This window comes from Neiella litorisoli (assembly GCF_014773395.1).
GTDB classification, from domain to species: Bacteria; Pseudomonadota; Gammaproteobacteria; order Enterobacterales; family Neiellaceae; genus Neiella; species Neiella litorisoli.
This window is the reverse complement of record NZ_JACXAF010000006.1, coordinates 1-200,210: the sequence shown is the minus strand read 5'-3', so window position 1 is coordinate 200,210 and position 200,210 is coordinate 1. Positions and strand designations below refer to the sequence as shown.

Sequence of the window (200,210 nt, the reverse complement as noted above, 5' to 3'; positions counted from 1 at the left end):
AAAAAGGTCCTAACTGAAGAAGTTAAGACCTTTATATAGCCTGCGGAAGATCGGTCAACCGATCAGTTTGTCGTTAACTGATCGGCATTAGGCCAATGGCCGCGTTTTTTATTGTCTGCAGACTTATTGCTGTTACTCCGAGTAAGTCACTGGTTGAATATTACCACCTCCATAATGGTGGAATTGGCCTGAGCTTTCAGTTCGCATCCAAACCCCTTCTGACACTTCGCTGAGGTGCTCAGGATATTGAAAACCAGCCATTAATAGTTGGCCAATAAATGGCCAAGTGCCGCCGTCTCTGCGCAATTGAATTAAACCATCGGAGTGAATTTCCATGGTCTCATATTGATTAAAGGGGCTGCCGTCCTGGCTTATTTTACTGACCTCGAACACACCAAAACGGGCGATAATTGCTGACACGTCTATCGTCAGAAGCATTTCATCCGCACCATTGTCAAACGATATGCCCTGATATTCAAAGGCAGCCGCTCCTGTGGTAACCATGCCGTCACGATCAGCATCGTCAATATCCAGATCACCAGATTCGTTGAAATCAAGCACTTGAGCTTCAACCGGCGTCATTTCCATGCAATCCATGACAGCACGCATTTGCCACGTACTTGTCTCTTCAATCTCCTTGGCAAAATACAGTGCAACTTGATGCCCTTCCCCCAAGCTGTCATAAACATGTGTACTAAAAGATGCGTTATACCCATCAGGATCAAAGCCACAGCTACTCGGCTTGCCAAATAGATGCTCTTCCGGCACAGCATCAGGTGGTAAATTAACCCCGACCGATAACAAGCTGGTTGCTTTCGCGCTTGAATCTCCATCGAAATCAACTTGAACAGCTTTCGCTGTAGTTAAATTCTCAGAAATCACACTACCATCCGCATTAGTCGGCGCACTTAATACATAGTAATTTTGCGGTGTACGCAAGTAACCATCGTCATCAAAGCTGACGGAAATCGATTGAGCATAGTAAATCGTCGCAACATTAGTCGGTGTTTGTTCACTCGGAGCGATATCAGTAAGCGTGAAATAATCGTCGGCCCCATGTGAAACTAATTCGAACGCAGTTCCTTCTGCACTTGTTGCATTTGAAGAGTTACTACCACCACACGCACACAGGGATAGGCAAATGGCAGCCGCCAAAATTCCTTTTTGCATAGAATAATCCTTAATCCAAATTGTTTGAGAAAAGCGTTGCTCATCAAGCAATGTGTAACTGATTGACGTTCAACGATGTTTCTGACCACTCCTAGTTTAAATAAGTTCAATAACTAGTTATTAAACTTAATCAAAAAAATAACAAGTCATTTCAAATGTGTCGTTATTCGCCAAGTTATTACACCTGTTTACAATTTCTTAATCTTTGTATTACCAATAGCCGTTACTATGCTGTCAGATAAATCCAAGACAGATGTCCAAGGGATAAAAAGTCATGAACAGAACAAAATGGATGAAGATCGTGCTGCCGTTAGTGGTGCTTGGCGTTGGCGTCGCGGGAATGGCGACCATTAATGCAACGGCCAGCAAAAATGAAGAGGCAGAGCCGGTTGATACTCGCCCTTCGGTACGAGTAATGCCGGCACAGGCAACCGACTATCAAGTGACCATCACCAGCTTTGGTGAAGTTAAACCGCTCGAAAAAACCATGCTCGCAGCGCAAGTCGCCGGTGAGATTGTCAGCTGGAACCCGAACTTCGTTGCCGGAGGCCTTATCAAGCAAGGTGATATTTTGTTCACCATTGAGCAGGACACCTATGAAGCGGCGCTGCTGCAAGCGCAAGCCAACTTGAGCCAAGCCAAAGCCAAGCTGATCGAAGAAGAGGCATTAGCAAAAGTAGCGGAGCGAGAGGCCGAACGTCTGTCTGATCGCAAAGTCTCCGATCTTTACCTGCGCAAACCTCAGGTAATGAGTGCCAAAGCGAGTGTGCAATCGGCCACAGCGGCACTTCGCTTGGCACAACGCGACCTAGAAAACTGCGAAGTACGCGCCCCTTACGATGCATTAGTGATCAGCCGAGATCTAGGTGCCGGCCAATTTGTTCATACGGGTGATGTGGTGGCGGAGTTAAGCAGTATCGAAACTGCCGAAGTGGTATTCCCTATTGCTGGTTTTGACAGTGCTTTTGTCCCCGAAGATGTGACAAACCTCAGCGCTTCAGTCACCACCCAAGGACGCCGTTCAATTACCCGCAATGCGACCATTGTTCGCGATTTGGGTGTGGTTGATAACGCCACTCGGATGAGTCATCTGGTAGTCCGAATTAACGACCCATACAGCCTCAATAGCGATGAGCCGGCGCTTAAATTTGGTAGCTACGTCGAAGTTAAATTTGCCGGTAAACACTTATCCAAGGTGTTTGAAGTGCCACAGGACTTAGTTACCAATCGCACAATCTGGTTGATTGACGAAGCTCAGCAGTTGCAGCCACGGCAAGTTAGCGTGCTGCGCGAAGAAGGCGAGTCGTTCTTGATTGACCAAGGACTCAACGATAACGATCTACTGGTGATGACGCCGCCTGAGTATCCGCAAAAAGGCATGGTCGTAAAAGTTATCGAAGACGATGCCAAAGTAGCGCAGCGCTAAGGACAGAGCTATGGATCAACAATCGCAACCACAGGAAAACACCCGCTCCGGCCTGATTGGCTACTTTGCCCATAATTCGGTCGCGGCTAACTTGATGATGATTTTCATCATTATCATGGGCGTGGTGAGTTATCTGACCATCCAGCGCCAGATGTTTCCGAACATTGAAATTAACTATATCCACATCTATACCAATTACCCTGGCGCCTCGCCGCAGGAGATTGAAGAAAGCATTCAAATCAAAATTGAAGAAGCGCTCAAGGATGTCACTGAAATTAAAAAGAGCGTTTCGCGCGCCTGGCGCAACGGTGGCCGCGTCACTTTAGAAATCTTTCCAGATAAAGATCTGCCGGAAGTTCTCGACAAAGTGAAGCTCAGAGTCGACGGCATTGCCACCTTTCCTGCAGATATGGAGCCGGTCAATATTTCGCAAGTCGAGTTTCGTCAAGACATTATTGAAATGTCGCTGGTAGGCGATTTTCCGCTCACAGAACTCAAACCCATGGCGCGCAATATTAAAGATGAGCTGTTGCAGCTAAGCAATGTGTCTTTGGTAGAGATGAGTGCTCCAGATGATGAAATTGCCATTGAAATTCAGCCCGACGTATTGCGCAAGTACGACTTAACGCTGGCGCAAGTTGCTGAAGCGATTCGTAAATATTCGGCTAACTTCTCTGCCGGACAACTCCGAACCGACTCGGGCATTATTTCCGTACGGGTGGAAAACCAGTTCTATCACGGCCATGAGTTTCGCAATATTCCGATTAAAATCGGCGCCAATGGGGCCAAAGTATTACTCAAAGACATTGCCGTCATAAAAGATGAGTTTACCGAAGGTGAGCACTACTTTAAGTACAGTGGTGAAAACGCGATTTTCCTAGCGGTTAAAGCCACCAAAGATCAAAACATGGTGCCCGTCGCCGAATCAGTGAAAAAATTCATTGAGAAGCGCAATGAAACGCTACCAGCCGGCATGCAGCTCAAGGTGTTGGTTGACATGACCTACTACCTCAATGCTCGGCTCGACATGATGCTGAAAAACTTGGCGCAAGGTTCCGTGCTGGTCGCCATTATGCTGAGTCTATTCCTCCGTTTTCGACTGGCATTTTGGGTGATGGTTGGCCTGCCGCTATGCTTTTTGGGTGCCGTGATGTTGATGCCGGTTTTCGGCGTGAGCATTAACATTCTAAGCTTGTTCGCTTTCATCATGGTGCTCGGTATCGTCGTTGATGACGCCATTGTCATCGGCGAAAGCGCCTATACCGAGGTGGAGAAATCCGGCGGCGGCGTCGATAGTGTGGTTCGCGGTGCGCGCAAAGTTGCGACTCCGGCAACCTTCGGGGTACTCACTACCATCGCAGTATTCGCTCCCTTTACCTTTACCAGTGGGCCGGAAGGCGCATTTTTCTACAATATTGCAGTTGTGGTGATTCTTTGTCTGGCATTCAGCCTCATTGAATCGAAGCTGATTTTGCCGGCTCACTTAGCCCACACCAAATTCACCCCGATTAAACCCAATAGCTGGCGGGCTCGGTTTAATGGCCGCTTTTTTGGTTTTATCAATGGTCCCTACAAACAATTTATTATCCGCTGCACCGAATGGCGCTGGCTAGTTGCGGCAGGCTTTATCGCCCTGTTGCTCATTAGCTTTGGCCTGATGGCGGCCAACTATGTTCGATTTGTACCAAGCCCGAAGGTGCCTCACGACTTTCCTTCAATCAGTATTGAGATGAACGAAACCGTGTCTGATGAGCAAACGATCTATGCGCTGCGCACTGTCGAATCAACCATTATGGCAATTGAGGAGCAGACCAAGGCCGAGTTTGGTCAAGGCATGATCCGCGACATTCTGGCGTTTAATCGAGGCCGCAACGAAGCCCGTCTTGTGGTGCCTCTGGTTGACGAAGACTTACGGCCATTTGATACCTTTGAGTTGGCCCGTCGCTGGCGCGAGCAAATCCCCGCCATTGCAGGGATGAAATCCTTTACCGTTTATGACGATGTCAACAGCGGCGGTGGCGATGGCGAATTTGGCTACCTGCTATTTGGCTCCGATATTGACACTCTGAACGCCGCAGGCCGCGAATTCATCGCCATGCTGCAGCAGCAAGAAGGCTTGTTTGATATCAGCTCAACAATTGATCCGGCCTCCAAAGAAGTGCGATTGAGCTTACGCCCAGTAGCCTATGATTTAGGGCTCGATCTGGCCACGATTGCCAGTCAGGTCGGCACGAGCTTCTATGGCGGTGAGGCACAGCGCGTGCTGCGTGATGGCGAGGAAGTCAAAGTCATGGTGCGCTACCCTCGCCTCACGCGGGAAAAGTTTGCTGAGCTGAAATACGCCGTGATCCGAACTCCTGCTGGCGAAGAAGTGATGCTTGGTGATGTCGTCGAACTGACTGAAAAACCAGGTATCAGCTATATTCGCCGGGAAGGCGGTTTCCGTAGCGTTTACGTCTGGGGCAATATTGACGAAGAAGTCATCGAGCCTAATCAGGTGGTGGAAGACATCAAAGAAAAGCTGCTGCCGAAATTGCTGGAGGAATACCCTAGCGTCAAAACCGAGTTAGGCGGCTCCATCGAGGAGCAGCAAGCCCAGCAAAACGAACAAATCCTGTTCTTTATTGCCGGCATGATCATGGTCTACGTGCTCCTTGCCGTACCGCTGAAAAGCTATGCGCAACCCATGATTATTATGTCCGTCATCCCGTTTAGTTTAACGGGCGCGATCTGGGGCCATTTCTGGTTTGGCATTGATATGAGCATGATGTCGACCTTTGGTCTCATCGCCGCCGCGGGCGTGGTAATCAATGACAGCTTGGTGATGACCGATTTTGTCAACCAACGCCGCGCTGCTGGCTACAGCATCCGCGATGCGGTGATTGAGGCAGGTTGCGCTCGCTTCCGAGCCATTACCTTAACCTCCATCACCACCTTTGCTGGTGTCTTACCGATTATGTTTGAGACCAGCTTACAGGCCAGATTTGTTATTCCAATGGCCGTTGCGCTTGGCTTTGCTGTCATGTTTGCCACCATCATCACTCTGGTTCTGGTGCCTTGCCTATACCTGATCCTCGACGATATGGGCACGTTATTCCGAGGCGCTTTCAAACGCCTCTCGGGCCGCAAATCAAAACAGGCCAAACAAGCCGAAGCAACCGCCCAATAGCATTGGCTAAACCTTCTAAAGCCCGCTTCCGTTAGCGGGCTTTTTATTGGCTATCTTGGTGAATTTGATTAAAAAGAAAGCAAATCAGGAAGAACTTTGGAACATCGGTAACAAAGCGTCAATCAAGCCTAGACAGCCACCGGAGCTGTTCATATAATCGGGCCCACTTTGCATCAGTGCACGACATTCGATAGTGCCAGCAAACACAACGGCCCCATAGCTCAGTTGGTTAGAGCAGTCGACTCATAATCGATTGGTCCCCCGTTCAAGTCGGGGTGGGGCCACCATTTTCAAAGATTTTCCAAGCTAGTTACCACTTACCTACTTTTACTTGTGCTACCTCTGTGCAACTGAAAGCGACACCACTTTTCAATTCGCGTTATGTCGGCTGTTGTAATGTTCCGAGAATCGCCACAGCCGACGCGAAAAAGAACTATGCTGTAGTTTCGCTGACTCGACTGAGTTGAGCTCCGGCTACTGTGTTGCTGGTTGTGCAAACGCTAGTTACGTTTGACCGGCCGTAGACTAAGTGAAGGCATTCTAAATTCAATCAATTTGGATGAAATCTCTATGTTCAAAAGCTACTGTAAACGCGCATTGATTGTTGTTCTGACCTTAGTATCCATTTCATCATTATCGGTTTTAGCCGAGCAACAATCGGTTCGAGCTGAAATCGAGTCATTTGCCATTAACGGGTTGTCGCTGAACACTTCAATCGATGCACTACAAGAATTGCTAAAAGCTGATTTCAAATGCAAGGTCAATCGTCGTGGTGATGTTGATCATTGGCATTGTCGGGGAATCCAGCAAGAGCAAGGCAAACCAACCTTAAAGATTGGCGTTGCCACATCAATTAAGACTAAGCCACAGCTCCTTACGATCTAGCGGGGTTTCGTCGGGTAAATATGGGTTGTTGATTTCAATCACTCGTCGCGAGCGAATGTTAGTGCTCTCTAAGGCATTGCGGATGAGTTGATTACTATAGAAGTAGCGATCAAAGCTACCGTCGGAAATTGCCGTGTTTAAGCCCTTTTCTAGAGCTCTGGCAAGCTCTGGATCATTATTGTTCACGTAGAAATACATAGCCGTCGGGTAAACCAGCATGAGTTTATTTTCAAGGGTTAGACCAAGGTGGCGAAAGCGGGTTATCTCACTAAATGGCTCATGAACCGCACGTGGAAAATAATCAAACCGATCACCTTCTAACATGTAAAACAGGTTTTCATACTTAACCGATGTTTCCAGTGGCAAACCGGCATTTTCTAGAATCGGTGTATCGCCCCAAAATCGGCCTTGACCAGCAACCAAGTTTTTTAACTCAGGTAAGCCACTAACATCGTTGAATTTATCTTGATCGCCCTGATTAATGATAAAGATCCGATAGCCCAACAGGCCTTTGATTAGCGGGATCCGAATGGGCATGTATTGCTTTTCGTTAGTTCGATCGGCGGCCATCCAGTAAACATCCAAATCGCCGGCCTCTAGCTCCTTTCTCGCTTTTGCATCGGTCAACACTTGCGACGACGGTTTTGGAATCAAGCCATAGCCGCTTTTTTCCGCTGCGAGCTTTAACAGCCCAACTAAATACTGCTCTTTTTCAGCTGGGTCATTATTAAACACAATGGTCCGAGGCTCACCGTGGCAGAACCATGAGACAGACACAGACAATATCAGAGCCGCTGCCCTTACCAGTTTTATCATTGTTATTTCCTTGCCGTGACTGGAGTTTGCACTCCTAAAATAAAGATGTAGAAACCATCCATACACCAGAAAAGGCAGCGCTCAACAGCACCAACCTTTTCAACAATATTTCGTTCAGGCGAGCAGTGATGAGTTGGCCAATGAGCCAACCAATGAAGACTGGGGGAATGCAAATAAGTAAATAGTCGATTTGGAATAAATTAAATGAGCCAACACCCCACAAACAAGCGGCTCCGATAATATTCACATAGAGGAAGAAAACGTTAAGGTTCGCACGTGACTGCTCTCTGGGCATTGACTGATAGAGTAAGCCCATCGGCGCGCCACCGGCAGCGGAAGTCACGCCCATAAACCCAGATAGAAAAGAAGCACATAAATTAGAAAATGAATTGAGTGGTGGCACCATCCCCAAACAGGAACACAATACGGCCACGAGGATCACAACACCCAACAGAAAGCGATAATCACTGGGCTGCACAATCGAAATAACGGCCGTAGCGATAGCGATACCTACTGAGCCGCCTAATACAGCGCCAACCGTGTAATTAAAGCAAATCATTTTGCGGTGCTGTATGGCGAGCAATCCGGTGATCACCAAAGCGGCGATAATCATTGGCCCTGGTACTAACTCCGGCATCAATAAGTACGCCAGAGGCACGCACAATAAGCCAAAGCCAAAGCCAATGACTGATTGTAAGCAAGCTCCTGCCGCCAGCAGCACGAAGATAGACACACTTAAAATCACAGCAACTACCAATACAAAATGACATGAATACTATTATAGTATAATAAGATGTTTGTCTAGAGGTACGGACAGATTGTGTGACAATCTATCCGTTAATGATTGGTGTGTTGGAGAAACTAGAGAGTTAGGTCCAACCCGCGTCAACGACAAGAGTCTGGGCTGTGATCATTCTGCTGTCATCGGAAGCTAAAAACAGTGCCGCATTGGCAATATCATTTGGCTTTATTTGATCTTTCAAGCATTGGGCATCGAGTAAATCAGCAATCACTTCTTCTGTCGCCCAAGTACTGCGCTGCTTGATGGTCATCACCCAACCGGGGATCAGGGTGTTCACTCGAATATTATCACGGCCATATTTAGCAGCTAGCGAGCGGGTTAGCCCTTCAATACCGGCTTTAGCGGTTGTGTACGCAGGCATGCCAGCTTGCTTTGCACGCCAGCTACCCGATCCCATATTAATGATGCAGCCCGCGCCCTTTTGTTTCATATAGGGGATTGCTGCCTGAGTGGCGAAAAAATAATGTCTTAAATTAAGTGCTTGGCTCTCGTCCCAATACTCAACAGAAATATCATCGGCACAATGCCGCGAGTCATCTGCGGCACTGTTGATCACGACATCAATGGTGCCGAATGTTTCAGCAACTCGGCTAATAGCTTGTTGCAAAGCTTCAATATCGCGTACGTCGCACTCAATAAATAGCGGGGTATTGTCTTTTAGCTCTGCACAAAGCGCCTTGCTCTGGGCCACAGCGACATCAACAAAGGCGACTTTCGCGCCATTCTGGCACAATCGCTCAACAATGGTACTGCCGATCCCCGTGCCGCCGCCTGACAGAAAAACGACCTTATCCTTTAAGGATGGATAAATAGTTTCGCCATTATTCAACATGTGTCGTCAACCAAACATCGATAAAACAACCAACTGGCTGGCAATCCTATCAAAGGACGCCTAAAAGCGAGGAAACAAAACCTAAATAGTGTTACATCAAGCACTAATTCGAGGTTTTTTCGATTTCCTTTTCGATGAACACCATGGCCTCGTCAATCAAGTGCGTCATTAGGTTCTTGGCACGTTCCGCCTGGCCACTGCGAATTGCCTCATAGATCTTGTAATGATCCTGCGCAATCGACAACACATTGCCCTTAGCTGGGGTGGTATGTTGAATCGACACATTCAAAGCGGTGCTGACAAAATCTCGCAACTGGAAAAAGAATCGGTTGCCGCTAGCGCGCAGAATTGACGTGTGAAAATCAAGATCTGCCGTCATCAAGTCAACCGCAGGATCGGCGGCAGCATCAAGCATTCGCTGCGCCGCATCGCCAATGGCATCAACCGCGACTGCGTCGCCATGCTGAGCGGCCAATGCCGCGGCCTGCGGCTCGATGGCAAGCCTCATTTGCAAAAACTCTTTCAGTACGCGCAGTGATGGACTGCTTTCGAGTAACCACCTAAGTACACTGGTGTCGTACATATTCCACTTTTCAGCAGGCTCTAATCGGATACCTTGCCGCGGGCGAGACGAGATCAGCCCTTTAGCCGATAACATTTTGACCGCTTCTCGAACAGCCGTCCGACTAATACCGTACTCCTCACAGAGCATGGCTTCGGTGGGCAGGCCGGCTTCGGCCGAATATTTACCGGCAACAATTGCCTTGCCGAGCTCGTCAGTCATCCGCTGAGACAAGTTCTGCTTTTCAAAGCGCACCATGCGTATCCCTCTGGTTAATTAGCTGTATATAATATGATGTTACGCTGAAGTATACCCTCTCTAACCACTAAGCAGAAACGGCAACACCGCTCCTTACAGCGAAAATTTACCCACAATACCAATGGGTATGTGACTCACGTCACTTTCAATCCCTTGCTCTTATTTATTTGTAATATAATATGCCTATAACACTTTTAACCGAATGGATACCTAATGATCGAACTTAGCACCCTAGACTGGGTCGTTCTCGGAGGCTTTTTTGTACTTCTTCTTGCTGTTGTCATCATGTCATTGCGCAGCAAAGAAGAAGATACCGCTGATTACTTCTTGGCAGGGCGAAACGCAACCTGGTTAGTTATCGGGGCATCAATCTTCGCATCCAACATCGGCTCAGAACATTTGGTTGGCCTTTCTGGCTCTGGCGCACAATCGGGCATGGCGTTAGCCCACTGGGAATTGCAGTCGTGGATTATTTTGCTGCTAGGCTGGTTGTTCGTGCCGTTTTACTGGAGCAGTAAGGTCTACACCATGCCCGAGTTTCTCGAGCGTCGTTTCAACTCTGCCTCACGAACCTTTTTATCGGTCATTTCACTGGTCAGTTACGTCCTCACTAAAGTGGCCGTGACTGTTTACGCCGGCGGCGTAGCGTTCAAGACCATCCTCGGCATTGAAAGCCTTTGGGGCATCGACTTCTTTTGGATTTCGGCCCTTGGTTTAGTCATCATCACCGGTATTTACACGGTACTGGGTGGCATGAAAGCGATCATGTGGACATCAGTATTGCAAACACCAGTGCTGATTATTGGCTCTATCGTGATTTTGGTCGTCGGCCTTGACCAAGTCGGCGGTTGGGCGGAAGTAGAGCGAATTAATGAAGCCAACTTACACCTCATGCGCTCGGCATCTGATCCAGAATTCCCTTGGCCTGGCATCGTCTTTGGTTCGTTCATTATTGGTTTCTGGTATTGGTGTACCGATCAGTACATCGTGCAGCGGGTACTATCAGCCAAAGGCATTAAAGAAGCTCGTCGCGGTACCATGTTTGCCGGTTACCTGAAGCTATTGCCAGTGTTCATCTTCCTATTCCCCGGCATGATCGCAGCAGCACTCAACGCCAAAGGCATTATTAGCTATGAAACGGCCGATCAGGCATTCCCGACTTTAGTCGCCGAATTGCTACCTTCCGGCGTCAAAGGCATTGTCATTGGCGGTTTGGTTGCGGCATTAATGAGTTCTCTGGCGTCATTGTTCAACTCATCTGCAACACTGTTCACCATCGACTTTTATAAGAAGTTCAAGCCCGAGTCGAGCGAAAAACACTTGCTGAAAGTGGGCCGTTTGGCAACCGTAGTGGTGGTGATCTTGGGTATTCTTTGGATCCCAGTGATGAGCCTTATTGCCGATGTATTGTACGAATACCTGCAAAGTGTCCAGTCATTGATTGCCCCGGGTATTGCCGCCGTATTCCTGCTTGGTTTGTGTAGCAAGCGCATCACTCCGACGGCTGGTTTTGTTGGCTTAGTCAGCGGCTTTATCTTAGGCATGATTCGTTTGGTGTTACTGCCATTCAAAGACGGTTTAGTTGGCAGCTCATTTGAATGGGTTGTCACCATGAACTGGCTGTATTTCTGCATTTTGCTGTTTGTTGTGGTTGTTGCTCTGATGATTGTGGTCAGCATTTTCACCAAGCCAGCAAGCAACGAACAAATTCACGGCTTAACGTTTTCAAGTATTGATAAGCAGACGATTCAAGAAGTCAAAGCGGGTATCGACAAGTGGGATTACATCCACACCGCCGGCATCATTGGTATCACCGCATTTATCTACTTCAGATTTTGGTAACTGCTCTTCCCCCCGTTCTAGCAATACCTTTACCTTACTGTATCCCTTATCAGTAAGTTGGGCGCCGAAGGCGCCCTTTTTTTATTCCGACAAAAAAACGGCGAACCTGAGTTCGCCGTTTACTTCAATCTACCTGCTGGTTACTTCAAATCAAAGCGGTCGGCCTGCATCACTTTGCTCCATGCGGCGACAAAGTCTTCAACAAAGCGCTGCTTGCTATTGTCAAAAGCATAGACCTCAGTCACGGCACGCAGCTCTGATGAAGAACCAAAAATCAAATCGACTGGCGTCGCGGTGTACTTCACATTGCCTGATTTGCGGTCGATACCTTCATAGATCTCGCCAGCTTTGCGCCACTTGGTCGACATGTCCAGCAAATTGACGAAGAAGTCATTGCTCAAGGTGCCCGGCTTGTCCGTCAATACCCCATGGCGGCTGCCATCAGTGTTGGCTCCCAGAACGCGCATACCACCAACCAGCACCGTCATTTCGGGCACAGTTAAGGCCAGTTGATCCGCTTTATCAACCAAGGCTTGAGTCGGCGACTTGTAATAGCCTTCAGCATAGTAGTTGCGGAAGCCATCAGCTTGAGGTTCAAGCAGCGAGAACGAATTGACATCGGTCTGCGCCTGAGTGGCATCGCCACGACCAGCAACAAACGGCACAGTAATCGAAACACCGGCATCGCTCGCGGCTTTTTCAATCGCAGCCGCTCCGCCCAGCACAATGGTATCGGCTAGCGAAATTTTCGCCGAGCCAGATGACTGGTTGAAGCGTTTTTGGATTTTCTTAAGCTGAGCTACCACCCGCGCAGTCTCTGCCGGATTATTGACCGCCCAATCTTTTTGTGGGGCCAACGCAATGCGCGCACCATTGGCGCCGCCACGCATATCAGAATCACGATAAGAGGCTGCAGCACCCCAAGCAACTTTCACCAACTCTGACACACTCAAGCCGGACTTGAGGATCTGAGCCTTTATTTGCGCCACCTGTTTGTCATTAACCAGCGGATGATCAGGTTTGCTAATCGGATCTTGCCAAATCAATTCTTCTGTGGGGAATGCGTTGCCCAGATAGTTATCGCGCGGCCCCATATCACGGTGGGTCAGCTTGAACCATGCCTTAGCAAAGGCAAGTCGATACTCTTCTGGATCGGCGAGGAATCGTTCAGCAATTTTACGGTACTCTGGGTCGAACTTCAGCGCCAAATCAGCAGTGTTCATCACAGGCGGATTGAACTTACCTTTGACGTGAGCATCTGGCACAACTTTATGCAGCGACTCATCAGTTGGTACCCAAATAATAGCACCAGCAGGGCTGCGCGCTTGCTTCCATTCAAAGGTCAGTAAGTTGGATAAATACAGCGACGTCCAGCGGGTTGGCGCTTGGGTCCACGCACCTTCCAGGCCACTGGTGACTGTGTCTTCTGAATGGCCTTTACCACAGTTGTTTTTCCAGCCTAGACCTTGCTCTTCAAGCCCTGCAGCACCCGGCTCGGCTTCAAGACATTTATTGGCTTTGTGGGCACCGTGCATCTTACCAAAGGTGTGGCCACCGGCGATCAGCGCTAAGGTCTCTTCATCATTCATCGCCATGCGAGCAAAGGCTTCGCGCACATTCTTAGCTGAAGCTAGGGGATCAGGCACGCCGCCCGGACCTTCTGGGTTGACGTAGATCAGGCCCATATGAACAGCAGCCAGCGGCTTTTTCAATTTGCCATCCGCATCGCGACGGTCACTGGCCAGCATTTCAACTTCAGGGCCCCAGTACACCATGTCTGGCTCCCAATCATCATCACGACCGGCAGCAAAGCCATAGGTTTTGAACCGCATGTTTTCCAGCGCAACGTTCCCTGCCAGAACAATCAAGTCGCCCCATGAGATGTGCTCACCATATTTTTTCTTAATCGGCCACAGTAAGCGCCGCGCTTTGTCGAGGTTACCGTTGTCAGGCCAGCTATTGAGTGGATCAAATCGCTGCTGGCCTCCGCCGGCACCACCACGTCCGTCAAGCGTCCGATAAGTGCCAGCTGCGTGCCAGGTCATGCGGATAAATAAAGGGCCATAATGTCCCCAGTCGGCTGGCCACCAATCTTTCGAATCGGTCAGTACCGTGTTGATGTCCTTCTTCAAAGCCGCCATATCAAGCTGAGCAAACGCTTCCTTGTAGTCGAAATCCTCGCCCAGTGGGTTAGAGCGGCTATCGTGGTCGCGGAGGCTCGACAAATCGATTTGATCGGGCCACCAAAACAGGTTGGGTTTAGCTTGGTTGCTAGCGACAGTTCCCTGCCCCACTGCACCTTTGGGTTTGCTGATTTGGTTGTCAGCGGCCAGGGAGTGACTCGCAAATACCATGGCAATCACGCCGGCCAACGTGGATAGTTTATAACTTTTTTGTACGTTCATTTTATTCACCTAGAGCTTGTCTTTAAGAGCAAACAACTTCAATTGATCAGTCTAGGGAGCTTGATTCATCATACAATTTGATAAAACGGAAGATAGTCTTCTATTAATTCAATCGTTAAAAACAATCACGCCAACAAAACATTAACAAACAATATGTTACGTGACGATTTAGGCGTATTCATGAAAATCGGCCAAGGTCCCACAGCTGGCCATATGGAATAACCATGCTCGACCTGTTTGAATAACCCCATGGCATTCACCCTTGGTCGATAAAAAAGTGATTTCTATCAAACAAATAAACTACGCCCTTGCCGTCGCAAAGTACCTTCATTTTAAGAAAGCAGCGGAGGCCAGCAACGTCTCGCAATCGGCGATGAGCACCGCCATTCATGAAATGGAAAAGCAGCTTGGATTTCAGGTTTTCGAGCGAAATAACAAACAAGTGCTGCTGACTTATCAGGGCGAACTATTTATCACCAAAGCCCAAGCCGTGAAGTTGGCGCTCGACGAGTTGCACCAAATTTCAGAATTGACCACGACGGCCCTGAGCGCGCCGATGAAGCTCGGCGTCATTCCAACCATTGGACCGTATTTACTGCCGAAAGTGCTACCTCAGGTTCGCGCGAATTACCCACTATTCAAACTGCATCTAGTTGAAGATCAGTCCCACGTACTGGTTGATATGGTTCGCCATGGCGATTTAGACGCCGCCATTTTGGCGCTTCCATTCCCAATAGAAGGGCTGATGGCATTTGATTTTTGGGCTGAAGATTTCTACCTCATCAGCCATCGCGATGAATATCCGGGGTACCCCAAAGAAATTGCCAGCAATGAATTGGAATTAGATCGGTTAATGCTATTAAAAGATGGTCACTGCCTAAAAGAGCAAGCATTGGCCGCATGTCAGATGCAACAAGAAGAGCAAGGTCAGGAATTTTCGGCAACCAGCTTGAATACTCTAATTCAAATGGTTGCCGGTAAAGTCGGCTCTACGCTAGTGCCGGAAATGGCGTTGGAGCAGCTGCTAAAAGGTCACTCTGAACTTCGAGCAATTCACCTTAATGAGCCGGGGCCCCATCGTCGCATTGCCATCATCATTCGGCCGAATTATGTCCGAGTCACTGACATCGAAGTATTAAAAAAGATGTTTGCCGACTCGCTACAGCAGCATTCAGCCAGCCGCAAAGCCAAAGCCATCAATCCGCTTCAGCTGGCCTAAAATCAGGCATTCCGTGTTCATCCCAATCAACAACACGGAGACGCGCGTGACGATTAGGATCACCCAGCGGGCCGCCTTGTAGCTGTTGATAGTCACGAGCGTGGTAAATCATCAAATCATGGTCGCCTTGCGGACATTTGACGAAACCATTGTGGCCTGGACCAAAGCGGCTTAACTCCGCATTAGTGGCAAATACTGGCTGGGGCGATTTTTGCCATACGCTAGCATCGAGCAAATCAGCATCTTCTGGCACGTGCAACAATCCCATGGCATAGCGATGATCCGTCGCACTCGCGGAATAGGTCATGAAAATTCGGCCATGCTTGGCGATCACCGCAGGCCCTTCATTGACCTTATAGCCCTGAATTTCCCAGTCTAGAGTCGGCTCGGTGAGCAAGGTTGGCGGCAATTCAATTTCAGTTGGCGACTTCATCTTGGCCAACCAAATCGCTGAATTGTAGCTGGCTTCGGCATCTTGTTGAGCCCAAGCTAGATAATGCTGACCATGATGCTCAAATACCGTTGCATCAAGGGAAAAGCTATCGATATGGGTGGTCAGCTGGCCGCGTTCCTGCCATTCGCCTTCGAGCGGATTCTCATGCTCGTTAGCCAGCACATACATGCGGATATTAAACGGTTGCTCAACAGAGCTAGCGGCAAAGTAGATGTACCAATGGTCATCGATTTGGTGCAGCTCCGGCGCCCAGATGTTTAAGCTCATCGGGCCGCTATCATGCTTTTGCCAAATCACTTTTGGGGTAGCGCTATCGAGCTGATTGAGATCGCAAGACTGGCGCAGTTCAATTTGGTCAAACTGAGGAGATGTGCCAATAAAGGTGTAGCAACCGGAGTCATGGCGTACCAACCAAGGATCGGCGCGCTGCTCTACAATGGGATTATCAAAATGATGGGAGTGGCTTGATTTGCTTGCGGCGAAAGCCGATGCGATGGCGGCAAGGCTCAGCAAAGAAAGAGTGGAACAGTAAATCAGTCGGTGCATGGCAGTAATATCTGAAGTTGCGTGGGTACTGAATCACATTATTAATATTGTATTACTTTTAACAAGTGAAATTTGCTAGACTAGCGATCTGTACCGATGTTTTGTACTTGGAGCTTTTTTAACGCCATGAAATCTCTTTTTAGTCACGCCAAGACCTCTCTGCTATGTGCATGTTTAGCCATTGTCGGCTGCTCAACCCAAGCCGGCTCACAACAAGTCAGTGTTCATGATCCAGTGATGATCAAAAGCAACGACACATACTATGTATTCAGCACCGGCCCGGGCATTACCTACTATCAGTCTGATGACATGATCCACTGGCAACTTGCTGGGCGGGTATTCGCTACCGAGCCGAAATGGGCTAAGTCGGTTGCACCAAGCTTCGATGGTCACCTGTGGGCTCCGGATGTGATCGAAAAAGATGGCGTGTTCTACCTGTATTACTCGGTGTCTGCTTTTGGCCGCAATACCTCGGCCATCGGCGTTGCGACAACTAAGTCGCTAGACCCAAATTCCGCCGACTTTGGCTGGGTTGATCATGGCGCAGTTATTGAGTCGGTGCCGGAGCGGGATGATTGGAATGCTATTGATCCGGCTCTAATTGCCGATGAGCATGGTAATTACTGGATGAGCTTTGGTTCCTTCTGGAGTGGCTTAAAACTGGTTAAAATGGACCCAAGTCTGACGGCTATTGCCCAACCACAAGAATGGCATCACATTGCTCGCCGGCCATTGCATGAGCACAACCCTTCAGGCGGCGCCATCGAGGCACCATTTATTTTCAAGCATCAAGGTTTTTACTACCAGTTCTTGTCATTTGATAAATGCTGCCGTGGCATGGACAGTGATTACAAAATTATGGTGGGCCGCTCGAAGACGGTTACTGGCCCATATTTGGACAAGCAAGGTAACAGCCTACTGGATGGCGGCGGCACGCTGGTGCTGCAAGGCAACAAAGACTATGTCGCACTCGGTCATAATTCGGCCTACCACTTTGATGGTCAAGATTATCTGGTATTTCACGCCTATGAAACAGCCGACAACGCCCAGCAAAAGCTCAAGATCTTACCAATCAAATGGGTCGATGGCTGGCCAACGGTCAATCCTGACGACCTAAACCGCTACCAAAGCGTGCTAATGAAGTAATCGAATCGGCAGCAACAGGCTCTAGCAGTAGCAATCTAAACGGGCATTTGGTCAGCACCATTTGCCCTTTTAATTGACTAAAATTCACACAAATAAATTGTGACGCAAGTCACATAATGTTAGAATCACTCGCTCGAATGGAAGCACAGGTAACACACAGCAAGATCGGTACAGCATAACAGTAACAATAACGACAGATTTAAGCAGGACGGCGGCTGTCCCACACAGTATATCGACGCTCAAGTGCTTTTAGTTACCTCGTTGGAACAACGCCACCACTCCTGATTCGGCGAGATAAAACCAAAGGATTCCAACACAGTTTTAGAGCATGGCTTCGCCATATTCGCAACCACACATATTTTTATTCGATACATCGATAGAAGGCTAAATGAACATAGAACTCAGTCTCGCCCAGTGCGTCGGCCTGCTTAGCTTTGCGCTGGGCATCATTACCTTTTGTCAGGTTGATACCCGGCGTTTTAAGGTCATGATGTTAGTTTTTAATTTGAATCACCTGACCCATTTTCTATTGATGGGTGCTCCGGTTGCTGCTTTTGGCAGTTTAATCTCGGTGCTACGAACTGGCGCATCGATTTACTTCTCATCGTTTTACGTCGCGTCGTTTTTTCTCGCCATCAATCTTGCCATCGGCTCTTGGCTTGCCACATCGTGGTTTGATTTGTTTGCGATAGCCGGTTCGATGATCGGCACTTACGCCATCTTTATGCTCACAGGTACGCGCATGCGGCTGGCATTTTTGGCAGGTTCGATTTGCTGGTTAATCAACAACTTCATCATTGGCTCAATTGGCGGCGTGATGCTAGAAACGGTTGTTATCTGTGTCAATCTGATGAATATTTATCGGATGAAGCGGACACCGACTAACCTGGCCACCTAAAGACAAGAACGGGGGCTGCGCCCCCGTCTGTTTAGCTCTGTAATTATTGACTGTGAAGCAGTCGAATACCGTAAATTCCCCCCGCCACCGAATTCGGCTCGGCAACAAACTTCAAGGCATGCAAGCCATCTTTAGCTTGGTTCAAAATCGCTTCTGGGATTGGATAATCCACTTCATAAAAGCGGCTGTCACTATGCTTTTCTGGCAACGAAACATGTGCCAAAAGCTGGCCATTGAGCATGATCTTAAAGGTGCGGTTTACATCGCCGGCGAAATAACGGATCCGCAAGAATTTGGCTTTCAATTCAGGGTCCGATAGGCGGTAGCCAAACCAGTTAGTACTATCTCGCCAGCGCTGGCCGTCATTAATTCCGGTGTTAGTGCTCTCTCCGGCAAAACCATGTTCAGCTTCGGGCTGCTGCTCACCCGGAGCGATCTGATCCAGGGTTTTCGATTTGAGCACCGCCAACTGTTTTGCTTGCGCCTCGGCTTGGGCCATTCGTGCCTCTAGCTCAGCAGGTTGCACTTGCTCCATGTAGATCTGATAGCGACTTTCATGCAGCCGGAAAAACGGAATAAAGGTCCCGTTGCTGGCCGTGGCATGAATCAACTCCGGCTCGCTAGCCGTTAGCGCCAGCTCCGTTTGCGGTAATCGCTTTAACGAGTGGGCAAAGGCTTCTGCATTACCAGTGATCACCCCTTCGGCTGACGGCGGACAACTCGGGCCGTCGGCAATATGGCCCATGCGCGCATCACCGGCAAAGAAGTTTAACTTCTCGTTGGCAAACGGCGTCAGTTGCTGCGCCATCACCACTGGGCCGTAAAGTACCGCATAATGCTGACTACCATCAGGCAACGGCTCCAGGCTTGGCGTCACAGCAAAGTCCAAGGTGATGGTGTCACCACTTTGCAGGCCCGAAGGCAACTGGATATAGCCATTGTCCACTTGCCCTTTGCTAAGCGGTTTGCCATTAAGTTGCAACTTGGCAGAACCTGCCTGCAACCATGATGGCAGCCGCAGATTGAGTTGCACCGGCGAGTTGTCAGGAGCTTGTTCAACCACCAAGGTCGCTTGATTTTGATCCGGGAAACGACTTTGCAAGCGAAGCTTGAGTTGTTGCTCTGGCCAGTCGAGCCGCGATGGGATCAGCAGGTTGACGTACAATTGCTCATTGTCATGGGTGTAAATCAACTCACCGTATTTACTGTGATTTTCAATACCTGAGCCAACGCAGCACCACATCGAGGTATCAACCTGAGAGTACTTGCGATAGTGGCCGGATTTAATCGGCGTAAAGTAAACCAAGCCGCCGGTCTCGGGATGCTGCGAGGACAGAATATGGTTGTAAGTGGCGCGCTCGTAATAGTCGAGGTATTTGCCTTCCTGCTGCTCCAAAAACAACATTTTGCTGAGTTTGAGCATGTTGTAGGTATTGCAGGTTTCCGGTCCTTCGACTGACTGACGCATCTCAGCAAACGAATCGGCATCATGAAAATGCTCGCGCACGCTATTGCCACCAATGGCAACCGTTCGATGGCCGGTGACGTTATGCCAAAAGTAGTCGGCCGCATCATGCCAGCTTTGATCGCCATTTAGTTGCGCCACCCGCAGCGCACCAACAACTTTGGGGATCTGGGTATTAGCGTGTAATCCGGTCAGTTTGTCCTGCTCGGCAACCAGTGGATCGAGAATCAGTTTGTGGGTGAATTTTTCTGCCAGACGCAAATACTTGGCATCGCCGGTTAGCTCGTAGACATCGGCAAAGGTTTCGTTCATGCCGCCGTGCTCAGCCACCAGCATTTGTTCAAGTTGCTCATCCGATAGTTGCTCGGTTAACCGGTAAGCCCAGTCACTCAGATCGATGAGCATTTGTTTGGCTTTTGGCAATTTCCCAATGTCATAGGCATCGCGCAGGCCTGCATACATTTTGTGAATGTTGTACCAAGGCACCCAGCGCTGATTAAGGGAAAACAAATCCACCTCAATATCGCCCTGCTGGACACGCTGCCAAGCTTGTTGACCTTGGGGAATACCACCGAGATAACCATTGCCATTGGCCTGCTGCGCACGTTGTAGTTCATCCACCATGTAACTTAAACGGTGTAGCAACCACTCCTCACCAGTGGACTGATACGCCAGGCTCAAGGCTGATAAATAGTGGCCACCAATGTGACCATCAAGACCCGTGCTTTCCCAGTTGCCATAAGGCTGCGCTTTGGCTTTTAGGCCTGCTTCGCGTAAATAAGGCGCCAGCAAGCGATCGGGGTTGAGCGCACGGAGATAAGTCAGGTTAACGGTTTGGGCGTGGGAAAAAGGACTGTCGAGTAGTTGGATTTGACCGGCAGGAAAAGTCTCAGAGCTGATAGCATGCAGCGGCGTAAACGCCGCTGCTGATATGGCAATGAGACTAAATAAGGGTTTAAGCTTCATTTAGTCTCTCCACTGCTAGTCGGCCTGACCGGGCTTGCCGAATACTGGGAAGCCGTTGTCATCCCATTTGACCAGCTTAACGTAGGTGTGACGGTTTGGATCCCATAGCGGATCGCCAACGATTTCGGTGTAGGTTCGAGCGTGGTAAACCAACACATCATTGCCCTCATCGTCTTTGGTAAAGCTATTGTGGCCAGGGCCAAAAATGCTTAACTCATCGTGGGTCTGGAACACTGGCTGGGGCGCTTTGGTCCAAGATTTAGGATCCAGCAAATCATCATCAATATTGGCGCTCAGCAAACCCATGCAATAGTTTTCATCGGTGGCACTGGCAGAATAAGTGATGAAGATACGATTGCCATGCTTGAGCACGGCAGGCCCTTCATTGACCCAAAAACCACGGATCTCCCAATCAAACTCAGGAATAGTCAGCCGCACTGGCTCACCGGCAAGGCGAGTTGGGGTGGCCATCGGCGCAATCAAAATATTGGAATTACCTTTGATCTCTGGCTCTTTCTGCGCCCACACGTAATACAGCACATCATTGTGAGTGAACGTGGTGGCATCCAAGCAAAACGCGTCAATGCCGGAATCAACTTGACCTTCAAAGGTCCACTCACCAGTCAGTGGGTTATCCGCTTTGGTGCTAATGGCGTACATCCGATGCTGGAACAAGTCGAACTTAATTTCGCGCGACGGTGCAGCAGCGAAATAGACGTACCAAGCGCCTTGGTTAAAGTGAATTTCAGGCGCCCAAATCAAGTCGCTATACGGGCCTTCATCTGGCTTGTGCCAGACCATTACAGTTTCCGCTTGGGCCAATCCTTCGAGGGTTTTGGCGCGGCGCAGTTCAATGCCGTCGTAAGCGGGCACCGAGGCGGTGAAATAGTAATAGCCATCGGTGTGCTTGTAGATAAACGGATCGGCACGTTGCTCAATCAATGGTTTCGATAAGTCGAGATTTTGTAACATGGTTAACTCACCTTTACATCGACAGATGGCTGCGGCTGATTGCTCGACAGGGGTTGTCCTGCCTGATCAATATCAACGGTCTTGCTATCTATCATGGTTCGATAAAAAGAATTGGTGATGCGGTATTTGAACATCAGCCAGCCCATCAGGCTGTGAATGACACCGGGGATCACCGTCAACATGAGCGCCAACCCAGTCAAGGTAAAACTAGTTTGCTCTTGGTTGGGTTGGTATTGGAACAAGTCGAGTAGCATGCCGCCAGCAAAACCGGCTAAGCCAGCACCTGCTTTTTGGGCAAACGAGATACCGCCGAATGACAAACCAGACACTCGGCTGCCATCTTTGACATGGCCGTAGTCAACGGCTTCGGCAATGGCTGACCAGAAAATTGGCGCATGTAAATCAACCACAAATGACAAGATGATGTAGAGGCCAAATGCCATCCACACATCACCCGGCTTAACCACAAAGAACATCAGCACGCTAATAAAGCCAACCGCCACTTGTGACCAGCGGAATAACTTCAGCTTGCACCAGCGCTTGGTAAACCAAGTGGACGCCACCATAGAGAAAATCGACGCGGCAATACCGGCACTGAGGAACGAGCCGGCAACGGCATCGCTGACGCCGAGGTAATATTTGGCGTAATACAGCGCCACACTGCCTCGAATCGAATAGGCCAAGGTGCCCAAAATACAGGCAGCAGCAAGGATCAACCATTGATCATTGCGCAACAAACCGCGGAATTGAGCACCAACCGATAACTTGGTGACTTGATGCTCGACCCGCTCATGGGTTGAGAAGTAGCAAAACAGCAATAGTAAAATGCCGACACCTGACATAAAGGCCATCGCCAGCTGGTAACCCAAGCCAGAGTCGCCCTTGCCCCACATTCCGGCAAGAACCGGAACCGACGAAACAATCGCAACATTAGCCAGCTTGGCAAAAAACATCCGATAACCATTGGCCGACAAACGCTCTTTCGGATCGGAGGTCAGCACACCAATGTAGGAAATATAAGGAATCGCAACACCGGTAAACATCAGAGTTGCAAACAAATAGGTGGCGTAGGCCCAGATTAACTTGCCGGCATAATCAAGATCTGGCGTGGTGAATAACAGCACCATCGAAACGCCGTACGGAATGGCCAGATATAAGAAATAAGGACGAAAACGGCCACGCTTGTATTTAAACCGGTCGGTGATCATGCCCATCAGCGGATCACTGATTGCATCGGTCATCCGCGCCACAAGGAACATAATGCCCATGTCGATTGGCTTGAGACCAAACACGTCGGTATAGAAGTACGACATGAAATAAAACAGCGCAGCGATCATGACGTTAATCGACATGTCTCCTGCGCCAAACCCGACTTTCTCAAAGACAGACAGCTTACTTTCTTTCATCATTCAGGTTCACTTAATCGCTATGCGCCACACTGGCGCGTATTGTGTAAGTAATCGAAAGGCCTCTGAAGCGAGGCCTTTCGTAGTAGCAACAAACTTACAATTAGATGGAGTAACGGATACCTACAGCAAATGTGCGGCTGTAGAGCGAGTTACCCAAGTTATGAGTTTTTGGATACTCATAGTACGACTTGTAAATTTCTTCAGTGATGTTGGTTGCATCAAACGTAACCGTCAGATCATCATTGACGAAGTAGCTGAACTGGAAGTCCATGCTTTCTTCTGGACGACGATAGACGCCACGTGGGTTAGCAAACAGTGCCGCTTCATAGTTTGCCAAGAAGTCATCACGCCAAACGTATGAAAGGCGCATGTCAAACTTCTCTTTTTCCATGAACAACACGGTACTGTATGACTTGTCGGATACACCAAACATATCGCGAGTGTTGTAGCCTTTCAGCTCACCCTCTTCATCGTACACTGGTAGATCTTGCTCAGAGTCGAGGATGGTTGCACTTGCTTGCGCACCAATACCTTCAAGCATATCTGGCAGACCTTCAGGGATGTAGATAGCACCCAACTCCCAACCTTTCAGCGTACCATCAGATGCGTTATCTGGCTGGCTCAGGATGTATGGGTAAGGCTCATCTTCACCTGGCGCCTGATAATCAACAACGCGCAGTGAATCATAGACAAAGCCTTCGATGTCACGCTTAAACCAAGTGGCGTAAACCGAGCTACCTTCATTGAAGTAATACTCCAAAGAGATATCGTAGTTTTTCGACTCCACCGGAGCCAAATCTGGGTTACCACCAAATGCTTGACCATAACCAATGTTGGTCACGTCTTCCTGATAATCGATGTAAGCATTAAGCTGCACAAAATCAGGTTGGCGAATGGTTTCGGTGTAAGCAAAACGAGCAATAATGTCGTCGGTTAGGTGATAACGCATGACCAAGCTCGGCAACCACGATTCATTGCTATTGCTGGCACTGCTCTTAGTGATTGGATCGGCATCAACATTGAAGAAGTCCATGTCGCGATCAACGTGCTCGTAACGCAAGCCGATCTGAGCATCAAACTCTCTACCAAACAGTTCGTTGACATAGTCCATTTCGAAGTACAACGAGGTGGTGGTTTCTTCGATATCGAAGGTTTGCTCTAACACCAACTGGTCTTCTGGGAAGCCATAAAGCTCACGGAACTGATCGCGGTGCTTATGAATATAGTGACCGTCGGCCACCGCCCATGCTGTTGGAATATCCGCCTTGCCATCGTAAAAGCCCTTGGTGATGTGAACCAAGCCTTCATCCAAATCAGAGAGCGGTTGACCTAAGAAGCCATCAACGCCACGGGTGTATTCGCTAGAATTACGGACATCATACATACCACCAAATGCGATGCGCTCAATACCATTCCACTCGGCAAAGTATTCTGCATCCAAGTGGAGAGTAACCGCGTCACCTTTACGCTTGCCGCCGTTGTCATACAGCTGCGCCACGTTCCACAGTGATGGATCGGTCAAGTCAGCTTCGTTGACATCAGTGTCTGGATTATCGAAAAATTCCAGAGCAGGCAAACCATTCTTATCATTGAAATCAACATACAAACCATGGGCAACACGGTCGGTCCGCATGGCGATGAAGTCAGATTCAAAGGTTGAATCCTGATAGTAAAGGTCAGAAGACAAGAAGAAATCGTCTGTCAGATCCCACTTACCGCCCAATGCAAAGACGTAGCTGTCAGTGCTTTCTTTGGTTAAGTCACCACTGTTAAAGCCATATGGCGAGCTAACATAACGCTCTTTGATGATGTTGGTATCTTTGTACAAAATCGGTGGATTGCTGTCATCAACACCCCCCCACCAGTCAACAAAGGTAAACATCAGTGAGTTGAATGACTCGTTGCGGTAGCCGTTGTAAAACGCTTCAAAGACATACTCTGAGCTATCATTTGGTGCCCATTGCAACGAAATGTTGGCAGCTGGACGCTCACGCTCACCAGTAAAATCGTTGGCAAATACCGCATCGCGCGACAAGTAGTACTCAGTTGGTACGCCGTTGATATCCAGCGTTGCACCAGCATTCCATGGCAAACCTTGCTCAAGGCCTGGCTCCCAGATTGGCGATTCAGTCACTCGTGGATCTGTTGGGAAAATACGCTCCAACTGACCAAAGCCATCGGCTGGATTCATTGTCATGAAAGGTACAAATGCACCCGGAGCCACGCCCTGATCGCGATAGCTTGTTTCAGCATAAGAAACGTTGACTAAAGCACCAAAATCACCGTGACTAGTTTCCCAGCGATTACTGAGCAATAAGCTCAAGTTTGGATCGACTTCATCAGCCTGATCCTGATAGATTGCGCGGCCGGCAAATACGACTTTACTGCCTTCAAAGTTGAATGGGCGCTGAGTCGAAATATCGATTTGACCGGCAATACCACTACCAACCTGAGAAGCAGAACGCGTTTTGTACACTTCAACCGTTTCGAGCAAAGCGGCTGGCATATCGGCCAAGGCAACCGAACGGCCAGATGCAGTAAAGATTTGGCGACCATTCACCGTGGTGGTGACATCGGTCAAACCACGAATCGTCACGGTGTTGACTTCACCGGCACCGCGGTCAGTTACCTGCACACCAGACACACGCTGCAGAGCTTCAACCACGTTGTTATCAGGAAATTTACCGATATCTTCGGCAACAATCGCATCAACCAGTTGATACGATTCACGTTTAATATTGATGGCTTTACTCAGACTACCGCGAATACCGGTAACCTGAATAACTTCAGTCTCATCTGCTGCTGCTTCAGTTTGGTCATTTTCAGCTGCATACAGGGTAGGTACAGAACATGCCAGCGCCGCGACAACAGCATTGGCAATCAAAGTGCGTTTGAGCATCAGTGTGAACCCCAGTTGTTTTTAATATGTTTAATTAATTCGCTGATCGAACAACATTAATACTATTGTATTACTTTTTGACGTGCAATTAACCTTTCGCTCATATTTGTGAATTGGTGATCTTTCTCACACGCTCCCCTAGAACAACGACTCGATTCGAGTGTGCGCCATTGTGCCTTATATTCAGCTAGACCTTTAGAAATAAGGTTTCTTCGACTTTAAAAGTAAAATTAAATGTGAGTTTGGCCGCACAAAATCACAAAGAGCCTGTTTAAACATTTTACAAAACTGTTAATCTCTGAACGCTACATTTAGTAATACAATAATACCTTATGACAACGTAGGGAGTTCCTTATGAAACATCGCGCCACGCTGGCGCTTGCTGTGGCACTAGGCTTGGGAGCCTGTGGTGACGGCGGCAGCCAAAAGCTCGGAAACGAAACTGTACCCGCTCCACCACGGGAGCAGCCACCAGAATCTCCAGACCCTTCATTACCCGAAGAGGTTAACTTCACTGACGTCACAGTCCATGACCCGTCAGTAATTCGCACCAACGACGGCACATATTATATCTTTGGTTCCCACTTAGCTGCGGCCAAGTCCACAGACTTAATGAACTGGACCATGGTTGCCGATGGCGTTAATGACGACAATCCACTATTTGATACCTACGCAGAAGAAGCAGCAGAAGGTATTGCTTGGGTAGGCGGTCATGTCGGCTCTTGGGCTGCAGACGTCATTCAACTCGAAGATGGCAAGTACTATTTCTACTATGATCACTGCGCGCTGCCAGAGACCGGCGCCTGTGTATCTCGCTCATACATGGGTGTTGCTGTATCCGACAATATTGAAGGGCCTTATTCGAACTTAGGCTTATTCTTACGTTCTGGTCACGTTGGCGCCGAAAATCCTGGCATCGACGGCAACGACTACGACGGCAACATCCACCCGAATGCCATTGATCCTGACGTATTTTTCGATGCCGACGGCAAATTATGGATGGTGTACGGCTCGTACTCAGGCGGCATCTGGGTAATGGAAATGGACGCTACGACTGGCTTCCCACTACCCGATCAAGGTTACGGCACCAAGATCATGGGTGGCTATTACAGCGCCATTGAAGGGCCATACATGTTCTATAGCCCTGAATCAGAGTACTACTATCTGATCACATCCTTCGGTGGCTATGAGCAGAACGATGGCTACAACATGCGCGTTGCTCGCTCCACCAGCCCAACCGGTCCATTCTTAGATGCTTCTGGTACCGATATGATCGGCGCAGCAGGTAACTGGAATAGCATTGAGCCGTATGGCGTAAAAATGATGGGCGGCCACATGTTCGTCAACAACGTTGGCGAAGCTGGCACTGACCATGGTTACATGGCTCCGGGCCACAACTCTGCTTACTACGACGAAGAAACAGGCAAACACTTCCTGATTTTCCACACTCGTTATCCACATTTGGGCGAAGGCCACTCGGTTCGCGTTCACGAAATGTTCATTAACGAAGATGGCTGGCTGGTCACTGCGCCACATCGCTATGTACCGCTAGTCGGCGAAAACATTGTCGATGGTATTGATCTGCGCGGCACCTACCAATTCATTAATCATGAGCATGACATTAACCGTGAAGCGAAAGTTTCAAGCTATCTAACACTGGAGCCTTGGGGCGTGATCAGTGGTGATTATGCCGGCTCTTATCGTTTTGATGATGACAACAACATCACGCTCGACATTGATGGTTTGGGTTCGTTTTCAGGCAAGCTGTCTTGGCAATACAATGACAACTCTGAACGCCTGACGCCGACTTTCACCGCATTGTCTTCTGATGGTGTGACCATTTGGGGTAGTCAATTAGATAATCCAAGCGATGAAGAAACGGTCGGTCGGATCGTGGCGGAATTAGCAGCCGGCATGCCGTCTTCTAGCCAGTCCAATATCGAATTGCCAACCACTGGCGCACTCGGTGCAACCATTGAATGGCAAACCGACAAACCTGAGTACATCAATACCAGCGGTATTGTCAGCCGTCCAAACGCGGGCGAAGCCGATGCACAAGTCACCTTAACTGCGACAGTGACACTCAATGGCGTCACCACGACTGAGCAATACGTCGTTATTGTTCCTGCTCGCAAGCCATACAACCGAGTCGCTCAGTACTCGTTTGAAGGTAACCTTGATGATCAGCTCGGCTACAACGCCACTGCCACCGAAACAGGTACCACACCTGATTCAACTGATGGTGCCGTGTTGTATGCAGCAGGCCAAAGCCAGCAAGCAGTGTGGCTCGATGGCACCAGTGGTGTCCGTCTACCAGATGGTTTGATCAACAACTACGAATACACGGTATCGATGTGGGTCAACCCAACAGTGATCACCGGCTTCACTCCAGCCTTCTTTGGCGCCCAAGCAAATGACAACTGGCTCAGCCTGTTGCCACAAAGCTGGGATGGCAACACCATGCTGTGGAGCGGTAGCCAACGTTGGTACGACGCATCAACTGGCCTGCGTATTCCTGAAAATGCTTGGTCTCACCTTGCGTTCTCGGTGAAACAAGGCGTGGTTAAAGTCTACGTGGATGGTGAAGAGCGCTTCAGCGGTGGTAACTTCCAAGATCTGTTCAGCGGTGGCGCAGGCGTGTTCACTCTGGGCGTCAACTACTGGGATCTGCCATTCAATGGTCTGATCGATGAGTTGAAGATTTATGAAGGTGCGCTGAGTGCGGCTGAGATCCAAAACTTGGATATCGTGCCACTGCCAGCTGCTGATTTGGTGGTCTCTGCTGCAGAGCTATTGGACATTGGCGACACCAGCTCATTACGTGAAGATATTTACCTGCCAACCACTGGCGCCTATGCCGCTGCGGTTAGTTGGGAATCATCAAATCCAGCCGTCATCTCGACGCTGGGTGAAGTGACTCGTCCAGCTGCTGGTGAGCCTGACGCCACCGTGACGCTGACTGCAACCATTACCCTTGACGGCGAAACCGCGACCAAGCAATTCACTGCAGTTGTTCGCTCCAATGGCTTGCCAACGCCACTGGCTTGGTACAGCTTCGATGGTGATGATCTAAGCGATGCCCAAGGCTACTTTGCTGCAGGCACGCCAACAGCTGGCCTGATTGGTAGCGAAGGTGGCAACATTCAATACGCGGATCGCGCTGAAGGTCGTGCTCTGGTGTTAGATGGCGCATCAGGTGTTGAATTACCGAACAACCTGATCACCGACAATACCTATAGCTTTGCGCTCTGGTTAAACCCAACAGAACTTAACCAGTTCACCCCAGCGTTCTTTGGTTATGCTAACAGCGACAGCTGGGTCAGTGTTGTTCCTATGGGTACCGATGCGGTGAGCAACAACACCATGGTTTGGTCTGGTACCAGCTGGTATGACGCGGGTGCAGGTCAGCAAATCCCGACGGGCAGCTGGAGCCACTTAGTGGTGACGCTGAACGGTGATGCCCTCACCATCTACATCAATGGTGAAGAAGCATTTAGCGGTACTGGCTTCCCAGATGTCTTTGGTGCAGCGGCTGCGACCGGCTTTGCCATCGGCGTCAACTTCTGGGATACACCATTTAATGGTCAGGTTGATGAGTTGATGATTTTTGATGAGGTGATTTCGGCCTCTGATGCAGCTCAGTTCTACCTGCAACAGCAGTAATTGTTGCTTCCCTGAAAAGCACCGGCTTAATCGGCCGGTGCTTTGTTAATTGGCTTGATTTAGTTTTTGAAGGTTTTTTCTATGTTTAAATCTCTGACTGTAGCCGCACTGCTTAGTGCAGCAACATTACCCGCACTTGCTGCCAACCCAATTATTACCGACGCCTTTACCGCCGATCCGGCGGCGCTGGTTCACGGTGACACCGTTTACCTGTACACCGGCCATGATGTTGCTCCGAATAATGATGTGTTTTTTGAAATGCACGACTGGTTGCTTTACACCTCAAAAGACATGATCAATTGGGAGTCTCATGGTGCATTCATGAAAGCCACCGATTTCAAATGGGCCACCGGTCAGGCTTGGGCTTCTCACATGGTGGAAAAAGACGGCAAGTTCTACTTCTACACCACCGTCCGTCACGACGATAGCAAGCCTGGCTTTGCCGTTGGCGTTGCCGTATCTGATTCTCCTTACGGTCCGTTTAAAGATGCCATTGGCAAGGCCTTGATCACCAATGACATGACCACCGAAACGCCAAATGACTGGGACGATATTGATCCAGCCATCTTTATTGAAGAGAACGGCGACAGCTATATCTTCTGGGGTAACTTGGTTCCTAAATACGCCAAACTCAAAGACAACATGATTGAGCTTGATGGCGATTACAAAGTAATGGATCTCCCTAACTTTACCGAAGCGCTTTGGGTCCATAAAAAGAACGACTATTACTATGTCACTTATGCCTGTGAATTCCCTGAGAAAATCTGTTACTCAATGAGTAAGAGCATTCACGGACCTTGGCAATATAAGGGCATTTTGAATGAGATTGCCGGTAACTCTGAAACCAATCACCAGTCGGTCATTGAATTCAAAGGCAAAGATTATTTCATCTACCACACCGGCGCCATGCCACCGAAAGAAGGTCAGCCAAGTGGTGGTCGCTTCCGTCGTTCGGTTTCAATCGATCCTTTGTATTACAACGACGATGGCTCACTGCAGCGCATCATCATGACAACAGAAGGGCTTAGCAAATAATCTCTCGCCCTAACCATTGTCGACAGGCGACACGGCGACCAGCCATGTCGCCTTTTTCAATCAAGGAGACGCCATGCGTTTTCGCAACTGGGCATTGGCCATACTAATGGTTAACGTCATGATATCTTGCTCAAACAAATCAGATTCAATCTCACCGGTTACCCTCGATAACCGCTTTGCCGACCATATGGTGTTGCAACGGCTACAACCCATTCCGCTATCGGGTACCGCTGATCCTGCGAGCGAAATTAATATCTCCTTGGCCGGTCACAGCGCCCTCACAGTAGCTGATGATAATGGTCACTGGCACGCCCAGCTGCCAGCAATGCCGGCAGGTGGTCCGTATCAGCTGACCATCGTCGCCGATCGGCGCATCAGCCTTAAAGATATTTACCTTGGTGATGTCTGGTTGGCATCAGGCCAATCCAACATGGAATGGAAGGTGGCCAATGACATTAATAACATGGCGGCAGAAATAGCCGATTCGAACTACCCGCTGATCCGCTACGCCGAAGTAGAAAATAGCTACAGCGAAGTGCCACAATCCGAGCTCAAGCGCCGGTTGTCTTGGCAGGTTGCGTCGCCCTCTAAGGTCGCAAACTTCTCAGCCGTGGCTTGGTTCTTCGCCAAACACCTGCAACACAATGAACAGGTTGCCGTTGGCATTGTCGATAGTACTTGGGGTGGCACCCCAGCCGAAGCGTGGGCGCCAGCACCGGCATTACTTCCTTTGCCAGCCTACCAAGCTCAAGCCAGCGATATCATCAGCCAGCCACAACAATGGCGCCAGCGGATTGAGCAAAATGAGGCCGCCCATCAACACAAGTGGCAAATCATCAACAACACCAGTGCCGATGAAGCCTACGGCGTTCACCGCAGCGACTACGATGATCAAGCTTGGCAACGAATTGATCTGCCAACGCCGGAGCCTCTGGCAGATGTGGTCTGGTTGCGCAAACGTTTTGAGTTAGCCAACGCCAACGACGATGTCGTCATTGAGTTCGGCACTGTCATTCAAAACGCCCACGTTTATCTCAATGGTCAATTGATCCATCAAAAAGACTGGTCATCCACCCTCGATCGCCTGCCGCTGGATAACGATCTGCTGCGTGCTGGCGATAACCTGCTCGCTTTGCGGATCACCAACGACTGGGACAACAAAGTGTTTGTCGGCCTCCCCGGCCGCGTTCAGCTACACATCAATGATCACGCCTCAGAGTTTGGTCAGGGCTGGGCGTTCAATAACCGCATTGCACCACCTCTGCCAATGCCGGAGTACATTCACTGGCGGCCATCAATGCTCTACAACAGCATGATTGAACCACTGACCACAATGCCAATTAAAGGCGTCATTTGGTATCAGGGTGAAAGTAATGCCGATCAAGCGGAACATTACCAAGACTTGTTTGCCCAGCTCATTGGCAGTTGGCGCGACGCATGGGGCAACGCCCAGCTACCGTTTATTTTTACCCAGCTGGCCAATTTCATGACGCCAGTGACGCTCCCCTCTGAAAGTGACTGGGCAACGCTGCGCGAAGCCCAGCGTCACACTTTACAGATCGCTAAAACCGGCATGGCGGTGACCATTGATATTGGTGATGCTGATGATATTCATCCGCGCAATAAGCAAGATGTTGGTTACCGTCTGTGGCTGGCTGCGAATCGTGTGGTTTATCAGCACCAACCCATCCTTGATAGCCCACAACCTGTGAGCGCTGAAATTCAGGCTGGCGAAATCTTGGTCCGATTCAACCAAACCGCCGCGGGCTTAAAGTTGACTAACGAGCAACCGTTAGCGGGGTTTGCCGTTAAAGACAAACACCTTGGCTGGCAATGGATATCTGGGCGAGTTGAAGGCGACAAAGTGATACTGCAACTGCCAGCGACGGTTAATCAGCCGCAGGCGCTTCGTTACGCTTGGGCCGATAATCCCAAGGTTAATCTGGTGAATTCTGCCAATCTGCCTGTCACGCCGTTTCAATGGCAGTTTGATCGGTAGCAACAACTCAGCCGCAAGGGTTGCGGCTGAGCATTAACATCAACACAAGGATGCTGTTTATGAAAAAATTAACTCTTGGCTTAGTTTGTGTGCTGCTGTCATGGCAAGCACAAGCGCAATTGACCATAGTCTGCGACGATTGCAAGCTACTGCAACAACAGTTGTTGGCGAGCAATCAGTTACCGGCTCAAGCATTGCCTGCCGACGTCGCGGCACAACTCCCCACCACGCTACACCTAATTGATTTCAATCAACAGCAGGTTAGTTCCTACTCACTAACGAGTAATTCAACACCAGCGGTTCAAGCCATAGCGACGCCAGCTGACGTTGAAACAAAGGTGGCGCAGCTGTTTGCCCAGTTCGATCAACTAGCAACCGCACTGGCGCAACACACTATTCCTCAGAGCACTGTAGCCAACGCTTGGCAACTGCCTCACTGTGCCTATTGTCAGCCGCAAATCAAGGACTGGCTCAAGCAGCAACCATGGGCAGCGCAGATACTGCAGCGTCTCTACCAATTACTTGACCAATTGCAACCAGTTATTGGCGGCCTGAAGCAAACCTATACTTTGACGCTGGAGACCGGCGGCGAGCTCATCGTTCAGTTACAGCTGATTTATCATAGTCAGGATATTTCGTTGGATGTCATGGAGGTGATTGATGCTCGAAATAACTCAGTGCCACTCAGCCACAGCAAGCTGGCAGGTCTGATCGTGCAGGGCAAGATGGATGACTACTACCAAAAGGCCGCGCCTTATTTGTGGCGAATAGGTTATACCTTCTACCAAAGCCCTCAAGGCAGTGTCCGCATTGTCGAATGTCGCCGTCCCGGTGAAACACTACCGTCAGAATTACCTGAATGTAAGTAACGCCACCGATACAAACAAGGGCGAACCACTGGTTCGCCCTTTTACTGTTAACTCGGTGCTGCTGACAAATCGTGATTAGGCCAAATCAAAACGATCGGCGTGCATCACCTTGCTCCAAGCTGCGACAAAGTCATTAACAAACTTGTTGAGATTGTCGTCTTGGGCATACAACTCAGCATAAGCCCGTAAGATCGAGTTGGAGCCAAAGACTAAATCAACTCGGGTTGCGGTCCACTTCAGCTCATCAGAGCCGCGTTCTGACAAATGATAAAGATTCTTAGCAACCGGCTTCCAGGTGTAATTCATGTCGGTCAGGTTGACAAAGAAGTCGTTACTCAACACACCTTCGCGATCGGTGAAAACGCCATGCTTTTCACCACCATAATTGACACCAAGCACCCGCAAGCCGCCAACCAACACGGTCATTTCCGGCGCACTCAAGCCCATCAACTGAGCACGGTCCAACAACATTTCTTCGGCACTGACCGCATAATCGTCTTTAAGCCAGTTGCGGAAGCCGTCATGCAAAGGCTCCAATACATCAAACGAGGCGCTGTCAGTCATTTCGTCGGTGGCGTCGCCGCGGCCAGCTGCAAACGGCACGGAAACAGCAACGCCCGCCGCTTGGGCGGCCTGTTCAATGGCCAGATTACCACCGAGCACAATGACATCAGCGACGCTCGCCCCGGTTTCTGCAGCAATGCCTTGCAACACAGCGAGCACCCGCGCCAACCGCTCTGGCTCATTGCCCTGCCAGTTATTTTGCGGTGCTAACCGAATACGGCTGCCATTGGCACCGCCGCGCTTATCTGAGGCACGGAAGGTGCGCGCACTATCCCAAGCGGTGGCAATCAGCTCAGCACTGGTCAAGCCGCTAGCGGCAATTTTAGCCTTGACGGCATCGGCATCATAGTCGGTGCTACCTGCTGGGATCGGGTCTTGCCAAATCAAATCTTCGGCTGGCACATCTGGGCCAAAGTAACAGGCTTTCGGCCCCATATCGCGGTGCGTTAGTTTGAACCAAGCGCGGGCGAAAACTTCTGAGAAGTAGGCTGGATCCTTGTAGAAACGCTCGGAGATTTTGCGGTATTCCGGATCTTTCACCAGCGCCATGTCAGCATCGGTCATGATCGGATTGTAACGCTCGCCAGAACCTTCAACATCAACCGGCTTGTCTTCTTCTTTGATGTTGATAGGCTCCCACTGGGAAGCGCCCGCGGGGCTTTTTTTCAGCTCCCAGTCATAGTTGAATAACAAGTAGAAGTAACCATCATCCCACTGGGTTGGATTGGTCGTCCATGCGCCTTCGAGGCCACTGGTGACCGCGTCGCGACCGACACCGCGCTTGGTTTTATTCAACCAACCCAAGCCTTGATCTTCGACCCCTGCGGCTTCTGGCTCAGGGCCTAATAAGCTAGCATCGCCGTTACCATGACATTTACCAACCGTGTGACCACCGGCGGTCAACGCCACTGTTTCTTCATCGTTCATTGCCATTCGAGCAAAAGTGACCCGCATGTCTTTCGCTGTTTTCAGCGGATCAGGCTGGCCATTAACACCCTCTGGGTTAACGTAAATCAGGCCCATTTGCACAGCAGCTAGCGGATTTTCCAATGACTCCCGATTACCGCCGTCGGCATCATAACGATTGGCATCCAACCACTCTTTTTCCGAGCCCCAGTAAGTGTCTTTCTCTGGGTGCCAGATATCTTCCCGACCAAAGCCAAAACCAAAGGTTTTTAGTCCCATTGATTCATAGGCCATGGTACCGGCATAGGCGATCAGATCGGCCCAGCTCAAGCTGTTGCCATACTTTTTCTTAATCGGCCACAATAAGCGTCGTGCTTTATCCAGATTGGCGTTGTCCGGCCAGGAATTGAGCGGCGCAAAACGCAAGTTACCGGTGCCCGCTCCACCGCGGCCATCCGCCGTCCGGTAGGAGCCTGCCGCATGCCATGACATCCGGATCATCAAACCACCATAGTGGCCCCAGTCGGCCGGCCACCACGACTGACTGCTGGTCATTAAATCTTTCAAATCGGCTTTTAGAGCATCCACATCCAGGTTTGCCAGGGCTTCGCGGTAGTTGAAATCCGCCGCCATCGGGTTCGACTTGGAGTCGTGTTGATGCAAAATATCCAGGCTCAGTGAGTTGGGCCACCAGGATTTACCAGCCTTAGTTTCCGACGTCGCACTGCCGTGCATAAATGGACAACCACCAGCTGATTTATTATCGTCGCTCATTGTGAGCTCTCCTCAGTATGTTGCATATAATTAGTAATATAATATTATTTTGAGCTAGCACTTCGGCAACCTACAGATCGTGTCTCTAATTGCTTTGATCTAGGTTATTTAAGTGAGCACTAATGCGCCCTTATTTCCGGTTCGGCAGCGCCAGTATTGAAGCGCCATCTATCCCCGGAGAAATCGTTCGTAGTCAACCTCCATAAAGTCGGAGCGTTGAAATTTATGCTGTTGAGAAAAAGGAACGGTACAGTCGTAGATGGTTTTACAGGATAGTCCATGGTGCAAAATAGAGGGGCTTATCGCCGGTGATTGTGACGGGTCTAACACATGGCATTTAACCCCTGGAATGACGATGGTATCGACGTCTGACTGATGCCGAGTTGTCAGCTCCCAGAGCACATCATTGCTATCAAAAATATCAACATCGTGATCGACCAAAATAACTGTTTTGAGTTCTCTGAAGGCGGCAAAAGCACATAACGCAGCTTGTCGCTCCAAGCCTTGGTCACCCTGTACTCGCTTATGAAACTGAATTACCGCCAGTAACTTACCGCCACCTGCGGAGTGCGCATACACATTGTTGACCCGCCCCGGCATGGCCGCTTCCAATGCCGCTAAAATACTGGCCTCTGTCGGTATTCCAGCAAGTGACACATGCTCTTCACTCGAGCCGATCGTCGTTTGGCAAATGGGTTGAAAGCGATGGGTTACCGCCTTCACTTTGATGACCGGCAAACTCGGATTGGCTTCTCCGGTGTAGCCCGGAAACTCCGGCATCGCTTTACCAGTACCGGAGTTCTGATCTTCCACCACTCTGGCGTCTGGGACGATTTCCCCTTCGATTACAATTTCGGCATCAGCCACCGCTTTGGCGCTGCTAGTGACACATTGAGTTAATTCGACCGGCCTGGAACGTAATGAGCCCGCAATTTCCAATTCATTAAAACCAATCGGTGTCGCCGGTGGTTCAAAACAAGAGGCGCAATAAATCGCCGGATCGACACCAATGCTGACCGACACAGGCAGTGGCTTGCCCCTTGCTTCAGATTTCGCCCGAAACGCATCAATGTGTCGGCCTGGCGCAAAGAAAATGGATAACTCATCTCGCGATTGGATGCACTGCCGGTGGATGGTGACGTTCTCTGCGCCCGTTTCCGGATCAGCGGCATACACCAGTCCCATCGTGATAAACGGCCCTGCATCTTCACTGGTATTGGTTGGTGCTGGCAGCAGTTTGCCAAGATCAAATCCCGGATCGGTGGCTAAATGGACCACTTGCTGGCAAACCGCAGAACCTTTCGGCACCATCACCGGTGGTAACGGATTCTGTAACGCTCGGCACATTTGCTGGCCGAGTTGATCTGGCGCTGCGCCCAGTAAGTAACCCAGACGCTGGCGCGATCCCACCACGCCAATTGCGACCCGCGCATCGGGATGGCCAATAACCTCATTAAATACCATCATCGGGCCGGTCTTAGTCGGCCTTGCTGTGGTGCCACCGGCACCGATGTGGCGGTAAACTCCCGATAATTCCGCCACTGGGTCAACTGGTTCCGAGGTTTCTAGGACTTGGTCGGGAAACTGCTTGAGGTAAGCAATGGCCGAACGCAGATCGTAGACCGCTTGATGGGCCTGCTGATAATCAAAGTCTCGATGTAATTCGCGGGTCATTCCAACTCCTGAAACTAGTTTTGGACGATAATGCCCACAGTTCCGGTAAGATTACCCCGCTGGCACTTGCACCGAGCAGCACATAATTTGCATAGTCATTATTCATTTTAGCTATCGTGATGCGCTCTTAACTGTCGCGATGGACTTTGGCAATCAGCTAACTGAATCACTGAACAAGGGTTTTACATGCATTATCAGGATCACGCCTTACACCGAATGAACCTGAACTTGCTGATCCCTCTCAAAACCTTGTTGGAAACGCGCAGCGTGTCGCTCGCCGCTGAGCAACTGGCCATGACCCAGCCAACCTTGAGCCGGCAGTTAGCGCAGCTACGTGATTTACTCAATGATGAATTGTTGGTGCGAGTGGGTACTCAGTATCAGCTTACGCCGAGGGCAGAGGAGATTGCGGCGTCACTGGAGGATGTCCGAACGGATTTGTACCGGCTGCTTCACAACCGCTTTGATCCCAAGGCTGATCGTCGCCAGTTTTCAATTTGTGCGCCTGACTACGTCAGTACTTATGTGTTGCCTGATGTCATCGCCAAAGGGGTGGTACCCCATAGCAACTTATCGGTAGCGCTGCACAATTGGGATAGCCAATCGCGAGCATTATTTGTTGATGGCAAAATCGACTTTGCCATTAGTATTGATGATGCCTTTGCCGCCAATTTCTATCGTCAGCAAGTTGCTCGTGATCATTGGGTTTGTTTGATGCGCCAAGGCCATCCACTAGCCCAACACACATTGACCATCGACACCCTGCTGCGCTACCCCCATGCATCAACCAAAACCGGCGGCGGCGCCGATCGGCCAATAGAAAAAGCGCTCAAGACCATGGGTCTTGAGCGCCAGATTCAGCTTCATTGCCAGGGCTATTCGCCCATGTATGCAACGCTAAGTCATTCCGATCTGTTGGCAATCGTGCCGCTTCATCAGGCGCAAACCATGGCACCACAATATCAGCTTTGTTATCAGCCGCTGCCGTTCGATCTAGAACCACTGAGCTATTCGGTGTTTTGGCATGAGCGCCTCCATAAAGACCCTGCTCATCAATGGTTTCGACAAACCCTTTTGCCATTGATTCTTAGTCACGACGCTCATCATGTTCGCTGACCAGCTAAGTCAAATGGGGCTTAGCGCGCCAGCCAACCACCATCCACAGCAATGGTGTAACCATTGATGTAATCCGAGGCAGGTGATGCCAAGAACACGCATGGACCAGCCAAGTCACTCGGATCACCCCAGCGGCCAGCAGGAATACGCTCCAAAATAGCTTGATTGCGTGCTTCATCGGCGCGCAACGCTGCGGTGTTGTTGGTCGCCATGTAACCCGGAGCAATGGCGTTGACGTTAATTCCATGAGCGGCCCACTCATTGGCCATCAGGCGAGTCACACCCATGACACCACTTTTCGATGCGGTGTAAGACGGCACTCGAATACCACCTTGGAATGACAACATTGAGGCAATGTTGACGATCTTGCCGCCTTCGCCCTGCGCAATAAATTGCTTGGCGGCAGCTTGGGACATAAAGAACACTGATTTAACGTTAATATTCATGACGTCATCCCAGTCTTTCTCAGAGAATTCGATGGCGTCGTTGCGGCGAATAATACCGGCGTTATTGACCAAAATATCAATGCGACCAAACTCACTCACTGCACGTTCGATGATCGATGGAATGTCATCCAGCTTCATCAAGTCAGCACGAATATCGAGAAATTTTTTGCCAGTGGCCGCCATCTTTTCGATGGTTTCGGTTGGCTCAACAATATTCACCCCGACAATGTCACAACCCGCACTGGCTAAACCCAACGCCATGCCTTGTCCCAAGCCAGTATCACAACCAGTGACAATGGCAACTTTGCCGTTCAAATCGAATGAATCGAGAATCATGATCCCTACTCCGCTATTGTTTTGTTAGATATAGATTGTTGTTTGTTTTGCCAAAGTCCCGCTTAACTAGCGACCACCTCAGCGCTCTGGTTCAAAAACTGCTGTGCTTGCTCAACCATCAGCCGTGAGCCAGCAAAAAACGGCACCCGCTGATGTAAACTAGTCGGCTCGATATCAAGGATCCGCTGACGGCCATCGGAAGCGATCCCTCCGGCTTGTTCAGCCAAAAATGCAATGGGATTACATTCATAGAGCAGCCGCAATTTGCCATCTGGCGCACTTTCCGTGGTCGGATAAATGTAAATGCCACCTTTGAGTAAATTGCGATGGAAATCAGATACCAGCGAGCCGATATAGCGCGAGGTATAAGGCCGGTTAGTGGCCTCATCTCGCTCCTGACAGTACTTAATGTACTGCTTCACTCCCGCCGGAAACTTGATGTAGTTGCCTTCGTTAATGGAGTAAATAGTGCCGTTGTCCGGTAGCCGCATATTGGGGTGAGACAGCGCGAATGCGCCAAGAGTCGGGTCATAGGTGAAGCCATTGACACCAACCCCAGTGGTGTACACCAACATGGTGGAAGAGCCATAAATCACATACCCAGCAGCAACCTGATTGCAGCCCGGCTGGAGAAAATCTTTGCCGCTGACCGGCTCGCCAACCGGCGTGATCCGTCGATAAATCGAAAAGATGGTACCGACGGAGACATTCACATCGATGTTTGACGAGCCGTCGAGAGGATCAATCAGCACCACATAACTGGCGTTTTTGCCCCGCTCGCCATCAAACACAACAAAGTCTTCTTCCTCTTCGGAGGCCAGCCCACAGACCTCGCCGCGTGCTTCCAATGCCGCCTTGAATTTATCATTGGCAAACACATCAAGCTTTTGCTGCACTTCACCTTGAACGTTTTCAACACCCACTGCGCCAATAATGTCGGGCGACAAACCTGCCCGATTGATCTCTCGATTGACAATCTTTGCCGCCAATCGAATCGCGCTAATCAGCGATGACAATTCGCCCGTTGCGTGGGGAAATGCATGTTGCTGCTGAACAATAAATTCACCGAGAGTGGTCATACTAGCCACGGCCGAAATCTCCTTTGATGGTCGCTGCCTGACTCTGTTTAAGCGTTGGCCTGCGCGCAAGCGTCAGTGATTGCTTGCCAATCGCCAGCTTCAACCCAAGCTTTAGCCGCCACCCAAGTACCACCAACGGCAAAACAGTTCGGCAAACTCAAAAAGTCGTTTCGGTTATCGGCACTAACGCCGCCGGTTGGGCAGAAACTAATCTGCTGAAATACCGAGCTCATCGCCTTGATAAAGGCGGCGCCGCCGGCCAATGAGGCAGGGAATAACTTCAGCTCGGTAAACCCGTATTCGCTGGCCAGCAGAATGTCGCCGGTATTCGACACGCCCGGTAGCACAGGCACCGGACAGGCTTTTAGAGCTTGTAGCAAGGAGTTTGAGATCGCTGGTGTGACGATAAAATCGGCACCGGCTGCCAATGCTTTATCCAAGGTATCGACGCTGATCACAGTACCTGCACCAACACACATATCAGGGTAAGCGGCCTTAATCGCTTCAAGGGCTTCAATCGACGCCTCGGTACGAAGCACCACTTCAACCAAATGAATACCACCAGCACGCATCGCTCCGGCGATTTGGACACCTTCTTCAGCAGAGTTAGCCTGAATGATGGGCAGCAGTTGTTGATCCTTCATTAAGCTCTTAAAAGAGTTCATTGTTAACCTCATGGGAATAAAACATAGATTGAGCAGCCGAGCTGTTTTAGTAGTGGCCTACGGCTGCTCAGAAAGTAAAAATTAGCGTTCGATCAAAGGTTGCGTTGGCACGATTGCACCCGCTTGCTGAATCACCTGCCCGGCCAGCTGATTGCCCCAATCTGCCGCTTGCTCATCAGTTTTACCGAGTAGCCAAGCGGCTAAGAAACCAGCATTAAAGGAGTCGCCTGCGGCAGTGGTATCAACCACATTGGCAACCGGCGTGGTAGCGACATGATTCATGTTGCCAGCGGCGACCAGATAACAACCATTGGCGCCATCTTTGAGCACTAGCCGAGGAATGGTGTACATCGCCAATCGCTCAGCTGCAGCTGCGATCGACGCATCGCCCCACAGGTCGGCTTCATCATCAAAGGTCAATAACGCCAGATCGGCTTGTTCGTAGAACTGCTCGTAGTTTTCTTTGGTTTGAGCAACGCTTTGCCACAGCCGAGGTCGATAGTTGCCATCAAATACCAACTTGACGCCACGGAAGCGGGCTTCATCCAGCATGGTTAACAGCTGTGCCCGATCGTTATCGGGCAAAATGGCAAAGGAAATGCCCGACACATAAATCACGTCATAGTCGAACAGCGCTTCGGTGACGCGTTTAAACTCTAGGTGCTGCACGATAAAGCGGGCAGCGGCACTATCGCGCCAGTAGTGGAAAGTACGCTCGCCCTGATCGTCATTCTCAATCATGTACAGGCCAACATTACGCTGACTATCACGCAGCACATATTGGGTATCAATACCCGCCGCTTGCCATTGTTCAACAATGGCCGAACTCAAGCTGTCGTCACCCATCGCGGTGACATAAGACACCACCGCTTGCCCATCGAGCAGCCGCTTGAGGTACAAGGCCGTATTGAGGGTATCGCCGCCATAGCCTTGCTTCATATTACCGAGCACTTGGCCAGACAACTCCGCCATGCACTCGCCGATAACAGCAACTTTGATCAGCTTACTCACAGCGTCACCCCTTTTTTCCAGATTGCTACTTCGCGGATCTCGTTGATTTCATTTTTCACTGGTTCGCCACTACAGGTTCGGACCAGTAAATCAATAAACTCATCGAGCATTTCCGGCATCGACATGTCGCCAATCAAACGCCCCGCATCAAAGTCAATCCAATGCTTTTTACGCGTCGCCATTTCCGAGTTGGTAGCAATCTTCATGGTCGGCACAAAACCACCGTATGGGGTGCCGCGGCCCGTGGTAAAGAGCACCATGTGGCAACCACAGGAGCCTAGCGCACTGGTCGCAATGGCATCGTTACCCGGCGCATTGAGCAGATGAAGGCCGGGGTTCACCAGCTTTTCACCGTAATCGAGAACCGCTTCGACAACACTCTGACCAGCCTTTTGAGTACAACCCAAGGACTTGTCTTCGAGCGTAGTAATACCGCCCTTTTTGTTACCCGGTGACGGGTTCTCATAGATAGGCTGATTGTGATCTTTGTAGTAACGCTTGAAGCCGTTCACCATATCGACCAAGTCAGTAAAGGTTTGCTCATCTTTACAGCGCGACATCAGAATGGTTTCTGCGCCGAACATCTCCGGCACTTCGGTGAGTACCGTGGTGCCGCCGCGCGCAATCAGATAATCGGACAATTGGCCCAACAGCGGGTTGGCCGTAATGCCCGACAGGCCATCACTACCGCCACATTCGAGGCCAAATTTAATTTCAGTTAGCTTACCCGGCTCACGCTGATCATGACGCATCACCTGATACAGCTGCTCAAGCAACTCCAGACCAGCTTCCACTTCATCTTCGACTTGCTGAGAAATAAGGAAACGGATGCGGTCCTCGGGCACATCTTCAACCCCACGCATGAACGCCGACACCTGATTGTTTTCACAACCCAGACCAACCACCAAAACACCACCCGCATTGGGGTGCGATGCCATGTTTTGCAGCAAGGTCTTGGTGTCTTCTAAGTCATCGCCCAGCTGAGAGCAGCCGAATTGATGGGGGAATACATGGACACCGTCAATCTCAAGATCCGGATGCTGAGCAAGAAACTCTTTGACCATGTGAGTTGCCATGCCGTTGACACAGCCCACCGTTGGGATCACCCAGAGTTCGTTACGAATGGCGACCTGGCCATTGGCGCGACGATAAATTTGCACTTCTGGCGAGTCGTCAGCGACCGCAGCCACCGTTGGTGACACCGGATCATAGCTGTATTCCAACTCATCGCTGAGGTTGGTTTTCACCTGATCAGTATGAACCCAGTCACCGGCTGTCAAAGCAACCTGGCTAGCACCGATGGGAGCCCCGTATTTGATGATGAATTGCCCCTCATCGATGCTAGACAGGGCGACTTTATGACCTTTTTCAATGTCTTGTTTGGGCGTCACACTGAGGCCATCAAACTCATACTGTTGGTCTGCTTGCAGTGGCGCTAAGGCAATCGCAACATTATCTGTTGGATGCAATTGAATCAGCTGTTTCATGACTGATAAGCCCCTAGTAGTGCTTCCAGCTCTTCGCGCACGCCATGCTCCATATAGCCGCTTAATCGCTCGGTCACCGCTGCAACCAAGCCCGGAATGGCAGTTAGATCCTGCTCCCAGTGCTCACTGAACGACAACACTGATGCCACCAGATCGGTCAGTTGAATCGCACCATCGTCAAATTGCTGCCAAAGAGCACTGAACTTGGTCAGCCAGACCGCATCATCAACCAGCTCAACGCTCTGATCGCCGCGCTTGCCTCGGTACAGCAAAATCTGACCAGCCATGGCAGCAACAATGCTTGGCGGCAGCTCACCTTTGAGCTCAACGTACTTGCACAGCTGTGGCAGCAAGCGAGTCTTGAACTTGGTCATGCTGTTTAGTGCAATCGACATCAGCAAGTGATGAATATAGGGGTTCTGGAATCGGCTGATCACGGCATTGGCAAACTCTTGCAATTCTTGCTGTGGCAGATCCAATGTTGGGATCACTTCATTGAAGATCAGTTGCTCAACAAATTTCGAGAACAACTCATCATCAACCACTTCCTTCACGGCATCGAGGCCAGCCAGATAAGCCACCGGCACCATAGCGGTATGAGCGCCATTTAAGATCGCCACCTTACGTTGCTTGTAAGGGTAAATGTCATCCACTACCAGAATGTTCAGATCGCTTTGATCCAGGTTGAGAAATTCCTTAAGCTTGTCTGGGCCTTGGATCACAAACAGGTGGAAGTATTCGCAGGTGACCATGAAGTTATCTTCATAGCCAAATTGCTGTTGTAAGGCTGCATGCTCATCGCGAGGGAAGCCGGTGACAATGCGGTCAACCAAGGTCGAGCAGAAGTCATTGGCATCGTTTAGCCAGCTGACAAAGCCCGCTTCGAGATCCCACAACTGGCAATAACGCAGGACAATTTCTTTAAGCTTTTCGCCGTTGTAGTCAATCAGTTCGCAAGGCAGGATCATCACCCCTGCATCAGCGGCACCTTTAAAGGTCAGATAACGGTGATAAAGCCACTGGGTCAACTTGCCCGGAAAGGCTTTACAAGGACGGTCAGACAAGCGATCGCTGTCAATGAATTCAATACCTGCTTCAGTGGTATTCGATACGATCAGTTCGATATCGGGACTTTCCGCCAATGCCATGTAGCGGTCAAAGTCTTTATAAACAGGAATTTCCTCATTCACGCACTCAATGACAGTGCTGTTTTGTACCGCTTGACCTTGCTCGTCAACACCGCGAACGATGGCGGTATATAAACCGTCCTGAGTATTGAGCAACGGCAGGGCGTCGTAGTCAATCGGACGAATAATGGCGATACCAGCATTAAGCTGACAATTCTTGTTGAGGCTATCAATTTGCCAATCAACAAAAGCACGTAGAAAATTCCCTTCTCCGAACTGCATGATGCGAGTTGGATAAGAGGTGGCCAGGTAGTTTTTTCGGTTTAGCTGCTTCATTGGCAATCCCGTCACAAAATTATAATTTCTGCCTAAACTGTGCCACCGGTAGCATTTTTTAACCCAAATGTTGCCTCGGGACACTTTTCGTTTGACATGTTGCCACCGGTAGCAAAAAATGACAACACACTGTTTCGAGAATGTGCAGCAGTTAACACAGCGGCTACAAACAACGGGGTTTGATGGTGCTTTCGATGTTCAATTTGACAGGTAAAACAGCACGAGTCACCGGCGCCAGCAAAGGGCTTGGCCAGGATCCCGGCAAGCCGTTGGATGAAGCAGAAGATTTGATCGGCGCGGCAATTTATCTCGCATCAGACGCAAGTAATTATGTTAACGGCCATGTCTTAGCCGCAAACGGCGGATGGCTTGCCAGATAGAGGATAGACGAGTGACAACAACAAACTTTGAGAACCGATATGCAATCGGTCCCAATGAGGTCAAACAGATGGATACCGCACAGTTGCGTGACGCGTTTTTAGCGCCGAAACTGATGCAAGCGGATCAGGTCAGTTGGATCTACACCCATTACGAGCGCTTTATGGTCGGCGGTGCAGTGCCGGTCAATGCCGAATTGGCGCTGGAAACCCTCGATGCGCTGAAAGCAGAATATTTTCTGTTCAGCCGCGAGATCGGCATCATTAATGTTGGCGGCGATGGCTACGTGATTGCTGACGGTGAGCGTTTTGAGATGCAATACAAAGACACCCTGTATTTGGGCAAAGGTACAAAGGATGTCGTGTTTGGCTCAAGCAGTAGCGAACAACCGGCTCACTTCTACCTAAACTCCGCCCCAGCTCACAAATCTTATCCGAACACCAAGATCCCGGTAGCAAAAGCGAATGTGCTGCATATGGGCGATTTAACAACGTCGAACCAGCGTGATATCAATCAGACCATGATCAATTCGGTGGTGAAAACGTGTCAGTTACAAATGGGCATTACCTGCCTGAATACCGGCAGCGTCTGGAACACCATGCCTGCCCACCAACATGATCGCCGCAATGAAGTCTACTTCTACTTTGAAGTACCCGAGCAACAAGCCGTTTGTCACTTCATGGGCGAGCCAACCGAAACTCGACATATTTGGGTCCAAAACGAGCAGGCCGTTATCTCGCCGCCTTGGTCCATTCATTCCGGTTGCGGCACACAAAACTACAGCTTTATTTGGGGCATGGCCGGGGAAAACCTCGACTATGACGACATGGACAAATACGCACCATCAGAATTGAGGTAAGGGCCTCCCAAGCGTTAGCTAACTCGGCTTACTTCATATTAATAATCATTAAGAATTAAGTGGTTCACAACATGACTACAACAACGATGAACAATGAAAAAGTAAAAGTCGGTAATTACCGATTCAGGATCCTCGCGCTATTGATGTTTGCTACAACCATCAACTACTTTGACCGAAGTATTATCGGCGTGATGGCACCAACCTTAGAGAAGTTATTCAATTGGAGTAACAACGATTACGCCAATATTATGATTTCTTTTAAAGTGGCATACGCCATCGGGATGCTCTACATGGGTGGTATTATTGACCGTCTGGGCACCAAGAAGGGCTACACCCTGTCGATTGCCATTTGGAGTATCTTTGGCATGCTGCATGCCTTCGTGCGGCCATCGTTTAGTGTTGTCGGCTTTGCTGCGGCGCGCTTTGGCTTGGGCTTTGGTGAAGCCGGTAACTTCCCTGCTGCGGTGAAAACCGTTGGCGAATGGTTCCCAAAAAAAGACCGCGCGTTTGCCACCGGTATCTTTAATGCGGCAACCAGCTTTGGTGCGATTGCCGCGCCGTTTGTGGTTGGCGCCATCGTTTCGGTTGATGGTGACAACTGGCAAATCCCCTTCCTCATCACCGGTGCATTAAGTAGCATCTGGGTATTCTTATGGTGGCGCACCTATGCCAAGCCTGAAGATCATCCAAAGGTTTCAAAAGAAGAGCTGGCCTATATCCAAAGTGATTCTGAAATTATCGAAGAATCGGAAGAAAAACTGCCATGGCGCCGCGTTGCCAAAACACGTGAAGCTTGGGCATTTGGTGTCGCCAAAATCACTGACGCGGTATGGTGGTTCTACCTGTTCTGGGGTGCTAAATTCCTCGCCGACTCCTTCGGCGTCGACATCAAAAACATCGCCATTCCGTTTTTCATCATTTACGCCCTGGCCGATGCCGGTAGTATTTTTGGCGGCTACATTTCGGGTTACTTCATGCGTCAAGGTTGGACCGTGAACAAAGCGAGGAAAATGACCTTGCTGTTCTGTGCCCTGATTATTTTGCCGGTCTGTTACGTTGCCATTACCGAAAGCAAATGGGTCGCCATCTGCCTTATCGGTCTCGGTGCTGCTGGTCACCAAGCTTGGTCGGCTAACATCTTTACGCTGGTTTCTGATGTCATGCCGAAAAAAGCCACTGCGTCGGTCGTCGGCATTGGCGGTATGGTCGGTGCGGTAGCTGGTATGGTCGCCGACAAACTGCTCGGTTCCGTATTGGATCAGGCCGGTAACTCTGGTTACTTCTACGCCTTTTTGATTGCGGGTTCTTGTTATCTGGTGATTTTAGGTATTGTCCACTTGATGATGCCGAACATGACGCCGCTTGATGACGATCTCAAGCCAATTAAAAATTCAGCAAATAGCTAAATGAAACGGGGCTCAGCATAATGAGCCCCATTTTTACATGTGTTAATTTCACATGTGTATATTGGCGCAACTGCCCGACCGCATCGAACCACCGCTAACATCGGCTCAGCACAGGCGCCAACTCACTGATCAAGCGACCAATATCGCAGGCGACTTTGTACTCATTTAACAAAACTAGAAACCTTGTATTTTGTGGTACGATGACGCCCAAATCACGTTCGCTTAGGGACAAGACCGTATGGCAACAAAAACCAAGGTAACGATCAACGACATAGCCAGGATTGCTGGCGTCTCCAAACGCACCGTTTCACGCGTCATTAATGGTTCTCCCTTGGTTGGCGAAAGCACGCGAGCACGCATTGAGCAGGCCATTGCTGAACACAACTTCCAGCCAGATAAACAAGCCAGAGGATTAGCTTCCAAGCGCTCCTATCTGCTGGGTTTGGTGTATGACAACCCCGATGCCTTATATATCGATCAAGTCCAGCGTGCGGTACTGGATGTGTGTGCCAACCTCGGCTTCGAGTTGGTCGTCCACCCATGTCATTGGAGCGAAGACAACTTCATTGATGATTGCCTGACGTTTATCTCCCGTTCGAATGTTGATGGCGTATTGATCCTGCCGCCAGTTTCGGAAAGCAAAACCCTTGCCCAAGCACTGCGAGAAGCCGAGCACCCTTACGTGCGAATTGCTTCGGCCGATCTTGATGATCCGCAAAACATTGTCATCTCCAACGAACGTGAGGCAATGGCTGATATTGTCGATCACTTGCTCAAACTCGGTCATCGCGACGTTGCTATGATCACCGGCCCGCAAGAGTTCTTCTCCTCAAGAGAGCGTCTGGAAGGCTTTACCGAATCGGCCCGCAATAAAGGCCTCAACATACCGGAGCAGTGGCTGCTGGAAGGCGGTAACAGCTACGAGAGCGGTATTGAGTGTGCCAAACAGTTGCTCAGTGGCGAACAGCTACCGAGCGCTATTTTTGCCAATAACGATGAGATGGCCGCAGGTATCTTGCGTGTCGCCAATGACCTGAATATCAAGATCCCTGAGCAGCTGTCGGTTGTCGGATTCGATGACAACTTATTTGCCTCTCGAGTGATCCCGTCGTTGACCACTATGAGACGACCCGTAGATAAGTTGGCGACCCTAGCGACCCAAAAACTCATCCGTGCGATCCAAAGTGAAGCATCCTCAACTGGCATTGAAACCGTTGTGAAACCCTACCTAATCGAGCGGGAATCCAGCGCCCAATGTAAGAGAACAACATGAAACTAATTAATCTATGCAAGACCGCTGTGATCATCAGCGGTATTTTTATCAGTCAAATTGCCACCGCTGGCACTACCATTTTTATGGCGGGTGATTCGACCATGGCGATTAAAGATCCCAAGGATTACCCAGAAACCGGCTGGGGCGTGCCATTCGCTACTTTCTTTGCTGACGACGTTAAGGTTGTCAATTTAGCCAAAAATGGTCGTAGTACCCGCACATTCAAAACAGAGGGCCTTTGGCAACAGATTGAGTCCCAAGCCAAAACCGGCGATTGGGTCTTTATTCAATTTGGCCACAATGATGAATCCGAGAAAAAACACGATCGATACACCACGCCGGAGCAGTACAAAAGCAACCTGACAGAGATGATCCGGCAGAGCCAAGCCCGCGGAGCCACGCCCATTTTGCTGTCTTCGGTCACGCGCCGTAACTTTGATGACAACGGCAATATCAAGAAAACCCACCCGTACTACCCGTTGGTGCTTGAAGTCGCCGAAGCCACTGGCGTCACCTTCATTGACATGGATGCCATCACTCGGGATTATTTCTCGGCAATGGGCGATTCGCTATCAAAACTGCGCTTTATGCACATTCAACCAGATCTTCACCCCAATTATCCAAATGGTGTCAGCGACAACACGCACTTCAATGAGTTAGGTGCCCGAGAAGTGGCCCAACTGGTGTTGACTGAACTGAAAAAGCGTCAGCACCCGTTGACCAAACAGTTGCGCTCGGTCGATCCCAAACACTTAAAACTACGCTACAAGCCATAAGCAGAGTATTGGGAGTAAACCATGGCCAAGTTGGTCTCACAATTAGCCCTCACGGCGATGATCATGTCATCGCCGCTAGTTGGCGCAACCCCTGCTGAGCAATCTGGCAGTTATCTGGTGAGTAAGCAATGTGGTACTCAACAGCATTGCTTTAATACCATTCAAGCCGCCTTCGATGCGGCCCAGCAAGCCACTGCTTCGGGCTGGCGTACCATTGAAGTGGCTGCTGGCCACTACTATGAGAAGGTGACTATTGCCGGTAGCCAGATCCGCTTAGTCGGCCAAGGCCCGCAGCTGACTCGTCTGCATTTTGATGAAGTGGCCGAAACCGCTGGTAAGTACCATCGCGACAATTGGGGTACTGCCGGTTCTGCAACGCTGACGATTAATGCTGATTTAGTCGCCATCGAAGGGCTAACCATTGCCAATGATTTCGATTATCTGAGCAATGACGCGCTACCGAAAGATTCACCCCAGCGCGTCCGTCATATGCAAGCTGCCGCGGTTCTACTTGATATTGCCAGTGATCGCGTCGAATTCAGTAACGTCAGTCTTGAAGCCTATCAAGATACCCTGTTCGCCAATGGCAAACGGGCCTATTTTCGTCATAGCAAAATTGCCGGCAATGTTGATTTTATCTTTGGCAATGGCCAACTATTGATCGAAGACAGCATCATCGAATCGCGCCGTCGCGGTAAAACCTTTGACGCAGGTGTCATTCAGTCGTACATCAGCGCGCCATCAACTCAGCTGGCTAATCCCATTGGCATTGTGGTGCATCGTTCGCAACTGACCCGCGAAGCTGGCTTGCCGGATCATTCGGTGACCCTTGGCCGACCATGGCACCCAACCACCAACTTTGCCGATGGCCGCTACGCCGATCCCAATGCCGTTGGTCAGGTATCATTCATTGATTGCTTTATGGATAGCCACATTCATCCAAGTCATTGGTCGTCAATGAAGGGAACCGCCCGAGACGGCACTAAAACGGCCGTATTCACTCCTCAACAATCACGGTTTTATGAACAAGGCAGCTACGGCCCTGGCGCAACTCGTGATGACATTGGCTTGAGCTGGCAGCCGAGTTTGTCCATCGAGCAAATACACGACTACCTATTTACTGACTGGCAAGCGTTCAACCGGCCCTAACGATTCGAGGAATTGCCCGATCATCGGCGCCAATTGCGTGACATAGGGGTCGAATAGCCAAAAAGTGTGTATGACATTGGGCAATTGCTGATAGCGAAAATTAATGCCCATTTTCTGATAGTGCGCGGCAAGCTTGATACGCCCAATAGTGAAGCGCTCCGCGCCACTACTGATCACCATGGAGGCGGGCGCCTTGTCACTTAAATAGTGAAGTGGCGATGCCTGCCGCCAGATCGCTGGGGCCTGTTGATACGTCCCTCCCAGCCAAGCTGGCAACGGCGCCTGAGGATCGTTTGCTCGCTCGGTCTCAAGCAAAGCCGGCTCCGTTAAATCTAATACCCCATCTAAATCCACCACCGCCTTGATGGCAGCAGTTAACTGCTGGTCTCTAGCAAACGCGCCACTTGCTGCTGAATAGCCCAATAACGCCGCCAGATGGCCACCAGATGAACCACCCAGTACGGTGATACCATCAGCCTTAAGACTGAATCGCTGAGACTGCTGTTGAAGCCATATCAAAGCATCAAACAAATCTTCAATAGCAGCTGGATAACGCGCTTCTGGGGTCAAACGGTATTCTGGCACAACCACGGTGTAGCCACGTTGTGCCAGTAAGTTAGCCAATGGATAGAAGTGGGAGCGATGGCCGGCTCGCCAACCACCCCCATGGATCATTACAATACTCTGCTGATTGTGACGCTCTGGCGTTGGCAAAAACATATCTAGATGCAATTCGCGTTGTTCGACTTGTTTGTATTTTTGATCGAACAACAAGCGCTGACCTTGTTGCATCAACAACTCAGGCTGACGCAACTGCGGGCTTTTCTTGATATAGCGCTGTAACCGAGACGTGGGTGTGTAGCTATCATCAATGACCAGCGCACTGGCGCTAGCATACTGAGCAACGCCGATGACGTGAGTCAGCACTAGGGCCACGGCGATACTGAGTACAACACCCCTTGCCATGCCCCTTTCCACCCCCCTTTTCATACTCAGTGGCAATGGCCAGCGCTTGATTGTCACGGTTTCACGCGGCGCCAATTCATGGTGCCATCAAACACTTGCTCACCAAGCTGAACATTGTCAAATTTCAGACCCACCGCATTTTCGATGTTGAAGTTATTCTCAGTCTTGGTCACCGAGATATTGCGAAACGTCACGTCTTGCAGAGGCGCCGCTTCTGGTGCATGGATCTCGAGAAAATTAGTGACGTTGGCCACTGTCATGTCCTCAAACAAAATATCTTTATAGGTTGATGGGAAGTTGCCACCAAGCTCACTCGGATAGTTCATCTGGAACCAGAACAAGTTGGTAAAACTCTCAACCTTAGTGTTGCGGATCACCACATGTTCAACCAAGCCACCGCGGTCTAAATTAGACTTAAAACGAAATGCCGAATCGCCTTGGCGCAGCACATTATCGAGAAAATAAACATTGGCAATGCCGCCTGACATTTCACTGCCAAGACCGATGCCATCTTCTCCACCCATGTCATTGTTACGCACGACAATATCTGTGCTTGGAATACCGATGGTGCGGCCGTCCAGATCGCGGCCAGATTTAACCACCACCGAATCATCGCCAGTGCGGAACAAACAATCTTCCACTAACACCAATTGCGAGGACTCAATATCAACGCCATCGTTGTTATGGAAATGACTATCCACTTTTAATTGGCGCAATGTCGCATGGCGCGTATTGACCAAGTGGTTGACCCAGAATGGCGAGTTGGTGCTGGTATAACCCTCAAGCAAGACTCGTTCGGCATTAAAGAACTGAATCAAGTCCGGACGAAGATAGGTACCATCGCCAAACACCCGTTGCTCTGCCGGCACACCGGTAAAGCCCATTTTTCTCAGCTTGCGAATATCTGGCCATTGATGCTCATGCCAAGATTTAAATTGGCTATTGGCATTGCCATCAACGATTCCGGTACCAGTAATCGCCACATCTTCAACATCTGCGGCATAGATTAGTGGCGAGTAAGTGAACACTTCAGTACCTTCCCAACGCACTTTTACCACGGGTAAATAGTGGGCGGGGTTGGCAGAAAATAGCAGGTGCGCACCTTCTGCTAGGTGCAGATTAATCCTGCTTTGCAAATGAACAGGGCCATTGGAAAGCCATTTTCCTTTCGGAATGATGACCTTACCGCCGCCTTCTTTACTTGCGGCAGCAATCGCGGCCATGATCGCAGGTCGCGCATCGCTGCCTGACTGCGCGCCAAAATCAACAATATTAAATTGTTGTTCGGGTATTTGTGGCAGCTTAATCTTGGCGACGATCTGCTCTGGCGTGAGCCAGTCCGTCGCTGCATAACATTGTGCGGCGCCAAACAAAGCCACCATGATAAATAATCGACGAACGATACTGACCATCTAATTACTCTCCTATCTTTCAGACCCTTCAGGATTTTTCGAATCTCGTTATTGATTCACCGACCTGAGTTCATTGTTGTTATTTTTTATTTGTTAGTTGCGATTGGGACATTGACCATCAGACACCAGCAAGCCACGATTAGCGCCAGCCATTTTGGCGACGATATCGCGAATACAAGATGCGTCATCTAACTGATACTCGTATGGAATGGTAATGTCGGCAGTAGAAACAGGGTTAGAGCCGGCAGGCTTGAATTTTTCAGAAGGCTCAGACCAAGTCACCTGGTCCGAGAAAATATTACCATTCACTTGCCAATAGCCAATTTGATCGGCGTAAAACGTGCCTAGCGGATTTTTGGTTTTACCGAAATAGTTATGTTCAACTTTTATTTTGCTTTCAACGCGGGCATTAATACCGGACTTATTAAGGCTCTTATAATAGTTATTATAAACATGTGCTAAGCGACCACGGAAAAGTGGTGTTCTCGAATCGATATTTTCATATAGATTATGATGGAAAGTAACCGGACCATTTTGGTTATCTTTGGCGCTATTACCGACTAAGCCGCCACGACCTGAGTTGCGTAAAATACTATATGACAAGGTCACGTATTTAGTATTTCGCTTCATATCGAACAGCGCGTCAAAGCCATCATCTTCACCACCCGATGCTTCTAGGGTGACATGATCAACCCAAACATTGGAAACGTTAGTCTCCATGCCAATGGCGTCACCGCCGTTGGACAGCGGAAATCCTGATTTCTTGACGTTACGAACATGAACATTCTGAATAATGATGTTTGATGAATTCTTGATATGAATGCCTAATTCATCAAACAAGGCCCCCTCGCCAACGCCAATCAAAGAAATATTACTAATATTTTTCAATTCAATCTTGTCATTTGCGGTGCTGCAACTGCCTGAAACTTTACTGGTGTTCTGATGATTAATCACACCTTCAACGTGAATGATCAGTGGTGTGTCGTTGGCCTCGCGTTGACAAATCGCCTGATGAATTTCAGTGCCTGTGGTGGCACGAACGACTGCCCCGCCTTCGCCACCAGTTGTTCCGCCATTGAGTGAATGAAATCCCGAAGCAAACGCTAGGTTAGATAGCGACAATAACAATACCGAACCACCAAGCACTCTTTTTAATAATAAAGACATACTACTACCTCGTAATGACAGAAAATATTTCTACGCTGGATTATGACTATTTAGGAAAGATATTAATTGCAAAAAAAACCACCGGTGAGAATTCAAATCACACAAAACAATTGCCACCGGTGGCACCCACAATTAAAAAAATAGCGAAACGTCATTCTTGGGAGGAGTTACACAATTCCGTATCGCTGAATATAGAGTACAAAATCAGGCTGTTTATTTCTGTGATTTCGGCCTCACAAAATGCAAATTGTAATAAAATTTCATTTTTTTACGGAGGCTAAAATAAAAAAACCAACCTCAATCTGTAACATTTACAGAAGGAGGTTGGCCAAGGGGGAAATTAACTAATTGTTACTTGTTACTTCTTACTAATCACCAGGTTATCAATAGTGATTGTGGCATCCGTTTCAGTACGCAAGGTAATGAAGGATGTTGAGGTCGCAACCAAGCCTTCAGCAACATAAGTTTCGCCAGCAACTAAGTCATCCAGTACCACCTCGTAGAACTTAGAGGCAGAGCCATGAATCGACTTACTGCTGCTTGAGGTGTTGTTATCAGCATACAACTGGAACTTCTTGGTCGTTGCACCACCGACGCTGACAACCGTAAAGCTCACCGTATATTCGGCGCTCAAGTCCAGCACACCTGTGGTGGCCACATCATCTGCTGTGGTGTCGGTGTCAACGGTGTTACCAATGCTAAAGCGAGCACCAGTCATCTCTAACGCACCATCAGTCACGAAGATGCGGCTGCCGCCAGTAGCGACCCGATACATCGGGTCTTTGCTGTCATCACTGCCACCATCAATGTCACGATAGGCAGATGTGAAGAACGCATCACTATCAGCGGCACTGAAGATTTCGCTGTATGGCGTTGCCAAATCTGGCGTACCGGTGTTGGCAGGGCCAGTAACCGTCTTCTCAACTTTGATATCGTCTAAGGTAATGGTGCCGTCAGTTTCAGTACGCAAGGTAATGAACGAGGTATCCGTCGCGATTAACCCCTCAACAACATAAGTCTGACCAGGGACCAACTCTTCCAATACCACTTCATAGAACTTAGAGGCTGAACCATGAATCGACTTACTGCTGCTTGAGGTGTTGTTATCGGCATACAACTGGAACTTCTTAGATGTAGTGCCGCCAACGCTCACAACAGTGAAGCTCACGGTATAGGCTTCGCTCAGATCCAGCACACCTGTGGTGGCCACGTCGTCAGCAGTCGTTTCCGTATCAACGGTGTTACCAATGCTAAAGCGAGCACCAGTCATCTCCAGCGCACCGTCAGTTACGAAGATCCGGCTGCCACCAGTCGCAACGCGATACATTGGATCTTTCGAGCCATCGTTGCCTCCATCGATGTCGCGATAGGCAGATGTGAAGAACGCATCACTATCAGCCGCCGAGAAGGTTTCTAGGTAAGCGCTGGCTAGGTCAGGTGTACCGCTGTTGCCAGAGCCATCACCGCCGTTATCACCGCCACCATTGTTGCCACCATCGTCAATTGCTGGAATGTCATCACCTGACTGGTCGATTTTGCCAACACCAGCGTGAGCCATGACATGGGCTTTAACATCGTCAGTGTCTAGCAAGTGCGCTGAGTAGTCGTATGGCACGCTGGTGTAAGTACCAGTAACCGGACCCGAGATTTGGTAGCTATCTTCACTATCACCAAAGCTATCATCATCGGAGTAGCTGACATCGGTGAAGCTGTTACCACTGGCAACCCAGTAGCCCACTTCTCGAGATGACACCGAAACAATCGGGTTCTTCACATTCTCGAACACGTTGTTTTCGATCAGTAGCTGCGCTCCCATCCGCGAGTTAATCGCAGAGCCTGTGATATTGCGGAAGTAGTTGTTGTACAAGTGGCCATAGCCATAGCGGAACAAGGGTACTCGCGAGTACAGGTTGAGGAAGTAGTTGTGGTGATAGGTAATGAAGCGATCACCAGCATCGTCATCCGACGAACCATTGAGCATGGTTTTCCAATGGTCGTGAATGAAGTTGTACGACACAGTGACGTTGGTCGCACCGGCTTTGGTATCGACTAAACCATCGTACAAGTCTTTATCAACATTCAGTGAACCATACAGCTCATTGTGATCAATCCAGATGTGGCTAGTGCCGACAGTTTCATCACCTTCAATACCGATGGCATCGCCGAAGCTAGCGGGAACCTGATGGATTTTCAGGTTACGGATAATGACGTTATGGGCCCGTTCGATTTGGAAGCCGATGCCGTTTAACTCACCACGGTCTGCTACACCAATGATCGAGACATTATCAATGTCTTTAATTGGAATGCTGCGGTTGGTATCGCCAGTATTAGCAGCGGTGATCGTACCATCAACATAGATAGTGACTGGCTGGCCTGCATCTTTGGCATCGTCCAGTGCTTTCACTAGCGAACTACCTGTTGCAACCGTTACTACGGTGCCGCCAGCACCACCTGTGATGCTGTAGCCGTCGCCCGCAAAGCCACCGTCGCCATCAGCTGGCTCAGCAATTGGATCGTCAACTGGAACATCATCAAAGTTTGGCGCATCCAATGGTTGTGGATCCCAGCCTTCGCCGTTATTGAATTGGGCAAACACTTCAGCACGGTTGCTGTAAGGTGCAGCACCAAGTACTAGCGAAGCAGGGTCACGACCACTCAAGTCAAGCGGATTGCCTTGCAGATCCATACTGCCGAACTCACGCCAACCCATTGTTTCAGTTGGTGCAGCAGGATTTGGATCAGGCTGCTCGCCGCCGGTAGAGGCTTGTGTCGCCCAACCTGCAGTATTGATGTGTGGACCCAACTTGTTGTTAATCAACAAGACATTGTCATAGTAGCTAGAGTTACCACCACTACGGGCAAAGTAGGTTGAATTATCCAGTACACCGTTGCCTTTTGGACCTGGACCACTGGTAAATTCGTTGTTCATGAAGACGAAACCAGCATTGTCTTTGCTCGCATCCTGAACACGCGCCTGCAGAATGTAACCACCTTCACTATCATCAGGTGCTTTCTCTGAGCGGCCGATGCTGCGAATTTCACTGTTTTCGAACAACACTGCATCTGCATAACCCCAGATGAAGTCGACGTTACCGGCAACTAAACTGTTGTAAATCCAGGTGTAACCTTTCAGCTGCAAGGTGTCTTGCTCACTGAGGAAGTTCATGTTATTCGCAGTCAATCGCTTGCCTGGGCCATTGAAGTAAATGGCTTCGGCCTGATCACCAGCACCGGTTCTCATGTGAGTGTTCTTCAAAGTGAAGTTGTTCAACACCAGATTGTCAGAACCTTCAACTAAGAACACGGGGCGCCCTGCTGAACCGCCATTCAAGCCTTCATAGTTCTCGTATTGAACAATGGTGTTGTCACGGCTTTCACCTTGAATGGTGAGGTTATTTTTGTCACGCAGATAAAGCAGCTCGTTGTAGACACCTTCCTTAATGGAAATGGTCATTGGCGTGTCTTTATCTTTCATGGCGTAAGCCATCGCACCCTGGAGGGTACGGAAGTCGGCATCACCATCGTCATCAACCAGAATATTGGTGCCCGTTGGCATCACTGAAGTGGTGGTGAACTGCCAGCCCATAGCACTGCCGAGGCCGTCAAAGTCGATACCGTTCAGCTTGGTATCAAGTACCACGTCATTGCCGATCACCACGTAGTAACTGGTGTTGTAGTCAAGCACGCCCTGATGCGGTTTGATCATCAAGGTGTTGCCTTCAACATAGACAGGCTTGTACTGCAAGGTACGGAACTTATCGGTGAGTTCAGACGTAATAGTGTCAACATCACCTGCGACATTGAGTTCATCGACCATTTCGTCGGTATTGGCATTGTAAATGCGCACCATACCCAACTCACCCAGCGTTGGCGCTGAATCAAATTCAACACTCAGCAGGGTATCAACATAGCCGTCAGCTTCGTTGATGGCAGGTGTTAACTTCCCTGTCAAATCACCATAATTAGTTTCTGAGTCAATAAACTGCGGCGCTACATTGATTGGAATTTCTTTGTAAACGCTTGGATCAGTCGACGACACGATATAGATAATGGTCTGCCCTTCTTCCAATGGCAGCACAGTGACTAGATCACCGTCGATGCTGACTTTAGCAACATCGCCATCACCAGAATGAACGGTGACAGTGTCAGCTGAACCATCGCCCAATAGTGCACTGATGCTAAAGGTTAACGGATCGCCATTAACACCACCGGTTAGAGTATCTTCAGCAAGGTCGGTTGAAATATAAATCGGCTTATCGGCAGCCGAACCAATTCGTAAGTTGTCGAGCTCAAATGAACGGTTGTAGGTGTACAGACCCGCTAAACCCTTGGCGGTGAAGTTGGTATCAGCAAAGGTGCCCTTCTCTTCGCCATTGACGTAGACCGTCAGGTCGCTACCGACCATTTCAAAACGGACCGTGTACCACACACCATCTTCAGTTTCGCCTTTTTCACCCAGTACAAATGGTTGCTTGGCTTGGACAGGACGAGACAACGAACCGGCGATCAAGGTCGCCACTTCAGCACGAGTCGAGCTCGGGCTGTTTTGCATATTCAAACCACCGGCGTACCAGTTTTGGTCATCAACATAGCGACCCATCAGGTACAAGTGCTTGCTCGCCGTGGTGCTATTCTGGCGCGGACGAATTTTCGCTTCGACGAAGTAATCAGCGTCAGGCACGTTAGCCATCACCGACTCTTTCAAGGTTGCAATGACACCACCTAAGCTACCTGCGGTGTAACGCATGACGTTGTTGCCGCTCAAGTCGAGGACATCAAACTCACCTTCTGGCCCTTCGGTATTGCCTGCAACGGCATTGATATCCCAGTTATCGAGATTGCCAGCGGCAAAGTCATCACAGAAGTACAACGTGCTAGCGGCGGCATCGGTACAGCTGAATGTCACCGGCTCATAAGCTTCTTTGACGACGGCACCAGCAACGGTTTCGATCTGCAAGTTATCAATGGTGATACTACCGGCAGAGTCAGTACGCAGCTGTAAGAACGAATTAGTGGTCGCAGGGAAGCCCGGGTGGCTGAAGGTAAAACGCTGACCTTTCGGGAAGTTTTCATCATTGATTGATGTGCCAATAAACTTAGAATCGCCACCATGCATGGAATTACCCGAGCTCGTGGTGTTGTTATCGGCATAGATGTTTAAGCTACCGCCACTGTTGTGGTCGATGACATCAAAACTAATGGTGAAGCCTTCGCTCAGGTTGTAAATACCTGTGCCTTTAGTGTCAGCAGACGTGGTTGATACATCCGGCGTGGTGTTACCAATCGAGAAGCGATCACCGCCCAAGATAAGCTGGCCATTTTCAATCTCAATGGTACCGCCGGTTTTAAAGTACAGCGCGCCGCTGGAGGTTGATTCAGCTAAACGCTTGTAGTTCGACGAGTAGAAAGTGCTAACACTGTCCACTTCAAAGTCTTCAAACAATGCTGGCTCTGGCAGGTCAACCGAATCGGCATATTCCTGCATTGCTGCTTGTTCATCAGCCAACAGCTCTTCGTTGAGGATCAGCTTGTTTTCTTTACGGTTATTGACGGTTTCACAGTCTGTCACCAAGGTTTGCAGGCCGACTAACTCAGACAAATCGTCAGAATCACGCGAACAGACGCTGAAAATCTGGCCTTCAGAACTAGTCGCCAGCGAGATCAAGAAGTCAGAAGAAACTACTTGCTCGGCTTCTAACTTGTTGAGGATCAGTACTTGTTTGCTGGTACTTAACTCGTATTGGCCGACTTCGACTTCGACTTCATCCTGAATGATGGTGTAAGTGCCCGACGGCAATACCGTCTCACCTTCCATATTCGGCGTAAAGGTCATCAACTGGGTAACGACAGTACCATTTTCAACAAAAATATTGTGCAACGGACCATCGAAGGTGTCGGCAGCAAACGCCTGATCTTTGAATTCGCCCAATCCAGCGAGGGTGTCCACAAAGTGATTCACGGCGTCATCATAGGACACCATGCTGGTGCGCAAATTGTCAGTTGCGGCAGGTAGCCAGACTTCAACCGCATCTGCAAATTCATCACCTGGCTGGCCAAAAAATGCTTCAGGAGTAAGCGGGTTGCCTTCGGCATCGGTATTGACTGTAGCGACGGCATCTGCACTGCTGTGAATGGCAATGCCATTGCTTGGATCGGTGTCGCTATCGAGCGATTGAAATAGCCGCGCCACGTTCGCAACGTTTTCGGCATTTGGGTTGTCGGTGTTGAAGAAGCTCAGTGGCGTCACAATGGTTTTTGCTGGCACTGATGGCAGTGTCACATCACCAATGTAGAACTCAATGGACTCACCGCGAACGTAGTCAAACTTACCTTCTGCGTTGGTCACCCCTTCGGTCACTTCGCCATTAATGTTGGTGCGGCGGAACTTGATACCGGCAACGGCACTATCAAGCAACTGGCCTTCCAGTGTTGTCACCGTGTTTTCTGACACATATTCATCCGACTCAAAGCCACAGCCGGAGACTAATACAGCGCTGATCACACTGCTGAGTATTGATAATTTATATTTCATTTGTTTGTCCTGTAGGCGCTGTTCTACCGGTGGCAAAACAGCGCTCAAAATCCTGAATATCAACCACTTAGTAGAACTTGTAGTTCACACCTACTTGATAAGTACGGCCGTACTCTTCGCGTTGCGAGAGCACTTTGCCGCCAGTCAGGGCGTTGCCCTTGTAGTAGCGAATGTCGTCATGTTCGGTGATATTGATGGCATCGAAGTAAATGGACATACCGTCGATAACATTCCACTTCGCTTTGAAGTCGAGTGTCTTAATTTCATCGTGGTACTTATCGGTCCAAGACTTACAGGCTTCCCAAGATGACAGACCTTCGGATTGATGTTCTTCCGCTGGGCACGAGCCAATTTCCTCAAGTACCTTAGAGCGGTAGTTACCAATCAAACGGAACGACCAGTCATCATTTTCCCAACCAACGGTCAGGTTCCCCATGACATCGGCCTGATCCGGCAGAGGCACACTGTCATCACGAATACTGGAATCCAAGTCGGCTTCACTGTCCTGTACTGTCAAGTTACTCTGGACAAAACCACCCCAGTCAAAGAACTGGTTGTAGCTCAATTCCATACCGTAAACCCAAGCAGAGTCGCCGTTAATGGTGGTGTTGATGTTTTGCAGTTCAGTGTCTTCGGCAATAATGAATTCAGTGACCTGGCCAACTGGCAGAGTGACTGGGAGTTCATCAAGGCGGGCCGGATAACCCTGAACATCAACAATGAAGTCATCAATGTCTTTGTAGAAAATCGCCGCTTCGATAAACAGATCTTCAGACTCATACCAGCTGATCGAGGCATCGAAGTTGGTGGCCGTCATTGGCACCAAGTTCGGGTTACCTAAATCAAGCGTGTTGTTCGGCCCGAGGACAAAGTCCTGCAAGTCGATGGCAGAAGCACCGAGGTTCTCGTTGTCGGTGTAACACTCTGGCTCGACGCCCTCTTCTGTCGATGGCATACACAATTCAATGTCATTCTTGAACTGGGCATAAGCGCGGTTTTGCTTAAAGGTCGGACGGGTGTAAGAAGTCCAGATCGACGCCCGCACTAGCAAGTCATCATCCGCTTCCCAACGCAAGTGAGCACTTGGGAAGTACTCGCTGTAGGTGATAGTGGCCTGTGGCATTGGTACGAACACATCAAGCTCTGCACCTTCGCCTTCACCCACTGCGAATTCATCGTTGCTCAACGCGAGGTTACCGTTGGAGGAGAATTCGGTATCAACGTAACGAACACCAGTGATCAAGGTAACGTCTTCATGCAGTTCAAACTCTGCCATGACGTACACTTCGTTGACATCTTCGGTCAGCTTGTAATCGTTCGCCGAGCTTTCGAACGACACCACATCATCGTCACCGCTATAGCCAGTCACTGCATACTTAGTTGGACCAATCAAACCGGTCAGATATTCCAGCGTTTTCTTATCTACAAATGGGTACTGGAAGTTGCTGTTTTTCGGAATACCGGTGGAATAGCCAAGGCCGCCATCAGCAACCGGTGCGATCACTTCATCCTGTGAGATCTTAATGGCGTTATAACACTCGGCTAGTTCTGCTGAATCAGCAGCATAGGTGTCTGTACAACCATCTGTGGTTGGCACAAAACTCCAACGGTTCTTATCCAGCTCATTCATCCGCTCGCTGATGGCAAAACCGGCTTTGATGTAATACAACCAATCACTATCAACGGTGTAAGTTAAATCAGCTTTGAAGGTTTCGATCTCATCACGACGAATCGAATCTTCGAGGAACATGTTGTCGAATTCCCAGTTATCCGGATTTGCAGCATCGCCGTCGTAGCTACCGAAGCCTGCCAAATCAACCGTTGGATATTGAGCAATGACTTCCTCTGGAGACAGTGCTTCATAGAACACTTCGTCTTGGGTGGCTTGGCCATAAAGAATGATGTTTTGTTCACGGAATTGAACACGGCGATCATCGACTGAGTCTTCGCGGGAGCGCGACTTGGAGTAGTCATATTCCAAGGTCCAGACATCATTAAAGACGTGTTCACCACCAATGCTGAAGGTTTTTACCTTTTGCTCTGATTCCTGAATAAAGTACTGGTGCTGCAGCTCGGCATCAGTGACGACAAACTCTTTGGTGGCCGCATCAACGAACATAATTTCGTTGTCTTTATCCGCCTTATCAAAACGATAGTATTCACGGTAGGCAACATCTTCGTCAGTAAAGCGAACATAGTTCCCTTTAACGTAGAAATAGTTGTCGTCATTAGGGCGGAACTCGAGGTTTAAGCCAACAGTATCGCGTTCACGATCGGCCACTTCCTGACGAGTCTCTACCTGGTAAGGAGCCAAGATGGCATCACCAACCTGAACTCCGAGATCGCCGGTCTCTTCATCAATGGCATTTGGATCCCATTGGCGAATGGTGCGGTAGGTGTTAGTTGAGTGATGGCGCTGTTCGTTGACTGCGGTATAGCGGTCTTCCATCGACGCAACAAAACCAATACCAATGGTTTCATCGGCAAATAAATGCGTGCCATCTAAGGTAAACTTAGGCGAATGCTTTTCGCGCAAGTCATTGTAGGAATCCTGAACTTTTAGCTTCAGGCTGTTGCCGCCACGGTCGTATGCGGAAATGGATTTCACATTCACCGCACCACCGATTGAGTTCAAGTTCATATCGGGCGTTAGGGTTTTAAATACTTCAATCGCTCCCAAGCTATCGCCTGCGATACCATCGAGCCCAACTTTACGATCTTCACCCGCGCCAGCCATTTCGGCGCCGTTCATATTGACAGCAACGAATTGTGGCCCCAAACCACGGACGTTGACGAATTTACCCTCACCCTCGGAGCGTTGTAGGCTCACACCAGGCAAGCGGCGCAGCGACTCAGCAACGTTCTGATCAACAAAGTTACCCAAATCATCGGTCGAGACCACCGAGCTGAACTGGCTTTTTTCTCGTTCCATCAAACGAGCTTGTTGGTCACTGTACTGAATGCCTTTGACCTGGATAACCTCAACGGCTTCCTCATCGGATTGTTTAGCTTCTTCTTGCGCCATGGCATGTGGGATCATTACGTATCCCAAGGTAAGCGCAGCCGAGATGGCATTTAACTTCCATCGCCTCATATTTATCGACCCCTTTGCGTTACTGCTTATTGTCATTATCTGATTAAATTTGCCACCCGAACAATGCCACCGGTGGCAATTTGGAAAAAATTATATTTACAATTTCTTAAAAACGGCATGACCAACATCAAATAAATAAAAAAGAATGTTAATCATGCGATCGTGATCACCAAAGAATAAAATTGGCTATTTTTTAACCTAAGACTGCCCACCATCAATATTGTTAACAATATTTAGGCTAACCAGAATAGCCGCCATACTGGCGCATTCCGCGTTTTAAATCTTCAATAGATAACCACAATTCTTTTCGGTGAAGTGGTGTATTTTTAGGTAATAAAGGATTATCAAGTTGAATAACGCGGCGGTTATTTAAATCAGCTTGAGTGAGGAATTGTCGAATACGATCATTATTATAAAAAAACTCATCAAATCGGCCATCTACTAGCATTTTTTCGAGCCCCGACTCAATATCTCGTGCCAATGTTAAGTTTTTCTTATTAACAAAAAAGTAAGTAGGCAATGGGTAGGAAATAATTAAACCATTTTCAACAGTAATATCGAGATGAGAGTATTGTTCAGCTTCACGCCAGGCTTCTGTTGCACCACGGGGAAAGGCATCAAACCGTTCGCCATCTAACATAAAAAATAAACTGGCCTTTTTCGGTGCCGTGACCACATCTAAACCTGCGGACTCGAGAATATCTCGGTCTGCCCAAGTCCGCCCCTGACCAAAGGTTAAACGCTTTAAGTCATTATAATCATCAACCTGATCAAATAGTTGCTGGTCACCTTTGCGGATTAACATAAAGCGCAAACTCATCATCCCTCGGTACCCGTCAATACGCACGGGGATGAAGTCTTGTTCCATTTGTGTTGAGGTGCCGCCCCACATGACATCCAGATCACCGTTACGCACGGCTTCGGTTTGTGCTCGGCGACTCAAAGTCTCAGCATTGGCGACGAATTCATAGGGCTGTGAGCTGTAAGACAAAGCAAGCTTCATCAGCTCAAACATGTAAGTGCTGCCTTGCCTAGGTTTGTTAATTGTGACTTGGTTGGTATCAGCCGCTAGCGCCGCTGACGACAGCATGCTGCTGAGCATCAATATCAGCAGCAATAACGGAGATTTGATAGTGGGTGAGTAATGAGCTTTCTGACGGACTAATTTAGAGAACATGCTACATCTCCTAATTTAATAATAATTATTAGTTCAGCTAATTGCTGATTTTTTTAGTTAAATTCTGACCAACTCCATGTTCTGTTCGATTAACTTTTTTGATCGTTCCATCGTCATTGAAATATATATATTCTGCTGCACTGTGTCGCTGTCGCTTTCTCGCATCACAATTGGCATCGGGTGTTTCTAGCCAGCGGTGATAAAATAAGATCCAGTCATCTTTAAATTGAACAATCGAGTGATGATTATTTGAATCATGTTCTGACTCCATAAATACACCTTGGTATTGCCATGGGCCGAGAGGAGATGGAGCGGTATAATAAGCCAGTTCGCGATTATTTTCTGGCATGGTGAAATAATAAATATCGTTTCTTTTAAATACCCAAGGACCTTCCATTTTAGGCTCATAACCGCCCATATCCATTTTAATAAAGTCGCCTTCAGTACTTCTCATGTCATCAGCCATTTTGATGACGTAATAATCAAATCCTTTGCCGTGAAAATACAAATAAGCTTGGCCATCATCATCGATGAACAAACTTGGATCATTGGCATAAGGCTCACGCCATAGCGGAGCACCAATCACATCAACAAACGGACCGGTTGGCGAATCACTTTCGGCAATGCCAATACCCATCCATTTGGTACTTTTTTCTGGATTAGCCCGATCTTTATGACCGGTGCCAGCGGGGAATACAAAATAGTATTTGCCGTTTTTATAGCCGGCATCTGGCGCCCAAGCGTAATTGTCAGCCCAGCTCAGTTGGTCTACCGACAACACCGCACCATGATCGACCCAGTTGATCAGGTCATCGGACGAGAACACATGCCAATCTTTCATCCAAAAATCGAGTTGGCAGTTTTCATCATGGGAGGTGTAGAGATACATACGACCGTCTTGCCAAACATGGCCTGACGGGTCTGCGGTCAAAATATCACTACCGAAATTGAGTGGATTTGCTGCCCAAGCCACATTAGACAATAGCGTTGAGAGAGCAACAACAAAGGTCATCCGTAAGGTCGACATCAAATAACTCCGGAATACTTAAACGAAATTACTGAGTGAAAGAAAGGCGAGCAAAGCCCGCCCCCAAAAACACTGCACTGCGCCACTGATAAAGACGCAGTGCGGTGAGTCTGTTTCGTTACATCACGTAACGGACACCTAGGAAGTACTGACGACCGGTGTGGTTGTACTCACGAACCAGGTTCAAGTCACCTTCACCTGTGGTGAACAGACGCTCATGCTCATCAGTCAGGTTGATACCTTCGAAGGTGAACGTCAGGTTCTCGTTGAAGTTGTAAAACGCTGACAGGTCAACGTGAGTCGGGCCAGTGGTACCGTGCTCGGCGTTACCATTACTACCGGTGTAGTCGGTGATGTAATCGTCACGCTTGTTCATCGAAACGCGGATACCGTAGTCATCAGTCTCGTAGTAAACGGTGGCGTTGTACGAGTCTTCTGACAGGCCTTCAATTTTACCCGATGACACTTTGGTGTAGTTGGCTAGCGCACCCAAGTTATCAAACGGCGCAGGCAGGAACGAGAAGTGCTGCTGATACACCAACTCATAACCGTTGATGTCTTGCTCATCCAAGTTCACTGGCGTGTTATGGGTGTATGGTACTTCAGCCGGATCCAACGAGATTTGTGGATCGTAGTTTGGATCTTCGTAGATAAATGGCAGGTATGCCTCATCCACTAACTTATCAACACTATCAGAGGTGATGTAGTCTTGGATGTCTTTGTAGAAGAAGGTCGCTGCAATCATTGATTCTTCATCAAAGTACCACTCAACGCCGAAATCAAAGTTGTTTGACACGAACGGCTCAAGTTCTGGGTTGCCAACGTTGACCGAACCATTGATGTAGTCAAAGCGTGGGTTACCCGGGTTAAGCGAGCTCAACGATGGGCGAGTCATTGTTGTCGACAAAGCACTACGAATGACGATGTCGTCGGTTAAATCCAACGCCAAGTTTAACGCTGGTAGGAAGTTGGTGTAATCACCATCAATCGAGACTTTTTCATCGCCTAGGTAACCGGTTGATTCAGTTTCAGTGCGAACCACACGCATACCGAAGTTTGTACGCAAATCCATATCGGCAAAGGTGAAGACGCCATTTAACTCGATATAACCAGCATAAGTCTCTTCACTTACTTTCCAGCTTTGCGCAGTACGTTGAGTCCAATCTTTTTCCAACAATTGATCGTTAATGGCAGCGAAGTCCGCAACGATGAATTTAGGTAAGCTACCACCGTCGAAACCGGTACCAAAGTCACTGTATGGGAATTCACGAGTGAAGCCGACTGCAGAAGCTTGATCAGGGAAGCCGTTGATTTGCTCTTCTTTGTAGTCAACCGAACGGTCATTGTAAGCAATACCGACTTTCAGGTTAACTTCATCACCGGCGTAGTCCAGATCCAGCTTCGCAGTGTCGTTCTCACGCAGCACATCAGTTGCACGCAGACGGCCATCTTTCAAGTCGTACGAGCTAGCATCGTTGTAGTCATAATCATAAATCAGCTCAGGTGCATTTTTGTCTTTACTAAAATCAAAACCAAAACGATGTGCCGTTTGGTTCGTCATGTTGTAACGATATTGCTCAGAGCGGGCATCAGATTCTGCAGTACCGAGCAAACCATTCAAGGTAAGGGTATCAGTCAGGGCAAACTCACCCGACAACACGTACTGACTAAAATCAGTTTTAGATTCCTGATTACGGCTCTCAATACGGTTTTTAACACCATCAAAGGTACCCGCGAGTACCTGACGTCCGTTATCAGCTACGGTCAGCTCAACCGGCGTGATCTCGTCAAAGGTGCTGCGGAACATCTCGAACATGTTGTACATGGTGCGGCTGTTCTCAAGCTTCGAATACAAAGTATCGAAGGTAATTTTGACGTCATCGCTTGGCGCATATTGAAGTGCGCCGGTGAAACCAAAACGATCCTGATCATTGCCGAAAAAGTCAGGGCGTGGCAAACGCGGCGTCCACAAGCAGTTGACCGGATCAACGGCTTCACCGTCATGCTCACAGTTACCTACATTAGGAGTGCCGTTAACAACCGTGTTTGACGTGTCAGCGTAGATACCGCCACCATCAGCAACTGGGTTGGTCCAACGAACCGTACCAAACCCTTCCTGACGAACAGTACGCTCAGAGTAAGCCGCGGAAAGAAGAACACCAACCGTGTCGTCCATAAAGGTATTGCTGATCATCGCAGAAACACGAGGATCTTTTTCTTCGGACAGGTCGTTGTAACCCAGTTGACCAGAAGCGGCCAAGTGGAAGCCCATGCTATCAAACGGTTTGGCGGAATAGAGGTCAACCGTACCGGCAATACCACCTTCTTCCATTGACGCCGTTGGCGACTTATTGATGTCAACGCGGTTGAACAGTTCCGATGCGAATACGTTGAAGTCAAAACCACGACCATTGTTCACACCGCCACCGGAGTCGGTACCATCGGTACTAGAAGGGACTTCCATACCGTTTAAGGTTGAGCGAGTAAATGAAGGGCTCAGACCACGGAGAGTAATTTGTCGACCCTCACCACCTTCACGAGAAATAGCCACGCCAGGCACACGCTGGAGTGATTCGGCAATGTTCAGGTCTGGAAACTTACCAATGTCTTCACTCATGATTGAGTCTTTGACGTTGGTTGATGCGCGCTTCTCGAACATTGCTTTGTTCAAGGAGCCTCGGAAACCTTTAACATGGATGATTTCGACATCGCCAGAGGCTGCATCCTCTGCAGTAGCTGGTTCAGCTGCCAAAACAGGCATGGAGGCGGCAACACATCCCCCAATAATCATTGATTTTAGTAGCTTATTCACTTTGAAACTTTGGTATTTCACAGTGCGTTCCTCTTAACTTTTCTGGTTCGTCTGCTCAAGTGAGGTGAGCGACAGAGTTATTATTTAATTTAAATTTATTGGTACTAACTAAAAACACCTGCCACCGGTAGCACTTTTACCTTCACCCCGATTGCCACCGGTAGCAGTTAATGCCAGTTAAAAGCCGAGAAGAACGAAAGTCAACACCCATGTTGTGTAAAATGTGGCCTAGTGTAAAAATTTTGTTAGCCAAGCGATAAAACCTATTCGCTTGATCACAATTTGCGCCATCGTCATAAAAAATTGGTCCAACCAGATTGACTGTGGCCCAACTGCGTGGGCGCTCCGAGTGCCGCATTATTTGCCATCGACTGGACAATCAAGCACCGCCTTAGAAATTTTTACTCACGTCAACTTATCACCATAAAGTAACCGGATATGTGTAAATTCTGTTGACACTATTTTTAATAAGGGCTAAATATTGTTGGCAACTGCCACCGGTGGCAACATCACTTCGAAGGTTAAGCGAGAAGGGTATGCAAGGAGCAACTGACACCGACAATTGGCGCCAGAAGATCAACTAACAAAGACCAATACTATGAAATTTAGTCGACGCGAATTATTAAAAGGCTGTTTTGCCAGTGCTGCTATGGTCGGTATTCCAGCCTGTCTTTCTACTTCTCCAACCAACCGGACGCCGAGCAAGCTAGTGGACGACTGGGAAACCGCGAGGCAGATTCGCGCCAATATTCAACTGCCAGAATTTCCTGACCGTGATTTTCCTCTGACAGATTACTTCCAAGGCCCACAACCCGAAGATTGCACTGAAGTCTTTGCCAAGGCGATTAAGGCCTGCCATCAGGCTGGCGGAGGCCGCGTTGTTGTTGCGCCAGGACTTTACCACACTGGGCCGATCCACCTGTTATCAAACGTTAACTTGCATCTGCAAGCAGGCGCCCGCGTTAAATTCATTCCCGAACCGAAACGCTATTTGCCAGCCGTTCATACCCGCTGGGAAGGCATGGAAATCATGGGCTATTCGCCACTGATTTACGCCTATCAGCAAAACAACATTGCAGTCACCGGCTCCGGTGTATTTGATGGCAGCGGCGATAACCAAACCTGGTGGCCGTGGAAAGGCCCGCACAAAGAAGCACACTGGGACATCATTCCTGATCAGGACCAAGCACCAGCGCGAATGCAACTGATGAAGGACGTTGAAAACCATGTGCCACAAGAGCAGCGGCTTTATGCTGAAGGCTCGTTCTTGCGTCCTTCTTTCTTCCAGCCTTATGAATGCCAGCGTGTATTGGTTGAAGGGGTGACCTTCAAAGACTCGCCGTTTTGGTTGGTTCACCCGGTACTTTGCCAACATGTTTCGGTGAAAGGCGTTCAATTCCTTAGCCATGGCCCAAACAGCGATGGCTGCGATCCTGAATGCTGTGATCATGTACTAATTGAAGACTGTATGTTCGATACCGGTGATGATTGTATTGCCATTAAATCCGGCCGCAACGCCGATGGTCGTCGCGTCGGCATTCCAAGTAAGAACATCATCATTGCCAACTGTCAGATGAAAGAAGGCCATGGTGGTGTGGTGATCGGCAGCGAAATTTCAGGTGGCGTCAATAACGTCTATGTCGAGAATTGCCAGATGGACAGCCCTCACCTTGAGCGTGCCATTCGCATCAAAACCAATTCCATTCGTGGCGGCTTGATTGAGCGGCTGCGTTACCGAAACATTACCGTTGGTTCAGTAAAAACCGCCGTGGTCATTAATTTCTTCTACGAAGAAGGTGATGCCGGCTCATTCGATCCGACCGTACGCGATATTGTGATTGAAAACATGACCTGCAACGACATCAGCTTGCGCGCTTTCAATCTCCAAGGCTTCCCCCGTAAACCAATAGAAGATATTCACTTTATCGACTGCCACTTTGGCAATGCTCAGAACCCGTCGATCTTCAAGAATATCAAAAATATAACCATGAATAACGTCACTGTTAACGGCATCAAGATTGATCCCCAATCACTGTAGCCCCAAGGCAACAGTGACAACGTGACTTGCAGAATTTAAATAGGACAAAACATGACTGCCGCACCGATTCAACTTGCGATGCATCCAGACCGCTTATTTTCCAGCGATTCCAATGTAGTTCGCGTAGCAAAAGAGCTTTACGACGGCATTAAAGATCTTCCGATTGTCAGTCCCCATGGCCACACCGATCCGAGCTGGTTCGGCGACAATAAGAACTTTAACAATGCTACTGATCTGCTGATCAAACCGGATCACTACGTATTCCGGATGCTCTATAGCCAAGGCATTCCATTGGAATCACTCGGTATTCCACAACAAGGCGAACAAGCCGACCCAGCAGCAGAACATGCTGTTGATCCGCTTGATGTGTGGAAAATTTTTGCCGAAAACTACTTCTTGTTTGCCGGCACGCCATCTGGCTATTGGCTTGATTCAACCTTCTCGAAAGTGTTTGGTTTCACCGAGCGTCTGTGCCCAGCTAACGCCGAAGAGTACTACCATGAAATCAACCGTCAACTGACCTCGCCTGAGTTTTCAACCCACGCCCTGATGGACCGCTTTAACATTGAAGTCATCGCAACAACAGAAGGTGCGCTTGACGATTTGGCTGAGCACAAGAAGCTAGCCGGTACGCCGTGGGCAAAGCGCGTGATCACTACCTTCCGTCCCGACGATGTCGTTGACGCCAGTCGCGAAGACTTCACTCAGAACATTGAAAAGCTGGGTGAGTTGACCGGTTGTGACGTGACATCTTGGCACGGCTACCTCGAAGCAATTCGCCAGCGTCGTTTGTACTTCAAAACGCATGGTCGCGCGACCGCGACGGATCACGGCCACCCAACCGCACTAACGGCCGATCTGCCACTGGATGAATGTCAGGCACTGTACGCCAAATGCGTCACCGGTCAGGCATCCGAGCAAGAGCAAGAACTGTTCCGCGGTCAAATGCTGACAGAATTAGCCGGAATGAGCATTGAAGATGGCTTAGTGATGCAAATCCACCCAGGTGCATACCGCAACCACAACCAAAAAGTGTTTGAGGTTTATGGTCGCGACAAAGGTGCCGATATTCCATCGCCGACCGAATATGTCTCAGCGCTCAAGCCGCTGTTGTCAAAATACGGCAACAACCCAGACTTGAAGATCATCTTGTTTACGCTGGATGAAACAACCTATAGCCGTGAGCTTGCGCCATTGGCAGGTCACTATCCAAGTCTGAAGCTGGGTCCGGCCTGGTGGTTCCATGACAGCCCCGCAGGTATGCTGCGATTCCGTCAGCAAACGACTGAAACTGCTGGTTTTTATAACACCGTTGGCTTTAACGATGATACCCGCGCATTCTTGTCCATTCCGGCTCGTCATGATGTTGCTCGGCGCGTCGATTGTCGCTACTTAGCAGAATTAGTGACGAATCAGCAAATTACTCTTGCTGACGCCAAAGAACTCGCTTACCAGCTAACCTACGGCTTAGTGAAAAAAGCATATAACTTCGAATGAGCGTCTTGAATAGCGTAGAACTAAGGTTCAAACACATGCAACGACAATCAATGAAACTAAATGGCAAAGCTCGCTTTGCCATTTTCTCAGCAAGCGCCATCGCGGTGGCTGGTTTAACGGCTTGTGGCAACCCGCAACAAGCCGACAACGCCCCTGCCTCGATCGACACAGTTGAGACTAAAGCGGTCGCGGTAGCGACCATTGAAGTATCTAATCCATCAAGTTTTGCCCGTTCTGACGAGCCGATTTACATTAGCTATCATGATCTGGCAGTCAGCAGCGATACCGCATTGCAGGTCACCGCTGGCGAACAGGTCATCGCTTCACAGCCGGTTGATTACAACCTCGACGGCACCGTCGACGGTCTGTTGGCAATGGTCGACTTGGCCGCAAGCGAAGTCGTCACCCTAAGCATAGCCGAAGCAGGCCAGCAACAACCCGCGCCTGCAGCTCGCACTCAGGCCGAAATTTCGGTTAAAACCGGTGGCCAGTGGCAACCGCACAGCCGCTACCCGGATAGCGAGTATCAGGAATATAGCGGCGGCGAATTCAACAATGTCACCGAATTAACGCCACCAAGCCATTACACCGACCATTCCTACTGGATTCGTTACGAAGGCCCAGGCATTGAATCGGACAAAGTTGGCTATCGAATTTACCTCGATTGGCGCAATGGCTTCGATATCTTCGGCAAGTTGAGCGACCAACCCATTTTGCAGAAAGTCGGTCAGGATGGTTACGAGTCCTACCACCACCTGCAAGACTGGGGCATGGACATTCTCAAAGTTGGTAAATCCGTTGGCGCCGGTGGCTTTGGCTTGTGGACAGGCGACAACATTCAATTGCCGAGCGAAGTGGCCCAACGGACCGCAACCATTGTCGCCAATGGCCCGCTATTTTCAGGCTTCACCATCGATTACGACAACTGGAACTCGGATGCTGGCGAACTCGATGTCAACGCCAAGTTCTCAATGCAAGCTGGCAGTCATTTGGCAAAAGTCGACTTAACCGTGGCGCAACCGGTTGAGCAACTGGCTATTGGCGTGGTGAAGCACAAAAACACTGAACTGATCACCGGTGACGTCGACATAACCGGTAAGGCGTATACCTATATTGCCAGCTGGGGCAAGCAAGCCCTGGATGGCAGCCCGCTGGGAATGGTGACCTTATTCCGCAAGGAATACTTGAGCGAAGTTGTCACTTATGAGCACAATTATCTGGCCATTGTAAACCCGAAAGGTCAGCCTACCGAGCAAGCGCCAAAAGCGAAAGAGTTGCACTATTACTTTGGCGCCGTGTGGCAACCAGAGAGTGGCATTGGCGACAAGCAAGCATTTATCAGCTACTTGGAACAGCAAGCAGAGCGTTTAACACAACCTGCCAGACTCCGCATTACCACAGCCTTTTCTGAGGCCGCGAAGTCAGCACCAATGACGGCAGAGCAAGCGCTGAGCTGGAGTACCAAGCTGGCCAACAGTGAACTGCTGCGCAAAGGTGACATTTACAAATATTCTGGCTGGGATGTTCACCGTCAGCGCTTGCCAAAGTTTGAATACGACATTATTGGCCTGTATCCAGAGTCGCTCAACCGCCTGAGTCACTACACCGGCGACGACGCGCACAAACAGTTGGTCGAGAAAATCACCGGTAGCTTCATCCAAGATGACGGTACTATTGGTCGTTACAAGCAATCCAACTTCAATATTGACAACGTTGCCCCTGGTATGGCGTTGTTGACCTTGTATAAGCAAACTGGCGAGCAAAAATACAAGTTGGCTGCGGATGTGCTGCGCCAGCAGTTGGAGCACCATCCCAAAACTTCTGAAGGTGCCTTTTGGCATAAGAAGAAGTACACCAATCAACTCTGGTTGGACGGTGTCTACATGGGAATGCCATTTCTCGCCTCCTACAGTAACCAGTTTGAAGGCGGCGCCAGCTTTGAAGAAGTCGTCAAAGAGTTCAAACTCACCCGCAAATACCTTCGCGATCCGAAAACCGGTTTGTATCGCCATGGCTGGGATGAAAAGAAAGAGCAGTCTTGGGCCGATCCGCAAACCGGATTATCGCCCGAATTCTGGGCCCGCGGCGTTGGCTGGTTCGCCATGGCGGTGGTTGATGTCTTAGCCATTATTCCTGAATCTGAAACTGAGTTGCGCGAACCACTATTGCAAATCAGCAAAGAGTTGGCGCAAGCCTTAGTGGCTTATCAAGATCAGGCCACCGGCACTTGGTGGCAAGTGATGGATAAAGCAGGCCAAACCGGCAACTACCGCGAATCATCGGCTTCAGCCATGTTTGTTTATTTTCTCGCCACAGCCGTTGATCAGGGCTACATCGATGCCAGTTACCGTGATGCTGCCTTGAAAGGCTATCAGGGGCTAATTGATGAGTTTGTGCTGGTTCATCAAGACGGCACCATTAGCATGATCAATCAGTGCTATGTCGCAGGCCTTGGCTTTGGCCGTGATGGCTCCTACGGCTATTACATGAGCGAACCGATTTGGCGTAACGATCCGAAAGGAAACGGCCCATTCATTCTCGCAGGCATCGCTGTCCACGAGATGATGAGTCATTAACTACCTCTGGTAACACCATGCCCCCCCATTAAAGCGGCCAAATGGCCGCTTTCGTCGTTTTATCGGTTAGTGAAGCTCATCGTTAACAATTCGGGTTAATCGATACATGGCAACCGAATGTGGCTGTACAGTGACAATTAGCGGTGTCTTGGTAGTGCCTTTCATTTGTTGTTGCCATAAGTCGCGAATGGCGTAGCGAGAATTAGCAAATCCGGCCGCATACTTGTTACCCGTTAGCGGTAAGTCCGGATCGACAACGACTTCCTGACGAAAATCAAATTCGGCTTCGGCAACCTTATCGCCACGGTTAAGGATCAGAAATGCCCAGGATTTATTGGCCAACGGCTTGAACCAATATTCAATTTCGCCCTCGGTTTTATACTTAAATGCCTGCACCCCCAGCTCATCCTGATTGACAGCAATGACCTCGGCATTCGTCAGAATAGCCAGCGTTTCGGGCGACATTTGCCGCAAGTCATTGCCAGCAATTAATGGTGATGCGAGCATCGCCCACAAAGAGAAATGGGCGCGATCTTCATCGGCGCTCATGCCGTTGCCCACTTCCATCATATCCGGGTCGTTCCAGTGGCCTGGGCCGGCATACTGGCGCAAACCTTGTTGCATGTCGAGAATTCGCATGATCCCCCAAGACGACCAAGTGCCATGGTCTACTTCACAATCCCAGCAATTGATAATATCGCCTGTGGTGCGCCACAAATGGCCGACGTCTTGTGCCCACAACCAAGGCTGATTGTCGCCCCATTCGCACATGCTGAAGACCACCGGTCGACCGGCATGACGAAGCGCATCGCGCATGGTTCGATAGGCACCATGAGCGCTAAGGTTTTCAGTATTGCACCAATCGTATTTGAGGTAATCAATGCCCCAACGGGCGTATTGCAGGGCATCTTGGTATTCATAACCATTAGAGCCAGGTTTACCGCCACAGGTTTGGTCGCCGGCATCAGAGTAGATGCCCAGCTTCAAGCCCTTTTGGTGAACATAATCAGCAAGCGCCTTCATGCCAGAGGGAAACCGATCCGGATCGGGGTGAATAAAGCCATCGGCATCTCGTTCGCCATGCCAACAATCATCGAGATTCAAATAAACATAGCCGGCATCACGCATTCCCGAGCTGACCATGATATCCGCCGTTTCTCGGATCAGCTTTTCGTCAATGTCACAAGCAAAGGTATTCCAACTGTTCCACCCCATCGGCGGCGTCAACGCCAAATCGGGAAATTTATTGGCGAACGACCATGGAGAAAATGCAAACAACAGCAACAACAAACCAAGCAACCGCATTGGTATCATCCTTCTATTAAAGTAAACGTTCACACAAAACTGTAACCGGTTACATTTTATATTTCAAGGGCTTTGTCCAAACCACAAAAAACGGCGCCGAAGCGCCGTTACTAACTAATGAATGTAAGCTTGGTTGGAAATACTTGGTGGTGCTTCAATCAGTATCGAGGCCAGCCAGAGCTGTCCCAGTTAAGGATACTAATCAGCAACTTAGGCGTGCCATTATCGGTCGCATCATAGGCGTGACGAGCAATCACGTCAGTGTTCGCAATATCCTGTCCGCCCGGACCAACCCAAACATCACTGCCGGCATCGAGAATCGAGCCACCTGAGTTCATCATATCGACACCGTTCTTATCTAAGTACGGCCCGGTAACACTCGTCGCACGACCATAGGCAATTTGATAGGTACTATCCACGCCTGCACAACATTTACCAATGCTGACAAACAGATAGTAATAACCTTGGCGATAAATAATGGTTGGCGCTTCGATACCGCCAGAGCGGCTTGCCAGAGAATACATTTCACCAATCGGCTTCATGGTAATTGGGTTCAGCCGCATCAGCTTAATACCCGAGTTCCACGAGCCGAAAGTCAGCCAAGGATTACCGTCTTCATCGATAACCAAATCGGGATCGATGGCGTTGTAATTATCGCTGTCAGTGGTGTTGATCACCAAGCCATGATCTTGCCAATCACCGGCTGAGATTTTTGATGCCGACGCCAAGCCAATTGCCGAGGTGCGCGAGCCAAATGTGGAAATGGAGTAGTACAGCCAGGTTCTGCCATTGTAATACTTAACATCTGGCGCCCAAACGTCGATGCCGTTCTGACCCGGAACGTAGGCATCCCACCAGCTCAAGCCATTGGGGAAAATTGCCGCAGCACCTTCCCAGTTAATACCATCGTGACTGTATTTGCCGTAAATACCGTCGCCTGTTTGGAATTCCCACCACATGCCATCTTCATAGGCAATGGTTGGATCGTGAGTCACCAAGTTGCCGGTGATCGGCCAGTGATTGGTGGCACCGTTGGTGGTTGAGGTGTCTACCGGTTTATTGCCGGCTTGCTGGATCAAGTTGAGTTGCCATAACTGGGCATCACCGCCCCAATAACTCCACTGCCCTAAGTTGGCGCCATCAGCGGTATCCCAGCTCAGCAGATCGAGTGCCTTGCCACTGTTTTTGTTGATAATGGCGTAGGAACCATCACTTTGCTGGCTGATATCCCACAGCTGGCTATCGCCGCCCCAGTAGCCCCATTGCGCGACATTTGCACCATCATCAGTACTCCAATCATAAACCTCCATGGCTTTCGCGCTGTTGAGGTTAACGATGGAGTAGTAACCGGAATCATGTTGGGTGATCATCCATTTCTGGGTGTCATGGCCATTGGCGGGCCACTGGTTGATATTAGCGCCGTCGTTTAACGCTGCCGCGCCAACTTCAGCCAATTTACCCGAGTACTTTGAAGTGATGGTGTAAACACCATTGGCAACATCGGCATAGCAAGCCGCCGATGAGACCAGCGTGGCCGCTAACGCAAGGCCAGAGATCTTATAGTTCATTATTATTTCCGTCTTTCTGGTTATAAAAAAGCCGGTGCATCAAGCGATACACCGGCTGGGTGGTACTTATTATTTTGTTTGTCTTAGGTAGAAGGTTTGGCAAATGCCATTGTTTTGTGGTGCTTGAGAAATATTGGTGCCATCGGCAACACCACAGCTATCAATATTGAGCGCTTGGTTGGTGTAGCGGTTGACCAACACCACGGCTCCGCTCGGTTTCATATCGAGACGCCATTCAGCAATTTCTCGCTCACGGCGCTCAAAGCCATCACAGCTTGCTAGGGTTAAATTAGCGCCGGGGAAAATAGCTTCATTTTCAACCGCAAGACACTTGCGGGTGTCATTCATAGGGCGGATCTGTAAGAAGCCGTTATCAGTTGCGCGGAAGCGCCATTTCTGGTTGTCACCGTGGCGCCACGCTTGCTGCTCAACATTGTCCTTGGCACCCACAGCGACGGCTTTACCACTTTGTTCACTCAGCAACACCACCTCGTTTTGCGGCTGCAGCAACCACTCAGCATCGGCCAACACATTGCCCGTTAAGCGGTTAGTCATTTTCACCGCGCCGTCGCGGGTGCGTTCAACTTTCCACTCCTGACAGGCGTCGTTGATCCAAGCTCGGTGGCTCAAACCCGGCGAATCACATTGCTCGCCCAAAAACGCTTTGGTGTTGTTGTCTGCCAGACGCACATAACCGTCGCGAGTGGGATCAATCACCCACTTGCTAATCGAAGGATTACAAGCATTTTGCGAGCCGCCAGCATCAAGGCACTGGCGAGTATTGGCATTGACGATGGCATAATTTTGACCTTCGACTTCGGTCAACAGTGGGCCATCTTCGCCAGCAGGTGGTGGCATGACGTCACCGGGCGTAACCGGCTTACCAAAATTCGGGGTGCCATCACTATGCCAAGTAAATTTCTGCGCCCGCAATGAACGGGTTGCGCCACAGCCATATTCGGCTTTGTCATTGCCGTGATAGACAATCCACGATTCGCTACCATCTGGCGACTGGAAGAACCCATTGTGGCCGGGACCGAATACTGTTTCAGTGCGCTCAAATACCGGCTGGTCGTATTTTTTCCAGCTATTGATGTCCAGCGGATCATCGCCAACAAGCTCGAGTAGACCTAATTTGTAGTCTGGCGTATCACAGAAGCTTGCCGAGTAAGTCATAAAGGTACGGCCTTGATGCTGCAAGATCTCAGCACCTTCGGTCACCTTACGGCCCGAGATCTCCCACTCCAGCTCAGGCGTTGTAATGATGGTGTGTGGTGAGTTTTCTTTCAGCGTCCATGGGTTTTCCATCTCAGCAATAATGTTGAGCTGAGTGTCACCCTGCCACTGCGAGTAAATCACATACAGTTTGTCATTGAACTCCAGATAATTGCCGTCGATGTTCCATACATCCGGCATCAGTGCGCCCTTGTACTCATAAGGGCCCATTGGGTCATCACCGGCACTTTCCAGCACGTTGAGATGTTGATGATCCAAGGTACCTTCTTCGCCGGCGGTGTACATCATGTACCAGCGATAGCCATTCGGCCCTTTCAGGCGGTGGAATTCAAACGCCCAGAAGTTCCAATTACGCTTAGGATCAGAGTCAGACCAGACATTGACCGGCGTGGCATCAGCCAATGCCGCCAGCGTCGGCGCTTTGCGCATGACAAGCTGAGAGGTCCAGGTTGTGGTGGTCAAATAGTAGTTGCCGTTCCAGTATTCAAGCCATGGATCGGCGCCATTGGGAAACAGTGGGTTGGTAAATTCACCCTTGCCCAAGGTATCAGACGTAGGTGATGTTTCCGGAGATTGGCCGGTTGCCTGGCAACCAAGCAAAACGGCAGCACTAAGTGCTAGGGCCCCAATTGTTTTAATTCGCTTTACAGTCATTGCTGTTCTCGCTTTTTAGTATGACAACAAATCCACTGGCAGGAGCAACGTTAATCACAGCACTCGCTCCGCTAAGTTGGCTCGCGGTCAGGTCGTGAAACTGCTCGCCTTGTTGGATTAAGGTGGCAGATGCCGGGTTAAATTGAGCCAAGTTCAGCTCAAAAGATTTGTATTCAGATAAAGCATTAATCCCTGCAATATAGCTGGCACATTCGCTAGTGCGGGCGATGCTGATGTATTTACCGGGGTAGCCTTCAAGTAGCTGTGATTGCTGCCATCGACCCGGCAAATCTCGCAGGTAGCTTTTGACAAATTCTGGCATCGCCGCCATTTGCTCGGGCGTTGCCACTAAATGCTGCACCCCAGAGGTGAAAATCACCGGCAACGCGAGCTGAAACGCATTACTGGTTTTCCGCTCGATATTGGGAATATCACCCAGCGTCATGGGGGTGAAGTCCATTGGATCAAACACGTTGCGAGTAAACGGCAGAACCGTAGCATGAACCGCTTCGTTGTCGGCAACCGGCTGAAAGAAGGTAATCATTTCAAAGCCCTTGACCGCCTCGGACGTCATCAGATTAGGGTAAGCTCGCTGTAACCCGCGCGGCAGCGTCGTGCCATGGAAGTTGACCATCAAATCGAACTCGGCGGCGTCACTGAGCAGCGCTTGGTAATACGCCATCACTGAAGCGCCATCACCCGGGAAAAAGTCAATTTTGACCCCGGCGACGCCAAGCTGTTGCAACCAGGCAAACTGCGCACGGCGTTGCTGACGAGCGATTAACTGACTTTTAGGGCCGTATTCGGTGGTGTTCCAATCGCCCGATGAGTTGTACCACAGCCATAGCCTGACATCGCGCTCGGCGGCGTGAGCAATTAGTTGCTTCAGTTTTTGCTCGCCAATGCGAGTGTGCCAGTCGACATCAACCAGCACGTACGGCCAATTCATATCGGCCGCATAATCGATAAATTGGCGCTGAGTATCGGCGTTGACCGATTCGTCTTTCAATAAACCCCAGCTCCAAGCGGCAACGCCCGGTTCAATAAAATCGGTATCACTAAACTGATGCGCTGGCGCGACATCGGTTGCCAAAGTCGACGCCATAATGGTGTCGAGCGAACCGACCGCAATAATGCGCCAAGGCGTTGGCTGCTGCGCTGATAACAGCGGTGTATCGAATGCCGGTGCGACCGATTCGCGAGGATCTGGGAACCGGAGTTGGAATCGACCACGGCCATCACTGCTTAAATTGGTTGCCGGATAGTGCGAGCGAATGCCAGCTTCTGAAATGAGTAGCCACTGGTCGTTGTGACGAAATAATGCCGGATAGACCCAGCCGTTGGCAGAGGTTTGTGCCACTTTGGCATCAACATCAACCAGATAATCTTCTTCATAGGACGGATTAGTATCGGCCCAGCCGCTGCGCGCCAACGCCTTCGGTTGCAGCCAGCTGCGTGTCTCAGGCAATAAATCAAGCGCGGTTAATTCACGCTCGATGGTGTAAACGTGCGGGTTGTCAGCGGCCAATTGATAACGAAATGCCAGACCATCATTGGCCAGCTGCATATTCACTTGAAGTTGCTGACCGGCAGGATTAGCCAATGTCAGCACGAGACGATTCGCTTGATAATCAACGTTAGTCTGCTTGCCGGTCCACAACTGATACTGGTCGCTGACCGCAGATACCGGCGAAACTTTCATCACAGACAGCTGCTCCTGCCATTGCCCTGATTGTGCCACCAAGCCCAATGGTGAATAGGCCATCACCGGCTGATCGTCAGCGACGACTCGGTACTCTAGCTGTTGCTCAGGGCTTAGTCTGAGCTCTACTGCCAGTCGCTGATCGGGGCTACTCAACTGGTAGCTGGCTACATTCGTGTTTGGCCCAGAGGCACAACCGCTGATTATTAAAGTGGCTGTCAATGCAGCCACTTTTACCATCCAATTCAAGCGAATCATGATATCCACTCAGCTTACTTCACGCCGAACTTGTAGACGATTTGCGTGTGGTACACATCACCCGGCAACAAGGTTGTTGAAGGGAAGTTTGGCTGATTTGGCGAATCTGGGTAATGCTGTGGCTCAAGGCAGAAACCAGTACGGAATTCATGCTTCATGCCTGACTGAGCCGTGCTGCCATCGAGGAAGTTACCCGAGTAGAATTGTACCGCAGGCTCCAACGTCCATACTTCCAGAGTACGGCCTGAAGCAGGATCATAGACACTGGCCGCTTCGACCAACTCATCATCCATTGCCGCTTTCAACACGAAGTTGTGATCGTAACCTTTACCCAAAGCGAGTTGTTTGTGCTTGCCGCCAATATCGCGGCCAATCGCTTTTGCTTGGCGGAAGTCAAACTCAGTGTTGGCCACTGCCATCAACTCACCGGTCGGGATCAGGCCACCATCAACTGGCGTAATATGGCTGGAGTTAATCTGCAGTTGGTGATCCAAAATGTCACCTTTACCGGCCAGATTGAAATAGCTGTGCTGGGTCATGTTGACGACAGTCGGTTTGTCCGTTTCCGCTTGGAACTGCATATCCAGCGTGTTGTCGTTAGTCAGGGTATAAGTCACCTGCATATCCAATTCGCCTGGGTAGCCCTGATCGCCATCGGCGCTGGTTAACGTCAGCACCACACCAGAGCTGTTGCTGGTGGTAAACGGAGCCATTTTCCAAACGCGCTTATCAAAGCCTTGAACACCACCGTGGAGGTGATTGTCACCATCATTCGTTGCCAGTTGATACTCGGTGCCATTGAGGCTGAATTTACCTTTGGCAATACGGTTACCATAGCGGCCAATAATGGCGCCAAAGTAAGGGTTGGATGCAACATAGTCTTCCAGCGAATCCATCCCTAACACAATATTACCCAAGCGCCCTTTGGAGTCTGGCGTTTCTAGGCGGGTAATGATGCCGCCATAACCGATGACATCGAGTTCGATTCCATTGCTGTTACGCAAGGTTACTTTTTCTACCGGAGTGGCATCGGCAAGCACGCCATAGTGCTCCATCTGAGCCGAAGGCAAGGTGGTCATTGATTTTCCTTTTGCATGGACAACTGGGGAGGCGCAAACAGTGGCCCCCACAAGCAAAGCTGTAATAGCAGTCGAGGACAGATTTCTCACCATGGAGCGACGGGAAATCGGTTGAAGTAACTCGCGTAACATAGGGCACCTTTTATCATTTAATACGACTATTAATTTTAAGAAAAAAAAGCAGGGTAAAACTCCCGTAGCTCCCCACTCTCAACCAAGACACAGTCCATTCCTGCGCGTTGAGCCGCTTGCAGGCCTATTTCCGTATCTTCGAATACAATGCATTGCTCCGGCGGCACTCCCATTTGGCTAGCCACCGTCAAAAATGTTTCTGGGTGAGGCTTGCCAAGTGCCACATCACAAGCGGTAACCAGCGCATTCAGCCGGTTCAGTAGCTGGTGATGACCAAGTAACTCCATCGCATGGGAGCGTGTTGAGCCGGTGCCAACGCCAACCCGTTGGCTATCATTTGCAGTGACAAGAAGGCGGACGATTGCGCCGAAGGTGGCGGGCATCTCACTGTCGCTCTCTTGTACCGTATGTTTGTATTCGGTCACTTCATCAGGGCAGTGATTGCGACCAAATTTGTCGTTCAACAGCTCAATAGTTGCCCTCGTAGGCACCCCACCTAACGAGTGTAGGTAGTCGCCATCATAAGGGTAACCATAGTGTTCGCAGGTCTGTTGCCACGCAGCTAACGACCTTGGCATGGAGTCGATTAATGTGCCGTCCATGTCGAAAATCAAGCCGCGATAATTGGCCAAATTAACCATTGAACGCTGTCCTCTCGGGTAGCGGGCAGCGATCGATCCGCTGCCCAAAACAAGGGCGTTAAACGCCCTGCTTCAACTGGTAATAGGCAGCGCTATTGCGCAGCTCTTGTTTCAGCGTGCGAATCGTCGTGGCGTCGTCAATCACCACAGTTTCAACACCCGCCATATCGGCATAATCAAGTATCATGTCGGTGGTGACAGCTTGGCTGTACGCGGTGTGGTGAGCGCCACCGGCATGGATCCAAGCAGCAGCTGCAATTTGCAAGTTTGGCTTAGGCTCCCATAGTGCTGATGCAACAGGCAGGTTTGGTAAGTCGGCCGGCGGTGTCAGGGTATCCACTTCATTGACTAGAATGCGGAAGCGATTACCCATATCGATAGGCGACACATTGATCGCTGGGCCTGCTTTGGCGGTGAAGCGCAAACGAGCAACGTCGCATTTCACACCAATGGTGTGGCGGTGTACCGACAGCGCAGGCTTGGCATCCGCAATTGATGGGCAAACTTCAAGCATGTGCGCGCCAAGTACCTGATCGCTTGAGCCAAAGTTATAGGTGTAATCCTCCATGAAGGAACAACCACCTTCACGACCCTGACCCATCACTTTCATGATCCGTACCATGGCCGCGGTCTTCCAGTCACCCTCGCCACCATAGCCGAAGCCTTGCGACATCAGACGTTGGGTAGCCAAACCTGGCAGACCCGTCATGCCGGCTAGGTTTTCGAAACAGTTGGTGAATGCGCCAAAGCCGCCATCATCAAGGAACTTACGCATACCAAGCTCTAAGCGCGCTTCGTTAACCAACATTTGCTTGCTGTATTCGTCGGCCAAAATGGCATCAACGCCAGTGTAGTCATTGCGGTACAGCTCGAGTTGAGCGGCCACATCAGCATCAGTGATTTGATCGATAACCGATACTAAATCGGCAATACCAAAGCCATGAACTTGATAACCAAAGGTAATTTGCGCCGCAACTTTGTCACCTTCGGTCACTGCAACGTGACGCATGTTGTCGCCGAAACGAGCCACTTTCAGTGACTGGCTTTCGGCCCAACCCAGAGCAGCACGGCACCAATCGTCAATTTCCTGTTGAACGTGGGCTTGCCGCCAGTGGCCAACGACCACTTTGCGCTCTTTACGCATCCGGGTGCCGATAAAACCAAATTCGCGGTCACCGTGAGCACTCTGGTGAGTGTTCATGTAGTTCATATCAATGTCTGCCCAAGGTAGCGCAGCATTGAATTGGGTGTGCAAGTGCAACCAAGGTTTGGTCAACACGTTAAGACCTGCAATCCACATTTTCGCAGGCGAGAATGTGTGCATCCACAGCACCAAACCGACACAGTTTGGATCACTATTGGCTTGCAAACAGACCTCGAGGATCTCTTCTGGCGATTTTACCGTTGGCTTACAAACCAACTCGGTCGCAATAGTGTTTTCGCTATTCAAACCATTGACGATGGCTTGGCTATTTTGGGCAACTTCAGCAAGTACCTTTGGCCCGTATAAGTGTTGCGAGCCGGTGACAAACCAAACTTGTTTCGCTGATGTAGTGTTCATAATTTGTTTCCTTGGTAATCAGTTGTTCGGTTACTTGGACTGGCCGTAGTAAGCGTCTTTACCGTGTTTTCTTAAATAGTGTTTGTCCAAAATGGCCTGCTTCAACGGCTCCGCTTTTGGATCAAGCGTTCGGGTGAGGTATGCCATGCGGGCAATTTCCTCAAGCAAGGCAGCGTGATAAACCGATTCGGCGCCATCTTTGCCCCATGTAAATGGCGCATGGCCCGCGACAATCACCATAGGCGCGGCCTTAGGATCGCGGTTCTGATACGCTTCAGTGATTTGAATACCGGTTTCTTCTTCGTAATCACCCTGAACTTGCTCATCGGTCAGCACTCGGGTACAAACGATGTCGCCGTGGACATAATCCGCATGCGTGGTTCCCAAGCATGGTATTGACTGCTTCGCTTGCGCCCAAGCCGTGGCGTAGGTGGAATGGGTGTGCGTGACACCACCGATGTCGGCAAAATGGCGATACAAATGGGTGTGGGTTTTGGTGTCTGATGAAGGTCTCATAGTGCCTTCAACAATGTTGTTTTCTAAATCGACAACAACAATATCTTCCGGCTTCATGGCATCGTAAGACACACCTGAAGGTTTAATCGCCACAACACCAGCGGCGCGATCAATTTGTGACACGTTGCCGAAGGTGTAAATCACTAAGCCGCGGTTTTGCAGCTCCATGTTGGCTTCATAAACTTCGCGCTTCAGTTCGGTGTACTTGCTCATTGCACACCTCCGTTCACGAAGCCACCATTCACAAAGGAACCAAGGCTTTGGTATTTGGCATACAGGGCATCGTAAACAGCCACGCGGCTGTCGTTTGGTTGGTAGGACTTACAAACTGGTGATGCCATCACTTGCTGGGCTGTCGCTACATCTGGATGCTCACCGGCAGCAACAGCGGCCATAATGGCAGCACCTAAGGCACAGCTCTGATCGCTCTCAAGCACTTCAATCTGGCAGTTCCAGATATCGGCACAGGTTTGCATAACGTAGTCAGACTTTTTCGAAATACCGCCAATCACGACCACAGAGTCAATCGCCACGCCTTCCTCGCGGAAACGCTCGGTGATCGCCCGTGAACCAAAGGCGGTTGCTTCAACAATGACTTTAAACAAGCTGGCTGCATCAGTACCCATTTTCATTCCGGCAACGGCCATCGAAGCACGCTGATCGGCATCAGGCGTACGGCGACCATTAATCCAGTCAAGAGCAACAACATCTGATTCTGAAGGGGCAATCTGGCTTGCCGCTTCGGAGATCTTCATCAACAGCAGATCATCGATTTGAGCAATCGCTTCGGCATCATTGCTGACATTCGTCAGTGGCAGTAATTGCCGCACTGGCCACATCAACAATTTCTTGTACCAAGCGTACAAATCACCGAAAGCGGATTGACCAGCTTCCATGCCGATCAAATCCGGGACCACGGATCCATCGACTTGACCACAAATGCCTTTGACGCAGGTATCGCCCACGACTTCTGGCAGAGCCACGGTAATATCACAGGTTGAAGTACCCATTACTTTGGTGAGTACGCCTGGACGAACGTTGGCAGCAACGGCCCCCATGTGGCAATCAAAGGCACCATAACCAACTGCGATTCCGACAGGTAATCCAAGCTTTTCAGCCCACTCGGCAGTTAACTGGCCAGCAACTTGGTCACTTGCCTGAGTTGCTGGGTTTAGTTTGCTCACCAAACCATCGAGTAACGGATCAATCGCGGTGAAGAATTCATTCGCTGGGAACCCACCCCACTCCGCATTCCACATTAATTTGTGACCCGCGGCGCAGCGCCCGAGGACAAAGTTGTCTGGGTGAGTGGTGCCGCACATCAGTGCAGTCATCCAGTCGCAATGCTCAACCCACATGTGGGTATTGCCTTTTACCGATTGATCGTTACGGAAAATGTGCAATGCCTTTGCCCAGTACCATTCAGAGGAATAAGTACCACCCATGTATTTCAGGTATTGCGCGTCTGATTGAGCGGCCGCTTTGGTGATTTCCTCGGCTTCAACAATCGCGGTGTGGTCTTTCCACAGCACGAACATGGCATTGGGGTTTTCTTTAAATGACTCAGTCAACGCCAGAGGTACGCCCTCAGCATTCACTGCTACCGGCGTTGAACCGGTGGTATCGAAGCTCATGCCAACAATGTTGGCAGCAACTTCTGCTGGAACTGATTCCAACACGCCATTAACAACCGCAATCAAGCTGTCAATGTAATCTTGTGGGTGCTGGCGGTATTGGTCTTTCGACGGATCGCAGAATAACCCCTGGCTCCAGCGGGGATACAAATATGAAAACGTGGCTACTTCTTCGCCCGTCGTGGTGTTAACCACGAGGGCACGCACTGAATCGGAGCCAAAATCCAGTCCCAATGTGAAACGAGACATAAACACCTTCAAATAAATCAGGAAGAGGATACAAACTTTAATTGTACTATAATATCAATATTGTTAAATTGTAAAGGTAATATAGTACTACCAATAAATACCTCGTTAGCTTATTGTGAGATGGATCAAACCCTGATCTACTGATGATGGCTTGAGGACAGAACCAGCAAATAAGGATTCAAATGACTAGCCAACTTATTCAGCTAAAGCAGATGACGACAGTGGTTGCCGATACCGGCGATTTTGAAGCCATCGGCACTTACAAGCCCGAAGATGCGACGACTAACCCATCGTTATTGCTCAAAGCAATGATGATTGAGAAATACCAACCACTAGCCAGCCAAGCCATTGACTGGGCCAAAGCACAAAACAGTGATGATGTTGTGGCTGCCGCCGCCGATAAACTATCGGTTTTGATTGGCATGAAGTTGCTTGAGCAGGTCCCAGGTTTGGTCTCAACTGAAGTGGATGCACGCCTGTCATTTGACACTCAGGCGACCATCGAAAAAGCCCGTCAGTTGATTGAACTGTACCGTCAAGAAGGCGCAGATACCTCGCGCGTGCTGATCAAAATTGCCTCTACTTGGGAAGGTATTCAGGCCGCTAAAGTGCTCGAAGCTGAAGGCATTCGTTGTAACCTGACGTTAATCTTTGCTTTTGAACAAGCGCGCGCTTGTGCTGAGGTGGGTGCTTATCTGATCTCGCCATTTGTTGGTCGAATTCTGGATTGGTATAAAGCCAATCAACCTGATACCGATTTCTCAGGCGATAACGATCCGGGCGTGCAGTCAGTGAAGCAAATTTACAGCTACTTCAAACAACACCAGTTTGACACTGTCGTGATGGGTGCCAGCTTCCGTAATATTGGTGAAATCCAGTCATTGGCTGGCTGTGATCGCCTGACCATTAGCCCTGCACTATTGGCCGAGCTGGAGCAAACCGATGCGCCACTGGAGCGTCGCCTGCAGCCAACCACAGACACCACGGAACAAGAGCAGCCATTAACCGAGCAAGAGTTCCGCTGGGCGATGAATAACGACCCAATGTCGCACGATAAGTTGGCCGAAGGTATTCGCCAATTTGCCAAAGACCAAGTTGCCTTGGAGGCAATGCTAGCCAAGCTAGTTTAATCCCACCGCTTCAACTAAGAAAAAGGCCGGCTCTGTTTAGAGCCGGCCTTTTTAATTAGCCAAACATACTTTCCTACTCGGACTAACCGACTAGCTCTTTTGCCTTCGCAACGACCTTGTCAACCGTAAAGCCAAAATGCTTCAACAGTGCTGGACCCGGTGCTGACTCACCAAAGCAATCGATACCAATCGCAGCGCCGTTACCGGCGATGTACTTGTGCCAGAAATCAGGGTGTGCCGCTTCAACCACCAGCTTCGGACATGCAGGTGGTAACACGGCCTCTTTGTAAGCTGCCAGCTGACCATCAAATCGCTCAGTACATGGCATCGACACCACGCGCGCTTGCACACCTTGCTCTGCGAGCTGCTCAGCCGCGCCGGTTGCCAACGACACCTCAGAGCCTGTGGCAATCAACACAATATCAGGGTCCGATAAGGTTTCGCGGAGGATGTAGCCACCTTTGGCAACGTTTGCCAATTGCTCGTCGTTACGCGGCTCAGCCTTGGTATTCTGGCGCGAGAACACCAGCGCACTTGGACCATTGGCTCGTTTGACCGACTCTACCCAAGCCACTGCCGCTTCAGCGCTATCGCACGGACGCCAAGTATCAAGATTCGGGGTAAGTCGCAAGTTCGCCAACTGCTCGACTGGTTGGTGAGTTGGGCCATCTTCGCCCTGACCAATTGAGTCGTGGGTGTAGACGAAGATACTTTGAGCTTTCATCAATGCCGACATCCGCACAGCGTTGCGCGCATATTCCATAAACATCAGGAAGGTTGCGCCAAACGGGATGAAACCACCGTGCAATGCAATACCATTCATGATGGCACTCATGCCAAACTCACGAACGCCGTAGAATACATAATTACCGGAAGCTTCGTCCTGCAAACCTTTAGCCTCTGGCCATAGGGTCAAGTTTGAGCCAGCTAAATCGGCTGATCCGCCCAATAATTCAGGCAACTGATTGGCCAGAAAACCAATGCTGTTTTGCGACGCTTTACGAGTCGGCAAATCGGCTTGCTGTTCTTGGCACTGACGAATGAAGTCCAGCGCTTTGCTGTCAAAGTCTGCTGGTAACTCCTGATCAATCACACGGCGTTTAAACTCCGCGGCCAACTCTGGGAACTGCTGCTTGTAATCTTCGAATAGCTGCTGCCATTCATCAAATCGCCCTTGGCCAGAGACCGTTGCATCCCAAGCCAGATAGACTTCATTCGGCACCACAAACGGTGCATGAGGCCAATCTAACTGCTGACGAACCGCATCAATCTCTTCGGCTCCCAACGGCGCCCCGTGACAATCATGACTGCCCGACTTATTTGGCGAACCAAAGCCAATCGTCGTTTTACAGCAGATCAGCGTTGGCTTACTGCTTTCTTGCTTGGCTTGTTCAATTGCTGCGGTAATAGCGGCAGCATCGTGACCATCAACATCGCGGATCACATGCCAGCCGTAAGCTTCGAATCGACTTGCTGTGTCATCACTGAACCAGCCCTCGACATGGCCATCAATAGAGATGCCATTGTCATCCCAAAACGCAATCAGCTTGCCTAAGCCTAGAGTGCCTGCCAGTGAACATGATTCGTGAGAAATACCTTCCATCATGCAACCATCACCTAAGAAGCAATAGGTGTAGTGATCCACCAAGTCAAAAGCTGGCTTGTTAAACTGCGCAGCTAGGGTTTTCTCGGCGATCGCCATCCCTACTGCATTGGCAATACCTGCCCCGAGTGGGCCGGTTGTGGTCTCAACGCCCGGCGTGTAACCCACTTCAGGGTGACCAGGCGTTTTTGAGTGAAGCTGACGGAATTGCTTCAAATCATCAATTGAAACGTCGTAGCCCGACAAATGCAGTAGCGAGTAAATCAGCATCGAGCCGTGACCATTGGACAGGACGAAACGATCGCGGTTAGCCCAATCAGGGTTAAGCGGATGATGCGATAAAAAGTTTTGCCACAGGACGGTAGCGATATCGGCCATGCCCATTGGCGCTCCTGGGTGGCCGGAAGCAGCTTTTTGTACTGCATCAACCGTGAGCATTCGAATGGCGTTTGCCGACTCTGTGTGAGACTTACTATTCATTATTGACACCTAACAACATTTTTATAATATTGTATGATTATATGTTTTATGATCGTAAAATCAACTTTCGATACTTAAAATTGCAAGCGCCGCAAACGATCAAGAGGCAGAGGATCGAGTACGAACTAACGGCAAATACCAAATTGGATTAGCACAAGACATCGTCCAAGCGGGCACATCCACCACCTTCAAAAAAATTAACTCAACATCATGTTTTAATTATCATTTTTGTTTTATTGACGTGTTTGTTTTTCGTCACCTGTCAAAATTTCATCCCCCAAAAAGTCGATCGGTAGCTCAGTTTAAGCTTTGTTTACTCAACTATAGTGGTGTACGAGTTGGCCACTTTTTATATCAGTCTGACATTGAAAATTAATTGGAGTCGGTAATGCATGGTTCAGGGTACATGGACAGGCGACAGTCACTACGCTTGGATATGGAAAAACACCTCATTGAATTGAGTTGGACGGAGCAAACTTCCGAAATAACTCGCACCGTCATGTGTTTTGATGTGTCTGGCGGCGGCTTGCAGGTTGAGATGGATAGACCCCTCTCTCTCGACACTGCCGTTAAGGTGAAATTCTCCCCTTCCGAGCCAATTAGCAAACAGTTTGAAGCGAAAGTTATTCGCGTCACCAAAACAGAAAGCGGCTGGTTCAACCTAGGTCTGATATTTACTAACAAGTCTCAAAAGCAGCTAGGAGCAACACGATGATTATTGTTGTCGGAGGAGAGAAAGGCGGCAGCGGTAAAAGCTGCCTGGCGCAAAACTTGGCCGTCTATTTCACGAAATTCAAAAACAGCAAAGTGTTGATGGTTGACTGCGATCCGCAGCGCACCACTTCGGATTGGATTCAAGCACGTAACAATTGTGAAGAGCTGCCCGCAATTAACTGCGTTCAGCTTTACGGTAAAATCAGAAATGATCTACTCAGTCTAGAGCAACATTATGATGCCATCGTGGTCGATTGCGGCGGCCAAGACAATCTTGCACTCAGGGGCTCAATCAGCGTTGCAGAACATGTTTTAGTGCCGTTAAGGCCCAAACGAAGAGACCTGAAAACAGTACCTCATATGGAAGACTTGTTATCAACCTGCAAGATGGTCAACCCAAAAATGAAAGCATCATTTGTTATCACCCAATGCCCCTCGTTGCCGTCTCAAGCCAATCGTATTTTAGAAGCAAAAGAAGTCTGTAAAACCTACTTTATTAACGTTCTGGATGCCATTACCTTCAGCCGTAACATATATGATGACAGCGAAGAAAATGGTAAGTCAGTGCTTGAAATGGAACCTGAAGGAAAAGCAGCTCAGGAGATCATTGCGATAGCGGAAGAAATGCTGGATTACGATCCTGGATACAGTCATGAGTTTAGCTGATCTCAAGAACAAGGGCGGTAAAAAGCCGAAAAAACAAGTGTCTGTGGATGAATTCATCGATGATGCCAAAGCCTACGCCGTTGGTAAGTCCAACTTGGGAGCGCATAATAAGGCGTCTGCGCCCACACGAAAACGTAACTTCAAAAATGCCACATTTACCTTGTCACCGGCCAATATCGAGCACTTGAATGAGCTGGCAGCTTCATCTGGTCTGGCTAAGTCGAAATTGATTCGAATTTTAATCGAACAAGCTAAAAACGACGGTAAGTTCAACAAAAATGAAAGATAAAGTTGAGCACGACTCAGAGATTCTTAGCGAATACAGATAACAGCTTCAGAGCAAGACCGCTGTGATCATCAGCGGTATTTTTATCAGCCCCTTTGCCACCATATACAGAAAGTAACGTCTCACATCGGTTGATTGAGTTGTTTCAGTCCCTGATTCAAGTCGGTAGTCCAACTGGTAACCATTCGTCGGATTTGCTGAGTGTTATCAACCGAGCTTTGTCTTACCGCGCGACTCCATTCCGTCGCTTGTTGATGATCAACCGCTCTGGCCAACATTTCGCCCGTGCTCGCATCGTACAAGTCAACCACCAGCGTCATGTGCCCTGCACTCTGGGCATAGACCGAGGTACGGCCTGAATGACTCATGTCATCAAGGTTTGCCAAATAAACATCAACCAATCGCGGCACCACAACCAGCGTGTTGTCAGTGTGCTGGGAGACCATTTGAAAATGCCCTTGTTGTTTGGTGACCGCACTAAAGGTTTCAGCAAATAATTGCTGAATTTTTGGCGTGACATTGGCGATCGCTCGGTTCATTTGGTTGCGAGTACTGAACGAGCTGCGATAGGCTTTCTCACGAAAGGACACTTGGACTTGCGCCAACATCAGGTTGTCGTAACGGGCAAAATCAGCAGCCTCATTAACCAGCAGTTGATCAACACGGGGCGACTCCACCGCCGTCAGCTGCGTGGTTTGGCTATGTTGAACCTCGCTGCGATTCTCATCACTCGCCACACTAGCAAATGAGGCGCACGCCAAACTGATGCAGACAGCTAATACTGATAAAGATTTCATGGTAATTCACTCCTCAATAGATGGTGTCGCGAGCAATAAAGAGGACTTCAAGTCCTTTTGAAAGCCCCACAACTGATAACCATTAGTGGCTCTTGTCGCGACAAATAATAGAGCGGAGATGACGCGAGAAAAATGGCCACCACTGAGACGCACTGTCTCAAAAACTGCAACACTGTTTAGCCAGCAACGAGGCAGAATCACTACATCACCCGAAACGTGATAAACGTCATCCGGTTTTGCTTTGGTTTGTTAGAGAAATGAATCCTCATCCACTAGGCTGTTAAGAAGTAGCTAGAGCCTGCTGAACTTTGGTGTATGAATTTTGTTCGTTCAAAATGCTCTTTTGAGCAAGAAACGAGCTATGCCGTATAGCAAAGATCAACAGGCTCTCATATGAAGGGGAGCGACGATGACTGACGCCCAAGTTGAAGAAAGCTATGGTCACACAGCTCGAATCGAGCTCAGCTTCGGCTCTTATATGCGATTGGCGCTATTTATCAGCGTCACCTTTGCGCTGTTTATTACCATCGTACTCATCTTGCTCGGTCAACCGGATACCACATCACGAGTGAATACCGCTCATATCCACCAATGGATTACTCTTTATACCTTCATCGGCTTCTTGCTATTTAACTTGTTCAGCGCTGCGCTGTCTTTTCTGGTCTATCGAGCTTGGTGCCAGCAACAACATGGCTTAACCATGAAGGGCAAATTCGCGCTGAAAACTGATGATTACTAGAAAACGCAAGGTAACCCCAGACGTTGGCAACAGAAGGTATTCCATGTCTCGATTTGCAGTATCAATGACTAGTCAGCAACTCGCCCTCATTGGTTTGCTAAAGCGGAGGGTGCTTGTCATGGCATGGATTGTCGCCTTCGCTATGACATCATCGTTAGCTAACGCTGGCACAATCAGCTTGGTGACAAATCTAGCGCCTCCTTATCAGGTGCAGCAGGCTGACGGCATTTCAGGTACCTCCGTCGCCACTCTTCTGTGTATTTTTGAACAACTAGAGTTGAATTCAGACATCACTATTTTGCCGTGGAAGCGTGCCTTAAAACACCTAGAGAAAGGTTTATCAGATGGCTTGTTCAGCGCTTCCTACGATCCAAACGTGAATCGATTTGCTACCCTGAGCGCGCCAATCGCCATTGAAAAGTGGTACTTTTTCTTTGCCTCTCATGAGCCACAACCGCCCACCGAAAACACCCCGATTGGCGTTATTCTCGGCAGCAATCAGGACAAATGGCTAAGCCAACTTGGCTATCACAAATTGCAGCGTGTTGGCAGTTATCCTCAGCTGATCAAGCTGGCCATGTCAAAGCGCGTTGATGCCGTTGCCGCCGATGCCCAAGCCTTTACCCAAGCATTAGTGAGCCACTTCGACACTCAGCCTAAGTTCAGTAAAACCTTTATCAAATATGCGCCATTGGGCGTTTATTTTAACAATGGTTTTATTGATAAAGAGCAGCACTTCTTAACCAACTTTAATGCCCAGACACCCACTTGCACTAATGACACCATTACCCTCGCTCAAGACGAATTAACTGCGCTCAAGTCAATCGTATTGGAGCATTTAAATAGTTGGATAAAAGCGCCAGTAGTCATCGATACAGTGAAACAACAAAACGCTCGCAATAGTTATTTATCGCTGTCGCAAGTCAATGCCCTTGAGCAGCAATGGCAGCGCAAGCGGCCTTCTCTAGAAGCGCACGGCCAATTGTTAAAAACCAATTTGCTGTCAGAGTATTTTCAGCAGGTAAAACGTCAATCGGGCGGGCTGTACAATGAAATCATCGCCATGGATCGCAACGGCTTGGTCATTGCGATGAGCGATTTGACCACAGATCTGTGGCAGGGAGATGAAGATAAATTCACTCAAACTTTTAACGCAGGCCCTGATGCTCTGTTTATCGACCACCTCAGATACGATGAATCCACCCATAAATTCCAGGTTCAGTTCAGTATTACGCTGAGCGATGAAAACCAAACCGCAATCGGCGCCCTGACTGTTGGTGTTGACGTTGAGTATGCATTGGCATCCTCTCAAGTGATTGCCAGCCTCAATTAATAATGACGTAGGTTTAATCACTCACCGATTCGGCTGCTCGCATTCCGGGCAGCCGTTTCATCAACCCCAATATCAGGCTGATGACAAACGCTAGCAGCAAGTAAATGCCGCCATAATCTTCTGAAGTAAGCAGCCAACCAAAGGCCATTTCCAAAATAGCCGCCACCACAGCAAGCGCAATAAACAAACCGAAGGTCCAGTAGGCAATAAAGCCTGCGGCTCGGGCCCGTCGCGATTTAACTTTTTGCAGGTGCTCAATGCCCCAGAACCCAACGACAATGACGATGGCAAAAAACACAAAGCCAATAATGGTATCGAATGGATCTTCGCCATTGGTTTGCGTATCGCGGATCTCGGACACCGCCATAATCACCAACAGTAACAACAACGGGATGGCGATAAATTTTTGCTTATTGTTGAATTGATGGCCGCTTTTCGGGCCAAGCTGTTCAAGGGTTTCTGCCTCAATGGCTGCTAAGGTTTCGGCTGATAAGCCAGACTCTCGCTTCTTTTGCTCCAATTCAATTTTCAACTGCATCACTTCCAGCCGAGTTTTGATATCGCCTGCTCGATTGCCCTTATTGCGATTTAATCCCAAGCCCTCAATCAGCCGCCCTCCGTATAGCACCAAGTAGTAAAGCAGCAACAAGATCCCTGCACCCGCATTGGATTTAAAGGTATCAATTAGTGTCGTGACTTCGCTCGGCTCCATGATCAGGCCTCATCGCCAGAGTGCTTGTTCTTTGAGCTTAGAAGCTTAGCTTGCAGATGTATAAATTTTGTTCAGACCAAGGCTAAATCAACTGGTTAATCGTGGTCATCAGCGCCTCGCACTTGGCATCATCCAGCGCATCAGGGTGAGGTTGTGCGAACGCCCCTGAGTCGTTATCAAAATAGCGTCCTGCTGCGTTGGCGAACGATTCGGACAACGCCGCGCGAACCAAAATATCAACCCCAATGCCGATATCATTGCCCGCCACGCCATAGGCATCTTTAACCATCTTGCTCGCCAAAAAGGAGCCAGGGTTGACCGCCACCATGATTGGCCCTTGCTCGCCCCACTGCTGTGCCTGCCATCGGCTCCACATGGTTAATGCCAGCTTACTTTGGGCATAGGCCGCATTATCGGTCAGCACCTTGCGGCCCTGCATGGCAGCCAGGTCCACCGGCGCTTGCGCTGCGGACGACAAATTAATCACTCGCCCTTGCGGTCGCACCAGCGCTAACAGGGCATCGGTCAGAACAACCGGCGCTAAGGTATTAACAACAAAGCGAATATCCAAACCAGAGGCAGTCGTCGGTTGTGCCGTGGCGAATACACCAGCATTGTTGATCAGCACATCCAACGATGAGTAGTTGCTGACCACTTCTGCGGCCAACGTACGAACGGCAGATAAATCGGATAAGTCGGCGTTAAAGCAAGTAACGGTGCCAATCGGCGCCAACTGCGCTTCCGCTTGCTGCAACTTTGGTTCACTGCGGCCATGGAGTAACACTCGGTGGCCATCTTCCAATAGGCGCTGCGCCGTCGCTAAGCCAATGCCGTCGGTTGAACCGGTGATCAATATGGTCTTTGCCATGCGTAGGTTCTCTTATGATTCCTAGAATCAATAGGATAGTTGCTTTTCATCAGAACAGCGGCGGCATCATGACCTCAAAAAGCAAATTAAGTTTCACATCGAAACAAAAAAACTTTCGACTTGACCTATTTAATTTCAAACTGCTAGTATCCGACCACTTATTCGAAACTTAGCTCAGTATGTCGAAACGCAATACTCAACAACGCAGACACCAAATCATTAGCCAGTTGCAGACCACTGGCAAAGTCACCGTTGATCAACTTGCCCAACAATTTGGCGCCTCTGAGGTCACCATTCGCAAAGACCTCACCGCGTTAGAAAAAAGTGGCTTATTGCTACGTCGATATGGCGGCGCCATCCCAGTGCCACAAGATTTGATTGCTGACTCAGCAGCGATTTCAGACGAACAAGTTTCGAAACATAAGTTAGCCATTGCGCAGGCAGCCGCCGATCGAATTCGCGATCACAACCGCATCATTGTTGATAGCGGCAGCACCACAGCTGCGCTGATCCCCGCACTAAATAGCAAGCATGGTCTGGTCGTGATGACCAACTCAATCAAGGTTGCTGACACCCTGCTTAACCTTGAAAACGAGCCAACATTGCTGATGACCGGCGGCACTTGGGATCCCCATTCGGAAGCTTTTCAAGGTCAGGTGGCCGAACGAGTGCTACGCTCTTACGACTTTGACCAATTGTTTATTGGCGCCGACGGCGTTGATTTAGAGCGCGGCACAACCACTTTTAATGAATTGATTGGGCTAAGCCGGCAAATGGCCGATGTCGCCCGCGAAGTGGTGGTGATGATCGAGTCCGACAAAATTGGTCGCCGCATTCCGAACTTAGAATTACCTTGGCAAAGCATTACCACGTTAATTACCGATGATGCTTTGCCTGCACAGCACAAAACTCAAATTGAACAACAGGGGGTAGCCGTCATTTGCGCCCCTGTTAACGACTAATCCGTCACCGTGAACGATCAGGAGAACTGAATATGTGTGGAATCGTAGGAGCCGTTGCTCAGCGTAATGTTGCTGAGATCTTGGTTGAAGGACTGAAACGTCTTGAATACCGCGGTTATGATTCAGCTGGCATCGCCGTGCTAGATCGCGACAATGCGCTGTTGCGCGTACGTCGAGTCGGTAAAGTTCAGGAACTTGCTGATGCAGTTGCCGACTCAGACGTCGATGGCCCAATCGGCATTGCGCACACCCGCTGGGCTACTCATGGCGAACCAAGCGAAGTCAATGCCCACCCTCATATTTCAAGTGGCTCATTATCGGTTGTTCACAATGGCATCATTGAAAACCACAATGAGCTGCGTGAAAAATTACAAGCACTTGGCTACCACTTTGCCTCGCAAACCGACACCGAAGTCATCGTTCACTTAGTTCACCATGAACTCAAATCATCTGCCAACCTGCGTGAAGCGGTGCAAAAAGCCGTTGCCCAATTGGACGGCGCTTACGGCACTGTGGTGCTCGATCAGAATGATCCAGACCGGCTGGTAGTGGCCCGCTCTGGCAGCCCCTTGGTTATTGGTCATGGCCTCGGCGAAATGTTTATTGCTTCGGATCAGCTTGCGCTACTGCCCGTCACTCGCCGCTTCTCTTTCTTGGAAGAAGGCGATGTCGCAGAGATCACCCGCCGCACCTTGTCGGTCGTTGATATCAACGGCAACCCAGTCGAGCGCCCTGCTCGCGAATCAGAAGTGCGTCATGATGTCACCGATAAAGGCGAATTCCGTCACTACATGATGAAGGAAATCTACGAGCAGCCCACCGCCATTCAACGCACGCTTAAAGGCCGAATTAGCAATGGCCAAGTGCTTGATAATGCCTTTGGCGAATCAGCGCCCCATCTGTTGAGCCAAGTCGAGCATGTGCAAATCATTGCCTGTGGCACCAGCTATCATGCTGGCTTGACTGCACGCTACTGGTTTGAGGAACATGCAGGCGTGTCCTGTAACGTCGAAATTGCCTCTGAATACCGCTACCGCAAATCATTCGTGCGCCCCAACTCTCTGCTGGTCACTATCTCGCAATCAGGTGAGACCGCCGATACCCTGGCCGCTCTGCGATTAGCCAAAGAGCAAGGCTATATGAGCAGCCTGACCATATGTAACGTGCCAGGCTCGTCGTTAGTTCGCGAATCAGACATGGCTTACATGATGGAAGCCGGTGCAGAAATTGGCGTGGCATCAACCAAAGCATTCACCGTGCAGTTGGTTGGCTTGCTGTTGTTAGTTGCCGCCATTGGCCGCAACAAAAACGAACAAGGCATTGCCACCGAGAAAGCCATCGTTAACGCTTTGCAAGCGCTGCCCGCGAAGCTCGAGCAATCGTTGTCACTGGATAACGACATTGAAGATCTGGCCGAAGAGTTTGCCGACAAACACCACAGTCTGTTTTTAGGTCGCGGCGATCAGTCGCCGATTGCCATGGAAGGTGCGCTCAAGCTCAAAGAAATTTCATATATTCATGCTGAAGCCTATGCCGCCGGTGAGCTAAAACATGGCCCATTGGCGCTAATTGACGCCGAAATGCCAGTAATCGTGGTGGCGCCAAATAACGAATTGCTAGAAAAGCTGAAATCAAACGTTGAGGAAGTGCGCGCTCGTGGCGGCATCATGTACGTCTTTGCCGACAAGGAAGCTGACTTTGCCAGTGACGAAACCATGCGAGTGATTCAAGTACCACACTGTGACGCACTGGTCGCGCCAATCGTCTACACCGTGCCACTGCAACTATTGAGTTACCACGTCGCGGTCATTAAAGGCACTGATGTCGACCAACCACGCAATTTGGCAAAATCGGTCACCGTTGAATAATACCAAACAAAATCAATAACTTATCTGTAGACGTTGCGAAATAATCGAAACTTAGCTAATAGTTCGCTACCAAACTAAATAGTTGGAAACAAAAGAAGTACGAAATAACTAAGTAGTTAGCTACAACTTAAACTAAAAAGGCTATGTAATACCCTAATAGCCTTTTATTATTTGGTTTGTACTCTATTTTTGACAATAGAACTAAGCTTTGGCGTGCTTTCTACACTTCAAGCTTTTTGTGTAGATGTTCTTTTAGGTAGAAAAATACTGTATTGCAGGTAAAGCCAGCGGATATGACTAGTGTTTGAGCAATTATGTATACGTCAAGTGTTTGAATTTCACATTGCAAAGTGTTAATTCCAACTACATAAAGTACAGTCATACAAGCAAATAGTATATAAGTTGCTATATCACTTATTCGGGTTCCATTCGCTTTAATTTCTTCATGATGGCCTTCAGATATTAGGTTGATTGCGAGAACAATGGGAATTGCCATAAGAGTTGCAAGTTCACTTTGCATGTAACCTATGCATACACTAATAATAAGTAGTATTACACCCGCAATTGCTTTGTATAAGTAAACTTTATACTGCTCGGAGCTAAATGCTTTTGATTTTTGCTCACCTGCAGCGACTGATTTTTCGAGTACACTTGGTATACTGAGCAAGGTGATTAGCATTACAGAAAAGACGATCGTCGCCCAGGCCCATCCCATTAAGCTCTCGCCAGATTCTTCAAAAACAAGCAATCCTGTATAAGAGGATGCTATGAAACAAGCCAAGATAATGAAGAATATTGCGCCAGTGTACGAGGTGTCTTGCTTTTTCATGTTTTCTTCAGCAGTAGTCGGTTCTTTTTTCTTCAAATTTATTCCTCCTTCGGAACTTATGGTTATGAATTAATTGCTTTTGCTGCGGCATTTACTACCATGCGCTTACCAGCATTTTGAGCTGAGAACATCACTAAAAATGATGTAAATAATAAGAATAAGTAGATCCAAGGCGATGGCCCTTCAATCGGTAGATCTGGTGCTGTTAGTTGCCAGGCAACTACGCTAAGCAGCAATAGAAATATGCCGGACAACGCATCTCTGTATAAAAGGAATGACTTATGAGCTTGCTTCACTTCATTCGTATCTTTTACCGGTGAATATATTTTTCCGTACCAAAAAGAGTTCTGCTTACTTGGTGGCATGTCTTCACTAAATAGCTCAGGCCATTGTTTAGTCAAAGCTTCATCGTCTAATCTTGGGTCTGCTAGGCAAAGCTCCTTGCTTCTGTGACCCGGTAAAACGTCCGAAAAGCGAAGAAATACTAGTTTATGCTTAAAGTCAGCTGGTAACAGGCTAGCTAATATGTTCGCAACAATGGTTAATCCAGCTACCAGGCCAAGGTCCTTTATAGCAGAATAGGCATCATTCACTTCTTTAAGGCCAACTTGGATTAAAGCCATTACAACAATAGTGCCAACCAAGATTCCTGCTAAATTAGCCTTATTACTATCTTTTAAGTTTTTTTCAGCCATGATTAAGCCTCCTCCTGGTATTCATAGTGGTATGGTTCAGCCTTAACACTTGACCAACCTTCTCTATCTGGCGCGTTGTAACTCGAGCAGATGCCCCTACCTCTCGTAGCTACAGTTTTGACACCTCGATGAGTGAATGCATTCATAACTGCTTTACGAGGGTGCTTTGGCTCACCATCTCTTGCCGTTGACGCATAAGCTACGATGTTCTTTGTTTCCCCATTACTGACAGGTTCACCAATAATCCTATCGAGCACATTTGAACTGATATTCCTTCGGCTACCATGATGTGGTACCTGCATAAACCTTAGTTCCGCTGGATTTATACAACCGTCTAATTGGTCGGCAGCTTGCTCCAAAGCTGTTATACCCGCATCTCCAGTAAACATTAGGCGGCGGTCATCAGTAATTATCTGCGTAATAACACTACTATTATTCTTAGCGGACGTTTTATCTTCGGTTGGCAAGTCATCATCGCCCCAAAATGCAGTAATAGCTTTCCAAGCACTTTTCGCTAAAGCAGCGAGGCCATCAATAGCCTCATCAACAATGTCTTTTTCTTCTTCAGCCTTTTTCGGCATGCCGTCAAAATCAGGGATTAAAGATTCAAAATAATCCTGAGTCGGCCCTAACACTTTTACAGTAGCACCGTCGAAAGTTAGGTTGGTGAACGGTTCATTTACTGTAATCCCCAGTTTTTTAGCTTGTTCTACTAAGTCGTGAGCTGCCTGCAAGTTGTCTCTTAGCTTCTCGCCAATACTACTGTCAGTAATTCGACCATCGTGAAATTTATCTGCCAACCCTTCATTGTGATCCCACGCTTTATGAATCCAAAGCTCGGTTACTTCTAGTTCATCTAGCACAACGCTTAAACCGTTTATGTGGTCTTGATCCGGATGGGTTGATATAACTAAATCAACTTTTTCAGTCCCATAGTGTTGTTTGATATGCTCGACTAGATCAGTTCCAGACGCTTTAAAGCCGCCATCAATTACAACTACTTTGAACTCACTTCGTGAGCCAGTCAGATTGCCGTATCTAATGGCAATTGCATCACCACTTTTACTTGAATCCTTTCCAACGCCAATAAAATCAATCTCATAAGCCATATATCATCCTCCTTTAAACAAATATGCTTAATGGCATCTATACTCGCAAAACACAATATATTCCTTTCGGTGTTTTTTATACTATGGGATCGTTCATTAAAAGATCAAGACCTTTTCAATAAAGTGCTTAATTTACGCGTACAGACTCGCAAACGACAAACTTATTTGACTGTTTTGGTTTTGTCGATTATTGTTTAAGCAAGTTAAATTGAGGATAGCTACGTGAAAGCAGCATTAATTCCATATACAGAGTTAGAAAGAGCAGGTGATTGGCGGCCTATGTACCACTTTTCGCCTGCTGCTGTGCTTCCCAAACTAGGGGCTGATTGGCCAAAATTAGCCGAGCTATCTTGTGAAGTGCTAGATGGTTGGCGGTTTAGTGATAACCCCGAGTCAGATTGGTACTTGAAGCATGTTGAGTTAAAAGATCTCAGCGAGCAAAACCCTCTAACTGGTAATTTTGAAGCAGTTAAAGCTACGAAAGCCGAAAAGGAAAAAGCTGAGCAGTTTAGATCTGCTATCGATAATCAGCTTTTTTATCGAATGCGACACATTGAACCAATGCAGATTGCATTGGAACCTCAGTTGATGGCTCAACCTGCCATAGAGCAAGAGCCTTATTGTATTGCACCTAATGACATTTTGATCCGTCGTGTAGGTAGTGTATCTGCGGCTTATGTTTCGCAGTCGCATCGTGCTCATCCAATAGATGCCAATTTGGCCATTATCCGTGGTTTAGATAGTGCCCAAGCTATATGGCTCACATACTGCCTTAACCAACCAATCTATAAAGACTTTTTGGCCCAGCAAGTTGGTATAAGCTCTCTAATTCGTGTGGGTTTAAAGCAGTTAGAGCAAACTCCGGTTAGTGAATGTCCTGATGCGTTCTTGCCTTTAGCTAAACAATTCAGCAGGCGTTACCAAGCAATATTGCAAGCTGAGGAAGCGCTATTTAATTTACGCCAAACAGTTAATAGCTATGTCTCTCATGCATTAGACGAAGAACATCAATATCTGAATGAGCCAGATAAGGCGCAAAAACAAGGCGTAACTGCAAAGTTCTTTCGAGCTCGGGATATCTCAGAACAACTGCTATTCGATGCAGCTGAGCAGGCGCAATTAGCGCGTGAGCTAACACAGAAACAAGGCTTTAAAACGCTGAGTGAACTTGCAGAACTTAACCCTAAATCAAGTGGGTATGACCAAACGCAAACTTACCCCGTGGTTAAAATTAGTCACTTAGATGGTCAACAGTCGGTTGAATTACCAACTGAATCAAGTAACGAAGCTGGTTGGCGTACTCATAAGAGATTACTGCAAAATAACGATGTTTTAGTATCTACCTTTGCTCAAGATCCTAAAGTTGCTGCGGTATTAAACGTAACAAATGCTCAACTGCAAATTAGTGAGCAACTTGCAGTAGTTAAGTTTCATCATTCACCTGGGGCTTACGCGCTATTGATGGAAACGCCACTTATTAAAAAGCAGGTAGCTTGGTTAGCAACCGGATCAATACAACGTTTTATTCAACCTAGTATGCTGAATAAAATAGTAATGCCAGAAATTGAGAGAGACACAGCTAACAAATGGCACCAGCAACTTGTTGTGCTTCAACAAGCCAAAGTAAAGGCTACAGCCGAACTTAAAAGTCTATATAAAGAAATGCATCGAGTTTATCGTAGCGTTCATCCTGATATAGAAAACACAGAAGATTTGGAAAACCAAGGAGGGCGTTTACATGAGTGAAGTACAAGCCTTGTTACGAGTGAAAGATAGCTTAGGTAGTGATCAACAGTCACTAAACGATATTTGGCTATCTCATCCTTCAGTATGGCAATCATTAGGCTGGCAACAAGCGCAGTTAAAGCTCTGGTTGGCTTGTCAAAAAGGCATTTTAGTCAGTGAAGATAGTCAAAATACTTATTTTTCCCTTGAAGATAGTGCGAGTAAGCAAGCACCAGATCTAAGTGAAGAGATTTACCAGGTTGTGCAATCGCATGGAAAACCGCTACCGATTGCTCAATTAAAAAATAAATTACCTGCAAGCTTAATGGCAACAGAACCCATGCTAAAAGAAGCCATTAATAAACACGAAGGCTTGGTCATGATGGGGCCAATGGTAAAAGAAAAGAATTAACAGCAGTCATTACTAGAAACAAAGAAGAATGAATTTTAAACGTTTTACAGAATTAAAGATTTATCAGGAGTTATAAATGTCAGACGCAACAACTAAACCACAAGGCAGTTTAGAAAGCCTGGTAAAACAATATCAAGAGCAAGGTTTTAGCGAGTTTAAGCCACTAAATAGTGAGCATGAGTTTGTTGATGCTGGACTTATTTGGGGCATTGTAGAAGGTAACCAAACGCCGAGTATTTTGGCTATTAACCTAGAGCAAGGTCATTGGGAGTACTCTAATGAAGATAAACTAGATGAACTCGCCTATGAACTTCTTACAGAAGTTGAAGGTGATTGGCCAGTTTTTGCTTGCCTAACCGACCCAGAAAACGCGCGTTGTTACGCATTATTCGGCTTAGATGGTACCGACGGTACCCACTCTGTCGATGAAATCCCAAGTGTTAACTTAATTAGCGAATATAAGCGCTTGAAAGAATACGCGAATCTGCGCTGGTCTAAGCAAGTTCAAACTCGTTTGATGCACAAGCTAGATGCTTTTCATGAGCAAGTTTATCAAACGGTTAAAGATCGCGTTTCTGATAAAAACGATATCATCGAAGAAGTCGCCAAAATTTTGTTTCTAGAAACCTTCCGTGTTCACCACGACGCTGATTTAACCTTTGACTTTAAGGGTGAAAAGCTAAAGTTCCGCGAGGTGTTTGACCACAATTATGTCAAAGAGCATGGCACAAAAGCGGTAGAACAAATTCAAGCAGCATTTGATGAATTTAAGAAGCATGAAGATTACATCATCGTTACTGATAGCGGCGCTAAAGTACAAATTTTTGATGACAAAACTCACTTAAGATTAGAGCAACCGGAAAATTACCGTACCTTATTAGAGGCTATTCAAGACTTAGGGCCTGTTAAAAACAACGAAGGCAAAATTGTTCCCGGTAAAGTATTTGAAGATAAAGGCACATTAGCCGACGTAGCTGGTGATATGTTGGGCCGGGTATTCGATGTTTTCTTACGTGCCAACTTTGAATCAAAAGGTGGCTTGGGCGTTTACTTAACGCCAAACCCCGTAAAACAAGCCATGCTGGAAATGGTGTTTGAAGACATATTAAAAGATGCAAAAACGGTAGAAGAGATCACAGCTGGTTTATTCCGCTTCTGCGATCCAACTTGTGGTTCATTTGGCTTTGGTTCAGTAGCGCTTAGCCGAATGGATGCATTGGTCGATACCGAGCTTGCGCTGGGTGAAACCGAAAAAGCAGACTTAAAACAGTTACTACGTGACCAAGCCTTTGTTGGGGCAGACGCAGCACCGCGAATGGTAATGCTGGCTCGTGTGAATATGGCATTACAAGGTGCGCCAAAAGCGCAGATTTTCTATACCGATAACTCGCTAACGTCACCATCACTTAAACCAAATAGCTTCAATTTGATTTGTACTAACCCGCCATTTGGTACGCCTAAGTTCAAAAACGATAAACGAGGCAAAGAGTCCAAAGCCCAGTATGAAGCGATGATGGAGCAAACCCTTGGTGGTTTCCGTGATGCTGAGTTAAAAACCGTTTCTTATAACGCTTATTACGACCATCTGAAAAAAGAATGGCAAGATGTTGGTGAACTGCACACTGACGATGATGGTAACCCTATCTGGCCAGGCTACCGCACTGATTTACGTAACGTCTCTACTGGTAAAAAAGCTAAATATGAGCTTTACCCAACTACTTCTGGCTTGGCATTAGGCAGTAAACCCAATAAAAAAGGTGAATGGAACCAAGTTAAAGGTGGCTCTATTGATCCTGCTGTCCTATTTATAGATCGCTGTTTACAGCTCCTAAAACCGGGAGGGCGATTAATGATCGTGCTACCTGACGGTATCTTATGTAACTCGGGCGATAGCTATGTACGTGAATACATCATGGGGAAAAAAGACGCTCAAACAGGCGAGTTTGTGGGTGGTAAAGCCATTGTTAAAGCGGTTGTTTCACTACCTACAGATACTTTTAAGCTTTCTGGGACGGGAGCAAAAACCTCAATCTTATATCTGCAAAAGCGTAAGGCTCGTGAAGATGACCCTGAATTGTTTTTGCCAGAGCCACAAACCGATGTATTTATGGCGGTCGCTGAAACATTAGGTTATGTCGTGAAAAATAATGTAGAAGATTATTCAGCCGGCGTTTCCAACGACTTGGACAAAATCGTTGGTGCATATAAAAGAGGTGAATAATGTCTGTTGATACTCTTAGGGAAAGCTTTCACATTAATAAAATATCTTCTCAGGATTTAGGAGATTTTTTAACAGCACAAACCTATAGGCCCGAAATTACTGAAGTTAAGAACCATATACTGACATTAGTAAGTGAACCAATGCAAAATGTTTGTGATAGAGCTATTCGGCAAGGAAAATCGCCTAAATATGCTACTGCTGGATTAACTTGCATCAAGCCCAAAAATACGAGGGAAATGATAGTTTCTATCGATGACGTTGACTATATCGATGAAAGTACTTATGAAGAAGTTAAAAATCAAGAATTGCAATATGGTGATGTCGTAGTAACAAGATCGGGCTCCGGAACTATCGGTCGAGCATCAATGTACTCGTATGATGAGCCTGCATTTACAAATGACCACCTCTTTATTATTCGGCCTAGTAAAGCTGACGGGCATTATATTTGTGCTTATTTAAAGAGCTACCAAGGTGAACGACTTTTGGAGTCAGGAATTTCAGGCTCGACAGGGCAACTGAACCTTTCCAATGAGCATTTAAAGAGTTTACCGCTGTATACACCGATATTATCGGTACAAAAATATATTGGTAACAAAATTCGTCATGCAGAGCAATTAAGAGCTTGGGCTCAAGCCTCGATAACCTCTTTAGACTTCAAATTCAAAGAAATGTATAGGCCGATAAGTGCGTATGAAGCTCACAAGAAAAACAGTTACAACCTAAACCCTCAACAATTGTTTGAAGTATTAACTCCAGCTTCTTATCCTCCCCACATTGAAAAATATTTTAAGGACAATCCGTTTGTAACTCTGGGGAGCATATGCACTGATATATATATTGGGAAAACACTTGCAGAAAAAGAATGTGGTGTTCTTCAAGCCACCTCAAGAAGCTGCTCTGGTTTGTTTTTCAAACAACCAATGAACAGGGTTGAAAATAATCAAAATGTTAAAAGTCTAAAACAAAAAGACATCGTACTAACTAATGCTGCTCATGATAAAAACTATATCGGCAAGGATGTCACTTTTAACCATAGTGATAAGTATATTTTGCCTTCTGCAAAAGTATTGGTGGTTAGGGTTAGTAGTACTAAAATTCCAACGTCATATGTTCATTCATACTTGATGACTGAAGCAGGGTATACCCAATGGCAAGCTGTTGTTAGAGGTATATCGGCAGGTATTCATCCATCGGATGTTTCGCGTATAAGGATCCCATTGCCTCTCGATGAAGCTTTGTTAGCCGAAATTTCTGAAGAAGTCGACAGTCAATATATTAATGCTGGGTATGCTAAAGAATATGCCCGTTTACTAACACTGTCAGCAAAACTTCTTGTAGAGGCATTAATTCAAGGAACTATAGATGAAGAGAAGCTCGTTATCGTTCAGAGTGCACTTGAATCTGGTGACTATTCTTTAGATAAAGAACTATTAGCCCAACTCACTGAGACAGGGTTCAATAATGATGCTGAACCATTATTTGAAGATCTCGACAAGCTTTACGATCTTCTAGAGCAAAGTAAAGATTATTTGGAAGCCGAGGCTTAAGGAGGAGTGATGGCAACTGAGGAAAATAACTTAACTACTTTACTCGGTTTAATTAAGCCACTGACCCAGTTATTGGAGAAAGGCTCATGCCTGAGTAATAACCACGTTTTAGTGAGTTTGCTAAAAGGCTTAGCGCATCCTGCAAGTTGCGACAATAGTGAATCCAATCATTGGGTTGCTAGTCAGCGCTTAATGCAAGCGAGAACTAGTTTACAAAGCGATGATGAGTTAATTGCTGCATTACTTGTTACAGGAAGCAAAGAGGTGCTAGCAAGCCAAGCATTGCAACAAGCTTGGTGTCAGTTAATCGCGGGGCGATGTAATGAAGCGAGTCAGTTATCAGATCCTCAGTTGTTAGTTAATCTTGTAACCCAACTCGATGCTGCCGCTGAATGGGTATTTAGTCATAAAGGAAATGCTAGCTTAAAAGCCACTGCGTTTGCTGAGTTAGAGCGCAATTTGCTTGGTGCCTCTGCTGAGCAAAATCAAGTTACACCAACCCTTGCACGAGTACTAGCTGTTGCTAGCCAACTATCGGGCTGGCAACAACAAGAACTTCCTTGTATTGATACCATCGAACAAACTGGGCAAAGACCCGATATTAATTGGTGCCATGGCCGTCTTATTCAACGCACTAACCAAAAAGCCAGCGAATTTCAGTACGTGCTAAATGGCATGGCTAACCAGCCATTGCCACGCAATTTGCAGCAACTGCCACAAAAAGAGCTGCAATTGGCGGTAATGAAGTGGGTAGTAGCTAATCCTTGGGCATACCTTTTAACCCTGATTGTTTATGAGCAATACGTCTGGCAGATGGAAGCATCAGGAGCGTTATTGTTAGAGCTACCGGCTGGACAGTCTGAAATGCAGCCAACAGCCATTCAAGTGTTAGTCGCGAATAATGATGGTGACGAACTCTATTGCGGCAGCTTTGGGGCATTTGTTTTGAAAATTCTCAGTAGTTTGAATATGGCTATTTTCCCAAATGGTATGACTGAGGCTGAATTAAATGCTGAGTTGTCGCAAGTGATAAGCCAACTAATTCAATACAAGGTATGGCGCTTTTTTGATGGCCTGTCAGGCGAGCAAGGTTTTTATCAGATAGATCCTGACTTTTCTGATGTTTGTTATGGGCGTGTAGGTCAGCCGAGCTTTTCACGCTATGCCAAAAACTTGCGCCAGGCAATTCGAAGCCAAGCCATTCAATGGCGCAGTGATAGCCAAATGCAGGCAAAGCTAATCAATACACAAGAATTAAATGCCAGCGCGGCATAGATAGACGTTTGGAGAAAGGATAATGAACGAAGTAGCAGAAAGCCCTATCGCAGAATATGCAGCGCGAGCACTCAAAGAACATCGCTGGGCCGCAACCGGTGTATCAGATTACCCACCGCGAGATCCTTTGGTGGGGCAAAGCAGCTTTTTTAATCGTTATAAAACCTTTATTAAAACGGTTGATCACGATGAAGATAATTTTGCCCATGTATTCGCCGTTGAAGGTGAATGGGGTAAAGGTAAATCTCGTTTAGGTCACGAGCTTGTTGCACAAATTAACGATTGTTCAAAAGGTTGGTATGTGCGTAACAAACAGGGAGAGCTAGAAAGTGCCACTTTGTTTGATGATGAAGTGAAACGCGATGAATATCTGAGCTTATATATTCGTTATTCGCAAGTAGCATCAGAATATCAAAACTCAGACAATTGGTTTGGTTATGGTTTATATAAAGCGTTATTACCGCTTGCCACCAAAGAGTTTGATCATTCCATTCAAAGTGAAATCGCCAAACAGTCTTTACGCCGATTAGAGCCAATGGGCTTTGATAACGAGCAGTTAGCACAAGCATTGGAGTTAGAAAAAGAGCACAGCGATGAGGCACTTTATTACGAAGATACCTTGGTCACGAATTTAGTTCAGGCGGCATATACCTATCTTAACCAGTTCGGAATTAAATATGTGCTGGTGGTACTCGATGAATTAGAAACAGTCGCTGAAGCTGCAACTTTTGGTTTAGAGCGTGACGAAGCCAGTCAACTCGATGGCCAAGCGATACGCTTAATTGGTAAAGCGATAAAAGAAGAAGATCCACGACGTAAGCTACCTTGGCTGCGCTATGTTGCTTTATGCTCTCCTTTGCTTGGCCAGCAGTTAAGAGAAATTCAGTCAACAGCAAGACGTTTTGAGTTGGTTGAACTGGAACATAATGCTTTTGCTGATGTGTCTGATTACGTAGCTCAGCTTAAGGCTGATAGTAAACTGAGATTTGACTATCCACACGGCTTGGTTGAGGCCGCTTATGCAATGAGTGGTGCTAACTTTGGTTGGTTTAACGTGGTAATGGCTAATGTTGATTCTGTGTTGGAGAGTTTTGCTCAAGCAAGGAAGCCAATTCCGCCGGTAGGTGAATTATTTGACGCGGTGGTTGATGCCTCAGGCCGTGTCGCTCAACACGTTTTAGATGTGAATGCGATAGAGGGCATTCAAACTAAAGACAATTCACTTCGTAATAATGCTCGTTATTTACTGTTTTCGCAGTTACCTGTACGACTAGCGCAAGCGGGTGAACAGGCAAGCGCGCTTAAACTCCTGAAAAATGAATATGATGAACCTGTCGTAAGCTTATATCGCTTAGTTGAGTGGGCTGAATTGGATTGTCGCCAAGCATTAAGTGCCGCTAAGTTCCAGCGTGATAAAGACGAATGGTTTTATCCAAGTGTTGACCAAGGGCTAAATCTAAAAACGCTTTTACAGAACTTAAAAACCTTTGCTGTGGCTGAGCAAAACTTAACGGCAGATGGTTTGTTGGTACCTCTAGTGCGTAGTGAGTTTAAACACTTAGTGAGTTTGCTCTACAACCACCCAGCAGCTGAGTTTGCAGCAGATGCATTATGGTCACGATTCTTTGGTGAAGAGCTGCAACTTTCTGAAGGTGATGCCACGCATTTAGGGCCCAGTGTCGCCATGATGTTAAGGCTTGATTTGCGCTACCGCAGCCAACAACACAACTCGATGATTTTCCGTGATGCAACGTTCGCAGATAAGCACGATGCTGCGATGAAAAAAGCAGAAGCGGCATGGGGTAAAAATCCACTTATTCGTGCGCAAACCCGACTGATTGGCCTGTATAGACTGCTAGATAAACAATGGACATACAACGAAGCGGCGTACCCTAATAAGCAGAATTTAGCGATACAAGTGCCCGTTCGCGCAATGGGTAAAGCTGGTGGCCTGCAATTTTGTGAAGGCTTAAAGCTGCATCCAAAAGGACAAGCTTGGTTTGCCTGGGTGAACAACTATGACGAATTAAAACGCCTAAACGAATTAGTAACCTCTATGGCTGCGACTGAAGGACGAGTGCCGGTGATGGCGTTTACTGGCTCGGTTGCAGTAACAGATCAGTACAGCACATTAGTAGATAAGGATAATGAAGCGCTTAAAGATAACATTTTGCTTTATCACCTCAATACTAGTGAGATTGATGTTATTGAACGTATTGGTTTACAGCAGGCCTATTGTGGAGGTTTTAACTTAAAAGAAGAAGCCTTTACTACTAAATTTAAAACACGATTGAACAGTATTCGTGATTTTGCTTATCAGCGAATTCATCAATGGCGACACCGCTTGAATGAGCGGGGCCTGATAGCTTGGCCCATTCGTCCATCGGGTAAAATCAACCAAGATGACAGGCAGTTATTATTTAAAGCATGGCAGTTACTCGCAATTAAAGAACCTAAATTGGGAGGGTTACACGGCATTACTCCAAGTCATGGTTTAGATGCTGCGGATGTGGCCGCTCTGTTTGGTCGCTTATCGGTAAGTAGTAAGGTGCTTGCGCAAGGTTATGGTGTAAATGAGCATTCGGCTCTATTTATTGACATTGAGCAACCTTCAAATGCAGAAGCGCAGATCCCTAACTTTCTAGCAAAAATTGCAAATATTAATAAGCCTGAATCTGATTCATGGTGGTCAATAGAAAAAGCCCGTCAACATTGGTATTGGGGGTATTTATGGGCAGGTGCGAGTAATGGATTAAATGATCGCAATATCTTTGATGATTGGATGTGGTGGCTTCAACAATTGCAGCTCTTTAAAGTAGAAGACCCAACACAGAGTAAAGTGCGTTGGATAACTAAATCGAGAGCAGAATTTGGCAACGCAGTCACAGAAGCAGAAATCTGGCTGACTGGTGACGATGAGGACTCATACAAAGCTGTTGTCGGGCAATTATGTTCGGTATATGGAGAAAAACGAATAGGTACCTTCTTTGCTGTTGGTGGAGAAAAAGGAACCGAAACAACTAAAGCAACCGACGCACTAAAACGCGCTCGAGATACTTTTACCAAATTAGAAGTGAAAGAAACCCAGCTCCCATATTCTCTCGCTGAGGTCGTCGCAAATCTACCTGATATTTTGTGTATGCGTAATGTGATTTTGTCAGAGGTCGATAGCGTTAAACCACATGATGGACGAGAAATAAAATTAGATAGTACCCGAAGTATCGTCCTCAACGACGAGTCTGTCTCACTTTATGAACGTATTGAGAGAGCCCGTCTATTTGCAGATAAGATGCAGAGTTGGGCCGGTGAGATAAGAAAACGTGTAGATAATCTGTTATTGGATATCGAAGCTAACCCCAAGGCGAATGCACCATTCCCTAGACGCTTATTCACTCTATCGTTACAGACTATAGCTAACATTCTTAAAGGTGCGTTAGAAGGCGGTACCGCAACGCAAACTCAGAAGAAAGAAGCGTCGGCTGATTCGGATACTCTTTTGTTCTATTTGCGTGATCTGCAATTAGAAAAAGCAAGAGAACGGATGGAACGCCTAGCCGTAGAAGTGGGCTATGACCTTCACAGTGGAACCGAAAAAGGAATAGAAGATATTAACGGGTTTATTATCCGTACATATCGTCAATTTTTAAGTCAATACAGTGCAGTGGTAGAGAATTCAAACGACCTCGAGTTACGCATTAAAGCTGCGCTCGTTCAACTTGGTGAAGATTGCCCTGCCGACTACCCGAATAAATCACAATCGACGGAGATTTTGTCACTGCAAAATCAACTCTCGTTTGTTGCTGATAGCTTTGAAGAGTTGGATGAGAAGGTTGACGAGCTTAGAAATCAGTTTATTCAGCACACTCATAAAGGCCAGTTCTCAGCCATTCAAGATATTCCAGATCGGTTGCTTAAGCCAATAAAAGCACAGCTCAACACCATAGGTGGCAAGTTATTACAACAAGAAAATGTGATTGCTCGATATCGTAAAGAGAAACTAGAAGATTTTAATGCGGAATTGAGGCCATTCTTAAATCCCTTATTAAAAGCCAAAGGTGAGTCAATTATAGAGCCACTTTCAATAAGTGAGTTTGATTCTCTGTCACTTCACGATTATGTGGTTGAGTTGGATATTCGAAATATTACCTGGCAAAAGAGAGTGGAAGAGCTACTTGGTGATACTGGAATTAGTGTAGAGCGATGGAAAGAAATTGCGAGCACATTAATAGCTAAACGCCAGCCAGTGATAAGTGCACATGAACAGCAAGCTTTAGTGGAAAAAGGCATTTTGAAAGTACAAATTGCTTTTGGAGGTGAATTGTAGTGGCTATGAAACTGTTCATTACGTCATCTCTATCAAGCCACCGGCACGGCCGCTTTTTGACTGGGCAATTAGGGGCAGAGGTTGCTGACGACTTGCCGCAAGAAGGTTTGCTTTTGATGCATGGTAAATCTTTCCAACAGTCAGAACAAAGTAAGCAAAATGAATATCTCAAGTGGGCAGAAAATCCGGGCTGTGCATTGTTGTTGCTTCCCCCTTTCGATATGGGAGACGTTATTCAAGAACTGGATTGGCAAATAGCACTTAATGATGGCGTAGCAGACTCTGACGACGGCCTTGTACCCAATACTTTAGCGGGTGAAACGTCTTTGATAATTGAAGGCCAAAACGGAGATTTTGATCGGGCTTATGGCCATCAATGGCGTGATTTTACCATTAACACTCGAATTTTTAAGAAACACTCTGGGACTGGTGTTGTTGCAGTTACCTGCTTACCTCTATGGTCTATCTCTTTACTTGAGTTAGCAGGAGAAACCAAAGATTGGTTAACAGGGATTTATGCATATGCTGGTCAAGCTGGAGAAAGCGCTTCTTCATCTGAGAGTCAAGAGCTAATGCCGGAGGACTTTACCGTTTTAGTTTGTTTTTACGCTTGGGGCATCAGTTCACTCGAGCAACTTCAAGCAAGACTTTCTGCAAAAAGCTCACTGATCTCACTGGGTGAGGAACAGGCCAAAGTAAGCATGAAAAAGCTATTAGAGTGTCACTGCCTAGATGCTGCAGGTATTTCTGAACAAGGAAAAGTAGAGCTAATGAATTCACCATACTGGCCTTATGCGGAGAGTCTTAAACAGGAAGAAGCACGATGAGAGAAACAAGTTTAGCTCAGTCCTTGGCTGTAGAAAGCCAAATCAGAATGCCCGGGAGTGCTGGTCGCTTATTAAAGCAAATTAGAGATATAGAGTCAGTTGCGCCCTTATTTAGAGATGCAGGGTTAGTCAAAGCTGTCGAACGACCAGCTGCAATAAACCTTTCTGTTGCGGGAATTGCTACGCACTCTTGTATTAAGAAAGCTCTGGGTGGATTTATATACGCATCTGGTGCTGTACGCACAGATATGCTGATTGAAGAAAATAAAATCAGTACTCAGGGCAGTGACTCTGTTTCTGAACTTGATGATATCGACTTTGAAGCGCAAAGGAAAAGGCTCGACCTAGTTGAAATGCGACAAGCATACAAGTTGGTTGAAAAGGTTTTGAAAAGGGGGAATACGCCTCAACTCATTTTACTCGATACGCCACTTTTTATTGCCAGAGAAATGATCCCATTGAAGCGGAATGTAAAACACTGGCAAGAATATGAAAAAACATCTCAGGCGATTAGTGACTTTTGGCAAGCCTTTCGTTCTGAGCTTTTTCCTTGGAACCCAGAAGGGCCGATCATAGCCAGTATTTTATCTCAGAGATTTAGCGCAATCGTCAGTATAGCGAGACAAGATTTAAGAACTGAAGAAGGCAGGAAGCACCTTTTACTTTCTGATGGCTTTGAGCAATCTCAAGCTGACAAATTAATCGACTTGGAAGACCGTCTTAGTGGTGTAGGTGATCATCGTTTTATCAAAGGTATATTGAGTGCATTTACTCGAACTATGGCATTTAGAATGACTGAGAACCGTTCACGCATGGAGCCGCAAGAGGCTGTTGAAAGTGGCGTTGTTGGTTTTCACTTTAAAGGCGGTCGAAGTAGTCAAATACAAATGGCTCAATTGGCTGGTGAAGAAGCTGACTGGACTGCTAAAGAGCTGAATGAGGTTGCATGGAAGCTGATGGTGCTAGATATGCAGAACCAAAAGAAAAGCAGCCCATTGCCACAATTACTTGGACAACAGCAATTAAAAATGCTCGAGCAATTTACCTTGTATTACCGTCAAGGCTTGAGTTCAGCAATAAAAGAAAATGAAGTTGAAGATACCTGGTTATCTGGCTTATTTGAGGACGAATAAAGATGAAACATAAAGTACTAGGAAAATTAGTCGGGAATACCGGTGATTCAAGCAAGTTAACCATGGTGATAGAAGATTCGTTCTCGGTTCGTCGCGGGGAGTTTGTTCGTATTATGCATAGAGAAAGGCAAGATGAACCTGCTGTAGCAGTACTTGGCCGTGTAATGAAAATTCATCGTTCAAATATGCTTTTCAATTCCGGTTTTGGAGACAGTGTAACTGAGCTTGAGCTTTTACCTGGCGCCAATGTAACAGGTGAGCGCCTATACGCAAATCTAGAGCTAGTAGGCTACAGAGAGCCCGTTTCTCGCCAGATAAAGATACCACGTCGCCCGTTAGACCCAGGAGCCAAAGTGGAGACTGTGGACTTTCAATTTCTAGCTGATTTCTACGAATTTAATGAGCATACAAGTCTTCATTTAGGAAATCTTATTGGCTATGAGCGCGGTGAAAACACGGTTCCTGTATTTTTAGACGTTAATAAGCTCGTGACTGAGCACATGGCAATTCTAGCGATGACAGGTTCAGGTAAGTCTTACACTGTAGGGCGTATCATTGAACGTTTGGTAGCTTTAAATAACGGTACTGTCGTTGTATTCGACCCGCATGGAGAATACGGCAGAGCATTATCAAAGGGTAAATTGCACTTTAGTGATGGATTAGAAGAGGCTGAAGATCCAAGAGATAGAAAAACGCTACCAGAAATTAAAAACATGCTAGAAAGGTTGCAAGGAGCTGGTGCTGGAATTCAGGTTTATACGCCTCAACACGAGGCCTTTAAGCACAAGTATGCAAGCAAGAATAACCCACTTGCACTTCAGTTTGACCGTTTTGAAATGGATGATATTTCAGAGATCTTGCCGGGGCTCACCGAGCCACAGCAGCGCGTGTTAGATGTAGCTATTCGATATTGGCGAAACGTTGATAAGTCAGAACCTCGGGACATCAATCGTTTACGATATTTCTTAGGTGATGGCATTGAAGAAATTAGAGAGTGGGACGACCTTTCTGAAGCGGAAGCTAAGGCGCTAAATGGTCGAAGCGCGGCGGTTGCTTCAATGAAACTGAGCAGAATTCTTAACGAAGCACAAAGCTTTTATTCTGCAACGATGAAAGAACCTACCGATATTTATCAAATGGTTGGCAGGCCAACAAATAGAAAAGGCCGGCTAGTGGTTGTTGACCTACAAGGGCTTAGCGATACAGCGAAACAAGTTGTGTGCGGATTATTGAGTAGTGAGATTTTAAGAGCTGCATCGAGTAAAACCGACCCGTTGCGTCCTTGCTTCTTAGTTTATGAAGAGGGGCATAATTTCGCACCTGCTGGTGGTAATGCTGTCAGCCACAGAATTATTAAGAAAATTGCCGGTGAAGGCCGGAAATTTGGTGTTGGATTTGGCATCGTTAGTCAACGACCTTCGAAGTTAGATTCAGACGTTACCTCACAGTGTAATACCTTGATAACGATGCGTCTGAAGAACCCAGACGATCAGAGGTTTATTGCTAAAGCATCGGATATGGTGAGTAAGGCTGACCTTGACGAATTGCCAAGTTTATCGACTGGTGAAGCCCTAGTTTGTGGTCGGTCAATTCCAGCCCCTTTACTTGTAAAGGTCGGTAATAAGGCATTAATACATGGTGGTGAGTCACCTGAAGTATTGAAGGTTTGGGATAGCTTTAGTGAGTAAGTTAGTTTCTGAGATAGAAGAGAGATTGAGTTCAACCTTTTTAAGTGATGCGTTTCCTATCTTCTCTCAGCACGGGTTACAAGATACCGATGTAATGGTGCACAGCTTAGGGTGCAGCCTTTGGAACACGTTAGGTCATGAGCTTGGCTATATGGCTTTGGTTGAAGGACCAGCGCCAGTAGCAAGTGGAAACGATATTCGCTCAGATTCAGTTTGGTTTGAAAAAAGTACGTGCTCACCAAAAGTGCTAGTTGAATTCGAGAGATATGATGGTTCTGCAAAAACAGCTGGGAAGTTACGTGAAAAGCTTTGCAATTTAATGGAAGCCGCAATGCGCTGGGAGTACCAACCCAAGTTAATCGTTTTATCAGCTTGGAGTCCAGGACTGGTATCAGCGCCTGACTTAGATGAGTTAAAAAACTTATTTTGCAAAGGTGTTAACAACTCAAAAGGGCTGTTTATTCCACCATCTATTGGCTGTCAGTTGTTACTACATCGTTTGGTTTTAGATAAAGCTCACGACGATTTGCTCTATTTGAAGCATCAGTCGTTTAATTTAGTAGAAAGTTAGGTAGTTAAAATGAATATTAAGAGTGCTCATTTTTTACCCGGGACAGGTAAGCGGCTTGGAGATAAATATCTTCTGCTTGACTGTTTAGGAGATGGTACTCATGGATGGGTTTGGCGCAGCGAGAGGCTGTCAGATAATCAAATAGTTGCAGTAAAAATACCTAAAAATATTGCGCCATTTGGTGGTGACCGAACGCTTGCTGAGGGAAAAGAGTTAATAGGCATTGATCCACACCCCAATGTTATTCAGTTTTATGAAATGGGACGAGTGCCGCCGGAAAATGAGTGGTACGCGATTGAGATGGAATATTTCCCAAGTGAGAGTCTGGCGCAAAAGTTGGAAAACCGTAGCGCCCAATTCGGAAATACCTATAAGCGACTATTCAAAATATATAGACAGGTGTTAGAAGCGGTTAAGTTCTTAACAGAGCTAGAAAAGCCAATTTCACATGGAGATATTAAGCCCCATAATATCCTCATAGGTCAGGATGACCACGTTAAATTGACTGATTTTGGCAGCTCAGCTCTCCCCGAAGAGATATATGTTCGAACCAGAGAAAATGGTGGCACGGTGCTTTATTCGGCGCCAGAGTTTTGTGATTGTGTGTCTCGTAAAGGGACCTTTGAAGAATTACTAGCTGGTGATATTTATAGTCTTGGTGTTTTGCTTTATCAGTTAGTGACTGGAATCCTGCCACACGATACGCAAGCACAAGTATTACGATTTGATCCGTTTATAAAGCCAACGGAAATTAACTCGGCTATTTGTAAAGAATTAGAAGAGGTTATATTAACGTGTCTACAGAAGTCACCAAAAGACCGCTACTCCTCTATAGACGACTTGATATCTCAATTTACAGTCGCTTCAAAAGTTCAAATTCAAAAGCCTTCAGTTGAACACTTAGTTTCTGCAAGTTCGAAGCAAAGAGATTGGTCATCTGATGTTGTCGATGCATTAGAGAATGCTAACTATCAAAGGGCTGCAGCAATTGCTGAGTCTGAATACAGAAAAACACAAGATTCAACGGCATTGCTTCAGCAATTAAATGCTTTATACCGTGCAGAACGGTGGTTCGATTTTGAAAAAGTTATCTCGGTGCTTGAAGATAAACTACTTCTACAAGAAGGCGTAGTTGGAGCACATATTCGCATTATTTCGATTAAAGTTTTTATGAAAATAAGAAGACTTGGGGATGCTGTATCTTTAATACACAAATCCAGGGAATTACGTGATGAGTCTTTCGAGCTAGATCTTTGTGAAGCGTCAGTCGAGGCAATGGAGGCAAAATACCCCCAAGCCAGAGCTAAGCTAGAAAACCTTAATAAGCAAAACCCTATGAACGCGATGATCTTAAACAGACTTGTTTTGGTCTGTGAACAAGAAAGGAATTATGAAGCCGCAGCGGGTTATTTGAGAGTAGCGATGAAAGTAAGTCGTGGAGATGAAAAGTTAGCCCGTAAGCGTCAACAATATGAAATGTTAGGTGTTTGGTAAATATATTTAGTCTGACAGACGTTCGGTTTATCAGAACTCCCCTGCTTTTTCTTCAAATATGATTTTTTTCAAAAAAATTTCGATCTTTTTTCGTTAACCTATCTAACTGTTTTTCAATATAGAATTAAACGTACCATATAATATTGCACTATAAATGCATTATTTTATTGGGATAAAATATTTATTAGCCTAAATTTTTGTAAATAATCAATTATAATATAGCCCTAAGCTTAAGAATTCGTTCTTAGCTTTGTTATCGAGCGTCAGGAAGGCGAGTTATTCGAATTAAAAGGGGATTAATATGCAAAGTAGTAATTTTGTATCGAACGATAATGGGGGGCCGATTCAAATGGAATTATATTCGTTTGATCACCTCAATGAGGTTGAAGAGTATGCACCTGGTGTGACAGTTCAAAGTTGTTCATCGATAGGTCAAATGTGGCGTTGAATCGATCAGTCTTCTCTAGACACTCAATTACAGTTTGTTAGGCAGGCCAATTCGACTACGCTTAGGTTCAGAGCGTCCACGCACTGCTAATGCGATTGAGCGTTCAGATAACAACTAATCGAAGAAGGATTCCTCCAAATGTGGAAAAAACACGCCTTGTGGATAGCTTTGGGATGCTGCGCCACATCTTCTCACGCTTATCAATTATTCGAAAACGACCACTTAACCGCTCACATTAAAGGCTACTTTGAAATTGATGGCCTCTACACCGATAGCGATTTCACTGCGAAAGACGGCTCATCTCGCTTGGGCTTTCAATTCGATCACCAAATCGACAATGAATGGCAGGCAAGCGCCTATCTCGAATGGGCGATTAAAACGACTAATTCCGGCAACAGCCTAGTAATCAATGGTGATGGCTTACCGTCACTTTCTTCTGGCGACAAAGACGACACCATCAGTTTAAGACAGGGCAATATTGGCCTAACCCACGATAAGTATGGTGCCATTAAAGTCGGTAAACAGTGGTCAGCCTATTACGATGTCACCGCCTATACCGACGAATATTTAATGTTTGGTGGTGAAGGCTCGGGGACTTATAACTTCTCCGGCGATGGTGGTTTGTCAGGAACCGGTCGAGCAGAAAATGCAGTCACCTACCGAAAGCAGTGGGGCGGATTCAAATTGGGTTTGCAGCTGCAGGTTGATCCAGGCGATATCACCTTTGAAGATTTCGTCAGTGATGATGGCTTTGTCGGCCGCGATGGCGATTTTGACTCATCGTACGGTGCTAGCTTGCAATATGTCTTTGAGCTGAATGCCCCACTGACCATTGGTGTCACCTACAACGAAGCCGATCTGGAGTTTAAGGGCGAGCAGGAGTCGGAGAATATTCGCCTGAAAGTGGACGATAAAGCACTGGCATTCGGTGTTAAGTACGGTAACGGACCGCTAGCAGAAGGGCTATACGCCTCATTTGTTTATGCCTCCACCGACAGTCATGAGTTTGATGATCAGGGCATTATGTATGACGCCGAAGGTCATGAGTCCCTGATTAGTTATGGCTTCAACAAACAGTGGGTGGTGTATGGCGGTCACAATTACCTGAGCGATGATGATGACAACTACTCAGACGTCATTGACAGCTACAACGAGCGCAATGGTACCGAGCTAACAGACACCACGGAAATGCTCTATTACGTCGGTGGCGTCGCCTTCCGCTGGACCAAGCACTTTATGCTGTTCTCAGAAATCCGAATTGACGACAGCGATTACAACGGCACCAGTGGTGAAGATGTTTATGGTGTTGGCGTACGTTTGTCACTGTAATCCTTGGTAATCAGGCAGCCGTAAAAGGTGCCGCCAATGAATTAGATGCTTGCCAGCTCATCCCATGAGCTGGCAAGCAATTCCTCCAAACAGACGGCTAAATACATTTAGGCCATTTTTTTCACTTCGAAAATCAATATTCCTTGGTTTGTCACAAATAGCTGCTATACCCAATAGGGCTAGTCATGCAGGGAGCAGTTTATCGCCCTGTATTCAGGGGCTAGCACGTAGTCAGCCGAATCTAGCTGAGTTATCCAGTCGTTTTCCAAGCAATGTTATTTGGCGTTTTAGCTAAAGCCTTCGCTGTCGTTTTTTACTGTCTGTTGGGTATCTGAAGTTACGACTTCAAGTAAAGCAAAGGCCTTTTCATCTATTTCATTTTGTTGACAAAAATTAATGTAGATAGGGATTCTCATTATGCCTCCAATTAAACATGCCGACCTAACGCCGTACGAGCAATTTAATTTAGAACTACCTGAAAACTTTCCAGAAGAAGGAATGTCGGCCCGCGCAGCACAAGCTTTAGTGAAAAGCGAATGCTGGACAGATGCCAACCCGATGCTCAATTTGTCCTCTTTTGTCACCACCTTTACTGAGCCAGAAGCCGCTGAGATCTTTAAAGATGGCTCGTTTCGTAACTTCGCCGATCCGGACATGTACCCACACACCAAGCACACCGAGGATATGTGCGTCAAATGGCTGCATCACCTGTGGAACGGGCCGAAAGATGCCGAACCTTATGGCGCAGCAACCATTGGCTCATCTGAAGCCTGCATGTTGGCTGGATTAGCACACAAATGGAACTGGCGTCAGGCGCGCGAAAAGGCCGGTAAAGATACCACTAAGCCAAATATGGTCACCGGCGGTAACGTCCAAATCGTGTGGAAAAAATTCCTCAAATACTTTGATGTAGAGCCACGAATTGTGCCGCTTGAACCGGGCCAGTACTGTCTTAACGCTGATCAGCTCGACGAGTATGTTGACGAGAACACCATTTGCGTCGTTGCCATTGCTGGCCAAACCTTTACCGGTGAAGACGACGACTTTCAGGCGATTCATGATTGGCTGGATGCATACGAAGAAAAAACCGGCGTTTCTATTCCAATGCATATCGACGGCGCTTCGGGCGGTTTTGTCAACCCATTCCTATACCCTGATTACGAGTGGGATTTCCGCTTACCACGAGTGCAATCCATTAACGCATCGGGCCACAAATTTGGTTTAGTTCCTCCGGGCCTAGGTTGGATTATCTTCAAAGACCGAGCTGTTTTTAATGAAGACTTAGTTTTCTACGTCAACTACTTAGGTGGCGAGGCAGCAACAGCAACGCTGAACTTTAGTAAGAGCTCCGCCACGGTCATGGCTCAGTACTATAACTTTATTCGCCTCGGGCGCGAGGGCTATACCAGAATCATGAAACAAACGGTGGCGAACGCTGAATACATTCGTGATCGTCTGACCGCAACGGGCAAATTCAAGATCATGAACGAAACCCAGCGCATTCCAGTGGTTGCATTAACGCTGGATAAATCAGTCACCCGCTACAACGAGTTTGATATCTCCAACAAGGTTAGAGAGCGCGGCTGGATCCTCTCTGCTTACTCAATGCCGGCAAATGCTCAAGAAGTGAATAGCCTTCGAATTGTGGTTCGTCCTCACTTGAACAGAGATGCTTCGGAGATCTTAGTCCAAGATATTGAAATGGCGTGTGAATATCTTGAGGAGCATGGCGGCAACGCCACACCACCGAAATTACATGACCCTCACAAAGTGTCATCAGGTAAGTGCTAATCGTGAAATTAGCGACTTGTTAGAAGGAAGCGGCAACTTGCTGCTTCCTCACTTTGGATTTGTATAGGGATGTCATGTGATGAACAAAACTATCCATCAAGGGGCGCGCGTTGCGAGCCTTTCTAAACCCATGGCCAGTATGGCATTGGGCCTCTTGTTACTGGCAGTGCTTTACATTGGCAATGCATATGCCGCAGCAGCGCCAGCAGAGCCTCAAGGTATCGCTTGGGCGCTCAGTTATTTAGCGCAAAACCCGTTTGCCTATTTGTTTCTGACACTTGCCATTGGTTATCCGCTTGGCCGGATCACCGTTGGTGGGATCTGTTTAGGGGCAACCGCAGGGACCTTAGTGACAGGTATTCTGATTGCCTTGGTATCTAGCGCTCTATATGGCATTAGCTACGATATACCGGGACTGGTTGAAGATATTTTCTTGATGTTGTTTATGTATGCCTTGGGTATGCGGGTCGGCCCTCAGTTCTTTTCAGGTTTAGCTCGCGGCGGCATCGACTTCTTAGTCATTGGTTTAATCGTGGTGTTTGCCAACTTCCTGATTGTTTTCTTTGGCGTCAAATTTCTTGACTTGGGGCCAGGTTATGCCGCCGGAATTATTTCCGGTAGCTACACCGTCACAGCGGTGATGGGGGTTGCCCAATCGGCAGTCAACAGCGGTGCCTATCAGCTGCCAGAAGGCGTTACCGCGGACATGGTTGGTGCCAATATGGCTGCCGGTTATGCCATCAGTTATGTGCTTTCATCCATTTTTATTATTCTGCTGATCAAGTACTTACCGAAGATGTTTGGCCGCGATGCGGTCGCAGAAGCTAAAATCGCCGAAGATGAATTTAGTGGCGGTGAAGATGGCGGTGCATTACCCGGAACGGCTGGCGCTTCCCTGCTTGGTTTTACCGATACCCAGATCCGCTCCTACTTGGTTGAACATGAGGAGTTGGTTGGTAAAACGGTCACCGATTTGTACCAGCTTGCGCCACGCGCGGCGGTTTTAAAAATCGTGCGAGGTGACGAGGTGATTGATGCGCAAACCAACCCTGCACTGCAGTTGGGTGATGTTATTGGCGTAGCCGGTGACTACTCGTTATTGCTCACAGGAGCCGACAAAGTCGGTAAAGAGGTGTCAGAACCAAGAGCAAGAATGGTGGAGATTGAGGTCGCCGATGTGCATGTCGGTAAAAGCGAATATGCTGGTAAAACGCTAGCCGAACTTGGTCGTGAAATTGGTTTTGGGGTTCACTTGAAATCCATGTTTAGAGCTGGCGTCGCCATTCCTCACCTTGCCAAAACAGTGGTCGAAAAAGGCGATGTACTGCGACTTGCTGGGCCTAAGTGGTGCGTCGACCAAGCAGCTAAATCACTCAAAGGTGTGCCCATTGTTGAAAGCACCTACACCGAAGTGTCCTTTATGTCGATTGCCCTGTTTATTGGCTTTGTCATTGGCCATGCCAGTATTGAGCTTGGCGGCATTCCCTTCGCGCTAGGTACTTCGGCAGGCTGCATGCTATCTGGCATTGTCATATCCTGGCTGCGCACGCGAAACCCCGAGTTTGGTGGCCCCACTAGCGAAGGAGCGCGAGCGTTCCTTAACGACATTGGTTTAAGTCTGTTTGTTGCGGTTCTTGCGGCCGGTGTCGGCCCTAAGATCATGTCGTCATTTCAAGGAACTGTAGTTCTTTGGATTGCCTTGCTGGGCATGATGGGCGCACTGTTGCCTCCCTTTATCGCTTGGCTCTATGGCTATTACTTCCGAAAAATGAACCCTGTGGTTCTAGCTGGCGCTTGTGCTGGCGGTCGTAATAGCACGCCTGCGTTAAACGGCATTCAAGATCTATCGCAAAGTGGTATTGCCGCAGTGGCTTACCCAGTGCCTTACGCTCTGACTTCGGCGGTGGTGCTGATCCTTGGTTACATTGCCATGGTCTTTTCTTAGCGACGGTTTGAACTACGCCGGAGTCACGCCCCAGCCACCACGGAGTGCTGGGGCGTTTGGTAGTCAGTTAGGAGACAAAATATGAGCCGCAGTACTGATCCGCAAATTGCTATCAATGCAATGCGATCAAGGTTAACTGTCGTTGGCTTTAACATTGCGATTGTGTCATTCCAAATCGCTCAACTTCCTCGCTTCAAAGGCGGCGTTACCATTGCCGGTTTTGACCACAGCGTTCATTTGAGTGCCGATTTGGCGCTACTGTTGGCGCTGGCATTATCGTTGCTATCGTTGGTTGCGTTTATCGCCTCCTCTTCGATCTCCACATCGGGCAGCTGCGATCATTGGTCATTTATCGCCGGCGACTTGTTGATGTATGCAGGGTTGGCTAATGCGGCCACCGCCTTTTTTGCGCCACTACATGAATCTTTTGTGCTGGCTTCTCAAGGCGCTCAGTTAGAGCAAATTGATGTATCGGTATTTGGCGTGGTGATCCACCTGCTCGGCGGTTTTGTTTGGTTGGTGAGTATCTATGTTGGGCCTATCGTCAGCTTAGCGCGCTCACCATTCGGCAAACGTTGCAACCAGATTATGTCATTCGCTTATGTGGTCAGCTTGATGGCGATGTTTTGGTTTTATCACCTAACCTTTTCGATTGAAGCGAGCAGCCAAGTGCTGCCGTCTTTGTCGTCGTACTTTTTACAATTTATGCAGCCACTGTTTTGGTAACCAATTATTAAACAACAAGAAAAAAGCCTCCAATTTAACCCAAGCGGTTAAGGAGGCTTTTACGGGCAAGGTCATGACTGGCCGACAACCCGGGCTGGCTAGCATGATCAGAGTGGGGTGATTACTCACCATCCTTGTTCAAAGCGATCGCATCGAGGTTTTCTCCACCGGCAGGTTTGTCTGCGGTATACCCCATATTTTCCAGATCGTTTTTGATGCACTTGTTGAGATATTCCTGGCGTTCGCCTGCTGGTATCTCATCATCGTCAGCCCACTCATTGCAGAGTTCGACCGTTTCCTGATAAATATCTTTTGGAGCGGGGCCTTCTGCGAGTACCGCGGTACTGAGCAAAGTCGTTGCAAAAAGTAATGTCAGTTTCATCGTGTTTACCTTGAGCCAGTAATCCATACCAAAGGCCAACCGCCTTTGGTATTAGTCGTAAAAATCATCGATCTCTTGCCGCAGCCACTTTTCTTCTTGCAGTTGGAAAAGCCGATCTCTGATGTCTTGTTTTTTTCGGAATGCCTGTTTTCGTTTCATCTTTTCACTCCGACTCAACGAAGCCTCATCACCATCAAGTGCTTCGAAGTCCGGTGCTTCGGAGTAATCATCATGAGAGTCAAATTCACGCAACATAACTTGCTCCTATTCGCTTGCTTCCGAGCTCCTTTTCTATATCGAAAAAGTTGCTTTGGAAAACAAAACTAATTTGTCGGCAAGGTAAAAAAAATTTGTGAAAAACAGCAGGCTAACTCTCTCCTGCTTGCTTAATCACAAACGCCGCTTCGGGCTCTGTTTGTGTCAACAAGCGTTCGAGATTTTGAATGGCATCGATGTTGGGCGAGTTCTTCCGATAACTCAGGTAAATAGGCCGTAGCCAACTGTCATCTTCAGACAGCAGAAAGAGCTGAGAAGATTCCAAAAAAGGTTCAACCATGGCTCTGGGGAGGTAGGCGGTGCCGCCTTTTTGCAGCATGAAATCCAGCGCAATCCGGCCGTTCGACGTTCTCAGCACTGGCGGCGGAATATCGTGGTGACGCTCGGTGTGCTCAATGGCATAACGAGTGCCCCAATCGACGTAAATATAATTGTCGGCTGTTGCCTGAGATTTTGATTGCAGCTTCGAGCTGACCAGCACCAATTCAGGCTTGGCAATAATCGCCGAGTGGATTTCTTCGGTTTTCAGCGGATCAAAGGTCACACCCAAATCGAGGGTGCGATCGAGCAGCGAGCGAACAATTTGCTCACGGCCAAGGGTTTCAACGCTGAACGAATAGCCTGCAAAGGTTTCACTGATAACGCCAAACGCGTTATGTAAAAACGCATCCCAGCTATTGGGTGTACCAGCAAGCACCAGTTGAATGGCTTGTTCTTGGGTCAGCGCCAATGCCGATTTTGACTGCACGATGGTCTGGACAATCTGCTCGGCATACACCAACAAACGCTCTCCAGCACTAGTCAGTTTGATGTTATTGCGATCACGATTGAACAGGCTGACATTGTAAAACGATTCGAGTTGTTTGATGCGAGCGCTGGCGGCTGCCTGGGTGATGTATAGGTTATTGGCCGCTCTACCAAAATGGCGTTCTTTCGCTATTTCCAAAAAGGTTTGGAAAACTTTCACATCCATGGCAATCCCCTGTCTACTGGCTCCGGCAGATTAACAAACATAATTTGTAGTTACGACAAAAATTATTCGTTTCATTTTTGCCCCAAAGGCCACTATTTTCCGCGCAAATTCTGGTGCGAAAAGCAGCCATTCGGTAGAAACGGAGAACACAGAATGAACACTCAAATCCGCCAAGGGGCAACTCGGTTTTACGACAATCAAAAATTTGCCAGAGGTTTTCAGAAATCGGGTGACTTTACCCTGAAAGAATCTGATTTACTGACCCGTTACGGCACCACATTGGCCCAGCTCGAAAACGGCCAGTTACAACCCGAAAATGCCGAAGAGCAGCAATTTGTCAGCGTTATTCATGACGGCGCGACGGCTCAGAGTGATATTGAGAAAGTTTGGCTGAAGTACTTACGGCTGACCAAAACGCCAAGACGTTTCCATGCCGTTACCAGTTACCGACGTAATACCGACTACATTGATGCGAATTTAGCAGCAGCCGACACATAGCGTTTTAATTTGAGACCCACTAATGAAAATTGCCATCCTTTCAAGAAATGAATCACTGTACTCAACCCGTCGTCTGAAAGAAGCTGGCGAAGCAAGGGGTCACCAAGTCGACATCATCGACACCCTGCACTGCTACATGGACATTACCAGTAGCAATCCCAAAGTGCGTTACATGGGTAAAGATCTGCCACAGTATGATGCGGTGATCCCGAGAATCGGTTCCTCTATTACCTTTTACGGCACGGCGGTCGTTCGCCAATTTGAAATGATGGGCACCTTTTGTGTGAACGAATCGGTAGCCATCAGCCGTTCTCGTGACAAACTCCGCTCATTGCAACTACTCTCTCGTAAAGGCATTGGTCTGCCGCGGACTGGGTTTGCCAGCAAACCGGATAAAATCCGCGATTTGCTCCGCAATGTTGGCGGCGCGCCGTGTGTGATTAAGTTGCTCGAAGGGACTCAGGGTATTGGCGTCGTGCTGGCGGAAACCAATAAAGCAGCGGAGAGCGTTATTGAAGCCTTTATGGGCCTAAAAGCCAACATTCTGGTGCAAGAGTATATTGAAGAAGCAAAAGGCGCCGATTTGCGTTGTTTTGTGGTTGGCGACAAAGTCGTGGCGGCAATGAAGCGACAAGCGCCGGAAGGTGAATTTCGCTCTAATTTACACCGTGGTGGTGCCGCAAAACTGGTACGGTTAACCAAAGATGAGCGCGCCACTGCACTAAAAGCCGCCAAAGCCATGGGCTTGAACGTGTGTGGTGTGGACATTTTGCAGTCCAACAACGGGCCTGTGGTGATGGAAGTGAATTCATCACCCGGTCTTGAGGGCATTGAAGTGGCCACACACAAAGATGTCGCCGGCTTGATTTACGAATTTATCGAAAAGAATGCCAAACCACACCGCAACAGAACCCGAGGAATAGGCTAATGAACCTGCGTATTGGTGATCACGACATCGCCCCCGGCCAGACCCTGCAACTGAAGTTGCCGGTCGCCAAGCTTTACACAGACACCGATGTATCGATTCCTGTGTATGTTCGCCGAGCCAAGAAAGCTGGGCCGATTGTGTTTGTTAGCGCGGCGATTCATGGTGATGAACTCAATGGTATTGAGATCATTCGCCGTCTGATGCATGACCAAAAATTCAGATTGCTCAATGGCACCTTAATTCTGGTGCCCATGGTCAACGTCTATGGCGTACTCAACCAGAGCCGTTATATGCCAGACCGACGCGATTTGAACCGCTGCTTTCCGGGCTCTCAAAAAGGCTCGTTAGCGGCGCGTGTTGCCAATACCTTTTTGCGCGAAGTAGTGACTCATTGCGATTACGGCATTGATTTGCACACCGGTGCGATTCACCGCTCGAACTTGCCGCAAATTCGCGCCAACTTAGCCGACGAGCAAACCTTGCGCATTGCCGAAGAATTCGGAGTGCCAGTGCTGCTCAACTCAGACTTGCGTGATGGTTCGCTGCGCGAGGCGGCGGTTGAAAACGGCACTCGGATCTTACTTTACGAAGCTGGCCAAGCGCTGCGCTTTGATGAGTTGTCGATTCGCGCCGGCGTGCGAGGGATCCTCAAGGTGCTGGCTGAATTGCAAATGGTGCGCCACCGCAAGCGCAAAAAAATAGTGCCGTTCATTGCCAACAAAAGCGAATGGATCCGCTGCTCTGCGAGTGGCTTGCTGCACGAGTGCGTGAAGCTTGGCGCCAATGTAGAAAAGGGCCAGTTGCTGGCGCAGATCCATAGCCCCATGGGAACCAGCTTAGGGCAAATTGTGGCCAGCCGCGCCGGTATTGTGATTGGCAAACAAAATATTCCGCTGGCCCAAGAAGGTGATGCGATTTATCACATTGCTTATTTTGACGAAGAGCCAGAAGAGATTGTTGAACACATTGAAAAGCTGCAAGATGTGGTCATGCCCGAGTCAGCATAAAGAGGATGAATAAGCATGGATAAAATGGTGATTGGCAACTTAGAGCTGTGTGCTCTGCCGCAGCTCGGCATCAGCGATCTGCAAATTAGAGTGGATACCGGCGCCAAAACATCCTCATTGCATGTCGATAATCTCAAGCAGTTGACCAAGAACGGTCGGCCATTTGTATCCTTCGACTTGCACCCAGACATTTATAATTTGGAGCAAGTGGTGCAATGTCATGCTCCGTTGCACGACTCGCGCCGGATCAAGTCATCAAATGGCGGCGCAGAATTACGCTGTGTGATCCGTACTCTGATCCGCCTCGGCGATCAGGAGTGGCCGATTGAAGTGACGCTGACCAATCGCGAGGACATGAGCTACCTGATGTTGTTGGGGCGCGAAGGAATGGGCGATCGCGTCTTAGTTGACCCGTCCAAATCATTTTTAATTAACTCGCCCTAGCGGTCTAGCCTCTGAGAGAATTGACGAGAAATGCACAGCGGCGGCGGTTTTACCGCCGCCGCTAGTTGTTTGTTCTAGCAAGCTTTTCGACAAACTCGTCAACCGGCAACGGACGGCTAAAGAAATACCCCTGAAAAACCTGACAGCCGTAGCTGGAAATAATCTCGACTTGCTGCTCAGTTTCCGTTCCCTCTGCCACAAATTGAACGCCCAAGGTTTTGCTAATCGAGATAATGGACTTGACCAGTTCTTTGTTTTTGTCATCGTCCAGTTTATCGATAAACGATTTATCAATTTTAAGGGTATCGAATGGCAAGTCGCTGATGTATGACAGCGACGAATAGCCAGTACCAAAATCATCCAAAGCAATGGTGACGCCCTTATCGCGCAGCATCGTCAAGTATTCAACGGCTCGTGATTTATCTTTGAGAATTCCAGACTCGGTGAGTTCCAACTCAACTAAGTGATAGGGAATGTCGAACGACTCGATGGTAGCAAGCAGGTGGTTGATGAATTCCGGATCATCGAACTGCGAAGAGGTGATATTGATGGAAATCGGCACCAGTTCGTACCCTTGATCCAACCATTGGCGAATTTGCCGACACACGTCGCCGGTGATCCACATCCCCAGCTTATGAATTGCGCCCGTTTCTTCTGCCACGGGAATAAACTCTGCCGGCGAAATAAAGCCTCGTTTGGCACTGGTCCAGCGCACTAATGCTTCGGCACCCAGCAAGTTGTTATGGCGATCCACCTTGGGCTGATAAACCATGAAAAGTTCGTTAGAGTGCGTAATGGCCTGCAGCAACTCTTGCTCGATGCTGCGCGAATACTCGATGTAATCAATCATCGCAGGCTCAAATAAACAGTAACTATCGCGCCCAGATTGCTTCGCTTTGACTAACGCATGTTCAGCGGCCCCCATGATGTCGACACTTTCGTGCAATTGCGACGGAAACATAATCGCGCCCATGCTACAGCTCAGGTTGATTTTTCGGTTGCCAACGATGCAGGTTCGTTTAAATACCGCGCTTAAAGCCGTCCACTGGGTTCGAACCAGCGCATGCATTTCGCCTTTTACCGTTGGAAACGCCACAACAAATTCATCGCCGCCATAGCGAGCAACAAAACAACTCGACGAGGCAAAATGACTGAGCCGTTCACCGATAATCTTCAAGGTCTGATCACCAATATCAGTACCAAACTTGCGATTAATTTCGCCAAAATGGTCAATATCAAACAACATCAGCAAACCATCCTGATTATTGTGCTGGGCGTTAATTTGATAGTGATTGGTTTGCTTAAGTAACGAGGTGCGGTTGGGGAGCCCGGTCAGGTAATCACTAAATGCCATGGTGGTTAGTTGTTGCTCAAGCTGACTGCGGCGCATCTCGGCACCGATGCGGGTCGCAAACACATCGGCAATTAGTTTCAGCTTTTTACTGTCAGTGAGCGGTGTTCGAAACAACAAGGCGATTAGGCCAACCGCCTGTTGTTGCTCATCAAGAATGGGATAACCCAAATAACCTTGGATCAATTCATCTTTGAGCATGGTGTCGAGCGGAAAGTGCTCCCAAACTTTGCTTGGGTAAACACACGCATCGTGACTAATCACCTGCTCACAAGGCGTGCCTCGTCTGGCGTATCTGAAATTGGCAATGCTGACCCCCTGATGAAATACACACTTGGTTTGGATGTATTTGGCATCCTCCTTATCGATCAAGCCTAGAATCGCGAAATCGGCTTTACAATATTTGGCCAGCAACGCCATCACATCAGTAAAGAACTGATCACCACTGCCTTCGTTGGAGATCTTTGCCAATGCGGCAAATAAGCGGTCAAACTCGCTGCGTTCGCCAACTTCTTTCTCAAGCGCTGACGTTGTTTTTCTAAACGCCTGACTGATCACCACCAAGGTTGCCAGCGATAACATGGATATTGGCACGGCTCCCAAATACACCAGCGAAGATTGCTGGCTATCGATTCTGAAGCCAGCATAAGCCGCAAATATCTGGAACAAAATTGTAACCAGCAGCGAGCCCGATTCTAAGCTTCTTTTTTCTTTGTAAAATCGATAAACACAAAAACAAAGAAAGATCGTAATCACGCTATAGCTGAAGTGAATTAGCGGGAATAGTGCATTGGTCTCGCCAACCAGCACGCGTGCGGTGTCATTAAAAATGGTGGTGTATTCCACCAGAACCGCATCACGACCATAGCGCAGGGGGTAATCGGCCAGCAAGTTAACCGCGAGTAGGCCGATCGAGAAAATGATAAAGGCAATGGTGATTTTGTTGGTGTGCTTTAACTTAGACCAGGTACCAAAGGTGTGAATGTAAAAAGGATACGCGGCAATGATCACCGCCAGATGCCAACGGCTCAACTCCAGCGCCTGACTAATATCAGTAGCGCTCAGTAGCGAAAAGCTCAACCAATTAAACAAAGCACTAAAGCCATTGAGTGCCGCCAAAGAGACAAACTGGTAACGCTTACGCTGTATGCCGTAGGCCAGAATAAGCGCTGCGCACAACACATTAATGGCCACTAAAACGCTATAAAAAGCTGTCATATGTTAGAGCGAATTCCTCTAGTCATTGTGATAAAAAATTGCGTCATCAAACCCTACTCACTCGATCTCGCTAATTGTTCGGACACAGTCTTTACCGCTGTCTTTGGCCGCATAAAGCGCCTTGTCAGCATCTAGCGTCACCTGCCGGATCGACTTAACCGCATTGCCAGCACCGATGTCCGAGATGCCAACACTCATGGTTAAATCTGTATCAAAGGTTTTAGGCTGTTGTCGAAATCGTTCGCGAATTCGCTCGGCAAACTCTAACGCTTCTTTTTCTGTTAATTCAGGACACACCAAGACAAACTCATCGCCGCCCCAGCGACCCAGATAATCAGACGGGCGGATATTCTGGCTGAGGAATTCAGCGACGAATTTCAACGCCTCGTCGCCCTTAAGGTGGCCTTCGGAGTCATTCAGTTCTTTGAAGTTGTCTAAATCGATCAGCATCACCGCCAAATGACGGTTATAACGAACCGCGTGTTTGTATTCGCGGTCGAGCACCGCATCAATGGCGCGGCGATTCATCAAGCAGGTTAAGTGATCAGTTTCAGCCAGATGTTCTAAATGGCGTAATTTAGTGATGTCGCGAACAATGGCGAGGTTGCGAATTTTGTTGTCAACATTGAGCGCGCTAATGGCAACGTCAATTTCAATGTAATCGCCGGTTTTGCGCAAACCGTAGAGCTTGGTATCCCGCGAGCCCATTTTTTTAACCACGCCGTTGTGGCTGAACGAATGCCGATGCTTGGCGTGATCGCCGCGGTATTCAACCGGCACTAGCTCTTCGACTTTCATCGCGAGCAACTCTTTCTCGCTGTAACCAAAAATACCTTGGGCGACTTTGTTGCAATGAATGATATCGCCATTGAATTCAGTATAAATAATACCGTCGGGCGACGAGTCGAGAACCATTTGGTACACGCGAGACAGCTTGTAGAACTTTCTGATCTGAAAAATAAAAGCAGCACTGATCAGCAATAGGATCGGAACAATAACAACGGAGGCGACTCTCAGCTGATTGTGTATTTCGGTGGCCGAACGTTGCGCTTGCTGATATTGCGCAGACAGATAAGGAGACAACCGCTCCCTCAAGGCGATAAGTGCAGCCGCTGCGCGACTATCGTCAACCGCAACCAGCGTATCTAACTGTTCGACGCTAATATCTGGATTAAGCGACTGGATCGATTGCAGGTTGTTGTAATAGGCATTTAGGGTGTTTTTTACCGCATTAATGTGACGGGTTTCATCTTCATCTTTGGCGTACAGCAGCAACCTAGAAATGGCAAGCTGGGCATCCTCATAGGATTCAACCGCCTGGTTTAAGTACGTCGGCTGCCGGCGAATAATGTAATTCTTAAAGTGGTGCACAAAGCCGACGTAGCCGAGCGTTCGCTCCAGCTTGATAAGCTCCGCCGCTTTACTTGAGTTTGATTGCGTGATCTCTTGCCAGGACTGGTTCAGATCATCCACCGACGTCATGGTTGAAATCACACTCACTAGGACAATGAGGTTGATAACAATCGATAACACGATGATGACACCAATGGTTTTTGGCTGGCTCATCAACTTCCTCCGCTGAAATGCGCCACTCGCCGGTCATGGGAGTCGCGTGTCGTGATCGTTTCAGGTGGCGTTACCACACTGCTCGGGCCATACCTTGGCTCGTCTTTGCTACAGTTTAGAGTGTAGCCAAAAAATCAACGGTTCTAGCAATGAGTATACGCTATAAGATTCTGATCATATTGCTGTTGTTAGCATTTGCGACCCACTCGATTGTGACCTCAGTGTATTACTTCAGCTCGCAGGAGATCGTCAAAGACTTAGCGAAATATCATTTAGTGTCGATGGCTAATGTCCAACATCAACGGATGAAAGGGCTAATCAAAGCTAATTGGGACAAATTAAACCTGATTAGTAGTCGCACCCAAATGCGGGCTTCGTTTCAACAGTTTATTGACCACGGCGACACCAATTCACTGGCGCTGGTCAAACGCATTCTTGATGATGCGGTCAATCAGAGTGAAACCATTACCGATATTTTTATTCTTAGCCAACAGGGCACCACTATGGTGTCATCGGCGGGCAGCAAAGACGGCCAGTCGTTTCAGGACCATGTGCTGTTTCAGCGTGGCCGTGACCACCAAACCACCTCAATGTTACTGGCCGATGCCGAATATCAGGCACCAACCTTTATTTTTTCTGCACCGTTAAAACTCAATGGCGAAACCCTCGGTGTTGTCGCTATGCAGGTCAACATGGACCGCTTAAATGACTTTATGCGGGATTACTCTGGGCTAGGTAAAACCGGCGAAGTATTTATGGCCACCCAAACCCCAAACAACAACATCTTGGTGTTTACGCCGCTGCGCTTTGAAGATTTCCCGCAATTATTTAGTGCTGGCGCAGGCATGTCGCAGCTGATGGTCAGTGACTTTCGTGGTGGCGAAGATGTGCTTCAAAGTGTTGATGATTATCGGGGTAAGCCCGTGTTTGCCATCAGTCGCCTGATCCCCGAATTCGACATCGTCATCATTGTCAAAATGGATGAAGACGAAGTGCTCTCCATTAATGAAGATCTCAAACACCTGATCATCTATCTCATCTTCTTCTTATTGATTGTTGTTCTGGTTGCGTCGTTGATATTGGCACACAAGATCACTCGACCGGTGATCAATCTCACCGAAGTGGCGGTGATGATCAGCGAGGGCCATCTTGAAAAACGTATTCGCCAATTTACCGATGATGAGCTGGGCCGCTTAGCGCAAGCCTTGAATACCATGGCCGATCGACTCATTCAGTCGAACCTAGTACTGGAAGAAAAGGTCGAAGCCAAAACGATGGAGCTCAGATCGGTTAACGCCAAGCTCGAACAAATGGCCCAAACCGACGCCCTAACGGGACTGAAAAACCGTGGCTATTTCGACGCTCATATCGATATTGAATGGCGCCGAAATATGCGCAACGAAAGTTACCTCAGCATCCTGCTCATCGATATTGATTATTTCAAGCGGGTCAATGACAACATGGGTCACGCCACTGGCGACAAGTATTTAAAGGCAGTGGCTGGTGCACTGAAACAAACGATCCGCCGCGCTGAAGATATGGTTGCCCGTCTTGGCGGAGAGGAATTTGTGGTGGTGTTGGGCAATTCTGCTGAAGCCGACGCCGTCAGTATGGCCAGCCGCATTCAACAACAAATCGCACAACTTGAGTTGCCCAACCAGTACTCTGATGTGAGCCACTTTGTCACCGCAAGTATTGGCATATGCTCGGTCATTCCATCACAGCAATCATCTGTTGCCGACGCCTTAGAGCATGCCGATCAGGCGCTGTATCAAGCCAAAGCATTAGGCCGCAATCGGATCCTTGTTTATGACTCTAGTTCAGCCCCTGCAACAGGCTCTAGCTAGTTCAGCAAACTAAGCGCACAATTAACCCCTATTAACACCGCACAACAAGGAGCCTGTTGGTGACCGAAACGCTCGTTAAAATTGCCCTGAGTATTGGTTTGTTACTTACCGTCTACCTGCTTAGGAAAGTCACGTTCAGCTACTTTTTAAAAGACATGGAGCCGAGCGAACAGCTGAATCGCGCAAGCACAATCAGAAACGTCAGCTCGTTGATGATTGTCCTGCTAATTGGCTTTATCTGGCTTTCTGAATTGCAAAATGTGGCGCTGTCGCTGGCGGCTTTTATGGTCGCCATTGTCGTTGCCACCAAAGAATTTCTACAGTGTTTGCTGGGCTTTTTCGTGTGGAGCTTAAACCGCCAATTCCGCATTGGCGACTGGGTTGATATCAATGGCCTGACCGGTCAGGTCGTCGACGTTGATTGGGTGAAAACGACCATTCAGGAGGTCAATGTCGCCGGCGATTACAGTTACACCGGTAAAACCCTCTACATTCCCAACAACACGCTGCTGTTGTATCCCGCCAAAAACCTCAATTTTATGCGCCGTTATGTGATGCACAGTTTCAGTGTTGTACGTGAAGCCAACGTCAATATTGAACCGATTTTTGAGCCCCTGCAGCGCGAATTAGAAACGCTAGTCGAACCATTTCGGGAAACCGCCAGCCGTTACTCTGGCTTTCTCCACCAGCGCATGGATGTGGAAGCGACTCAAGTCGCACCCTCGATTAACCTGAGTACCACAGAGCTGGGCAAAAATAAGCTCACCATTACGCTGTTTTGCCCAACCGAGCAGGTTGGCGAGTTACAACAACAAGCCACCCGCGCCTTTCTTCGCTTGTGGCATGAAATTCAACCTGAACAACCTGCGCCATGATACCGCCGGTTCGAACAATGAATAAGAGGGCTTGGCCTTGATACGAGTAGCCTATTTTTCTGAGCAATCAATCACCATGGGTGATGAGCAGTTAATCAAGCAATGGCAAAACGATAGCGGTTTCATTTGGATTGATTTTGTCCGGGAACCGAAAGAGCAGGAGCGGGCATTGCTTGCTGAGCTCGGTTGTCATACTCTAGCAATTGAAGATGCCCAACGTGACCGCCGGCCACCGAAAGTAGAAAGCTTTGATCACTTGAGTTTGGTGCTGTACCGAGGATTCAGCAAAACTGAAGAACTGCTTGATGTAAAAACCATGGCGCTATCGGCATTTGTCGGCGATAGAATTTTGATTACCCGACGCACTGAGCCATCGCTTGGCGTTGAAGCCATGTGGCAAGACGAGCAGCTTGCTCACTATGTTCAATCACCGGCGTTATTGCTTAGCAAAATATTGAATGCGTCGGCCATTCGCTACACCGAGTCCGTATTGGAAGCCGAGGATGAAATCAGCGAATTAGAAGATGCCATGCTCACTCGCTCCAACGATGAGCTCATGAACCGCCTAATCATCCTGAAATCGCACCTGCGCAAACTGCATCGCATCAAGTCTTATCACGTCAAACTGGTGCGCCAGATTTTAACCGGCGACATTAACCATTTCAGTATGGACGACACGGAGGTCAAGCACAGCTTTCGTGACGTCTATGACAAGTTCGAGCGTTTAGAAAGCCTAACGGCTTTGTACTACGATTTGTGTGGCGATTTGATTGAGGGCTACATTTCGCTCAGCTCACACCAACTCAACAAAACCATGCAGCTACTGACTGTGGTCTCGGCAATTTTTGTTCCGCTGACTTTTATCGCCGGGATCTATGGAATGAATTTCGAGCATATCCCCGAGTTGTCATTCAAGTACGGCTACTTTGTACTGTGGGGCTTTATGGCATTCATGGCCTCGGCATTGTTGATATTGTTCAGGCGTAAACGCTGGCTTTAGTCGCTACACCAATGAAATTTTTTCCTTTTTGAGGTGTTGCCTTAATTGATTCAGCACGTCTGACTCGATTTGTCGGACCCGCTCCGGAGATATGTTGTACCTTTGCGCCAATTCCTTCAGTTGCGAACGCTGGCTCTCATCGTTGACCAACCAACGGCTGACAAAGATATCTCTGGAGCGAGGAGCTAGTGTTGCTAGATATTGGGTTATTTTTTGACGGCACTTTTTGTTCAGATCTTCTTTAAGATAATGCTGTTCTGGACAAGGTGACTTATCTTCTAATAGCTTGGCCTGCCCTTCACCTAATCCACTATCGTCCGATTTAGCTTCACCGAATGACGGATCAAAAAAGACATCGGCTTGACGCAATCGGCTTTCCATTTCAACCACATCACTTTCATCAACATCGAGATAATTCGCCACTTCTTTGATTTCGTTAGCGTTCATCCAACCAAGCGTATTTTTCAATCCCCGGAGATTAAAGAATAAGCGTCGTTGAGCTTTGGTGGTCGCGACTTTAACCAGTTTCCAATTTCTAATGACGTACTCCTGAATTTCAGCCTTAATCCAGTGCACGGCAAAACTCGCAAAGCGCACGCCAAAGCTGAGATCAAATCGTTTAATAGCTTTCATCAAGCCAATACTGCCTTCTTGTACTAAGTCTTCCAAGGGCAGTTGGTAACCGGAAAAACTACGTGCCACAAACGCAACAAAACGTAGGTGGGACAGGATGATTGCTCGAGCAGCATCCAAGTCATTGTGCTCAGCGTAGCGGGCAAATAAATCCCGCTCTTCAGTCATGCTAAGAGGTCTCTGGCTATAGGCATAATTGAGGTACGCCGAAAAACCACCGGCTATCGAATAGTCACTATTAACCGCCAAACTGTTGCCCGTCATCATTGAACTCCCAAAACGGTTAGCTGTTGTCTGCCTGCGGTGACTTGTCGCTCGCTTGCTTTTGCTGTGGCGATGCCGAGTTAGCCGCGGTCTGATCGTTTGCTATGTAATTCTGAAACCAGCGCTCTAACGACCAATCTGCTCCCGGAACTGGCAGCGGATAATGCCAATCTTGATATTGATTTGCGGTGACAGTTTGGCTTTGCTTCTTGGCTGGTGCCACTGCGTTATTGTTGCCATTCAAGTGATCTGTCGCGGCAACAATCATGGTTGTCGTTCCGATGGCTATCGTAGCAGTAAGAATTGCAAGCACTGTTCTATTTTTCATGGTGAACCTCCATCCGATGAAGCGTTAGATCAGCCACTATGCTGGGCTTTGTGTCGACTCTTAGAGCAGCAACAATGGGGCCGTAATGGCCCCATTCCTGATCAAGCAGCTCGCGCTTTATCTGCGTCTTGCTGCTCTGATTTGTGCTCTATCGCCTTGTTAGGTTGGTTAATTGCGATCGTTCTTGGCTTCATGGCCTCAGGCACTTCTTTTACCAAATCAATGGTCAGTAAGCCGTTAACCAAATCAGCACCGGTAACTTCGACGTAATCCGCCAGATTGAACTTACGTTCAAATGTCCGATTGGCGATACCTTGGTAGAGATAGCGCCGTTCGTCTTTGCTGGCTTTATTGCCGCGAACGGTCAGCACACTTTTCTCTACCTGAATATCAATTTCGTCCTGTGAAAAACCAGCCACAGCCAAGGTGATGACATAGCGGTTCTCATCCAGTACTTCGATGTTGTAAGGGGGATAACCGGTAGAACTGGATTCTGTGGTTAAAGCACTATTGAGCATCGAGGCTAACCGATCGAAACCAACGCTACTGCGGTATAGGGGAGTAAGGTCAATTGCGTTCATAATACATTCTCCTAAAGAAGCAACATACGATAAAAACAATCAAGTCAGAGCGGGTCTCCAAATTACAGACAACCCGTCTTCACAACAATAATTAAGGTCTGCAATCCGCAGATTCAATATCCATTTTAAGAAAAAATTTTTCTAACAACTGTCATCGCTATAAGACTTTTTTATAACAACGGAGGGAGCAAGTCCCTCCGTTGTTATGGAGAGGAATTAACCCCAAGCAGGGGCTTCCGGCCCTGAGTGAGCCGCCTTATCCTGCTCTGGCATATCAGTTACCATGACCTCTGTAGTCAACATCAGGCCGGCAATGGAGCAGGCATTTTGCAAAGCGCTGCGAGTGACTTTGGCGGGGTCGATAATCCCCATGTCAAGCATGTCGCCATATTCGCCTGTTTGCGCATTATAGCCATAACTACCGGAATGCTGGCGCACTTTGTCGAGCACAACACTGGCTTCTTCACCAGCATTATTAATGATCTGGCGGAATGGCTCTTCCATTGCCCGAAGCGCAATCCGCGCTCCTACTTTTTGATCATCATTTTGCAGCTCAAGCTGCTCCTGCTCAACGGCATCTGCGACTCGAATGAGGCTTACACCGCCACCAGCGACAACACCTTCTTCGACCGCAGCTCGAGTGGCATGGAAAGCATCATCAACCAGATCTTTTTTCTCCTTCATTTCCACTTCAGTTGCAGCGCCCACCTTAATAACCGCAACGCCACCAGCTAATTTAGCAACGCGCTCCTGAAGCTTTTCTTTGTCGTAGTCTGAGCTTGCTTGCTCAATTTCCGATTTGATCTTGGCAACCCGAGCATTGATATCGTCGGCATTCCCTGCTCCGTCAACCACGGTCGTGTGGTTTTTGCCAACAATAATGCGCTTGGCACTGCCAAGTTGCTCTAGCTCGGTGGCTTCAAGGGACAAACCAACCTCTTCACTAATGACGGTTGCCCCCGTTAGGATCGCGAGGTCATCGAGCATGGCTTTGCGCCGGTCTCCAAAGCCTAGCGCCTTCACCGCGGCCACCTTAAGAATGCCGCGCAGGTGGTTAACAACCAGAGTTGATAGCGCTTCGCCTTCAACATCTTCGGCAATGAGCAATAATGGCCGATTGGTTTGCGCAACTTTCTCTAACAGCGGCAACAGGTCTTTAATGGCGCTGATCTTCTTGTCAAATAGCAGAATGTGAGGGTTATCCAGCTCTACCTGCATTTTTTCCTGATTATTGATGAAGTAGGCTGATAAGTAGCCGCGATCGAATTGCATACCCTCGACCACTTCCAGCTCATTTTCCAGCGATTTGCCTTCTTCTACGGTGATCACACCGTCTTTGCCAACACGATCCATTGCCTCGGCCAGAATCTCGCCAATATCTTTATTCCAGTTTGCTGACACAGTGGCGACCTGACCAATCGATTTACTGTCATCGCATGGCTTCGCTAAATCATGTAACTGCTTGGTTGCTGCTTTCACCACTGCATCGATACCGCGCTTCAGATCCATTGGATTCATCCCAGCAGCAATCGCTTTGTGACCTTCTCTGACCAAAGCCTGCGCGAGTACTGTTGCCGTTGTGGTGCCATCACCAGCAACATCGGCAGTTTTTGACGAGACCTCCTTGACCATTTGAGCGCCCATATTTTGGAATTTATCTTTGAGCTCAATTTCCTTGGCAACCGAAACACCATCTTTTGTCACCCGAGGTGCACCATAACTCTTACCCAGCACCACATTACGACCTTTCGGCCCCAGCGTCGCTTTGACTGCATCGGCCAAAATGTTCACACCAGCTAATAAATTCTCTCTGGCGTCATTTGAAAACATTACAGCTTTTGCACTCATGCTGCTTTCTCCTCTGCTTGTTCGACTTCAACAATGGCTAAAATATCTGACTCTTTCATGATCAAGAGTTCCTCACCATCGACCTTGGTTTTGGTGCCTGCGTATTGACCAAACAAAATCCGATCGCCAGGGCGAACCGCTAACGCTCTCACTTCGCCTGACTCACAAATGGCCCCCTCGCCGACAGCAATCACTTCGCCCTGAGTCGGTTTTTCCGCCGACTTATCAGGGATGATGATGCCTGCTTTTGTGGTTGTTTCAGCCTCTAAACGGCGCACAACCACTCGATCGTAAAGAGGTTTTAAAGCCATAAATATCCTCCTAAAATGATTGATAACCAAAGACAGTTGATGTCAGGAAATATCTTCCCGAACGCTTTAATAAGGACTCTGAAAAACGAATCAAGAGCAAATTTGAAAAAATTTTTAGAGGGGTGTGACGATGACTTTTGACAACAAACTCATAAGCCAGCAATCACTGGCTGAACACTTTTCAACTCGACTCCAAGAGGAAGCACAGCAGCTGCCTGCAACGTTATCCGCTAGCGTTCTGCACTATCTCGCTGGACTCCTTGGCAACTTCCACCAAAGCGATCGTTTATTTGAATACGATGACAGCGGCGCATTAGCGCTACCCACACTGGCATTGCTCTACCAACAAGCCCTTGCCGCCACAACGGTTCGCCACCGCCACGCAACATTGAGAGAGCTGGGTGATAAAGCCTTATTCCTCGGAGCAATGTTCCCTGAGCACTACGTAAAAAAAGGCATTAAGCGAGATTATTTTATTGGCATGGGCAGTGGCGCATATGACGCTCTTGGCAGTAGCCAACATCATCGCTCGGCGCTATTTGGCGAAATGGCAGAACGCTTTCCTCAGTTATTGCAGTTAGTCGCCACGGTTTGTTGCCGCTGGTCAAATTACGATGCAGAGGAAATCTTTGGATTGATTGAACGCTGGCAACAAGGCCATGATGAGACTCAACGAAAACAGTTAGCTGCCATGGGCATTGTGGTTTCCGCAAAGCACGACATTCATTAACCAGCGTTCAAATGTGGGGGCCACAGCCCCCAAACAATCACGAATCAGAGGTCGCGCTTGGTTCCTCTTCCGAGGTAGCTGCGAGGTTGCTCAAAGTGGGTTCAGACAGTTGCTCATATTGCGTCTGAGTCAACTTAAATACCTGAGGCCGATCCGCTCGTGTGACATAGTAATCACCATCATGCTGATACAATTCAAAGGTAAAGCTCTGATCACTTTCCGCGATCAACTCCACTGCGCTGTCTGGCTCAAAATCAGGAGGCTGCTTAACATATTCAGTCACCTTAAGGTTAGCGATGGCTCTGGCCAACGCTTCTGCTTTTTGTTGGTCAACGTCCAGATCAAGCGGCGCACTATGCCAATGCCATTGCTCATTCTCTTTCACCAGATCAAAGTCATTGCCTTTAATCCGATTCAGCCCCGGCACTGACAATACCGACTTATCAAGCCATGCACGGGCCGTTGCCGATGCCTCGTAGGCGGCAAAGTCCAATGCATAAACTTCGTCCTGTCCGGCTAAGCGAAGATGCGATTGCTTGAAGCCCGGCGAAGTACCAACAAATAACTCGGCCAATTGCTGCTGTCCGTCATAGAAAGTGATTTTACGACGGAAGTTGTCATCAGCGACCTCAAACCGTTGATGACTTGCCGTTGTCGTTGTCACCGGCCAAGTGGTATTCAGTCGTTCAAGCTTATTGAGCATACTATTGAACTTGGCCTGCTCAATAGGAACGCCGTCGGACTCTGCTAGCAACCACTGCTGCTGCTGTTTGATCAGCTCGACTGTGCTCGAATCATCACGGATCACAATGCGATTCAATTGCTGCTTGTCAAACGGCAATAGTTGCATCGCCGTAAACGATGAATCACGGCTTCCGTTCACTGCGTATAACGCAATCGCGATAATCGCCTGAATAATCAATAAAGCGGTCAACAATGGGATTTTTTGAGTCATTTGATTAACCTCCTATACCGCTAATAGCTCAAGATATTTCTTATGTTTGATCGCCTTTTTGCGCCGCTCCCACAGTGCCACCAGGACAATGGCAATGGCTGCGAAGGCGTAATTCAGGTATTCCCAGAACATTTGGCTGGACTGCTCCATCGGCGGTAATGTCCGATTAAAGTGACCGCGCGAGCGAATGCTCAACAATGCTTCATCCTCAAGAGACCAATCAATCGCATTCGCCATCATCTGGATGCTATGGAGATAATCGGTTTGCTGCGCACTACCGAGCATTCGAATCACCTGATCAGCGAACAAATCGTTGGAGGAAAACAAGATAATTCGCGCCGATTGCGGCGATTGTTCCAACACGTTAGTCATCACAAAGCTGTCATCATCTGTACCATTGTCGGCAATTTGCTCGGTATCAGTCTCGGCCAAAGGAGATTCTTTGCCTGCAAAATACGAATCAAACTGGCCCTGATTAATCACCGCAACCAGGTGGCTGGCACGCTCTTCTGTTGGGCTAAAGGCGTTGACACCTTGTGACGTCACTTTAGGCATCACGTCGAGCGAATCAGACAGCCAAGAGTCTGACGATGTCTGCAATAACGGTATGATCATTCGCTCGCTGTTACTCGCCTCATCCACCCGAATTGGTGATGCCCACGGCATCGTTACTTGTGGTAACTCAGCGCTAATCAGGTTGTCGCTATTGAGTCCTTGTTCGCGAATATCGGCGAAATATGGATAGTCCAGTAAGCGGATCTCTTGCAGGCTAAAGCCGCCGACATTGCGCGTAACCGGTACTGGAAACGCTGAATTTTGCGGATCTAACACCATTTGTTCAGCAATATCTAAACCGTGGTGACGCAACCAATCTTCAAGACCACTTTGGTGCTCAGTGACACTCAGGCTTCTGGCCGATAGGTTTGCGGCAAACGGTGACGTCGCAGCAATGACGGTGCCGCCTTTCATTAGAAACTGGTCAACTGCGAACAGTGATTTTTCATCCAGTTCTGTTGGTGCTGCCAGTACCAAAATGTCAGCCTCACCGGAGATGTGGCCATCCGATAAATCTTCATCAATGACATTTAAGTCCGCACTTAAAAATTGCTCCAACTGGTTAAAGCTAGTGGCTCCGCCGCCATAGGGGTTACTGTAATCGGGTTGCGGAGTCACTAACGCGACCGTTTTGGTAAAACCAGATGCAAAGCGCTTGATGCCAGCATCGAGATTCCTCTCAAATGCACTTTGGCTCAGGTCGTCCAGAGGGATTTGAACGATCTGTTTATCGTCGCTTAGCGTCAGATAGAAGAAAAATTGCTGATCAGAAAACAGGTTTGCCGCCATCGGCTTAAAGCCATAATTTTCGGCAATCTCTGTAGCCACTTTGCCACCATTAGCTTCTGGCTCAATAAACTTCACAGTCAAACGGTTACCCGACTGCCCTTGTATCTGCTCGGTGACCTCCTGCACTGCAGATTTAAACTCTTGCAGCGATACCGGCAGTTGCTCGTCTGCAGAGATATAAGCAGTAAAGGTGAGCTGATGTTGGACCGTATCAAACAAATTGCCACTGGCCTGGTAGCTGTGCAGTACCTTTTTGATAGCGCGAGTTAAGTCGTGCTCGGGGTTGCGCAACTGAACATCAATATCCGATTCGCTTCGAGCTTGAATTTCAATCAAATCACGAAATCCGAGTACCTGATGTTCATCACCATACTGAACCAGCACATTGAAGTAAGAACTGACAATCGATGATTGGTAACGATCGGCGATTTGAAATGGTACGGGCTGAATGCCGAATTGCTGATTTGCCTCTTGCTCAAGCTCAGGATTGGTGAGCGGATCGATAAACTCCACCCGAACTTTTCCCTCACCGGCAATTTCATACTCTTTAATTAAATCGCGCATTTGCGGCACTAAAGGAGCAAGCAGCGGGTGAGTCTTTGAACTGAAGTACCCTCTCACCAACAGCGGCTCTTGAAGCTGTTGCAAATACCCTTGCGTGGCTTCTGAAATGGAGTATTGGTTACCTCGTGTCACATCAATGCGAACACTATTGAGTTGCCCTAACCACAAATTGGCCACTAACGCATTGACGATCACCAGTGCGGTGATTGCAGACCAAATGCTGTGATGTTTGCGCTGCTCTCCATCGATCCATCGCAGCTTTTCTAGCGACCAAGTGTTCAGCGCTAAAAATACCGCGATGATACTGAGGTAATAATATAAATCTCTGAAATCAATCACCCCGCGAGTGATTGATTCAAATCGAGATCCGGTGCCAATCAATCGCAGCCACTCACCGATCTGATTACCAAATAAATTAGTGATGGTGGCAGTACCGAGCAGATAAAACAGACCACAAATTGCCGCGGCACTGATCAAGCTGACGATTTGATTGTCACAACGAGCGGACACGAATAGGCCAATACTTAGATAAGCCGAACCGAGCAATAAGGTGGCAATGTAGCCTGACCAAACCGGCCCCCAATCTAAGTCAGCAATGGCTGCCACCGTAATCGGCACCGGCACCGTAATGGCGAGGGCGATGCCTAACAGAAACAAGCATCCCAAAAATTTTCCAACCACAAAGTGCCACAGCGGGACCGATTGGGTGAGCACAAACTCCAGTGTGCCGTTACGCCGCTCTTCGCTCCATAGACGCATCGTCAACGTCGCACATAAGAAAATAAGTAGTACTGGCATCCATTCGAACAGGGGCCGAACATCGGCAATATTTCTGGCAAAGAAAGACTCTCCCCAGAAGAACACAAATAAAGTGATTGCGGCAAAGGTCGCCAAAAACAAGTAAGCAATTGGCGATGCAAAAAACAATGAAATCTCCTTCGCGGCAATCCGTTTGATGGTGTTAGCAGGATCAACATTATGCTGCGGCATCACATACCTCCTGATGAGTCATAGCTCCAGTGCTCACTTGCTTAAATAACGTTTCCAGATCTCTGAGTTCGGGCTGTAATAAGTAGAGCTGAGCATTTTGCGATGCGATGAATTGAGCCACTTGTGCTGATAGCGCGGGCTGGTCGCTATCGGGTCGACATTCGATGCGATAGCGGTGGCCGACTTTACCGGCCTCGAGCCTGTCGAGGCCAACAACCTGTGGTAGTTTGGTGACTTGCTCAAGGTCGCTCAGAGCAAGCGAAGTTTCTAACAGCAGATGATTGCTTTGACGCAACGTATCAAGCTCGGCATCGAGCGCTAGTTTACCGCCGTGAACAATCAATACTCGTGAGCATAACGCTTCCACTTCCTGCATGATATGAGTGGACAGAATCACAGTAGCATCTTTGGCAATATCTCGAATTAGAGCTCTCATTTGCTGAGTCTGCTCGGGATCAAGGCCGTTAGTTGGCTCATCTAGAATTAATAATTTAGGGTGGCCTAAAATGGCCTGAGCCACACCAACCCGTTGTTTCAAGCCGCGCGACAGGGTCGCGATTGGCGCCAGGAGTTTATGACTCAAATCAGTAGCCTTGACGACGCGTTTGATCTCTACCTTTTTAACATTGTGTTTGAGCCCCTTAAGATCGGCAGCGTAATCAAGGTAGTCGGCCACCGTCATTTCCGGATAAACAGGTAGATTTTCGGGCAAGTACCCGAGTTGTTTTTGGATCGTTTTAGGATTTGCTTCGAGATTGATGCGATCAACTGTCACTGTGCCTTTATTGGCTTCTAGGTAACCGCTGATCATTTTCATGATGGTTGTTTTGCCAGCTCCATTGTGACCAAGGAGGCCAACGATTTCTCCTTTATTAATCGAGAAACTGACGTCATCTACAGCCACCAAATGGCCGTATTTTCTAGATAAATGCTTCACTTCAAGCATCGAGCTTTCCCCTATTGTTTGCGAAGTAACAGGTATCTTTGCGGAGCAATTCGCTCACGATGGCTGCATCTGCAATCAATAAGGTGGGGGACGCGCGCAGTTGGGGCGTCGATCAATCGATAAACACATTGTCGGCTCTCCTGTTGTCTGGGTTATTCCCAATAAAACAAAGCAATTAGCGATTAACGATTGAATAAATGGGGTGGACTCATCCCAGTTCAAGAGGAACAAAATGAAAATTTGGGTGACTGTGATAATTCTCAACTAAACGGAGTGAATGGCGGAGAGGCGGCCAACGAGCATGACAGTTGCCGTTAGATTAGTCTTGAAGAATCTGCCATAATGCGCCGCACAATTTTTCACCAACCCAGCACAACACTGAAGAATCATAGATAACCGATTGAAATGGCTCTAATTATCCTCGACAGCTGCATTAACTGCGACATGTGTGAACCAGAATGTCCGAACCAAGCGATTGCTTTGGGGGAAGAGATCTATGAGATCGATCCGGACCGTTGCACGGAATGTGTCGGCCATTACGACAAACCAACCTGTGAGTCGGTGTGCCCGATTGATTGCATCGAAGTCAACCCTGAACATCAAGAAACAGAGCAGCAATTGCTCGATAAATTCGTCAAATTACACGGTTGAATCAATAACTTGGATTGTTCGACTGGTAAACCCCTGAGTTCCTTTTTAAACTAGCAGTCATTGCCGCTTTTCTGTAACTATTGCTCATGGGCTACCTCTCGACACTTGGTTTTGTTGCCGCCGGCGGCGCTATTGGCGCCTGCCTTCGATTTTTAATCTCCGATTTTTGTGCCCAGTTATTTGGCAAAGGTTTTCCGTACGGCACCTTGACGGTCAACATTGTCGGCTCGTTTTGCATGGGCGCCATGTTTATTGCACTGCAACAAGCGCAGGTATCTGACAGCCCCTGGCGCGCGCTGATCTCGGTTGGCCTACTCGGTGCGCTGACAACTTTTTCTACATTTTCGATGGATAATCTGGCCCTGCTTCAGCAAGGCGAGATGGTCAAACTGGCGGCAAATATTCTGCTGAATGTCGGCCTCTGTTTTGCTGCTGTTGCTGCCGGTTACTACTTGTTTCAAAAGCACTAATAGACAAGAGATCTGCTAAAAGAAAGACATCAACCGGCTCTGAATGTCGATAACATTTACGCAACAACCTGTTGCTAGTTCATGTTTTTTGGCCTAACCCAGTGCGGTTCGGAACCAAGGCGCTAAATTGAAGTCCATGGTATTAGCACTAACTGACTGGTAACACCTACCTGCTCTATCATCGCAAGGAGTCAATGATGGCAAACAATTTGGCAACGCTAGTGATGGTCGTCACTAGCCTGAGCTTGGGCCTTGGTCATGCAAATCTATACGCGGCAGACCAAGCAGATACCAGCTTTGACCAACTCACCAAAGTAGAATCAAAGAAAGTTGACGAGCTGTACCTCAAGCCCGGCGCTGATTTTTCTCACTACAACAGCTTGCTATTGAAAGAAGCAGACGTCGCCTTTCGCAAAAACGCCTATCGCAATGATTTCGCCACTCGCGGTCAAATGAAGCGCGGGATGGAACGCGCTGGGGCCAGGCTCAAAGCACTGTTTGACGAATCATTCCGAGAAGTGATCGAAGAGAAGGGCAATTATACATTCACCGATCAAACCGGCGATGACACCCTGATGTTGGTGCCCAAACTGATTAACGTCTACTTCGCCAACCTCGATGAAATGTCGCGCACTAACAACGTCAAAATCTATGCCGAAAGTGCCGGTGAAATGACTCTGGTGCTGGAGCTTAAAGACTCAGTGACCGGCGAAATCCTCGCGAGAATCGTCGATCAACAAGAAGCAACCGACTGGGGCCAATTAGTGCGCCAAAGCTCGGTCGACAATCATCAGCAATCCAAACGTATCATCAAGCGCTGGGCCAATCAGCTCAACGACGGTCTGGTCGAATCGGCTCAACAGGGCCAGTAACACCATATCGAGATAAAAAAGCCCCCAATCAAGGGGGCTCGCTGGTTGCTCGTGGCAATCATTTCAGCCAAACGGCAATTAGAATGACGTCCGTTTATAGTCGCGATATTCAGGCTGCCAGAACCAATAATCAACGCTTTCTCTGAGCACTTCATCATCCGTTTGCACAGCAACACCATCAGCCATTGCCGCTTGTCCCACGGCAAAGGCAATATGGCGGCTCACTTGTTGAATTTCTTCCAGTGGCGGCAGCAACGGCCCACTGCCCTCTTTGGCCAGCGGCGAACACTCCGCCAATGCTCGGCTTGATGCCATCAGCATATTATCGGTGACGCGCTTGGCTTGTGTTGCCAATACCCCCAAGCCAATTCCTGGGAAAATGTAGCTGTTGTTGCATTGGGCAATATCAAACAACTCGCCGTCATAAGGCACCGGCGCAAACGGTGATCCGGTTGCCACCAACGCTCGCCCTTCGGTCCAATTAATGACATCAGCGGGGCGAGCTTCAACCCTGCTCGTCGGGTTTGATAGCGGCATCACAATTGGCCGCGGACAATGCTTGGCCATGGTTTCGATGACTTGTTGGGTAAACAGACCTGGCGCGCCAGACACCCCAATCAGCACTGTCGGCCGACCGTTTTCAACCACATCCAGCAGCGAAATCGTGGTGGGATCAACCGGCCATTCAGCCACTTTACTCTTGGCCTGAACCAGCGCCTGTTGGAAAGGCAGTAAATTGGCCATGTCATCGGTCAGCAACCCCCAGCGGTCGACCATATACACTTGCGAGCGCGCTTGCTCGTCGCTAATGCCCTCCGCCACCATCTGAGCAATGATGGCCTCGGCAATACCACAACCTGCAGAGCCAGCCCCGAGAAAACAAATGGTCTGCTCTTTAAGCGCGCTACCGGCGGCTTTACAAGCAGCCAGTAACGAGCCAACGGTCACTGCCGCTGTGCCCTGAATATCATCATTGAAGCAGCAAATATCATCTTTGTAGCGCTGCAATAATGGCATTGCGTTGTTTTGGGCAAAGTCTTCAAACTGAACCAGTGCCTCCGGCCAGCGAATTTTCACAGCGGCGATAAACTTATCTACAAACTCGGTATATTCCTCACCGCTGATGCGCTCATGGCGCCAGCCCAAATACATTGGATCATCAAGTCGTTGACGATTGTTGGTACCAACATCAAGCACCACCGGCAAGGTATAAGCGGGGCTGATGCCGCCACAAGCGGTATACAGCGACAACTTACCGATGGGGATCCCCATGCCACCAATGCCCTGATCGCCTAAACCAAGGATCCGTTCGCCATCGGTCACCACAATGACTTTGACGTTATGCCGTGTGGCATTGTTGAGAATATCGTCAATCCGATCGCGATCGGGGTAGGAAATAAATAACCCGCGGGCGCGGCGATAAATGCTGGAAAACATCTCGCACGCATGGCCAACCGTAGGTGTGTAAATGATCGGCATCATTTCGCTGATATGGGCATTCACCAAACGGTAAAACAGGGTTTCGTTGGTGTCCTGAATATTCCGCAAGTAGATGTGTTTGTCGATATCAGACTCAAATGCAGCAAACTGCTGATAAGCGCGTTGCGCTTGCTCTTCAATGGATTCAATCGCTTGGGGTAACAAGCCCTCGAGGTTGAAGTCGCGACGCTCTTGTTCACTAAAAGCGCTGCCTTTGTTGAGTAAGGATGTTTCTAATAGCACTGGTCCAGCGTAAGGGAGGTACAGCGGCCGTTTATTATCGTGCATAACAATTCTTCGTCAGTTATTGGTGGGTTGCCACGTTCGCTTTGTGGATAAATATTGTTACACAAAAGCTCGAACAAAAGTGAACCCGCTGAAATTATTCACCGATCATCTGCGGCAATCGTAGTGGCCAGATCAGCGTTACAGACCCACCGACAGACGTCATGTTTTTGTGAACAGCGGGAATCACTGGCCCATAAAGGTGATCAAGATCACACTAAGTGGATTTTTCTTGAACTTTAACATTTAACCAACACGCTAGCGGCAAGCACTAGCAATAAGCTCCCAAACCCAACCTTCGTCCTGCCATTTTCGCCACCACCAGCACAACAAGCTATTTGTGAACACACAACCGATAGTGAATAAACAATGCATTAACAACAACAAAATATTCATGAAAATTCACCTCAATTGCATTTAACAGCGACCTTGAAGAGTATTCAAAACCAACGCAGCAAAAGACTGCGCCAACTTTGGAAATAACCTTTGGGATTACGCAGAAAATGAATAATTATGCAAAACTATCACCAGTCGCGCTCGCAATTATCAGCGCGTTCAGTGTCGCAACGATAGCCCCAGCAGCTTATGCCGATGAAGCCCAAGCTGACGACCTCGAACGCATTTCAGTTACCGGTTCACGCATTAAACGCACTGACATGGAGACCGCCAGCCCTGTCAGCATCATCAGCGCCGAAGACATCGCAATCGGCAGCTTCACATCCGTTGATCAAATCCTGCAACAAAACCCAGCATCCAATGGCATGGCCACCGGCGCTGCAAGTAACAACGGCGGCAACGGTGCCGCTCGGATTAACCTGCGCGGCTTAGGTGAACAACGCACCTTGGTACTGGTAAATGGCCGCCGTATGGTCAACTCTGGCATTGGCGCCGATTCATCGGTTGATCTCAATACCATTCCGGTCGCCTCAATTGAACGTATCGAAATTCTCAAAGATGGCGCTTCGGCGGTTTATGGCTCTGACGCCATTGCCGGCGTGGTCAACATCATTACCAAAAAAGACTTTGAAGGCGCCGAGTTCTCCGTGGGCTATGCCGGCTCTGCCGAAGGCGATGCCAATACCGGCGAAATCAGCCTGATCACCGGCGGTAGTAGCGACAAAGGCAATTTCATGCTTGGCCTTAGCTACGTCGACCGTGGTGATGCGATGCAAGGCGATCGTAACTTCTCGAAATGCCCGGATAACGCTTTTGATGACAATGGCGTTTGCCAAAGTGGTAGTTCGCGTATTCCCGGCGGCACCGTCAATGATGGCACCGGTTGGAAACAACTCGATGAAAACGGCGAATGGGTCGATCAGTATGAGTACTACAACTACGCCGAAGAGTCGTACCTGTATACGCCGCAAGAGCGGATTTCTCTATTTGCCAATGGCACCTATGAAATTAACTCAGATCTGTCGATGTTCATCGAAAGCATGTACACCAAGCGGACATCCAACCAGCAAATGGCGCCCGAACCCATTGATGGTTTGATTATCGGTGCCGATGCACCGGGTAACCCATTTGGCACCGATGTTGAGTATCGCCGCCGGATGACCGAAGTTGGCAATCGCGAGTTCGATCAAACCACCGACACCATTCGCATTGTCGCCGGTCTGCAAGGCTTCACTGATTTTGCTGGCGGACTGGATTGGGACTTGTCGTACATCTACGGCCGCAATGATTCGACCGATAAAAGCAGCAATTACGTGAACTTGAAGAAAGTTGGTGAAACGGTCGATCCAACCGTCTGTGAAAACGATCCAGACATTCCGTGCGGCAATTGGTTTGTACCTGAAGGCGAGTTGTCACAAGACGTGGTCGACTACATCAGCTACACCGATCAGGCGAGCGGTGGTAACGAAATGAACGTGGTCAATTTCAACGTCTCTGGTGACGCCTGGGAAATGCCTGCGGGTACCGTCGGCTTTGCCTCGGGCATTGAGTATCGTCGCGAGAAAGGCTGGTATCAGCCCGATGCAGTGACTGTTGCCGGTGACGGTAGTGCATCACAACAAGATCCAACATCTGGCCACTACGACACCACCCAAATTTACACCGAGTTTGCCATTCCATTGCTGGCTGACAAGCCATTTGTTGACGATCTGACCGCTGAAGTTGCTGCTCGCTACTTTGACTACAGCACCTTCGGCTCCGACATGACTTGGAAAGTGGGTTTGACCTGGCGCGTCAATCCTGAGTTGATGATCCGCGGGGTTGCCTCAACCGCATTCCGGGCACCAACAGTCGATGAGTTATATGGCGGTAAAGTCGGCTCGTTTGATTATCTGGCCGACCCATGTAGCGGTTATGGCAGCTTGAATCCAGATTCAGCCACTTACCAGAATTGTCATGCGGAAATCGGCAATACCGATTACGTCTACAAAGATTCTCAAATCGAGAACACCTGGACCACGTCCGAAGATCTGGGCCCAGAAGAAGCCGATACCTATACCTTGGGTGTGGTGTACAGCCCTGAGTTCTTGGACGGTTTCTCGGCAACATTAGATTACTTCCAAACCGAAGTGACCGATGCCATCAGCCGTATCGACACCCAGTCTTACCTGAACAGCTGTTACGGCGGCAATGCTTCGGCGTGTGATGTGTTAGGCGTCGAGCGCTCAAGCTTCTCGGGTGAAATAGACTACATGGAATCGCCGCTGACCAACGTTGGCAAAATGGAGACGTCTGGCTTCGACTTGAACCTGACCTATGGCTTTGAAGGGTTGGGGTTAGACTGGAGCACCACATTGGATTCCAGCCATCTGTTGGAGTACAAGCAAGATGGTATTGATTACACCGGCAAGATTAGTGGCCTCAATGGCGGCTGGGCTGAGTGGAAAAACAACCTGACGCTGAAAGTTGGCAGTGACGACTGGGATGCTTCGTGGCGCTACCGTTACATCAGCGGCATGACGGATGACTACTATCAGGAAGCTTATGGCTTAACCAAAGAAGTGGGCTCGGTGTCTTACCACGATGCATCTGGCCGCTACCACATCAATGATACTTGGTCGGTATCTGCCGGCATCGATAACGTGTTCGATAAGAAACCGCCGTACTTATATTCGTACAGCGACGCCAACACGGTACCAGAAATCTATGATGTGATGGGACGCTACTACCACGCCAAGCTCACCGCACGGTTCTAAAATACCCAAGTAATTGAGTATGTTGCCAGTCACCGCAGTGGCTGGCTTTTTTATATCTGCCAATCGATGTCAATCAAACCCGACCGCTTTGATACAACACCTGCACATCAAGTGCGCCAAGCATGGTCTGATAATCCATACCGCTATCGAGCACAAACTGGGTTAGCAAACTTTTGCAGGCCGCAATCAACTCTTCAGGATTCCAAGTTTTTTCAAAATAGCGGTCGACGCCCGCATCATTGATGGCATCAATAGTATCTTGGTGGCTGGCTAAACCGGTCAGCAATATTTTTCGGGTGAAGCGGTAGCGGCTGTCGGCGGCGATTTCGGTTAGCATGTCGACCCCACTGCGCCCCGGCATAACATGGTCTGAAATCACCAAACCAATGCTCGCGCCCTCTTCGTCTAATTCTTCCATCAGACTCAGGCACTCGTCTGCCGACTCGCATTCTTCGAGATTGAACCATTGCTCCAGTGGTTGCAGATCGCGCACCACCGCATCCAGCACTTCCCGTTGATCATCAACGCATATGATATTAATTTTTTCCATCGCGCTCTCTTATCGGTAGAGTGACCGAGAAGGTGGTTTTCCCGGGAACACTATTCAGCACTATTCGACCGTTATAGCTATCCACCAGTCGCATTACAATTGATAACCCCAACCCCAAACCGAACTGTAAGCCGTTCTTTTTAGTCGTGAAGTTAGGTTGAAAAATCTTATCTTGGAGCTTCTCAGGAATACCGGGGCCGGTATCGGTAATTTTAACTTTGACGGCATCAGGCAGCAGACGGGTGCTGATCCGCAGTGATGGCGACGGCGTTGCCGCTTGCTCCATGGCGTCGCAGGCGTTTTTAATAATGTTGACCCAAATCTGGATCAACTCGGTGAGATTGCCATAGATGGTCGGTAATTCTCTGAGCTGGGCATCAAGTTGCACGGCGCGCAAGTTGCTTTTGAGCAGGGATAGCGCTTGCTCAATGGAGTCAATGACACACACGCCCTCGCCGCGCTCGAAGCTACCACCGCCAAGAATTTTCACTGACTTGACGATGCCCGTGGCATGTTTTGCCGCCACTTGCATGTCATGGAAGTCGACGCCTAGCTGCCAAAATTGGGCAACGCTCTCTAGGTTCTTAATGACATTCTTATCAAGGACGCTGGCGTCATCCATCGACGATGCCATTTTCGCCAACAGCTTAGCGGTTTCTTTATTGATATTGAGCTTGCGAGCAAATTCTCGGGTGCGTTGGCGCACTTCGAGGCTGTTTAAGCGCTGGCCTTCGTCCAAACCATTCTTGAAAAAAGCGAACTTCTTCGGCTCTCGCTCATTTAAAATATCGGCGACAAATTCGCTGATGTATTCGCTTTTACGGGCCAATACACCAATGGAGTTATTCAGCTCATGGGCTAAACCCGCGGAAAGCTGCCCCAACGTCGACATTTTCTCCGCTTGCAGTAATCGTTTTTGGGTGCGCTGGCGCTCTAAGGCGGCGTGACTCGAGCGCAACTGACGGGTGATCAAGGCATTGACGATCACCGGGTTAAATTGCTCAATTAACGAACCATATTGATATTCGTCTTCCGCCGGTGTCGATAATTCAATGTAGGCCATTGAGCACTCGGTTTCGGCCACCACTTTTGAATAGCTGCGATGGCTGCGACCAAAGAAACTCTGCAGGCCAATAAACATATCCGGACCGGAGCGGAATATTTCCACCGGCTCGCCATCAATGCTCTGATAGCCAACAATGGTGCCCTCAAGAATCAAGTAGAGCTTGTCGTTGAATTCGCCTTGCTCCAACAAGGTTTTGCCCTTCTTGAGGGTAAAATGGCGATCGGCTCTACCGAAATAAACTTGCTTAATACGCTGGTATGCTGGGCTGTCGACCAACTCAGAATCAAACATCTATTTGTATCCTAAATATTTATTAAGCACACACCACGGGATTGTCTCAACTCTAGTTCACTATTGGCCAATCACCCTGTGATGGATCAATTTGTCGAAATAGAATTGCAGGCAAACCAATGGAACATTGCCGTGATCACGAAAAAGGCCAACACGGAGGTTGGCCTTGCAATCGATAACGGGTCAATCAATATGCCTTAGGGCACATGCTTACCGCGAGCGGCGAACAATAAATCGTACCAATGTTCGCGACTTAAGTTGACCCGTTCAACATCAGCACAAGCGCGAATACGGTCGGTGTTAACGGTGCCAATCACCGGCTGAATTTGCGCCGGATGGCGAGTCAAAAACGCCAGCACAATCGCTTCTCGGCTGACCTGATAAAGACCGGCATAGTGGGCCACTTTGGCTGCTGTTTGGTGAATGTGATCCGGTTGGCCATCGAGATTGCGGCCGGAGAACAGGCCTTGCGACATACTCCCCCAAGCCTGCAACTGAATGCCGTGAGTCTGACAGTATTCAATGGTGCCCGAGGGGAAATTAACGTTGGCGCCCTCGGGGTTGGCTACCAAAATACCATCTTCCACCCAACCGAGATTAGTTAAGCTCATTTCCAACTGGTTGGCGATTAACGGCTCGGGCAAATTGCGTTGTAAAAACTTGATTTGCTGGCCGCTCATGTTGGAGACGCCGAAGTAGCGCACCTTGCCCTGATCGGACAATTGCTCAAAAGCTCGCGCCACTTCGTCAGTGGCCATTAATGGATCGGGGCGGTGCAACATCAAGGTATCGAGATAGTCGGTTTGCAGCCGCTGCAGAATGTTATCGACACTTTGAAGGATCCATTGTGACGAAAAATCATAGCGGTTCGGTCCCTGATCATCAGCAAAACGAATGCCGCATTTGGATTGCAAAATCAATTTCTCGCGCAGCTCAGGGCGCTCAGCAAGCACTCGGCCAAATACTTTTTCGGCCTTGCCGGTGCGGTAAATATCTGCGTGATCAATATGGTTGATGCCAATATCGAGCAGGGTATCAACAACCTGATGTGCCAGCCTCACATCGTTGTCATTAATGTCCTCGCCGTGCCACTCGCCGCCAAGGCCCATGCAGCCGTATGACAGTCGACTAACGTCGGGAAAATATTTGTCTAAAGGTAGCCTTATCATTTCAATCTCTTATGGTTATGGATCTTGGGCTCTGATTGAGTCGGAATGACATCAATCGAGCTAGCAGTATATACCCAAATGACCTGTAGATGCTTGGTTCCAGCACCAAGCTCGCTGAACTTCATTGGCCAATCGCGGTCCAACGAACTATCGAGCCAAACCTCAGTGGTTTGCTGTTGTTGTTCCAAAATCACAGGTACTCGGGCATGAAAAACACCAATTTATCACGACGCCATTTTATCGCCGCTGCCAGCGGCGTTGCCTTTGCTGCCGGCTTTGGCGCGCCGGCCGTCGCTTTAGCGGCAACCACCAAAGCCAGCAACAATCGCCGTCAGTTGGCGATGCATCACATCCACACTGGCGAGTCGGCCACCTTAGTTTATTTTGATAACGGCCATTACCTCGACGATGGTATTGCCGAGATCAGCCACCTGCTGAGGGACTTTCGCACCAATGAAGTCATCGCAATGGACCGCGCGGTATTAGATCAGCTGTATTTGCTCAATAGTCAGCTCGGCTTTGCCAAACCAATGGAAATCATTGGCGGTTACCGCTCGCCAAAAACCAATGAAAAGCTGCGACAAGAAGGTCGCGGTGTCGCCAAACGAAGCTATCACATGAAGGGGCAGGCAATTGATGTCGCCTTTCCTGGCACATCATTGGCCAAAGTCAGACAGGCGGCGTTAAGTATGAAAGCTGGCGGCGTTGGTTATTATCCGAAAAGTGGTTTTATCCACCTCGATTCTGGGCCGTTTAGAAGCTGGGGTTAGCTGGCGCGCCATGAATGAAGGATCTGGCGCAATTGTGACAATACCGATGCCATCCATTGGGCATCGGGCTCAACACAATTACTGCCCACTACCCCTCGATAGAAAGTCACTAGAAAATCAGCCGCTTGCCAAACTCCTAAAGAGGACTGAGCTTGGCCTTTGTCGACCGCTCGTTGCAACACGCTAACAAAGCTCTGCTTTAATTGGGTGTTAGCGCGCGCCGTCAGTGCCGCAACATCTTCAAATTCTGGCGAGACTTCCCTTGATGCTTCAAAGACAAAACAACTGAGTCGGTCGGGCTGATCAGCAAAATACGCCATGGTATCGGCAAAGAAGGTTTCAATGGCATCCAGATCGTCGCTTTCCAACAGCGGCTTAATGGCCGGCTCGAACATAGTGCGGATATATAGCTCAACAGCCTGTCGATAAAGCTGACGTTTTTCGCCAAAGGCGTTGTAGATGCTATAGCGCTTTAATTGCAGGTGGGACTCGAGATCATCCAGTGACGTCGCTTTGAATCCCTGTCGCCAGAATAGATTCATTGCAACTGAAAGTTTTTCTTCAGAATCAAAGCTTTTTGGACGTGCCATAACACCCCCTAACAGATTGAGGCCGGTAACGTTAACAATTGTTTAACGCAGACTCAAGGTAAATGGGAACTATTTACATTTATTTACAGATTAATCTCTACCCCCCTATCAACGCAAAAAAGCCGCAATAAATTGCGGCTTTTGATAACACTTAAAAACGGCAAATGGTTAGCTGCGGCTGAGGTACTGCCCTTCGCCGATCCACTTGTAAGTGGTGAGTTCCGTCAGCCCCATTGGGCCGCGCGCATGCAGCTTCTGGGTCGAAACAGCGACTTCAGCTCCTAAACCAAATTGCGAGCCGTCAGTAAATCGGGTTGAGGCGTTGACATATACCGCAGCCGAATTGACCGCCGCGACAAAGCTATTAGCGCTGGCCAATGACTCCGTAAGAATCGCATCGGAGTGCTGGGTTGAGTGCTCTCGGATATGGTCAATCGCAACCGCCAAGTCATCGACCACGCGAACCGACAGCACCAACGACAACCATTCCTGATCGTAATCGTCTTCGCCCGCAGCCGCTTTAGCGATTGGGTGATCGGCCAGAATCGCCAGGCTTGCTTGATCCAGCTTCAACTCCACCCCACTTTGCGCCAAGCGATCGGCTACTTTTGGCAACACTTGTGCAGCAACCGCTTGGTGAACTAACAAGGTATCCAGCGCATTACACACACTTGGGCGCTGCACTTTGGCATTCTCAATGATATCGACTGCCGCTTGCTGCTGAGCCGACTCGTCGACAAAGATATGGCAAATACCGATACCGCCAGTGATCACCGGAATCGTCGACTGCTCGATACACAGCTGATGCAGGCCTTTACCACCACGCGGAATAATCATATCAACGTAACGATCGAGCTTGAGCAATTGGGCGACTAGCGCGCGGTCAGGCTCATTAATGGATTGGATGGCATTGCCATCAATGCCGTGTTGCTCCAATGCCTGTTGGATAATCGCAGTCAGCGCTTTATTAGAATGGGTGGTTTCCTTGCCGCCGCGCAAAATACAAGCATTGCCGGTTTTCAGGCTTAATGCGGCAACATCAATGGTGACATTAGGACGAGCTTCGTAGATGACTCCCAAAACCCCAACTGGGACCCGGCGCTTACGCAGGCGCAAACCGTTTTCCAGTACTTTGGCATCAAATTCTTCACCGACTGGATCGGCTAAATGAGCCACCATACGGACATCAGCGGCAATCGCCGCCAGCCGCTCTTCGGTCAGTAGCAAGCGATCAAGCAAAGCATCCGTCAGACCGTTGCTTTTGCCTTGTTCAATATCCTTGCTGTTAGCTGCCAGTATGATTGCGCTTTGTTGTTCCAACAAATCGGCAAGGCAGAGTAATGCCGCATTCTTGGCGTTACTCGATAAGCCGGCCAATTGATAACTGGCTTTTCTGGCTGCCAGTCCCATTGCATTTAAATCAGTCATCTTGGTTCCATCAATTCAGTGCTATACAACAATTAATTCATCACGATGTATGGCTACAGTGCCGTATTCGTAGCCCAGTATTTCAGCAATCTGCTCCGAATGCTGACGTTTAATTTTGTCCAAATCGGCAGCGCTGTAGCGGCTAATACCCCGCGCAACAATGACCCCATCTTCGGTCAATACCCGCACCGTGTCGCCGCGCACAAACTGGCCATCAACCCGTAAAATGCCTTTGGGCAACAGGCTGCTACCGCGCTGACGCAGCGCTTTTACCGCGCCACTATCGACCACCAAATCGCCATCTGGCGCAGGGCCGGCAAGGATCCAGCGTTTGCGGCTAGCGGATAAGTTAGTGGTTGCGGGGAATCGAGTGCCAACCCGTTTGCCTTGCCACAACTGGGTGATCACCTCTGGTTGATGGCCTGCAGCAATGACGACATCGACACCGCCATGGCGGGCAACATCGGCCGCTTGCAACTTGGTGGCCATGCCGCCAGTGCCAAGCCCTGTCACACTGCCACCAGCAATTTGGCGCAGGGTGTCATCAATATGCTGCACTTCATCAATCAGTTGCGCGTCCGGGTTGGAGCGAGGATCGGCATTGAACAAACCTGGCTGATCGGTCAATAACATCAGCAGGTCTGCTTCAGCTAACACCGACACTAGCGCAGATAAGTTGTCGTTATCACCAACTTTAATTTCTTGGGTGGCAACGGCATCATTTTCATTGACTAGCGGCACGATGCGTTGTTCCAGCAAGGCATTGACCGTATCTCTGGCATTGAGAAAGCGCTCTCTGTTTTCAACATCGGCGCGAGTCAACAACATTTGGCCAACATGAATGCCGTAGAGCTGAAATAACTGCTCCCAGACACGGATCAACTGGCTCTGGCCGACCGCCGCAAGCAGCTGTTTGCTAGCGACTGTAGCAGGCAGTTCGGGAAACCCGAGATGTTCGCGTCCAGCGGCAATGGCGCCGGAAGTACACACAATGATGTCGCATCCCTGCCGATGCAAGGCCGCCAACTGACGCACTAACTCAACCATGTGTGCTTTATCAAGCCGAGTACTGCCACCGGTTAAAACACTGGTGCCGAGCTTGACCACAATACGACGATATTTGCTTGCAGAGTTTGTCATTGCTGAAGTTTAAAAAGGACCGTTAGATTAAATTTGGGCCAGCCAGAATAGGGGATGGCGGTTTTTCAGGCAAGTACTAATCGGGGTCGATATCGCAGCACAATACGCGCGCGCCACTGCCGGTGCGAAAATAAATAGATAGCGTCTGACACATAGAGCCATCAGAAATCGATAAGTAGGGCAGCGAAATATGCATTCGATCCTGCGCTTCCATCGCCTTACGAAAATAACCCCGGCGGCCCCAATCACTGCTGCGGGTTTGGGCTAATGGCGATTGCGAGTTGGCTAATTTGTCGCAGGTGACAATACCAATTTGGCGGCCTTGTTCGTTCAGTACGAAACAGCGTCTTACTGAACTCAGACGCAGCAGCGAACGCGCTGAGCGCTCTAAGGTCTGACCATTGCGAAGGCCAAGTACGGTTTGTTGCACATGGTGTTGAAAGTTATCGAACAGCCGGCGTCGGCGCTCGCAATCTCGGCGCCAAGCCCGTTGCGACTGGACCGATAAATTGGACATCTGAAGCCGAAGGTCATCCTGATTTGGCAATTCCTGACGCGGATAGCCAAACAAATAACCTTGGCCCATATCAACGCCAGCATTAGAGATCAGCATCGCTTGGTCAACGGTTTCAATCCCTTCGGCCAGCACTAGCGCCCCGCTTTGGTGGACTAAATTGACCAGCCCCGGCAGCATTTGCTGAATAGTGGTTTCATTGGCGGCACGCAACACCATGTTGCGATCCAATTTGACGATATCCGGCAGTAAGGTCCAGATCCGCTCAAAATTAGAATGGCCTGCGCCAAAATCATCAATGGCGATCTTACAACCCAGCGCGCGATAGCGGCCGACGGCGTCAACCAACCCTTGCGGATCGTAACTGGCCTGTTCGGTCAGCTCGATCACCACGCGACCAGCAGGCACCCCCGCCCACGCCAAGGCAGCAGCCAAATCATCAGCATCACCGGGCTGTGCGATCAGTTGTGGCGACAAGTTAATGAAAAGCCAGCCCGCTTGTTCCGCTACCGGCTGAAAAGAAGCAATGTGCAGTAATCGAGAAAGCCGCTCGAGCAACGTCAGCTCGGCTTCGCTAGAGGCCATTTCAGTAAATAGTTGCGCCGGCATCACCGTGACACCATGGACATCTTCGCCGCGCAGCAGCGCTTCAACGCCTACAGTACTTTGATGGGAATAACTGACAATGGGCTGCAATAAAGAAAACAGGGACAAGTCTTTGAACGCGGCAATCCATCGACCATCTACCTGAGACAGTCGAGAGGCAAGTAATTCAACATTACGGCGCGCTAAGGCATCAACCTGAGGAGCTCCCCCCTGAGGTCCAGATACCGAAACACCAGCGCTGCGTAACTTTAGGTTGTTTACTAAATCCATGCGGCGATTCGCTTAGCACATTTGTTAGATTGCGCAAGTAAGTGACCACACTTTTACACATTGCTAACAAATAAAAAACCCTTTTGAGTGAATAAAACAGAACAAACTCAATTAGTTTGAGCAGGATTTCGGTTACTTATGCAGTATTGAAAGAGTGTAAAAAAGGCTACAGAAGGCGCTTTGCCAACCACTTGGCCGCGGTTGCAAATGAGGTATCAATGGCCGAAGCAAAGGTCGGTCTTTTTAAGCGAACCAATTCACCTTGCTCGGAGCTGGCGGCGATCAATTGGGCATCGGTCATGGTGCCATATTCATCGTTGGGGTGGGCAATAGCCAGCATTGGCACTGACGTGCGGCGCGAACCAAGCAGCCCTTGCCGACGCAGCGAAAAGTTAGCAACGGTCGCCATCATGAGTTCAGGATAGGCCGCATCCAAACCTAATCGAGAGGCCCATTGATCCAACAGCATTTGCGGCACTCTTGAGGCTAAACCTTTATCAACCATGGCCTCATGCACTGGCGAACCAATCGCGACGACGCCGGCAAGCAAGTCAGGCTCTAGGTATGCGGCTCTGACCGCGGCATGACCACCGGCTCGCATGCCAAGCATGGCGACCTTGTGGCGATTGATCCAAGGGTTATCTTGAATATGTTGCAGTACCTGCAGATGCAACGCGCAGGTGTCCTGATCGAGCTTCCAATGTTCGGCATAACCAACGCCGGGCATATCAACGCCAAGTACGGCAATGCCCAGCGGCCCGAGGTAATCACGGAACACTCGAAAATAGTCAGATTGCAGGGCGTCGCCACCACCAGCCATGATCACCAGCGGCACCGGCTCGTCTGTTTTGGGCAAATGCAAGTAACACTGCAGCTGGTGACCTTGATAAGGCACCTTGACGATTTGCAGCGGATCATTCATCAATTCGCCGGCTTGTTGATAGGCCTGATTAGCCAACACGTGGGAATCTTCGGCTAGCACATCACCCCGCAAATGGGGATAACCGGCGATGGTGTAAAACAGACACGACTGGAGGAAATGCTTACGGGCTGCGTCGCGCTCACCGTTAGCCAGCGCCGCCTTGCCGTCATGCATGCGCAGCGCTCCCTCTTGCGACCACTCATAATTCCAGTTGCCGGGACGATAGCCGATGACCGTATCGATTAGGTCTTCATGGGTGCGCTTGTTAGTCGAGACCGCGATACGCGCCTGAACCTCCTGCAACAGCAGTGGGTCAAGTCCCTGCCAAGCCCATTTAAAGACCTGCATGCGCCGATACCAACCAGCCTGAACCTGCCGTTGGCCGGCCTGACTATTGGCAACCGAGGATGTTTCCGAGGCTTGCTTACGCTGCATTCCTTTTGCAGAACCTGAGCCATCATCTTTCATATCCGGTTGCCAATTCACGATACAAACTCCGTTTTGTTAGTCGATTTTGTCGCTTTTACACAAGGGATCGCTGTAGTTCAGCTGCATATCCCATGGCAGTTCAATCCAAGTGTCCTGAGCCACATCGGCGACATATTCGTCAACCAAATCGCGCCCCTGAGGCTTGGCGTAGACGGTAATGAATTTCGCTTTCGGATACATCTCGCGTATTTTGCGCGCGGTGTTGCCAGTGTCGACAAGGTCATCGACCACTAACATTCCCTCACCATCACCTTCGGCAGCACTCAGAACTTTCAGCTCTTTTTGCTGCTCATCGTGAACATAACTGGTGATACATACCGTTTGTACCAAGCGCAAATTGAGCTCGCGCGCGAGGATACTCGATGGCACCAAACCGCCACGACTGACAGCAATAATCCCCTTCCATTGGGAGGCAGGCAGTTGACGCCTAGCCAATTCACGAGTGGCGCGGTGCAACTCTTCCCACGACACAAAAAATTGTTTGCTATTCGCAAATCCCATAATGGATTCCTCTACGATTAGTGGCCAAATACAATCATTTTAATAACGAACAGTGCGGCCAGAATCCATACTGCAATAGAGACATCTTTGCCTCGACCGCTGAATAATTTGATAACAGCATAGCTAACAAAGCCCAGCGCAATACCATTAGCGATGGAATAAGTGAGCGGCATCATAATCGCGACCACAGCGGCTGGCGCTGCTTCAGAAATGTCATCCCAGCTCACTTTGGTGAGGCCAGATAACATCAACACCGCGACATAGAACAAGGCTCCTGCGGTGGCATATGCTGGCACCATACCGGCCAACGGAGCGAAGAACAGCGACAATAAGAACAAGCCACCGACGACCACAGCAGTCAAGCCAGTACGACCACCTTCAGCCACACCCGCACCACTTTCAATGTAAGAGGTAGTGCTTGAGGTACCCAGCACAGAACCAGCCACAGTGGCGGTCGAATCTGCTAACAAAGCTTTGCGCAGACGCGGTAGGTTGCCTTTGTCATCCAGCAGGTTACCGCGCTGAGCAACGGCCATCAAGGTACCGGCAGTATCGAACAAATCAACAAACAAGAAAGCAAAAATAACGCTGATCATCGCCACATCAAAAGCGCCGGCAATATCCAGCTGCATGAAGGTTGGCGATGGATCAGGTGGCATCGAGAAAATACCGCCGTATGGCTGTAAGCCAAGCAATACCGAAAGCAGGGTCACGAATAAAATAGCGATCATGACACCGCCTTTAACCCGGCGATATTCCAAACCAACAATCATGAAAAAGCCCAGTACGGCGAGCAATACCGATGGCGAGGTAATATCACCTAAACCGACTAAGGTGGCGTCATGATTGACCACGATGCCAGCACTTTGCAGCGCAATAAAGCCGAGGAATAAACCGATACCGGCACCAATACCAATTCGCAGAGGCTGCGGAATGGCATCAATGATCCACTCACGCACTTTAAATACACTCAGCAAAATAAAGCAGATACCCGACAAGAACACCGCACCAAGTGCGACTTGCCAGGTGTAACCCATGCCCAAAACCACACCGTAGGTGAAGAAGGCATTTAAACCCATGCCCGGCGCTTGCGCGATTGGGTAGTTGGCGTACAGACCCATGATCAAACAGCCGATAGCCGCAGCCAAACAGGTGGCAACGAATACCGCACCTTGATCCATACCAGCGGCGGAAAGGATATTCGGGTTAACGAAAATAATGTAAGCCATCGTCAGGTAGGTGGTGATACCCGCGATAACTTCGGTGCGCACGTCAGTACCGTGCGCTTTCAGTTGGAACAGTTTTTCTAACATGTTGTGATCCTGTTGAAATCCGTTTCGCATTGCTTGCAAGTAGTGGAAAGGCGCTAAGGATAACGACCTAAAAAAAATTGCCAATCCCAGCTCGCCATTGTTTTGATTTGCATCAGTAGCGAAAAGTTTGCAGCGCGACCCAGATCAGTGTAGCTGGTTGTCCAGCAAATCCTTGGTAATTCACGAATATTGGTCAGAAAATCCGCTTATTAGCAGCCCTGCAGAGTGCAAACAGGTATGCTTTTCCGTCATCTCGGTACTTGCTAATACATGGCATAGCCTGGGTTAAAACGATCTATTTGGAACAAGGACACATGATAAAAGTTCTCTGCAAGCCATTTCTGTATAGCAGTTTGGTGGGTTTAATCACTGGCTTAAGTTGTCTGGCATGGACACCGAACCATGTGTTGGCCGGATTTCTGATCACTCTGGCACTGCTACTGCTCGCTGTTGGCCTGCAACAAACCAAACATTTTAGCAGTGTCAGCTTTACCGTGTTTATCTTCGCCGCGGTGAGTGCGGCAATGTTCTTTCCGCAGCACTTCACTCATATTGGCGATTTCAATCTCAAGCAATTGATTGTGCCATTGCTGATGATCATTATGTTTGGCATGGGCTGCTCGATGAGTTGGCGTGACTTCTCCGCCGTCGTGCAATCACCTAAGGCGGTGTTTATCGGCCTGATTTGCCAATTTACCTTAATGCCGGTCATTGGCGTGAGCTTGGCACTGCTATCCGATCTGCCGCCGGAAATTGCTGCCGGAATCGTCTTAGTCGGCTGTTCGCCAAGTGGTTTGGCATCGAATGTGATGGCTTTTATCGCCGGCGCCAATTTAGCCTTATCACTGACCTTAACCGCAGTCGCTACCCTGTTAGCGCCACTGATGACTCCCTTTTTAATGAATCTGTTGGCCGATCAGTTTGTTGCCATCGATCCGATCGCCATGCTGTTAAGCATCATGAAAATGGTGATCCTACCGATTATTGCTGGCGTCTTGGTCAATCATTTTTTCAAACGCAATATCAAGCTGATTAATCGCGTGATGCCATTTATCTCGATGGCAGGTATTGCCTTGATCATCACCGTGATCACAGCCGCCGGCCGTGATGCGCTGCTGACCATTGGCGCAACGTTAGTGGTGGTGGTCATCATCCACAATGTCAGCGGCTATTTGCTGGGTTATGGTTTGGCAAAAGTGGCAGGTTTGGATGAAAAGTCAGCCCGAACCATTTCGTTTGAAGTGGGCATGCAAAACTCAGGGCTCGCCTCAGGACTGGCGCTAACCATGGATAAAGTCGCAACCATGGGGTTGGCCCCCGCCGTATTCGGTCCGTTTATGAACATTTCTGGCTCAGGTTTGGCGGCTTGGTGGCGAAAAGCCAACGAGCGCTCATCGCAAAAATCAGCCAAAGCATAGAAGCCTCATCTGATATTTTTCCAGTTCTGTCCATAATTGATGACAGGATCTACTCGCCGATGTCATTCGTATCCATTGGCGATGGCCGCAAGGAGCCATAAAATACGGCGCGATTATAATAAACAAACTACCGAAGCTTCAGGAGCATCCATTGGCCGATTTATCATCATTACAACCAGCACCGTTGTGGCAGTTCTTTCAAACCATTTGCAGCATTCCTCACCCATCCAAACATGAGGAAGCGTTGGCAACTTGGATCTGCCAGTGGGCCACCGAACAACAACTCGATTGGCAGCGCGATACCGTCGGCAACGTTATTATTCGTAAACCAGCGGCGGCAGGTTGTGAGCACTTACAAACTACCGTACTGCAAGCGCACATTGATATGGTGCCGCAAAAAGGCGTCAACAGTGACCACAACTTTGCAACCGACCCAATTGACACCATCATTGATGGCGACTGGCTAACCGCTAATGACACCACCCTAGGTGCCGATAACGGCATTGGTATGGCCTCGTGCTTGGCAGTGCTGGCTGCAGATGACTTGGCTCATGGCCCGATTGAAGTATTACTGACCATTGACGAAGAAGCTGGCATGACCGGCGCGTTTGGCCTTGAAGCAGGCCTGCTTACCGGCACCATGTTGATTAATACCGACTCCGAGCAAGAAGGCGAAATCTACATGGGTTGCGCTGGCGGCATTGATGCCAACATCAACTTGCCGATTGAGCGTCAACCGGGTGAACTGCCCGTCGCCGCAACGATCACAGTTGGCGGCCTGCGCGGCGGTCACTCCGGTGTCGATATCCATCTTGGTCGTGGCAATGCCAACAAACTACTGGCTCGCACCTTGTTGCAACTACAGCAACAACAAGCGATTGAATTAGTGTCATTTGACGGCGGCTCACTGCGCAACGCGATTCCACGCGACGCCAAAGCCATTGTTCGATGCGCCGATGCTGCGGCATTGGCCGAGCAAGTAGCTGTGTTGCAAGCTTGCTACCGCAATGAGCTGGTCGTATCGGAGCCTAATCTGGCACTAACCGTGGCAACTGTCGAGAATCAACAACAGGTGCTCACCGAAGCGAGCCAACAAGCCTTTATTCAGGCGATGATGGCAACTGCCAATGGCGTGATGGCAATGAGCCAGCAAATTGATGGCGTGACCGAAACCTCAACCAACTTGGGTGTGGTGACCACAGCCGAGGATCACATCAAGGTGTTGTGCCTGATCCGCTCATTAATTGACAGCGCTCGTCTCAACACTGAGCAAGCCATTGCCAGTTGCTGGCAGCTAGCTGGCGCTTCAATAGAAATGACAGGGTGTTACCCTGGTTGGGCGCCGAATCCAGAGTCACCGGTGATGGCGTTAGTTGACAAGGTCTATCGCCAGAACTTTTCTGATGAGCCGAAAATCATGGTGATCCATGCAGGATTAGAATGCGGCCTGTTCAAAAAAGCCTATCCAGAGATGGATATGGTCTCAATCGGCCCGACCATCAAATTCCCTCATTCGCCGGATGAAAAAGTACAAATCAGCAGTGTCGCTAACTACTGGACCTTGTTGACCGAGATCCTCAAGGCCATTCCAGCAAAATAAATGCTACCGCTTACTTCTGCTGCTTCGGTAGCAGAAGTAAGTCCTCACAACGGGCCTGTTAATTAGCCATCAAACGGCAAGTCGAGTTGCGCTTGAGTCGCCGAGCGCAAACCAACTGAAATCCCCACTAAACGGATCCCCTTGCCCTGACCCCGAACATAAGCCTCAGCCAATAACTCCATCAAGAATGCCTTGCTAACCGCCGATTGCTTATGCTCGACCGTGGTCTGGCGAAAGTCAGAGAATTTCAGTTTAATGCCGCATCGGTCAATCCGATGAGCAACTTCGGCATTGTCGATCCGGCGCAGTAAATCGGGCAGCAATTGTTCGACAACCGCCTGACATTGTTCTTGCGAGGTCAAATCTTCGGCTAAGGTGGTTTCCACGCCAACGGATTTACGAGTGCGCTCGGTCATCACTGGACGCTCATCGCGGCCATAACAACGCTCATACAGTGCTAGGCCAAACTTACCAAATTGCTTGATCAGCGCCTCAACCGGCTCAGCTTGCACATCAGCTGCCGTGCGCAAGTTCAAACGATGCAAACGCTCTAACGTGGCCTTGCCGACACCGGGTATTTTTTCTAACGGCAATTGCCGCACGAAGTGCTCGACTTGCGCCGGCGCAATAACGAATTGACCATTGGGCTTATTCAGATCACTGGCCACTTTGGCAAGAAATTTATTGGGCGCCACCCCAGCTGACGCGGTCAAACCGGTTTGCTGATAAATGTCCGCACGAATTTGTTCGGCCAATAAACTGGCGCTACCACGTAGCAAACGATTGTCCGAGACATCGAGGTAAGCCTCATCAAGCGACAGCGGTTCAATGTGTTTGGTGTAGCGTTGAAAAATACCATGGACTTGGCGGGATACTTCTTTGTAGAGATTCATTCTGCCCGGTACGACTTTCAAATCGGGGCACAGCCTGAGCGCTTGTGACGTCGCCATCGCCGAGCGTACGCCATAACGGCGGGCCAGATAGTTGCAGGTGGCAATCACTCCTCGTCGATCAGAAGCGCCGCCAACAGCCAGCGGTAGGTTGCGCAACGCTGGCTGTTCACGCATCTCAACGGCGGCAAAAAAGCAGTCCATATCGATGTGAATGATTTTTCTTAGTGGGGTCGTACTCATGCCAAAACTGTATACTTAAACAGTATTACAAGCCAACTGGATCAAGCGCTAATTATCGACTAAATCGACTCTTGCTTTGGCTTGGCGTCGCTTCAGGTTGTTTTCGTTCAAGCTTCAATGAACGGCGTTGCCACCAACGCTTAGCAACAACCTGCAAATCGGCACTGCGATCGCTTTCATCCATGATCTCCAGACCGAATAAAGTTTCGACCATGTCTTCTTGGGTAATGATGCCCTCCGTTTGGCCGTATTCGTCAATCACCAACAGGATGTGACTGCGCTCTTGAATACACAAATCAAAGGCATGAGTGAGCGTGGTGGTCTCAATCACCGCCTTAATATCGCGGCGGAATTCAGCCAGCAGGCGGTGACCTTCACCATTGGCCTTGGCTTCGAGCAAATCCATTCGCATGACAAAACCGGTGACATGCTCTTTGTCATCGAGGTAAACCGGAATGCGCGAGAAATGTTTTTTATCTTGCTGTTCAAAGAATTCATCAATGGTTTGAGATTCATCGGCAGAAAAAACCACCACTCGCGGGGTCATTACGTCGCGGACTTTAGTTTCTTTAAATTGCAGCAAATTCAATAAGATTTTGGCTTCATCAGAGGCGATATGGCCTTCTTGCTCACTCACCTCTGCCATCACTGCAAACTCACTGCGGCTCAAGCCTTGTTGCGGCTTGTGGCTACTTATGAGCCCAGTAATAGCATCAGACATCTTAATGAACGGATACAGCAAAATAATCATGTAGTGCAGGCAATAGGCGGTCACGCCAGCGAGCTTTTGCCAATACAACGCACCCAAAGTCTTTGGAATAATTTCTGAAAACACCAAAATCAGAAAGGTCAAAATGGCTGAGAACACGCCCAGCGAAGCGCTACCGAAGACCTCTGCCGCCTGCGCACCAGCACCGGCTGCACCTATGGTGTGGGAAATGGTATTGAGGGTGAGAATGGCCGCTAATGGCGCGTTAATGTTGTCTTTCAAGCGCCGTAAAATCTGGCCACTACGCTTGCCTTGCTTCTCTTTCAAAGCAATAAAAGGAGCACTAAGGCTCAACAAAACCGCTTCGAAAACGGAACATAAAAATGAGACCAGAATGGCCAGAAGAACAAAGACGATCAGTAGTGTCATTAGCTAGTTGCTTGCCTCCACAGTAGCAAAGCAGTGGTGATGGTTTGAGTTGCTGAGCCTATCACAAGGCCGCCTTGGTCGGCGAGTTTTCGCGCCCAAGCGGCTTATTGCCGTTATTGATGAGGGTTGTGTGGTGATTCCAGCAGACTGATAAAACCGCCGCCATTGTATACCTTGCTGTAACCCGCTTGATTGAGCTGCTGCTCGGCGATGCCGCTGCGGCGACCACTACGACAATATACGACGATATCGGTATCTGGGCCCAACTGATGATGCTGAACTCCGGCAACAATCAATTCATAAGGGATATTGATGGCGCCAGCTAAATGGCCTTGTTGAAACTCCTCGGTGGTACGCACATCAATCAGTACCGCGCCATTAACCACTTGCTGCCAAGCCATCTGCGGATCTTTTGGCGCCACCGTTTCGGCGTTTGCGGCGGCAAACGAGCATAGCGCAACAATAGTGACAATCACCTGAAGCAAGCTGGAAAAACCCTTTGTCATCTCTAACACTCCTGATAACAGCATGTCTGGCAAACAAAAATTTTGAAGGTTGTCTGCGCCTTTGCTGAAATACTTCGTATAATTCTCGGAGCACCAAATATACCGAAAAGATAGTCTGATTGTGTCTGCTTTTTTGCAACATCAGGTGTCAGAACACGAGCCGCGAGATATTTACAGGAGAAACCATGAAAAAGATTTCAATCGGTCTGGCGTTGTCAGCCTTGGTCTTGGCTGTACCAGCAACTGCTGGTGACATCGCCAAGGGCAAAACCATTGCCGAAACCGTCTGCATGGCCTGCCACAACCCAGCAACGGGTGAAGGCAACATGGACATCTATCCAAATTTGGGTGGTCAAAAAGAGGCATACCTCAAGTCGTCCATCAAGGCCTATAAAGACGGTCAACGCACCGGACCAATGGCTGGCATCATGAAGGGCATGGTGGCCAGCCTGTCTGATGATGATATCGCCAATGTGTCAGCCTACTTTGCCTCATTGAAGTAACACAGTCAGACCAACCGCTTCTACAGGCGAGCATTGCTCGCCTTTTTTGTCGCTAAAAATTGTGGCACCGCTTCCATTGCCACAAACTTGTTCTAACGCAAAGCGATTGAGTCTTCACTGATTTTTCATATCGCTGTTTTTGCTCCAAACGTTTAGCTTCGACTAACCTTGTTGCAAGCTAGGTAACGCAGCAGCTCACGCCGCTGTGTATAAACATCGACGATCGACGTTAGCTTAGGCTCCTACCGTCGAGATCAAAGAATAACGCGACAGATGTGGTTGAGATAGCAATCTGCTCGCGGACAAGGAATGGAAAATGACGCAGTCCCTTTATCCACTGGCCGTTTGGTTGTACGCCCCTGCCGACTTGCATCGCTTGATGTATGCATTGGCTTCCGATTTATCGCTTCAGAAAAGCCTGACTCAAAAGTTTTCCCAAGCCAGAAAGCTCGGTGTTGATGGCATCATCGTACCGATCAGCTGGCGCATCATTGCGCCGTTTCATCCAGACAATGCCGAGCAGGAGAAATCATGGCGAGGCTATCGCACCCTGTTTGAACTGTTGCGCTCCACCGGTTTGAACATCATTCCCGAATTCAATTTAGCCACTAGCGGCCTCAGTGATGCTCGTCAGCAACAGCTAATGCCGGATTGGTTCTGGGGCTACATTTCCCAGCAAGATCAATCACAATGGCCCCAAGATAGTCTCAAATATGTGGATAACTCCGGCCGCGACAGCATGGCCGCACCAAGCCCGTGGGCGCGCGAACTCTACCTCCCCTATGTAAGCCAGTGGTTGTCCGGCTTTGTTCAGTTTTTTGATGATTTTGCCAGCCATATTCCACATATCGCGATTGGCACAGGGCCGGAAGGCGAACTACGCCATCCGCTCCTCAAACGTCATGGCAAACCGGTCCAGCTGCCGGTATTCAGTGAACTGGCAGTGGCCGATTTTGAACAGCACATGCGCCGCCATTATGGCTCGAAGTCAGCCTGGTACGAGGCTTGGCAAATGCAGCCAGAATTGTCGGCGAGAAAACTACTGAAACAGGTGCAGCAGGAGTTTGTCGGCCTTTACGGCTACATGAGCGCCAGCGAGCCGCTGCAATTATCGCAAGCTGCAAAAGATTTCTTTGCTTGGTACCAAGGCATCTTGATTGAACAAGCTGACGCGGCGGTGGGCTTGGTCGATCAACTACTGCCGTCGCACTGGCAATGCTCTTTGGGGCTGCGCTTGCCAACGACGTTTGGCAGTCAGGCAACCGAGCAGAATCAACGGGTGTTGGCCGCTTTTGCCGGATTGCAGTTATCGGAGCAGCCCAATCAGGATTTCGAATTCTTCGATGCCTTGGTGGCAAAAATTCGCCAAACCACCGAACGGCCGCTGTGCTTTAGCATGACCGGCTTGGAACATGCCAAACATTCGCATCGTGTCTCAAGCTGGCTGCGCCACGCCAAAAAACAAGGGATCCCGATTGTTGCCGAAAATGCTGATGTGCAAGCACTGGCAGAGCACCCGACTTGGGATAGCATGGTCCAACGGGTACTTCACAAGCCCATGTTGGCAGGCTGGGCATTGCGCGATTTGGATAGCGCTCTGGACAAACAATCGGCTGGGCCATTCCGACTGCGTCAGTTGGCTCACTTGAAACATGGCGGTTCGCCCGATCCACAACACAGTCGCAAAATATTCCGAGTCATGGGGCCATTGCACTTAAAAGTGGCCAACCAGAAACTGCTCCTTGAAGAAGAAAATTGGGCCGAGTTTGAGCAGCAAATCAAACAGCTACGCCGTATCGGTGTCAGCGCCATTTCGACCGACTTATGGTGGGGCCTGATTGAAGGACCACAACCGGAAGTATACGACTGGAGCTATTACGACCGAATGCTCGAAGTGCTGGCGGCTCACGATATGCATTGGGTGCCGATCCTGTCGTTCCATCAGGCTGGCGGTAATGTTAACGACGACTTTATGCAAACCATTCCATTGTGGTTGTGGGGCAAAATCCTCGTGGCAAACCCAGAGTTGGAGTCGGTTCGCGACTTACAATATGTCAGTGAATCGGGCGATTCTTCGATGGAATATGTGTCGTTGTGGGCCGATCAATACGTATTGCCCTATTACCGCCGCTTCATGGCCGCTTTCAGCAAGCATTACAGTGCCCACGCTGAGCTTATTGATGAAATTAACATTAGTCTCGGGCCTGCAGGAGAGCTGCGCTACCCAAGCTATAACGCCCACGACTGGGGCAATTACCCCAACCGTGGCACGCTACAGTGCTACAGCCGTTTAGCCCAGCAAGATTGGCTGAGCTATCTGGAGCAAAAATACAGTACGCCAGCTGCGCTCAACTATGCTTTGGGTACTGAAGTTCGAGACTTTACCGAGATGGCCTTCCCTGAGCCTGATGAGCTGTTTAACAACAAGCAGTACATGCACAGTCCGCTAGGCAGAGAGTTCCTCTATTGGTATCAGCAGTCGCTGGTCAATCACGGTAGGACGATCCTCAAATGTGCCGCTGAAGTATTTGACGGCCCCCTGTTGCATGTGCCACTTGGCCTCAAAGTGCCAGGCATTCACTGGGAAGTTAGCGATCCGGTGATGCCACGGGCCGCAGAGATCACCGCCGGTTTGATTGCTCCGCACGCCAACATGGGCCCACAAAACCATGGTGAATATGCGCGCCTGCTGGAGGATCTCATTCCGAAGAACCTCCGCAACCGAGTGGTGATGCACTTCACTTGTCTGGAAATGATTAACAAGGACTATGAAGGTTACTCGCGGGCTGAAGATCTGGTTAATTGGATGGCCGACGCGGCAGCCGAAGTTGGCGTCAGCCTGATGGGTGAAAACGCCCTTGCAGGCGAGCTGTATGGTAAGCAAGGTTGGAAGCAAATTGCCCGCGCCTTGGATCGCCAGCCCGGATTTGGCGGCATTACCCTACTGCGGCTGCAGAACCTGTTTGACGATCATCCGCTACCGATGCAGCAGTTGAAGGAGCTGATCAACAAAGAGCAATAATCGCTTGCTTTGATCTGCTCGCCTCAGTTGCTTGAGTTGCTCGATAAAGCCCGCAATATGCCAATATTGCGGGCTTTTTGATGCTGATTTTTTAGCCAAAAAATTGACCTAAACCTCACTACGTCATTCTGATGATTGCACTTTCAGCACAACCATGAAACGTTAAAAAGAAAATAATGAAAACGTTTTCTTGCGTATGTAAATCATTTCTCATTACGCCAGAACTCATCCGTGCAGGAGCCCACATGACACAGCGCAATAGCCATCTAAGCTGGCGAGAGAAACTTGGCTACGCCGCCGGCGATGGCGGTTTTAATTTTTTCTGGAAAAACATCGAAGTCTATTTGCTGTTCTTCTACACCGATGTCTTTGGTTTGCCCGCAGCGGCCGCAGGCACCATGTTTCTGGTCACTCGTATTATCGATGCCTTTACCGATCCGGCGATGGGGTACATGGCCGATCGAACCGAGACCCGCTGGGGTAAGTTTCGCCCTTATTTGCTGTGGGGTGCTCTGCCATTAGCCGCAGCTGCCGTACTGACTTATACCACCCCAGACCTTGATTCCACCGGCAAGTTGCTTTGGGCTTATGCCACTTACATCACCATGATGGTGGCCTACACGCTGGTCAATATCCCTTATTCGGCCATGCTCGGAGTGCTCACTGCCAATCCGCAGGAACGCACCACGCTGACCTCACTACGCTTTGTTGCCGCGTTTAGCGGCGGTGTCATTGTCACTTGGGGCACGCCAAAACTGGTTGAAATACTTGGCGCCGGCAATGCACAACTCGGCTGGCAGCTCACCATGGCCGTCTATGCCGCGATTGCCTGCATGCTGTTTTTCATCACCTTTATCAGCACCAAAGAGCGCGTAACCTGCCCGCCACAAGACAGCAACTTTGCGCAGGACGGCAAAGACTTGCTCAGCAACGGGCCGTGGCTCGTGCTGTTTTGGTTAGGCTTGGTGGTGATTATCACCATTTCCCTGCGCAACGCGGCCAGTGCTTACTACTTTAAATATTTCGTCGAACGCCCCGACTTGATGGGTAACTTTTTAACCGCCTGCATGATTGCCTATGCCATAGGCGCCGCAGCAACGCCGCTATTGACCCGTTATTGGGATAAGCGAACCCTGTTGATCTGGCTAATGACGGCAGTCGGCGTGTTATCCGGCGTCATGTACTTTCTGCCAGCAAACAGCATTGGCCTGATCTTTTCCTTCGGTGTCCTGATCTCGTTGGCTCTCGGGCCAAAATCGCCATTGGTTTGGAGCATGTATGCAGATACCGCTGACTACTCGGAGTGGAAGAACAACCGTCGCGCCACTGGGTTGATTTTTTCGTCTGCTACCTTCGCCTTAAAACTAGGCGGCGCCGCCGCCGCTGCGGTAATAGGTTGGTTGCTGGCAGCCATGGGGTACCAAGCGAATAGTCAGCAATCGGCAGAATCGACCGAAGCCATTGTTTGGTTAGTCACCCTGATCCCCGGAGCCTTTGCTTTGCTAGCAGCTTGGGTGGCCAGTCGCTATTCCCTCAACAGCCAACAACTCAGTCGCATTCAAAGCGAATTGGAGCAACGCGCATGAACCATAACAGCATGATTGAATTTGCTGCCGATGGCAGCTGCCGCCTCAATAGCCCAAACGCGATGCCACTCGCTGCGGGCTACCTTTGGAATCAGAAAATGATGGTGCAGTACAACTGCCGCGGGTATGTCACCAGCCAGTTTATGCAGCCGGAACCGGCCAAGTATTCCACTGGCCCCAATATTGAAGCGACGACCTTTATGCAGCCTGAGCAGCCCTATTTCAGTCATTACCCAGGGCGCTTTTTCTATCTGCAAGATCTGGTAGCAAAGCAATTATATTCAGCACCTTATGAACCATGCCGAATCAACGCTCAGCATTTTGAAATGCGCTGCTACCAAGATTCAATTCAATGGTTAGTGCGCTATGGCGATATTGAAATTGAACTCACCAGTTGGCTTGGTGATAACGAAGTCGCCGAATTCTGGAGCTGCCAAGTCAGCAATCTCAGTGATCAAACTAAGTCGCTCAAATTAACCCCATATTTCACGGTTGGTTATCTGTCATGGATGAATCAACAAGGCGATTACAGTCCTGAATTAAACGCCATCATCTGTCAAAAAGTAACGCCTTATCAGAAAGTTGAGCAGTATTTTGACAATCAACATTTAGCCGAAATGACGTTTCTTTGGGCCGATCACCAGCCCGACTCTTGGCAAGCCAATCAAGCGGCATTCGAAGGCGAAGGCGGGCTCCATAAGCCCTCCGCGCTGACTCATGAGCCATTGCCCTGCCAGCCAGCTATTTATCAAACGCCTGTCGCAGCGATGCAATATGAGTTTGAATTGGCGCCGGGCGAGCGCTCGGCGTGCTACCGATTTGCTTTTGGCGCGGCTAAAACAACAGCTGAAATTGCCAGTAGAAGCAAAGCTTGGGCCGATGCGAAAGCGCCACGCAATGCAGGCTCTAGCGCAACAGTTCGTTCATTTCAAGTTGACATGCCTTCCTCCTGGTTAGCCAATCAAATCAATCACTGGCTTTACCGGCAAGTCAGCTATCATGGCGAAAGCAACCGTCTAACCACCGATCCACAAACCCGCAATTACTTGCAAGACGCCCTCGGCTATTGCTTTGTTGCCCCAGAGCAATGTCGCGCCCGAATCATTACCGCACTGAGCCAGCAGTTCGCCTCGGGACAAATGCCAGATGGTGTCTTGCTCCACCCTGATGCCAAGCTCAAGTACATTAACCAAGTCCCTCACACCGACCATTGTGTGTGGTTGCCAATGCTGGTTGAAACTTATTTGCAAGAAACCAATGACTATCAGTTGCTTGACGAAATAATCGGGTTTGCTGATAGCCAACAGTCAGTGTCAGTCGCTCAGCACATCAGCTTGGCGATGGACTGGCTTGATGCTCAACGCGATGAACGGGGTTTAAGTTACATCGCCCAAGGCGACTGGTGCGATCCGATGAACATGGTCGGCTATCAAGGCCAAGGCGTATCGGCTTGGCTTACCGTTGCCAGCGCCTATGCTTGTCAGCTTTGGGCCGATATTCTGGTCAATGCCTCGCATCACCAATTGAGCCACCGCTATCAGCAACTCGCCGACTCATTTCGTCAGTCATTTAATCAACATTGCTGGGATGGCCAATGGTTTGTTCGCGGCATCAGTGACAACGGCACCGCATTTGGCTGCGCAACCGACACCGAAGGCCGAATATTCCTAAACCCGCAAAGTTTTGCATTTTTGGCAGGCGCCGCCGATCCGCAGCAGAAAGCCAGCATGATCGCCGCGATTCAGCAACACTTAGCCACCCCATATGGCTTACAGATGTTGGCGCCGGCCTTTACTCACATGCATGAGCATATTGGCCGAGTGACCCAAAAATTCCCCGGCTCAGCGGAGAACGGTTCGGTCTATAACCACGCGGCGGCATTTTATGTGTATGCCCTGTACCTCTCTGGTGAAGGCGATTTAGCGTTTCAATACCTGCAGCAGATGTTCCCTGCCGATTGTGATGAGGACTTAATGCGCAGGGGGCAATTACCGGTGTTTGTACCCAACTACTACCGTGGCGCATTTGAGCGATATCCCGAGCACGCGGGGCGTTCCAGTCAGCTATTTAATACCGGCAGCGCCGCCTGGATCCACCGCATCGTGGTGCAATGCTTGTTCGGATTTACCGGCAATCAACAAGGGGTGCTGTTAACTCCGCAATTACCAAGTAGCTGGCAATCGGCTCGTTTAACCCGCACTTTCCGCGGCGCTCACTTTGACATTCGTTATCAACGCACCAATGATGTTGCCGATGTGACGTTGCATTCTGTACAGAAGCCCGCAGGGCAATCCGCACAAGCGACCATTGTCGGACAACAAATCAGCGCAATTGAAGCCGGTCAACACTATCAAATCGAGGTCATATTGCCGCGATGACAACACCACAACTCATCATCATCATGGGCGTTAGTGGCAGTGGTAAAAGCACTTTGGCCGTCAAGCTAGCCAATGCTCTTGGCTATAACTTTGTTGAAGCCGATGATCATCATAGTGCCGCCAACAAAGCCCATATGGCCGCTGGTAAACCACTCACCGATGCCATGCGAGAACCTTGGATTGAACAATTGATCAAGCACATTCGCCAGCATCACCAGCAGCAACAATCGGTGGTACTGGCTTACTCGGGCTTGCGTCAACAACACCGCGCTAAATTCAGACAAGCGTTTCCACAACTCAACTGTTTGTTTTTAGAGGTAGCCAAAGGCCAATTAATTGAGCGAATGAATCAGCGCAATGCTCACTTTATGCCGGCATCCTTGCTGGATTCACAATTTGAGGCTCTTGAGCCATTTGCTGCCGAGGAGAAAATTACGCTGTTAGACGGCGCGAAAACGCCAGATGCGTTACTAAAAGAAGTGTTGAAATGAGCAACAGCCTCGAATAAGGCAAGGGCCCAATGCCCTTGCCTAAGCTGCAACTTAATAATTGGCAACTTATTGGTTGGCAACCTGGTGGAGATGCACATCCTGCTGCGGGAATGGAATCGAAACACCTTGCGCATCAAAGGCTTTTTTGACCGCTTCGATGGTATCAAAGTGAACGCCCCAATAATCTTCAGCGTTAACCCACAGGCGCACGACAAAGTTCACCGATGAATCAGCTAACTCGCCGACTTTGATAAAGGGCTCCGGATCTTGATGAACCCGCTCATCGGCGTTGACAATTCCCAGAATAACCTCACGAGCCTGATCAATGCTATCGCCATAACCAATACCAAACACCAGATCGACGCGGCGCTTCTTTTCAATCGAAAAGTTCACCAACGAACCGGTGGAAAGCGGCGCATTCGGAATGATGATGGTTTTGTTGTCTGGCGTTTTTAGCACAGTAACAAAGATTTGAATATCGCTGACCGAACCTGTGTAGCCTTGCGCTTGAATGACATCGCCCACTTTGTATGGTTTAAACAGCAGAATAATCACCCCGCCGGCGAAATTCTGCAAAGTTCCCGACAGCGCCATACCAACGGCTAAACCAGCGGCACCAAGCACTGCGATAAACGCGGTCATTTCGATGCCAACCATGGTGGCAACCGAGATCACCAAAGCAACTTTCAGCAACGAACCGAGCACGCTGCACAGAAAGCCCCGCAAGGATACTTCAATATCCTTTTTGGTCATCGCCAAGTCCATCAAGCCAACGATCTTTTTAATCGCCCACAAGCCGACCCATAAAAATACAATCGCCAGTAAAACCTTGGGCAAATACGCCATGGCCAAACTGATCCCTTCGTTCACATACTCTTCCATTCGCTTTCCCTCTATTTTCATTGCGAAATTTTTTAAGCTTTTCAAAGGCTAGCTCAAAGCCTATTAAGCAGCAAAATATACTTATCGGAAATTCCTACCGATTTTCCTCAATCATTATGACAAAGGTCTGTGACAACAGTGATTGGCGCTTGGTTGTTGCCAACGACAAGGGCAGTTACAATCGCGCCAAACTTTAGCCGCCATCACTGCCAGCCTATGCCTTCAAACGTCATACTCGGGTTACTCAACCCCAAAAGTGCCACCAATGTTGGCGCCGTATTGCGCGCGGCAAACTGTTATCAAGCCAATGCCATCCGTTACACCGGCCACCGCTGGGAGCGCGGCGCTAAGTTTCATACCGACACCAAAAATGCCGCGCAACATTTCGATATTAAGAAAGTTGATGATGTGCTTGCCGACTTAACTAGCGACATTCAAGTGGTCTGTGTCGATTTAATTGAAGGGGCCACCCCGCTACCGGCATTTGAGCATCCGGCAAACGCCATTTACCTATTTGGGCCAGAAGACGGTTCAATTCCGCAAGCATTGATTGATCGTGCCGACGCGGCCACTTACGTGCCGACCATCGGCTGCATGAACTTGGCCGCCACCGTCAATGTGGTGTTGTATGACCGTTTAGCCAAACGCGGCATGGCAAGCACCATTGCCGAACAGGGCGATGGGCTGATCCGAGCGAGCCGAGATCGCAATAACAATACCCGAATCGGCTAATGTCAATCGGTTAGGGTGACGCTATTGGCTTGCTCAAAGTGCCTGAGCAAATAAGCGATAAATAATTTCATTCGGGTCGAGTGTTCAATCCGTTGCGGATACACCAACCACACATCGCGCGCCTCAATCTGATAGTGGCTAAACAGCCGCTGCAGTTTGCCGTCAGCCACATGTTGGGCGAGCAAATGCTGCGGCGCTCGCACCACCCCATGGCCTGCAAGACTGGCTTCAATCAACACCCCATAGTCGTTGACCGCAAAACCGCCATGGGTGTCGATGATCCTGACGTCGTCCCCTGCCCCACGCCGCGCATGCAAACGCCATTGCCGCCAGGCTGGATGCGACAAGCATTGGTGATGAAGCAAATCTTCCGGCTCGGCAAGCGCGCCATAGCTTGACAAATAACTAGGCGCAGCACAGATCCAGTGTTCGTAGTGAGTGAGCTTTCTGGCAATCATGTTTTCCGGTGGCTGATCGGTGACTCGAATGGCCAGATCGTAATTACGCTTGGCTAAATCCTCCAAACGATTACCGACATCAATTTCAAACTCCACTTGCGGGTAGTCGTTGCGGAATTCATTGCACACCTTCATCAAGTAAGTCGAGCCAAAAAATGCCGGTGCGGTGATTTTTAACAGGCCACTGACAGACGCATCGCTGTGGCTCAAATCGCGCTCCATATCCACCAGCTTCTGATTGATGTCGAGCATCTGACGCAGCACTCGTTGCCCTTCGGTGGTCAATCGCACTTTACGAGTTGAGCGGATCAGCAACTGGGTTTTCAACTCACTTTCCAACTGATTAATCTGCTGCGACAGATAGCTTCTGGAAATATCCAACTGCTCTGCTGCTTTCGAAAAGCTCAGTAGTTCAGCGACCTTAGCGAACAGTAATAGGCGCTCCACTCGTTTATGATGTTTGGCCACTGGTAGCCTCTGGGATTGAATTTTGGCTCAAAGATTGGAAGATAATAACTCACTAACAACCCTTTATTGTTTGATATAACAAACTGTCATTTCAATTCTGCCTATTTTTCCCAAATCCTGAACTTCTATAATGGACTGCTGAAACTTCCTTTCTGGCAATCCGCGGGAGCAACCAATGCAATACCGACGCCTAGGCCAAAGTGGCCTGCAAATCAGTGAATTAAGTCTTGGATCTTGGGTGACATTTGGCAAACAAGTGGATCTCGCCGATGCCAAAAACATCATGGCTCACGCCTACGATGCTGGGATTAACTTTTTCGATAACGCCGAGGGCTATGAAGCTGGCGAATCTGAACGCTTAATGGGTCAAGCCATTGCCGATTTGGGTTGGAGCCGCGATAGCTACGTTGTTTCCAGCAAGGTGTTTTGGGGCGGCGATAAGCCCACTCAGCGAGGCCTGAGCCGTAAGCACGTATTTGACGCCTGTCATGCCGCGTTAAGCCGCTTACAAGTGGATTATTTAGATCTTTACTACTGCCATCGTCCTGACATTGATACCTCGATATACGAAACCGTGCGCGCCATGCACGACTTAGTGAGTCAGGGCAAAGTCATGTACTGGGGCACATCGGAGTGGAGCGCGCAACAAATCACTGAAGCTTGGGCCGTCGCCAAAGCAGAAAATTTGATTGCGCCGGTCATGGAGCAACCGCAATACAACATGTTGCATCGCGACAAAGTCGAAAGCGAATTTGCCCCGCTTTACCCACTGATGGGCCTAGGAATCACTAGCTTCTCGCCTCTCGCCAGCGGCTTACTAACCGGCAAATACCTCAATGGCGTGCCGCAAGACAGCCGCCTTGCGCTGCCCGGTTATGAATGGCTTCGCGACATGCTGATGGGAGAAAACAATAAACTCGAACAGATCCGCCAGCTCAATGATTTGGCCGGCTCGTTGGACATTCCACTGCATCATTTGGCATTAAATTGGTGCCTTGCCAACGCCAATGTCAGCAGCATTATTCTTGGGGTGTCGAAATTGGCACAGCTCGAAGATAACTTGCAGGCGGTCACTCTCGCCGACCGATTAACGCCTGAAGTGATGACTCAGATTGATGACATTCTGGCCAACAAACCAGCAGATCCGGTTCGTTGGTAGCCTAACGAAATTGGTATAAAGGGCATCCTTGCGTTAACTTCAAAGGTGCCCTGCCATTGCCGTTGAGGATCCGTCATGCAAGCCGTTAGCTACTCACCTGAACACGATCGATTTCAACTCGGCGAACAAGCCCAACCGCAACTCGAAACCGAATTTGATGTATTGGTCGCCGTGCAAGCGGTTGGCCTCAACCCAGTTGATAGCAAAATCAACTTGTGGCAAGGCATGGTTGCAGGCATGACCGATGACTTTGTTGGTGGCCTCGATGTTGCCGGCACCATTGTCGACGTGGGCGCAGCGGTCAGCTGCTGGCAAGTTGGTGACAAGGTGCTCTATCACGGCAATATGCGCCGCCATCATGGCGGTTTTGCGCAATTTGCCATTCACGACAGCCGTACCCTCACGCCATTACCGAATGTCGCACCGGAAGTGGCAGCGGCAACGCCATGTGCGGCTTGGACAGCGTGGCGCGCGTTGGAAAAATTATCAGCCCGAGGCGCCGACAGCATTCTTATTACCGGAGGCTCCGGCGGTGTTGGTAGTTTTGCCATTCAACTGGCAAAACACTTCGGCATTGGCCAAATCATCACTTCTTGTTCGGCCGCCAATCATCCCTATGTGCAATCGCTGGGGGCCGATATCGCCATTGATTATCATCAGCACAATGTCGTCGACGCAATTATGCAAGCGACCAATCAGCAAGGCGTGGCCATCGCTCTCGATTGCGTCGGTGGTGACAATGAAGTGCAATGCGCCAACAGCTTGCGCTTTGATGGCCAATTGGTGGAATTGGTTCAGACCTGCGAACCAAGCAAATACCAAGATGCCTTTCTGCGCGGCATTAGCTGCCATCAGTTGAGCTTAGGTTCGGGTCATGTGCATGGCGATTTCGGCCGCAACAGTATTGTTACCGCTGGTTTGGCCGTCAATCAGCTGCTGGCCAACCAAACCATTGCGGTACCGAAACTAACCACCTTAAGTCTTGCTGAAGTGCCGGCGGCATTAATGGCCATGAGAGAGCAACGAACCGTCGGAAAATTAGTGGCCTTGATCGATTGAAACAGGCCACTTGATGACGCTCCCGAGCTGTAGTAACTGCTCGCGAATTAACTCTTTTTCAGGACACTACGTGACTGATAAATGGCGTTCACACAAGCTTCACCCAAACGCATACAACGCTCTGGCGACCAGCCTTGCTCGTAATCCGGCGTCTCAACAGTGTCTTTAAATGGCATTTCGAGCGTCATCGCCAAACAATCAAAGCGCTCGGCGATGTTGTTGGTACAGACGGTCATGTTGGCCTGACCCGGCTGATCTTTGTCATAGCCAAACTGGGTTTGGAAGTCGGGGCTCGCTTTGACTAATTCAGCTTGGAAGTGGTCGAGCTGCTGCTGCTTGAATTCATTCCAACTTGGAATGCCCTCGGCACCAGCAATAAAGTTGTATGGCAAGGCTTCATCACCATGGACGTCCAAGCACAAATCGACACCGGTTTGCTTCATTCGCTCAAGTACATGGAATACTTCAGGACTGCGCTCTAGGCTCGGCTCCTGCCACTCACGGTTGAGGTTGGCACCGGCGGCATTGGAGCGAAGATGGCCACGGAATGAGCCATCTGGATTCATGTTTGGCACCACGTAAAAAGTCATCTGGTCGAGCAATTCACGAGTCACCGGATCGCTGTTGTCCAACATTCGCGCTAAAAAGCCTTCCATCCACCATTCAGCCATGGTTTCACCTGGGTGCTGACGAGCAATCACCCAGCATTTGATCTTGCCATCGCGCTCATCACCAATAGTCAGCAAATCCATATCGCGACCATCTACCGTGCTGCCAAGCACTTCCACTTCACAATCGCCGGTATCTGCGGCCCAAGCAATCAAGTCTTGATGGCGTTCCATCGAATACGGCGCAAAGTAAGCAAAATAAATGCTGTTCAACTCCGGCTCATGATCAATGATTAATTTGCCATCTTCAAAACGGCTGTTCACCCGAAACCAATTCTCGCGATCATAAGACGCGACCGCCCGATAATCATGCCAACCTTCAACATAAGAGCACTCACCTGCGTTCTCGATCACCAAGCGGCACTGTGTATTCGCAGCCCCAGATAAACGAAAATGAAACCACTGCAAAAAGTCAGCAGCGCCATCTTTGACAATGCGGAGGCGAATGTTTTGTGGATCTTGGCAGTCATGGCATTCGATGTTGCCACTGTCGAAGTGACTGGAGATACGGATCATGAAAGTCTCTCTTGTTGTTGAGTGGAAGGTTGAGTGGGAGGCCGAGCCTGTTGCCGTCGAGTATAGACGGCAAATGACGGCGACAAAACTGAACTCGATTGTGCCACTCAAATGGACGCTGTAAACCGCTTTGGCGGCATTGTTTAGCGCCCTGATGCAAACAACAATTTACATCGCTTTGGCTGTTGTCATTAATGGCGACTGGTAACCAGCGAGTTTGCCCTGTAGCAAGGGGTTGTCGAGCTCGATCACCCGACGTTGAGAAAGGTTAAGCTGGCGAACGGGAAAACCGTAATAGTCATCGAAACACTGCGCTAGCACCCCATTACGCTCAATCTGCTGCAAACCGGTCCGAATATGATCAGCAAGATCGAGCTGATCAGGAGCGACATAAAATACCAGTGGCAAGGGGTAATAAAGCATCAAGGTGGGTTCAATCATCAACTCAGGATCATCGCCAACCATGTTGTGGTAAACATCTAGCACCTCGTTGGCGCCGAGCGAAACGTAATCAAATTCATCTCGTTTCAAACGCGCAAATACTTCCTCAAAAGAACCACGCTCCACTACCTGACAACCATTGGCTCGGAGTATTTCGGCATCAGCCCAAGTAGCCGGAATACCGGCCCGAAGCGGTTTGAGATCAGCCTGTTCCCCCACCTTGGCAAAGCGCAGGCACTGCGCACGCTTAATGATGAGCAGCCTCAATCCCAGCAACCCTTTGGCAATTGGCTGGTCAATGACAATCTTGGCGCGACCAGCAAATTTGCTATTGCCCGCCACTGTCACCGTGACATCGGCAAAGCCACTGAGCACACTGCCCTCATCCTCGGCTTTGGGGAAATTGGTGACATCATTGTTGATATGCCACGGCTGACGATGCCAAGTACGCACCACTTCAGTCAGTACTTGCAGCTCATATTGCTGACGAACAACGGATTTATTGCCATTCCAAAACGTTAACTGGTACACAAGTAAGGCCCTTTATGAGAACCATTGAATTTTATGTAAGCGCTTACAGATCGCAATAATCAACATCCAATTGTTTGACCCAGAGCGCATACCAATCAGTTAATTTGGCTGGCTAGCTGCCAATTATCCTGTCCCAACAGCAATTGGCGGATTTGCTCAATATTTTCATTGAGCCGCAATAGCTGGAAAGTCACCATTAAATCAGGTCCAGTCAATGTTGAGGTGAGTTGTGATAAGCGTTGCGATAACTCCCGATGGTCGCCCTGAGAGCCCACCAACGGCTTACTCAGCAGTGCGCCTTCGAGTTGCTCAAGCTGTTGCGCTAGACGCTGCCCTATTTGTGCAATCAAAGGTAAAGCGGTAGCGGAGTTAATCGAGCCCCGGTGGGAGGCGAGCGCCGACAGATAAGATAAATATGCGTGTAAGCGGCCAGTTAACAAATACAGCGTGGTGGCTTCTGATTGTTTCGTTCGAGGCTCTGCCAGTAATGCCTGCCAGTGCTCAACCAGCGCCGCTTCGCTGACGTGAGCATGAAATCTAGCCAAGCGATACGGTTCGTCTTCGAGCCGTTGCTGACTCAGATATTGCTGAAAAATATTGCTCTGATAGGCGCTGAGCGCTTTGATACTAGCGGCCACCACATGTCGCGAACGCTGCTGCAACCAATCTGGCCAGAGGTAACGTAAAGCCAGATAGACCAAAGCGGCAGCACTCACGGTAATTAAAATCCGTTTGATGAATAAAGCCTCGGCATCGAGACCATAGAATTGCAGCAAAATCGCAACGTAGACCGACACACAACCAACAGCAACGGAATAGCGTTGCTGCAAATACCAAAAGAATACGAACTTGGCGATCACCGCAATCACGATCAGCGCTGCGGCAGGTAATGCCAACCAATACAATCCCGTCGCTAGGGCAATGCCTGCCAGCGTGCCGGCAATTCGCTGTAACAAACGCTGTTTGGTTTCAGAGAAAGTCGGTTTAGTGATAAACAAGATGGTCAGCAGCAACCAATAGTTTTGGCTATCGGCCGGCAGCATTTGAATCACCCCGTACCCCACGACCATACACAACGCCATTCGCGTGGCATGGCCAAACAAAGGGGTCCCCGAATTGACACACAGGCGCCAGTAGTCACGCCACTTCAGCTTGCCCTGTTCAGAGAACAAAAAGTCTTCTTTTGGAAACGGAACTTGGCGCTCGGTTAACTCCGCCACTTTGGCTAAGTTAGTGAGTAAATACTTCAGCTGGCTGCCACATTGAGAGCTGAATACCTGCCGGCTGGCCAGTCGCTCGACGCTCGATTCCAGTTTCGCTAGCTCGTCAGCGACAGCATCATGCATTTCATAATGTTGCTGGCCGCGGTAACGCGGTTGTCGCAAGATCCGCTTCGATAAACCGACCATGACCCGCTGAATGCGGGCCGGTAATGAGGTGTCCGCTAATTCCTGGCGCAGCTCCTGATAGAGCAAATGGGAAGAGCTCAAGCGCTCTAGTAAGACTTGTGCTTTGAAAAATTGCGCCAAATAGCCCGACTGATGATTAGCCGAAGGGTTTTGATTTTGCCGGACAATCAGCTGCTGTCGCACATTCGCCAACGCTAAGGAAGCTTGCGCGCCAATTTTCGCCAATCGCAAGCGCAGCTCAGCAGGATCAGTGGCATCATCAAAAAAACGTGCTTTTAACAACTGGTACTTGGCCAATGTTGAGAACAACTGGCGGCTGTCATGCTCTAGATCGAAATTGGGCATGACAAAATGAACCAGGCTGGATAGTACAAAGTAGCTTAGCGAGCCGCCGACCAACATCACGGGCAACCACTCAGGTTGCTGATGGTGGTTGTAGCTCAGCATAGTGAACACCGCCGTGTTCAAGGCGCCAAAGCTAATTCGGCCAAATCGAGGGCCAAATGCGCTGGCCATCAGCAGCATGTAGGTCGACACCCCAAGTCCCACCACAAACAACCAGGGTAAGTGGTAGAACGCAACCACCGACGCTGACGCAAGGCCAAAGCTAACGAGCATCGACAATAGCGTAATGCCGCGTCTGGCATATTGGCTCGGATGGTCCGATAAAGCGGCCGCGGACACGCCCATCGACATGGCGCTCATCATCACCAAGTTATCGTGCAACAAGCCCCACAACAAAAATCCAGCAGTCAGCAAACTGGCTTTTATCGCGGCAATAAACCACGGCGAGCGGGTTGATGGGGGAGAAAAATACGCCATTGGCCGACTACCAAACCTCCAGTCCTGAGCGAGTCTTAATAACATGACATAAAAATGTGATCTATGTAACACAAATACACCACAAAAAAGTGAGGTCATTCATCAGTTCTCACCATAACCCGTTAAGTGAATGATTAATTTTCAAAATGTGACATCGCTATTCGACTTTCCGCGCTGCTCAGCAATTAATTAATAGACACCCCGTATTGTTGGTCATTCGATGACAAAGATTTGTTACCGCCATTTCACCCGTGCTGCGTTGGCCTTGCTTGGCTTGGCCATACCATTTACGGCCGCCGCCGCTGACTCCGAGCAACTGCGCTATTGGCCCATGCTCATTGGCCTATTTGGTGGCTTAGCCTTGTTTTTGTATGGATTAGACAAAATGTCTGCGGCATTAAAGCGAGCAGCAGGCGACCGCATGCGAACCTTGCTGGCCAAGCTCACCACCAACCGAGTCATGGCCACCCTGACCGGTACAGGGATCACTGCCATCATCCAGTCATCGTCGGTGACAACGGTATTGCTGGTTAGTTTTATTTCTGCGGGTTTGATGTCATTGACTCAAGCCGTTGGCGTCATCATGGGGGCCAATATCGGCACCACAGTCACCGCCCAGATCGTTGCATTTAAAGTCACCAAGGCGGCCATGGTGATGGTTGCGGCAGGCTTTTTGATTCAATTCACTGCCAAGAAGGAAACCATTCGCCACTACGGTGACATGCTATTCGGCTTGGGATTGATCTTTCTTGGCATGAACATGATGGGCGATGCCATGGCACCACTGCGCAGCTATGAGCCGTTTATCAATACCATGACCCATATGGACAATGTCTTTATCGCTATCGCATTGGCTGCTACTTTCACCGCCTTAGTGCAGTCATCATCAGCCACCACCGGTATTGTCATTGTCGTGGCTGGGCAAGGATTAATCCCTTTGGAGACCGGCATTGCGCTGGCCATGGGAGCCAACATTGGCACTTGCATCACTGCCGTGTTAGCGGCAATCGGCAAACCGCGAGAAGCCGTACAAGCAGCGACCGTTCATGTCGCCTTCAATGTCATTGGTGTATTGATTTGGATACCACTGATAGCCCTACTGAGCGACATTAGCGTGGCGATATCACCAGCGCACAGCAACCTCGAGGGCGTTGCTCGCAGTGCCGCCGAGATCCCACGTCAAATCGCCAATGCCAATACCTTGTTTAACGTCTTCAATACCATTGTCATGCTGCCATTTGCTGGGGTATTTGTGTGGTTTGCCCGCAAGGTGGTGCCGCACCAGTTAAAAGCGGAGAAGAAATCGATTCGTACCAAATATCTGGCTGAAGAATTGCTGCAAACACCCGATCTGGCGCTCACTCAGGCGCATCTGGAATTAGGCCGAATCGGCCGCCGCGTGTGTAACATGGTCAATATGCTACCGCCTTTGTCTTGCAGCGCTTTGGATGCCGCGAGAAAACAGGCGCTACGAGAACAACTGCAACAGATTGAAGATATTGAAGAAGAGGTCGATAGGCTCCACGGAAAAATCCTCGCTTACCTGGGTAGGCTCCGCCTAGAGCCGTTATCAGACACCCAAAGCGCCCACCAGATTCAGTTAATTAGCATTACCGATCAACTTGAAAGCGTTGCAGATTTGGTGGTGGATACCATGTTGCCGTTGGCATACAACGCACTAAATCATGATTTGGTGGTCAGTCCGGTAATGCGCAACACTCTGGATCAGGCCCAAGAACGGGTCAATGAAGCGTTACTGAATTGCGTCAACGCGGTGCGCCGTAACGACAGAGATCTGGCTACGCGAGTATTGCGAGCGAAGCGAGAGTTAAATTCGCTGCTCGAAACCGTACTCGAACATCAAGCCCAACGCTTGTCGGATCAAGACGGTAAGCGATTACAACTGTTTCATTTGGAAATGGAGTGGATTGATGCGTTAAAGCGGATTTACACCTTGAGCAAGCGCATCGCCAAGCTCCACCTACGTAAACGGGATATTCGCCAGGTTAAGCTGTAGTACTTAGCTCTGTTGATAATTCACCTTTCTCAGATAGCAAAAAGCCGACCCAAAGGTCGGCTCATTGCGTTGGAAGTTATGGCCATTATGCGACCGCAACATTTCCTTCGGCTTCTTCTTGGTCTTTCGCTGCGCGTGCTCGTTTGATGTAGCTCATCATCATCAACGAGGTTGCTAACGCAACAACAAAGGCACCAGCAAAGATGTACAAGGTTAGCTCGTAAGAGCCGGTCAAGGTGTGCAGGTATGCGTTGATTTGCGGACCAGCCAAACCAGCGGCAGCCCATGCAGTCAATACGTAACCGTGAATCGCACCCAGCTCTTTGGTACCAAACAGGTCGCCAATAAATGCTGGCAATGTTGCGAAACCGCCACCGTAACAGGTCAAAATGGTGTACAGCACGATTTGGAACAACAACACACTGGTGATGTTTGGCAAAATCATGAAGGCCACGATTTGGATTAGGAAGAACGTCATGTACGTCTGACCACGGCCCAGCACATCTGAGAATGATGCCCAGCCAATCCGGCCTAGACCGTTAAAGAGTGACATCAGACCAACCACAGCGGCCGCTTCTGCTGCGCTCAAACCAATGCTTTCTTGCGCCAATGGCGACGCGGAGTAAATCACCCCGATACCGCAAGAGATGTTGATGAACATCATCACCCACAAGCCCCAGAATGGACCAGTTTTAACTGCTTCGTTGGCCGTTTGTTGCGACAAATCGTCTACTTTCTTCTGTTTGCCAGACTCGATGGCCTCTTTCATGTGAGCAGGCATCCACCCTTGTGGTGGGCGCTCAAGATACAGCGCAGAAGACATCATCACCACGATGTAAACCACACCCATGATGAACCAAGTGTTGGCAATACCACCGTTTTGCACACCGAAGTATTCAATGATGAAGTTAAATACAGGTGCACCAATCATGGCACCAAAACCAAAGCCCATGATGGCCAGGCCGGTTGCTAAACCACGACGGTCAGGGAACCATTTAACCAGCGTCGATACCGGTGTGATGTATCCAATACCAAGACCAATACCACCGAGCACACCGTAACCAAGCCAAATGATGTAGAGATTCTCCATGGCCGCGCCGAGACCCGCTACCAGTAAGCCGCCACCAAAGAAGCTGGCCGACAAAATACCGGCTTTACGAGGACCATGCTTCTCAACAAAGTGGCCCATGATGGCCGCAGCCATACCCAAGAAGAAAATAGCCAAGCTGAACGTCAACGCAATTTCGTTGTTGGTTGCAGTCTCAATCAGTTGACCCAATGGCTTTTTAAATACGCTGAACGCATACACAGAGCCAATCGAAGCATGAACACCTACCGCCGATGCGGCAATGAGCCAGCGATTTTTCATTTGTTATCTCCAGATAAATTTTGTTAATGGCACTTTATATTGGTTGCGATTTTGTTAATTGACGGTGATCAATAAGTCGTCATAGCACTTCAATCATAGTGATTTTGTGCTTGGTAAAGTCATTGATGAGCCGAGAGGAACGGATTTGGCGGCCGAATAAGCACCCAGAAAAGCAAGCTTCATTAACATATAATTAACAAAGAGCTATTTATGAGCGCAATTCTTGTAGCATCCCTGATGGGAAACAACAGACCTGGTCTGTTAAAAGATCTTGCGGCGAAGACCCATGAACTCGGTGGCAAATGGCTCACCAGTAAGGTCAACCACCTCGACGATCAGATTTCAGCCTTAATCAAAGTAGAACTGCCGCAACCTCAAGTTCAGCCCCTCAAAGACATCTTTAATAACGAGCCCGCAATATGCGCGGTATTTTCCGAAGGAGAGCCAACACCGCCACCAAGCTCCATTGTCGAAATGGTGGTTGATTCAAGCGATAGAGCCGGCATCGTCAATGAGATCACTCAGGTATTAGATTCCGAGAGTATTGAGTTGGTCGATATGGATTGTCAGCGCATTGGCGTTGCTGAATTAGGCCGCAGCGTCTTCACCGCGCGTCTGATGTTGAAAGTACCAAACAGCCGAACAAGCGAAGAGCTTGCCGAAGAGCTGGAGGGCATTGCCGAAGATATGGTTGTTACTGTGGTGTAACCGCTACCACTGATGGTCACAAAAAAGGGAGCAATTGCTCCCTTTTGGTGTTGTTGCCCTGATGGTGGTTATGCTTTAAACAGCGATTCCACCGACAGACCATTTTTGCTGAGCACATCGCGCAGGCGTCGCAGTGCCTCGACTTGGATTTGGCGAACTCGCTCTCGGGTCAGACCGATTTCTGAACCAACATCTTCCAACGTTGATGGCTCATAACCAAGCAGGCCAAAGCGGCGAGCCAACACTTCCCGTTGTTTGGGATTCAAATCTTCCAGCCAACGAACAATGTTGCGCTGCATATCTGAATCTTGCAGGCGCTCTTCAGGGCCAGCGTCGTTTTCATCAGCAATGACATCGAGCAGCGCTTTGTCGTTACCACCACCGATTGGCGTGTCGACCGAGCTGATTTTCTCGTTTAGCCGCAGCATGCGGCTGACATCTTCAACCGGCTTATCCAATTTAATGGCGATTTCTTCAGCGGTTGGCTCATGGTCAAGCGACTGCGCCAGTTCACGAGCAGTCCGCAAATAGACGTTTAATTCTTTCACCACATGAATCGGCAGACGAATGGTGCGGGTCTGGTTCATAATGGCCCGCTCAATGGTTTGGCGAATCCACCAAGTGGCGTACGTTGAAAAGCGGAACCCACGCTCTGGGTCGAATTTCTCAACGGCTCGGATCAAGCCTAAGTTGCCTTCTTCAATCAGGTCTAACAGCGTCAGACCGCGATTGTTGTAGCGTCTGGCAATTTTCACCACCAGTCGCAGATTACTTTCGATCATCCGCTTTCTTGCTCGCTCATCGCCTTTGAGCGCACGGCGGGCAAAAAATACTTCTTCGGCAGCGGTCAATAGTGGCGAGAAGCCGATTTCGCTTAAGTAAAGCTGAGTGGCATCGAGGTTTTTTTGTAAATCTTGTTGTGTGACTTCGTCGCTTAATAGCGATTCTCTACCTTTGGAGTTAGTGCGTTTTAATTCTGCTTCTGATGGTTCAAACGCCTGTTCTTGCTCGTGGATGTCATCTTCTAAAGTGACTGCCTGTGCTTCTTGAGTCATACCCATTCTCCCAACCTTATATCCCTATGTATTTTTGTAGTGCTACCTTGCATACGGAGCCCCCGCTCCAACAGACCGCCCTATTTAGGTAGATATTTCGTGGGGTCAACCGGCTTTCCTTTGTAACGAATTTCAAAGTGCAGCTTGACCGAATCGGTCCCCGTACTACCCATATTGGCAATCAATTGACCAGCCTTAACCCATTGTCCTTCAGTGACACGAATGACACTGTTATGGGCATAAGCGCTGAGGAATTCGTCGGAATGTTTGATGATGATGAGTTCACCATAACCACGCAGTCCAGACCCGGCGTAGACCACCTTTCCTTCAGCAGAAGCGGTTATAGCTTGACCAAATTTACCTTTTATATCAATGCCTTTAGAGCCAAGGGAGGATGCCGAAAACTGTCCCGACACGGTTCCTTTGGTGGGCCAAAGCCACTGTTTAACACGTCCATATGGGCGCGGTTTGGTCTGAGCCGTACTGCTTCTTTCTTGACCAGCCTTGACTTGACGATATCCCTGCGAGGAAGTCGAGTCAACGTCATTTTTATGACGACTGTCTATGTTTTTTAGTTGGTGAGTTGAAGTATTTGACCGATCAGTCTTTTTTCGACTAACAGAGGAATTATTAGATTTTCCCCGCAGTTTTAATGTCTGTCCCGGAAAAATTGTATACGGCGGTTTTATATCGTTAATTTCTATCAGATTTTTGTAGTCTTGGCCGGACGCCCAAGCAATGGAAAAAAGCGTATCACCCGACTTCACTTGATAGCTAGAGGCAGTAATTTTGGTCTGATACTGTTGCGAATAATCTTTTGTGATTGATCTCACAGGGGCAGGATTTTGTGATTGGCTGGCACAGCCAACCAACCCCAAACACCATATTAACCATAGTAATGTTATGGCTTTCAGTGAGTTCAACAAGATCTCCCGCCAACGTTTAGTGCTTGAGCACCAAGTACAATGCCACGCCAGCTGCCACAACCAACCAACCAAGCACTTCAACATACTGTCTTAATTTTTGCTCCATTGCGGCGCCGCCCCATACCATGAGCCCGGCAACCAAGAAAAACCGCATGCCCCGCCCCACTGCAGACGCCAGCATAAAGGGCAAAAAGGCCATACTGAGGACCCCAGCGCCGACCGTGAACAGTTTGTAGGGTATTGGTGAGAAGCCGGCAATGAACACCACCCAAACGCCATATTGTTCAAACCAATCGACCACTAAGTTGAACTTGTCCATTTTGCCCATCGATTCGAGCACAGGAACCACCAACGGATCGAACAATAGATAGCCGAGCAAATAGCCCAATGCACCGCCAATAATGGAGGCGATTGTGGTAATGGCGGCATAGCGCCAGGCTTTTGCCGTTTGCGCCAACGACATAGGCGCCAGCATGACATCGGGCGGAATGGGAAAAATAACCGATTCGGTAAAACTAAGAGCGGCGAGATAAGACGGCGCATGACGGTGCTGAACTTTGGTCATCACCCAATCATACATCCCTGTGAATATCTTCATGCTAAATCTCCGGGCACCAAAGGTACAAAGCGAACGGCTTCAATCACTTGTTCTGAAAATCCGTCTTCGTGTCGGTCGATAATGTACAACGCTTGCTGCGCTTCGCCAACCGGGATCACCAATCTTCCGCCAACATTCAACTGCATTTTCAGCGCTTCGGGCACTTGTGCTGCTGCAGCGGTAACAATAATGGCGTCGAATGGCCCTTTACTTTGCCAGCCTTGCCAACCATCACCGTGACGTAAAGACACCCCATGCAAATCAAGTTGAGTGAGGCGTCGCCGCGCTTGCCATTGCAGCGAGCGAATGCGCTCAACGCTAAACACTTTGAGCCCCAGGGCAGCAAGGATCGCAGTCTGATAACCCGAGCCGGTGCCAATTTCAAGTACCGACTGTGGTGCGGTTTGCAGCAGCAGCTCGGTCATGCGAGCAACAATATAGGGTTGCGAGATGGTTTGTCCTTGGCCAATCGGCAATGCCGTATTCTCATAGGCTTTGTGGCCCAAAATCGACTCGACAAAATGCTCTCGTGGCACCATGGCAATCGCTTTTAGCACTGCCTGATCGTTGATCCCTTGCTCCTGCAGTAGGTTGGCGAGGCGCAGTCCATTCCGCGACATAGCGTTCAATTGTTTCATCATTCCAGTGTTAATTGGCTCGCCCATGCTTTGAGCGCTGGTAGTTGCCGATGGGCAGTCAAGTCGACCTTGATCGGCGTAATCGATACATAACCATTGTCAATGGCATGAAAATCAGTGCCTTCACCGGCATCAGCTTTTTCACCCGGAGGACCAAGCCAGAAGATTTCTCGGCCAGCAGGATCGGTCGTCCGGATCATGTGCTCCGCGCGATGGCGGCTGCCAAGTCGAGTGACTTTAAAACCGCGCAATTGCTCAAACGGTAAATCCGGCACATTGACGTTAATAATTTGGTCCGATTCTAGCGGTGACTTGATCAGTTGGGCAACCACTTGAGCGGCCACTTTGGCTGCCGTGTCATAGTGTTTAGGCTCCCGAGCGCACTGCGATACAGCAATCGCCGGCAAGCCGAGAAAACGGCCCTCTGTGGCTGCTGCGACAGTACCCGAATAAATCACATCATCACCAAGATTGGCGCCAGCGTTAATACCACTGACCACCAAACTAGGCAGCTCTGGCAGTAATTCGTTAATCGCCAGATGGACGCAGTCTGTCGGCGTGCCTTTGACCGAGACATAGCCGTTCGCTAGCGTTTGGGTGCGCAGCGGATTTTCCAAAGTCAGCGAGTTAGAAGCGCCACTACAGTTGCGATCGGGCGCTACAACCATCACTTCAGAAACACCTACCATCGCCGATAACGCTTGCTCTAGCGCGGCGATTCCCGGCGCCTGCACGCCATCATCATTACTCACCAAGATCTGCATGGGCACTCCCTGAAACATCCTGATAGGACACTAATTCGCGAAGAATACTGGTTGCGAAGGAACCAGACGGTAACACAAAGCTGATTTTGACACCTTCCTCAACGTGCTCAATTCGACCATGTTCAGGTTTCAGTAGTAGCGGCCTTAATGCCAGTTTCAGCCGCTGTGCCACCAAACCTTGAGCAAGCTCCGGTTCATCGTCGATCACGCTTTGGACTAACTGGCGGTAGTCATCTTGTAGGTTGTCGAAGCCCTCGCCCCACAATGGTGCGGTCAACTGAACATCGCCTGATGCTAAGCGTTCTGGCAAATCAGCCTCGCCTTGGTACATAAAATGACTGCGGCTACCGGCTAACATCAGCATGTCGCCGCCGATCAAGGTTTCTAATTGTTGCTCAGCGACTCGCTTGCTCACGATGCGGTTAAACAACCAAGAGCGCGCTGAAGATAAAAACAGCCCCTGCAAATGACGTTTGAATCGCTTGCCAGCAAATACCTGTTTGGCCTTATCAATATTGCCAAAGTCATGGCCAAAGCGTTGCTCGCCGAAATAATTAGGCACCCCAGCGGTAATTTGCTGCCATCGTTCAATCACCGCCTGAGGATCGCTTACCTCGGTGAGTAGCAGCTCGAATCGGTTTGCCAGTAATACCGCCGGTCGGAGCTTTTGCGAATGGCGATGACCAGCGATGATTTGAATATCATCTGATTCAAGCTGGGCAAAATCAGGATCCGGCTTGCCGGGTAGCTGCACTGACAACCATTGTTCGGTTACCGCATGCCGGTCTTTTAACCCAGCATGGCTGACATTGCGCTCTGGAACGCCAGCCCATTTGGCTACTTGCTTGGCTAAATAGTTAGTATTCATGCCGCGCTTGCGGATGTTTAGCCAAAGGTGTTCGCCAGTGCCATCGGGCTCAACCCGAATCAACTCTTGCACTTTAAAGTGCTCTGGCTGTTGACGAATCACGGCCGTTTCAGCTGGCTTGCCAAATCGGTAAGCCAATTGGTCGAGGGAATAGTGCTTCATAACTCGATGACTATCGTTGCAACAAGACAACCGCGTGGGCAGCGATTCCCTCTTTGCGGCCGGTGTATCCAAGCTTTTCGGTGGTCGTCGCTTTGACGTTGACCTGATTCAAGCCGCATTTCAAATCATCAGCCAAATGTTGCTTCATTTGTTCAATGTACGGCGCCATCTTTGGTGCTTGCGCCACAATGGTGGCATCTAAGTTGCCGATGACGTAGCCGTTTTGCTCGGCCTGCGCAAAACACTGGCGCAATAATTCGCGGCTGTCGGCGCCCTTAAACGCATCATCGGTATCGGGAAAGTGATGACCAATATCGCCCAGTGCCATGGCGCCCAAAATCGCATCACTGATCGCATGGAGTAACACGTCACCGTCGGAGTGAGCCAGCAAGCCTTGGTCATGCTCAATGGCAACGCCACCGATGATCACCGGGCCTTCGCCACCAAATTTATGAACATCAAAACCATGGCCGATACGAATCATGAAAGCTCCTGGGTTAGGTAAAAGCGCGCCAGCGCCAAATCTTCGGGGTGAGTGATTTTAATGTTATCTGCATGCCCTTCAACCAATAGTGGCTGTTGACCAAGCCACTCAATCGCAGAAGCTTCGTCAGTTACTGTGGCGCCTGCCGCTAGTGCCTGCGTCAAGGCATCAGCGAGCAGAACGGCAGGAAACATTTGCGGCGTTTGCGCATGCCATAACGCATTGCGATCCACCGTTTGCGCAATCTGGCGACTGCCAGTTGCACGTTTCATGGTATCTCGCACCGGAACCGCCAAAATACCGCCTTGGTTGGCATTGAGCGTAGTGGCAATCAGCTGAGAGAGATCGGCCGCTCGCAAACAAGGTCTGGCCGCATCATGAACCAGCACCCAATCGGCATTGCATTGCTCAATGGCGTGACGAATGCCGGCCAGTACCGAATCCGCTCGTTCTTTGCCGCCGTGGACCAGATCAACCGGTTTGTCAGTTGGCCACTGGATATCGGCGATGTAAGGATCAGTTGCCGAGACCGCGACAACAGCGCGAGTCACTTGCGGATGTGCGAGCACTTTCATCACGCTATGCCACAGCACAGGCTGCGCATCGATTGTTAAATATTGCTTGGGACAATCAGCCTGCATCCGCGAGCCAACACCCGCCGCGGGAATGACCGCCACCAGATTGGCGGCGTTATTCATGAATCTGGTTCCTCCAGATCCTGATAAATTCGATAGAACACTTCATCTTTTCGGATCAGCCCCAGTTCGTTGCGAGCTCGCTCTTCAACCGCATCGAGGCCACTTTTGAGATCGCCAATTTCCGCATATAGCAGCTCATTGCGCCGCTTGAGTTTTTCATTGGTCAATTGTTGCTCAGCCACCCGCTCGGTTAGGACAACATAATCAGGCATGCTGTTACGACCGAACCAAAGTCGGTACTGCAGCAGCACAAGCAAGATCAGCAATATAGGGGTAACAAAACGCATGTAGCAGGCGGTTCGATTAACTTTGGCTGTATTATGCGAGGTTGCAGAAGGATAGCCAACTGAAAAAGTAAAAACCCCGCCGAGGCCTGTCTCTTGATCACATCTCAGAGCTCAAGAGACTTGGCTAGCTCATAGCCTTCAAGGATGGTTTGTAGTTTGAACCATCCTTGCCACAATCGC

154 protein-coding genes, 1 tRNA gene and 1 pseudogene are annotated in these 200,210 nt (G+C 48.9%); 71 read left to right on the top strand and 85 right to left on the bottom strand.

The window, feature by feature from the left end:
- Positions 1 to 132 precede the first annotated feature (132 nt).
- Positions 133 to 1,170, bottom strand: a complete 1,038-nt coding sequence (locus IC617_RS06395; RefSeq protein WP_191144148.1) for a flagellar hook-basal body complex protein — start codon at positions 1,168 to 1,170, stop codon at positions 133 to 135.
- Positions 1,171 to 1,444: 274 nt separating this feature from the next.
- Here IC617_RS06395 and IC617_RS06390 point away from each other — a divergent pair, with 274 nt between their 5' ends.
- The 4 genes from IC617_RS06390 to IC617_RS06375 all read left to right on the top strand — a co-directional run bounded on the left by IC617_RS06390 (position 1,445) and on the right by IC617_RS06375 (position 6,650).
- Positions 1,445 to 2,596 carry an efflux RND transporter periplasmic adaptor subunit gene (locus IC617_RS06390; protein ID WP_224745840.1) on the top strand — a complete coding sequence of 384 codons (1,152 nt, stop codon included), beginning with the start codon at positions 1,445 to 1,447 and terminating at the stop codon, positions 2,594 to 2,596.
- Positions 2,597 to 2,606: 10 nt separating this feature from the next.
- Positions 2,607 to 5,765: an efflux RND transporter permease subunit gene (locus IC617_RS06385; RefSeq protein ID WP_191144147.1), complete on the top strand. Its 3,159-nt coding sequence runs from the start codon at positions 2,607 to 2,609 to the stop codon at positions 5,763 to 5,765.
- A 210-nt stretch (positions 5,766 to 5,975) separates the two neighbouring features.
- Positions 5,976 to 6,052 (top strand) — tRNA-Ile (locus IC617_RS06380).
- A 283-nt stretch (positions 6,053 to 6,335) separates the two neighbouring features.
- Positions 6,336 to 6,650 carry a hypothetical protein gene (locus IC617_RS06375; protein ID WP_191144146.1) on the top strand — a complete coding sequence of 105 codons (315 nt, stop codon included), beginning with the start codon at positions 6,336 to 6,338 and terminating at the stop codon, positions 6,648 to 6,650.
- Here the strand turns inward: IC617_RS06375 and IC617_RS06370 are convergent.
- From IC617_RS06370 to IC617_RS06355, 4 genes are all read right to left on the bottom strand, one after another.
- Positions 6,615 to 7,466, bottom strand: a complete 852-nt coding sequence (locus IC617_RS06370; protein ID WP_191144145.1) for a transporter substrate-binding domain-containing protein — start codon at positions 7,464 to 7,466, stop codon at positions 6,615 to 6,617. The genes IC617_RS06375 and IC617_RS06370 overlap by 36 nt on opposite strands.
- A 34-nt stretch (positions 7,467 to 7,500) precedes the next feature.
- Positions 7,501 to 8,187 (bottom strand): sulfite exporter TauE/SafE family protein, encoded by a 687-nt coding sequence (locus tag IC617_RS06365; RefSeq protein WP_369410374.1) that lies wholly within the window; start codon positions 8,185 to 8,187, stop codon positions 7,501 to 7,503.
- A gap of 148 nt (positions 8,188 to 8,335) precedes the next feature.
- Positions 8,336 to 9,100 (bottom strand): SDR family NAD(P)-dependent oxidoreductase, encoded by a 765-nt coding sequence (locus tag IC617_RS06360; protein ID WP_191144143.1) that lies wholly within the window; start codon positions 9,098 to 9,100, stop codon positions 8,336 to 8,338.
- A gap of 103 nt (positions 9,101 to 9,203) precedes the next feature.
- The gene (locus IC617_RS06355) at positions 9,204 to 9,920 is read right to left on the bottom strand and encodes a FadR/GntR family transcriptional regulator (protein ID WP_191144142.1); all 717 of its coding nucleotides are present in this window, start codon (positions 9,918 to 9,920) and stop codon (positions 9,204 to 9,206) included.
- A 213-nt stretch (positions 9,921 to 10,133) separates the two neighbouring features.
- Here IC617_RS06355 and IC617_RS06350 point away from each other — a divergent pair, with 213 nt between their 5' ends.
- A complete protein-coding gene (locus IC617_RS06350) occupies positions 10,134 to 11,762 on the top strand; it encodes a sodium:solute symporter (protein ID WP_191144141.1) in 1,629 nt (542 codons plus the stop codon).
- A gap of 140 nt (positions 11,763 to 11,902) precedes the next feature.
- Here the strand turns inward: IC617_RS06350 and katG (IC617_RS06345) are convergent, their stop codons facing one another.
- On the bottom strand, positions 11,903 to 14,116 hold the full coding sequence (gene katG / locus IC617_RS06345; protein ID WP_439651246.1) for a catalase/peroxidase HPI: 2,214 nt from the start codon (positions 14,114 to 14,116) through the stop codon (positions 11,903 to 11,905).
- Positions 14,117 to 14,429: 313 nt separating this feature from the next.
- Between katG (IC617_RS06345) and IC617_RS06340 the strand changes: the two genes are divergently transcribed.
- Positions 14,430 to 15,386, top strand: coding sequence for a hydrogen peroxide-inducible genes activator (locus IC617_RS06340; RefSeq protein ID WP_224745838.1), 957 nt, complete (start codon positions 14,430 to 14,432; stop codon positions 15,384 to 15,386).
- Here IC617_RS06340 and IC617_RS06335 read toward each other — a convergent pair.
- A complete protein-coding gene (locus tag IC617_RS06335; RefSeq protein WP_191144139.1) occupies positions 15,364 to 16,386 on the bottom strand; it encodes a glycoside hydrolase family 43 protein in 1,023 nt (340 codons plus the stop codon). The genes IC617_RS06340 and IC617_RS06335 overlap by 23 nt on opposite strands.
- 126 nt (positions 16,387 to 16,512) lie before the next feature.
- Here IC617_RS06335 and IC617_RS06330 point away from each other — a divergent pair, with 126 nt between their 5' ends.
- Positions 16,513 to 17,532 carry an arabinan endo-1,5-alpha-L-arabinosidase gene (locus IC617_RS06330; RefSeq protein WP_191144138.1) on the top strand — a complete coding sequence of 340 codons (1,020 nt, stop codon included), beginning with the start codon at positions 16,513 to 16,515 and terminating at the stop codon, positions 17,530 to 17,532.
- Positions 17,533 to 17,920: 388 nt separating this feature from the next.
- Positions 17,921 to 18,430 (top strand): YgjV family protein, encoded by a 510-nt coding sequence (locus tag IC617_RS06325; protein ID WP_191144137.1) that lies wholly within the window; start codon positions 17,921 to 17,923, stop codon positions 18,428 to 18,430.
- Positions 18,431 to 18,473: 43 nt separating this feature from the next.
- On the opposite strand, the gene IC617_RS06320 is transcribed toward IC617_RS06325, so the two are convergent.
- The 4 genes from IC617_RS06320 to IC617_RS06305 form a co-directional block, all read right to left on the bottom strand.
- Positions 18,474 to 20,861, bottom strand: a complete 2,388-nt coding sequence (locus IC617_RS06320) for a glycoside hydrolase family 127 protein (protein ID WP_191144136.1) — start codon at positions 20,859 to 20,861, stop codon at positions 18,474 to 18,476.
- 15 nt (positions 20,862 to 20,876) lie between these two features.
- Positions 20,877 to 21,833 (bottom strand): glycoside hydrolase family 43 protein, encoded by a 957-nt coding sequence (locus IC617_RS06315; protein WP_191144135.1) that lies wholly within the window; start codon positions 21,831 to 21,833, stop codon positions 20,877 to 20,879.
- A 2-nt stretch (positions 21,834 to 21,835) separates the two neighbouring features.
- Complete coding sequence (locus tag IC617_RS06310; protein WP_191144161.1) at positions 21,836 to 23,239, bottom strand: MFS transporter; 1,404 nt, start codon at positions 23,237 to 23,239, stop codon at positions 21,836 to 21,838.
- Positions 23,240 to 23,342: 103 nt separating this feature from the next.
- On the bottom strand, positions 23,343 to 26,141 hold the full coding sequence (locus IC617_RS06305; RefSeq protein ID WP_191144134.1) for a TonB-dependent receptor: 2,799 nt from the start codon (positions 26,139 to 26,141) through the stop codon (positions 23,343 to 23,345).
- Positions 26,142 to 26,495: 354 nt separating this feature from the next.
- Between IC617_RS06305 and IC617_RS06300 the strand changes: the two genes are divergently transcribed.
- From IC617_RS06300 to IC617_RS06285, 4 genes are all read left to right on the top strand, one after another.
- The gene (locus IC617_RS06300; protein WP_191144133.1) at positions 26,496 to 29,804 is read left to right on the top strand and encodes a LamG-like jellyroll fold domain-containing protein; all 3,309 of its coding nucleotides are present in this window, start codon (positions 26,496 to 26,498) and stop codon (positions 29,802 to 29,804) included.
- A gap of 81 nt (positions 29,805 to 29,885) precedes the next feature.
- On the top strand, positions 29,886 to 30,839 hold the full coding sequence (locus tag IC617_RS06295; RefSeq protein ID WP_191144132.1) for a glycoside hydrolase family 43 protein: 954 nt from the start codon (positions 29,886 to 29,888) through the stop codon (positions 30,837 to 30,839).
- Between the two features lie 73 nt (positions 30,840 to 30,912).
- Positions 30,913 to 32,838, top strand: coding sequence for a sialate O-acetylesterase (locus IC617_RS06290; protein WP_191144131.1), 1,926 nt, complete (start codon positions 30,913 to 30,915; stop codon positions 32,836 to 32,838).
- A gap of 59 nt (positions 32,839 to 32,897) precedes the next feature.
- On the top strand, positions 32,898 to 33,707 hold the full coding sequence (locus tag IC617_RS06285; RefSeq protein ID WP_191144130.1) for a hypothetical protein: 810 nt from the start codon (positions 32,898 to 32,900) through the stop codon (positions 33,705 to 33,707).
- Positions 33,708 to 33,782: 75 nt separating this feature from the next.
- Here the strand turns inward: IC617_RS06285 and katG (IC617_RS06280) are convergent, their stop codons facing one another.
- Positions 33,783 to 35,951 (bottom strand): catalase/peroxidase HPI, encoded by a 2,169-nt coding sequence (gene katG / locus IC617_RS06280; RefSeq protein ID WP_191144129.1) that lies wholly within the window; start codon positions 35,949 to 35,951, stop codon positions 33,783 to 33,785.
- Between the two features lie 168 nt (positions 35,952 to 36,119).
- Complete coding sequence (locus IC617_RS06275) at positions 36,120 to 37,625, bottom strand: UbiD family decarboxylase (protein WP_191144128.1); 1,506 nt, start codon at positions 37,623 to 37,625, stop codon at positions 36,120 to 36,122.
- A gap of 186 nt (positions 37,626 to 37,811) precedes the next feature.
- Here IC617_RS06275 and IC617_RS06270 point away from each other — a divergent pair, with 186 nt between their 5' ends.
- Positions 37,812 to 38,741 carry a LysR family transcriptional regulator gene (locus tag IC617_RS06270; protein ID WP_191144127.1) on the top strand — a complete coding sequence of 310 codons (930 nt, stop codon included), beginning with the start codon at positions 37,812 to 37,814 and terminating at the stop codon, positions 38,739 to 38,741.
- A 20-nt stretch (positions 38,742 to 38,761) separates the two neighbouring features.
- On the opposite strand, the gene kduD is transcribed toward IC617_RS06270, so the two are convergent.
- The 6 genes from kduD to IC617_RS06240 all read right to left on the bottom strand — a co-directional run bounded on the left by kduD (position 38,762) and on the right by IC617_RS06240 (position 45,228).
- Positions 38,762 to 39,523: a 2-dehydro-3-deoxy-D-gluconate 5-dehydrogenase KduD gene (gene kduD / locus IC617_RS06265; protein ID WP_191144126.1), complete on the bottom strand. Its 762-nt coding sequence runs from the start codon at positions 39,521 to 39,523 to the stop codon at positions 38,762 to 38,764.
- A gap of 62 nt (positions 39,524 to 39,585) precedes the next feature.
- Positions 39,586 to 40,602: a class 1 fructose-bisphosphatase gene (gene fbp, locus IC617_RS06260; protein ID WP_224745850.1), complete on the bottom strand. Its 1,017-nt coding sequence runs from the start codon at positions 40,600 to 40,602 to the stop codon at positions 39,586 to 39,588.
- A 47-nt stretch (positions 40,603 to 40,649) separates the two neighbouring features.
- A complete protein-coding gene (gene eda / locus IC617_RS06255) occupies positions 40,650 to 41,267 on the bottom strand; it encodes a bifunctional 4-hydroxy-2-oxoglutarate aldolase/2-dehydro-3-deoxy-phosphogluconate aldolase (RefSeq protein ID WP_191144124.1) in 618 nt (205 codons plus the stop codon).
- An 81-nt stretch (positions 41,268 to 41,348) separates the two neighbouring features.
- Positions 41,349 to 42,278 (bottom strand): sugar kinase, encoded by a 930-nt coding sequence (locus IC617_RS06250; protein ID WP_369410371.1) that lies wholly within the window; start codon positions 42,276 to 42,278, stop codon positions 41,349 to 41,351.
- Positions 42,275 to 43,765 (bottom strand): UxaA family hydrolase, encoded by a 1,491-nt coding sequence (locus IC617_RS06245; RefSeq protein ID WP_191144123.1) that lies wholly within the window; start codon positions 43,763 to 43,765, stop codon positions 42,275 to 42,277. The genes IC617_RS06250 and IC617_RS06245 overlap by 4 nt, the downstream gene beginning before the upstream one ends.
- A complete protein-coding gene (locus IC617_RS06240) occupies positions 43,762 to 45,228 on the bottom strand; it encodes a tagaturonate reductase (protein WP_191144122.1) in 1,467 nt (488 codons plus the stop codon). Before IC617_RS06240 ends, IC617_RS06245 begins: the two co-directional genes overlap by 4 nt.
- A 246-nt stretch (positions 45,229 to 45,474) precedes the next feature.
- Here IC617_RS06240 and IC617_RS06235 point away from each other — a divergent pair.
- The 6 genes and pseudogenes from IC617_RS06235 to IC617_RS06210 form a co-directional block, all read left to right on the top strand.
- Positions 45,475 to 45,608, top strand: a pseudogene (locus tag IC617_RS06235) (SDR family oxidoreductase); the annotation flags it as partial.
- A complete protein-coding gene (gene kduI / locus IC617_RS06230) occupies positions 45,593 to 46,465 on the top strand; it encodes a 5-dehydro-4-deoxy-D-glucuronate isomerase (protein WP_191144121.1) in 873 nt (290 codons plus the stop codon). The pseudogene IC617_RS06235 and the gene kduI, both read left to right, overlap by 16 nt.
- 71 nt (positions 46,466 to 46,536) lie before the next feature.
- Entirely contained in the window at positions 46,537 to 47,871 is a 1,335-nt protein-coding gene (locus IC617_RS06225; RefSeq protein ID WP_191144120.1) for an MFS transporter, read from the top strand.
- Between the two features lie 238 nt (positions 47,872 to 48,109).
- Positions 48,110 to 49,144 (top strand): LacI family DNA-binding transcriptional regulator, encoded by a 1,035-nt coding sequence (locus IC617_RS06220; protein ID WP_191144119.1) that lies wholly within the window; start codon positions 48,110 to 48,112, stop codon positions 49,142 to 49,144.
- Entirely contained in the window at positions 49,141 to 49,920 is a 780-nt protein-coding gene (locus IC617_RS06215; protein WP_191144118.1) for a rhamnogalacturonan acetylesterase, read from the top strand. The genes IC617_RS06220 and IC617_RS06215 overlap by 4 nt, the downstream gene beginning before the upstream one ends.
- 21 nt (positions 49,921 to 49,941) lie before the next feature.
- On the top strand, positions 49,942 to 51,069 hold the full coding sequence (locus IC617_RS06210) for a pectinesterase family protein (protein ID WP_224745837.1): 1,128 nt from the start codon (positions 49,942 to 49,944) through the stop codon (positions 51,067 to 51,069).
- On the opposite strand, the gene IC617_RS06205 is transcribed toward IC617_RS06210, so the two are convergent.
- The 3 genes from IC617_RS06205 to IC617_RS06195 all read right to left on the bottom strand — a co-directional run bounded on the left by IC617_RS06205 (position 51,034) and on the right by IC617_RS06195 (position 54,614).
- Entirely contained in the window at positions 51,034 to 52,035 is a 1,002-nt protein-coding gene (locus IC617_RS06205; protein WP_191144117.1) for an alpha/beta hydrolase, read from the bottom strand. The genes IC617_RS06210 and IC617_RS06205 overlap by 36 nt on opposite strands.
- Positions 52,036 to 52,088: 53 nt before the next feature.
- Positions 52,089 to 53,447: a glycoside hydrolase family 28 protein gene (locus IC617_RS06200; RefSeq protein ID WP_191144116.1), complete on the bottom strand. Its 1,359-nt coding sequence runs from the start codon at positions 53,445 to 53,447 to the stop codon at positions 52,089 to 52,091.
- 93 nt (positions 53,448 to 53,540) lie between these two features.
- A complete protein-coding gene (locus IC617_RS06195; RefSeq protein WP_191144115.1) occupies positions 53,541 to 54,614 on the bottom strand; it encodes a pectate lyase family protein in 1,074 nt (357 codons plus the stop codon).
- A 14-nt stretch (positions 54,615 to 54,628) separates the two neighbouring features.
- Between IC617_RS06195 and IC617_RS06190 the strand changes: the two genes are divergently transcribed.
- Complete coding sequence (locus IC617_RS06190) at positions 54,629 to 54,895, top strand: hypothetical protein (protein WP_191144114.1); 267 nt, start codon at positions 54,629 to 54,631, stop codon at positions 54,893 to 54,895.
- 77 nt (positions 54,896 to 54,972) lie between these two features.
- Here IC617_RS06190 and IC617_RS06185 read toward each other — a convergent pair whose 3' ends face one another.
- The 5 genes from IC617_RS06185 to IC617_RS06165 form a co-directional block, all read right to left on the bottom strand.
- Positions 54,973 to 61,146: a pectinesterase family protein gene (locus IC617_RS06185; protein ID WP_191144113.1), complete on the bottom strand. Its 6,174-nt coding sequence runs from the start codon at positions 61,144 to 61,146 to the stop codon at positions 54,973 to 54,975.
- Between the two features lie 67 nt (positions 61,147 to 61,213).
- Entirely contained in the window at positions 61,214 to 64,240 is a 3,027-nt protein-coding gene (locus tag IC617_RS06180; protein ID WP_191144112.1) for a TonB-dependent receptor, read from the bottom strand.
- 238 nt (positions 64,241 to 64,478) lie between these two features.
- Positions 64,479 to 65,417 carry a transporter substrate-binding domain-containing protein gene (locus IC617_RS06175; protein ID WP_224745836.1) on the bottom strand — a complete coding sequence of 313 codons (939 nt, stop codon included), beginning with the start codon at positions 65,415 to 65,417 and terminating at the stop codon, positions 64,479 to 64,481.
- Between the two features lie 37 nt (positions 65,418 to 65,454).
- A complete protein-coding gene (locus tag IC617_RS06170) occupies positions 65,455 to 66,429 on the bottom strand; it encodes a family 43 glycosylhydrolase (RefSeq protein WP_224745835.1) in 975 nt (324 codons plus the stop codon).
- 133 nt (positions 66,430 to 66,562) lie between these two features.
- Complete coding sequence (locus IC617_RS06165; protein ID WP_224745848.1) at positions 66,563 to 69,205, bottom strand: TonB-dependent receptor; 2,643 nt, start codon at positions 69,203 to 69,205, stop codon at positions 66,563 to 66,565.
- A gap of 649 nt (positions 69,206 to 69,854) precedes the next feature.
- Here IC617_RS06165 and IC617_RS06160 point away from each other — a divergent pair.
- The 3 genes from IC617_RS06160 to IC617_RS06150 are packed head-to-tail and all read left to right on the top strand — an operon-like array spanning position 69,855 to position 75,367.
- The gene (locus IC617_RS06160; RefSeq protein WP_191144110.1) at positions 69,855 to 71,294 is read left to right on the top strand and encodes a glycoside hydrolase family 28 protein; all 1,440 of its coding nucleotides are present in this window, start codon (positions 69,855 to 69,857) and stop codon (positions 71,292 to 71,294) included.
- A gap of 51 nt (positions 71,295 to 71,345) precedes the next feature.
- Complete coding sequence (gene uxaC / locus IC617_RS06155) at positions 71,346 to 72,791, top strand: glucuronate isomerase (protein WP_191144109.1); 1,446 nt, start codon at positions 71,346 to 71,348, stop codon at positions 72,789 to 72,791.
- Positions 72,792 to 72,826: 35 nt separating this feature from the next.
- Positions 72,827 to 75,367: a glycoside hydrolase family 88 protein gene (locus tag IC617_RS06150; protein WP_224745834.1), complete on the top strand. Its 2,541-nt coding sequence runs from the start codon at positions 72,827 to 72,829 to the stop codon at positions 75,365 to 75,367.
- A 66-nt stretch (positions 75,368 to 75,433) separates the two neighbouring features.
- Here IC617_RS06150 and IC617_RS06145 read toward each other — a convergent pair whose 3' ends face one another.
- The 9 genes from IC617_RS06145 to IC617_RS06105 form a co-directional block, all read right to left on the bottom strand.
- Positions 75,434 to 76,672 (bottom strand): glycoside hydrolase family 27 protein, encoded by a 1,239-nt coding sequence (locus IC617_RS06145; RefSeq protein WP_191144108.1) that lies wholly within the window; start codon positions 76,670 to 76,672, stop codon positions 75,434 to 75,436.
- Between the two features lie 158 nt (positions 76,673 to 76,830).
- A complete protein-coding gene (locus tag IC617_RS18980; RefSeq protein WP_191144107.1) occupies positions 76,831 to 78,240 on the bottom strand; it encodes a family 43 glycosylhydrolase in 1,410 nt (469 codons plus the stop codon).
- A gap of 69 nt (positions 78,241 to 78,309) precedes the next feature.
- Positions 78,310 to 80,130 carry a family 43 glycosylhydrolase gene (locus tag IC617_RS06135; RefSeq protein WP_191144106.1) on the bottom strand — a complete coding sequence of 607 codons (1,821 nt, stop codon included), beginning with the start codon at positions 80,128 to 80,130 and terminating at the stop codon, positions 78,310 to 78,312.
- The gene (locus tag IC617_RS06130) at positions 80,111 to 82,072 is read right to left on the bottom strand and encodes a glycoside hydrolase family 97 protein (RefSeq protein WP_224745846.1); all 1,962 of its coding nucleotides are present in this window, start codon (positions 82,070 to 82,072) and stop codon (positions 80,111 to 80,113) included. The genes IC617_RS06135 and IC617_RS06130 overlap by 20 nt, the downstream gene beginning before the upstream one ends.
- Positions 82,073 to 82,104: 32 nt before the next feature.
- A complete protein-coding gene (locus IC617_RS06125) occupies positions 82,105 to 83,169 on the bottom strand; it encodes an aldose epimerase family protein (protein WP_224745833.1) in 1,065 nt (354 codons plus the stop codon).
- A 167-nt stretch (positions 83,170 to 83,336) separates the two neighbouring features.
- Entirely contained in the window at positions 83,337 to 83,942 is a 606-nt protein-coding gene (locus IC617_RS06120; protein WP_191144104.1) for an HAD family hydrolase, read from the bottom strand.
- A 58-nt stretch (positions 83,943 to 84,000) separates the two neighbouring features.
- Positions 84,001 to 85,503, bottom strand: coding sequence for an L-arabinose isomerase (araA, locus tag IC617_RS06115; protein WP_191144103.1), 1,503 nt, complete (start codon positions 85,501 to 85,503; stop codon positions 84,001 to 84,003).
- Positions 85,504 to 85,533: 30 nt separating this feature from the next.
- Positions 85,534 to 86,232, bottom strand: a complete 699-nt coding sequence (locus IC617_RS06110; RefSeq protein ID WP_191144102.1) for an L-ribulose-5-phosphate 4-epimerase — start codon at positions 86,230 to 86,232, stop codon at positions 85,534 to 85,536.
- Positions 86,229 to 87,902 carry a ribulokinase gene (locus IC617_RS06105; RefSeq protein WP_191144101.1) on the bottom strand — a complete coding sequence of 558 codons (1,674 nt, stop codon included), beginning with the start codon at positions 87,900 to 87,902 and terminating at the stop codon, positions 86,229 to 86,231. Before IC617_RS06105 ends, IC617_RS06110 begins: the two co-directional genes overlap by 4 nt.
- Before the next feature lie 182 nt (positions 87,903 to 88,084).
- On the opposite strand from IC617_RS06105, the gene tal reads away from it, so the two are divergent.
- The gene (gene tal / locus IC617_RS06100) at positions 88,085 to 89,032 is read left to right on the top strand and encodes a transaldolase (protein WP_191144100.1); all 948 of its coding nucleotides are present in this window, start codon (positions 88,085 to 88,087) and stop codon (positions 89,030 to 89,032) included.
- Positions 89,033 to 89,114: 82 nt separating this feature from the next.
- Here tal and tkt read toward each other — a convergent pair whose 3' ends face one another.
- Entirely contained in the window at positions 89,115 to 91,115 is a 2,001-nt protein-coding gene (gene tkt, locus IC617_RS06095) for a transketolase (RefSeq protein ID WP_191144099.1), read from the bottom strand.
- A 388-nt stretch (positions 91,116 to 91,503) separates the two neighbouring features.
- On the opposite strand from tkt, the gene IC617_RS06090 reads away from it, so the two are divergent.
- From IC617_RS06090 to IC617_RS06080, 3 genes are read left to right on the top strand one after another with little or no spacing between them, the layout of a single operon-like run.
- Complete coding sequence (locus IC617_RS06090; protein WP_369410369.1) at positions 91,504 to 91,830, top strand: PilZ domain-containing protein; 327 nt, start codon at positions 91,504 to 91,506, stop codon at positions 91,828 to 91,830.
- The gene (locus tag IC617_RS06085) at positions 91,827 to 92,495 is read left to right on the top strand and encodes an AAA family ATPase (RefSeq protein WP_191144097.1); all 669 of its coding nucleotides are present in this window, start codon (positions 91,827 to 91,829) and stop codon (positions 92,493 to 92,495) included. The genes IC617_RS06090 and IC617_RS06085 overlap by 4 nt, the downstream gene beginning before the upstream one ends.
- The gene (locus IC617_RS06080; protein ID WP_191144096.1) at positions 92,482 to 92,784 is read left to right on the top strand and encodes a ribbon-helix-helix domain-containing protein; all 303 of its coding nucleotides are present in this window, start codon (positions 92,482 to 92,484) and stop codon (positions 92,782 to 92,784) included. The genes IC617_RS06085 and IC617_RS06080 overlap by 14 nt, the downstream gene beginning before the upstream one ends.
- 119 nt (positions 92,785 to 92,903) lie before the next feature.
- On the opposite strand, the gene IC617_RS06075 is transcribed toward IC617_RS06080, so the two are convergent.
- Positions 92,904 to 93,578: a DUF3313 domain-containing protein gene (locus IC617_RS06075; protein WP_191144095.1), complete on the bottom strand. Its 675-nt coding sequence runs from the start codon at positions 93,576 to 93,578 to the stop codon at positions 92,904 to 92,906.
- Between the two features lie 409 nt (positions 93,579 to 93,987).
- Between IC617_RS06075 and IC617_RS06070 the strand changes: the two genes are divergently transcribed.
- Positions 93,988 to 94,317, top strand: a complete 330-nt coding sequence (locus IC617_RS06070) for a hypothetical protein (RefSeq protein WP_191144094.1) — start codon at positions 93,988 to 93,990, stop codon at positions 94,315 to 94,317.
- Positions 94,318 to 94,435: 118 nt separating this feature from the next.
- Positions 94,436 to 95,650: a transporter substrate-binding domain-containing protein gene (locus IC617_RS06065; RefSeq protein WP_191144093.1), complete on the top strand. Its 1,215-nt coding sequence runs from the start codon at positions 94,436 to 94,438 to the stop codon at positions 95,648 to 95,650.
- Between the two features lie 13 nt (positions 95,651 to 95,663).
- On the opposite strand, the gene IC617_RS06060 is transcribed toward IC617_RS06065, so the two are convergent.
- Positions 95,664 to 96,362 carry a hypothetical protein gene (locus IC617_RS06060; protein ID WP_191144092.1) on the bottom strand — a complete coding sequence of 233 codons (699 nt, stop codon included), beginning with the start codon at positions 96,360 to 96,362 and terminating at the stop codon, positions 95,664 to 95,666.
- A gap of 82 nt (positions 96,363 to 96,444) precedes the next feature.
- Positions 96,445 to 97,230: an SDR family NAD(P)-dependent oxidoreductase gene (locus IC617_RS06055; protein WP_191144091.1), complete on the bottom strand. Its 786-nt coding sequence runs from the start codon at positions 97,228 to 97,230 to the stop codon at positions 96,445 to 96,447.
- Between the two features lie 179 nt (positions 97,231 to 97,409).
- Here IC617_RS06055 and IC617_RS06050 point away from each other — a divergent pair, with 179 nt between their 5' ends.
- Together IC617_RS06050 and glmS are read left to right on the top strand one after the other, a co-directional pair.
- Positions 97,410 to 98,192 (top strand): DeoR/GlpR family DNA-binding transcription regulator, encoded by a 783-nt coding sequence (locus IC617_RS06050; RefSeq protein WP_191144090.1) that lies wholly within the window; start codon positions 97,410 to 97,412, stop codon positions 98,190 to 98,192.
- A 32-nt stretch (positions 98,193 to 98,224) separates the two neighbouring features.
- A complete protein-coding gene (gene glmS / locus IC617_RS06045) occupies positions 98,225 to 100,060 on the top strand; it encodes a glutamine--fructose-6-phosphate transaminase (isomerizing) (protein ID WP_191144089.1) in 1,836 nt (611 codons plus the stop codon).
- A 220-nt stretch (positions 100,061 to 100,280) separates the two neighbouring features.
- On the opposite strand, the gene IC617_RS06040 is transcribed toward glmS, so the two are convergent.
- From IC617_RS06040 to IC617_RS06030, 3 genes are read right to left on the bottom strand one after another with little or no spacing between them, the layout of a single operon-like run.
- Positions 100,281 to 100,925: a hypothetical protein gene (locus IC617_RS06040; protein ID WP_191144088.1), complete on the bottom strand. Its 645-nt coding sequence runs from the start codon at positions 100,923 to 100,925 to the stop codon at positions 100,281 to 100,283.
- A gap of 26 nt (positions 100,926 to 100,951) precedes the next feature.
- Positions 100,952 to 101,584: a hypothetical protein gene (locus IC617_RS06035; RefSeq protein WP_191144087.1), complete on the bottom strand. Its 633-nt coding sequence runs from the start codon at positions 101,582 to 101,584 to the stop codon at positions 100,952 to 100,954.
- A gap of 2 nt (positions 101,585 to 101,586) precedes the next feature.
- Positions 101,587 to 102,693: a ComEC/Rec2 family competence protein gene (locus tag IC617_RS06030; protein WP_191144086.1), complete on the bottom strand. Its 1,107-nt coding sequence runs from the start codon at positions 102,691 to 102,693 to the stop codon at positions 101,587 to 101,589.
- Between the two features lie 222 nt (positions 102,694 to 102,915).
- Here IC617_RS06030 and IC617_RS06025 point away from each other — a divergent pair, with 222 nt between their 5' ends.
- From IC617_RS06025 to IC617_RS05955, 15 genes are all read left to right on the top strand, one after another.
- A complete protein-coding gene (locus tag IC617_RS06025; protein ID WP_191144085.1) occupies positions 102,916 to 104,439 on the top strand; it encodes a restriction endonuclease subunit S domain-containing protein in 1,524 nt (507 codons plus the stop codon).
- On the top strand, positions 104,432 to 104,830 hold the full coding sequence (locus IC617_RS06020) for a hypothetical protein (protein ID WP_191144084.1): 399 nt from the start codon (positions 104,432 to 104,434) through the stop codon (positions 104,828 to 104,830). The genes IC617_RS06025 and IC617_RS06020 overlap by 8 nt, the downstream gene beginning before the upstream one ends.
- 76 nt (positions 104,831 to 104,906) lie before the next feature.
- A complete protein-coding gene (locus tag IC617_RS06015; RefSeq protein ID WP_191144083.1) occupies positions 104,907 to 107,051 on the top strand; it encodes an HsdM family class I SAM-dependent methyltransferase in 2,145 nt (714 codons plus the stop codon).
- A complete protein-coding gene (locus IC617_RS06010; RefSeq protein ID WP_191144082.1) occupies positions 107,051 to 108,598 on the top strand; it encodes a restriction endonuclease subunit S in 1,548 nt (515 codons plus the stop codon). Before IC617_RS06015 ends, IC617_RS06010 begins: the two co-directional genes overlap by 1 nt.
- 9 nt (positions 108,599 to 108,607) lie before the next feature.
- Positions 108,608 to 109,873 (top strand): hypothetical protein, encoded by a 1,266-nt coding sequence (locus IC617_RS06005; protein WP_191144081.1) that lies wholly within the window; start codon positions 108,608 to 108,610, stop codon positions 109,871 to 109,873.
- A gap of 22 nt (positions 109,874 to 109,895) precedes the next feature.
- On the top strand, positions 109,896 to 114,197 hold the full coding sequence (locus IC617_RS06000) for a hypothetical protein (RefSeq protein WP_191144080.1): 4,302 nt from the start codon (positions 109,896 to 109,898) through the stop codon (positions 114,195 to 114,197).
- A 5-nt stretch (positions 114,198 to 114,202) separates the two neighbouring features.
- On the top strand, positions 114,203 to 115,024 hold the full coding sequence (locus tag IC617_RS05995) for a hypothetical protein (RefSeq protein WP_191144079.1): 822 nt from the start codon (positions 114,203 to 114,205) through the stop codon (positions 115,022 to 115,024).
- A complete protein-coding gene (locus IC617_RS05990; RefSeq protein ID WP_191144078.1) occupies positions 115,021 to 116,157 on the top strand; it encodes a hypothetical protein in 1,137 nt (378 codons plus the stop codon). Before IC617_RS05995 ends, IC617_RS05990 begins: the two co-directional genes overlap by 4 nt.
- Positions 116,158 to 116,159: 2 nt before the next feature.
- Positions 116,160 to 117,845 (top strand): ATP-binding protein, encoded by a 1,686-nt coding sequence (locus IC617_RS05985; RefSeq protein ID WP_191144077.1) that lies wholly within the window; start codon positions 116,160 to 116,162, stop codon positions 117,843 to 117,845.
- Positions 117,838 to 118,416 (top strand): hypothetical protein, encoded by a 579-nt coding sequence (locus tag IC617_RS05980; protein ID WP_224745832.1) that lies wholly within the window; start codon positions 117,838 to 117,840, stop codon positions 118,414 to 118,416. Before IC617_RS05985 ends, IC617_RS05980 begins: the two co-directional genes overlap by 8 nt.
- A gap of 9 nt (positions 118,417 to 118,425) precedes the next feature.
- Positions 118,426 to 119,910, top strand: coding sequence for a protein kinase domain-containing protein (locus tag IC617_RS05975; RefSeq protein ID WP_191144076.1), 1,485 nt, complete (start codon positions 118,426 to 118,428; stop codon positions 119,908 to 119,910).
- A 586-nt stretch (positions 119,911 to 120,496) separates the two neighbouring features.
- Positions 120,497 to 121,687: a porin gene (locus tag IC617_RS05970; protein WP_191144075.1), complete on the top strand. Its 1,191-nt coding sequence runs from the start codon at positions 120,497 to 120,499 to the stop codon at positions 121,685 to 121,687.
- A gap of 417 nt (positions 121,688 to 122,104) precedes the next feature.
- Positions 122,105 to 123,478 carry a glutamate decarboxylase gene (gene gad, locus IC617_RS05965; protein ID WP_191144074.1) on the top strand — a complete coding sequence of 458 codons (1,374 nt, stop codon included), beginning with the start codon at positions 122,105 to 122,107 and terminating at the stop codon, positions 123,476 to 123,478.
- Positions 123,479 to 123,557: 79 nt separating this feature from the next.
- On the top strand, positions 123,558 to 125,423 hold the full coding sequence (locus tag IC617_RS05960; RefSeq protein WP_224745831.1) for an aspartate:alanine exchanger family transporter: 1,866 nt from the start codon (positions 123,558 to 123,560) through the stop codon (positions 125,421 to 125,423).
- Between the two features lie 81 nt (positions 125,424 to 125,504).
- Positions 125,505 to 126,149, top strand: a complete 645-nt coding sequence (locus IC617_RS05955) for a hypothetical protein (RefSeq protein WP_191144073.1) — start codon at positions 125,505 to 125,507, stop codon at positions 126,147 to 126,149.
- A 121-nt stretch (positions 126,150 to 126,270) separates the two neighbouring features.
- Here the strand turns inward: IC617_RS05955 and IC617_RS05950 are convergent, their stop codons facing one another.
- The 3 genes from IC617_RS05950 to IC617_RS05940 form a co-directional block, all read right to left on the bottom strand.
- Positions 126,271 to 126,531 (bottom strand): hypothetical protein, encoded by a 261-nt coding sequence (locus IC617_RS05950; protein WP_191144072.1) that lies wholly within the window; start codon positions 126,529 to 126,531, stop codon positions 126,271 to 126,273.
- 51 nt (positions 126,532 to 126,582) lie between these two features.
- Complete coding sequence (locus IC617_RS05945; protein WP_191144071.1) at positions 126,583 to 126,786, bottom strand: hypothetical protein; 204 nt, start codon at positions 126,784 to 126,786, stop codon at positions 126,583 to 126,585.
- A 112-nt stretch (positions 126,787 to 126,898) separates the two neighbouring features.
- Complete coding sequence (locus IC617_RS05940; protein ID WP_191144070.1) at positions 126,899 to 127,780, bottom strand: LysR family transcriptional regulator; 882 nt, start codon at positions 127,778 to 127,780, stop codon at positions 126,899 to 126,901.
- Positions 127,781 to 127,933: 153 nt separating this feature from the next.
- Here IC617_RS05940 and IC617_RS05935 point away from each other — a divergent pair, with 153 nt between their 5' ends.
- The 4 genes from IC617_RS05935 to IC617_RS05920 are packed head-to-tail and all read left to right on the top strand — an operon-like array spanning position 127,934 to position 130,657.
- Positions 127,934 to 128,278: a MaoP family protein gene (locus IC617_RS05935; protein ID WP_191144069.1), complete on the top strand. Its 345-nt coding sequence runs from the start codon at positions 127,934 to 127,936 to the stop codon at positions 128,276 to 128,278.
- A 22-nt stretch (positions 128,279 to 128,300) separates the two neighbouring features.
- Positions 128,301 to 129,206, top strand: a complete 906-nt coding sequence (gene rimK / locus IC617_RS05930; RefSeq protein ID WP_191144068.1) for a 30S ribosomal protein S6--L-glutamate ligase — start codon at positions 128,301 to 128,303, stop codon at positions 129,204 to 129,206.
- A complete protein-coding gene (locus IC617_RS05925; protein ID WP_191144067.1) occupies positions 129,206 to 130,213 on the top strand; it encodes a succinylglutamate desuccinylase/aspartoacylase family protein in 1,008 nt (335 codons plus the stop codon). Before rimK ends, IC617_RS05925 begins: the two co-directional genes overlap by 1 nt.
- Positions 130,214 to 130,228: 15 nt before the next feature.
- A complete protein-coding gene (locus IC617_RS05920) occupies positions 130,229 to 130,657 on the top strand; it encodes an ATP-dependent zinc protease family protein (protein WP_191144066.1) in 429 nt (142 codons plus the stop codon).
- Between the two features lie 61 nt (positions 130,658 to 130,718).
- On the opposite strand, the gene IC617_RS05915 is transcribed toward IC617_RS05920, so the two are convergent.
- Both IC617_RS05915 and IC617_RS05910 read right to left on the bottom strand, forming a co-directional pair.
- Complete coding sequence (locus IC617_RS05915) at positions 130,719 to 133,226, bottom strand: putative bifunctional diguanylate cyclase/phosphodiesterase (protein ID WP_191144065.1); 2,508 nt, start codon at positions 133,224 to 133,226, stop codon at positions 130,719 to 130,721.
- A gap of 57 nt (positions 133,227 to 133,283) precedes the next feature.
- The gene (locus tag IC617_RS05910) at positions 133,284 to 134,792 is read right to left on the bottom strand and encodes a GGDEF domain-containing protein (RefSeq protein WP_191144064.1); all 1,509 of its coding nucleotides are present in this window, start codon (positions 134,790 to 134,792) and stop codon (positions 133,284 to 133,286) included.
- Between the two features lie 149 nt (positions 134,793 to 134,941).
- Between IC617_RS05910 and IC617_RS05905 the strand changes: the two genes are divergently transcribed.
- The 3 genes from IC617_RS05905 to IC617_RS05895 are packed head-to-tail and all read left to right on the top strand — an operon-like array spanning position 134,942 to position 138,514.
- Complete coding sequence (locus tag IC617_RS05905; protein WP_191144063.1) at positions 134,942 to 136,639, top strand: diguanylate cyclase domain-containing protein; 1,698 nt, start codon at positions 134,942 to 134,944, stop codon at positions 136,637 to 136,639.
- 59 nt (positions 136,640 to 136,698) lie between these two features.
- A complete protein-coding gene (locus IC617_RS05900) occupies positions 136,699 to 137,514 on the top strand; it encodes a mechanosensitive ion channel family protein (RefSeq protein WP_191144062.1) in 816 nt (271 codons plus the stop codon).
- A 37-nt stretch (positions 137,515 to 137,551) separates the two neighbouring features.
- Entirely contained in the window at positions 137,552 to 138,514 is a 963-nt protein-coding gene (locus IC617_RS05895; protein WP_191144061.1) for a magnesium transporter CorA family protein, read from the top strand.
- A gap of 3 nt (positions 138,515 to 138,517) precedes the next feature.
- Here the strand turns inward: IC617_RS05895 and IC617_RS05890 are convergent, their stop codons facing one another.
- The 5 genes from IC617_RS05890 to IC617_RS05870 form a co-directional block, all read right to left on the bottom strand.
- A complete protein-coding gene (locus tag IC617_RS05890) occupies positions 138,518 to 139,411 on the bottom strand; it encodes an RNA polymerase factor sigma-32 (protein WP_224745843.1) in 894 nt (297 codons plus the stop codon).
- A 19-nt stretch (positions 139,412 to 139,430) separates the two neighbouring features.
- Complete coding sequence (locus IC617_RS05885; protein ID WP_191144059.1) at positions 139,431 to 139,739, bottom strand: hypothetical protein; 309 nt, start codon at positions 139,737 to 139,739, stop codon at positions 139,431 to 139,433.
- A gap of 101 nt (positions 139,740 to 139,840) precedes the next feature.
- On the bottom strand, positions 139,841 to 140,320 hold the full coding sequence (locus tag IC617_RS05880) for an Hsp20 family protein (protein ID WP_191144058.1): 480 nt from the start codon (positions 140,318 to 140,320) through the stop codon (positions 139,841 to 139,843).
- A 216-nt stretch (positions 140,321 to 140,536) separates the two neighbouring features.
- Positions 140,537 to 142,168, bottom strand: coding sequence for a chaperonin GroEL (gene groL / locus IC617_RS05875; RefSeq protein WP_191144057.1), 1,632 nt, complete (start codon positions 142,166 to 142,168; stop codon positions 140,537 to 140,539).
- Positions 142,165 to 142,479 carry a co-chaperone GroES gene (locus tag IC617_RS05870; protein WP_191144056.1) on the bottom strand — a complete coding sequence of 105 codons (315 nt, stop codon included), beginning with the start codon at positions 142,477 to 142,479 and terminating at the stop codon, positions 142,165 to 142,167. Before IC617_RS05870 ends, groL begins: the two co-directional genes overlap by 4 nt.
- A 130-nt stretch (positions 142,480 to 142,609) precedes the next feature.
- Here IC617_RS05870 and IC617_RS05865 point away from each other — a divergent pair, with 130 nt between their 5' ends.
- A complete protein-coding gene (locus IC617_RS05865; RefSeq protein ID WP_191144055.1) occupies positions 142,610 to 143,209 on the top strand; it encodes a hypothetical protein in 600 nt (199 codons plus the stop codon).
- Positions 143,210 to 143,246: 37 nt separating this feature from the next.
- On the opposite strand, the gene IC617_RS05860 is transcribed toward IC617_RS05865, so the two are convergent.
- The 3 genes from IC617_RS05860 to IC617_RS05850 are packed head-to-tail and all read right to left on the bottom strand — an operon-like array spanning position 143,247 to position 148,008.
- Positions 143,247 to 144,164 (bottom strand): DUF4340 domain-containing protein, encoded by a 918-nt coding sequence (locus IC617_RS05860; protein WP_191144054.1) that lies wholly within the window; start codon positions 144,162 to 144,164, stop codon positions 143,247 to 143,249.
- A gap of 12 nt (positions 144,165 to 144,176) precedes the next feature.
- Positions 144,177 to 147,062, bottom strand: a complete 2,886-nt coding sequence (locus tag IC617_RS05855) for a Gldg family protein (RefSeq protein ID WP_191144053.1) — start codon at positions 147,060 to 147,062, stop codon at positions 144,177 to 144,179.
- Positions 147,049 to 148,008, bottom strand: a complete 960-nt coding sequence (locus tag IC617_RS05850) for an ABC transporter ATP-binding protein (RefSeq protein WP_191144052.1) — start codon at positions 148,006 to 148,008, stop codon at positions 147,049 to 147,051. The genes IC617_RS05855 and IC617_RS05850 overlap by 14 nt, the downstream gene beginning before the upstream one ends.
- Positions 148,009 to 148,413: 405 nt before the next feature.
- On the opposite strand from IC617_RS05850, the gene IC617_RS05845 reads away from it, so the two are divergent.
- The 3 genes from IC617_RS05845 (at position 148,414) to IC617_RS05835 (ending at position 150,001) form a co-directional block, all read left to right on the top strand.
- Positions 148,414 to 148,659, top strand: coding sequence for a YfhL family 4Fe-4S dicluster ferredoxin (locus IC617_RS05845; RefSeq protein WP_191144051.1), 246 nt, complete (start codon positions 148,414 to 148,416; stop codon positions 148,657 to 148,659).
- A gap of 86 nt (positions 148,660 to 148,745) precedes the next feature.
- A complete protein-coding gene (gene crcB / locus IC617_RS05840) occupies positions 148,746 to 149,129 on the top strand; it encodes a fluoride efflux transporter CrcB (protein ID WP_191144050.1) in 384 nt (127 codons plus the stop codon).
- A gap of 194 nt (positions 149,130 to 149,323) precedes the next feature.
- Entirely contained in the window at positions 149,324 to 150,001 is a 678-nt protein-coding gene (locus tag IC617_RS05835; RefSeq protein ID WP_191144049.1) for a DUF3313 family protein, read from the top strand.
- A 78-nt stretch (positions 150,002 to 150,079) separates the two neighbouring features.
- Here IC617_RS05835 and IC617_RS05830 read toward each other — a convergent pair whose 3' ends face one another.
- Positions 150,080 to 151,768 (bottom strand): NAD-dependent malic enzyme, encoded by a 1,689-nt coding sequence (locus tag IC617_RS05830; protein WP_191144048.1) that lies wholly within the window; start codon positions 151,766 to 151,768, stop codon positions 150,080 to 150,082.
- A 500-nt stretch (positions 151,769 to 152,268) separates the two neighbouring features.
- Here IC617_RS05830 and IC617_RS05825 point away from each other — a divergent pair, with 500 nt between their 5' ends.
- Entirely contained in the window at positions 152,269 to 154,917 is a 2,649-nt protein-coding gene (locus IC617_RS05825) for a TonB-dependent receptor (RefSeq protein WP_191144047.1), read from the top strand.
- A 73-nt stretch (positions 154,918 to 154,990) separates the two neighbouring features.
- On the opposite strand, the gene IC617_RS05820 is transcribed toward IC617_RS05825, so the two are convergent.
- The 3 genes from IC617_RS05820 to IC617_RS05810 form a co-directional block, all read right to left on the bottom strand.
- Positions 154,991 to 155,467, bottom strand: coding sequence for a response regulator (locus tag IC617_RS05820; RefSeq protein ID WP_191144046.1), 477 nt, complete (start codon positions 155,465 to 155,467; stop codon positions 154,991 to 154,993).
- Positions 155,454 to 156,824: an ATP-binding protein gene (locus IC617_RS05815; protein ID WP_191144045.1), complete on the bottom strand. Its 1,371-nt coding sequence runs from the start codon at positions 156,822 to 156,824 to the stop codon at positions 155,454 to 155,456. The genes IC617_RS05820 and IC617_RS05815 overlap by 14 nt, the downstream gene beginning before the upstream one ends.
- Before the next feature lie 197 nt (positions 156,825 to 157,021).
- The gene (locus tag IC617_RS05810) at positions 157,022 to 157,993 is read right to left on the bottom strand and encodes an aldo/keto reductase (protein ID WP_191144044.1); all 972 of its coding nucleotides are present in this window, start codon (positions 157,991 to 157,993) and stop codon (positions 157,022 to 157,024) included.
- Between the two features lie 89 nt (positions 157,994 to 158,082).
- Here IC617_RS05810 and mepK point away from each other — a divergent pair, with 89 nt between their 5' ends.
- Entirely contained in the window at positions 158,083 to 158,763 is a 681-nt protein-coding gene (mepK, locus tag IC617_RS05805; protein WP_224745830.1) for a peptidoglycan L,D-endopeptidase MepK, read from the top strand.
- On the opposite strand, the gene IC617_RS05800 is transcribed toward mepK, so the two are convergent.
- The 7 genes from IC617_RS05800 to IC617_RS05770 all read right to left on the bottom strand — a co-directional run bounded on the left by IC617_RS05800 (position 158,760) and on the right by IC617_RS05770 (position 166,536).
- Entirely contained in the window at positions 158,760 to 159,353 is a 594-nt protein-coding gene (locus IC617_RS05800) for a TetR/AcrR family transcriptional regulator (RefSeq protein WP_191144043.1), read from the bottom strand. The genes mepK and IC617_RS05800 overlap by 4 nt on opposite strands.
- A 168-nt stretch (positions 159,354 to 159,521) precedes the next feature.
- Complete coding sequence (locus IC617_RS05795; RefSeq protein WP_191144042.1) at positions 159,522 to 160,781, bottom strand: glutamate-5-semialdehyde dehydrogenase; 1,260 nt, start codon at positions 160,779 to 160,781, stop codon at positions 159,522 to 159,524.
- 21 nt (positions 160,782 to 160,802) lie between these two features.
- Positions 160,803 to 161,921, bottom strand: a complete 1,119-nt coding sequence (gene proB / locus IC617_RS05790; protein ID WP_191144041.1) for a glutamate 5-kinase — start codon at positions 161,919 to 161,921, stop codon at positions 160,803 to 160,805.
- A 76-nt stretch (positions 161,922 to 161,997) separates the two neighbouring features.
- Positions 161,998 to 163,311, bottom strand: coding sequence for a sensor domain-containing phosphodiesterase (locus IC617_RS05785; RefSeq protein WP_191144040.1), 1,314 nt, complete (start codon positions 163,309 to 163,311; stop codon positions 161,998 to 162,000).
- A gap of 166 nt (positions 163,312 to 163,477) precedes the next feature.
- Positions 163,478 to 164,719, bottom strand: a complete 1,242-nt coding sequence (locus IC617_RS05780) for an alpha/beta hydrolase (RefSeq protein WP_191144039.1) — start codon at positions 164,717 to 164,719, stop codon at positions 163,478 to 163,480.
- Positions 164,720 to 164,737: 18 nt separating this feature from the next.
- A complete protein-coding gene (gene gpt, locus IC617_RS05775; protein ID WP_191144038.1) occupies positions 164,738 to 165,223 on the bottom strand; it encodes a xanthine phosphoribosyltransferase in 486 nt (161 codons plus the stop codon).
- A 17-nt stretch (positions 165,224 to 165,240) separates the two neighbouring features.
- A complete protein-coding gene (locus tag IC617_RS05770) occupies positions 165,241 to 166,536 on the bottom strand; it encodes an NCS2 family permease (RefSeq protein ID WP_191144037.1) in 1,296 nt (431 codons plus the stop codon).
- 314 nt (positions 166,537 to 166,850) lie between these two features.
- Between IC617_RS05770 and IC617_RS05765 the strand changes: the two genes are divergently transcribed.
- Complete coding sequence (locus IC617_RS05765) at positions 166,851 to 167,954, top strand: bile acid:sodium symporter family protein (RefSeq protein WP_191144036.1); 1,104 nt, start codon at positions 166,851 to 166,853, stop codon at positions 167,952 to 167,954.
- A 151-nt stretch (positions 167,955 to 168,105) separates the two neighbouring features.
- Complete coding sequence (locus IC617_RS05760) at positions 168,106 to 169,554, top strand: aminoacyl-histidine dipeptidase (RefSeq protein WP_191144035.1); 1,449 nt, start codon at positions 168,106 to 168,108, stop codon at positions 169,552 to 169,554.
- Between the two features lie 62 nt (positions 169,555 to 169,616).
- Here the strand turns inward: IC617_RS05760 and dinB are convergent, their stop codons facing one another.
- The 3 genes from dinB to IC617_RS05745 form a co-directional block, all read right to left on the bottom strand.
- Positions 169,617 to 170,687: a DNA polymerase IV gene (gene dinB / locus IC617_RS05755; RefSeq protein WP_191144034.1), complete on the bottom strand. Its 1,071-nt coding sequence runs from the start codon at positions 170,685 to 170,687 to the stop codon at positions 169,617 to 169,619.
- A gap of 52 nt (positions 170,688 to 170,739) precedes the next feature.
- The gene (locus IC617_RS05750; RefSeq protein ID WP_191144033.1) at positions 170,740 to 171,825 is read right to left on the bottom strand and encodes a CNNM domain-containing protein; all 1,086 of its coding nucleotides are present in this window, start codon (positions 171,823 to 171,825) and stop codon (positions 170,740 to 170,742) included.
- 113 nt (positions 171,826 to 171,938) lie between these two features.
- Positions 171,939 to 172,331 carry a rhodanese-like domain-containing protein gene (locus tag IC617_RS05745; RefSeq protein WP_191144032.1) on the bottom strand — a complete coding sequence of 131 codons (393 nt, stop codon included), beginning with the start codon at positions 172,329 to 172,331 and terminating at the stop codon, positions 171,939 to 171,941.
- A gap of 185 nt (positions 172,332 to 172,516) precedes the next feature.
- Here IC617_RS05745 and IC617_RS05740 point away from each other — a divergent pair, with 185 nt between their 5' ends.
- The 5 genes from IC617_RS05740 (at position 172,517) to IC617_RS05720 (ending at position 180,311) form a co-directional block, all read left to right on the top strand.
- Positions 172,517 to 172,834, top strand: coding sequence for a c-type cytochrome (locus tag IC617_RS05740; RefSeq protein ID WP_191144031.1), 318 nt, complete (start codon positions 172,517 to 172,519; stop codon positions 172,832 to 172,834).
- Positions 172,835 to 173,150: 316 nt separating this feature from the next.
- Positions 173,151 to 175,856 (top strand): family 14 glycosylhydrolase, encoded by a 2,706-nt coding sequence (locus IC617_RS05735; RefSeq protein WP_191144030.1) that lies wholly within the window; start codon positions 173,151 to 173,153, stop codon positions 175,854 to 175,856.
- 245 nt (positions 175,857 to 176,101) lie between these two features.
- Positions 176,102 to 177,442: an MFS transporter gene (locus IC617_RS05730; RefSeq protein WP_191144029.1), complete on the top strand. Its 1,341-nt coding sequence runs from the start codon at positions 176,102 to 176,104 to the stop codon at positions 177,440 to 177,442.
- The gene (locus tag IC617_RS05725) at positions 177,439 to 179,820 is read left to right on the top strand and encodes a GH36-type glycosyl hydrolase domain-containing protein (RefSeq protein ID WP_224745829.1); all 2,382 of its coding nucleotides are present in this window, start codon (positions 177,439 to 177,441) and stop codon (positions 179,818 to 179,820) included. Before IC617_RS05730 ends, IC617_RS05725 begins: the two co-directional genes overlap by 4 nt.
- Positions 179,817 to 180,311: a gluconokinase gene (locus IC617_RS05720; protein WP_191144028.1), complete on the top strand. Its 495-nt coding sequence runs from the start codon at positions 179,817 to 179,819 to the stop codon at positions 180,309 to 180,311. The genes IC617_RS05725 and IC617_RS05720 overlap by 4 nt, the downstream gene beginning before the upstream one ends.
- A 66-nt stretch (positions 180,312 to 180,377) precedes the next feature.
- Here IC617_RS05720 and IC617_RS05715 read toward each other — a convergent pair whose 3' ends face one another.
- A complete protein-coding gene (locus tag IC617_RS05715; protein ID WP_224745828.1) occupies positions 180,378 to 181,193 on the bottom strand; it encodes a mechanosensitive ion channel family protein in 816 nt (271 codons plus the stop codon).
- Positions 181,194 to 181,409: 216 nt separating this feature from the next.
- Here IC617_RS05715 and IC617_RS05710 point away from each other — a divergent pair, with 216 nt between their 5' ends.
- Positions 181,410 to 181,925, top strand: a complete 516-nt coding sequence (locus IC617_RS05710; RefSeq protein ID WP_191144026.1) for an RNA methyltransferase — start codon at positions 181,410 to 181,412, stop codon at positions 181,923 to 181,925.
- A 2-nt stretch (positions 181,926 to 181,927) separates the two neighbouring features.
- Here the strand turns inward: IC617_RS05710 and IC617_RS05705 are convergent, their stop codons facing one another.
- Complete coding sequence (locus tag IC617_RS05705) at positions 181,928 to 182,851, bottom strand: LysR family transcriptional regulator (protein ID WP_191144025.1); 924 nt, start codon at positions 182,849 to 182,851, stop codon at positions 181,928 to 181,930.
- Positions 182,852 to 183,026: 175 nt separating this feature from the next.
- On the opposite strand from IC617_RS05705, the gene IC617_RS05700 reads away from it, so the two are divergent.
- On the top strand, positions 183,027 to 184,010 hold the full coding sequence (locus tag IC617_RS05700) for a potassium channel beta subunit family protein (RefSeq protein WP_191144024.1): 984 nt from the start codon (positions 183,027 to 183,029) through the stop codon (positions 184,008 to 184,010).
- A gap of 75 nt (positions 184,011 to 184,085) precedes the next feature.
- Positions 184,086 to 185,069 carry a zinc-binding dehydrogenase gene (locus IC617_RS05695; protein WP_191144023.1) on the top strand — a complete coding sequence of 328 codons (984 nt, stop codon included), beginning with the start codon at positions 184,086 to 184,088 and terminating at the stop codon, positions 185,067 to 185,069.
- A gap of 47 nt (positions 185,070 to 185,116) precedes the next feature.
- Here IC617_RS05695 and IC617_RS05690 read toward each other — a convergent pair whose 3' ends face one another.
- From IC617_RS05690 to IC617_RS05680, 3 genes are all read right to left on the bottom strand, one after another.
- On the bottom strand, positions 185,117 to 186,250 hold the full coding sequence (locus tag IC617_RS05690; RefSeq protein ID WP_369410373.1) for a M14 family metallopeptidase: 1,134 nt from the start codon (positions 186,248 to 186,250) through the stop codon (positions 185,117 to 185,119).
- Between the two features lie 171 nt (positions 186,251 to 186,421).
- Positions 186,422 to 187,225, bottom strand: coding sequence for an ABC transporter substrate-binding protein (locus tag IC617_RS05685; protein WP_191144021.1), 804 nt, complete (start codon positions 187,223 to 187,225; stop codon positions 186,422 to 186,424).
- A gap of 95 nt (positions 187,226 to 187,320) precedes the next feature.
- Positions 187,321 to 189,456 carry an FUSC family membrane protein gene (locus tag IC617_RS05680; protein ID WP_191144020.1) on the bottom strand — a complete coding sequence of 712 codons (2,136 nt, stop codon included), beginning with the start codon at positions 189,454 to 189,456 and terminating at the stop codon, positions 187,321 to 187,323.
- A 220-nt stretch (positions 189,457 to 189,676) separates the two neighbouring features.
- On the opposite strand from IC617_RS05680, the gene IC617_RS05675 reads away from it, so the two are divergent.
- Entirely contained in the window at positions 189,677 to 191,473 is a 1,797-nt protein-coding gene (locus tag IC617_RS05675; RefSeq protein WP_224745827.1) for a Na/Pi cotransporter family protein, read from the top strand.
- Positions 191,474 to 191,558: 85 nt separating this feature from the next.
- Here IC617_RS05675 and IC617_RS05670 read toward each other — a convergent pair whose 3' ends face one another.
- The gene (locus tag IC617_RS05670) at positions 191,559 to 192,842 is read right to left on the bottom strand and encodes an L-lactate MFS transporter (protein ID WP_191144019.1); all 1,284 of its coding nucleotides are present in this window, start codon (positions 192,840 to 192,842) and stop codon (positions 191,559 to 191,561) included.
- Between the two features lie 210 nt (positions 192,843 to 193,052).
- On the opposite strand from IC617_RS05670, the gene IC617_RS05665 reads away from it, so the two are divergent.
- On the top strand, positions 193,053 to 193,550 hold the full coding sequence (locus IC617_RS05665; RefSeq protein WP_191144018.1) for a glycine cleavage system transcriptional repressor: 498 nt from the start codon (positions 193,053 to 193,055) through the stop codon (positions 193,548 to 193,550).
- 68 nt (positions 193,551 to 193,618) lie between these two features.
- Here IC617_RS05665 and rpoS read toward each other — a convergent pair whose 3' ends face one another.
- The 9 genes from rpoS to ftsB form a co-directional block, all read right to left on the bottom strand.
- Entirely contained in the window at positions 193,619 to 194,605 is a 987-nt protein-coding gene (gene rpoS / locus IC617_RS05660) for an RNA polymerase sigma factor RpoS (RefSeq protein WP_191144017.1), read from the bottom strand.
- An 80-nt stretch (positions 194,606 to 194,685) separates the two neighbouring features.
- Positions 194,686 to 195,528, bottom strand: coding sequence for a peptidoglycan DD-metalloendopeptidase family protein (locus IC617_RS05655; RefSeq protein WP_224745826.1), 843 nt, complete (start codon positions 195,526 to 195,528; stop codon positions 194,686 to 194,688).
- A gap of 19 nt (positions 195,529 to 195,547) precedes the next feature.
- The gene (locus IC617_RS05650; RefSeq protein WP_191144015.1) at positions 195,548 to 196,129 is read right to left on the bottom strand and encodes a YqaA family protein; all 582 of its coding nucleotides are present in this window, start codon (positions 196,127 to 196,129) and stop codon (positions 195,548 to 195,550) included.
- Positions 196,126 to 196,758 (bottom strand): protein-L-isoaspartate(D-aspartate) O-methyltransferase, encoded by a 633-nt coding sequence (locus tag IC617_RS05645; protein ID WP_191144149.1) that lies wholly within the window; start codon positions 196,756 to 196,758, stop codon positions 196,126 to 196,128. The genes IC617_RS05650 and IC617_RS05645 overlap by 4 nt, the downstream gene beginning before the upstream one ends.
- Positions 196,759 to 196,766: 8 nt before the next feature.
- Positions 196,767 to 197,531, bottom strand: coding sequence for a 5'/3'-nucleotidase SurE (gene surE / locus IC617_RS05640; protein WP_191144014.1), 765 nt, complete (start codon positions 197,529 to 197,531; stop codon positions 196,767 to 196,769).
- Positions 197,512 to 198,561: a tRNA pseudouridine(13) synthase TruD gene (gene truD / locus IC617_RS05635; protein ID WP_191144013.1), complete on the bottom strand. Its 1,050-nt coding sequence runs from the start codon at positions 198,559 to 198,561 to the stop codon at positions 197,512 to 197,514. The genes surE and truD overlap by 20 nt, the downstream gene beginning before the upstream one ends.
- 10 nt (positions 198,562 to 198,571) lie before the next feature.
- Positions 198,572 to 199,045, bottom strand: coding sequence for a 2-C-methyl-D-erythritol 2,4-cyclodiphosphate synthase (gene ispF, locus IC617_RS05630; protein WP_191144012.1), 474 nt, complete (start codon positions 199,043 to 199,045; stop codon positions 198,572 to 198,574).
- On the bottom strand, positions 199,042 to 199,743 hold the full coding sequence (ispD, locus tag IC617_RS05625; protein WP_191144011.1) for a 2-C-methyl-D-erythritol 4-phosphate cytidylyltransferase: 702 nt from the start codon (positions 199,741 to 199,743) through the stop codon (positions 199,042 to 199,044). Before ispD ends, ispF begins: the two co-directional genes overlap by 4 nt.
- A complete protein-coding gene (ftsB, locus tag IC617_RS05620; RefSeq protein ID WP_191144010.1) occupies positions 199,740 to 200,030 on the bottom strand; it encodes a cell division protein FtsB in 291 nt (96 codons plus the stop codon). Before ftsB ends, ispD begins: the two co-directional genes overlap by 4 nt.
- Between the last annotated feature and the right edge of the window lie 180 nt (positions 200,031 to 200,210).

Excerpts from the sequence above, each read along its gene's own strand:
- IC617_RS05735 (WP_191144030.1), top strand. The coding sequence starts at position 173,151 with ATGACGCAGTCCCTTTATCCACTGGCCGTTTGGTTGTACGCCCCTGCC.
- IC617_RS05700 (WP_191144024.1), top strand. The coding sequence starts at position 183,027 with ATGCAATACCGACGCCTAGGCCAAAGTGGCCTGCAAATCAGTGAATTA.
- ispF (WP_191144012.1), bottom strand. The coding sequence starts at position 199,045 with ATGATTCGTATCGGCCATGGTTTTGATGTTCATAAATTTGGTGGCGAA.
- dinB (WP_191144034.1), bottom strand. The coding sequence starts at position 170,687 with ATGAGTACGACCCCACTAAGAAAAATCATTCACATCGATATGGACTGC.
- IC617_RS06205 (WP_191144117.1), bottom strand. The coding sequence starts at position 52,035 with ATGGCAAGGGGTGTTGTACTCAGTATCGCCGTGGCCCTAGTGCTGACT.
- proB (WP_191144041.1), bottom strand. The coding sequence starts at position 161,921 with ATGACAAACTCTGCAAGCAAATATCGTCGTATTGTGGTCAAGCTCGGC.
- IC617_RS05885 (WP_191144059.1), bottom strand. The coding sequence starts at position 139,739 with ATGAAAAATAGAACAGTGCTTGCAATTCTTACTGCTACGATAGCCATC.
- IC617_RS06015 (WP_191144083.1), top strand. The coding sequence starts at position 104,907 with ATGTCAGACGCAACAACTAAACCACAAGGCAGTTTAGAAAGCCTGGTA.
- IC617_RS06010 (WP_191144082.1), top strand. The coding sequence starts at position 107,051 with ATGTCTGTTGATACTCTTAGGGAAAGCTTTCACATTAATAAAATATCT.
- IC617_RS06175 (WP_224745836.1), bottom strand. The coding sequence starts at position 65,417 with ATGTTCTCTAAATTAGTCCGTCAGAAAGCTCATTACTCACCCACTATC.
- IC617_RS06350 (WP_191144141.1), top strand. The coding sequence starts at position 10,134 with ATGATCGAACTTAGCACCCTAGACTGGGTCGTTCTCGGAGGCTTTTTT.
- IC617_RS18980 (WP_191144107.1), bottom strand. The coding sequence starts at position 78,240 with ATGAACTATAAGATCTCTGGCCTTGCGTTAGCGGCCACGCTGGTCTCA.
- IC617_RS06055 (WP_191144091.1), bottom strand. The coding sequence starts at position 97,230 with ATGGCAAAGACCATATTGATCACCGGTTCAACCGACGGCATTGGCTTA.
- IC617_RS06225 (WP_191144120.1), top strand. The coding sequence starts at position 46,537 with ATGACTACAACAACGATGAACAATGAAAAAGTAAAAGTCGGTAATTAC.
- katG (WP_439651246.1), bottom strand. The coding sequence starts at position 14,116 with ATGGTATTTGCGAGTCACTCCCTGGCCGCTGACAACCAAATCAGCAAA.
- IC617_RS05920 (WP_191144066.1), top strand. The coding sequence starts at position 130,229 with ATGGATAAAATGGTGATTGGCAACTTAGAGCTGTGTGCTCTGCCGCAG.
- gpt (WP_191144038.1), bottom strand. The coding sequence starts at position 165,223 with ATGGGATTTGCGAATAGCAAACAATTTTTTGTGTCGTGGGAAGAGTTG.
- IC617_RS05975 (WP_191144076.1), top strand. The coding sequence starts at position 118,426 with ATGAATATTAAGAGTGCTCATTTTTTACCCGGGACAGGTAAGCGGCTT.
- glmS (WP_191144089.1), top strand. The coding sequence starts at position 98,225 with ATGTGTGGAATCGTAGGAGCCGTTGCTCAGCGTAATGTTGCTGAGATC.
- IC617_RS05995 (WP_191144079.1), top strand. The coding sequence starts at position 114,203 with ATGAAACTGTTCATTACGTCATCTCTATCAAGCCACCGGCACGGCCGC.
- IC617_RS06070 (WP_191144094.1), top strand. The coding sequence starts at position 93,988 with ATGACTGACGCCCAAGTTGAAGAAAGCTATGGTCACACAGCTCGAATC.
- IC617_RS06090 (WP_369410369.1), top strand. The coding sequence starts at position 91,504 with ATGCATGGTTCAGGGTACATGGACAGGCGACAGTCACTACGCTTGGAT.
- IC617_RS05830 (WP_191144048.1), bottom strand. The coding sequence starts at position 151,768 with ATGCACGATAATAAACGGCCGCTGTACCTCCCTTACGCTGGACCAGTG.
- IC617_RS06245 (WP_191144123.1), bottom strand. The coding sequence starts at position 43,765 with ATGAAACAGCTGATTCAATTGCATCCAACAGATAATGTTGCGATTGCC.
- IC617_RS05810 (WP_191144044.1), bottom strand. The coding sequence starts at position 157,993 with ATGATAAGGCTACCTTTAGACAAATATTTTCCCGACGTTAGTCGACTG.
- IC617_RS06060 (WP_191144092.1), bottom strand. The coding sequence starts at position 96,362 with ATGGAGCCGAGCGAAGTCACGACACTAATTGATACCTTTAAATCCAAT.
- IC617_RS06300 (WP_191144133.1), top strand. The coding sequence starts at position 26,496 with ATGAAACATCGCGCCACGCTGGCGCTTGCTGTGGCACTAGGCTTGGGA.
- IC617_RS05990 (WP_191144078.1), top strand. The coding sequence starts at position 115,021 with ATGAGAGAAACAAGTTTAGCTCAGTCCTTGGCTGTAGAAAGCCAAATC.
- IC617_RS06320 (WP_191144136.1), bottom strand. The coding sequence starts at position 20,861 with ATGAAGCTTAAACCCTTATTTAGTCTCATTGCCATATCAGCAGCGGCG.
- IC617_RS05905 (WP_191144063.1), top strand. The coding sequence starts at position 134,942 with ATGAGTATACGCTATAAGATTCTGATCATATTGCTGTTGTTAGCATTT.
- IC617_RS05925 (WP_191144067.1), top strand. The coding sequence starts at position 129,206 with ATGAACCTGCGTATTGGTGATCACGACATCGCCCCCGGCCAGACCCTG.
- kduI (WP_191144121.1), top strand. The coding sequence starts at position 45,593 with ATGGCTTGCCAGATAGAGGATAGACGAGTGACAACAACAAACTTTGAG.
- tal (WP_191144100.1), top strand. The coding sequence starts at position 88,085 with ATGACTAGCCAACTTATTCAGCTAAAGCAGATGACGACAGTGGTTGCC.
- IC617_RS06130 (WP_224745846.1), bottom strand. The coding sequence starts at position 82,072 with ATGGTAAAAGTGGCTGCATTGACAGCCACTTTAATAATCAGCGGTTGT.
- IC617_RS06035 (WP_191144087.1), bottom strand. The coding sequence starts at position 101,584 with ATGGCTGAAAAAAACTTAAAAGATAGTAATAAGGCTAATTTAGCAGGA.
- IC617_RS05915 (WP_191144065.1), bottom strand. The coding sequence starts at position 133,226 with ATGACAGCTTTTTATAGCGTTTTAGTGGCCATTAATGTGTTGTGCGCA.
- rpoS (WP_191144017.1), bottom strand. The coding sequence starts at position 194,605 with ATGACTCAAGAAGCACAGGCAGTCACTTTAGAAGATGACATCCACGAG.
- IC617_RS06360 (WP_191144143.1), bottom strand. The coding sequence starts at position 9,100 with ATGTTGAATAATGGCGAAACTATTTATCCATCCTTAAAGGATAAGGTC.
- IC617_RS05765 (WP_191144036.1), top strand. The coding sequence starts at position 166,851 with ATGATAAAAGTTCTCTGCAAGCCATTTCTGTATAGCAGTTTGGTGGGT.
- IC617_RS05820 (WP_191144046.1), bottom strand. The coding sequence starts at position 155,467 with ATGGAAAAAATTAATATCATATGCGTTGATGATCAACGGGAAGTGCTG.
- IC617_RS05945 (WP_191144071.1), bottom strand. The coding sequence starts at position 126,786 with ATGTTGCGTGAATTTGACTCTCATGATGATTACTCCGAAGCACCGGAC.
- IC617_RS06170 (WP_224745835.1), bottom strand. The coding sequence starts at position 66,429 with ATGACCTTTGTTGTTGCTCTCTCAACGCTATTGTCTAATGTGGCTTGG.
- fbp (WP_224745850.1), bottom strand. The coding sequence starts at position 40,602 with ATGACCACTCTCGGTGAATTTATTGTTCAGCAGCAACATGCATTTCCC.
- IC617_RS06005 (WP_191144081.1), top strand. The coding sequence starts at position 108,608 with ATGGCAACTGAGGAAAATAACTTAACTACTTTACTCGGTTTAATTAAG.
- IC617_RS06295 (WP_191144132.1), top strand. The coding sequence starts at position 29,886 with ATGTTTAAATCTCTGACTGTAGCCGCACTGCTTAGTGCAGCAACATTA.
- truD (WP_191144013.1), bottom strand. The coding sequence starts at position 198,561 with ATGAAGCACTATTCCCTCGACCAATTGGCTTACCGATTTGGCAAGCCA.
- IC617_RS06000 (WP_191144080.1), top strand. The coding sequence starts at position 109,896 with ATGAACGAAGTAGCAGAAAGCCCTATCGCAGAATATGCAGCGCGAGCA.
- IC617_RS06330 (WP_191144138.1), top strand. The coding sequence starts at position 16,513 with ATGAAATCTCTTTTTAGTCACGCCAAGACCTCTCTGCTATGTGCATGT.
- IC617_RS06285 (WP_191144130.1), top strand. The coding sequence starts at position 32,898 with ATGAAAAAATTAACTCTTGGCTTAGTTTGTGTGCTGCTGTCATGGCAA.
- surE (WP_191144014.1), bottom strand. The coding sequence starts at position 197,531 with ATGCAGATCTTGGTGAGTAATGATGATGGCGTGCAGGCGCCGGGAATC.
- IC617_RS05715 (WP_224745828.1), bottom strand. The coding sequence starts at position 181,193 with ATGGAAGAGTATGTGAACGAAGGGATCAGTTTGGCCATGGCGTATTTG.
- IC617_RS05710 (WP_191144026.1), top strand. The coding sequence starts at position 181,410 with ATGCCTTCAAACGTCATACTCGGGTTACTCAACCCCAAAAGTGCCACC.
- IC617_RS06310 (WP_191144161.1), bottom strand. The coding sequence starts at position 23,239 with ATGAAAGAAAGTAAGCTGTCTGTCTTTGAGAAAGTCGGGTTTGGCGCA.
- IC617_RS06390 (WP_224745840.1), top strand. The coding sequence starts at position 1,445 with ATGAACAGAACAAAATGGATGAAGATCGTGCTGCCGTTAGTGGTGCTT.
- rimK (WP_191144068.1), top strand. The coding sequence starts at position 128,301 with ATGAAAATTGCCATCCTTTCAAGAAATGAATCACTGTACTCAACCCGT.
- IC617_RS06160 (WP_191144110.1), top strand. The coding sequence starts at position 69,855 with ATGAAATTTAGTCGACGCGAATTATTAAAAGGCTGTTTTGCCAGTGCT.
- IC617_RS06290 (WP_191144131.1), top strand. The coding sequence starts at position 30,913 with ATGCGTTTTCGCAACTGGGCATTGGCCATACTAATGGTTAACGTCATG.
- IC617_RS06030 (WP_191144086.1), bottom strand. The coding sequence starts at position 102,693 with ATGGCTTATGAGATTGATTTTATTGGCGTTGGAAAGGATTCAAGTAAA.
- IC617_RS05665 (WP_191144018.1), top strand. The coding sequence starts at position 193,053 with ATGAGCGCAATTCTTGTAGCATCCCTGATGGGAAACAACAGACCTGGT.
- IC617_RS05870 (WP_191144056.1), bottom strand. The coding sequence starts at position 142,479 with ATGGCTTTAAAACCTCTTTACGATCGAGTGGTTGTGCGCCGTTTAGAG.
- IC617_RS06080 (WP_191144096.1), top strand. The coding sequence starts at position 92,482 with ATGAGTTTAGCTGATCTCAAGAACAAGGGCGGTAAAAAGCCGAAAAAA.
- IC617_RS05650 (WP_191144015.1), bottom strand. The coding sequence starts at position 196,129 with ATGAAGATATTCACAGGGATGTATGATTGGGTGATGACCAAAGTTCAG.
- IC617_RS05675 (WP_224745827.1), top strand. The coding sequence starts at position 189,677 with ATGACAAAGATTTGTTACCGCCATTTCACCCGTGCTGCGTTGGCCTTG.
- IC617_RS06355 (WP_191144142.1), bottom strand. The coding sequence starts at position 9,920 with ATGGTGCGCTTTGAAAAGCAGAACTTGTCTCAGCGGATGACTGACGAG.
- IC617_RS05845 (WP_191144051.1), top strand. The coding sequence starts at position 148,414 with ATGGCTCTAATTATCCTCGACAGCTGCATTAACTGCGACATGTGTGAA.
- IC617_RS05880 (WP_191144058.1), bottom strand. The coding sequence starts at position 140,320 with ATGAACGCAATTGACCTTACTCCCCTATACCGCAGTAGCGTTGGTTTC.
- IC617_RS05750 (WP_191144033.1), bottom strand. The coding sequence starts at position 171,825 with ATGACACTACTGATCGTCTTTGTTCTTCTGGCCATTCTGGTCTCATTT.
- IC617_RS05855 (WP_191144053.1), bottom strand. The coding sequence starts at position 147,062 with ATGCCGCAGCATAATGTTGATCCTGCTAACACCATCAAACGGATTGCC.
- eda (WP_191144124.1), bottom strand. The coding sequence starts at position 41,267 with ATGAACTCTTTTAAGAGCTTAATGAAGGATCAACAACTGCTGCCCATC.
- tkt (WP_191144099.1), bottom strand. The coding sequence starts at position 91,115 with ATGAATAGTAAGTCTCACACAGAGTCGGCAAACGCCATTCGAATGCTC.
- IC617_RS06075 (WP_191144095.1), bottom strand. The coding sequence starts at position 93,578 with ATGAAATCTTTATCAGTATTAGCTGTCTGCATCAGTTTGGCGTGCGCC.
- IC617_RS06375 (WP_191144146.1), top strand. The coding sequence starts at position 6,336 with ATGTTCAAAAGCTACTGTAAACGCGCATTGATTGTTGTTCTGACCTTA.
- IC617_RS05770 (WP_191144037.1), bottom strand. The coding sequence starts at position 166,536 with ATGTTAGAAAAACTGTTCCAACTGAAAGCGCACGGTACTGACGTGCGC.
- IC617_RS06335 (WP_191144139.1), bottom strand. The coding sequence starts at position 16,386 with ATGCACCGACTGATTTACTGTTCCACTCTTTCTTTGCTGAGCCTTGCC.
- IC617_RS05745 (WP_191144032.1), bottom strand. The coding sequence starts at position 172,331 with ATGACAAAGGGTTTTTCCAGCTTGCTTCAGGTGATTGTCACTATTGTT.
- ispD (WP_191144011.1), bottom strand. The coding sequence starts at position 199,743 with ATGAATAACGCCGCCAATCTGGTGGCGGTCATTCCCGCGGCGGGTGTT.
- IC617_RS06120 (WP_191144104.1), bottom strand. The coding sequence starts at position 83,942 with ATGGTTAATTTGGCCAATTATCGCGGCTTGATTTTCGACATGGACGGC.
- IC617_RS05695 (WP_191144023.1), top strand. The coding sequence starts at position 184,086 with ATGCAAGCCGTTAGCTACTCACCTGAACACGATCGATTTCAACTCGGC.
- IC617_RS05960 (WP_224745831.1), top strand. The coding sequence starts at position 123,558 with ATGAACAAAACTATCCATCAAGGGGCGCGCGTTGCGAGCCTTTCTAAA.
- IC617_RS06315 (WP_191144135.1), bottom strand. The coding sequence starts at position 21,833 with ATGTTACAAAATCTCGACTTATCGAAACCATTGATTGAGCAACGTGCC.
- IC617_RS05970 (WP_191144075.1), top strand. The coding sequence starts at position 120,497 with ATGTGGAAAAAACACGCCTTGTGGATAGCTTTGGGATGCTGCGCCACA.
- IC617_RS06145 (WP_191144108.1), bottom strand. The coding sequence starts at position 76,672 with ATGCGGTTGCTTGGTTTGTTGTTGCTGTTGTTTGCATTTTCTCCATGG.
- araA (WP_191144103.1), bottom strand. The coding sequence starts at position 85,503 with ATGAACACTACATCAGCGAAACAAGTTTGGTTTGTCACCGGCTCGCAA.
- IC617_RS06065 (WP_191144093.1), top strand. The coding sequence starts at position 94,436 with ATGGCATGGATTGTCGCCTTCGCTATGACATCATCGTTAGCTAACGCT.
- IC617_RS06195 (WP_191144115.1), bottom strand. The coding sequence starts at position 54,614 with ATGTCTTTATTATTAAAAAGAGTGCTTGGTGGTTCGGTATTGTTATTG.
- IC617_RS05890 (WP_224745843.1), bottom strand. The coding sequence starts at position 139,411 with ATGACGGGCAACAGTTTGGCGGTTAATAGTGACTATTCGATAGCCGGT.
- IC617_RS05860 (WP_191144054.1), bottom strand. The coding sequence starts at position 144,164 with ATGACTCAAAAAATCCCATTGTTGACCGCTTTATTGATTATTCAGGCG.
- IC617_RS06180 (WP_191144112.1), bottom strand. The coding sequence starts at position 64,240 with ATGAGGCGATGGAAGTTAAATGCCATCTCGGCTGCGCTTACCTTGGGA.
- IC617_RS06370 (WP_191144145.1), bottom strand. The coding sequence starts at position 7,466 with ATGATAAAACTGGTAAGGGCAGCGGCTCTGATATTGTCTGTGTCTGTC.
- IC617_RS05950 (WP_191144072.1), bottom strand. The coding sequence starts at position 126,531 with ATGAAACTGACATTACTTTTTGCAACGACTTTGCTCAGTACCGCGGTA.
- IC617_RS06105 (WP_191144101.1), bottom strand. The coding sequence starts at position 87,902 with ATGTCTCGTTTCACATTGGGACTGGATTTTGGCTCCGATTCAGTGCGT.
- IC617_RS06125 (WP_224745833.1), bottom strand. The coding sequence starts at position 83,169 with ATGACCACCTTGCCTTCGGCTCAGATGGAGCACTATGGCGTGCTTGCC.
- IC617_RS05720 (WP_191144028.1), top strand. The coding sequence starts at position 179,817 with ATGACAACACCACAACTCATCATCATCATGGGCGTTAGTGGCAGTGGT.
- mepK (WP_224745830.1), top strand. The coding sequence starts at position 158,083 with ATGCTTGGTTCCAGCACCAAGCTCGCTGAACTTCATTGGCCAATCGCG.
- IC617_RS06190 (WP_191144114.1), top strand. The coding sequence starts at position 54,629 with ATGACAGAAAATATTTCTACGCTGGATTATGACTATTTAGGAAAGATA.
- IC617_RS05955 (WP_191144073.1), top strand. The coding sequence starts at position 125,505 with ATGAGCCGCAGTACTGATCCGCAAATTGCTATCAATGCAATGCGATCA.
- IC617_RS05670 (WP_191144019.1), bottom strand. The coding sequence starts at position 192,842 with ATGAAAAATCGCTGGCTCATTGCCGCATCGGCGGTAGGTGTTCATGCT.
- IC617_RS06215 (WP_191144118.1), top strand. The coding sequence starts at position 49,141 with ATGAAACTAATTAATCTATGCAAGACCGCTGTGATCATCAGCGGTATT.
- IC617_RS05835 (WP_191144049.1), top strand. The coding sequence starts at position 149,324 with ATGATGGCAAACAATTTGGCAACGCTAGTGATGGTCGTCACTAGCCTG.
- IC617_RS05940 (WP_191144070.1), bottom strand. The coding sequence starts at position 127,780 with ATGGATGTGAAAGTTTTCCAAACCTTTTTGGAAATAGCGAAAGAACGC.
- IC617_RS05680 (WP_191144020.1), bottom strand. The coding sequence starts at position 189,456 with ATGGCGTATTTTTCTCCCCCATCAACCCGCTCGCCGTGGTTTATTGCC.
- gad (WP_191144074.1), top strand. The coding sequence starts at position 122,105 with ATGCCTCCAATTAAACATGCCGACCTAACGCCGTACGAGCAATTTAAT.
- IC617_RS06085 (WP_191144097.1), top strand. The coding sequence starts at position 91,827 with ATGATTATTGTTGTCGGAGGAGAGAAAGGCGGCAGCGGTAAAAGCTGC.
- katG (WP_191144129.1), bottom strand. The coding sequence starts at position 35,951 with ATGAGCGACGATAATAAATCAGCTGGTGGTTGTCCATTTATGCACGGC.
- IC617_RS05740 (WP_191144031.1), top strand. The coding sequence starts at position 172,517 with ATGAAAAAGATTTCAATCGGTCTGGCGTTGTCAGCCTTGGTCTTGGCT.
- IC617_RS06305 (WP_191144134.1), bottom strand. The coding sequence starts at position 26,141 with ATGCTCAAACGCACTTTGATTGCCAATGCTGTTGTCGCGGCGCTGGCA.
- crcB (WP_191144050.1), top strand. The coding sequence starts at position 148,746 with ATGGGCTACCTCTCGACACTTGGTTTTGTTGCCGCCGGCGGCGCTATT.
- IC617_RS05850 (WP_191144052.1), bottom strand. The coding sequence starts at position 148,008 with ATGCTTGAAGTGAAGCATTTATCTAGAAAATACGGCCATTTGGTGGCT.
- IC617_RS06050 (WP_191144090.1), top strand. The coding sequence starts at position 97,410 with ATGTCGAAACGCAATACTCAACAACGCAGACACCAAATCATTAGCCAG.
- IC617_RS05785 (WP_191144040.1), bottom strand. The coding sequence starts at position 163,311 with ATGGATTTAGTAAACAACCTAAAGTTACGCAGCGCTGGTGTTTCGGTA.
- IC617_RS06240 (WP_191144122.1), bottom strand. The coding sequence starts at position 45,228 with ATGAAGCAGCTAAACCGAAAAAACTACCTGGCCACCTCTTATCCAACT.
- IC617_RS05910 (WP_191144064.1), bottom strand. The coding sequence starts at position 134,792 with ATGAGCCAGCCAAAAACCATTGGTGTCATCATCGTGTTATCGATTGTT.
- kduD (WP_191144126.1), bottom strand. The coding sequence starts at position 39,523 with ATGATTCTCGATTCATTCGATTTGAACGGCAAAGTTGCCATTGTCACT.
- IC617_RS06275 (WP_191144128.1), bottom strand. The coding sequence starts at position 37,625 with ATGACCCGCGAATTACATCGAGACTTTGATTATCAGCAGGCCCATCAA.
- IC617_RS05725 (WP_224745829.1), top strand. The coding sequence starts at position 177,439 with ATGAACCATAACAGCATGATTGAATTTGCTGCCGATGGCAGCTGCCGC.
- IC617_RS06385 (WP_191144147.1), top strand. The coding sequence starts at position 2,607 with ATGGATCAACAATCGCAACCACAGGAAAACACCCGCTCCGGCCTGATT.
- IC617_RS05815 (WP_191144045.1), bottom strand. The coding sequence starts at position 156,824 with ATGTTTGATTCTGAGTTGGTCGACAGCCCAGCATACCAGCGTATTAAG.
- IC617_RS05865 (WP_191144055.1), top strand. The coding sequence starts at position 142,610 with ATGACTTTTGACAACAAACTCATAAGCCAGCAATCACTGGCTGAACAC.
- IC617_RS06395 (WP_191144148.1), bottom strand. The coding sequence starts at position 1,170 with ATGCAAAAAGGAATTTTGGCGGCTGCCATTTGCCTATCCCTGTGTGCG.
- IC617_RS05795 (WP_191144042.1), bottom strand. The coding sequence starts at position 160,781 with ATGACTGATTTAAATGCAATGGGACTGGCAGCCAGAAAAGCCAGTTAT.
- IC617_RS05800 (WP_191144043.1), bottom strand. The coding sequence starts at position 159,353 with ATGGCACGTCCAAAAAGCTTTGATTCTGAAGAAAAACTTTCAGTTGCA.
- IC617_RS06165 (WP_224745848.1), bottom strand. The coding sequence starts at position 69,205 with ATGCCTGTTTTGGCAGCTGAACCAGCTACTGCAGAGGATGCAGCCTCT.
- IC617_RS05730 (WP_191144029.1), top strand. The coding sequence starts at position 176,102 with ATGACACAGCGCAATAGCCATCTAAGCTGGCGAGAGAAACTTGGCTAC.
- IC617_RS05825 (WP_191144047.1), top strand. The coding sequence starts at position 152,269 with ATGAATAATTATGCAAAACTATCACCAGTCGCGCTCGCAATTATCAGC.
- IC617_RS06325 (WP_191144137.1), top strand. The coding sequence starts at position 17,921 with ATGAACATAGAACTCAGTCTCGCCCAGTGCGTCGGCCTGCTTAGCTTT.
- IC617_RS05935 (WP_191144069.1), top strand. The coding sequence starts at position 127,934 with ATGAACACTCAAATCCGCCAAGGGGCAACTCGGTTTTACGACAATCAA.
- IC617_RS06020 (WP_191144084.1), top strand. The coding sequence starts at position 104,432 with ATGAGTGAAGTACAAGCCTTGTTACGAGTGAAAGATAGCTTAGGTAGT.
- IC617_RS06150 (WP_224745834.1), top strand. The coding sequence starts at position 72,827 with ATGCAACGACAATCAATGAAACTAAATGGCAAAGCTCGCTTTGCCATT.
- IC617_RS06135 (WP_191144106.1), bottom strand. The coding sequence starts at position 80,130 with ATGACTGTAAAGCGAATTAAAACAATTGGGGCCCTAGCACTTAGTGCT.
- IC617_RS06110 (WP_191144102.1), bottom strand. The coding sequence starts at position 86,232 with ATGAGCAAGTACACCGAACTGAAGCGCGAAGTTTATGAAGCCAACATG.
- IC617_RS06210 (WP_224745837.1), top strand. The coding sequence starts at position 49,942 with ATGGCCAAGTTGGTCTCACAATTAGCCCTCACGGCGATGATCATGTCA.
- IC617_RS06270 (WP_191144127.1), top strand. The coding sequence starts at position 37,812 with ATGCATTATCAGGATCACGCCTTACACCGAATGAACCTGAACTTGCTG.
- IC617_RS05985 (WP_191144077.1), top strand. The coding sequence starts at position 116,160 with ATGAAACATAAAGTACTAGGAAAATTAGTCGGGAATACCGGTGATTCA.
- ftsB (WP_191144010.1), bottom strand. The coding sequence starts at position 200,030 with ATGCGTTTTGTTACCCCTATATTGCTGATCTTGCTTGTGCTGCTGCAG.
- uxaC (WP_191144109.1), top strand. The coding sequence starts at position 71,346 with ATGACTGCCGCACCGATTCAACTTGCGATGCATCCAGACCGCTTATTT.
- IC617_RS06220 (WP_191144119.1), top strand. The coding sequence starts at position 48,110 with ATGGCAACAAAAACCAAGGTAACGATCAACGACATAGCCAGGATTGCT.
- IC617_RS06200 (WP_191144116.1), bottom strand. The coding sequence starts at position 53,447 with ATGGTCAGTATCGTTCGTCGATTATTTATCATGGTGGCTTTGTTTGGC.
- IC617_RS06185 (WP_191144113.1), bottom strand. The coding sequence starts at position 61,146 with ATGAAATATAAATTATCAATACTCAGCAGTGTGATCAGCGCTGTATTA.
- groL (WP_191144057.1), bottom strand. The coding sequence starts at position 142,168 with ATGAGTGCAAAAGCTGTAATGTTTTCAAATGACGCCAGAGAGAATTTA.